General features: G+C 31.4%; 233 protein-coding genes, 1 tRNA gene, 1 other RNA gene, 1 pseudogene, 5 riboswitches and 3 other annotated features (1 of these 244 only partly in view). Of the genes and pseudogenes, 30 read left to right on the top strand and 206 right to left on the bottom strand.

Annotation, left to right across the window (positions count from 1 at the left end; translation table 11 throughout):
* Window positions 1-152: 152 nt before the first annotated feature.
* Window positions 153-731, top strand: a complete 579-nt coding sequence (locus HYG84_RS15820; RefSeq protein WP_212378912.1) for a YusW family protein — start codon at window positions 153-155, stop codon at window positions 729-731.
* A gap of 73 nt (window positions 732-804) precedes the next feature.
* Here the strand turns inward: HYG84_RS15820 and HYG84_RS15825 are convergent, their stop codons facing one another.
* From HYG84_RS15825 to HYG84_RS20470, 51 genes are all read right to left on the bottom strand, one after another.
* Window positions 805-2,583 carry an aminopeptidase P family protein gene (locus HYG84_RS15825; protein WP_212378914.1) on the bottom strand — a complete coding sequence of 593 codons (1,779 nt, stop codon included), beginning with the start codon at window positions 2,581-2,583 and terminating at the stop codon, window positions 805-807.
* Between the two features lie 78 nt (window positions 2,584-2,661).
* The gene (locus tag HYG84_RS15830) at window positions 2,662-3,405 is read right to left on the bottom strand and encodes a SagB/ThcOx family dehydrogenase (RefSeq protein ID WP_212378916.1); all 744 of its coding nucleotides are present in this window, start codon (window positions 3,403-3,405) and stop codon (window positions 2,662-2,664) included.
* A gap of 184 nt (window positions 3,406-3,589) precedes the next feature.
* Entirely contained in the window at window positions 3,590-4,207 is a 618-nt protein-coding gene (locus HYG84_RS15835) for a histidine phosphatase family protein (protein ID WP_212378918.1), read from the bottom strand.
* 130 nt (window positions 4,208-4,337) lie between these two features.
* Window positions 4,338-4,679 carry a zinc ribbon domain-containing protein YjdM gene (locus HYG84_RS15840; RefSeq protein ID WP_212378920.1) on the bottom strand — a complete coding sequence of 114 codons (342 nt, stop codon included), beginning with the start codon at window positions 4,677-4,679 and terminating at the stop codon, window positions 4,338-4,340.
* Between the two features lie 302 nt (window positions 4,680-4,981).
* On the bottom strand, window positions 4,982-5,191 hold the full coding sequence (locus HYG84_RS15845) for a DUF3006 domain-containing protein (protein ID WP_212378922.1): 210 nt from the start codon (window positions 5,189-5,191) through the stop codon (window positions 4,982-4,984).
* Between the two features lie 20 nt (window positions 5,192-5,211).
* Window positions 5,212-6,480, bottom strand: coding sequence for a ComEC/Rec2 family competence protein (locus tag HYG84_RS15850; RefSeq protein WP_212378924.1), 1,269 nt, complete (start codon window positions 6,478-6,480; stop codon window positions 5,212-5,214).
* Window positions 6,481-6,625: 145 nt separating this feature from the next.
* Entirely contained in the window at window positions 6,626-8,197 is a 1,572-nt protein-coding gene (locus HYG84_RS15855) for a methyl-accepting chemotaxis protein (protein ID WP_212378926.1), read from the bottom strand.
* Complete coding sequence (locus HYG84_RS15860; protein WP_212378928.1) at window positions 8,191-9,195, bottom strand: ketoacyl-ACP synthase III; 1,005 nt, start codon at window positions 9,193-9,195, stop codon at window positions 8,191-8,193. The genes HYG84_RS15855 and HYG84_RS15860 overlap by 7 nt, the downstream gene beginning before the upstream one ends.
* Before the next feature lie 97 nt (window positions 9,196-9,292).
* Window positions 9,293-9,379: riboswitch (cyclic di-GMP riboswitch) on the bottom strand.
* A 357-nt stretch (window positions 9,380-9,736) separates the two neighbouring features.
* Window positions 9,737-10,501 carry an MBL fold metallo-hydrolase gene (locus HYG84_RS15865; protein WP_212378931.1) on the bottom strand — a complete coding sequence of 255 codons (765 nt, stop codon included), beginning with the start codon at window positions 10,499-10,501 and terminating at the stop codon, window positions 9,737-9,739.
* Between the two features lie 24 nt (window positions 10,502-10,525).
* Window positions 10,526-10,741, bottom strand: coding sequence for a YdbC family protein (locus HYG84_RS15870; protein ID WP_249168652.1), 216 nt, complete (start codon window positions 10,739-10,741; stop codon window positions 10,526-10,528).
* Window positions 10,742-10,833: 92 nt separating this feature from the next.
* Entirely contained in the window at window positions 10,834-11,268 is a 435-nt protein-coding gene (locus tag HYG84_RS15875) for a hypothetical protein (protein WP_212378933.1), read from the bottom strand.
* A 166-nt stretch (window positions 11,269-11,434) separates the two neighbouring features.
* On the bottom strand, window positions 11,435-11,671 hold the full coding sequence (locus tag HYG84_RS15880; protein WP_212378935.1) for a hypothetical protein: 237 nt from the start codon (window positions 11,669-11,671) through the stop codon (window positions 11,435-11,437).
* A gap of 192 nt (window positions 11,672-11,863) precedes the next feature.
* Window positions 11,864-12,148, bottom strand: a complete 285-nt coding sequence (locus HYG84_RS15885; RefSeq protein WP_212378937.1) for a hypothetical protein — start codon at window positions 12,146-12,148, stop codon at window positions 11,864-11,866.
* 251 nt (window positions 12,149-12,399) lie between these two features.
* A complete protein-coding gene (locus HYG84_RS15890) occupies window positions 12,400-13,107 on the bottom strand; it encodes an MgtC/SapB family protein (RefSeq protein WP_212378939.1) in 708 nt (235 codons plus the stop codon).
* Between the two features lie 42 nt (window positions 13,108-13,149).
* Window positions 13,150-13,554 (bottom strand): DUF1667 domain-containing protein, encoded by a 405-nt coding sequence (locus HYG84_RS15895; protein WP_212378941.1) that lies wholly within the window; start codon window positions 13,552-13,554, stop codon window positions 13,150-13,152.
* A 2-nt stretch (window positions 13,555-13,556) separates the two neighbouring features.
* On the bottom strand, window positions 13,557-14,822 hold the full coding sequence (locus tag HYG84_RS15900; protein ID WP_212378943.1) for an NAD(P)/FAD-dependent oxidoreductase: 1,266 nt from the start codon (window positions 14,820-14,822) through the stop codon (window positions 13,557-13,559).
* A gap of 32 nt (window positions 14,823-14,854) precedes the next feature.
* Window positions 14,855-16,285 carry an NAD(P)/FAD-dependent oxidoreductase gene (locus HYG84_RS15905; RefSeq protein WP_212378945.1) on the bottom strand — a complete coding sequence of 477 codons (1,431 nt, stop codon included), beginning with the start codon at window positions 16,283-16,285 and terminating at the stop codon, window positions 14,855-14,857.
* Between the two features lie 235 nt (window positions 16,286-16,520).
* The gene (locus tag HYG84_RS15910) at window positions 16,521-17,087 is read right to left on the bottom strand and encodes a glycerol-3-phosphate responsive antiterminator (RefSeq protein WP_212378947.1); all 567 of its coding nucleotides are present in this window, start codon (window positions 17,085-17,087) and stop codon (window positions 16,521-16,523) included.
* Window positions 17,088-17,319: 232 nt separating this feature from the next.
* Window positions 17,320-18,111, bottom strand: coding sequence for an HAD-IIA family hydrolase (locus HYG84_RS15915; RefSeq protein WP_212378949.1), 792 nt, complete (start codon window positions 18,109-18,111; stop codon window positions 17,320-17,322).
* A 27-nt stretch (window positions 18,112-18,138) separates the two neighbouring features.
* Window positions 18,139-19,425 carry a TRAP transporter large permease gene (locus tag HYG84_RS15920; protein ID WP_212378951.1) on the bottom strand — a complete coding sequence of 429 codons (1,287 nt, stop codon included), beginning with the start codon at window positions 19,423-19,425 and terminating at the stop codon, window positions 18,139-18,141.
* 15 nt (window positions 19,426-19,440) lie between these two features.
* On the bottom strand, window positions 19,441-19,929 hold the full coding sequence (locus HYG84_RS15925; RefSeq protein WP_212378953.1) for a TRAP transporter small permease: 489 nt from the start codon (window positions 19,927-19,929) through the stop codon (window positions 19,441-19,443).
* A 198-nt stretch (window positions 19,930-20,127) separates the two neighbouring features.
* Window positions 20,128-21,153, bottom strand: a complete 1,026-nt coding sequence (locus HYG84_RS15930; RefSeq protein WP_212378955.1) for a C4-dicarboxylate TRAP transporter substrate-binding protein — start codon at window positions 21,151-21,153, stop codon at window positions 20,128-20,130.
* A 623-nt stretch (window positions 21,154-21,776) separates the two neighbouring features.
* The gene (locus tag HYG84_RS15935) at window positions 21,777-21,944 is read right to left on the bottom strand and encodes a hypothetical protein (protein WP_212378957.1); all 168 of its coding nucleotides are present in this window, start codon (window positions 21,942-21,944) and stop codon (window positions 21,777-21,779) included.
* Window positions 21,945-22,049: 105 nt separating this feature from the next.
* Window positions 22,050-22,748: a hypothetical protein gene (locus tag HYG84_RS15940; RefSeq protein ID WP_212378959.1), complete on the bottom strand. Its 699-nt coding sequence runs from the start codon at window positions 22,746-22,748 to the stop codon at window positions 22,050-22,052.
* Window positions 22,749-22,871: 123 nt separating this feature from the next.
* Window positions 22,872-23,096, bottom strand: coding sequence for a hypothetical protein (locus HYG84_RS15945; RefSeq protein WP_212378961.1), 225 nt, complete (start codon window positions 23,094-23,096; stop codon window positions 22,872-22,874).
* Window positions 23,065-23,265, bottom strand: coding sequence for a hypothetical protein (locus HYG84_RS15950; RefSeq protein WP_212378963.1), 201 nt, complete (start codon window positions 23,263-23,265; stop codon window positions 23,065-23,067). Before HYG84_RS15950 ends, HYG84_RS15945 begins: the two co-directional genes overlap by 32 nt.
* Window positions 23,266-23,607: 342 nt before the next feature.
* Complete coding sequence (locus tag HYG84_RS15955; RefSeq protein ID WP_212378965.1) at window positions 23,608-24,858, bottom strand: S41 family peptidase; 1,251 nt, start codon at window positions 24,856-24,858, stop codon at window positions 23,608-23,610.
* Window positions 24,859-25,155: 297 nt separating this feature from the next.
* Window positions 25,156-25,590, bottom strand: coding sequence for an NUDIX hydrolase (locus HYG84_RS15960; protein ID WP_212378967.1), 435 nt, complete (start codon window positions 25,588-25,590; stop codon window positions 25,156-25,158).
* Entirely contained in the window at window positions 25,590-25,811 is a 222-nt protein-coding gene (locus HYG84_RS20440) for a hypothetical protein (RefSeq protein ID WP_249168653.1), read from the bottom strand. The genes HYG84_RS15960 and HYG84_RS20440 overlap by 1 nt, the downstream gene beginning before the upstream one ends.
* Before the next feature lie 2 nt (window positions 25,812-25,813).
* Window positions 25,814-26,035, bottom strand: a complete 222-nt coding sequence (locus tag HYG84_RS20445) for a hypothetical protein (protein WP_249168654.1) — start codon at window positions 26,033-26,035, stop codon at window positions 25,814-25,816.
* A gap of 120 nt (window positions 26,036-26,155) precedes the next feature.
* Window positions 26,156-26,686 (bottom strand): hypothetical protein, encoded by a 531-nt coding sequence (locus tag HYG84_RS15970; RefSeq protein WP_212378970.1) that lies wholly within the window; start codon window positions 26,684-26,686, stop codon window positions 26,156-26,158.
* A 47-nt stretch (window positions 26,687-26,733) separates the two neighbouring features.
* A complete protein-coding gene (locus HYG84_RS20575) occupies window positions 26,734-27,036 on the bottom strand; it encodes a hypothetical protein (RefSeq protein ID WP_212382389.1) in 303 nt (100 codons plus the stop codon).
* A 345-nt stretch (window positions 27,037-27,381) separates the two neighbouring features.
* Entirely contained in the window at window positions 27,382-28,659 is a 1,278-nt protein-coding gene (locus tag HYG84_RS15980) for an amidohydrolase family protein (RefSeq protein WP_212378972.1), read from the bottom strand.
* Between the two features lie 356 nt (window positions 28,660-29,015).
* Window positions 29,016-29,228, bottom strand: a complete 213-nt coding sequence (locus HYG84_RS15985; RefSeq protein WP_212378974.1) for a hypothetical protein — start codon at window positions 29,226-29,228, stop codon at window positions 29,016-29,018.
* Window positions 29,229-29,410: 182 nt separating this feature from the next.
* Window positions 29,411-29,890: a hypothetical protein gene (locus HYG84_RS15990; RefSeq protein WP_212378976.1), complete on the bottom strand. Its 480-nt coding sequence runs from the start codon at window positions 29,888-29,890 to the stop codon at window positions 29,411-29,413.
* A 161-nt stretch (window positions 29,891-30,051) separates the two neighbouring features.
* Window positions 30,052-30,693, bottom strand: a complete 642-nt coding sequence (locus HYG84_RS15995; RefSeq protein WP_212378978.1) for a hypothetical protein — start codon at window positions 30,691-30,693, stop codon at window positions 30,052-30,054.
* Between the two features lie 186 nt (window positions 30,694-30,879).
* Entirely contained in the window at window positions 30,880-31,008 is a 129-nt protein-coding gene (locus tag HYG84_RS20455) for a DUF4177 domain-containing protein (RefSeq protein WP_249168655.1), read from the bottom strand.
* 172 nt (window positions 31,009-31,180) lie between these two features.
* Complete coding sequence (locus HYG84_RS16005) at window positions 31,181-31,447, bottom strand: CPCC family cysteine-rich protein (RefSeq protein ID WP_212378980.1); 267 nt, start codon at window positions 31,445-31,447, stop codon at window positions 31,181-31,183.
* 79 nt (window positions 31,448-31,526) lie between these two features.
* Entirely contained in the window at window positions 31,527-32,075 is a 549-nt protein-coding gene (locus HYG84_RS16010; RefSeq protein ID WP_249168768.1) for a GNAT family N-acetyltransferase, read from the bottom strand.
* Window positions 32,076-32,268: 193 nt separating this feature from the next.
* Window positions 32,269-32,418 (bottom strand): hypothetical protein, encoded by a 150-nt coding sequence (locus HYG84_RS16015; RefSeq protein WP_212378982.1) that lies wholly within the window; start codon window positions 32,416-32,418, stop codon window positions 32,269-32,271.
* A 967-nt stretch (window positions 32,419-33,385) separates the two neighbouring features.
* Window positions 33,386-33,883 carry an NUDIX hydrolase gene (locus tag HYG84_RS16020; protein WP_212378984.1) on the bottom strand — a complete coding sequence of 166 codons (498 nt, stop codon included), beginning with the start codon at window positions 33,881-33,883 and terminating at the stop codon, window positions 33,386-33,388.
* A gap of 78 nt (window positions 33,884-33,961) precedes the next feature.
* Window positions 33,962-34,426, bottom strand: coding sequence for an HD domain-containing protein (locus tag HYG84_RS16025; protein WP_212378986.1), 465 nt, complete (start codon window positions 34,424-34,426; stop codon window positions 33,962-33,964).
* 121 nt (window positions 34,427-34,547) lie between these two features.
* The gene (locus HYG84_RS16030; protein WP_212378988.1) at window positions 34,548-34,928 is read right to left on the bottom strand and encodes a nucleoside 2-deoxyribosyltransferase; all 381 of its coding nucleotides are present in this window, start codon (window positions 34,926-34,928) and stop codon (window positions 34,548-34,550) included.
* Between the two features lie 137 nt (window positions 34,929-35,065).
* Window positions 35,066-35,458: a hypothetical protein gene (locus HYG84_RS16035; RefSeq protein WP_212378991.1), complete on the bottom strand. Its 393-nt coding sequence runs from the start codon at window positions 35,456-35,458 to the stop codon at window positions 35,066-35,068.
* Window positions 35,459-35,559: 101 nt separating this feature from the next.
* Complete coding sequence (locus HYG84_RS16040; RefSeq protein ID WP_212378993.1) at window positions 35,560-35,922, bottom strand: hypothetical protein; 363 nt, start codon at window positions 35,920-35,922, stop codon at window positions 35,560-35,562.
* Window positions 35,923-36,005: 83 nt separating this feature from the next.
* On the bottom strand, window positions 36,006-36,326 hold the full coding sequence (locus tag HYG84_RS16045) for an HNH endonuclease signature motif containing protein (RefSeq protein ID WP_212378995.1): 321 nt from the start codon (window positions 36,324-36,326) through the stop codon (window positions 36,006-36,008).
* Window positions 36,327-37,151: 825 nt separating this feature from the next.
* Complete coding sequence (locus HYG84_RS16050) at window positions 37,152-38,054, bottom strand: hypothetical protein (protein ID WP_212378997.1); 903 nt, start codon at window positions 38,052-38,054, stop codon at window positions 37,152-37,154.
* 165 nt (window positions 38,055-38,219) lie between these two features.
* Window positions 38,220-39,155: a DUF5677 domain-containing protein gene (locus HYG84_RS16055; RefSeq protein ID WP_212378999.1), complete on the bottom strand. Its 936-nt coding sequence runs from the start codon at window positions 39,153-39,155 to the stop codon at window positions 38,220-38,222.
* A 29-nt stretch (window positions 39,156-39,184) separates the two neighbouring features.
* Window positions 39,185-39,607, bottom strand: a complete 423-nt coding sequence (locus tag HYG84_RS20460; protein ID WP_249168656.1) for a restriction endonuclease — start codon at window positions 39,605-39,607, stop codon at window positions 39,185-39,187.
* Between the two features lie 114 nt (window positions 39,608-39,721).
* Complete coding sequence (locus tag HYG84_RS20465; RefSeq protein WP_249168657.1) at window positions 39,722-39,997, bottom strand: hypothetical protein; 276 nt, start codon at window positions 39,995-39,997, stop codon at window positions 39,722-39,724.
* A gap of 30 nt (window positions 39,998-40,027) precedes the next feature.
* Window positions 40,028-40,216 carry a hypothetical protein gene (locus tag HYG84_RS20470; protein ID WP_249168658.1) on the bottom strand — a complete coding sequence of 63 codons (189 nt, stop codon included), beginning with the start codon at window positions 40,214-40,216 and terminating at the stop codon, window positions 40,028-40,030.
* A 1,719-nt stretch (window positions 40,217-41,935) separates the two neighbouring features.
* Between HYG84_RS20470 and HYG84_RS16065 the strand changes: the two genes are divergently transcribed.
* From HYG84_RS16065 to HYG84_RS16090, 6 genes are all read left to right on the top strand, one after another.
* Window positions 41,936-42,298 carry a YcbK family protein gene (locus HYG84_RS16065; RefSeq protein ID WP_212379001.1) on the top strand — a complete coding sequence of 121 codons (363 nt, stop codon included), beginning with the start codon at window positions 41,936-41,938 and terminating at the stop codon, window positions 42,296-42,298.
* A 36-nt stretch (window positions 42,299-42,334) separates the two neighbouring features.
* Complete coding sequence (locus tag HYG84_RS16070) at window positions 42,335-42,766, top strand: hypothetical protein (RefSeq protein WP_249168659.1); 432 nt, start codon at window positions 42,335-42,337, stop codon at window positions 42,764-42,766.
* Between the two features lie 84 nt (window positions 42,767-42,850).
* Window positions 42,851-43,072 (top strand): DUF1659 domain-containing protein, encoded by a 222-nt coding sequence (locus tag HYG84_RS16075; protein WP_212379005.1) that lies wholly within the window; start codon window positions 42,851-42,853, stop codon window positions 43,070-43,072.
* A 40-nt stretch (window positions 43,073-43,112) separates the two neighbouring features.
* A complete protein-coding gene (locus tag HYG84_RS16080; RefSeq protein ID WP_212379006.1) occupies window positions 43,113-43,340 on the top strand; it encodes a DUF2922 domain-containing protein in 228 nt (75 codons plus the stop codon).
* A 73-nt stretch (window positions 43,341-43,413) separates the two neighbouring features.
* Window positions 43,414-43,869: a hypothetical protein gene (locus HYG84_RS16085; protein WP_212379008.1), complete on the top strand. Its 456-nt coding sequence runs from the start codon at window positions 43,414-43,416 to the stop codon at window positions 43,867-43,869.
* A complete protein-coding gene (locus tag HYG84_RS16090) occupies window positions 43,869-44,207 on the top strand; it encodes a hypothetical protein (protein WP_212382338.1) in 339 nt (112 codons plus the stop codon). The genes HYG84_RS16085 and HYG84_RS16090 overlap by 1 nt, the downstream gene beginning before the upstream one ends.
* 119 nt (window positions 44,208-44,326) lie before the next feature.
* Here the strand turns inward: HYG84_RS16090 and HYG84_RS16095 are convergent, their stop codons facing one another.
* Window positions 44,327-44,665 (bottom strand): nucleotide pyrophosphohydrolase, encoded by a 339-nt coding sequence (locus HYG84_RS16095; RefSeq protein WP_212379010.1) that lies wholly within the window; start codon window positions 44,663-44,665, stop codon window positions 44,327-44,329.
* Window positions 44,666-44,794: 129 nt separating this feature from the next.
* Here HYG84_RS16095 and HYG84_RS16100 point away from each other — a divergent pair, with 129 nt between their 5' ends.
* The 4 genes from HYG84_RS16100 to HYG84_RS16115 all read left to right on the top strand — a co-directional run bounded on the left by HYG84_RS16100 (window position 44,795) and on the right by HYG84_RS16115 (window position 47,481).
* Entirely contained in the window at window positions 44,795-45,433 is a 639-nt protein-coding gene (locus tag HYG84_RS16100; RefSeq protein WP_212379012.1) for a DNA-3-methyladenine glycosylase family protein, read from the top strand.
* A gap of 220 nt (window positions 45,434-45,653) precedes the next feature.
* Window positions 45,654-45,863, top strand: coding sequence for a helix-turn-helix domain-containing protein (locus HYG84_RS16105; RefSeq protein WP_212379013.1), 210 nt, complete (start codon window positions 45,654-45,656; stop codon window positions 45,861-45,863).
* Window positions 45,864-45,925: 62 nt separating this feature from the next.
* Complete coding sequence (locus HYG84_RS16110; RefSeq protein WP_212379015.1) at window positions 45,926-46,666, top strand: hypothetical protein; 741 nt, start codon at window positions 45,926-45,928, stop codon at window positions 46,664-46,666.
* Between the two features lie 5 nt (window positions 46,667-46,671).
* Complete coding sequence (locus HYG84_RS16115; RefSeq protein WP_212379017.1) at window positions 46,672-47,481, top strand: hypothetical protein; 810 nt, start codon at window positions 46,672-46,674, stop codon at window positions 47,479-47,481.
* 9 nt (window positions 47,482-47,490) lie between these two features.
* Here HYG84_RS16115 and HYG84_RS16120 read toward each other — a convergent pair whose 3' ends face one another.
* The 3 genes from HYG84_RS16120 to HYG84_RS16130 are packed head-to-tail and all read right to left on the bottom strand — an operon-like array spanning window position 47,491 to window position 49,910.
* Window positions 47,491-48,474, bottom strand: a complete 984-nt coding sequence (locus tag HYG84_RS16120; RefSeq protein ID WP_212379019.1) for a DNA cytosine methyltransferase — start codon at window positions 48,472-48,474, stop codon at window positions 47,491-47,493.
* Window positions 48,475-48,491: 17 nt separating this feature from the next.
* Window positions 48,492-49,658, bottom strand: coding sequence for a DNA cytosine methyltransferase (locus HYG84_RS16125; RefSeq protein ID WP_212379021.1), 1,167 nt, complete (start codon window positions 49,656-49,658; stop codon window positions 48,492-48,494).
* A 33-nt stretch (window positions 49,659-49,691) separates the two neighbouring features.
* Window positions 49,692-49,910 (bottom strand): hypothetical protein, encoded by a 219-nt coding sequence (locus HYG84_RS16130; RefSeq protein WP_212379023.1) that lies wholly within the window; start codon window positions 49,908-49,910, stop codon window positions 49,692-49,694.
* Between the two features lie 1,355 nt (window positions 49,911-51,265).
* Here HYG84_RS16130 and HYG84_RS16135 point away from each other — a divergent pair.
* Both HYG84_RS16135 and HYG84_RS16140 read left to right on the top strand, forming a co-directional pair.
* Complete coding sequence (locus tag HYG84_RS16135) at window positions 51,266-51,601, top strand: hypothetical protein (protein WP_212379025.1); 336 nt, start codon at window positions 51,266-51,268, stop codon at window positions 51,599-51,601.
* A gap of 119 nt (window positions 51,602-51,720) precedes the next feature.
* A complete protein-coding gene (locus HYG84_RS16140) occupies window positions 51,721-52,500 on the top strand; it encodes an HNH endonuclease (RefSeq protein WP_212379027.1) in 780 nt (259 codons plus the stop codon).
* 217 nt (window positions 52,501-52,717) lie between these two features.
* Here HYG84_RS16140 and HYG84_RS16150 read toward each other — a convergent pair.
* The 9 genes and pseudogenes from HYG84_RS16150 to HYG84_RS16195 form a co-directional block, all read right to left on the bottom strand.
* Window positions 52,718-53,095, bottom strand: a pseudogene (locus HYG84_RS16150) (RusA family crossover junction endodeoxyribonuclease).
* Window positions 53,096-53,153: 58 nt separating this feature from the next.
* The gene (locus tag HYG84_RS16155) at window positions 53,154-53,336 is read right to left on the bottom strand and encodes a hypothetical protein (protein ID WP_212379031.1); all 183 of its coding nucleotides are present in this window, start codon (window positions 53,334-53,336) and stop codon (window positions 53,154-53,156) included.
* 282 nt (window positions 53,337-53,618) lie between these two features.
* Window positions 53,619-53,696, bottom strand: a complete 78-nt coding sequence (locus tag HYG84_RS20910) for a single-stranded DNA-binding protein (protein WP_212382342.1) — start codon at window positions 53,694-53,696, stop codon at window positions 53,619-53,621.
* 15 nt (window positions 53,697-53,711) lie between these two features.
* Complete coding sequence (locus HYG84_RS16170; protein WP_249168660.1) at window positions 53,712-54,425, bottom strand: ATP-binding protein; 714 nt, start codon at window positions 54,423-54,425, stop codon at window positions 53,712-53,714.
* Entirely contained in the window at window positions 54,394-55,155 is a 762-nt protein-coding gene (locus HYG84_RS16175) for a hypothetical protein (protein ID WP_212379035.1), read from the bottom strand. The genes HYG84_RS16170 and HYG84_RS16175 overlap by 32 nt, the downstream gene beginning before the upstream one ends.
* Window positions 55,156-55,174: 19 nt before the next feature.
* Complete coding sequence (locus HYG84_RS16180; protein ID WP_212379037.1) at window positions 55,175-55,498, bottom strand: hypothetical protein; 324 nt, start codon at window positions 55,496-55,498, stop codon at window positions 55,175-55,177.
* A gap of 1 nt (window position 55,499) precedes the next feature.
* Complete coding sequence (locus HYG84_RS16185) at window positions 55,500-55,796, bottom strand: helix-turn-helix domain-containing protein (protein ID WP_212379040.1); 297 nt, start codon at window positions 55,794-55,796, stop codon at window positions 55,500-55,502.
* A 120-nt stretch (window positions 55,797-55,916) separates the two neighbouring features.
* On the bottom strand, window positions 55,917-56,171 hold the full coding sequence (locus HYG84_RS16190) for an HTH domain-containing protein (RefSeq protein ID WP_212379042.1): 255 nt from the start codon (window positions 56,169-56,171) through the stop codon (window positions 55,917-55,919).
* 39 nt (window positions 56,172-56,210) lie between these two features.
* Window positions 56,211-56,429, bottom strand: coding sequence for a helix-turn-helix domain-containing protein (locus tag HYG84_RS16195; RefSeq protein WP_212379044.1), 219 nt, complete (start codon window positions 56,427-56,429; stop codon window positions 56,211-56,213).
* Window positions 56,430-56,650: 221 nt separating this feature from the next.
* Here HYG84_RS16195 and HYG84_RS16200 point away from each other — a divergent pair, with 221 nt between their 5' ends.
* From HYG84_RS16200 to HYG84_RS16210, 3 genes are all read left to right on the top strand, one after another.
* Window positions 56,651-56,998 carry a helix-turn-helix domain-containing protein gene (locus HYG84_RS16200; RefSeq protein ID WP_212379046.1) on the top strand — a complete coding sequence of 116 codons (348 nt, stop codon included), beginning with the start codon at window positions 56,651-56,653 and terminating at the stop codon, window positions 56,996-56,998.
* A 20-nt stretch (window positions 56,999-57,018) separates the two neighbouring features.
* On the top strand, window positions 57,019-57,612 hold the full coding sequence (locus HYG84_RS16205; protein WP_212379048.1) for an ImmA/IrrE family metallo-endopeptidase: 594 nt from the start codon (window positions 57,019-57,021) through the stop codon (window positions 57,610-57,612).
* 123 nt (window positions 57,613-57,735) lie between these two features.
* On the top strand, window positions 57,736-58,845 hold the full coding sequence (locus tag HYG84_RS16210) for a site-specific integrase (protein ID WP_212379050.1): 1,110 nt from the start codon (window positions 57,736-57,738) through the stop codon (window positions 58,843-58,845).
* 131 nt (window positions 58,846-58,976) lie between these two features.
* Here the strand turns inward: HYG84_RS16210 and HYG84_RS16215 are convergent.
* From HYG84_RS16215 to HYG84_RS16245, 7 genes are all read right to left on the bottom strand, one after another.
* A tRNA-Thr gene (locus HYG84_RS16215) sits at window positions 58,977-59,051 on the bottom strand.
* A gap of 165 nt (window positions 59,052-59,216) precedes the next feature.
* Window positions 59,217-60,659 carry a flotillin family protein gene (locus tag HYG84_RS16220; RefSeq protein WP_212379052.1) on the bottom strand — a complete coding sequence of 481 codons (1,443 nt, stop codon included), beginning with the start codon at window positions 60,657-60,659 and terminating at the stop codon, window positions 59,217-59,219.
* Between the two features lie 111 nt (window positions 60,660-60,770).
* Complete coding sequence (locus HYG84_RS16225) at window positions 60,771-61,301, bottom strand: hypothetical protein (RefSeq protein ID WP_212379054.1); 531 nt, start codon at window positions 61,299-61,301, stop codon at window positions 60,771-60,773.
* Between the two features lie 165 nt (window positions 61,302-61,466).
* Window positions 61,467-62,351: a LiaI-LiaF-like domain-containing protein gene (locus HYG84_RS16230; protein WP_212379056.1), complete on the bottom strand. Its 885-nt coding sequence runs from the start codon at window positions 62,349-62,351 to the stop codon at window positions 61,467-61,469.
* Between the two features lie 44 nt (window positions 62,352-62,395).
* The gene (locus tag HYG84_RS16235) at window positions 62,396-62,827 is read right to left on the bottom strand and encodes a PspC domain-containing protein (RefSeq protein WP_212379058.1); all 432 of its coding nucleotides are present in this window, start codon (window positions 62,825-62,827) and stop codon (window positions 62,396-62,398) included.
* 298 nt (window positions 62,828-63,125) lie between these two features.
* Window positions 63,126-63,278 (bottom strand): hypothetical protein, encoded by a 153-nt coding sequence (locus HYG84_RS16240; RefSeq protein WP_212382390.1) that lies wholly within the window; start codon window positions 63,276-63,278, stop codon window positions 63,126-63,128.
* 5 nt (window positions 63,279-63,283) lie between these two features.
* Window positions 63,284-66,541, bottom strand: coding sequence for a DEAD/DEAH box helicase (locus tag HYG84_RS16245; RefSeq protein WP_212379060.1), 3,258 nt, complete (start codon window positions 66,539-66,541; stop codon window positions 63,284-63,286).
* Between the two features lie 264 nt (window positions 66,542-66,805).
* On the opposite strand from HYG84_RS16245, the gene HYG84_RS16250 reads away from it, so the two are divergent.
* Window positions 66,806-68,164, top strand: coding sequence for a YjiH family protein (locus tag HYG84_RS16250; RefSeq protein WP_212379062.1), 1,359 nt, complete (start codon window positions 66,806-66,808; stop codon window positions 68,162-68,164).
* A gap of 84 nt (window positions 68,165-68,248) precedes the next feature.
* On the opposite strand, the gene HYG84_RS16255 is transcribed toward HYG84_RS16250, so the two are convergent.
* The 8 genes from HYG84_RS16255 to HYG84_RS16290 all read right to left on the bottom strand — a co-directional run bounded on the left by HYG84_RS16255 (window position 68,249) and on the right by HYG84_RS16290 (window position 76,815).
* A complete protein-coding gene (locus HYG84_RS16255) occupies window positions 68,249-69,115 on the bottom strand; it encodes a tRNA 2-thiocytidine biosynthesis TtcA family protein (RefSeq protein ID WP_212379064.1) in 867 nt (288 codons plus the stop codon).
* A gap of 178 nt (window positions 69,116-69,293) precedes the next feature.
* Window positions 69,294-71,027: a dihydrolipoyl dehydrogenase gene (lpdA, locus tag HYG84_RS16260; RefSeq protein ID WP_212379066.1), complete on the bottom strand. Its 1,734-nt coding sequence runs from the start codon at window positions 71,025-71,027 to the stop codon at window positions 69,294-69,296.
* 67 nt (window positions 71,028-71,094) lie between these two features.
* Window positions 71,095-71,448 (bottom strand): carboxymuconolactone decarboxylase family protein, encoded by a 354-nt coding sequence (locus HYG84_RS16265; protein WP_212379067.1) that lies wholly within the window; start codon window positions 71,446-71,448, stop codon window positions 71,095-71,097.
* A gap of 155 nt (window positions 71,449-71,603) precedes the next feature.
* Window positions 71,604-72,032 carry a MarR family winged helix-turn-helix transcriptional regulator gene (locus HYG84_RS16270; RefSeq protein WP_249168661.1) on the bottom strand — a complete coding sequence of 143 codons (429 nt, stop codon included), beginning with the start codon at window positions 72,030-72,032 and terminating at the stop codon, window positions 71,604-71,606.
* A 175-nt stretch (window positions 72,033-72,207) separates the two neighbouring features.
* Window positions 72,208-74,397: a DNA topoisomerase III gene (locus tag HYG84_RS16275; RefSeq protein ID WP_212379069.1), complete on the bottom strand. Its 2,190-nt coding sequence runs from the start codon at window positions 74,395-74,397 to the stop codon at window positions 72,208-72,210.
* A gap of 240 nt (window positions 74,398-74,637) precedes the next feature.
* Window positions 74,638-75,303, bottom strand: coding sequence for a C-GCAxxG-C-C family protein (locus HYG84_RS16280; protein WP_212382346.1), 666 nt, complete (start codon window positions 75,301-75,303; stop codon window positions 74,638-74,640).
* A 368-nt stretch (window positions 75,304-75,671) separates the two neighbouring features.
* Window positions 75,672-75,917 carry a hypothetical protein gene (locus tag HYG84_RS16285; protein ID WP_212379071.1) on the bottom strand — a complete coding sequence of 82 codons (246 nt, stop codon included), beginning with the start codon at window positions 75,915-75,917 and terminating at the stop codon, window positions 75,672-75,674.
* Between the two features lie 226 nt (window positions 75,918-76,143).
* Window positions 76,144-76,815, bottom strand: a complete 672-nt coding sequence (locus HYG84_RS16290) for a C-GCAxxG-C-C family protein (protein ID WP_212379073.1) — start codon at window positions 76,813-76,815, stop codon at window positions 76,144-76,146.
* Window positions 76,816-77,162: 347 nt separating this feature from the next.
* On the opposite strand from HYG84_RS16290, the gene HYG84_RS16295 reads away from it, so the two are divergent.
* On the top strand, window positions 77,163-78,053 hold the full coding sequence (locus tag HYG84_RS16295) for a LysR family transcriptional regulator (protein WP_212379075.1): 891 nt from the start codon (window positions 77,163-77,165) through the stop codon (window positions 78,051-78,053).
* Between the two features lie 48 nt (window positions 78,054-78,101).
* On the opposite strand, the gene HYG84_RS16300 is transcribed toward HYG84_RS16295, so the two are convergent.
* From HYG84_RS16300 to trmL, 91 genes are all read right to left on the bottom strand, one after another.
* Window positions 78,102-78,620 (bottom strand): YeeE/YedE thiosulfate transporter family protein, encoded by a 519-nt coding sequence (locus tag HYG84_RS16300; protein ID WP_212379077.1) that lies wholly within the window; start codon window positions 78,618-78,620, stop codon window positions 78,102-78,104.
* A gap of 14 nt (window positions 78,621-78,634) precedes the next feature.
* A complete protein-coding gene (locus tag HYG84_RS16305) occupies window positions 78,635-78,862 on the bottom strand; it encodes a sulfurtransferase TusA family protein (protein ID WP_212379079.1) in 228 nt (75 codons plus the stop codon).
* 11 nt (window positions 78,863-78,873) lie between these two features.
* Window positions 78,874-79,572, bottom strand: a complete 699-nt coding sequence (locus HYG84_RS16310) for a YeeE/YedE thiosulfate transporter family protein (protein ID WP_212379081.1) — start codon at window positions 79,570-79,572, stop codon at window positions 78,874-78,876.
* 161 nt (window positions 79,573-79,733) lie between these two features.
* Window positions 79,734-80,378: a peroxiredoxin gene (locus HYG84_RS16315; protein ID WP_212379084.1), complete on the bottom strand. Its 645-nt coding sequence runs from the start codon at window positions 80,376-80,378 to the stop codon at window positions 79,734-79,736.
* Window positions 80,379-80,549: 171 nt separating this feature from the next.
* Window positions 80,550-82,793, bottom strand: coding sequence for a HelD family protein (locus HYG84_RS16320; protein WP_212379086.1), 2,244 nt, complete (start codon window positions 82,791-82,793; stop codon window positions 80,550-80,552).
* Window positions 82,794-82,838: 45 nt separating this feature from the next.
* Window positions 82,839-83,450, bottom strand: a complete 612-nt coding sequence (locus tag HYG84_RS16325) for a TetR/AcrR family transcriptional regulator (protein ID WP_212379088.1) — start codon at window positions 83,448-83,450, stop codon at window positions 82,839-82,841.
* Window positions 83,451-83,781: 331 nt separating this feature from the next.
* Window positions 83,782-84,675: a LysR family transcriptional regulator gene (locus HYG84_RS16330; RefSeq protein ID WP_212379090.1), complete on the bottom strand. Its 894-nt coding sequence runs from the start codon at window positions 84,673-84,675 to the stop codon at window positions 83,782-83,784.
* A 42-nt stretch (window positions 84,676-84,717) separates the two neighbouring features.
* Window positions 84,718-86,535, bottom strand: a complete 1,818-nt coding sequence (recQ, locus tag HYG84_RS16335; protein WP_212379092.1) for a DNA helicase RecQ — start codon at window positions 86,533-86,535, stop codon at window positions 84,718-84,720.
* 158 nt (window positions 86,536-86,693) lie between these two features.
* Window positions 86,694-87,164, bottom strand: coding sequence for an HAD family hydrolase (locus HYG84_RS16340; RefSeq protein WP_212379094.1), 471 nt, complete (start codon window positions 87,162-87,164; stop codon window positions 86,694-86,696).
* 16 nt (window positions 87,165-87,180) lie between these two features.
* Complete coding sequence (gene pstB, locus HYG84_RS16345; protein ID WP_212379095.1) at window positions 87,181-87,924, bottom strand: phosphate ABC transporter ATP-binding protein PstB; 744 nt, start codon at window positions 87,922-87,924, stop codon at window positions 87,181-87,183.
* Window positions 87,925-88,761, bottom strand: a complete 837-nt coding sequence (locus HYG84_RS16350; protein ID WP_212379097.1) for a PstA family ABC transporter permease — start codon at window positions 88,759-88,761, stop codon at window positions 87,925-87,927.
* A gap of 19 nt (window positions 88,762-88,780) precedes the next feature.
* On the bottom strand, window positions 88,781-89,644 hold the full coding sequence (pstC, locus tag HYG84_RS16355) for a phosphate ABC transporter permease subunit PstC (RefSeq protein WP_212379099.1): 864 nt from the start codon (window positions 89,642-89,644) through the stop codon (window positions 88,781-88,783).
* Window positions 89,645-89,687: 43 nt separating this feature from the next.
* Complete coding sequence (locus tag HYG84_RS16360) at window positions 89,688-90,629, bottom strand: phosphate ABC transporter substrate-binding protein (protein ID WP_212379101.1); 942 nt, start codon at window positions 90,627-90,629, stop codon at window positions 89,688-89,690.
* Between the two features lie 161 nt (window positions 90,630-90,790).
* Window positions 90,791-92,119, bottom strand: coding sequence for a sodium-dependent transporter (locus tag HYG84_RS16365; RefSeq protein WP_330655508.1), 1,329 nt, complete (start codon window positions 92,117-92,119; stop codon window positions 90,791-90,793).
* A 391-nt stretch (window positions 92,120-92,510) separates the two neighbouring features.
* Window positions 92,511-93,164: a precorrin-2 C(20)-methyltransferase gene (gene cobI, locus HYG84_RS16370; RefSeq protein WP_212379103.1), complete on the bottom strand. Its 654-nt coding sequence runs from the start codon at window positions 93,162-93,164 to the stop codon at window positions 92,511-92,513.
* Between the two features lie 46 nt (window positions 93,165-93,210).
* On the bottom strand, window positions 93,211-93,972 hold the full coding sequence (gene cobK, locus HYG84_RS16375) for a precorrin-6A reductase (RefSeq protein ID WP_212379105.1): 762 nt from the start codon (window positions 93,970-93,972) through the stop codon (window positions 93,211-93,213).
* Complete coding sequence (gene cobJ, locus HYG84_RS16380; RefSeq protein WP_212379107.1) at window positions 93,969-94,691, bottom strand: precorrin-3B C(17)-methyltransferase; 723 nt, start codon at window positions 94,689-94,691, stop codon at window positions 93,969-93,971. Before cobJ ends, cobK begins: the two co-directional genes overlap by 4 nt.
* Window positions 94,684-95,706, bottom strand: a complete 1,023-nt coding sequence (gene cbiG / locus HYG84_RS16385) for a cobalt-precorrin 5A hydrolase (RefSeq protein ID WP_212379109.1) — start codon at window positions 95,704-95,706, stop codon at window positions 94,684-94,686. Before cbiG ends, cobJ begins: the two co-directional genes overlap by 8 nt.
* A complete protein-coding gene (gene cobM, locus HYG84_RS16390; protein ID WP_212382350.1) occupies window positions 95,703-96,458 on the bottom strand; it encodes a precorrin-4 C(11)-methyltransferase in 756 nt (251 codons plus the stop codon). Before cobM ends, cbiG begins: the two co-directional genes overlap by 4 nt.
* Window positions 96,458-97,006 carry a precorrin-6Y C5,15-methyltransferase (decarboxylating) subunit CbiT gene (gene cbiT, locus HYG84_RS16395; protein ID WP_212379111.1) on the bottom strand — a complete coding sequence of 183 codons (549 nt, stop codon included), beginning with the start codon at window positions 97,004-97,006 and terminating at the stop codon, window positions 96,458-96,460. The genes cobM and cbiT overlap by 1 nt, the downstream gene beginning before the upstream one ends.
* Complete coding sequence (gene cbiE / locus HYG84_RS16400; protein ID WP_249168662.1) at window positions 96,993-97,547, bottom strand: precorrin-6y C5,15-methyltransferase (decarboxylating) subunit CbiE; 555 nt, start codon at window positions 97,545-97,547, stop codon at window positions 96,993-96,995. Before cbiE ends, cbiT begins: the two co-directional genes overlap by 14 nt.
* Window positions 97,548-97,582: 35 nt before the next feature.
* Entirely contained in the window at window positions 97,583-98,659 is a 1,077-nt protein-coding gene (gene cbiD, locus HYG84_RS16405; protein WP_212379113.1) for a cobalt-precorrin-5B (C(1))-methyltransferase CbiD, read from the bottom strand.
* Window positions 98,656-99,276, bottom strand: a complete 621-nt coding sequence (locus tag HYG84_RS16410; RefSeq protein ID WP_330655510.1) for a precorrin-8X methylmutase — start codon at window positions 99,274-99,276, stop codon at window positions 98,656-98,658. Before HYG84_RS16410 ends, cbiD begins: the two co-directional genes overlap by 4 nt.
* Window positions 99,277-99,335: 59 nt before the next feature.
* A complete protein-coding gene (locus HYG84_RS16415; RefSeq protein ID WP_212379116.1) occupies window positions 99,336-100,115 on the bottom strand; it encodes an ABC transporter ATP-binding protein in 780 nt (259 codons plus the stop codon).
* Window positions 100,115-101,119, bottom strand: coding sequence for a FecCD family ABC transporter permease (locus HYG84_RS16420; RefSeq protein ID WP_249168663.1), 1,005 nt, complete (start codon window positions 101,117-101,119; stop codon window positions 100,115-100,117). The genes HYG84_RS16415 and HYG84_RS16420 overlap by 1 nt, the downstream gene beginning before the upstream one ends.
* A 31-nt stretch (window positions 101,120-101,150) precedes the next feature.
* Window positions 101,151-102,170 (bottom strand): ABC transporter substrate-binding protein, encoded by a 1,020-nt coding sequence (locus tag HYG84_RS16425; RefSeq protein ID WP_212379118.1) that lies wholly within the window; start codon window positions 102,168-102,170, stop codon window positions 101,151-101,153.
* A gap of 138 nt (window positions 102,171-102,308) precedes the next feature.
* A riboswitch (cobalamin riboswitch) is annotated at window positions 102,309-102,485 on the bottom strand.
* A gap of 105 nt (window positions 102,486-102,590) precedes the next feature.
* Window positions 102,591-103,502 carry a sensor histidine kinase gene (locus HYG84_RS16430; protein ID WP_212379120.1) on the bottom strand — a complete coding sequence of 304 codons (912 nt, stop codon included), beginning with the start codon at window positions 103,500-103,502 and terminating at the stop codon, window positions 102,591-102,593.
* Between the two features lie 17 nt (window positions 103,503-103,519).
* Window positions 103,520-104,272: an ABC transporter permease subunit gene (locus HYG84_RS16435; RefSeq protein ID WP_212379122.1), complete on the bottom strand. Its 753-nt coding sequence runs from the start codon at window positions 104,270-104,272 to the stop codon at window positions 103,520-103,522.
* Window positions 104,265-105,188, bottom strand: a complete 924-nt coding sequence (locus tag HYG84_RS16440) for an ATP-binding cassette domain-containing protein (protein ID WP_212379124.1) — start codon at window positions 105,186-105,188, stop codon at window positions 104,265-104,267. The genes HYG84_RS16435 and HYG84_RS16440 overlap by 8 nt, the downstream gene beginning before the upstream one ends.
* An 88-nt stretch (window positions 105,189-105,276) precedes the next feature.
* On the bottom strand, window positions 105,277-105,972 hold the full coding sequence (locus HYG84_RS16445; RefSeq protein ID WP_212379126.1) for a response regulator transcription factor: 696 nt from the start codon (window positions 105,970-105,972) through the stop codon (window positions 105,277-105,279).
* Between the two features lie 345 nt (window positions 105,973-106,317).
* Window positions 106,318-106,575 (bottom strand): ribosomal maturation YjgA family protein, encoded by a 258-nt coding sequence (locus tag HYG84_RS16450; RefSeq protein ID WP_330655511.1) that lies wholly within the window; start codon window positions 106,573-106,575, stop codon window positions 106,318-106,320.
* A gap of 157 nt (window positions 106,576-106,732) precedes the next feature.
* Entirely contained in the window at window positions 106,733-107,845 is a 1,113-nt protein-coding gene (locus tag HYG84_RS16455) for a DUF3810 domain-containing protein (RefSeq protein WP_249168664.1), read from the bottom strand.
* A gap of 33 nt (window positions 107,846-107,878) precedes the next feature.
* Window positions 107,879-108,868, bottom strand: a complete 990-nt coding sequence (locus HYG84_RS16460; RefSeq protein WP_212379128.1) for a D-cysteine desulfhydrase family protein — start codon at window positions 108,866-108,868, stop codon at window positions 107,879-107,881.
* Between the two features lie 81 nt (window positions 108,869-108,949).
* Window positions 108,950-109,354 (bottom strand): ribosomal maturation YjgA family protein, encoded by a 405-nt coding sequence (locus HYG84_RS16465; protein ID WP_212379130.1) that lies wholly within the window; start codon window positions 109,352-109,354, stop codon window positions 108,950-108,952.
* Window positions 109,355-109,563: 209 nt separating this feature from the next.
* The gene (locus HYG84_RS16470) at window positions 109,564-111,591 is read right to left on the bottom strand and encodes a class I tRNA ligase family protein (protein WP_212379132.1); all 2,028 of its coding nucleotides are present in this window, start codon (window positions 111,589-111,591) and stop codon (window positions 109,564-109,566) included.
* Between the two features lie 114 nt (window positions 111,592-111,705).
* Window positions 111,706-111,980, bottom strand: a binding site (T-box leader).
* Window positions 111,981-112,095: 115 nt separating this feature from the next.
* Window positions 112,096-112,920 carry a M55 family metallopeptidase gene (locus tag HYG84_RS16475; RefSeq protein WP_212379134.1) on the bottom strand — a complete coding sequence of 275 codons (825 nt, stop codon included), beginning with the start codon at window positions 112,918-112,920 and terminating at the stop codon, window positions 112,096-112,098.
* Window positions 112,921-113,256: 336 nt separating this feature from the next.
* A complete protein-coding gene (gene metG / locus HYG84_RS16480) occupies window positions 113,257-114,882 on the bottom strand; it encodes a methionine--tRNA ligase (RefSeq protein ID WP_212379136.1) in 1,626 nt (541 codons plus the stop codon).
* A 73-nt stretch (window positions 114,883-114,955) separates the two neighbouring features.
* Window positions 114,956-115,208 (bottom strand) — a binding site (T-box leader).
* Window positions 115,209-115,313: 105 nt separating this feature from the next.
* A complete protein-coding gene (locus HYG84_RS16485) occupies window positions 115,314-116,231 on the bottom strand; it encodes a terpene cyclase/mutase family protein (protein WP_212379138.1) in 918 nt (305 codons plus the stop codon).
* A 300-nt stretch (window positions 116,232-116,531) separates the two neighbouring features.
* Entirely contained in the window at window positions 116,532-118,076 is a 1,545-nt protein-coding gene (gene glpK, locus HYG84_RS16490) for a glycerol kinase GlpK (protein WP_212379140.1), read from the bottom strand.
* A gap of 85 nt (window positions 118,077-118,161) precedes the next feature.
* The gene (locus tag HYG84_RS16495; protein ID WP_212379141.1) at window positions 118,162-119,001 is read right to left on the bottom strand and encodes an MIP/aquaporin family protein; all 840 of its coding nucleotides are present in this window, start codon (window positions 118,999-119,001) and stop codon (window positions 118,162-118,164) included.
* A 456-nt stretch (window positions 119,002-119,457) separates the two neighbouring features.
* Window positions 119,458-119,955, bottom strand: coding sequence for a GNAT family N-acetyltransferase (locus HYG84_RS16500; RefSeq protein ID WP_212379143.1), 498 nt, complete (start codon window positions 119,953-119,955; stop codon window positions 119,458-119,460).
* A 395-nt stretch (window positions 119,956-120,350) separates the two neighbouring features.
* Entirely contained in the window at window positions 120,351-121,232 is an 882-nt protein-coding gene (locus HYG84_RS16505) for a putative RNA methyltransferase (RefSeq protein ID WP_212379145.1), read from the bottom strand.
* Window positions 121,233-121,721: 489 nt separating this feature from the next.
* Window positions 121,722-123,023: a histidine--tRNA ligase gene (locus HYG84_RS16510; RefSeq protein WP_249168665.1), complete on the bottom strand. Its 1,302-nt coding sequence runs from the start codon at window positions 123,021-123,023 to the stop codon at window positions 121,722-121,724.
* A gap of 387 nt (window positions 123,024-123,410) precedes the next feature.
* A complete protein-coding gene (locus tag HYG84_RS16515; RefSeq protein WP_212379147.1) occupies window positions 123,411-124,199 on the bottom strand; it encodes a carbon-nitrogen family hydrolase in 789 nt (262 codons plus the stop codon).
* Window positions 124,200-124,269: 70 nt separating this feature from the next.
* On the bottom strand, window positions 124,270-124,776 hold the full coding sequence (locus tag HYG84_RS16520) for a S4 domain-containing protein (RefSeq protein ID WP_212379149.1): 507 nt from the start codon (window positions 124,774-124,776) through the stop codon (window positions 124,270-124,272).
* A 670-nt stretch (window positions 124,777-125,446) separates the two neighbouring features.
* Complete coding sequence (hydF, locus tag HYG84_RS16525) at window positions 125,447-126,658, bottom strand: [FeFe] hydrogenase H-cluster maturation GTPase HydF (protein ID WP_212379151.1); 1,212 nt, start codon at window positions 126,656-126,658, stop codon at window positions 125,447-125,449.
* A 15-nt stretch (window positions 126,659-126,673) separates the two neighbouring features.
* A complete protein-coding gene (gene hydG / locus HYG84_RS16530) occupies window positions 126,674-128,047 on the bottom strand; it encodes a [FeFe] hydrogenase H-cluster radical SAM maturase HydG (protein ID WP_212379153.1) in 1,374 nt (457 codons plus the stop codon).
* Window positions 128,044-129,099: a [FeFe] hydrogenase H-cluster radical SAM maturase HydE gene (gene hydE / locus HYG84_RS16535; protein WP_330655513.1), complete on the bottom strand. Its 1,056-nt coding sequence runs from the start codon at window positions 129,097-129,099 to the stop codon at window positions 128,044-128,046. Before hydE ends, hydG begins: the two co-directional genes overlap by 4 nt.
* 89 nt (window positions 129,100-129,188) lie before the next feature.
* Window positions 129,189-130,877 carry a [FeFe] hydrogenase, group A gene (locus HYG84_RS16540; protein ID WP_212379155.1) on the bottom strand — a complete coding sequence of 563 codons (1,689 nt, stop codon included), beginning with the start codon at window positions 130,875-130,877 and terminating at the stop codon, window positions 129,189-129,191.
* Window positions 130,878-130,880: 3 nt separating this feature from the next.
* The gene (locus HYG84_RS16545) at window positions 130,881-132,752 is read right to left on the bottom strand and encodes an NADH-quinone oxidoreductase subunit NuoF (RefSeq protein WP_212379157.1); all 1,872 of its coding nucleotides are present in this window, start codon (window positions 132,750-132,752) and stop codon (window positions 130,881-130,883) included.
* A complete protein-coding gene (locus HYG84_RS16550) occupies window positions 132,753-133,229 on the bottom strand; it encodes an NADH-quinone oxidoreductase subunit NuoE family protein (protein WP_212379159.1) in 477 nt (158 codons plus the stop codon).
* A 487-nt stretch (window positions 133,230-133,716) separates the two neighbouring features.
* Window positions 133,717-134,280, bottom strand: a complete 564-nt coding sequence (locus HYG84_RS16555) for a GNAT family N-acetyltransferase (protein ID WP_212379161.1) — start codon at window positions 134,278-134,280, stop codon at window positions 133,717-133,719.
* Window positions 134,281-134,327: 47 nt separating this feature from the next.
* Window positions 134,328-134,663 (bottom strand): hypothetical protein, encoded by a 336-nt coding sequence (locus HYG84_RS16560; protein ID WP_212379163.1) that lies wholly within the window; start codon window positions 134,661-134,663, stop codon window positions 134,328-134,330.
* A gap of 125 nt (window positions 134,664-134,788) precedes the next feature.
* Complete coding sequence (locus HYG84_RS16565; protein ID WP_212379164.1) at window positions 134,789-136,150, bottom strand: dipeptidase; 1,362 nt, start codon at window positions 136,148-136,150, stop codon at window positions 134,789-134,791.
* Between the two features lie 170 nt (window positions 136,151-136,320).
* Window positions 136,321-138,135, bottom strand: coding sequence for a MutS family DNA mismatch repair protein (locus HYG84_RS16570; RefSeq protein WP_212379166.1), 1,815 nt, complete (start codon window positions 138,133-138,135; stop codon window positions 136,321-136,323).
* A 192-nt stretch (window positions 138,136-138,327) separates the two neighbouring features.
* Window positions 138,328-138,735, bottom strand: a complete 408-nt coding sequence (locus HYG84_RS16575; protein WP_212379168.1) for a RidA family protein — start codon at window positions 138,733-138,735, stop codon at window positions 138,328-138,330.
* Window positions 138,736-139,121: 386 nt separating this feature from the next.
* A complete protein-coding gene (locus HYG84_RS16580; RefSeq protein WP_212379170.1) occupies window positions 139,122-139,391 on the bottom strand; it encodes a CD3324 family protein in 270 nt (89 codons plus the stop codon).
* Between the two features lie 394 nt (window positions 139,392-139,785).
* Window positions 139,786-140,505, bottom strand: coding sequence for an NAD-dependent protein deacylase (locus HYG84_RS16585; protein WP_212379172.1), 720 nt, complete (start codon window positions 140,503-140,505; stop codon window positions 139,786-139,788).
* Between the two features lie 336 nt (window positions 140,506-140,841).
* On the bottom strand, window positions 140,842-142,314 hold the full coding sequence (locus tag HYG84_RS16590) for a protein adenylyltransferase SelO (protein ID WP_212379174.1): 1,473 nt from the start codon (window positions 142,312-142,314) through the stop codon (window positions 140,842-140,844).
* Window positions 142,315-142,505: 191 nt separating this feature from the next.
* The gene (locus HYG84_RS16595; protein ID WP_212379176.1) at window positions 142,506-143,930 is read right to left on the bottom strand and encodes a pyridoxal phosphate-dependent decarboxylase family protein; all 1,425 of its coding nucleotides are present in this window, start codon (window positions 143,928-143,930) and stop codon (window positions 142,506-142,508) included.
* Between the two features lie 343 nt (window positions 143,931-144,273).
* On the bottom strand, window positions 144,274-144,693 hold the full coding sequence (locus HYG84_RS16600; protein ID WP_212379178.1) for a hypothetical protein: 420 nt from the start codon (window positions 144,691-144,693) through the stop codon (window positions 144,274-144,276).
* A 127-nt stretch (window positions 144,694-144,820) separates the two neighbouring features.
* Window positions 144,821-147,073, bottom strand: coding sequence for an RNA polymerase recycling motor HelD (gene helD / locus HYG84_RS16605; protein WP_212379180.1), 2,253 nt, complete (start codon window positions 147,071-147,073; stop codon window positions 144,821-144,823).
* 848 nt (window positions 147,074-147,921) lie between these two features.
* Window positions 147,922-148,252: a transfer-messenger RNA gene (gene ssrA, locus HYG84_RS16610) on the bottom strand.
* 28 nt (window positions 148,253-148,280) lie between these two features.
* Window positions 148,281-148,748 (bottom strand): SsrA-binding protein SmpB, encoded by a 468-nt coding sequence (gene smpB, locus HYG84_RS16615; protein ID WP_212379182.1) that lies wholly within the window; start codon window positions 148,746-148,748, stop codon window positions 148,281-148,283.
* Between the two features lie 115 nt (window positions 148,749-148,863).
* Complete coding sequence (gene rnr / locus HYG84_RS16620; protein WP_442860815.1) at window positions 148,864-150,927, bottom strand: ribonuclease R; 2,064 nt, start codon at window positions 150,925-150,927, stop codon at window positions 148,864-148,866.
* A 188-nt stretch (window positions 150,928-151,115) separates the two neighbouring features.
* The gene (locus HYG84_RS16625; RefSeq protein ID WP_212379186.1) at window positions 151,116-151,418 is read right to left on the bottom strand and encodes a DUF1294 domain-containing protein; all 303 of its coding nucleotides are present in this window, start codon (window positions 151,416-151,418) and stop codon (window positions 151,116-151,118) included.
* A gap of 138 nt (window positions 151,419-151,556) precedes the next feature.
* Window positions 151,557-153,572 carry a sodium-translocating pyrophosphatase gene (locus HYG84_RS16630; RefSeq protein WP_212379188.1) on the bottom strand — a complete coding sequence of 672 codons (2,016 nt, stop codon included), beginning with the start codon at window positions 153,570-153,572 and terminating at the stop codon, window positions 151,557-151,559.
* Between the two features lie 45 nt (window positions 153,573-153,617).
* A complete protein-coding gene (secG, locus tag HYG84_RS16635) occupies window positions 153,618-153,842 on the bottom strand; it encodes a preprotein translocase subunit SecG (protein WP_212379190.1) in 225 nt (74 codons plus the stop codon).
* 224 nt (window positions 153,843-154,066) lie between these two features.
* Window positions 154,067-155,359: a phosphopyruvate hydratase gene (gene eno / locus HYG84_RS16640; RefSeq protein ID WP_212379192.1), complete on the bottom strand. Its 1,293-nt coding sequence runs from the start codon at window positions 155,357-155,359 to the stop codon at window positions 154,067-154,069.
* Window positions 155,360-155,374: 15 nt separating this feature from the next.
* Window positions 155,375-156,910, bottom strand: coding sequence for a 2,3-bisphosphoglycerate-independent phosphoglycerate mutase (gpmI, locus tag HYG84_RS16645; RefSeq protein ID WP_212379194.1), 1,536 nt, complete (start codon window positions 156,908-156,910; stop codon window positions 155,375-155,377).
* A 14-nt stretch (window positions 156,911-156,924) separates the two neighbouring features.
* Window positions 156,925-157,671: a triose-phosphate isomerase gene (gene tpiA / locus HYG84_RS16650; RefSeq protein ID WP_212379196.1), complete on the bottom strand. Its 747-nt coding sequence runs from the start codon at window positions 157,669-157,671 to the stop codon at window positions 156,925-156,927.
* Window positions 157,672-157,686: 15 nt separating this feature from the next.
* Window positions 157,687-158,880 (bottom strand): phosphoglycerate kinase, encoded by a 1,194-nt coding sequence (locus HYG84_RS16655; RefSeq protein WP_212379198.1) that lies wholly within the window; start codon window positions 158,878-158,880, stop codon window positions 157,687-157,689.
* Between the two features lie 241 nt (window positions 158,881-159,121).
* Window positions 159,122-160,132 (bottom strand): type I glyceraldehyde-3-phosphate dehydrogenase, encoded by a 1,011-nt coding sequence (gap, locus tag HYG84_RS16660; RefSeq protein WP_212379200.1) that lies wholly within the window; start codon window positions 160,130-160,132, stop codon window positions 159,122-159,124.
* A 22-nt stretch (window positions 160,133-160,154) separates the two neighbouring features.
* Entirely contained in the window at window positions 160,155-161,177 is a 1,023-nt protein-coding gene (locus HYG84_RS16665) for a sugar-binding transcriptional regulator (RefSeq protein ID WP_212379202.1), read from the bottom strand.
* A 234-nt stretch (window positions 161,178-161,411) separates the two neighbouring features.
* Window positions 161,412-162,800, bottom strand: a complete 1,389-nt coding sequence (rpoN, locus tag HYG84_RS16670; protein ID WP_212379204.1) for an RNA polymerase factor sigma-54 — start codon at window positions 162,798-162,800, stop codon at window positions 161,412-161,414.
* A 142-nt stretch (window positions 162,801-162,942) separates the two neighbouring features.
* The gene (locus HYG84_RS16675; protein ID WP_212379206.1) at window positions 162,943-163,890 is read right to left on the bottom strand and encodes an ABC transporter permease; all 948 of its coding nucleotides are present in this window, start codon (window positions 163,888-163,890) and stop codon (window positions 162,943-162,945) included.
* Window positions 163,890-164,999, bottom strand: a complete 1,110-nt coding sequence (locus HYG84_RS16680) for an ABC transporter permease (RefSeq protein ID WP_212379207.1) — start codon at window positions 164,997-164,999, stop codon at window positions 163,890-163,892. The genes HYG84_RS16675 and HYG84_RS16680 overlap by 1 nt, the downstream gene beginning before the upstream one ends.
* Complete coding sequence (locus tag HYG84_RS16685) at window positions 164,992-166,527, bottom strand: ABC transporter ATP-binding protein (RefSeq protein ID WP_212379209.1); 1,536 nt, start codon at window positions 166,525-166,527, stop codon at window positions 164,992-164,994. Before HYG84_RS16685 ends, HYG84_RS16680 begins: the two co-directional genes overlap by 8 nt.
* 17 nt (window positions 166,528-166,544) lie before the next feature.
* Window positions 166,545-167,273 (bottom strand): radical SAM protein, encoded by a 729-nt coding sequence (locus HYG84_RS16690; protein ID WP_212379210.1) that lies wholly within the window; start codon window positions 167,271-167,273, stop codon window positions 166,545-166,547.
* A gap of 2 nt (window positions 167,274-167,275) precedes the next feature.
* The gene (locus tag HYG84_RS16695) at window positions 167,276-168,793 is read right to left on the bottom strand and encodes a YjjI family glycine radical enzyme (RefSeq protein ID WP_212379212.1); all 1,518 of its coding nucleotides are present in this window, start codon (window positions 168,791-168,793) and stop codon (window positions 167,276-167,278) included.
* A gap of 236 nt (window positions 168,794-169,029) precedes the next feature.
* Window positions 169,030-170,127 carry a BMP family lipoprotein gene (locus tag HYG84_RS16700; protein WP_249168666.1) on the bottom strand — a complete coding sequence of 366 codons (1,098 nt, stop codon included), beginning with the start codon at window positions 170,125-170,127 and terminating at the stop codon, window positions 169,030-169,032.
* A gap of 257 nt (window positions 170,128-170,384) precedes the next feature.
* Window positions 170,385-171,575: a glycine/sarcosine/betaine reductase complex component C subunit alpha gene (gene grdD, locus HYG84_RS16705; protein WP_212379214.1), complete on the bottom strand. Its 1,191-nt coding sequence runs from the start codon at window positions 171,573-171,575 to the stop codon at window positions 170,385-170,387.
* A gap of 13 nt (window positions 171,576-171,588) precedes the next feature.
* The gene (gene grdC / locus HYG84_RS16710; RefSeq protein ID WP_212379216.1) at window positions 171,589-173,130 is read right to left on the bottom strand and encodes a glycine/sarcosine/betaine reductase complex component C subunit beta; all 1,542 of its coding nucleotides are present in this window, start codon (window positions 173,128-173,130) and stop codon (window positions 171,589-171,591) included.
* 170 nt (window positions 173,131-173,300) lie between these two features.
* Window positions 173,301-174,608 (bottom strand): glycine reductase complex selenoprotein B, encoded by a 1,308-nt coding sequence (grdB, locus tag HYG84_RS16715; protein WP_212379218.1) that lies wholly within the window; start codon window positions 174,606-174,608, stop codon window positions 173,301-173,303.
* A gap of 48 nt (window positions 174,609-174,656) precedes the next feature.
* Window positions 174,657-175,133, bottom strand: coding sequence for a glycine/sarcosine/betaine reductase complex selenoprotein A (grdA, locus tag HYG84_RS16720; RefSeq protein ID WP_212379220.1), 477 nt, complete (start codon window positions 175,131-175,133; stop codon window positions 174,657-174,659).
* 81 nt (window positions 175,134-175,214) lie between these two features.
* Window positions 175,215-176,501, bottom strand: a complete 1,287-nt coding sequence (locus tag HYG84_RS16725) for a glycine/sarcosine/betaine reductase component B subunit (protein WP_212379222.1) — start codon at window positions 176,499-176,501, stop codon at window positions 175,215-175,217.
* Window positions 176,502-176,576: 75 nt separating this feature from the next.
* Window positions 176,577-176,894, bottom strand: a complete 318-nt coding sequence (gene trxA, locus HYG84_RS16730) for a thioredoxin TrxA (protein WP_212379224.1) — start codon at window positions 176,892-176,894, stop codon at window positions 176,577-176,579.
* A gap of 34 nt (window positions 176,895-176,928) precedes the next feature.
* Window positions 176,929-177,873, bottom strand: a complete 945-nt coding sequence (gene trxB / locus HYG84_RS16735) for a thioredoxin-disulfide reductase (RefSeq protein WP_212379226.1) — start codon at window positions 177,871-177,873, stop codon at window positions 176,929-176,931.
* Window positions 177,874-177,974: 101 nt separating this feature from the next.
* Window positions 177,975-178,361, bottom strand: coding sequence for a GrdX family protein (locus HYG84_RS16740; RefSeq protein WP_212379229.1), 387 nt, complete (start codon window positions 178,359-178,361; stop codon window positions 177,975-177,977).
* 99 nt (window positions 178,362-178,460) lie between these two features.
* A riboswitch (glycine riboswitch) is annotated at window positions 178,461-178,541 on the bottom strand.
* 1 nt (window position 178,542) lies between these two features.
* A riboswitch (glycine riboswitch) is annotated at window positions 178,543-178,654 on the bottom strand.
* A 340-nt stretch (window positions 178,655-178,994) separates the two neighbouring features.
* Window positions 178,995-179,840: a DegV family protein gene (locus HYG84_RS16745; RefSeq protein ID WP_212379231.1), complete on the bottom strand. Its 846-nt coding sequence runs from the start codon at window positions 179,838-179,840 to the stop codon at window positions 178,995-178,997.
* A 252-nt stretch (window positions 179,841-180,092) separates the two neighbouring features.
* The gene (gene trmL / locus HYG84_RS16750) at window positions 180,093-180,563 is read right to left on the bottom strand and encodes a tRNA (uridine(34)/cytosine(34)/5-carboxymethylaminomethyluridine(34)-2'-O)-methyltransferase TrmL (RefSeq protein ID WP_212379233.1); all 471 of its coding nucleotides are present in this window, start codon (window positions 180,561-180,563) and stop codon (window positions 180,093-180,095) included.
* Window positions 180,564-180,984: 421 nt separating this feature from the next.
* Here trmL and HYG84_RS16755 point away from each other — a divergent pair, with 421 nt between their 5' ends.
* The 4 genes from HYG84_RS16755 to HYG84_RS16770 all read left to right on the top strand — a co-directional run bounded on the left by HYG84_RS16755 (window position 180,985) and on the right by HYG84_RS16770 (window position 183,772).
* Complete coding sequence (locus HYG84_RS16755; RefSeq protein WP_212379235.1) at window positions 180,985-181,365, top strand: GntR family transcriptional regulator; 381 nt, start codon at window positions 180,985-180,987, stop codon at window positions 181,363-181,365.
* Window positions 181,362-182,228 carry an ABC transporter ATP-binding protein gene (locus tag HYG84_RS16760; protein WP_212379238.1) on the top strand — a complete coding sequence of 289 codons (867 nt, stop codon included), beginning with the start codon at window positions 181,362-181,364 and terminating at the stop codon, window positions 182,226-182,228. The genes HYG84_RS16755 and HYG84_RS16760 overlap by 4 nt, the downstream gene beginning before the upstream one ends.
* Window positions 182,222-182,863, top strand: a complete 642-nt coding sequence (locus HYG84_RS16765; protein WP_212379240.1) for an ABC-2 transporter permease — start codon at window positions 182,222-182,224, stop codon at window positions 182,861-182,863. The genes HYG84_RS16760 and HYG84_RS16765 overlap by 7 nt, the downstream gene beginning before the upstream one ends.
* Window positions 182,864-183,622: 759 nt before the next feature.
* On the top strand, window positions 183,623-183,772 hold the full coding sequence (locus HYG84_RS16770; RefSeq protein WP_212379242.1) for a hypothetical protein: 150 nt from the start codon (window positions 183,623-183,625) through the stop codon (window positions 183,770-183,772).
* Between the two features lie 96 nt (window positions 183,773-183,868).
* On the opposite strand, the gene HYG84_RS16775 is transcribed toward HYG84_RS16770, so the two are convergent.
* Both HYG84_RS16775 and HYG84_RS16780 read right to left on the bottom strand, forming a co-directional pair.
* Window positions 183,869-185,422, bottom strand: coding sequence for an ABC-F family ATP-binding cassette domain-containing protein (locus HYG84_RS16775; protein WP_212379244.1), 1,554 nt, complete (start codon window positions 185,420-185,422; stop codon window positions 183,869-183,871).
* A 211-nt stretch (window positions 185,423-185,633) separates the two neighbouring features.
* Window positions 185,634-185,909, bottom strand: a complete 276-nt coding sequence (locus HYG84_RS16780; RefSeq protein ID WP_212379246.1) for a CD3324 family protein — start codon at window positions 185,907-185,909, stop codon at window positions 185,634-185,636.
* 537 nt (window positions 185,910-186,446) lie between these two features.
* On the opposite strand from HYG84_RS16780, the gene HYG84_RS16785 reads away from it, so the two are divergent.
* The 3 genes from HYG84_RS16785 (at window position 186,447) to HYG84_RS16795 (ending at window position 188,647) form a co-directional block, all read left to right on the top strand.
* Window positions 186,447-186,656, top strand: a complete 210-nt coding sequence (locus HYG84_RS16785; RefSeq protein ID WP_212379248.1) for an Lrp/AsnC ligand binding domain-containing protein — start codon at window positions 186,447-186,449, stop codon at window positions 186,654-186,656.
* Between the two features lie 18 nt (window positions 186,657-186,674).
* Complete coding sequence (gene pruA / locus HYG84_RS16790) at window positions 186,675-188,267, top strand: L-glutamate gamma-semialdehyde dehydrogenase (RefSeq protein WP_212379250.1); 1,593 nt, start codon at window positions 186,675-186,677, stop codon at window positions 188,265-188,267.
* Window positions 188,268-188,464: 197 nt separating this feature from the next.
* On the top strand, window positions 188,465-188,647 hold the full coding sequence (locus HYG84_RS16795) for a hypothetical protein (protein WP_212379253.1): 183 nt from the start codon (window positions 188,465-188,467) through the stop codon (window positions 188,645-188,647).
* Window positions 188,648-188,747: 100 nt separating this feature from the next.
* Here the strand turns inward: HYG84_RS16795 and HYG84_RS16800 are convergent, their stop codons facing one another.
* The 6 genes from HYG84_RS16800 to HYG84_RS16825 form a co-directional block, all read right to left on the bottom strand.
* A complete protein-coding gene (locus tag HYG84_RS16800) occupies window positions 188,748-189,611 on the bottom strand; it encodes a homocysteine S-methyltransferase family protein (RefSeq protein ID WP_212379255.1) in 864 nt (287 codons plus the stop codon).
* Between the two features lie 110 nt (window positions 189,612-189,721).
* Complete coding sequence (locus HYG84_RS16805) at window positions 189,722-190,048, bottom strand: thioredoxin family protein (RefSeq protein WP_212379257.1); 327 nt, start codon at window positions 190,046-190,048, stop codon at window positions 189,722-189,724.
* 209 nt (window positions 190,049-190,257) lie between these two features.
* Entirely contained in the window at window positions 190,258-190,851 is a 594-nt protein-coding gene (locus HYG84_RS16810) for a 4Fe-4S binding protein (RefSeq protein WP_212379259.1), read from the bottom strand.
* A complete protein-coding gene (locus HYG84_RS16815; protein WP_212379261.1) occupies window positions 190,844-191,080 on the bottom strand; it encodes a 4Fe-4S binding protein in 237 nt (78 codons plus the stop codon). Before HYG84_RS16815 ends, HYG84_RS16810 begins: the two co-directional genes overlap by 8 nt.
* Window positions 191,081-191,373: 293 nt before the next feature.
* A complete protein-coding gene (locus tag HYG84_RS16820) occupies window positions 191,374-192,426 on the bottom strand; it encodes a copper amine oxidase N-terminal domain-containing protein (protein ID WP_212379263.1) in 1,053 nt (350 codons plus the stop codon).
* A 106-nt stretch (window positions 192,427-192,532) separates the two neighbouring features.
* Window positions 192,533-193,405: a LysR family transcriptional regulator gene (locus HYG84_RS16825; protein WP_212379265.1), complete on the bottom strand. Its 873-nt coding sequence runs from the start codon at window positions 193,403-193,405 to the stop codon at window positions 192,533-192,535.
* Window positions 193,406-193,517: 112 nt separating this feature from the next.
* Here HYG84_RS16825 and HYG84_RS16830 point away from each other — a divergent pair, with 112 nt between their 5' ends.
* Window positions 193,518-194,852: an MATE family efflux transporter gene (locus HYG84_RS16830; RefSeq protein WP_212379267.1), complete on the top strand. Its 1,335-nt coding sequence runs from the start codon at window positions 193,518-193,520 to the stop codon at window positions 194,850-194,852.
* A gap of 188 nt (window positions 194,853-195,040) precedes the next feature.
* Window positions 195,041-195,658, top strand: coding sequence for a sporulation membrane protein YtaF (ytaF, locus tag HYG84_RS16835; RefSeq protein WP_212379269.1), 618 nt, complete (start codon window positions 195,041-195,043; stop codon window positions 195,656-195,658).
* A 6-nt stretch (window positions 195,659-195,664) separates the two neighbouring features.
* Here ytaF and HYG84_RS16840 read toward each other — a convergent pair whose 3' ends face one another.
* The 7 genes from HYG84_RS16840 to nuoE form a co-directional block, all read right to left on the bottom strand.
* On the bottom strand, window positions 195,665-196,363 hold the full coding sequence (locus HYG84_RS16840) for an ABC transporter ATP-binding protein (RefSeq protein ID WP_212379272.1): 699 nt from the start codon (window positions 196,361-196,363) through the stop codon (window positions 195,665-195,667).
* Window positions 196,344-197,102 (bottom strand): ABC transporter permease, encoded by a 759-nt coding sequence (locus HYG84_RS16845; RefSeq protein ID WP_212379274.1) that lies wholly within the window; start codon window positions 197,100-197,102, stop codon window positions 196,344-196,346. Before HYG84_RS16845 ends, HYG84_RS16840 begins: the two co-directional genes overlap by 20 nt.
* Window positions 197,077-198,102 carry an ABC transporter substrate-binding protein gene (locus tag HYG84_RS16850; RefSeq protein WP_212379276.1) on the bottom strand — a complete coding sequence of 342 codons (1,026 nt, stop codon included), beginning with the start codon at window positions 198,100-198,102 and terminating at the stop codon, window positions 197,077-197,079. The genes HYG84_RS16845 and HYG84_RS16850 overlap by 26 nt, the downstream gene beginning before the upstream one ends.
* Before the next feature lie 35 nt (window positions 198,103-198,137).
* The gene (locus tag HYG84_RS16855) at window positions 198,138-198,383 is read right to left on the bottom strand and encodes a TM1266 family iron-only hydrogenase system putative regulator (protein ID WP_212379278.1); all 246 of its coding nucleotides are present in this window, start codon (window positions 198,381-198,383) and stop codon (window positions 198,138-198,140) included.
* Between the two features lie 174 nt (window positions 198,384-198,557).
* The gene (locus tag HYG84_RS16860; protein WP_212379281.1) at window positions 198,558-200,294 is read right to left on the bottom strand and encodes an NADH-dependent [FeFe] hydrogenase, group A6; all 1,737 of its coding nucleotides are present in this window, start codon (window positions 200,292-200,294) and stop codon (window positions 198,558-198,560) included.
* A gap of 25 nt (window positions 200,295-200,319) precedes the next feature.
* On the bottom strand, window positions 200,320-202,185 hold the full coding sequence (locus tag HYG84_RS16865; RefSeq protein WP_212379283.1) for an NADH-quinone oxidoreductase subunit NuoF: 1,866 nt from the start codon (window positions 202,183-202,185) through the stop codon (window positions 200,320-200,322).
* A gap of 20 nt (window positions 202,186-202,205) precedes the next feature.
* Entirely contained in the window at window positions 202,206-202,703 is a 498-nt protein-coding gene (gene nuoE / locus HYG84_RS16870) for an NADH-quinone oxidoreductase subunit NuoE (protein ID WP_249168667.1), read from the bottom strand.
* A 229-nt stretch (window positions 202,704-202,932) separates the two neighbouring features.
* Window positions 202,933-203,139, top strand: a binding site (T-box leader).
* A gap of 69 nt (window positions 203,140-203,208) precedes the next feature.
* Here nuoE and tyrS point away from each other — a divergent pair.
* Complete coding sequence (gene tyrS / locus HYG84_RS16875) at window positions 203,209-204,438, top strand: tyrosine--tRNA ligase (RefSeq protein ID WP_212379285.1); 1,230 nt, start codon at window positions 203,209-203,211, stop codon at window positions 204,436-204,438.
* Window positions 204,439-204,557: 119 nt separating this feature from the next.
* Here the strand turns inward: tyrS and HYG84_RS16880 are convergent, their stop codons facing one another.
* Together HYG84_RS16880 and HYG84_RS16885 are read right to left on the bottom strand one after the other, a co-directional pair.
* Window positions 204,558-206,327, bottom strand: a complete 1,770-nt coding sequence (locus HYG84_RS16880) for a 5'-nucleotidase C-terminal domain-containing protein (protein ID WP_212379287.1) — start codon at window positions 206,325-206,327, stop codon at window positions 204,558-204,560.
* A gap of 280 nt (window positions 206,328-206,607) precedes the next feature.
* Complete coding sequence (locus tag HYG84_RS16885; protein WP_212379289.1) at window positions 206,608-207,447, bottom strand: Cof-type HAD-IIB family hydrolase; 840 nt, start codon at window positions 207,445-207,447, stop codon at window positions 206,608-206,610.
* Window positions 207,448-207,588: 141 nt separating this feature from the next.
* Here HYG84_RS16885 and HYG84_RS16890 point away from each other — a divergent pair, with 141 nt between their 5' ends.
* Window positions 207,589-208,011 carry a Fur family transcriptional regulator gene (locus HYG84_RS16890; RefSeq protein ID WP_212379291.1) on the top strand — a complete coding sequence of 141 codons (423 nt, stop codon included), beginning with the start codon at window positions 207,589-207,591 and terminating at the stop codon, window positions 208,009-208,011.
* A gap of 12 nt (window positions 208,012-208,023) precedes the next feature.
* On the opposite strand, the gene HYG84_RS16895 is transcribed toward HYG84_RS16890, so the two are convergent.
* The 15 genes from HYG84_RS16895 to lepB form a co-directional block, all read right to left on the bottom strand.
* The gene (locus tag HYG84_RS16895; RefSeq protein WP_212379293.1) at window positions 208,024-208,815 is read right to left on the bottom strand and encodes a heme ABC transporter ATP-binding protein; all 792 of its coding nucleotides are present in this window, start codon (window positions 208,813-208,815) and stop codon (window positions 208,024-208,026) included.
* 11 nt (window positions 208,816-208,826) lie between these two features.
* A complete protein-coding gene (locus tag HYG84_RS16900; RefSeq protein WP_212379295.1) occupies window positions 208,827-209,864 on the bottom strand; it encodes a FecCD family ABC transporter permease in 1,038 nt (345 codons plus the stop codon).
* 50 nt (window positions 209,865-209,914) lie between these two features.
* Window positions 209,915-210,889, bottom strand: a complete 975-nt coding sequence (locus HYG84_RS16905; protein WP_212379297.1) for an ABC transporter substrate-binding protein — start codon at window positions 210,887-210,889, stop codon at window positions 209,915-209,917.
* A gap of 111 nt (window positions 210,890-211,000) precedes the next feature.
* Window positions 211,001-211,174: riboswitch (cobalamin riboswitch) on the bottom strand.
* 69 nt (window positions 211,175-211,243) lie between these two features.
* Complete coding sequence (locus HYG84_RS16910) at window positions 211,244-212,548, bottom strand: lipase family alpha/beta hydrolase (RefSeq protein ID WP_212379300.1); 1,305 nt, start codon at window positions 212,546-212,548, stop codon at window positions 211,244-211,246.
* A gap of 91 nt (window positions 212,549-212,639) precedes the next feature.
* Window positions 212,640-213,185: a methylated-DNA--[protein]-cysteine S-methyltransferase gene (locus HYG84_RS16915; RefSeq protein ID WP_249168668.1), complete on the bottom strand. Its 546-nt coding sequence runs from the start codon at window positions 213,183-213,185 to the stop codon at window positions 212,640-212,642.
* Entirely contained in the window at window positions 213,163-213,858 is a 696-nt protein-coding gene (locus tag HYG84_RS16920) for a DUF2225 domain-containing protein (protein ID WP_212379302.1), read from the bottom strand. Before HYG84_RS16920 ends, HYG84_RS16915 begins: the two co-directional genes overlap by 23 nt.
* Window positions 213,859-213,954: 96 nt before the next feature.
* Window positions 213,955-215,310: a VanW family protein gene (locus tag HYG84_RS16925; RefSeq protein WP_212379304.1), complete on the bottom strand. Its 1,356-nt coding sequence runs from the start codon at window positions 215,308-215,310 to the stop codon at window positions 213,955-213,957.
* Window positions 215,311-215,388: 78 nt separating this feature from the next.
* Window positions 215,389-217,401: a cell division protein FtsA gene (locus tag HYG84_RS16930; RefSeq protein ID WP_212379306.1), complete on the bottom strand. Its 2,013-nt coding sequence runs from the start codon at window positions 217,399-217,401 to the stop codon at window positions 215,389-215,391.
* Window positions 217,402-217,687: 286 nt separating this feature from the next.
* A complete protein-coding gene (nth, locus tag HYG84_RS16935) occupies window positions 217,688-218,320 on the bottom strand; it encodes an endonuclease III (RefSeq protein WP_212379308.1) in 633 nt (210 codons plus the stop codon).
* A gap of 160 nt (window positions 218,321-218,480) precedes the next feature.
* On the bottom strand, window positions 218,481-221,540 hold the full coding sequence (locus HYG84_RS16940) for an efflux RND transporter permease subunit (protein WP_212379310.1): 3,060 nt from the start codon (window positions 221,538-221,540) through the stop codon (window positions 218,481-218,483).
* Window positions 221,527-222,666, bottom strand: a complete 1,140-nt coding sequence (locus HYG84_RS16945) for an efflux RND transporter periplasmic adaptor subunit (protein WP_212379312.1) — start codon at window positions 222,664-222,666, stop codon at window positions 221,527-221,529. Before HYG84_RS16945 ends, HYG84_RS16940 begins: the two co-directional genes overlap by 14 nt.
* Window positions 222,667-222,792: 126 nt before the next feature.
* The gene (locus HYG84_RS16950; protein WP_212379314.1) at window positions 222,793-223,980 is read right to left on the bottom strand and encodes a glycine C-acetyltransferase; all 1,188 of its coding nucleotides are present in this window, start codon (window positions 223,978-223,980) and stop codon (window positions 222,793-222,795) included.
* A 356-nt stretch (window positions 223,981-224,336) separates the two neighbouring features.
* Window positions 224,337-226,691 (bottom strand): Lon protease family protein, encoded by a 2,355-nt coding sequence (locus HYG84_RS16955; RefSeq protein ID WP_212379316.1) that lies wholly within the window; start codon window positions 226,689-226,691, stop codon window positions 224,337-224,339.
* 63 nt (window positions 226,692-226,754) lie between these two features.
* Entirely contained in the window at window positions 226,755-227,882 is a 1,128-nt protein-coding gene (queG, locus tag HYG84_RS16960) for a tRNA epoxyqueuosine(34) reductase QueG (RefSeq protein ID WP_212379318.1), read from the bottom strand.
* Window positions 227,883-227,894: 12 nt separating this feature from the next.
* Window positions 227,895-228,437, bottom strand: a complete 543-nt coding sequence (gene lepB, locus HYG84_RS16965) for a signal peptidase I (protein ID WP_212379320.1) — start codon at window positions 228,435-228,437, stop codon at window positions 227,895-227,897.
* 116 nt (window positions 228,438-228,553) lie between these two features.
* Here lepB and HYG84_RS16970 point away from each other — a divergent pair, with 116 nt between their 5' ends.
* On the top strand, window positions 228,554-228,961 hold the full coding sequence (locus tag HYG84_RS16970; RefSeq protein ID WP_212379322.1) for a RusA family crossover junction endodeoxyribonuclease: 408 nt from the start codon (window positions 228,554-228,556) through the stop codon (window positions 228,959-228,961).
* Between the two features lie 128 nt (window positions 228,962-229,089).
* Here HYG84_RS16970 and HYG84_RS16975 read toward each other — a convergent pair whose 3' ends face one another.
* The 4 genes from HYG84_RS16975 to HYG84_RS16990 form a co-directional block, all read right to left on the bottom strand.
* Window positions 229,090-229,440, bottom strand: a complete 351-nt coding sequence (locus HYG84_RS16975) for a manganese catalase family protein (protein WP_334301082.1) — start codon at window positions 229,438-229,440, stop codon at window positions 229,090-229,092.
* A 115-nt stretch (window positions 229,441-229,555) separates the two neighbouring features.
* Window positions 229,556-229,837 (bottom strand): phage holin family protein, encoded by a 282-nt coding sequence (locus HYG84_RS16980; RefSeq protein ID WP_212379324.1) that lies wholly within the window; start codon window positions 229,835-229,837, stop codon window positions 229,556-229,558.
* A 16-nt stretch (window positions 229,838-229,853) separates the two neighbouring features.
* Window positions 229,854-230,078, bottom strand: a complete 225-nt coding sequence (locus HYG84_RS16985) for a BhlA/UviB family holin-like peptide (protein ID WP_212379326.1) — start codon at window positions 230,076-230,078, stop codon at window positions 229,854-229,856.
* 15 nt (window positions 230,079-230,093) lie between these two features.
* On the bottom strand, window positions 230,094-230,686 hold the 3' portion of the coding sequence (locus HYG84_RS16990; RefSeq protein WP_212379328.1) for an N-acetylmuramoyl-L-alanine amidase family protein. The gene runs 127 nt beyond the window's last position; only the last 593 of its 720 coding nucleotides appear in the window; its start codon lies beyond the right edge, outside the window — the gene reads right to left on this strand; the stop codon is at window positions 230,094-230,096.

A 230,686-nucleotide genomic window follows, 5' to 3' on the forward strand; every position in this document is an offset into this window, starting at 1 on the left:
GTAGGTACATATATTATGTTCTACTGTCAAATAATATATTTAGAAAGTTAAAGATAAAATGATTAAGACTCACTACTTTAAAAGCCTTTGTTATAACCTTAATTAATTACTATAGCTTATGGAACAAAAAAATTACTAGGAGGCATATGAAATTGAAAACAAAAAAAGCACCATTTATACTTTCGGTATTGCTAATATTTTCATTAACTATTACGGGTTGCAATACTGCCAAGCGACCAACTCCGGAGAATAATACTTCTCCCCAAAATGTACAAAACAATACAAATACACCTCAACAAAGAGTGGAAAATGACGCTGTAGTTAATGATAATAGAACAAGAGATAATGTAATGCCAAACCGACCTATACCTACTACTCCAGATTCTACAGTAGGATTTACACTAAGTCAAATTAATGAATTTAATTTAGATATAGAGTTAACAAATAATGATAAAATAGATATGAAATACAAAAAAGGTCCTTCTAATAGAGAAAGCAAAGTAGAAACTAGAATCAATGGAAAAGTAGAAAAAACAGAACACGAAGAGGCTTCCCGGCAGATTGAGGAATTAATAAGTAAAATACCTGGAGCATCCATATCTGATACAACTAAAATAATAGACGAAATTTTATCTGCCCTAAAAATTAAAAGAGATGATTTGACAGAATTTGATATGATGTTTAAGTTTGAAAGTGGAGAAAAAGTACAAATAGAATTAAATAAAAAATAATTTTTATTTAAAAACAAAACTCTCTTTATATTTTTAAAGAGAGTTTTGTTTTTAAGGTACTACATTATATAATTTATAATTCCCTTGTCGCATTTTTCAACCAAGCGTCTTCTTGTTGATTTAAATATGGCGATACTGTTGTATATACATTTTTATGATATTCATTAAGCCACTCAATTTCTTTTTCCGTAAGTAAATTAGTATCGATTCCTTCTAAATCAATTGGACACAATGATATAACTTCGAACTTCATAAACTGTCCAAATTCAGTTAGTTCATCTTCAACTACTAAAAGAGTATTTTCTGTTCTTATACCATGCTTATCTTCCCTATATATACCGGGCTCATTGGTTATTATCATTCCCTTTTCTAATCGAGCATTATTTTGTATTTGATGGAAGCGTTGTGGTCCTTCATGTACATTAAGGAAAAATCCTACACCATGTCCTGTCCCGCACTTATAGTCAATTCCTCTTTCCCATAGTGGCTGTCTAGCTAAAATATCTAAATTAGATCCTGTAGCTCCATATAGAAATTTAGCTTTGCAAAGTGCTATATGAGCCTTTAATACTAAAGTAAAGTCTTCTTTTTCCTCTTTACTTATTGAACCTAAAACCATAGTCCTAGTTATATCAGTAGTTCCATCAAAGTATTGTCCACCTGAGTCAACTAAAAATAGTCCTTCAGCCTTAAGCTCACATTTTTCATTTTCATAAGCATTATAATGCATCATAGCTGCATGATCCTTATATGCTGCTATAGTATTAAAGCTTGGTTCTACAAAATACTCCTGCTCTCTTCTAAAGCCTTCAAGTTTCTCAGTAGATGATGTTTCTGTGATTCTCTCTTTTCCAATATTACTGTATAGCCAATATAGAAATTTAACCATAGCAACTCCATCTCTAACCTGACACCTTTTCAAACTTTCAATTTCTATATCATTTTTTAAAGCCTTTAGATTTGTAGTAATATCTGTTTCTTCTATCTTTACACAGTTAGAAGGAATTGCACAATATACTTTTATACTAGTTCTATTAGGGTCTAACAATATTCGTTTATTATTATCTAGCTTTCTTAGTTCTAGCAATATATTTTCGTAATCCTTAACTTCTACTTTATTATCTTCTAAAGATTTCTGTACTTCTTGAGGTGCTTTTTTTGTATCTATAAACAGATAAGCATATTCCATAGATATAAGAGCATAGGAAGCAACAACAGGATTATTTCTAACATCACTTCCTCTAATATTAAATAACCAGGCTATGTCATCAAGACTACTAATTAAATAGTAATCTACGCTCTTCTTTTTCATTTCTCTTCTTACTTCTGTTAGCTTTTCTAAAGTAGTCTTACCAGCAAACTTTCCATCATGATTAAAAGCTGGTTTTGTAGAAACTTTAGGTCTATCTTCCCAAATATGGTCTAATAGATTTATATCTTTATTAATCTCCATTCCTTTTTGTTTAAAGTTTTTTTCCATTTCCTTTGCTATATTGGTACTAAAAACCCATCCATCAAACCCTACATAACTACCTTCTTTTAAAGTATCTGAAATCCATTCTACATAACTTGGTACATTAGGCTCAGCCGCTTTAAAAAGTCTTATACCTGATCCAGATAACTGTTTTTCAGCTTGTATATAATATCTACCATCAGTCCACAACCCTGCGTCATCTTTAGTTACAACTACAGTACCGTTAGAACCAGTGAAGCCTGAAATCCAACTTCTAACCTTCCAATGCTCTGCCATATATTCACTCTGATGAGGATCTGAATTTGACACAATATAGGCATCAATTCCGTTTTCAGCCATTAATTCTCTTAGTTTTTGTATTCTTGCTTTTACGTCCATTTTCTCAGCTCCTTTTGTTAATATATGGAATTATATTATTTAACTCAAGTTCAAGCTATGAAATTTCTAGCTATTTGTTTAAGATATATTTTTACCCAATGTTGCAACATATAGGACAAACTTGTTCTCACCATCTAAGCCAATTAGACTATTGATTTCATCATCATCAAAGGCGGCAATAGCGCATACTCCGCTATCAATAGCTTCTGCTGATAAATACAGATTTTGGCATACATGGCCTGCATCTAAATGTAAATACCTGTAACCCCTTTCACCATATCTCCACTTCATTCTGTAAGCATCGGCAGCCCAAATAAAAGTTACAGCGCTATTTTTGATAAAGTCTTGACGTAAACAGCTATTACTTATCTTTCCATCTATTTCAGGATCTAAATTTACTTCCATTAATTTATGTGAAAGAGCTATATATCTATATAATCCTGGCTTTACTCCATCTACCTTGTTTATTAGTAGATAAGTTTCAATTGCATGTCTTGCCCCTGCTGATGGTACAGTTCTTATTGTTGCAGGTCTTGATACTACTTGCTTTACACCTTGAGTAGACCATAGTAGATAGGAAAGTTCTTCTATAGTTAAAGCAGTGTTGGAATATTTCCTTAGACTTTTTCTTGATTCTATGGCTTTTCTTAAATCTATACCTTTGATATTTATAGTTTCTACAGGAGGTAAATCAATCAATACTGAATTAGCCTCATACTCTAGTTCTAAAGGTGGCTGTGGCAACCCTTTGTCTTGGTCAGACTCTTCTAAGTATTTGTATTTTGTTCTTTCCATAAATTCTTTTCCAATTCCATTACTCATATTATTCTCCCCTTTAAAATATATTAGCTTATATTACTATTCTATATTTTACTAATGTATCCTTTATATATTACTTATTTTTGTATAATAAATTTAAATAGAGCCCAAACAACTGGGCTCTATTAGTAACTTAATTTTATAATTATAATCTTTTTTTCTATTTTATCTTTATTTACTTCTTGTTTTAGTAAGCAGCAGCAATATGACTAGTATCTCCATATAGAAGAATATTAGGTTGATCATTTTCGATCTGTATTAAACTTACACTTGTATTTTGAACATATGGCGGATCCCATAGATTTTCTAAGGACCGTTTTCCAAAATAAGTCATAATTGTTTTTAAGGTAACTGCATGAGTTACTAATAAAACATTTCCTGTTTTTTTCTCTTCTACTATTTTATTTATTGTCTTTAATGCACGATTTTGTACATGCACGAATGTCTCTAGGTCTTTACGATTATATAAATGTGGAGCCTTCATAAAGTTATAATACTCATTTGGATCTAACTTCTCAATCTCCAAAGTAGTTTTTCCTTCCCAATCTCCTAAAGAAATCTCTCTTAAGTTATTGTCAGCGATAATCTCTAGTTTTCTTTCTCCAGCTATAATTTCAGCAGTTTTAAAGGCTCGTTTACTAGGACTAGAGTATATTGCATCAAATTTAATATCAATCAGATGATCATGTAAGGCATTTGCATCTTCTATACCTTTTTCTGTTAGGTTAGAGTCCTGCCACCCCTGCAGCCTTCTCTCAATATTCCATTCTGTCTCCCCATGACGTACTAAGTATATATTCAACATTTTGTTCCTCCTATATCCTAATTAGTTAAATATATTATATCATGTAGAAATGATCTATAATACACCTATCTCACTACTGCAATTGTTTCATTTCTTTTATGACCACGGCTCTGCTGCATTAAGACCGCATCTATGCCTTTTTAACAAATTCAGATTTTAATTTCATAGCTCCAAAACCGTCAATTTTACAATCAATATCATGATCTCCATCAACTAAACGTATATTTTTTACTTTTGTACCTATTTTTACGACTAATGAACTTCCTTTTACTTTAAGATCTTTGATTACTGTTACAGAATCACCATCATTTAATACATTTCCATTTGCATCTTTGATAATCTTTTTATCTTCACTATTTCCGTTTCCTGATTCTAAAGTCCACTCATGTCCACATTCTGGACAAACCAAAAGACTTCCATCTTCGTAAGTGTATTCTGAATTACATTTTGGACAATTTGGCAAATCAGTCATAATTTCATTTCCTCCATTCCTTATTGTTAATTATAATATATAAAAATTATTTTCAATTTCATTTTTACACCTTCATAAGAATAGTAATCAGGAAATTGAAATTTACAAAAAACTATAGGGAGCGCCTTGTCGGCTTATATACTATCATAGTTTTCTTATATTGACAAACCTTTCTCTTAGCTCCCTCTGAAGTTCCTTTTCATTAAATAAATATAACCCGTTGAGGTTAGCTTTATTGTATTAAAAATCACCCTCAATTATAGCCTAAAAAAAGAGCGAGTGTCCTCGTCTTAGATAGCAAACTAATCTTCCCACATATCCTTAAATTTATCTTGTATGTATTGCTTTCTCTCTTTTGTAGCTTGGCCATCCCTATAGTATATTCCATCTATTATAATTAAGACATCTCCTTCTTTTACTTTTTCATCTACTAGACACCTTTCTATATCTACCATTTCTCCATCTACTTCAATAACTGCATAATCCCCTTCAAATCTATCTAATATAATCATAAGTTTTCCCCTCTCCCTTTTTACTGTGGTGTAAACGATACTTGAGTTTTAGTTTCTAAATTATTCTTTACAGCTGTAACATCTACCTTTACCTCAAAGTCAATACTTGCTCTACTAATTTCATATGATATTTCTGCTACCCCATTTTTATCAGTCACTCCCTCATATGGAGTTGTTTTGGATTTATAATGGTTTAGTATTTTTACTTTAGCACCCTCAACTGGCTTACCATCTGAAGTTACTTTAGCAGTTAAAACTACACTAGAATTTTGCTTTGGCTTAGTATCGCTAATTGATGCTTCTACATCTAACATCTCAATCTTATCATTTACTACTTTATTACTACTTCCATTTTTATTACTCCCTTGATCATTTACTTGTCTCTTTCCAACAGTATTAATATCAATTTTTTCTCCATCTAATGTAGCAATTACAGTACCAGCTTCAGCTGTATTATAGGTTTTTATATTTCTTTTATTAAGACGGTCCATTACTTCACGATGAGGATGTCCATAGGAGTTATCCTTCCCAGAGGATATCACTGCATAATCAGGTGTTGTTTTATCTAAAAACCCATCTGTTGTAGAAGAATTTGATCCATGATGTGGCACAAATAATAGATCTATATCTAAATCCTGCTCACTATTTATCATCTCATTTTCAGATGTTTTTTCTACATCACCAGTTAACAATACAGAGGTATCCTTCCATGTAAGCTTAACTGTTGCGCTATAATCATTTAGGTTTTCATATTTATCCGATATTGGAGCTACCAAAACAGCAGTCGTTTCTCCAAAGGGTATCTCAACTCCAGCTTTAGCAGTTTTAAACTTAAGTCCTGCTCTGCTAACTGCCTCTACAAAGTTCTCAAAGGTTCTTGTAGTATGGGTAGCTTTAGGGTAATATACTGAACCTACTTTTAATTCTTTAAACACCGTAGGCGCTCCATTAATATGATCTGCATGGGGATGGGTGAATACGGCTACATCAATATGTTCGTATCCGATATCTTTAATGTAATCAACAATAATTCTTCCCGAATTCTCATCATCTCCACCTGCATCATAAAGCATTGTTTTACCATCTGCTCCAACAATAAAAGCTGAACTTCCCTGCCCAACGTCAATAAAGTGAACTTTTAAACCTGCTGATTCTTCACCATCAACAACTTTAGGAGATACTTCTTCCCCTTCTAATATTGAATTTGGGTCAGCTTCTGCACAACCAAATAGTAATAGAATAACCATAGAGATTATTAATACTAAACTAACTTTCTTCTTTACAAACATATTAGTCCTCCTTAGATGTTTTATATTACTTAATTATATTATACCCTTTTTCTAACAAGTACAAATTTCCACTAAAGAAACTTGGTAAATCAAATAAAAAGACACCACCCCTAGATCCTTCTAGAAGTGGTATTTTAAAATATTTTTATTTAATCAATTCATTCATTTGTAATGCAATACCATTTAAATTTTCAGCATTAGCTGATAGTTCCTGGCTCATAGCAGCACTTTGTTTAAATGATTGACTCAAGTGATTGAATTCATTGATAGCACTTTCTGTTATACCATATATTCTTTCATTAAATCCTACAATATTTCTCGTTTCTTCAAGCTGTTTATTTATAATGGCATTAATATCAACTATTGACTTTGTAAAGCTTTTTAAGTCATCTATCATACTCTTTACATTCTCTACTGTGTGATCAATAGCATTATCGCTATTGATGATTTGTTCATTATTATTAGTCATTAAATCCTCTATATCTACAATGTTGGTCTTAAGTTCATCTGTAATCCCTACAACATCATCTAATGATTGTTTCGTATTTTCAGCTAGTTTTCTAATTTCATTAGCAACAACTGCAAATCCTTTACCTAATTCTCCGGCCCTTGCTGCTTCAATAGATGCATTTAATGCCAACAGATTTGTTTGCTCTGCAATATTACCAATAATTAATAAAATTTCATCTACTTTTTTAGCTTTGTCTTTTAGTTTTTTAGCCACATCAAATGTAAATGCGATGCTTTCTTTCGTGTTATCCATCATTTTTAGTGCCTCATTTAAAGATTTTTCATTTTCACTGGATAAGGCCATCAGTGCCAAGGATGAATTTTCAGTGTTTTTCAACTCACTTGAAACTATCTCGGTTCCTTCTAATAAATTTTGAAGGCTGTTATTATTTTCTCTAGATTTATCTAATATCTCATTATTTGAGTGTAACACCTGTTGACTAGTATACGCTATCTCTTGCATAGAACTACTTTCTTCTTCAGCAATAGATGATACCATATCACTTGCATCTAATAAAGTATTGGCAAAATGTGCGGTTTTCTCAAGAATATGTAGTGTTTTTTTATTATTATTTCTAAGATCTTCTTCATTCTTTTCAATTTCACTTAGTAGTTTTGAAGCAAAAAAAGTAAATAGGAAAATTCCAAATGAAGTAAGAGTAATCACAATTATTCTCATAATCATCTCTTGTAGAAAAACTTCTTGTCCCGGTAAAGCAATTGGATACAATTTAAATATTATAACCTGACATAGCATTCCAGTAACAATAAAGGCAATATTTAGTTTAATATCTAAAAATAGAGCACCTAATATAATAAAATAAAATACACTCATCCAAAGCTCCTTAGACGGAACCATAAATATCAAGTAAAGATAATTCACAAAAGTTAATATAAATATCAATACCTTTAACTGCTTAAAGATTTTTTCGTTAAAATTTTCATTAACGACTGTTCTTTTATGCAGAATAAAAAAAAGAATAGTTTCTATGGTAATTAATATACCAAATATACCAAGAGACCCCCATTGAATTGAATCATATAGTCCAAGATATTTCATCAAAGAAAAAGCTAGCATAGCCATGAATCCACTAATCGAATAAATAATTAATACAACCTTCAGTGTTTTTTTCTGATAATCGACAATTGTATTTGCATTATTTAACATAATATCTCCTTTCTGAGTGCCGCTTTGCTCTACTACCATTTATAGAGCAAAGCTTCCATAGTATATCCTGCTGCAACAGAGCAAAATATAATAATCTCATCTTTTTTAAAGGCTTCTTTTTTCAGTCTATCATTTAATGCTATAATAGGACTAGCACTGCCATTATAACCATATTTATCCGCAACAAAAGTAGCTTGTCCCATTTCTGCTCCCAATTTTTCTAAGGTAATTCTTATATCTTCCTTTGAAAATTGTGACATAAAATAATGAGAAACATCTCTTGGTTGGTAATTATATTCTTCTAGTAATTTGATTATTAGTTCTGACCATTTATCGGCAAGAAAGCTAAAATCAAAAGGCGTCCATTCCATTTTCCTATGATAGGAAGTCAAGTTATCCTTCGAAATATTTAATAAACCACAAGCTGGAAATCTTATGGTGTTATTATAGTCATCATCAGTATACATTCTAGAACCTAGTATACCTCTTATTTCTTCCTCTTCCCTCACTTCTAATATAACTGCAGCAGCACCATCTCCTACGATAGAGTATGTCACCATGTCATCTTCCCGTCCAAAAGGGCTAACTAATACAGAACCAACAACTAGAACTCTCTTATATTTTTCATCTGTTTTTAAATATCGACTTGCTACATCCATTGCATTAACCATGCCTACACAATTATTATTCATATCAAACACACTAGATGCATTTTTAGCCTTTAACTTATTTCTGATAATCAATGCACATGTAGGCATTAAATATTCAGGGGTATCTGTTGCTGATATGATCATGTCAATATCCTCAGGATTAAGCCCTGCATCTGTTAAAGCTTTTTCAGCAGCCTTAACCCCCATATCGATACTATTTTCATTTCCTAATGTCTGTTTTCTGGTTTTTCTACCTAACTTGTTAAGCAAGTTTTCTACATGATCTTCATTACCATATTCTTTAAAATGGTTAATAATAAATTCATTACTTACCTCTTTTGTTGGATGATATGTCCCTACTCCAACCATATGTACATTTTTGCGCATGTCCTTGCCCCCTATTGAATTATTTTATAACTAAACTTAGTAAATATAAAAAAATAGACATACCTAAGCTAGGCTATCTATTTGTAATAGCTTTTAACTTAGCAACCTGGCAATCATAGAAAAAATTTTCCTTAGACCCATGGCTTTGCGTCCTTACCTTTCAGTAAGTTTGCCATTTATAAGTATTTTGTATATATATGTATATATATATCTTATTATAATTATAATATCATACTTTACATTATGTTACTATATTATCATACTACTATATTGTAAAAAATTATCGTAAATTGGCTGAAATAGTAAAATAAAAAAATATCACCTTACACATTTTCATTTAATACGACTAAAAAAATCTTTTAATTTAATGACTTATGAGGTTGGCTACATAATGATCATAAAGCCATTCTGTCTCTCTTAAAGTCCCTTCTTCAGTAAATCTTAATCTTTCAGGAATAGCTCTACTCTTGTAGTTATTTTCAGCACATCTAATCTCTATTCTATTAATAAATACCCTACCAATATATTTATTTATATATTTTTACAAATTGATAGTCATTCCTATCTCTTCCATAAATATAGTTTGAATAAAACTATCCTTATTACGTTCATAACTTTTTTTTGCAACTCTTATCCAGTTAAACTTATCCAATTCCTTATAAGGTAGATGTACTACTAATATTTTTTGTGTATCAGTATAATTCTTAATGATTTCCCTAGCTCTAGGAATACTTACATAAGGGAAATTTACGATTAACGCATCTATTTTATGTTGTTTAAGATTAAGTGATTCAAAATTTTCTTTAACTGGAGCAGCATCGCCTAGATGTAATATTTTTACACCATATTCTATAATAAAAGCTAGATTATTTACATCTACACAATCTTCCCCCTCATGAATCATTGATATTGCTTGAATTTCTACCCCATTTATATTAATTCTCTCACTACAGTGAAATAAAGGGTCTAACTCAACTAAATTAATAGACCTATTATTAGACATGCAGTATCTTATTCTAGAAATAGCTTTGCTTGTCGATATAACAGCTGTATTAGGACTTTTTTCTAAAAAACTACATATTAAGTTAGCATCAAAATGATCACTATGTTGATGAGTTATTAGCATAATATCTATATTATCAAAAGGAGGAATACCATTTATTATTTTTTCTCTAATTTCTACAGGTGTGCTCTTATAGATTCGTATTTTAGAACTACACAAACCATCTATTAATATCTTTTTATTATTAATATTGATTAAAACACCTGCATTAGATACATAAGTTATACTTTTTGAATTATCCACAATCAGCGCTCCTCAACTTCATAATTATAAATCTATCTCATTCAATATATCTCTTAATTTCTTTAATTCTTCTCTACTAAGTGTAACTCCCTTACCCATTTTTATATGTTCTGGGTCCCATTCTCTAATATCGAATTTAGCTTCTCGTCCGTTCCAACTAATAAGATTTAGTTCCTTTGTCCAGCCTTTATTACTTTCAGATAAAATATACCAATTATAATTAAAGTTATCCCTAGCCAATTCAATTTAATCATTCATCCCCTTACTTATGTCATTTAACTCATCTAGTGTGTATTAAAAAGGATGATGTGACACAAATATAATGCAGATTTTTATAACTTACTGGAATCTATTTTTTTATATTTTTTTATTTTTTCACCTGTAATGCAGACTGATATAATAACTGAAATAAAGAAGCTTAATAGGTAAAATATCATATAAAAAAACATAGCAAAATTACCCCCAGCTGATAATTTCCCATATTCTGGATGTATTCTATTTAACCAATAATAGATAAAATTTGTTTCTCTATATATTAAAAAAGTTATAGTCCCTGCCGGTAATGAAATCAACCATTTATAAAACGAATTTCGATGAGTGTTTGATGACATTAAAAAACCAATTATTATATTTGTCAAAATAGCTACTAAAAGGATAATCCAAAAATCAAAGTTGCTATATGTCAATGTCAAAACCATAGTCCAAAAAAACGATGATATATAAATAACACCACAAGCTATTCCTTTAAGAATTTTTATTATATCCATACTAACCTACCTTTCTATATTATCTTATTTACCTACTTTTATAAAATGCATGGTATAAGATGACACTTTATTTTTATATATTTATCTTTTGATCTTTTAGCTCTTAGAAAAGTCTTCTGCCACCGCCTTGGGCGGTTTAGTTCTTTAAGAATTATGTGCCGTAAATTTATTTACCTTTTAGCTTAATATTTTTAATAATCAATATGATAGAAAATACTGCTAATAATACAAATCCTGCCAATGATAGTATATTAGTTAGTAAAACTATGATTTCTCCAAATATACTTGTACCATATCCTCCTGGAAACATCCCCAGTTTAGAATATGCAAATATACTACTATTTAATGAAGCTAATATCACGCTTCCCAAAATACAATAAAGTATTTGTTTATTTTTATCCATTCATATTACCTCCTAGGGCGAAGCCTTTAAAGTTTCTATACCTGAAACAAAGACAATTACTCCATTCAGTGAAGAATTTATTAGTTGCCAGTTTTTGTATAGCAAATAATAAATAAAATAGGAATCATTATTATCTCACCTCATTTTGGAAAAGTAGCTTATTATTACCTACGTCCATAAAGGCCACTATCACTATATCAAATAAACAATATATAAAATTAAGCGATACAGACTGTTACAGTCGCTTGGTCTAGCTCTAGGGTAGGTAATTCTCCATTCCTTCCAAATTAAATATCCCCAAAAAGTTACAATGCCACTTAGATATATTACTACATTTTTAATAGCATCTAAACGCATCATTGAATGGGTCTTAGACACATCATTATAAGAATACGACATAAATAATGTTGATACTAATTTCTCTTTTTCATAATATTTCTCTTGAGCTAACATAAATAATTTCTTGAATAATTTCAATTTTATTCTCCCCTCTGAACTATTTATACTCATTAACTAATTTCAAAAATAATTAGTAACATGAAATAGACAAATATAGATAATATATTCTATATATACAAATTATTTCCTGCAAGATTACAAAAATACAAAATAAAAAAGCGTACATAAAGTTTATCTATGTACGCTTTTAATTAATTATTCTATTATCATAAATTTTACAGTATCTAGGAGTTTATAAGCACCACTATCCCATAAAAAATATCTAAAATTTAGGATAGACATGCCGTTGATAAGTCTCCTTCCCATATTGCATCTTCTACTCCATGTACATTTAAAATTTCACTAAAAAAACTTTGACTTATAGGTTTAGATGGTAACTTCACCATAAATCTAATTTCTGTTACATACTCTTCGTATGCTTCATCATCATATTCGCTATTAACCTTAATATCTTTAATATTAATGTTATGTTTGCCTAGTATATGCCCTATATCACCTATTAATCCAGATCTTTCTTTACACTGAACGATTAATGATTTATATTGGCTTTTAAATACTTTCTCTTCTATAAAACCCAAACTTCCTAGGGTAAACAAAACTATTATTGTAGTTGCAAATCCCCCTAAATAATAACCATTGCCTATAGCTAATCCTATACCTCCACAAACCCAAATACTTGCAGCAGTAGTTAACCCTTTAATATTGCCTCCTGTTCTCATAATGGTTCCTGCCCCTAAAAACCCGATTCCACTAACTACTTGAGCAGCTAATCTAGCAGGCTCTCCACCATTATTATTGGCACCTAGTCCCTGAAAACCATACATAGATATTAACATAATTAGGGTAGAGCCTAATGTAACTAATATATGGGTTCTAAGTCCAGCAGGACGATTGTTAGCCTCTCTTTCTAGACCAACAACACCTCCTGCTATAGCTGATAATATCAATCTTAAAGCAACTTCCCAATCACTTATCAATATCTCTACCTCCTTTATTGTAGTACCTAAAAGATCCTAGCCTTAAGCTAAATGGTCTTTTAAATAACCTTCTTCTGAATTTATAAACATACTTCTAGACGCTATTACGTCTACTCCTGTCCCTAGAATATTCTTAATAATTACCTGACCTACTTTAATTGGTGTTTTAACCTCTATTTCATTAATTATTTTCATTGCTTCCTCTATCAGATGTTTAGGAATTGGCCCTGATGTTTTAACAGGAAGTCTTCTTATAGAAGAACCAGATATAATAACAGTTGTTGTAAGTACTCTTGTTGGATTTGTCATTTCTGTAATACCATAGTTCATACCTCTAAAGCATTTATTTCCTTCAACTGTGTAGCCATTTTGACTTTCTTCATTCTTTATAACCTTTAACTTACACCCTAATGGACAAACAATACAAACCATATCTCTAGCTTCCATGACTATTCTCCTTCCTTAACAATTTCTATAGAAATTTCATCACTATTACCTAAATTAAACTTGCTAAAGTCTAAATTAATGTTTTCCATCTCTCCAGGAGCCACATGTTTTCTTTTTACTTCTTTTATTACTTCACCATTACTTTTAACAACAAGTTTTACATTTTTATATATATTGTCTACACGCATCATTAGCTCTACTGTTTGTTCTACATTATCTGGTCTTACTATATGAGGAACAACATATCGTACTCCATTTATTCCCTTGATTTTTATGTTTTTGCAATTATTCTCTAATTGTCCTTTAACATATTTTGCAGCATTTTTACCTGCTCTTTTACTTTCCTTTGTAACCCAATCTACTAAATCGTGAACATGAACAACATTACCACAGGCAAAAATTCCCTCAGCAGATGTTTCCATAGATTCATTTACGATTGGACCTGATGTTACATTATCAAGCTTTATTCCTGCAGATTTTGAAAGTTCGTTTTCAGGAATTAGACCTACAGATAGTAGCAGCGTATCACATTCGAACCTTTTTTCTGTTCCCTTTATTGGTTTTAATCTTTCATCAACCTGAGCGATAGTTACAGCTTCTACTCTGTCATGTCCTTCAACATTTATTACTGTGTGACTTAAGTAAAGTGGAATGTCAAAATCCTCTAAACACTGAACAATATTTCTTGTTAATCCTCCTGAGTATGGCATTAGTTCTGTAACTGCTAGCACCTCAGCCCCCTCAAGAGTCATACGTCTTGCCATAATTAGTCCAATATCTCCAGAACCTAAAATAACTACTTTTTTTCCAATCATATGTCCTTCAATATTAACAAATCTTTGAGCTGTTCCAGCTGTTAAAACTCCTGCTGGCCTAGTTCCAGGTATTCTAATAGCACCTCTAGTTCTTTCTCTGCAACCCATTGCAAGTATTATAGCCTTTGCTTGTATATGAAGCATTCCATCAGTTGGGTTTACAGCTGTAATCATTTTGCTATCTGAAACCTCAAGAACCATTGTATCTAGCTTATATTCAATACCCATATTAATAAGCTCCTTAATAAACCTTTCAGCATACTCTGGCCCTGTAAGTTCCTCTTTAAAAATTTGAAGTCCGAATCCATTGTGAATACATTGCTGCAGTATTCCACCTAATTCTCTATCTCTTTCTATTACTAATATATTTTTCACTCCGTTTTTTCGTGATTCTATAGCAGCCGCAAGTCCTGCTGGACCTCCACCAATTACTACAATATCATAGTGTACCAAAATGCTCCCTCCTACTCTTCTACGTATTTATACTACTTTGTTTCTCCTGTTAGTATATAAGAATTAAGGCGATCTTTTACAACTTCTGTTATGTCTATATCTTGTTCTCTAGCTAAAATTTCCATTACTCTCGGAGCACAGAATCCGCCTTGACATCTTCCAGAGCCTGGTCTAGCTCTTCTCTTTACTCCATCTAATGTTGTTGCTCCTGCTTTTCTATTGATAACGTCTACAATTTCACCTTCAGTAATGTTTTCACACCTACAAATAATTCTTCCGAATCTAGGGTCCTTTTCAATCAGCTTTGCTTTCTCATCATCAGATAGGTCCATAAAGTGAATGCTAGGTCTTCTGTTTGGATTAAAATCTTGATTTAATTCAATATCTCCTAATCTTCCTTTTATTAACTCTACAACATATTCCGCAATGGCAGGAGCTGCTGTAAGACCTGGAGAATCAATTCCAGCTACATTGAAAAATCCTAAAGATTCCTCTGATTCCTCAATAATAAAATCTTGATTCTTTGTCTTTGCTCTAATGCCCGTAAATGATGTAATAACACCTTGAAAGCTTATTTGCTTTAATGTATGGTGAGCATGCTCGTTAATATAATTCAGTCCTTCAAGTGTCGTCTCGAAGCTAGTTTTACTATCTATATACTCTGATGTTGGACCAAGAAGTAAGTTTCCATGCACTGTAGGCGTAATAAGTACTCCCTTACCAGCCTCTGAAGGACATCTAAAAACTACGCTATTAACTATGTTTCCTACTGACTTATCAAATAGGTTATATTCACCACGATTAGGTAATATCTCGAAACTTTGAGTATTTAGCATATTATTAATATCATCAGAATGAAGTCCAGCACAATTTATAATTATTTTACTTTCTAGCTTTCTATCTCCAGCTGTAATACTATAACCATCTGCTATTTTTTGTATATCAGTTACTGTACTATTTAGCAGTAGTTCCACACCATTTTCTACTGCATTTTCTGCTAGTGCAATAGCCAATTCCCAAGGTCCAACTATTCCAGCTGTTTTTGCATGTAGCGCACCTACTATATCTTCACTTAAATTCTTTTCAAGTTTAAGTACGCTTTCTTTATCTAATATTTCCATCTGAGGAACGCAATTTCTTTCTCCCCTTGCATATAATTCATGTACTGTTTCCATGTCTTTATCATTAAAGGCTAAAACTAAAGATCCAATTCTTTTAAAAGGAACATCTAGCTCCTCACATATCTCATCATAAAGTTCATTTCCTCTTACATTTAATTTAGCTTTTAATGTACCTTCCTTAGCGTCATATCCTGCATGAACTATAGCACTGTTTGCTTTTGTAGTACCATTGGCTATATCATTTTCCTTATCGATTAATAACACTTTTAACTGATATTTTGAGAGCTCTCTAGCTATAAAAGTCCCTGTTATACCTGCTCCAATGACTGTAATATCATACATTGTAATGTTCCTCCCTTATAAAATTAGCTTTGTAGTGATATATTAATGAGAATGTAAAAAGAGCCATGTAAACCAAAACCTATATTAAATAGATTTAGTTACACGGCTCTCCTGTTCTCGACCATTAATATTCTTTTATATTAAATTACCATATATATTATACTATATATAGATTTTATGTGCAAATAAATAAGAGTATAATATATTCATCTGCAATAACAACAAAAATTTATTATTACAATTCCCATAATTTTTTTTTGCTGGTTGATGCACCTATAGCTCCTGCCTTTAAAACCTCCATTATATCTTGTTTACTATCAATTAGCCCTCCTGCTATAACGGGTATAGACAATTGTTTAGTAATACGACTTATTACTCCTGGCATAACTCCTGGCATAATTTCAATCATATCTGGCTGTCTAGATTTGACACTTTGTTTAGTCATTTCGTAAGACTTGTTATCAATTAAAAAGAATCTTTGTATTGTAAACATTCCTTTTTCCTTAGCAATCTTTATATGATTACTCTTTGTACTGATTACACCATCTGGCCTGATAACTTCGACAATGTAATCAATAGCTTTAGCATCTTTTCCTATTCCTTCGAGAAAATCAATATGTATTAAAGCGCTCTTACCAGCATTTTTGATTCTATCAACTAGTGTTTTCGCATTAAATATATCGGCACATAGTAAAAATATAGTAGTTACTTGGGACTTGATTGCAATTTCTAAGTCTTCTTCATTCTGAACAGCTGCAATAACAGGATTTAATTCAACTCTATTAGCTATTGTTTCTTTCACACTATCATTCCTTCATTTTATAAGTAACTTCACTTTTTTATATGATATATTCTTTATTTTTTTGAAGTGTTTATTGTTTATGTTTATATAGCATAGCATAAACAAACTAAATATCAAATGCTGTTCTATTTTCATCATATTTTCTTATCTTGCTATATATCACAGCATATTTGAGTTACCTACAACGTTAGCTGATACATCAAATCTATAACAGCCTTTTTATGGTTCAAAACTAAATTAAATCTATCATATCTTTTACAGAATTAAACACATAATCTGCTCTAGTCTCACTTCTGATATAATCTTCTTCTTTAGTTTCACCAGAGTAAACTAATACCGAAACTATACCTGCATTTTCTCCCGTCTTAATATCTGTATAAAGTCTATCCCCTACCATTACCATATTTTCTTTGTTTAAACCATATTTAGATGCAATACTTTCTACTATCTCCTTATTTGGTTTGCCTATTACTTTTGGCGTTTTTCCAGTAGAAGCCTCTATAAATGCAGCCATCGCACCTGCATCTGGCATGAATTTTCCATTAGCTAAAGGACAGTTAAAGTCTGGGTGTGTTGCTATGTATTCTACCCCTTCAGATATATACTCGCATGCTGCCCATAATTTTTCATAAGTTAAGGTGGTATCAAATCCTAATACTACATAATCTATGTTTTTATGTCTTTCTTTTTCTAAAATAAAGCCTTCTCTTATAAATTCTTCTTCTAAGGCCTTCGTTCCTAGCAGATAAATTTTAGCGCCTTTTTTTTGTTTTTTAAGATACATAGTAGTAGCTTCTCCCGAAGTAAATACTTCTTCTTCTGAAGCTTGTATGCCCAAGTTTTTAAGCTTTTCTACATATATTTCTTTGCTTTTTGATGAATTATTTGTAACGAAAATATATCTTTTTCCCTTAGTTTTTATAGTTTCAAGAAACTCTTTCGATCCATCGATTAATTCATCACCAAGATAGATAGTTCCATCCATATCTAATAAAAATATGCTTTTTTCTTTTAAACTCTCCAAAGTTTTCCTCCCTCTACTTTTTCAAACTTATCTAAATAAGTTTAAAGTAAATAATGCAATACCTTGAGAATAAGTAACCAGTAATAGTACTACTAATAAGGCTACTATGAAAGGCCAAACATCTTTTATAAAGTCCTCTAAAGTTACATCTACTATGGAACATACTGTAAACATCATAGATCCAAATGGTGGAGTTAATCCTCCAATCATTATGTTTACTATAAATATAATTCCGAAATGTATAGGGTCTACTCCAAATACTTTAACTGCTGGTACTAATAATGGAGCTAAAATTACTAATGCTGCCCCACCTTCAATAAACATTCCTATAAATAATAACAGTAGGTTAATTACCATTAGTAATATAAAAGGACTATCTGTCATATTCATAAGTCCCTCTGTTATTATTTGTGGGATTCTTTCTAATGTAAGGTAGTAACCAAACACTTTAGCACTTGCAATTATAATCATTACAGCACCAGTACTCTTTACTGTGTCCTTCAATATTAATGGTATATGTTCTAATTTTAATTGTTTATACACGAAAAGTCCTACTATCATACAAAATAATACTGCAATTCCCCCTGCTTCTGTAGGAGTGAACATACCCATTCTCATTCCCATGATTATTCCGAAAGGAATAAGTAGTGCCCAAATAGATTTTAAAAATTGTCTAAAAAGTTCGCCAAAAGATGCCATTTTATCTCTACTTGGTTTGTAATCTCTTTTAACCGAAATAATATGAACAGCTATCATTAAAGCTACAGCCATTAATATACCTGGCATATATGCGGCTAAGAACATATCACCTACTGAAACATTGGCAATTATTGCATATAGTATAAGATTTGTTCCTGGAGGGATAACTGGGCTTATTGCTGATGATGCAGCAGTTATTGCGGCTGAAAACGGTTTAGAAAATCCTTTTTTTTCCATTTCAGGAACTAGTATTTTAGATTGCATAGCTGCATCTGCATTTGCAGAACCTGAAATGCCACCCATTAATGCACTTAGTAGTACGTTAACTTGGGCTAGTCCTCCTCTAGTATGTCCTACTAAAACGTTGGCAAAATCCATTAATGCTTCACTTATTCCTGAATAATTCATTATAGAACCTACCATAATAAAGAATGGGACTGCTAAGTATGGGAAGGATTCTACTGAAGTTACAAATTGTTGAATTATCATTTGCATAGGCATCGTAGTATTAATGAATATAAAATAGAATAAGGAAGAACCTATTAATGCGTATGCTATTGGTATGTTTAGAAAAAATAAAATAAATAAAACTATAATTGGTAGAATAGATTGCATTTATTATTTCACCGCCTAATTTTTTATACTTTTATTAAAAGATAATTTTTTGAAACTTTGTATGGAAAAATAAATTGAATATAAAGTAATCAATGCAAAAGCAAGTACTATAGATGCATATACATACTTATAAGATACTTCTAAAGCCGCTGTTATCTTTGTAGATCCTGCTACATAGATATAACTAAAGTAAAACATAAGTGCTGATAAAATAGTTATAATTATAGAAGTTAAAAATTCTACTATATTTCTTCCCTTTTCAGGTAATAAAACCACTAATACTTCTACCCCTATAAGGTCCTTCTTTTTATATGCACTAGCAAAACCTAGGAATATAGTCCATACAAATGCACCTACAGCAACTTCTTCTGCCCAGGTAAATGTAAACCTTAAAAAGTATCTAGTAAATACGTTCATAATTACTATAACTGTAGTTATTGATAAGAAAAGGCTTCCTAAATAAAGCTCAAAATCTTTTCTAAATCTTTCTAAAAAATTATCCATGTCTACCTCCTATGCGATTAATAGCCTCTCAACAATAGTTGAGGATTAAATATAATAGTTTTCCTTAAAACCATTTTATTTTATTCCTTCTAATTTTGTGGAGGAATTTTCGATTTCAACATTAGCATAATTCACTTTAAAATTGGAAGGAGATTTACTCCTTCCAACTTTTTTGTTTGGCATATAGCAAATAATAGATTACTTTAAGTTTGCTTTTATAACTTCTAATTCTTTTATTAAATTCTCGTAGATACCTGGTGTCCATTTATCAAACTTTGTATATACTGGAGCAGCCGCCTTAAGGAAAGCATCAGCATCTACCTCATAGAAATTTACACCTTCTGCTTTTAATAAATCTTCATACTCTTTTTCTAGTCTAATAGTTTCAGCTAAGTTATCTGCTTCACCTTTTTCGAACTCTTCTACAATAATAGTTCTTTGTTCTTCAGTTAGGCTATCCCAAACTTTGGTTGAAATTGTAACTGCTGAAACTCCTAATAAGTGATTTGTTAAAGAGTATTCTTTAACATTTTCGTATTGTTTAGTTCCGTAATAAGTCATTATTGAACCTTCTACACCATTTATAACACCTTGTTGAATTGCTGCATAAGTGTCTGGATAAGGCATTGCAACAGGGTTACCACCCATAGCTTCTATAGTATAAGTGTATAATTGGCTAGTAGGGACCCTAATATTTAATCCCTTCATGTCATCTGGAGTTTTGATTGGTTTATTAGTCATCATACTTCTAAATCCGAATAACCAATCTATAGAAAGCACTTTTATTCCTTGTTCTTCTGCTTGTTTATGTAGATTTTGAACTAAGTCTGTTTCTGTCATAGCAAGATATTCATCAAATGTTTGATATAAAAATGGTCCAGTTACTGCATTATAATCCGGTACATAGTCTCCTAAGAAGTTTATACCATCTACTAAGATCCAATCAGATCCTTGAACTACCTGTTCCATTCCATCTTTACCTATTGGCAGAACACCATTTGTAAACAATTGTAATTCTAATGAACCTTTACTTCTTTCATTTATTGCTTCTACTACTTTTTTCAATGATATAGCAGTTTGCTCATCATCAACAAATTTTGTACTAACTTTAATAACTTTCTTTTCCACATTATTACCGCTTGCATCAGTAGCAGGCTTACTACCACATGCAGCTAATGATAAAGTAAGAATTAATGCTAGTACAACTGACAAAATCTTTTTCATTAAATTTCCCCCTTATTTTTACATAATATATTAAATATCTACTAACAATTTATAATCTAACTTATAACTTCTTACATATAGTCAGATTATTTGTAGTATCAATTTAAATATGTTTTTAATCAGACATTATATAGTCTAATATATACTTTTAGAATACCATTATCGCTTCTTGTAGGTCAATTAGAATAACACATTAATCATTTAAATAAGCATTATTTTTTAGTAACCATTTTTTAACAGCTGCTATATCCCTATTTTAGAATTGTTTCTTTTCTATTTCTACAAAAAAAAGACAACAATTAAACAACACATGTTAATAAGTTGTTATTTATTGTTGACACTCCAGTTCTCCTGTCATTATTATTATATTTTTCATAATCGTTCTAGGCAAAACAGTAATATGTTTTGTTTGACATACATTATAATTAGAACATTATCTACAATTCAGATATTATCATATCTCTTTTTCTTTGTAAAGCATTTTATACATTGCAAATACAGAAAAGGCAAGTTGTTTTTATTAACAATCAGCTCAGCTACCCTTTGATATATACATAAAAAACCACCACCCCTAGGTCCTTCTACAAACGGCATTTTATAACATTTATATATCTAAATCTTTATCAGTTGAAAAAAGCCTTTAATAAATTTTTTACCTTTTCTGAATACTTTTCTTTATTAAAATATAAAATTGTCATTTCTATTATACCTTTAACTTGATTTTCATCTATATCTTCAACCGCCATAATTCCTTCAGAAAATTCGTCATAAAGAATATACATTTCCGACAAGCAGTGAGCTCCTACTCTCTGCTTATATACGTTAACACATATATACTTGTTACATATTTTTTATCTATTCAGATACAAGTCAACACCTTATTTTAATAAGTTTACCTAAAATTCATATCGCTTTTTAAACTCAATCTCCTTATCTTTATCAAATAATACAAAATCAAAGTCATTTGAATGTGCTTGACCAAAGTTTTGAGCAGTGCTGTTATGTACGTAAAAACTAACTTCTACTCTTTCTTTACTCCTTTTGGGTATGGTAAAAACCTCTAATTCACCCATATCATTTTTCAATATAACTTCCTCCTCAACTACCCTACTTTTTAATCTGTCCGGAAGATTAATTTTAACATGCATTTTAATATCCTTATTGCTCATATTTTCAAACACAAAAGTCGCATTTCCTTCAATTATTTCATTATCTATTCCTTCGAAATTTATATTCGAGTTATCCTTATGGACATAGATTGCCTTAACATCACCTTGAAAAGTTTTATATGTTTTTTCTATAAAAATAAATGACTTATTTATGAAGCTAATTGAAAATATTACTGCAATTAACAAAAGTGTTTTTTCTCCCTGTGTTTTAAGCTCTTTTCCAAAAGATTTTAGTACCTTTTTGAAACCTATATAATATATAATCAATAGTATTAGTCCTGCATAATGAAACGTTCCACTACCTCTGTGTATTGGTTTAAATATTCGCTCTATAATAGGTACTGGATTTGAATTTGTGTTTATATGTCCAATAACTCCAACTAAAATCAACATAATCCCTATAACAAATTCCCTTTTATTCTTCATCCTAAGCCTCCCACCTATCTTATTGTTCTGATATCATTTTAAATATTAGAAATTTCCTATTTCAATTAATAAAGATATCTACAGATCAATATGTTAAAGATGTTTATTGTTTATGTATATCGTTTAATTTTTTACATTCAACTTATTTACTTCAAATATTTCTGGTATAAAATCAAGATATTCTTCTTGAACACCTATTTCTGCTTCTTTAATAAGTTTATCTAAATACGCTTGCTTGATAGAAACTATTTCTTCATATCCTTCCCTAGCCTCTTCATCACTTGCCGTAATCCCTAGTTCTATTATCTTTTGTTCTTCAACTTTCTTCTTTATGCACTTTTTCTCCATCTATTATTGCGATTACATTTTCATCAACTTCTTGTATTTCGTTTTGTGATGCCAACCCTATTGTATCATCTCTTCCTTGCAAGGTACAACCCGTAAAAGCAAATATAATCAAAGATGAAATAGTGATTATTAGCATCTTTTGACTTAAATCCAGCACACTCGTTTTCATTATTCCGCTCTCCTTAAGTTCTCCTCTCTTTCAACTTTATATATCGTATTTTTCATAAACCCTACAACATCTCTTTTTATATCTTTTATATCATATGCTCTTAAATGTCTTTTTCTATATTTCTGCGATAAAGCTCTCCTATCGTAATAACTTCTATATTTACAAGATATTTCCTGCAAGATCGCAAAATACAAAATAAAAGAGCAGGCAACTACCTACTCTATACTAAATCTCAACCTCCACTATTTTCTTAATCCTCCAATTAACATCATACTTATTTTTTATAAGATTCCTCGCTCCTATCTTAATCATTCCTCCACAGTCATCCTTTGTAATACATATTTACTGATTCAAAATATATGTAAAAACTGGATCAACTTTATTTATATAACTTTCTATTGTTGGTTCAATTACTTTGTCTGGAATAAAAGATTCTATATCCTCATTTGAAAGCTTAAAATATTTTGTTGAATATACTACTGCAAAAGGCGAGTTTTTGAAATTAAATGATCTTATCTCTCCATAATGATTTGGTTTACCAGCTGTAGGCTCACCTATGAAAGTCCCATTACTAGATTTTTTAAAGTCCATTGCATTTAATATGGCAGAGGAATAGCTTTGTCGCCCTACAATTATATATAAACTATCTGATGTATTTAAGTTATCTCTCTTTAAGATTTCTGACATTAAGGGAGCTATAATCCTAGAATTTCCTCCTCCATTATTTCTCATATCTATTATTATTTTTTCTACTTTATTTTCATCAATAACACTAATAACCTCTTTTGTAAAATTTCTAAAGGATTGCTGCGCCATCTCAGCACACTGATTATATTTAACATACATTAGATTTTCCTGATTTAAATATTCATACCAATAATATTTATCTGAATTTCTTAAATATAAAGGAACTTCATTATTGTCATTACTAAGTATAAACTTAAAGGAATCAGATGTTTTGCGGGATACTATGGTTTTATCTATTAGCTCTCCATCTAAAGTTTTGAAAGTAAACTTAACCTGACTCTTATCTTTAATTATGCCAAGTCCATATAGTATTTCTGGTGAAAGAATATACTCGGGTATTTTAATTCTTAAATCAGCTTCATTATCATAGGATATAATAGATTTAATTTCTTTTTTTATATCTTCCATATTTATATCATTAATAGATACAACTTCGCCATATAAAATATCCGAATTCTCTTGTGTAGTATTGATGACATAAATATCATCTTCAAACCAGTAAAGTTCTAGTGGATAAACTAGCTTCCACTCCCAGTATAAGTTTGTATATGTATCACCAATTGACGCAATTATTCCTAATAAATTCACTATAATCTCTTCATCAGTTAATAAATTAATTCTTTGTTTTAATTCTTCTACATCCTTATAGAACTTCTTTTCTGTAGTTTTAAAAAATAAATTAACATGCCTTTTTGGAAGTTCCTTTACAAAAACATTAATATCCTCTTCCCATTTTTTGTCTCTCTCTTCATTATGTATATATGTTGTTGATTCTAAGCTACTACAGGCCACTAAATTTAGAAATACTACAGTTGTAATTAAGATTAAATAAATTGTTTTTTTCACTACATTTTTAGTTATCATATTCCTCACTAATCCCCTATCCCCAATATTTAAATCCCACACTTTATACACAAGACATAGTTTAGCTTTAGTTCAATAATTTTGCCATATAATACTCATCAACAAATACTCCATCTACTAAACAAGATTTTTCTTTTCAAATTTTCTTCGTTTGTTTTTCTTTCACCTGGCTCATACAACATAAAACTAGTTTCGGAATCTAACTTATGTAGAAATATTAAAAATTCATTGCATCGCTTGGAGTAGCTCCTCTAATTTTTACCATCACTATCCTCCTATTTAATCTTTTATAAGTTTCTCATAGAATTCCTCACCCTTTTTAAATAGGTGTGGCTGAATTAGAGGATATGTTAAATTTTCTGGATTCGTATCAAATAGATTAATCTCACTTATTTCATAATTTGGTAATTTATCAAGATATGTTATATTAGCATAGAATAACTGTTCAAAGGATTCAACTCCATCTTTATATACAGAATATATACAGATTGGTATAATATTAAATTCCTTTGCTCCTGTTTCTTCTTTTAATTCTCTTGAAGCTGCAAAATTGATATCCTCGTTTTTTTCCCTATGTCCGCCTGGAATTTCCCATGTCAGTCTATCCTTATGTTTTACAAATATCCATTTATCTTTAAACCTTGACATAATAACTGCAAACTTAAGCTTACTATCCTCAATTGTATATAAATCATAAAATTTAACTCTTACCATCATCTATCCCCCTGAGTAGTATTATTTTTGTCTTTCAATATCCTTTTACGAAAAATATAAGCAACAAAACAGCCTCTTTCATCTTCATTTTCAACGCACTTAATTAAATCAAATGAATTTTTTATATCTTCAAGATCAGATCCTCGAATTAAATCCTGTTCTTTAATTTTAGAATCAACTTGCACTGTATTTACTAAATAATTATTTCTTTTAGCAAACATCATCAGGCGTTCAAGCGCTTTACTACTAAAGTTACCCCTGTAACTATAAAACCTTTTTCAAGTAAAAATAAAACATTCCTACTATCTCCACATGCTATATCAAGAACAGTACCTTTTTTTAAGTAGACGACATTTTCAACTATTGATTTTTCTGGATCTAATGGATTATCGCTTCTATTAGCAAATTTTTCATCCCAATATTCTTTAGTTCCTATATATTCCATCTAATAATCACCTACCATATGTTTCACATTAATCTACTCATTGTTTGTAAAATTTAATCCTTCTAATTACACATTAAAAAGGTAACGTACAACATGCTCAAAAAAGTTAACTAATTAACCTTATTTTCCTATATCTAAGTAACGATGAAATATCATATCGATGTTTTCTTTATCTTCTGAATTTATAGTCCATATCTTAGTTACTTTTTTATTTAAAGCAAACCGAAAATTTTGCTGAAATACAATTTCTAATTTTTCATCTTTAAGCCACCTATAATCTATTATATCTTTCCAATAGACTATACCACCTTGTATAATTGTTATTCCGTTTTCTCTTATCTCTTTGTCATTAATATGTTGTAATATACGATAAATACATAGCAGTATCCATAACACAGGTATCATTAAATTCATTGTAGGGTTCATATCAGCATATCTACTTAAGTTGACTAATCGTGATATTAAAAGAAATATCCAAAAACAGCCTAGTAGAGACCAAAAGAATATAGAGGCTCTGGTATTAAAATCTCTTGGTACTTGTAAAATCAATCTTCCTAAGTATTCTTGTCTATTAAACTCTTTTAAAAAAAGATATATATACATAATTAAAGCTATTAAAATAACTATTTCTAAAAATCCTATATTATTCACTACTTTTCTCTCCTACCTCGAATATTAAGTTTATTACATATTAGCCATTAATTACTAATTCTGCACAGCATTAGAAGATTCCAAATTAATTTGTTCTGTCTTGCAAGTTTTATCGTTTCGCTTTTCCCTTGCCATTTAACTGTTAGTTCTATATCCTTATCAAATGTGATTTTAATAACATCAGCATTCATTCTACTTCCAGTATGCAAGTTAGCTACACCCTTGAGTTCTTGTGGATGGGCAAATTCCTTAATCAGAATCAGTCCTGAGTCGGAGGATAAATCGCCTCCATCGAAATTTATTTTAATTTTACTATTGCTTTCTAACTGAAGTACACTTACACTAGCCATAAAGAGTTTCTCCTTTGTTGTTTTGTAGTGTGGTAACTTCATTTTAACAAAGTTTAAACTCTTTTTCTATTGTTAGAGCTTCACTTTTAATGTGAAAGCAAAAGTAAACAAAAACACTGTACCTATGCGGTGCAAAGCGCCGCGCGATGATTGTATTGTATTATATTTAAAGGGACGAGGCACTTATCCCTTCATCCCTACTCTACATTCAACCAGCTCAACCTATAAAAAATTACCTGTATTATTATTATGAGGTGATGTAGCTGGGATATTACAATACAGCTTTTGGTAAGAAGAAAAATTAAAGGCCGTTTCAATAATGCTATGGTTGCTCATTTTCAAAGGCTAATAACTTTCTTTGAGCTTATCCAATTCTCCTTGGAGCCTTTCATTGGTTAACCATATTCCCCGAACCATAGTTCCTTCTAAGGTTCTAGTATTTTTAATGTCCTCTAGAGGATTTTTCGATAAAAGAATTAAGTCAGCTTCTTTTCCCTCTTCAACTGTTCCAAATTTATCTAACTGTCCTAAAAATTCAGCTGAGTTATAGGTTGCTGTTTTCAATACCTCATAGGGTGTTAATCCTGCACCAGCTAAATACTCTAGTTCACTATGCAAAGAGAAACCTGGAACTACAAAAGGATTGTTTGCGTCGGTGCCAGCCAATAGTTTTCCTCCTTTTTCGTGTATAGTGCGAACAATATACTGTCGTTTTTCCAAGTCGAATGCATATCTACCGATTCGTTTCATATGTCTCCACGCCCTAGTTACTTCTGGGTTAATATATTCTAAACCTTCAATCTCATTTTCCATTTTAAGAATATGAATGATAGCTAATGTTGGCGTATTCCAAACATTATTTCCTACAGTCATCTCTGCTTCATTTTCGATATTCTCTAAGCTATAGCCACTTAAATGTTCAATAGAATTTTGCCCTAGTTCAAGTGCTTTCCTTATGCCTACTTCACTTGGCACATGTCCTACCACCCTAATACCTATTTCCTCTGCAGTTTTCATAATCTCTTCGTATACTTCTACAGGTAAACGTTCATAGACTTTAACTGCATCATATCCATCTTCCTGCACTGAGATCACTGCCTTTCTTGCCTCTTCTGGGGTTTCTAAAGCTACACTATCCTTCCATATGGGGTTGGGGCCGTCCATTATTGGACCTGTTGTGAAAATTCTAGGACCAAGAAATCTTCTATCATTAATAGCCGCCCTCATTTCCAGGTCTTGAGGGAGTCCCCACATATTTTGTATGCTTGTTATACCATTTGCTAAGTAGAGAATTTCTTCCCCACTATAACGCCATTGATGAACATGCATATCTACTAAGCCTGGCATTAAATATTTACCTTCTCCCTCTATAATTTGCGCTTCTTCAGGAATGGTTACTGTTTGAAATTCCCCTATTTCTGCAATTAATCCATCTTTTATGACTACACTTTGGTTTTCTAGAACCTTGTCCCTAGTCATCATAATAAGGTTTACATTCTGAAACACAACTACGTTTGTTGCCTCTTTAGCATTACAGCCTACTAATAATAACAAACTGGTGGCTACTATAAAAAACATAATCTTACTTGCTAAATTCATATTTAACTTCTTACTCTCCTTCATATTCCCTCTCCTTTAGAATTTCTTCTAATTTTGATGTAATATATTCTTGATTATTTAACATAGCCATTCTCCTTTTTTATAAGTTGTTTGTGGTGATTCAGCTTATGTTTCAGGGCTTGGCTATGTTTTTTCTATATATTTTTATTGGAAGTTTTAGTACAAAACTTCTACATAATCCATTATTGGATAACTTCTCTTTTTTACTGTCCGTGGGTCAGCCTTTTAAATCCTTTTTCTGTGCTAAATATCGGAGCTAAAATCCCTTCCGTTATAAAATTAATTATTACCACTCCAGCGTAAAATGGATATATAATTGGGCTTACTTCCCACGATAATCTTCCATAGGTTAAAATTGCCTATAATAGAAACCATGCAAAGAAGTATCCAGATAGTTTGGATAAAAAATTTAATAAGATTTCTCTTTTACATGGTCCGCCACTGTTTTTTATTATTTCATTGGTAAATTCTTTTAGATCTTCACTTATAGAATCTTTTAAGCTCGAACCTCTAAGTTTCAGCTCTTGTGCCATTCCTATCAAATCTCTTCTAATTACTCGCCTACCTTGCACTACATAATAGCTGAATTGCCAATTAGAAATATCGGAAAATTCATAAGTATTCCTATATATGTTATACCTAAATATATATTCTAAAAAATCTTTTAATGAAAAAAGCCATACATCATCATAATAATATCTAGCTTTTAAAATATTTTATTATATTACTTACTTATACTTTATATATTTTAGTTTTATCTTATTTCATCTAATATTCTCTTTAAGTCTTTAATATTATTTTCGCTTCTGAAATAATTATATGTAACTACCCCAATGTTATCATTAGATTCTTCATGTAATAGTGAAGTTATTCTTTGAAGTTCCTTTTGCAAATTGATCATCGATTTAACCTCTTTTTCACCGTATCCATATACTAGAAAATCGTTTATTTTATAAACTGGTTCATTCATAAATTTTAACATAGGGGATCTTCTCAAATATTCACTGAGAATAACAATTTCATTCACAAACTTTTCTTCAACGTCCTTGCTGATTTCTCCTTTATTATATATTTCAATAAAATTATCAATTCTTTTTTCAAGTAAAACAAGAGTGTAAATATCATAAACTCCAATATCTTCTCTATATATGTTATTCCGATAAGATATAGTTACAGAGAATATAATACATATTAATAAAATTACACTTAACTTCTTTATACTAAATAATTTCATTTTTACTCCTCTTTCTTCAAAGTATAATAGTTTTATTATATGATATTATAGATTTGTTACACCTTTAAAATAAGATACGAACTATATTTATTAAGGATAGTTTCTCGAATATAGTTTCATTAGTTTAATTTCATTTCTGCTTCATTATATACAAAATTCATCTAATTGATCTTTATATCATTTTCAAAGAAGAAGCGATTATATCCCTTTTTAAACCTATTAATATCCTTATTAATTATAAATTCTAGCTCCTTGCCATCTTTATATATCAATGTAAACAAAAAGAAGTTTAATTCTGAAACATTGTTTTCAAAAGAAACAACATAAATCCTCTCATCTTTGTCTTTCCCATCATAAATAGTTGCATATGATAATCCCTGCTGGTTTCGAATGGAAATATTACTTACGTCTTTATCTCTAATAATACCAAACAATGTAGGGGTTATTTTTGGGGATTCATTTAGTAGTTGTGCAGAAAAAATGAATTCTCTATTATCATCTGGAATAAATCTATTTACATGTCCACCACCCCCAACCCATTTATAACTCCCTAATGATTTTTTAACCATATCAACATAATACATATTATCTTTACCTTTATTCTCCTTGCCTACTGAATATACCAGAACTCCACCTTTTGTTTCATCAATATAAATAAGTTCATGGTCTTCAAGTAGGTGCCTTTTACGGATTACCTCGAACGGGTCACTATTCTTATTAATATTAAATAATATAAAAGTAGCTATAACAGCTAGTACTATTGCCTCCAGAATATAATATCGTTTCAAATTTTTTTCTTTCATTCTTCTCCTCCAAATATGTGTTTTTATGATTATATGAATCAATCCTAAGATTTCTAGGTCAATCTGATATATAATACGTATTTAACAACTATAAAAACATTCTACTGTTAGGTATTTAAATGAATGTGGGAAATAAAATCCTCTCTATTTGTTTCATATTGTAAAAAAATGTGCTATTAATAGAAGTTATACATTTGGGCTATTTTTGTCTCTTTCAAAAATTATCTGGTATTCATAAGCAAAAAAGACACCCATTTTTTTGTTTGGTGGAATCACAACTTGAACTAATCGCCAACCATCAGCCGCCTCTTTCATAATGATAGCTTGACAATTTTTAAAACTGTCACCTATCTATGTAGAAAGTTTCCTAATTGGAATCTCTATAAATTTATATTCATACATACTACCCATCCAATATTATCTCTTATATAAATAATTTATCCATTGCACATTAAAATAGATGATACAAAATAAGAAAAGTTCGTTTTTATAGTAGCTTCCAATTACTATCTCTTATATCATTCTTATGAGGTTTTCTTACATATTTAATCATTTCTTCTTCACATGCTCCAAATTTCAAAAAGTTTTTTTGCCCTTTCTTTAATGAAACTCGGTTTGCTCCTCCTTTGTAATCAGGGTCATCAAACTGTACTCTATCGTCTTCCCAAAAACATATAGTACAAATATCATAAGTCCCTGGTGGTTCTTCATCTAAAGTTTTATATCCACAACATGGGCAAGTATATTTTTTCATATCTTATCCTCGCTTCGTGTATATTCTTATTAACACAAAATACATCTGATACTCCCTTAATAGATTAGATGTAATAATATTAAAATTCAATTGTATTTTTAACCTCATTCCACTCACTTTTTAATAAATCCATATATACCACATCAGCAAATTTTCCTTCCCTACTATCGAAACAAGCTTCCCTTATTACGCCGATTTCCTTAAATCCAAGTTTCTTATATAAATTGTGAGCTTTAGTATTATCCTTCATAGAAGTTAATTCTAATTTGTTAAGATTTAAAAATCTAAACAGAAAATCCATAAAGTGATATAAAGCATCTTTTCCATACCCTTTCCCTTGCTCATCTATTTCACAAATCTTAATACCAAATTCACATTTTTGATTTCTTCCATTCCAGCCAATATAATTCATTTCTCCTATTGGGTCTAAATTATTTCTTTTACATATTATAAACCTTTTACTTTCTGGAAACAGGGTAGTATTTATTATATCCTTTTGTATACTATCCTTAATAGCTTGTTTACTTTGAAGCGTTCCAAAAGTATGAGTTACATGTTCCATTAATTCACCCGTATTCCACCACTTATGTAAGTACTCTTCATCCCCTAACTCTAATTGTCTTATAATTACCTTCTATCATACTACCACTTCCTCCTTAAATTATATTATATAATGATATGCTAGTTGATTCGGTAATTTGTTTTCTAATTTTTTCTTATTTCACACTTTTTACACGATACTACATACCGTAATTATATGTAAAACCATACAATATTTTTACACATATTCAATTAATAATATTTACTCACCAAGTGACTTATTAGGGTATTAATGCTCCTTTAGCAAACAAAATAACTTTTAAATCTTTTTTCAAAGATTCATCAATATTTGAACTCATATTAATAATCTCATACCCTGCTCTAATAGTTTTCCAGGTAGAAGATCTGTCTGGTATATAAATATGATCCATTAAATAACCAAAGTTCTTTACTTTTTCATCTGTTAAATTAAATCTTAAATCATATACAGCCTTTTTAATCTTTATTTCATTTCTATATTAATATATTAAAGTAATCTCCATACCTACTAAGGCTAAAGCTGCAGTTATCAAGCCTATTAATAAAATAATTAATAACATCTTATAATCAGTAATCATTCAATCTCCTCCTAATCTTTTTTATAAATTTCTATAATATTGGAGAAATTCCTTTATTTTGGAAAAAATTTTCGCAAGACTAGAACAGTCTGTGGGAAGGAGCGATAAAGGAAGTAGAATATACAGATTGAAGCACAAAATTTATATTGCTTTGGTTTTATAAGCTACTATAATAAATATAAATGACCCCCGGTCACAAAGAACACTTGGGTATGATCTGCCAATAGTATTAATATTATTTCATAGTCATTATGTCATATATGCTATATAATTCTAATAGCATTTACGTCATGCTATAAAAGTATTTTTGTATTTTACTAAAAACTAAAAAATCGAGATGGTTCAGGCACCCTCCCGATAAAAACTTCTACAAGTTTTTGTTCCTTAATATATTATAAATATAAATTCTAGATATTATAAACATAGATTCTAGAATAATTAACTTAATGAAAATTAAATTATTGTTTGCGAAAAAATCTTATGTTTGCAATTCGTTTGCAATTTGCTATTTACATAAAAAAACACCACCCCTAGATCCTTCTAGAAGTGGTATTTTATAATGTTTCTATGGAGCTGATGAGCGGAATCGAACCGCCGACCTCTTCCTTACCAATTCTATTGTAAGCACTTTGTATATAACTATATTTACTTCATTTATTTGTTCATATATACTAGCTAATCATAATTAATCCAATCTAGTTATTAATTAATCTACATTAACCTATGCTCGACACAAGCATATTAAATTGTTCCTCATCATAATTTAAAATTTCATCAAAAATTATCTTAATTTTGTTTTTAAATATCTTTCTAAAGTAATAATGTGCATTGGATAAAATAAACTCTTATCACTTTCTAATAATTCCTTTAATTCTCTTAATGGTATCCATCTAATATTTTTCGTTTCATTACTCTCGTTTAATAATTCTCCATCAGCGTTACATATAAATATTTCTACCATTATTGGATATGTTCCTTGAATATTTTGGCTACAAGAAAACGGAGCATAGTTTAACACTTTATATCCATTAGTTTCTAAAATTACTGCTTCATCTTCACCCTTTATATTTGTAACTTTCAATCCAGTTTCCTCCCAAATTTCTCTTCTCAAGCAATCGAAAATATTCTCAAATTCTCTTATTCCCCCAGCAGGAATTTCTAACAATCCATACTCTGATATAGCTTCATCTTTGCACCTATCTTGAATTAATATGTAATCTATTCCATCGATATTCTTCTCTATTATTCCACCTACTCCAGGTTTAGCAAATAACTCCATTTAAAAACCTCCACAATACACAATAATATACTGTTTTACATTATATAAAAATTCCCAAGCAAGACTTATGCCCCTATCTTACGCAATACCAAGTTCAATTTTGAGTTTTTCATACCTATTTTTTTCATGTGACATTACTTCAAACATAGGATTATACAAACAGTGCTGAAGTACATCTGCATCGATTAAAATCTCATTAAAATCAGGATGCACCAATCCCTTTTCGCTATGTGTATAAATAGCATCACAAATAATTTTAGTTTCATCCTCATTCGTTATCTGCAATGATGTCAGTATTTCCTTTGCCAAAACAGCACCTTTATGTGCATGGTCTTTAGTATCCATTTTAGCATAGGAATATATGTCATGGAGCATACCTGCCATAGTTGCAAGTTCAACATTCTTTCCACGCTTTAATGCAATTAATGCACAAAATTGAGCAACCCCATATAAATGTACATAAGCACATCTTCGTTCTTCAACACCTGATATATTCAGAAGTATATTGTCAATATATTGTCTCAAAATTTCAATTCTGTTCATTATTATTTTCCTCCCCTTAAATATAGGTAATAATTGCTTCGTATTTCTCTATCATACGAAGTATAATCCATCTGTTACGTCTTAGGAAGATAATGTTTACCAAAGATTAAATTATAATCTCTTATAAAAAAGTCTCTATATCTTCAATATTATTATAGAAAATAATTTTTTGGGATATCCCCTCTAATGTTTCCGATATATCTGAACCACTCTTAGCTATTGTAATAATAGGTATCCCTTTTGCATAAGCATATCCTGCCTCGATTCCTAATCCTACTCCTTTTTCTGTTAAGTCTATAACTACTAGATTACAAATATCAATCTTTTCAAATGTTAATTTCATTAATTCATATGAGCTATATTTTTCTTGTCCTTTATTTTGAATATCACGGACAATACAAATTGTTTCATATCCTCTTTTTTGAAGAACTGATGATAATTCATCAATAACTATCTTATTTCTATAATCTTCATAATACTTAATCCCTATATATGCTTTCATATAAACTCTCCTTATTAAACCTATGATTAAATCTATATAAAGGCTATCTATTGTATATTTTCACCAAAAACGCACTAAAAGTGGTTGGCGAATTAATTTTTGTTATTACTAAAAAATACTTTGAATATATCACATTCTTATCTAGGTACATCTACTTCTATATTCAATTCTCCATCCTTCTCAACAGAATTAATATCTATATCTATATGAGAGTAACCCCAAGTAACATATCCTATAATATTATAATTTTTACTGTTTCCGGAATTAGATATATGCCTTAGATTGACTGCATTTTCATTAAACCCACCAATTTTATATTTAAATGAAATATTGGCGTGAGGATCTATTTTAGCAATACTACATTTTTCTTTATTATCGATTGAAGATAAAACCAGATTTTCTATAGCTTGATTAGTATTATTTCTTATGGTAACTGTAGTCCCACTGTCTGAAAAAAGGACAAGCCTTAATACTAATATTGCACCTAATGCTATTAAAGGCAGCATTAGCAGAGTTCGTTTTGTTGTCATAAATATAGAAGCCTCCCTGTTCTGTCTATTACACATTAAATATTATGTGATCTAAGCTTTTACTTAGCTCCTTCACAATTAATGAAAAATGTGTCATAGCACTATTCGCTGTTGTTTTTTAGTTTCCTTTTACTTAAGATTTGTAACACAATTCCTAAGATTAAACCAAGAAATAGAATTAAAGTATTCATAAATGCCCCTGCCATAGTTGGACGGGGTCCATTGGATACATGAATCAAATATTCAGCAATAATACCTATTCCAGAAAAAACTATAAAAACGCTTGCAAATACTATCTTGTCAAGTCGAGCTGCTAGCATCCCAATAATCCAAATTGGCACATAGATTGCTAATATTACCGAAGCATCAATGTATCTCAAAAAACACATCAACGATAATATTATTATAAGAAAGACTGTAGGAGCAATAAGGCGCACTATCCTTTTCTTATGACCTTTATCCATCAAATTTCCTCCTTATAAATTGCATTTACTTCATATTATTCTACTTATGCAATCTAACATATACAACACTTAATGCACATTATTTATCTGTTGGTCGAGTAGGTAGGAAGCTTTTCAGCTTCTTTCATTAATCTATATCCGTCCTTAGAATTAGGTTCTACATGATTACTATTAAAGAAGGTTCTTACCTTAGGTAAATTTTTATCTCCACAATATTTTTCAAGTAATATTTGATGTTGTAGTTGACAACTTTGGTATAACAGTTCCAAGTTGTCATAACATTCATCTCCATCTAATCTTTTAGGTACTATTTGATTAATTTTAAATTGTTCTTCTCCTACTAATGATTGATTACAAACTCTACATTTGTAGTTACTTTGTTTTGCTAATTTTCTTCTACTCAAAATATTGTCTCTTATAAATTCTTTTTTATCTCTCCCTTCAAAGTATTATTTTAAGCTAGCATCATCAAGGCTATTTCTATATTTCACTACTGCATGTCTAACTATTGGTATCCAACTCATCTTAAATTGCTGTGTTTTATTATCATAAGGGTCTGTCAATATCCATCTATCTTTACTGACTCCCGTATAATTTGGTTTGAAATATCTTTGCTTAATTTTTTTATGTTACTCATTGTTTAACCCCCTATAATTTAATTTTTCAAGACAAACATATGAAATCCTACATCAATCGTTCGCAAATTTCGACAATAGTATCATATCTAATTTATTTTTAGATTAATTAATTCTGTTGTTTATTATAAAAATATATTTAAATAAACCACATTTTAATTATATTTAAAAAAGTGGCACACTTTTACCTTTACACAAAAAAACACCACCCCTAGATCCTTCTAGAAGTGGTATTTTATAATGTTTCTATGGAGCTGATGAGCGGAATCGAACCGCCGACCTCTTCCTTACCAATGTAGGGAAGGGGACTTTTTTCGCCTTTATATGGATTTATACTTTTTATATACACATTAAAATTTACACATTTAATATAACCTAGATAATCCACTCTTTATCCTACTTTATATCAAATTATTCGTCTCGGTAGAATTTATGGTAGAAGGTTTGGTAGAAAGTTTAAGTAAAATTGCATTAAGTATCATAAATATTAAATAACCTAAATAAGGCCTATAGGCTAATTACCTTTATAATATATTCCATCAATTATAGTTAAAATATGGCCTTCTATTACATTTTTATCTACTTACTCTTAAGTTAGTCATCTTGATCTTCAGTATATCTACATGAGCATACACCTTCAATAATATAATCATCACATGATTCACAAGGATACATATCTATGGGTATACCACCATCTTTGTGCGTACAACACCTATACCATAAACATACACCATGGTATTTATCTTTAATAAATAATAAGGAGTTAGCACCACATTCAGGGCATATCCTAAAATCTTCAATATCAATATTTTTCAGTTCAAATTCACAACTTGAACAATAAGCATTTTCTGGATAACCTGATTTTCCATAAAGCACAAATAATGAATACTCCTTGCAATTACTACATGTACCTCTAGTGAAATCTTTGCCAAGAATATTTAAAACTTTCTCCTGACTCTTAGCATTTTCAAAGAAAGAAAAAACCTTTTTAATTTCTTCTTGTAGCACCTCATTTTTTCCTGGTCCTATAATATTTCCTAGAAGATTAAGTCCAACCGATATAACATCAAGGTATAATTGGCCTAACATATTAGTGACATCTGTTATATTTGCAACGATACCAAAATGTTGAATTTTGTTTCTCATCTCTGCCATTTTATCCACAATATTTAATGATTTTTTAGGAAAATCACTTGGATAATATTTGTAAATTTCACGACACAACTTGTTAATATCAATAGACTTACATTTATATAGCTCTTCAATCGTTGGTTTTAACGGATCGGTACATTTATCAAAGAGAGAATTTTTGTCAAAAATATATATTACATTAACTTGGCTCAGCAATGATTTTAGGAGCAGTTCAGTTCCTTGAAACATCAATAATATCGCTTGTTTAAAATCTTTACTTGAATTACATTTGCTCCCTATCTCAAAATGTTCAATTCCGTGATTAATTGAATCTATAGCATTTTCATATAATGTAAATTTAATCATATAATTTCTCCTTTAAATAGGCATACCATATTATCTTTATATTAATAATGTCCCATTTCTATGCTCTTCGATTTATGAACTAAAATACAGAATTCTACATCTCTTTGTCTTCTAAAAACCACAATAAACTAGAAATTTAAAGGATTATACACCATACAAATAAAATTAATCAATATCTTCCCAAATGTCTGTATCAGTATTAACATCAGCCATTTTACTAATAAACATCTTTACAAAAATCGACTGTAAATAATTTTCATCACAAAGTTCAGTAATAAATTCTCCAACAATAGTAACAAAACAACTATACACTATATTTATTCCAAATTTTAAGCTGCCTGTATTCCAATATTTTTGCCCTCTAATATTTTTAGGAATATCAAAACCATTAGCCGAATTATAAACACTTGCATGAACTGATGAAGATGCGAAAACATATAAATCATAGTGTTCATATAAATCTGTTAGCTTTGCTAAATCCTTAAATGTAATCCGTTCATTATTTAATAAAGGATTTGCCCACTGATTGTCTTTTATAAAATTCTTCTCATAATTAAAACATTTTATATCATTCTTAACTTTATTTACTAATTCTTTATCTCCTAAAGCTTTTGCTAATTTTATCCTCTGAAAGTTACTATGTTTTAAAAATCTTTCAGCTATGTCATTATTATTACTTTGAATAATTTTATAGTAAACTGATATTTCATATATAGATCTTACACGAGAAAGCGCAGCATTTGAAAATCCACCCTCTAATAGATAAGTTATTTCTTGTAGCGTTTTTATAAACATAATATTTAATCTATCTAACGCAGCATTTTTCCATTCATTATTTTTAGACTTAGGTCGCTTTTTTGTTTTTGTAAAACAAATTTCGTCTAATAAATCAGCTAAACACATTAAATTATATATGTATACAGAATTTTTTCCATCCTTTACAATTCTACTTTCTTTGATTTCTTTATACATAGAATCCAGTAAATCTTTAATTTGCTTGAAAACAGCATCTCTATACTCGACTCTAATATAACTACTTTCAATAGTTATTTCTTCTGATAATTTTGAAATTTCATCTATATATTTCTTAATGATTTCCATATAAACCTCACTTTTTAAGTTATCTTATATTAAAGATCCTCTTCTATATTAGGTATCCACATTCGCTTTAATGGAATATCTGTTTTTATTTCATCACTAAGCATATCATAATTAGCAAAAAGTTCTTCTATGATTTTCTTTGAATCCCACAGTCTAACTTTAAAAAATTGTTTAGGAATTTCTTTAATTACAGAGTTTTTAAAGCCATACCAAGATATCAAAAGTCCATAATCTGCATTATAGTTACTCATTGTTCCAATTAGTTGATCCATAGTAAGTCTATCTACAGGTGTATCGGATGTTTTAACTTGTACACAAATTTTAGGCGAACTAAACCCTAGTGTGCCTGATGAAGCTAATAAGTCTACACCATTATCAGAACCTTCTGGAGTTCGAAATGTAGTAAATCCCTTTGCTTTTAATATTTCTTCAATTAACATTAACATTTCCATTCTATAGCCTTTATACTTTCTTATTATATGCTCTGAAATTCTATCAAATATATATTCATTAAAGTCAATGGCAGTCTTTTCATTCTCTTCGTCAACAAGTTCTCCTATGTTTTTTTACTTAATATTCCAATTATTTTTAGCCATATCCTTGATCCTTTTTTCTGCATTATTTCTATTAATCCTACAAACTGTCATAAATGCACCTAATGAATATAGGATATCTTGATCAAACTTATCTCTAGGTATATCAAGTGCAAACCAATTTATTTCCCTATAATGATAGTACGGACTACCCAGTTTTTTATCAAAAACATAATCTCCAACTATTTCTCCAAAATGAATTGTTCTATTAATTTTACTAGGAAGTGCAACCCAATCTCCAATTCTCATACTATGTGCAATAGGCCATATTTGCGAAGCTCAGTTTATTGCTGTTTTTTCCTTATCTAAATCGTATTTATCTATTAAAATATTGTATAATTCTTCTTTTGAACTAAGTCTTTTTAAATCTATATCTAATTCATCCCATGTTAAATATACTCTGTTATCACTTAAAAATTTATTTTCATACTCTCCACTTTCTCCAGCTCTAAATAGCCAAATGCTCAATTTTATTACCTCCTCTTTATTATATAATTTTTACCTTACAATACATTTTATATATTAATATTAAAAAATCCTCTTTTCACATTTTTCATTCATTCATTTATTTATTTCTATAGTTTGTATCATATCCCTTTATTTTTAAGAAAGTTTTCTCGAGACTGGAACAGTCTGTAGCAGCTTCAAAGATAAACCACTAGAAGCTACAGTCTGTGGGAAGGAGCGGTGGAAGAAGTAGAATATATAGCTTAAAATACAGAAATTATTGCTAATACCAATAAAAGACCCCAAAGAACAATCTTCCGTATGAATGGAGTAATAAAAATATCTAAGCATAGCTAGACTGTGGTTAGATATTTTTTATGGAATGAACTAGGAAGTTTGTTGACCCTAGAGGAGGAGCTACAACGTCCCACCCTAGCAAAATTCCTAGATGAATACTAAGGTAAAGACTCTAAAGAGGCCACTTATGGACGTATGGGAATAACGTGGCTATGACTCTAAAGAAGAAACTCAAAAGTATAACCCTAAAAAGACCCCAAAGAAGCAACCTATGGACGTAGGTAATAGCGTTGCATGACCCTAAAGCTAAAATCTACAAAGAACTACTATAATAAAAGACCCAATATATAGGCCACGTAATGCATGTGGGCAACTATCTCTAAAGATAGACCGAATGAGTTGTCCACCATGCACAACTTCCAGAGCTACACCCTAATTAGTAGTAGCAGTAGTAGTAGTAAACTTTGTGGGTATGTGGGCAGCCTCTATAGATACTACTTTAAATGGCTGTCCATCATATCCATAATGTAGGAGGGATGCCTGGAATCCCTACCGATTAGACCATAGAGATAGACAGCAAAGCTAAAGACCCTAAAGTAATTCTATAAAATATTATAAAAAGCTAACCTTCCTACCACCTCATACTCCCCAACTATTCACTAAATGTTCGTTTAGGGAAAGTGGAATACTGTTTAAGGCAGACCATAAAAACTATCCTTATAGTACCTTAAACCTATGTAACGGTAGTTGCCACCCTAGAGGAATTCCCTGAAGTAAGGCAACTATTTCCTAAACACGACATTTAGGGAAAGCGTAGCGTTAGTTGGGATTACGAAGACACTACATTATGGGTCAAGATATCTCCAAAGATAGACCTAACGACTGGAACAATCTGTTTTTCTACCGTATTCTCTATTTCTAATATAACTTATGAAAACAGTTTGTGAAGGGAGCGGCATCAAAGACCCGAGAGTTGACAGGATAACTGGAGCAGTCGGCTACAAGACAAACTAAAACTACCATAGAGGTAGCTGACTGCGGAAGTAAAGGACCCACAAAGACTGACCTAGCGACTGGAACAGTCTGTAGCAGCTTCAAAGATAAGCCCCCAGAGGCTACAGTCTGTGGATGGAGTGGCAACAAATACCCCTGAGATGGCAGTAAAACCTACACAGTCGGCTGCAAGACTACCTAGAACTAACCCAAAATGCAGTGGACTGCGTAAGGAAATAACTAAAGTACCTATTCAAGAAAAATCCCTTTAAAGATCCCATTAATAAAAATCCCAAGATAACTTATTGCCTTTAAAAACTTTCCCTCCATTTTAAGAAACCTTTATAGTACGTATAATAGCCTCTTATCTTTAATAATTCCTATTACTTTACTGAATTTTTAAATATCCCCTTGTATAATATATTGAATTTTAAAGGAAAGGAGAATTTTATGAACAATATCCAAATATCTAAAAACTTTAAACTTAAAGAATTTGAATGCAGAGATAGTGGATCTGTAGTAAAGCTAGATAGCAAATTACTAGAAAAACTTCAACTTCTAAGAGACAAGCTAAATAACCCCATTAACGTAACCTCAGGGTATAGGACTCCGGAATGTAATAAACGTGTAGGTGGATCATCTAACAGCTATCATATGAAAGGTATGGCTGCAGATATTTACTCTCCTGGCTTTACTCCTACACAAATTGCAAAAAACGCAGAGGAAGTTGGTTTTACTGGAATAGGTACTTATTCTAACTTTGTCCATGTAGACGTTAGACCTAACAAATATCACTTTAAAAGTGGATATTAGAAAATCAAGAGAGGAGGAAGCTTAATGCCCTGCACAATGATAATTGCAAAGGTAAAAAAGATAGATATTACAAATAAAGTAGCTGCTGAAAATTGGACTCAAACAATTACTATTACTTTAAGTGATATTGAGCTTAACGATGAAAATTTAATTGCTATTCGTAAATTTAGACCAAATGAAGAAGTAAAGGTTCATCTTGAGTCTCTACAGTTATCTATTGAAGAAATTTCAGAAAGAGAAAATTTAAGAAAACTCTACCCTACAAGTGGACAAATATGTCCTATTAATCACTCCACAGGTAATCAAAACATAGAGGATGAGGGCATCGAGGAGGTTACTATTGATGATGAGGGCATCGAGGAGGTTACTATTGATGATGAGGATGAGGATTTATTTGACTTAGATTATGATAAAAATCTACCAGATACAGATAAAATCCTTAAAACCTTTGATTTTTCAAATATGTAAGTTTATAATATACTGCCTGTAGTTTATCCACACATTATGCACAGTTTTATCCATAGGTAATTTAATAGGAAAGGAGGAAGTTCTATGGCTGTTATGAAATCTAATGAAACAAGAAGTGCTTCATGTAGATTTATCACAGGTCTTGATGGTAATGGAAAAGAAAAGATTATGGCAAAAGCAATCGCTAACTTTAAAACTGATTCTACATTAGATGATGTTTATGAAGTTGCTCTTGCTGTAGCTAGTCTTTATCCTTACTCTATAAAGGCCGTGAACATGGCTGAAAGATGTGAACTATTAGAGTAGTCTACTAAGAAGCCTATTAAATAGGAAAGGAGGATAATCTATGGAGAAATATCTAAGAATGGTATTTAAAACCGATCAAGATAAAAAGGTCAGTATTAGAGTAAGTGTACCTAGAGATGATCTAGATGCAACTGAAGTAAAAACAGTAATGGACCTTATTGTTGCTAAAAATATTGTTAGTTCTATTTCTGGGGATTTAATTGCTGTTGACAGAGCTTATCTAGTAGAAACATCTACTACAGAGCTTGAAGTTACTCAGGAAATATAGTACTAATGCCTAGTATTAAGGGTATAGCATTTCGCTATGCCCTTTTTAAAGAGAAAGGAAGGTGATACAATATATGAAAAATAAATGTTCTATTACCAAATGCATAGCTGCACTTTTATGCATTATTACAATGGCTATTTCATTTAATATCTATTCGTCATACAAAGACTTGTATCTTTCTGATAATTTAACTAAAGATTCTATTATTTACATTGCAGCTGCTAAAACTTCATTAAAAGATTCATATGAATCTTTTAGTAATAAGAATATGTCTTCAATAAAAACAGAAGAAATAAGTAAGAGTAAATCGTCAATAAATCTAAATGAAGATGATGTACAGAAGAAAATATTTATTAACATTCTAATATTATTCTTATCATTCATTAGTCTGGCTTCAATTCATAACTTTATCATTAATACAGAAAAAAAGAAAGAATATAGGTCTAAAAAAGTACTCAATACATCAATAAATAAAAATCATAATATAAAACCAACTTGTTCCCTTATGTCTAAAGAAGGCGCAAAGTGATGTTAATCTCTCAGGAAGATCTCCTACTGTTTATTTATATTTATGTATTTTGTTTTCTAGGGGCTTTCTCTAAGGATATGCTGCATACTTTTTTAGATAAGATACCTAAGGTTTTAATATCTAAAGCTCTTACTTCCTCTTTAGCAGTAACTATTGTAGTATATGGTTTATCGGAATATCTGCTTAGTAAAATATCCTATAGACCCTTTACAGCTGTTTGTTATATTTTGGGAATTATTAGTTTTGAGGTAATGGTCAAATATAGTAGTGCAAAGGAAATTCTAGAAATAATAGAAGATTTTAAAAAATGGAGAATAAACAAAAAAGAGAAAGGATAATTTTATTTTAAAAGCTATCCTTTCTTTATATATATCCCTCTAAATAATAGCTATTTAAAAGAATATTCATTTTCGCCTACACATAGTTGTTTTTTATTACTTCGTATACAATCTTATCTCTACCTATCTTTATTTATTATAGGAAATCTTTTTTCATTCTTAGCTATTTTGTCTTCTATTGCACTTGATACATCTATATCCAATTGATTAGCAAGGGACATGCAGTAAATCATAACATCTGCAAGTTCCTCTTTTAGATGTATAAATTCATTACTGTCTTTTATATCCCATGCTTGTTCATTAGAAAGCCATTGAAATATTTCCATTAATTCTGCTGCTTCTATAGCAATACTCATAGATAAATTCTTTGGACTATGTGCATCTGTCCAATCTCTTTCCTTAACAAACTTACTTATTTTATCTTTTATTTCTTGAATATTTGTAATTTGATCTTTCATTTTCTCCTCCACATTTTATATATAAATATATTATACATAATAATACGTCGATTATCTATAAATCAATATGAAAAACAATATTTAAATGATAAAATAAAAATTATATTAATGTTAGAAAGGTAGATCTATATGATTATAAATTTCAAACAAACTGATCCTTGTATAATATATCTTGTTAATTCTGATCCTCTTCTAGGCAAAGTAATAAAAAAAATAGGTGATTATTCCCTTGAATTAGACAAAAATTATTATTTAAAACTTACCAGCTCTATAGTTGGGCAACAATTATCTAATAAAGCAAAGTCGACAATATGGAGTAGAGTCGAAACGCTATGCAAAGAGATTTCACCACAAAATATAATAGCTATTCCAGATGAACAACTAAGAATGGCTGGTATATCTTTTGCTAAGATTTCATACATTAAAGGATTATCTCAAGAAATTTTAAATGGTAATATTAATTTAAATAATATGAAAAATCAAACTAACGATGAAGTATTGCAAACTCTTACAAGTATAAAAGGTATTGGAAAGTGGACATCAGAAATGTTTCTAATATTTTCACTTGGAAGGTTAGATGTTTTTTCTGCTGATGATGCAAGTCTAAGAAGAGCTATTAAATGGTTATATAGTTTTAAAGAGAATCCAACTAAAGATGAAATGAACAATGTAAGCAAACAATGGATCCCTTACTGTTCAATAGCATCATTATATCTTTGGGCATCAGTTGATAGTGGACTAATTAATCAACCTTCTTCTTTTATTTAAAATCCCAGAATTCTTTATTCATTATTATAGAAATTTTTAGGTGCACATTTGTGTACCTTTTTTATTTATATACGACTTCTAAATCTATACTGCACTTTTTCTTACACAACATATATTAACTATTAAGTCTATCCATGTATTTTAAATTACTAATTGTTACTTATTGTATGTAGACTTATTGTATATACTCTAATACAATTTTTATATTGGGGGGAAAAATATGGATGATATTTGTAAGAAATTTGGGCTTAATGTAAAAAAATATAGACAGAACAAAGAATATTCTCAAGAAAAATTAGCTGAAATTTCTGGACTACATCGAACTTATATAAGCTCTATTGAAAGGGGGACACGTAGTATTTCCCTTAATAATATTGAAAAAATAGCTAAGTCTTTAGATGTTGAAATCTATCAACTTTTTAAATTTTAATTTCTAATATAAAAATTTAAAAGCTAACCAAAAATAAAAATAATATTTATAGGGGGATAAGTATGGGTAATAACAGTTCTGGTTTTGTAAATGAAGATAAAATTAGATATGCTTTAGATAATAGGAAATATTCAGATTTAAACTCTAATCTAAAGAGATTTATAAAATTTGCATATCCAACTATACAAGATACAGATATTATTAAATGCGAAAAAGTTGCAGGACAAAGCAAATGTGATTTACAAGTATTTGTACATAATAAACTTTTTAGACTCAGCATAAAAAAAGGTAGCAGTAATAGTGTTCACCAAGAACCAGTTGAACCATTCATATCGTTTCTCAAACATGAATATAATATTTCCGACTCGCTTGCAAATAACATTCGTTTTTTTATTTGGGGAGATAAAACTCTTGATGGGTCCGGAAATAAAGAAGATAGAATGGACACTAATCATTTAAAAAAGAATTATCCTGACGTTGTTCAATCTATAAAGTCCTTTTTTGAAGCAAACAAAGAAGATTTAATCAAACGTTTTTTATTAACAGGTGTTAATGGTGATAGTATAGACTTCATTTATTATGGAAATGAATCAATAGGGCTTTGGGCTAATAAGCAGGATTTTTTATCTGTCGTGCTGGATAGTTCTTCAAATACTAGATCTCTTGTTCCTGTTGGAAAGTTAAGTTTTCAAGCATGGAACCGTGCTATAAATGGTGAAAAATCCAATAATAAAAGAGGAGTAATCCAATTGAAATGGCATTCTCTAGAAAAAGACTTACAGTCAATTATGGAAAGAAGGTAAGTAACGTGAGAAATAAAGGTACTTATGAAGGCACAGAAGCTGAAATACAATTCGTTAAATACTGTAATTCAAATAAAATACAAAGTAATCCAATTTGGCAATTATTATATAATAATTTAAATCTTAAGGATGATATTAGTAATTATTATATAGTTAGAGTTATAAGCCATGTATATTCAAAATTAAGCAAAGTAGAAGTATTACCTAAAGCTGATGCTTATTTAGTACATGGACAAATTCCCAGCCAAATTTTAGCTAATAAAAACTATTATTTAACTGAAAGCGATATTGAAGAATTTAATTTGATTCCTTGTTTATATTCAGGAATATCAATTAAAAGACCTGACTCAAAGAAATTTCAAATTCTTAAATTAGTACCTCATAGTTTTAATGAAATTATTGGAAGTTATGTATTAGGTGCTGGGGCATCAATCTATTGTAATAACAAAAATGAACTTATTAAAAACGACTCTGTGTTAGCAGGCTGGAATACAACATGGGCTGAATTTAAACATTGCTTCTCTTCGATTCCTAATATAGAAATGATAGACTCAGATAAACTTAGTTTAGATGATAAATTAAAAATCTTTAAAACTATAAAGAATATATCCAATACTACAATAAAAAGTATCATTGTAAATGATCCTAAGAAACTAGATATAGTTTTTAAAGGCAGTTATATTTTTGACGAACCTTACCCTGCTCATTTTCTATATAAGGATGGATGTTTTACTACAAATGAACCCTTTAATTTCACTGTTACAACTGGCTCTGGGAGAAGTAAAGGAGATTTTACAATAGTACTTAAACCATAAAAAGGTGGATTACTCCACCTTTTTTAATAATTCTATCATTCTATTCGCTAGTTCTTCTATTATAGGCACAACTACGCTATTTCCAATTTGCTTATATGATTGATGAGAGTTAGGTTTAATTTTATAACTTTCAGGAAACCCCATTAATCTTAAACATTCACGCTCTGTTAGTTTTCTATTATAATCAACAATAACAGGTACATTATTGCCTCCTGTGCCCATCTTTGCCGTAAAACATGGTATTGTGCCATTATTCTTAAAAGAACATCTAGATGGTCTAATCTCATTGGCAATGATTACTCTATCCTGAATTTTACCATTCTTCTCCACAAACACCGGTAGATGAATATTAATGTTTTCAGTTGCCTTTGCAGTGCAATCATAACCTATAACATTTTCTTCAATTATGTCTTCTACGAAAAACTTTAGTTCTCTAGTTTTAGGAAAATTAAATACTCTACTACATTCCCTTGAAGATTCATTAAATGAGATTTCTAATTCTTTTTTAAAACCTATACAATACCATCTCTCTCTATTTTGGGGAATTCCGTAATCTAAAGCATTTAATATCTTATAACTAAAATTATAACCTATTTCATCTAATATGCTTTCAATAGTTTTAAGTGTATTGCCACTGTCATGGTTAACAAGTCCTTTTACATTTTCTAGAATAAAACAGCTTGGTCTTTTTTCTTTAATAATTCTAGCAACTTCAAAGAAAAGTGTACCTCTTGAATCCTCAAACCCTAGTCTTAGCCCACCTATAGAAAATGGTTGGCAAGGAAAACCTGCACATAAGATATCAAAATCGGGGATCTCATCTGATGAAATTTTAGTAATATCACCTGATGGGTATTCTCCAAAATTTTCTTTATATGTTTCACGAGCATACTTATCAATTTCTGAACTAAATACACATTCACATCCCTGATTTTCAAATGCTATTCTAAATCCACCCATCCCTGCGAATAAATCTATAATTCTATAACTCATTTTATCGCTCCTAATCTTTAATTAGTTCCAGTATTAAATAAATCTAATTGAATAGAACTATTTGAGGTCTTATTTATATAAGTGCTGCTAGTGTCATTTTTAATATTTATGGGCGATAATTTATTAGTTGTCAAATACTTATGTACGGACATAGCCAGTGCTTTTGCCATATTAGGTGGAACAGCATTTGCTAACTGTTGATATTGTGACGTTTTAGTATTTTTAAAAATATAATCATCATTAAAGGATTGAATTCTGGCTACTTCTCTTATACTTAGGCATCTATTATATTCTGGATGTATAATCATAGATTTATATGCATGTTTTATCGTTACACTTGGCATATTCACATTTAATCTTCTATATGCATTACTATGTATACCTCCCGCTCTATGTTGCTCAGGTATATCTTGCCAATTTCCACCCTGAGGTACAAATGCCATCCTTTGCTCTACTACATTGTTATGTGTAGGTACTTCATGATTGTAAATTTTACCACTTCCCATTACGGATTCTATATATTTACCTATTTTATAGTTATCTAAGTACAACTCACCATTCAAAGAATCACAGTTAGGAATGCCTTCTAAAGCTTCACCTACAGTAAACACTTCATTCTCTAATAGCTGTGGCTTGGGATATTCATAATTATCTGGCAAGTCATTTCTCGTTCCGACTACAATAACTCTTTCTCGTGATTGTGGTACATTATAATATTTTGAATTTAATATTGTATATCGTATATTATATCCTAGTTTATCAAACTCATCTATAATAGCTTCAATTACAGGAATACCTTTTTTATTCCTCATTGAAAGAAGTCCTTTAACGTTCTCCATTATAAATATATACGGTCTAGTATAACTTACAATCCTAGCATATTCATAAAACAAATCATTTCTTTCATCATTTATATCTCTTGCTCCACACATTGAAAATCCTTGACATGGTGGACCGCCAATAATTACATCTACTCCATTAGGAAAATATTCTGAGAATATATCCTCTCTTAAATTTTTAATATCATCTAATATAAATGGAACCTGTGGATTGTTATGTACATAGGTTGCTTGAGCTGGCTTCCAAATATCATTAGCTAAATTTATTTGAAAATCACCAGTTGTTTTAAATCCATACCCAAAGCCTCCACAACCAGCAAACAAATCTAAAACTGAATATTTCAATTTTACACCACCTTACTTTCTATTTTATAAACTTTATTTATCCTTAAATTTACTATTGTTTTTTCTACTGCATATTTCCGATACTGCTAGCTCAACCGTTTTCTCTGAAAAACTGTTACCTTTTCCATATTTTAATATATCAAATTTAACATTATCACTTATGTATATTTTTGCTCCTTTTTTCTTTTCTACTGGACTTAAAGCTGTTCGTCCTGCCCCATCTCTCGATCCACCCCAATTTTTCTTGCTCAAAATACCACCTTCTTATATAATTATACTTAAATTATTATAACATGTAGATTTTGATTTTTAAACCTTTTTTTTCAAACATCAGTTCTGTTTATTCGTATTATATTTGTTTTATACTATCAATATATACCTTATATTTTGTGGTTAAAGCTCCACATAATTTAAGTCTATAAAAATAATATTATATAAAGTTTCTTTTCAAAAGATTTCTTTATTATATAACTTATTGCTATCGCTCCCTCTACAGACTGTGTTCTGTGTTGTGATCCTCTAGGGTCAAACCAGATTGTTCCAGTCACTCGGTCTAACTCCAAGGTAATTAATTCTCAGTTCCTTCCATAGACTTTTACATGAAAGTAATACTATAAATCTGAAAAAGATTATTCCAGTCACTGGGTCTATCTTCCGGGTAACGCCTCTCCGACTGCCTACTTAGGGTCTATCTTTATAATGGCAGACCGAGAGGCTAAACTAGTCCGTCTCTGTAGCCCTTTCCCAACTACCGTTCCGTAGAGATAGTTTTTTTACGGTCGATCTCCTAAGCAAACTACCACTACTCCACTTTCCCTAAATGTACATAATTTCAGAAATAGTTGCTCCTATAAAGCTAGTCTTTGTAGGTCAGCAACTATCGCTTCGCTTTCCTGAAATCGACATTTAGTGAATAGTTGGGAAAGGTTAGGGTCTATCTTTAGGGTCTTTAGGTTTACTGTCTATCTCTGTGGTCCAATATGTAGGGATGTCAGGCATCCCTCCTACATTGCGGATATGATGGACAGCCATTTAGGGAAGGTTTTGTAGAGGCCACCCACATGCATTACATGGTCTATCTATAGGGTCTTTTATTATAGTAAATCTTTATAGTTTTTTGCTTACGCTCCTACAACGCTATTACCTACGTTCATAGGTTGCTTCTTTGTGGCCTTTTTCTATAGGGTCATGGCCACGTTATTACCATACGTCCATAAGTGGCCTCTTTAGGACCTTTACTTGGGTATTACTCTAGGGCTTTTGCTAGGGTAGTTCTTTGTAGTTTTACTATGGGGTCAACAAACTTCCTATTTCATTCCATAAAAAAATATGTAACCATAGCCTTAGCTCTGTCTACATATTTTTATTATTTCATTCATACGGAAGATTGTTCTTTTGGGCCCTTTATCTGTATTAGCAATAGTTTCTGTACTTTAAACTATATGTTCTACTTCCTCCATCGCTCCTTCCCACAGACTGTAGCCTCTGGCAGTCTATCTTTATAGCAGCTACAGCCTGTTCCAGTCTCGTAAAAAACTTTTTTCAAAATGAAGGAATTTATCATATTTAATCTAAATATATCTTAAAAGGAAAAAGGAGTAAATTATATGTATTATGTTCGCACGTTTTTATTAATCACAAACTTAATATTTCTATCTACTGCCTTTATATTATTGTGTATAATAATTGTTAAAACAATTAAATTCTCTAATAATGAACGACGAATAAGGTCAATGGTGTACGATCTACAATTTAATTTAACCAATGAAAAAGTGAATGATTTCGCTAATATAATCAGTACTATGGATATTCCTAATAGGCCTGTTAATTGGAAAACTATAAGAGCTGGGTATCATCTTATAGAGTTAGATGTTAATATTGATAATGAAGTAAAATCAAAATTAAAAGTTATTCTTTTAAGTAAAGGAGTTTATATATATTAACTGTCTATTAAGATGCAAAATAATTGTTATTATCAATGAGGTTTAATCGCAGTACTTTTAAAACTGCATAAATTTATTTAAAATAAGTATCATAAGAAATCACGTTATAGGAGGTAACAATGAAAAATCAACAACATTTTATATGCTGGTTAAAAAATAATACTACTCTTTCACAAAGTAGTATAGATAAATATACAGCTGCTATCAATACAATATCTAAAGAATTAGAACAATCTAATATAATAAATTTTAATCTGTATGAAATAGATAATTCAAATGAGATAGAAATATTAAAAAATAAATATTTTTCTATTGAAAAGTATAAGGAAAAGAATATTAAGGGAAATAAGATGTATAGTAGAGCTTTAGCTTACTACATAGAATTTAAAAAATTTGTATCTGAAGATAAGAGCTTCAAATATGAGTTGATTAAAAGTAAACATAAGTACATTCAAGAAGTTAATAGATTAACAGCAGATAATAATACAGATTTTTCAATCATTGACGTTCCACAAGATAAACCAAGTTTCATTTCTTCATACAATAATAAAATTTGGAATAGAAATCCTACTATTGCAAGTCAGTCTATTAAAAAGACTAATTATAAATGTGAAAATGATAAAACACATAATTTTTTCACTTCGAAATATAATGATAAAAATTATGTTGAAGCCCATCACTTAATACCTATGAAATATCAAGGTCAATTTGAAAAAAGTTTAGACGTTAATGCCAATATTGTAGCCTTGTGCATTGTTTGTCATAAAAAACTCCACTTTGCTCCAATTGAAGAAAATAAAAGCATACTTGAAAAACTCTATTATCTTAGAAAGGATAGACTTCAACTGTGTGGTTTAAATATTACTTTTAATGAATTATTGCAATTTTATACTGACTAATCCTATACAAGTTAACTTGTTGTGCCAGTTATTTTTATATATTATAATTTCTTAACTTAAGTGGTTCTATTTCTTATAGGTACAAAGTCTCATTAATAAATTTAATATATTTAATATTCAACTATCACAACAAATTAGGCTAATGAATATATGTGTAATTTCTATAATTGCATTCATTATATTTTAAATACATTTATTTTGGTTCTTTAACACTAAATTATCTCTCTGAAATTACTACCTCAACCCTAGGTACTTCACCATACCATTTTTCAACATTACATGATACGATCTGTTTATCATTGTGACATACTAGAAAATTTAGGCTATCAGCAATTATCTTTTAAATATTATCTACATCAGGCCTTTTTGTAGGTCTTATAAGTTCCTCTATCATCTGTTGATTTTGCTTTCTTGTAGCCGACTTAGGTATTTTTAAATATGCTTTAATTTCCATATGTAGAGGCCCTTCAAGTAAAGAATTATTTGTTTTAGTACTTTCAATAAAACTGTATTTTGCTAAATTCTCATAATTAATTGTTTTAGAGGGAGTATACACTATTCCCTCTTTAGTTATTCTATGTCTACCGTTCCCCATAGGTTCACCGTATATAGTAAAGGCATATTTAGTTTTTTATACATCCCCTCTCCCCCTATCAATATTTCTTTAAAGGATCAGGCTTATAACTTTCATTTTTAAATCTTCGAGGTTTTTTCCTCATCCTCTGCTCCTTTAAATATCCTAAATAAATGCCTTCTTTTTTCATAGCCTTTTCCATTTTCAACCTCATTATTGTTTTTCGAAACTCCTCCTTCATGGGAAAATCATGCTTCTTCATTATTCATCAATCCTCCCTTTGTAATATTTGTGCTTATTTATTTTAGAGAAAAGGAACATCCTCATCATCCTCTAATATAGAAAAATCACCTAAATTAAAAGTACTACTGGAATTATTATCTGCACTAGTATTACTCCAATCTAAAAATCTTACCTCATCTGCTACTAGTCTTCCTTTACCTATAAAATTTGCACAATGCTCTCCTAACTTGTCCCATACTATTACAGGAATAAAGTCTACTAATTCTTTGTTATATCCTCTATTAACTGCTAGAGTAAATCGTCATATTACTTTACCAGACTGTATATATTTTAATTCAACATTCCTAGTTAACCGCCCCACAAGAGTTACTTTATTCATCTAACATATCCCGTTCTATAATGCTAATCTATGGTTAAGATTCATTCCTTCAAACTCAATAATCCTACCTCTACAAATTTCTATTAATCTACTTCCTATAGCTTCATCAAATGATAATAATTCTTCTACCTTGTACTCACTAGATATAATTACTGGAGCACCTTTTAAATATCTGTAGTTTATAATTTCAAACATAATATTGTGGTCTGTTGGCGAAATTTTCCCTTTGTAGAGGTCGTCAATTAATAGTACCGTTGCAGTTTTGTATTTAGCAATTTCATTTTGATAATATACTTCGTCCATAATATTTTGCTTTAAACCTGTCATTGCTTCTCTATATTGCATATATAAAACTCCAACATTTGCTTTCATAAGATAGTTAGCTATTGCAATACTAAGATGTGTTTTACCAGATCCAACCTGGCCTAAAAAAGCTATACTATGATGATTGTCTTTCTTTATGTCATGAAAATTCTTCACATAATTCTCTGCCATTTCTTTTGCTGCTATAACCACCTTAGGTTTACCTTTCACATTAAAACTAGAAAAGCTCTTTTGCTGAAACACCTTAGATATCCCAGAACGTGCTAATATTCTTTGATAATTTTTAGCTTCCCTGCATTTACAATCTCTAGCTTTATTTCTCTCAATAATATATTCCAAATCCTTACAAATAGGGCAATAATAACATTTTTCTTCATCCGTTGTAAAGCCATTTACTTTTATCATATTGAGTCTTTTTTCTATTTTTTTCATCAGTGCTTCTATGATTTTCACCACCTTCTAAATATTCAATAAATGGTTTATTTGGACCTAAAAAAGTACTGCAATGCTTAATATACTTCATATCAGTATTTTCTTTTTTAATCTGTTGTGCATATAAACTAGCTGCTTTTAAAAGTTGAAGTGAAGTATATCCTTCCTTCAGCAATTTTTGATAACATTTAAAAGCCTTTTGTTTTTCCACTTTTTTAGGATATACCTTCCAAAATTCTTCAAATTCAATCGAATACTCAAGAGTATTATTTTTATCTTCATTATTTACATTATTATCATTATTGTTTGTGTTCCGTCGATGTTCTTTTGATGTGCTTTTGATGTTCTTTTCATGTTCTTCTTCCCTATTAACACCTTGATATTTCGTGTAATTTTCAATGCTTATATAGGTATATTTTGATGTGCTTTTATAGGTAATCATTCCATCATTTTGAAGCATATCTAAAAAATTTTTAACCTTTTTTCTGGACCATTCCCATTTCTCAGAAAGGTACTTGATGGAGGTGATTTTACTACCTCTCTTCACCTCCATCATTTCATTCCCCATCATAAAAGAATTATCTCTGTGATTAACCATTAATAATAAGTCGATCCATGCTTCAAATTTTGAAAAACACCTTTTCTCTTTGTATAATGGATGATGAATAATTTTTCTATATAAACTAATCCATCCCTGATCCATTTCACAACCTCCAAATATTTCAATCTCTTCTTTTTTGTGCATATAAAATTAATTCATCCATAGTATAAAGAGCATAAAACCTTACATTATCGATGCTGATTCTTCCTTCATATAGATAGGTGTCGCAATTTCTTGGAATAAATGAAATACTCCCTTCCACTTTATCTGCTAATTGTTCCAATAGTATTTTTCGAACATGTGCTCCTGAATTTTTATCAGATCTTTCAACATCATAAATCCCATATTCAAACATCATCTGTTTTATTTCGGCCATATTTCTAACAGCTTTAATCATTCCTTTTAAATCTAGTTCTTTGTTTTCCATTTCTTCGTTTTTTAACATACTACTTACACCCCTTTTTATTAGCTTGTTTTTCAATCCATTCTTTCAATTTTCTTTTAGGCACAATAATCTTTGAACCTACTTTAAATGATGGAAATTCTTTGGCATTACAAAGTTCGTAAAAAGAATTTAGACCAATTCCTAGATATGCTGCAGCCTCTTTTGATGTAAAAACTCCTTCATCATCAGTAGATACTTGCATATCTACAGGTCTTTCTAATATCTCTTCAAGTCCACGTTTTACTTCTTTAATTTCTTTCATAACCTCATTTAGAATTACATAGGCAGCCGGTTCCATATTGCTTTTCGCCTCCTATCTTTAAAAATACACATTTCCCTTTTAAATCAATTTGCAATGTAGTTTTTTTACAAACTTCATTTTTATTAAATAAACAGGAACTATAGCTACAAAATACTATCATTCTCCAACTTCCTTTACTTTCTTAATTCTCCTGTAGACTCCACTATCACTCATATTGAATCGCTTTCCAATCTCATTTAAGGTCATCTTTTCTTCATGAAGTCGTTTCATCTCCATAGCCTCTAGCCTTCTTAACTGTTTATCGGTCAGCTCAAGTAGACCATACTTTCTTAAAACAACTTCTGGTAGTATTTCTTCCGGTGAAAAAATGGCCTCACATAATGCACAGTAGTTATAAATAAGGTCATCCATTTACCTCCCTCCCAAAGATTTTTATTCAATATGTAAATTTTATTTTGTATTTTCACTCAATGTGAAGCTAGAAGGTAAAAAAATTTCCTCTATATTTTCAATCTCTAAAATCTCCATAATTTTAAAGGCTGCTTTTCTAGGAATCTTCCTTCCTCCATTTTCATAAAGATTATAGGCCGCAATTGATACCCCTAACTTTTTTGCCATATAAGCTTGGGTATATCCTTTTTCAGTTCTGTAATTTTGCAAACTTTTCATACGTAAATCCCCCTTTTGTTTTACTTTTCGTGAATATTGAATAAATAAATAATATTTTGTCAATAGTTATTTTCTTTAGTATATATTCACACTTTGAAAAAGTAAATAAGTTTTTTTGTTTTTTGTGAATAAATATGTTTACAATTAGTGAAAACTATGTTATAATGATTACAAATAGTAAATTTCACAGCAACAATTTTTTTGTGAGGTGGTGATAACACTTGTTAGGAGATAAAATTAAACTACTAAGGGAAGACCGAGGATTATCTCAATTAGAACTAGCTAAAATTTTAGATGTAGGAAATTCAACATTATCCATGTATGAATCTAATACACGTAAGCCAGATTATAAAATGATAAAAAAGTTAGCAGACTATTTTAATGTCACCACAGATTATTTACTAGGTTTAACTGAGGTTCCAAATCAACAATATCATGATCAGATCTTAGAAGACTATCCTGAAATCATTAGTATTCTAAGACGCAATAAAAGAAAACTAAGTGATCAAGATAAAAAACGTATTGCTAGAATTATTGAGGCTGCAGTTATAGATGAAGATGAAGAATAGAGATTATAAAGGGGGAGGCTATGAAGGATATATTTTTCATTTTACCTAGAAAAGAGTTTGCCATAGAAAGGGCACGAAGCTTTCTTAAGGAAAAGGGATACCCTCAAATTCCAATGCCAGTGAAGAAACATTTGAAAGAGTATTCGACATTATATAAATATGAGGACGATGAGGAAGAAGGCTTTTGTGTAAAAGAAGTTACAGGGGAATATAAGGTTTATGTAAATACGAACATCATGGAAGGCAGAAATACTTGGACATATGCTCACGAATTAGCTCATATTGTTCTAGGCCACCATGATGATTTTTCTTATAGCAGCTTAGATGATGAAACCTTAGAGCTTTTAGACCAAGAAGTAGATATATTTGTAAGTGAATATCTAATGCCTCAATATGCTTTTGAAGATTATTTCTTTCTTAATGGAAAACCTATATATTTTGACTCCCCTCACATTGGGGCGCTAAAAAGTTTTTTTAATGTTTCTTGGGAGGCTATGATATTTCGACTACATAACTTAGGTTATCAAGATAAATTTATTTCTGAGTATTATATTTCAACATACAACGAAAGAAAGCAATCGTTTAACGGATATACTGATTTTTCATATACTTAAATTAAATATTTTTACATACAGCTAACGACCTTTATATTATTTGTCGTTTTTATTTGACTCAAGCGATCGAACATACATTTGCCATTTATATACTATTTTAAAAATCTAAGAGGAGGTAATTAAATGCGTGGCTCAATCGTGAAAAAGGGCAATAAGTGGTATATCATAGTTGAGACAAAAGATGAAGATGGTAAGAGAAAAAGAAAGTGGTTAAGTGGTTTCAATTCTGAAAAGGAAGCTGAGAAAAAACTACCTGAGGTATTACAACAACTAAATACTAACACCTTTGTCGATACTAATAATATTACTCTAAGGGATTATATGCAGTTATGGCTACAAGATTATGCTAAACCTAATGTAGCACCAACGACTTATGATAAATATACTTATGCAGCTAATAAGATTTCAGAAATTTTAGGTAATATGAAGCTTCAACAAATTAAACCAATTCATATTCAGCAACTTGTAAATAAGTTAAATAATAGTGATGTTACACCTAGTACCGTATTATCTTATTATAGAGTACTTAATGCTGCTATAAATCAAGCTGTTAAATGGCAATTAATACTATATAATCCATGCGATGCTATTACACCACCTAGGAATATAAAAAATAAAATGATGATTCTAAATCAAGATGAAATTCAAATACTTTTAGATGAATCAAAGGATCATGTTTTATATCCTGTAATTGTACTAGCCCTACTTTGTGGATTACGTAGAGGAGAAATATTAGGTCTACAATGGGAAAATATTGACTTCTATACTGGTGTCATTCATTTAGAAAATAACCTTGTTATGGCTAATAACGAAAGTCTTTTAAAAGAAACTAAAACAGCTACTGGTAGAAGGGCTGTAGATATCTCTACCAATGTGGTAGAAGTCCTTAAAAATGTAAAAAAGCAAAAGATGTCTTATAAAATGCTTTACGGAAGTTCATATCACGATAGTAATTTTGTATGTACATGGGAAGATGGTAGACCATTTAGACCCGATTATATTCCTAAGGCATTTGCTAAGATACTAGCAAGTGCCAATCTTCCCAAAATAAGATTCCACGATTTAAGACATACCCATGCTTCAATATTATTAAAATCAGGTGTACATCCTAAAGTTGTTCAAGAAAGACTTGGACATTCCTCTATCAGTATCACTCTTGATACTTACAGCCACCTCTTACCTTCTCTACAAAAATCTGCAGCTGAAAAAATGGCTACTATGTTTTCTATTTAATATTTTAAAACTTAATGGTAGAAAATAAAGTTTTTAAAAACTGACGGTAGAAAAATGGTAGAAGTTTTACAAAATCATAAAAAAACACCACCCCTAGATCCTTCTAGAAGTGGTATTTTATAATGTTTCTATGGAGCTGATGAGCGGAATCGAACCGCCGACCTCTTCCTTACCAAGGAAGTGCTCTACCCCTGAGCCACATCAGCATAGTTTTAGTTTTTATAGGTCTAGTGCCCTACCTGTACGATTATACAACAAAATATTGCTTATGTAAAGAGTAATTATACTTTTTATTTAATATACAATAGTAAATAAAAGGAGTGATCATAAAATCGCTCCTTTTACTTAAATTACTATAATCCTTATTAACTTTATCCTGTTATATTATTATTTTGATCTATAGTTTGGTCTTTAGATGATAAATTAAATGTCCCTAGGTCCTTCCCCTTTAAAACTTGGGATAGATCTACTCCTGTTAATGCATTAACTGTTTCTGGTAACGATGCCATAATATCTGTAACGTAGCCAGATACCTTTGCAGCACCTTTACCACCACCGTTACCTGAATCAACAATAACAATCTTCTCAGTTTTAGATAATGGTTCCGCAACTGCTTTAGCAATTTCAGGGAGCTTTTCTATAATCATTTGAGTAATAGCTGCATCGTTATATTGCTTAAATGCCTCTGCTTTTTTCATCATAGCTTCGGCTTCCGCCTTACCTTTTTCTCTAATAATTTCAACTTCTGCCATACCTTCTTCTCTTCTAGCTTCTGCTGTAGCTTTACCTCTTAAACGGATAGCTTCTGCTGATGCCTCAGCATCTTGTATTTCTCTATATCTTTCTGCTTCAGCTCTCTTTTGGGCACTATATTTTTCCGCATCAGATTGCTTTTTAATTGTAGCTTCAAGCTCTCTTTCGCGTCTTAGAGCCTCTTGTTCTGCAAGTTCAATTTCTTTTTGCTTTCTAACAATTTGAACTTGCATTTTTTCCTTTTCGACTTCTTGTTGCACTTTACTTGCTTCGATTTCATAAGCAAGGTCTGCCTTAGCTTTTTCTGTTTCTTGGTCTTTTCTATAGGATTGAACCTTTAGTTCTTTTTCTTTAGAAGCTTCAGCAATTTGGGTCTCTGCAACTAATCTCGCTTGTTCCCCTTGCCTATTAGCTTCCGCTGTCTTAACCTTAGTTTCTTTACTAGCTTCTGCTTCAGCAATTTCAGCATCTCTTTTTACTTCAGCAATTCTGCTCTTACCTAATGCAACTAAGTATCCATTGTCATCTTTAATATCTCTAATTGTAAAAGCCTTAATCTCTAGTCCCATATCTGCTAAATCTAATGCCGCAACTTCTTGAACCTGCGAAGCAAACTTCTCTCTGTCTCTATATATTTCTTCAACAGACATTTTAGAAATAATTTCACGCAGCTTTCCTTCCAGTACATCCTTTGCTGTATCTTTAATAAAATCAATAGTTGTTTTCTCAGCCCCTGTATTAAACTGCTCTACAGCAGAAAGGATTGATTCCATATCTGATTTAACCTTTAATACAGCAACTCCGTCGGCTTTTATATCCACTCCTTGTTCTGTTAAAGCACCATCAGTTCTTACTTCTATCTTCATGTTTTCCAGAGAAATAATATCAGTTCTTTCTAATAATGGAACTATAAAGCCCCCTCCCCCTGAAATTACACGTTTTTTAAGGCCAGTAATTACTACAGCCTTATCCTGTGGAACTTTTCTCCACATTAGCAATATGCTCAATATAAGCAAAAGAATGACTCCTACAATAGCAATCGGAACAAAAAATATCTCCATAAAATATCCTCCTTTAATGTTTATTGTTTTATAAATTAGTAGTATCTCTCCTCCTTCCTTTAATAAATAAATTAATTTAAAATACAGCATTAACACCATGCAGATTAATGGCTACAGTCTAGCAACATAAAAAATATTTCTTTCAATATTAACAATTTTAACTTCTTCACCTTGGTAAATATCTATACCGTCTATAGATTTAGCAGGAGAAGAATAGGTGTTGCCATTAGCTACATATGTGATACTTCCAAAACTATCTCCAATAATATTCATCCTAGTTTTTGCTACATGCCCTATTAATTCTTCCTGAGAAATAGCGCTTGTATTTTGTGCCTTATATAGTGGAGTTACTACAAATTTATGTAAAACAACTGAAACCATTAAAGCAACTGGTAAAGCAATAATAAAAGATGTTAAAGCATTAAATCCTTTATCTATAGTAATAATTCCTACACCACCTAAAGTCGTAATAAATGACATCATAATAATCGGCTTTAAAGGCGATACCGATAATCCCCACATATCACCATCCATGTCTAAATCACCATCGAAATTTAAAAAATCAAACAATTGTCCCATTAAAAAAGAAACAATAGTAAATAATACTCCTGTATAAAAACATATCTGAAATAGTCTTAACAATTTTATCACTCCTTGTTTAAAACTATATTGTTACTTCATGCTCTCTATACTTTACTCTTCTACATCAAATCAATAAAATCCTCCTAAAATTAACTTTTTTGTTAAATTTATATGTTCTTTATAACATATGCAAAAAGACTGATTTATTAACCAGTCTTTTAAATATTACTCTTTAATTTTAAAATCTATTTTACCAACACCAATATCAATATCAAATTCTAACTTTGTACTAGCTTCATCATAGTTAGATGATATATAATAATCTCCTGACTTAGTTAAGTTTAAGTCATTTACATTAGTTTTGCTTAGTGGGCTATCTAGCTTCAATTTTATTCCTGCATCCTTGGGAATCACTATAGTCAACTTAGATGCGCCCGAATCAATTTCAATATTTGACTTATTGTGCTTACTTCCTAAAATAATATCTAAATTTCCCGCTCCTGCATTTACATTAACCGATCTGACTGGTATATCCTCCAGATTAAGTTTTCCAGAAATAGCGCCTAAGTTAATATCTAAATCCCATATTATATCCTTATTCAAATTAAAATCATATCGGCTACCTTTGTTATTGAAATTAACTACATTATGGTGTTTATTTTCGAAACTAAAAACCGCAATTTCTTTATTATTTCTGTACGTATCTCTATAATCTAACTCAGCACCTTGTGAACTAAAACTTAAAAGATTTCTTTCATCTGATCCTATATTAACTTTAGCAGCTCCTATATCTAAACTAAGCTCTCCATATAAGGTTTCTGCAGGTTTTATGAAATTGGCATTATGTCTAGTGCTAATTCCCACAATATTTCTTCCTTCATAAAAAGCGCCATGGAAAATTAGAATTATAAAGAATAGTGTCCATGTTATGAATGAAATAATAGGCTTTTTCTTAAATAAAATATTGATTCCTACTACAATAAGTATTAATGGCCATAGATCAAAAATGCTAAATAATACAGCAAAACTAATATAACCTAGATTTACTAAAAGAAATAAAATGCCTATTGCAATTAAAATAAGACCATTAATTAAGTTTCTACTATTCATACTTTCACCTCTTTCAATAATGGGATGTTACTTCAAGGGTTTATTTATTTTCTAATATTCTGGCCTAATACAAATACTCCAGCTCCAATTAGTAAAAGTGGAAATAAAAACTTAAAGCTTAACCAACTAAAAAATGAAAATCTTTTACTAAATAGTATAGCCCCAATTATAATAAGCGCATAGCCCAAGAATTTTTTATTTTTTTCTTCATCAAAATCTTTGTTAAATGTTTTGTTTGTCTGTTTATAGACACCATCAGAATCCTTATTTAAGTTTACGGTTCCTTCAACATTTTCCCGTTTTGGTATCATTATTGCTGCAATAATATAGAGCAATATTCCTGTACCAAATGCGAATACAGCAACTAGCCAAAGTAGTCTAACAATAGTGGAATCTATTTCAAAATACTCAGCTATCCCACCACATACACCTTCAATTTTTTTATCAGTTTTAGAAAGATACAAACGTTTTTGCATAATCTTTTCCCCCTCTAAGGTTAAAATGTAATTAATAAAAGCTTATTTCATCTCTATATTAATAATACACAAAATATTCTTTTTTGTGTATTGAAATATAATTTTTTGATGTAAACAAGCGACATAATAGTTTGTCGCTTGTTTATGCAATATCTACATTTTATAGTCATATCCTAGATTAAAGGCTTCCATATTTAGATTTCAAGTTCTCTATATCTTCTTCTGGATATTCACTTTTCTCTTGCGCACTATTGTAGAATAAAATCTTTTACTATTTTCAATTACTACAGCATTGTATTTAGAGTCCAGAACTACCATTGTGTTGTCCACCTGTCATAGCACCTGTTCTATTATCTAAAACTATTATAGTAATATTTTTATTATCTTCTTTTTGATGGAATAAATTAATAAAAGAAGCAATCTTGAGTGAAACTTGGTTCATAGTTGCCATAGATCTTACACAGTAAAAAGAAGTTCCATAAGTTCATCTTTACTAATTTTAGATAATAATGTTTCACCAGATTGTATAACTCCATCAATTAACTCTCTTTTTTTATCTTGAAGTTTTAATATCTTTTCTTCTATAGTCCCCTTTGTAATTAGCTTCATAACATGAACAACATTTCTCTGGCCTATTCTATAAGCCCTATCTGTTGCCTGTTCCTCTACAGCCGGATTCCACCATGGGTCAAAATGAATGACCATATCTGCTCCAGTTAAATTTAGACCAGTTCCACCCGCTTTTAAAGATATCAAGAAAACATCTGTGTTGCCATTATTAAAGTCATTTACCATATTACCTCTTTCCTCTATTGGAGTTGATCCATCTAAATAATAATATGAAACTTTAAGCTTTTCTAACATATCTTTTATCATAGCAAGCATACTGGTAAATTGAGAAAATAACAAAATACGATGATTTCCCTCTATAGAATTTTCTATAATTTCCTGTAGAAGTTCAAATTTGCCGCTTGTGCCCTTATAATTTTCGAAAAACAATGCCGGATGACAGCAAATTTGTCTTAGTCTTGTTAAAGCGGCTAAAATTTTAATTTGACTTCTTTCAAACCCATTTTCTTTTATCTCTTCTTCAATTTCACCTTGTATCTCTTTTAAATATGCTACATATAATTTTTTTTGTTCTGGACTAAGCTCTGCAAATACTAGATTTTCTATTTTCTCAGGCAACTCATTTAATACATGTTTTTTTAAACGCCTTAGCACAAAAGGAGATATCTGATTTCTAAGACTCTTTAATACATCTTTATTCTCTTCTTTAACAATCATTTTTTCATATTTATTTTGAAATTTGTTGTAGGATAATAGATACCCCGGCATTATGAAATCAACAATAGACCATAGCTCTGTTAAAGAGTTCTCAATAGGTGTCCCAGTTAAAGCAAATCTATGACTAGCCTTAATAGACTTTACGGATCTTGCATTTTGAGAACTTGGGTTTTTAATATGTTGCGCTTCATCTAAAATACACCACTCAAAAGATAAATTTTCATATAAATCAACATCTCTTCTAATTAAAGGGTAGGAGGTAATTATAACATCATATTCATTTGTCTTTTCAATTATTTGCCTTCTTTCTTCTTTATTTCCTACAACTACTACAGCCTTTAGGGAGGGTGCAAACTTTTCTATCTCTGCTAACCAGTTATATACTAAGGAGGTAGGGGCTACAACTAAAGCTGTACCTCCCTTGCATTCCATTTTTTCAGACACTAAATAAGCCAATACTTGAAAGGTTTTTCCAAGTCCCATATCATCTGCTAGTATTCCACCTAATCCATAGTGACTTAAGGTTTTTAGCCATTTAAAACCAAGTTTTTGATAATCTCTTAAGGTTCCATTTAATCCTTCAGGAATATTGTATTCTACTTCCTTGTATTTCCTAATATCTTCAACAAAATTTTTAAAGTTTTTATTCTTCTTAATAAAACTAAGATTTTTCTCTCTTAATAGCTCGTCTATATATAATCCTCTATATTTAGGGATTTCTATAGTTTTCCCTCTCAAATTTGAATTATCTAAATCTAACTCTAACATCATTTTATCTAAGCTAATTAGATGTTCATTGTCTAGTGGTATAAAGGACCCATCTTTTAAACGATAATATTTTTTCCTTTGCCTTAAAGATTTTAAAAGTCCATTAAGCTCTTTATCGTCTACTTCGTCTATTTCAAAGTTAAACTCTAAAAAACCTTCATCTTTATTTAACCTTATTCCACCTTTAAAGCTTGGTGAATTTCTAGCCTCCATCATCTTAAATGAGTCAGAATAGTATACTTCTGATATACCTTGCAAATGCTTTAATCTTTCATAAACTAATTTAAAAATATCTTCTTCATCTTCTAAGTAAACTTCTCTATTTTTAATTTTAAAATTGCTGTTTTCAAGAAAGCTTATTACTTTTCTTTCATTTTCTAAATCCCTTATAAGAACCTTATCTTTTTCAATATTATTTTTTCTCGATACTTTAAATGGATTAATCTTAATTTGGTCATATATAAAACTTACATCTGCAGTTACTTTGCGCCCTGCTCTATCAAAATATGTCTCAATTTTCAGTTCTGGAGAGTAAATAGCTTCTTCAAGTTTTCTTTCAATTTCCACTTTACCTATACATTTTATAATTGGATATACTTCGGAGAAAAAGCTTTCCTGCATTTCCTTCTCAATTACAATATTACTCCCCTTATACTTAGTTAAGATACTATAGAATGGTAAAAGGTTTTCTTTCTGATATTTAGATATCTTACATATTTGACCATTAGAGAAAAAATAATCTCCATCAGAGGTTATAGGAATAATAAGACCATCATGTTCCACTTTTAAAACAATATTTTCTTTATCTTTGTCTAATTGGAATCTAAAAGGTATGTCCTTCTCATTAATAACAATATTATCATAAGCTTCTTCTAAAATAATGGCATTGAATCTACCTTTAGAGATAAAATCACCATCTTTTATAATATTTAAAAATCTCTTTAAAGTTATCTCAGGTAACTTTATATATTTGCCATTAAAAATAGATTGTGAGCTATCTTTATAAAAATCCTCTTCAAAAGTTTTTTCGTGTTCATATATTTCAGCTATAAGATCGATTATTTTTTGATCATCACTACTAAATGAATGAATGTTAGGGTCAAAGATGAAATTTTTCCCAAATTCAATCTTATTTTTATTATATAGACACTCTATAAATCCTTTAATATTACGAACAACATAGGTTCTACTTTCTCCTACTTTTAAACTAATGAAACTTCCCGTAATGCGCTTATTGTGACGACTTATCTTTAGTTCAAATGTTATTTCCATATTTAATGATATAAAATCACTATGCTGTTTATTTCGATAAAAACTTAAAATGTTTTTTATATGCTGCGTTTCGGTAACTTTACTAAATTGTCCCTCTCTATCCTTTTGCATAATTGTTAAAAGGACAGCTACAATATGTTTGCATATTCCCCAATATTTATTATAGGCAGGACAGGAGCATGTCGTATGTTTAACATCCCCATCAGGTATAAAGCCTATCTTTACATTATATTTTCTAGTGCCCTGTACTATAGCTGAAAACCTGAGGTTCTCTTGATTAAAAGTTAATGATTTTACTCTTCTTTCAGCAAAATAACCCCTACCCTTTCTATAGGTAATAGATTCTGCACTCATATCATATATATTTTCTTCATTTAAATTAAACATATTTCACCTCATCGGTATATTTACCAATTATAATTAACCTGTCTTAATTATAATCAATATAGGCTATAATTAAAACAGATACATCTAATAAAATATTTCCAAATAAAAGTTAACAAATTTAATTATATATTCCTATATAATATATAAAATACTAAGAAAATTTAATAGTTTTATTAATACATTATGTTGCATTTTTATACAAAATGTATTAATATCTATACTATTGGAAAAAATTTAAATGCAATAAAGGAGAGGAGAGATTTCATGGGCAACAGTAAACATGGAAATTATTCTACAGCAAGTATATTACGTTTTATTATTCCCTCTTTAATAGGTTCTGTTCTATTTATGATTCCTATTGCTTACAATGGGGAAATTACAATTCCTATCGCTTTATTTTCTGGATTTATTCTTAATATTTTATCTGATGCTTTACCAACAATTACTACTGTTTTAATATCTATAACTGTAATTGGCAGTGTTATTACCAAATTGTTTCAACCATCCTTTATTAAGAAAAGTTCTTTTTTGAATACTTTGTTTAATGTAACACCACTGTGGTTTGTGTCAAGAATTTTAGGTATGGTATTTGCAATTTCAACACTATTCCAGATAGGGCCAGACTGGATATGGTCTGATGCTACTGGGGGATTACTTTTATATGATTTACTTCCAATATTATTTTCTATATTTCTTTTTGCGGGACTGCTTTTACCCTTACTTTTAAATTTCGGCTTATTAGAGTTTTTTGGGTCCTTATTAACTAAAATAATGCGTCCAATTTTCAAATTGCCTGGGCGATCATCTATAGACTGTATTACTTCTTGGCTTGGAGATGGAAGCATTGGCGTACTTTTAACTAGTAAACAATATGAAGACGGACATTATACAGAAAGAGAAGCTGCCGTAATAGCAACTACATTTTCAGCAGTATCAATAACATTCAGTCTTATTATTATAGCACAAGTAAATTTAGCTTATCTTTTTGTTCCTTTTTATTTAACAGTGTCATTAGCTGGAGTTGTAGCTGCAATTATCATTCCGCGTATACCACCTCTTTCACGAAAGTCAGATACCTATTTAGTTGATAATAATCAAGGTAGTTCTGAACAGATTCCTAAGGGGTACACTTCGTTAACATGGGGATTTAAACAAGCTATAGAACAAGCAAATAAAAATAGCAGCATAAGAGAGTTTTTCAAAAGTGGAATTAAAAATGTATTAGATATGTGGTTAGGAGTAACGCCTATAGTTATGGCCTTTGGAACATTAGCACTTATAATTGCTGAGTTTACACCAGTTTTTCAATGGCTAGGAGTTCCATTTATTCCACTACTAAAACTATTAAGAGTGCCTGAAGCAGATTTAGCTGCCCAAACCTTAGTAGTTGGATTTGCAGATATGTTCCTACCATCTGTTATTGCAAGTAAAATTGCAAGTGAACTTACACGTTTTGTTGTAGCATGTGTATCTGTAACTCAGCTGATTTATATGTCTGAGGTAGGGGGATTAATACTAGGTTCTAAAATTCCAGTTTCTATTAAAGACTTAGCTATTATATTTATTCAGCGTACATTAGTTACCCTGCCTATAGTTGTATTAATAGCACATATTATATTTTAATTTTTAAAACTCCCTTTTTTCTTAAAGGGAGTTTTTTATTTTAGATTACCAATCTTCTTAAATAAACAATAAGTCCATCTCAAACTATTCTATGTTATAAAAATCCAAATATGAGTATTGTTCTCCATCTTTCTGCCAGCCTAAAATACAATCCATATTAACGTTTTGTGCTGCTTTAAAAATAGATTTATCTATATTTTCAAAGTTATTCTTTAGGTTATTAATTAGCTCTTTTACTTCATGCCTTTTACTTCCTATTTTTTTAGCCGCCACCATACATGCACAGTTTAGTGGCCAAATACCATTAGTTTCTGTATAGTCAATAATCATCTGCTCTTCAACGTAATAAAGTGGACGAATTAACTCCATCTTTTCAAAATTCGTAGCTTTTAGCTTTGGAAGCATTGTCTTAAAGTTTCCTGTATATAGTAGGTTTAGCATAGTTGTTTCAATAACATCATTAAAATGATGTCCTAGAGCAAGCTTGTTACATCCAAGTTCTTGGGCTTTTTTATATAAAGCTCCTCTTCTCATTTTGGCACACATAAAACACGGATAATCTTTTGCCATTTTCTCTGCTATTTTAAAAATTCCTGATTCAAAAACATTGACTGGAATATTTAAATGATTACAATTATCTAAAAGAAGGTTTTTAATACTTTCATGGTATCCTGGGTCCATAGCAATATATTCTACTTCAAAATTATCCTTACCATGTTTTTTTAGTTCCTGAAAAAGTTTGGCTAACAGCAGACTATCCTTACCCCCAGATATTGCAATCCCAATCTTATCCCCATCCTCTATTAGATTAAATTCTTTTATAGCTTTAATAAATTTTGACCATATATCTTTTCTATATTTAGTAATAATACTTCTTTCTATTTCCTTGAGTGGTTTTCTATCCCCAATGGGTATTAGAGATTCACAACCCTTTCCTACAACATCTGACACTTTATCACCTTCTCTTTTTTCTTCAATATTATAGCATTTTTATGATGCTTTGTCTTTGTAGTTATTAACTTTAACTTTATTAAAAGCAAAAAATATTAGAAGGAAAAAATTTCTCTTCTAATATTTTTATCCAACATCTAGTATTCTCAAAATCTTTGATAAATCATCAAAGTTTACTTTATTCTGCGAAATGTATTGCTCCCTTTGGTGTAGTTGCCAATAGAGCTTCATGAACAGCCTCAGCAGTTGTAGGATGGGCATGAATGGTATCAACTACTTGTTCTACAGTTAGTTTGTTTTTAATAGCAACTGCAATTTCATGTATAAGATCGGTTGCATGTGGTCCAATGATAGATCCTCCTATTATTATACCTGTAGCTTCTTCGGTAATTACTTTTACAAATCCTCTTCTTTCCCCTAAGGTAAGAGCTTTACCATTAGCCCCAAATGGGAAGTTTCCTATATTTACCGATATACCCTTTTCCTTTGCAACTTTTTCGGTAATACCAACAGATGCAATTTCAGGATTTGTAAATATTGCACTTGGTACAGTAGAATAATCAGCCTCTACATCCTTGCCTAGTATATTTTCAACAGCAACTATACCTTGATGAGAAGCAACATGGGCTAATTGAATTATGTTTGTTACGTCTCCAATAGCATAGATATTATCTACGCTTGTTTGCATTTTGCTATTAACCTTTATTCCTCTTGGTCTTTCATTAAGATCAATACCTAATTTTTCTAAATCTATATCGCCATAAAATGGTATTCTTCCTACCGACATAAGAACCTTATCTCCAGTTATATAGCCCTTCTTACCCTCTTTGTCAAATACTACAATTGACTTACATTCTTCTGTATCAATAATTTCCTCCACCTTGGAGCTAGTATAAACCTTTATTCCTTTTTCCACAGCTATTTCTCTAATTTCATTTCTAATATCTTCATCTAAGGCAATTAAAATATCCTCTGCAAACTCTACTACACTTACCTCTGCATCTAAGGCATTACAAATAAATGCAAACTCCATTCCAATTACACCACCACCAACAATAACTATTTTTTTAGGTAGCTCATTTAAACTTAACATGTCTTTACTTGTTAATATATTTTTTGACTCTACTCCTTTTATTGGCGGAATAAATGCTTTAGATCCTGTGGCAATTATTATGTTTTTAGTATTAATTGTAATTTCCTTATTTTTTTCCCTTACAAAAACAATATTTTTATCTATTATTTCTCCATTACCTCTAAATACAGTAATATTATTTTTTGATAGAAGATAACCAATACCTCCAACTAACTCGCTTACTACATTATTCTTTCTTTCCATTATCTTGGAAAAATCAAAGGTTGGAGAACTTTTGAAAATTCCATACTCTTCAGAGTTTTTTACTAACTCATAGACTTCTGATGAACGTACCAATGCCTTTGTAGGTATACAACCCCAGTTAAGACAAGTTCCTCCTAAATTTTCTTTTTCTATAAGTACTACTTTAGCACCTTGCTTTGCCGCCTCAATAGCAGCAACATAACCTCCTGGGCCTCCACCCAAAATAACAATGTCTGCCTCAATTGTTTCTTTCTGTGGTTTTAAGAAATTAGCCATATAGTTGAATCCTTGTTTCTTATTAGCATCCCCTTTATTAGTATCTGCTTTACTACTAGATTTTTCTCCTTCAACTGTAAATAGCACATCGCCTATTGAAACCTTGTCACCTTGCGCTACTTTTATCTTTACAACTTTACCTTCCACGTCCGATGTAACTGTGATATTTCCTTTTTTAGCTTCTATATCAAAAAGTTCTTCTCCTACTTTAATAATATCTCCTTCTACCTTATATATCCTACCAATTACACCAGACTTATTGTGACCTGATAATTTTTCTAATTTAACATCAAATACCACTTATAGCCCTCCTATCAACTTTAAAAACATATAAAGAGAAGACAGGTAACTGTCCTCTCTTATCTATTTATTGGAAATCTTTTTCAAACTCATCAATTGAATCTTTTAATAATGTAACACTATAAGCCATGGAAGGTCCTCCACCAAAGGCTACTGCTACCATCGCCGCCTCAATAATTTCTTTTCTTGTAGCTCCCGCTTGTAGTGCATTGTAGGTATGGAAAACAATACAATATTCACAACGGTTATAAATAGCAACTCCTATACTAATTAGCTCCTTTGTTTTTAAATCTAATGCATCTGGTTCATAAGCTGCCCCTAATAAATTCATAAAAGCTTCAACTTGAGCCCCATTAGTATTCGCTAGTTCCTCTAATCCTCCACTAAAATCCTGTAACATTTGTCTTACGTCTCTTGCCATTTTATTCTCCTCCTTGTTAAATTACTTGTCATGCTAATTATTAGTATAGCAAGTGTTTAAAAATTGTCAATATCTTTTTGATAAAAATTTGTCGTTTTTTATCACTTTTTAATTGTATATATTTTTTCCTATATGCATAAAAAAATACACACATTTTACAAACTATGTGTGCACTTTTTATTATTAATATTCTCATTTATGTTACTAACCATTTTTGATAGAACCGTTGTAAAAATTTTCATTTCTTCATCGGATATATTTTTATACAGTAATTTTTCAAATTCTTCACCCTCTGGTAATAATTTAATTCTATACTGTTTTCCTTTATCTGTAAGCCTTACATTTGTTACTCTCTTATCGTTTTCATTTTTAACTCTCTCTACTAATCCATCTCTTTCCATACGATCAAGTAAACGAGCTACAGATGATTCTTTTATATTCATCTTTTCTGCAAGTTCTTTTTGGCTAATAACTTCTTCTTTACCTAAATAATACAGGGCAATCCACTGTACCCTAGTTACACCTAACCTCATTACCCTCTCACTGAAGGCATCACAGATAACTTTACTAGAATTATCTGTCATATAGCCTACTCATGTATCTAAGTTAAACAATATTTACCCTCCTTGCCCCTTTAAAAATTTTTAACACTACATTCAATAATAATATTCTATAATAATCTACAGAAGTGTTTTTGTCTATTATTTTCTTACCGTTACCTTTCTATCTGTTATGAAATAAGAAAGTTGCTAACAATCATTAAAGTTTCAATTTAGAAAGAGCATCTGCAAGAGCAGTATTAGTAAATTTGTCACTATCTTTTTGTTGCTCCCTCATATATTTGGCTACTTCTTTTTTAGACACTTTACTACCTTCTTTTTTCTTTCGTTCCTTAAATGTAGAAAGTTTTTCCCTATGTCCACAACTACATGCAAATATTTGTCCTTCACCCTCACCACGAAGTTCTAGCTTTTTGTGGCAGTTAGGACATCTTGCATTGGTATTTTGTGTAATACCTTTTCTGTAGCCACATTCTCTACTTTGGCAAACTAGCATTTTACCTCTTTTACCATTAACCTCAAGCATATACTTTCCGCACTCTGGGCACTTATTTCTTGTTAAATTATCATGCTTAAATGTTTCATCACTATTTTTAATCTCATTTACAACTACCTTTGTATAGTTTTTCATTTCGTTAACAAAGCTATCTTTATTAAGTTGCCCCTTTGAAATAGCACTTAGTTTTTGTTCCCACTCTGCAGTTAATGCAGGAGATTTAAGATCCTCAGGAACTAATTCTAATAGTTGCTTTCCCTTTGAAGTTATTAATATGTCTTTTCCTCTTTTTTCTAATAGAAAGCTACTGAACAGCTTTTCAATAATATCCGCCCTAGTGGCTACAGTCCCTAGCCCTCCAGTCTCTCCTATTGTTTTAATTAAATCTTTATCTGCATCTTGCATATATTTAGTCGGATTTTCCATAGCTGAAAGTAGAGTTCCTTCATTAAAAGGTGCCGGTGGTTTTGTCTGTCCTGTTGTTTGAGTAGTAGAGGATATTTTTAAAATATCTCCCTTGTTCATACTAGGTAGTAGTTGCTCTGAAACACCATCAGCTGCGTCCTCATCTTCAAAATTATTTTCATAAACCTCTTTCCAGCCTTGGCTAATAACTACTTTGCCCTTTGCTATAAAAATTTCTTCTCCAATTTTAGATTTAATAGAAGTCTCCTCATATTCAAAAGGAGGATATAGAACAGCTAAAAATCGTTTTATAACAAGATCATATATTTTTCTTTCTCTATCATTTAGAGCACTTAGCTGAACAAACTGCTCTGTTGGAATAATAGCATGGTGGTCTGAAACTTGACTATCATCTACAAAGGACTTATTTCCCTTTATTGGATTTTGCAAAACTTTATATGCCAATGTTTTATAAGGTCCTATTCCACAAGCCTTAAGTCTATCATTTAATGTGCTTACTATATCCGAAGAAATATATCTTGAATCTGTTCTAGGATAGGTTAAAACCTTATGGCTTTCGTAAAGTCTCTGCATAATGGAAAGGGTTTCCTTTGCAGAATAGCCAAATATTTTATTAGCATCTCTTTGAAGCTCTGTTAAATCATATAGTTTTGGAGAATAACTTCTTTTATACTTTTTATCTATGTCTACTACATTGGCATTTTTATTTTTTATAGAATTAAGTACTTTAGTAGCTTTCTCTCTATCAAAGGTTTTAATATCCTTTGTTCTACTATCCTGCCATGTTAACTTTAAATTACTACTACTAATAGCTTGTATTCCATAGAAAGTTTTAGGAATAAAGTTTTTAATCTCCTCTTCTCTTTGTGCGATTATTGCAAGAGTTGGTGTTTGCACCCTCCCACAGGAAAGTTGTGCATTATATTTGCATGTTAGTGCACGAGTAGCATTAATACCTACAATCCAGTCTACCTCTGCTCTGGCAACGGCAGATAAATAAAGCTTTTCATAATCCTTACCATTTTTTATGCCTTTAAAACCATCTTTAATAGCTTTATCTGTAACTGATGAGATCCAAAGACGTTTAATTGGTTTATTTACTCTAGCTTTATCAATAATCCATCTCGCAACTAATTCACCTTCACGACCGGCATCCGTAGCAATTATAATCTCTCCAACATCCCGTCTATGCATTTGATCCTTTACAATATTAAACTGCTTGCCAGTCTTTTTTATGACTACAAGTTTTAAATCTGAAGGTAGCATAGGTAGATCTTCTATTCTCCAGGACTTGTATTTATCATTATAACTCTCAGGATCTGCTAATGTTACTAAATGACCTAGAGCCCATGTTACAATATACTCTTGTCCTTCAAAGTATCCATTTCCTTTTTTATTGCAATTTAAAACTCTAGCTAAATCTCTTCCTACCGAAGGTTTTTCTGCTAATACTAATTTTTTATTCATATTTACAATCCTTTCAAAATCACAATTATATATTTATACAACAAAATTCATTGTATGGTTATTCTTTACTTAAAATATATTAACACTATATTATTTTAACATAAAACAATATTATATTATATTTATTCTCTTCTATATAGTCATTTATAACAGATAATCTCTATTTTATATTTTAAAATAGTCAAATATAAAAAAAGATGAAGATATTTTCCTCATCTTTTTATTATATATCAATATTTTTTATGCTAGAGCCTCATTAAGAAGTTCTACCATTTTACGTGAAACGTCAGCTGTTACCCCTGCGCAACGACTCTTTCTTTCTGGATCTCCATATGCTACCCCTTGTTCCTTCATGAACTTACCTACAGAATCATCGCATAATACTGATTCTGCAATTGTATGTTTTAAATCTAAATTTTCTGGCTGATACTCAGGGAATTCAAAACCCTTGTACCATTTAAATAGTTCGCCTACTATTTTCTTTTGTGTATCTACATCTGTTACCATACCAATACAAGATGCTGCAACCCCTAATGATCCACAAAGTGTTGCCGCACCATAACCGCCAGCTGCATTAGTAAATCCTTCTGGCGGAATTTGATTAAATGGATATCCTACTTCGTCTGCTAACATGCCGAAGAACCCTTCAGCTACACCAACACCTCAGCCACCTTTTTCTTTATATCCCTTAAATGCTCTTTCTGCTACCTTTTCTGGATCTAATTTTTTATACTTAAACGGCCATTGTGGTTTTTCTTTAGAACCAGATGAATCTACTGATGCTGATCCAGGATTTGTACAGGCAGTAAGTAGTCCACCTACACCTCCTGCCATAGCTACTCCAGCTACTGAAACTCCAACCCCTTTAATAAAGTCTTTTCTTGTAATTTGTTTTTTTTCATTCATCGCCATGATTGTCCCTCCTAAATAATCTCTTTACTATTTATTTTTTCTATTAAACTCAATATTCCTATAGAATATTCCTCTTGTTAATATATTAACATTAACAGCCTAATTTTAGTGATAAGTTATACTTATACAATATAAATATTTTTTATTGCCAATCTATTTGTTAAAGATTTTTCAGCATGTGATTGTTTATTTATCTACGTTCTAGGTAATCATTTGAAAATCTATATTTGTAATTTTAATCAATGATTATATAAAAAACAATGTGATTTATTTGTTAATTAATATGCAGTTTATTTTAGTAATAAATAAAATTAAAAGACTCTAGGTTTAACCTAAAGTCTTTTAAAGTAATCTTTTTAATATTATAGAATTTTTCTAAGGTTTTCAGCTTCAAACTGTCTAATAGATTTTATGTTACCTTCTCCAGTACATAAAATATCAACCATTCCATCCTTTGCATTCATTACTCTACCTTTAATTTTTGTTCCAATAACATTAACAGGTGCCTTTCTGTCAATATCTTTAATGTCATTTGATTGGCAGTAACTACATGTTCCATTAAAATAAGAGATTCTTCTGCACTCAACACAGTAATTTAGGTTATTCATCCCCGTACCTCCATTTCAAAGTAGTGATACAACAAATCTTATTATTATGACATTCTCTAATTGTTCTCTATAATATATTATAGAAAATTCCAAAAATTCCTCCTGTATTTTTTTATTATTAATCGACAAAATATATTATAATATGAAAATTTATAGTTTTTTTATAAGTAAAACAATAAAGATGAAGGTATTTCCCTTCATCTTTATTGTTTGTTTATATTATTAATTAAGCTAATTCTTCATTAAGAAGTTCTACCATTTTACGTGTAACTTCAGCTGCTACTCCTGCACAACGGCTCTTTCTTTCTGGATCCCCGTATGCTACTCCTTGTTCTTTCATGAACTTACCTACAGAGTCTTCACATAATATTGATTCTGCAACCGTATGTTTTAAACCTAAATTCTCTGGTTGGTATTGTGGGAAATCACGTTTTTTATACCATTTAAATAGTTCTGATACTATTTTCTTTTGTGTATCTACATCTGTTACTGTACCAAGACATGCTGCAGCTACCCCTAATGATCCGCACAGTGTTGCAGCACCGTATCCTCCAGCTGCACTAGTAAATGCTTCTGTTGGGATTTGATTAAAAGGATATCCTACTTCATCTGCTAATGTGCCGAAGAACCCTTCGGCTACTCCGACACCTCAGCCACCTTTTTCTTTATATGCATTGTATGCTCTTTCTTCAACTTTTGCTGGATCTAACTTTACATACTTAAATGGCCACTGTGGCTTTTCTGTAGATCCAGTTGTATCTACAGATGCTGTTCCAGCACTTGTACAGGCAGTAAGTAATCCACCTACACCTCCAGCCATAGCTACTCCAGCTACAGAAACTCCAATTCCTTTAATAAAATCTTTTCTTGTGATTTGTTTCTTTTCAGTATTTCCCATAATTAGTCCTCCTTACAAAATATTTATAATATCAATATTAAGGCAAAATATAAGTTACAAATAAAACAAACTATGTCACTTTTTTAACATCTCTATACTAAATATTATAGTACAAGTTTCACAATTAATATAATAAGACTTAATTATGCAATATAAATATAGCTTATCATTGTTTTTTATTTAACCCTTTTTTACTAAATTGAAATGTAATCACTACTATTTTTTTTACTTCATGGTATAATAAAGACATAGATATATTAAATAGTTAACAAATATTCTATTTAAAGTTTAAATGATATAGATTATTAATAGGCTTATTTCTTTAAGGAAGGAGACATCGCTACATTATGAACTTACAATATTTAAAAGCCTTCTATGTAACAGTAAGGTTAAACAGCATTTCAAAAGCTGCTAAAGAACTTCATCTAACACAGCCTGGCTTAAGCATGCAAATACAATCTTTAGAAAAAGATTTAGAAGTGACATTACTAACTAGAAGTAATAGAGGAGTAGAATTAACAGAAGCAGGAACAGTTGTTTTTGACTATGCAAATACTATTCTTTCTATGCAGGATAATATAGAACGGGATTTGAAAAATTTAAAATCTAATAAAAAAGAACTATTAATAGGATCTTGCAAAGCCGTAGGAGAATATGCTTTGCCTTGTAGCATTTATATTTATAAGCAAGACTTTGGAGATGTTGATATTAACTTTGAGATAAGTAATACCAATGATGTTATTAAAAATTTATTAGATCGTACTATTAATATTGGTATTATACATGGAAATGTAAATGTAGCAAATATCAAGACCGAAAAAATCACTTCGGATCGTCTACTGCTTGTAACTTCATTGCCTCTCATGAAGGATACTATTACTTTAGATGAATTTAAAAAGCTTCCATTAATCTTTAGAGAAAGCGGCTCAGGAACCCATCAAACTATTAAAAATGCACTAGTTCCACATGATATTAAAATTGAAAATCTAAATATCATATACGAATTAAACTCAATGGAGGCAATTAAAACCTCTGTTTTGTCAGGAAAAGGAATATCTTTTATTCCAGAGCTATCAATAAAGCGTGAGTTAAGAGACGGTCATTTGAAAGAAATTAGAATAGAAGGTTTAGATATATTTAGCGAATTTTTTATTGCATATAGAGAAGACCATAGTTTAACTATTCACGAAAAAGAATTTATTAAATTTATAAAATCATCTAAACGGGGGTTTTGTTAGGGTTGATTTAAAGTAGCTATCTAAATATTTAGATAGCTACTTTAATTATTATAAAATATATTTAAATAATATTTTACTTCCAATCCATGCACCTACAAACATAAATGCTCCAAAAACCCATCCATGGACTGAAAAAGATGGTATAGCGCTAAAATATGCGCCTACATTACACCCAAAGCTTAACCTAGATCCATATCCCATAAGAATACCACCTATAAGAGCTACTACTAATTGTTTTTTATTTTTTATTTTTTTAAACTTAAACTCGGATACAAATAATACAGATAGTAAAGATCCTAAAATAATAGCAACAGCCATAACTATTAACCTGTTATTTAAGTACGTATCCCCAGGTTTTAATTGATTAGTATAAACATTAAAATAATACCAATCATTAGTATTTATACCTAACTTATCTAAAATTGCCGAACCAATATACAAAAGTGATGTGCTAATTTTCCATGCCGATCCAGTGGTAAATAATAAAAGTATATTTAAAAGTGCTAAAATGATTCCTCCCACCCAGTAAGGCCAAGGCTTCTTAAATAGTTTATCTTTTAAATTCAATCTGATCCCTCCTACTATTTAGCCTTTTCAATATAAATTTCCCATTCTCCTTCGCCAATCTCAATATAATCAATATAATGTCCTTGTTTTTTAGTCCATTCAACCACATTAGTAATAGAGCAGTTATGGTCTGTTTGCATAATCAATAGATCTCCTACTTGCATAGTATTTAATTGCTTTAATGCTTTTAACAATGGGATAGGACATGCTTCAAACATACAATCTAATTTATATTCTGCCATAAAAATCCCTCCTATAAATCTGCCATAATGTTATTTTGCTTGTCATACCAGATAGCTAACCAATATAGTATAGTTAAAACTGCTATTTGAATTATAAGTGCTGGTATAAATCCTATATATTTAGGTATATATATCGTTTTTGACGATGAAATAAATAGTTTGTCCCAAAACTCAAAATGGCTACCTCCTAATGTAGCTCCTACAACAAATCCTATTAGAACAACTACTTGCATAATATAGCCTTCACCAATTCTAATCAATGTTCCAGAGGCACAACCCCCAGCTATAACCATACCTATTCCAAATAAAATGGCACCAAGTATCGTATGAAAACCTACGGGATAAATTTGTCCTGGTACATCAGCTATAGAATAATTTTGTACATCACCAATTGTTATATATTGAAATATACTAAATCCTATTGTAGATATCATTAATCCAATAATTACAGCTCTAAAGAGGGATGTAGTCCCAACCATAATTGGATCCCGAAAACTTGCTGCAAAACAAAATCTCGATCGTTGCATAGTAATTCCTATTAAAATACCTATAGTCCAAACTATACTATATGTTGTATTTGTATTAAAAAAGTAACAGCAAATAATAAAGGAAATAAAAGCAACGAAAAAGAAATAAGGCAACTGGCTTTTTTTAGGATGTATTTCCGCTTGTCGCTGACGTTTTAACTCTTCAATTCTGCTAGATGTCATCGAACTACCACCTCCTTTGATAGAACAGTTCTTCTTTACTTCTATTATACATAAAAATCAAGAATTTTCATATTAGAAAAAAGAAGCAGTATTTTCTTCCATATATATTATGTTAATTAAAAATTGCATAGAAAAGAAGCCGTAAAAATACGACTTCTTTTCTATTTAATATTCTTATAACATAAATACCAGTCTATACAACAAAGACCTTCTTCTCCAGTTTTTCTTCTCAATAATTCATCATAGGTCTGTGGAGCAGGTACAATTACAGGCTGACCTGGCATCCAATCCGCAGGTGTTGCCACCTTTTCCTTATCTGTAGTTTGTAGGGCATCTAGAATACGAATTAGTTCCGGTATATTTCTTCCATTTGTAAGAGGATACACAAGAATTGCTCTAATTACTTGCTTATCATCAATAAAAAACACATTTCTCACAGTCTGTGTAGTACTTGCATCAGCTGGAAACATACCATAAGTTTTTGCTACTCTTCCATTACTATCTGCTATTACAGGAAAAGGAATTTGTATCCCAGTATTTTGATAAATATTATAGACCCAAGCTAAATGGGATGGATTACTATCTACGCTTAATCCTAATAATTGTGCATTTCTCTGTACAAAATAACAATTGTGCCTTGCCAAAGCAATAAATTCAGTGGTACACACAGGTGTAAAGTCCCCAGGATGTGAAAAAAGCACTACCCATTTACCTTTTAGATCCGAAAGTGTTATTTGACCGAAGGTGGTTTGTGCTGTAAAGTCTGGAGCTTTCATTCCGATTTTAAGACAATTATACTCATTCATAATATTCACCTCATTTTTTCTTTTATCTATTTATATTATGATATATGAAATCACCTTGTGAATCCTTTATGCTTTGGAAAACTTGAAAGATTCTCGCCTTTAATACCCAAATATTTATGCTCTTGAATTAAAAGTCGAAGATTCTTTGTAATATATAATATAGGTTTAGCTTTAATTATGAAAATCAGGTATAAGCAGACTCTTTTCTCTTGCATAATAAAGTCCTAACCTATGTAATGCTCTAGTACAGGCTACATACAATAATTTTCTATCTAGCTCGGTAAAATAATTATCATGGGACACATTATAAACTATAACAGCATCAAATTCTAAACCCTTTGCCATATATGTTGGTATAACAATGACTCCCGTAGCTATCTCATCATCTTTCAAATCTATCAACTTAATATGTACTAGCTTTTTTAACCTCATATACACTTCTTTGGACTCTTCAGCCGTTTTACAAATAACTGCTATAGATTCATATCCTTCCTTAATAAGTTCCTTTATATTTTTTACAATAGTATCATCCATATCTACTAGATTCTTATTATATTTGATAAAAGGTTTTACTCCATGCCTTTCAAGGCTAATACAATTCTGTTGAATATTTAATATTTTTTGCGAAAAATTACTAATTTCATAGGAGGACCGATAGCTCCTATGAAGAAATAATTTTACTGATTTTCTTTTATTAAAGATTTCATCAATAGTATCATATATTGATAAGTTAACATCTTTATCAATCGACTGGTGAATATCTCCCAAAACAGTAAATTTCCCTTCCTTAAATAGTAAATTAAGAACTTCATACTGCATAGGGGAATAGTCCTGCGCCTCATCAATAACAACCTGCTTAATTTCTGAAAACATATCATTTCCTTCAATTTTTAATCTAATAAATAAAAGGGGAGCACAGTCTTCGAAACACAAATAACCCCTTTCTAAATTGTTTTTAGTTATTTCTATAACCTGCTCAATATCCTCAGGCAGTTCTAACCCCTGTGCCAACTTTGAAAAAAGCCCTGTCTTATTAAATAACACACTGTACATATGTAAATAATCAATTTCTGTAAATTTTCTAATATTCTTTAATAATTTAGTCGATTCCTTTATGGAAATAAGCCTACTAAAAGATTTTACTTCAAATTCATGGCCATCAATTTTTTGAACAAATTCTTCAATCCTTTTAATTCTTTCTTTTCGTAGTGGGTGAATTTTATGAAATAATATATTTTCAATTCTTTTCAAGTTTCTTGCCATAGGTAATCCAGTTTTATCATTAAGAAATTGATTTTTAAGCAATTCTTTAGTTTCAATTATTTTTCCATCATAATATACATCTTCAAATTCAATCATGTTTCTTATATAATACTTTATCAGTCTATTTAAAATTTTACTAAATGTCCTTGAGCCTTTAAACATAATACTACTTTTTCTAGCACATAATTTTTCCTGCTTTTTATCAGTAATTAAGTTTTCTAGCTGTTCATTTCTTTTTTCTATTTTTATTCTCTCTTCTAATAGTTTAGCAGCTATTTCGTCAAATGTGATCTGCTGTACATTTTCTTCCCCTAGTTCAGGCAAAACACCGGAAATATATTCGCTAAAAATATTATTTGGAGAAATAATTATTATATTATTAGAATACAACTTTGAATTCATTCCATGGTACAGTAAGAAAGCAATTCGATGTAGAGCAATTGAGGTTTTACCACTTCCAGCAACACCTTGAACAATCAACAGTTCATTATCAGTATCCCGAATAACCATATCCTGTTCTTTTTGAATGGTCTCGATTATATTTTGCATCTTAGTAGATGAATTGCGGCATAGCATATTGTGAAGTATTTCATCGTTAATTGTTATGTTACAATCAAAAAAATACTCAAGATGACCTCTTTCAATCTTATACTGTCTCTTCAATAACACATTACCTTCTATAGAGCCATTCGGTGATCTATAAGAAGCATTTCCTAATTCATAATTATAAAATATGCTAGATATCGGTGCACGCCAATCGTATACTAAAATATCACAGGTTTGGGAATCTATGATGTTATGAAGTCCTATATATATCTTTTCCTTTTCTTCTGAGTCACCTTCAACAAAATCAAATCTTCCAAAATAAGGAGATGTCAACATTTTTTCATACTTTTCTATTTGTTTCATTGTACTTCCATAGCTTGATGTCTGGCTGTTAAGCACTGAAAGATATTGACTTATCTCTGTTAGTCTTTCAAAATCAGTCGAAAAATGGACAGTATTTTCATACATTTCTCTTCTGCTTTTTAAAAGCTCATTCTTTCTATTCATAAGAGTTTCGAGTTCCTTATTCAGCTCATTTTTTATAAATCTCAATGTACTGTTTAAGTATTCCGTTTCTTCCTCAAAGGCTTCATAATAATTATCCATAGAATTATTCACTCCCTTATATTTAACTTTACGACCTTTAGTAAACTATTCAAACAAGTTTGCAACACCAAACATATGATATGAATTAATAACTTCTAAATAACCCTTAACTTCTTCAATTGTTTTTGCCTCTTGCAGTATATTAAGGGTCATATTAATGAGATTTTCATAAATAGTCTTTATTACAAACTCAATTTTATTTTTATTTAAAAGTTGACCATATTTTATTGTATAATTATTTAACACAGCTTTAATAAGAAAATTAATAAGCTCTAGTTTTATATATTCATATTTTGTGCCTTTGTTATTATGAAATACAATCAATATACGTTCGCGGTTTTCCACAATAAACTTTATAAATTCATCATTTATCAATAAAAATTCATCTGACTCTCCAATGTATTGTAGTTTTTTTTCTTTAAATACAAAAATCTTATTAAGCAATAAATCCTTTACCGATATTAAAAAACTTTCAGGCACAATAGAAATGAATATCTCATCTTTGCTTTTATAATATCTATATATATTTCCAACCGATATATTAGCTTTTTTGGCAATATCAGAAATCTTAGTGCCCTTATATCCTTTTTCTGAAAAAACAATCAATGCCGCAGTATCAATATCCTCTTTTATTTTATCTTTTTTATATTGAGCCATATACTCCTCCAATAAAAATGAATTTATTATTCGCTTTTATTATACACTAGTTTTATTAATTGTAAACGTTATATAGAACTTTTTTTAATAATGTATATTACAAATTTAGTTGAATTTATTCATAGAAGTATTATATTAACAGTATTCTTTCTTATAGCTTTACCTGTATTTATGGGAACAATAGGTATTTGGTTAAGCATTATATTAAGTGAGGCCTTAACTTTATTATTAGCATTTTTGCTTTATAGGAAAACTAAAACCGCTAAAGTGCAATTGTGATATTGAATTTTAATAAGGACCATATTAGGTTAATAACCTAATATGGTCCTTATTATTTAAGTCCATCATAATTACAGCAAAATTCAATAAAATTATCTATAAAATCAATTTCTTTTTCATATAAATATACAAAATTAAAATCTCTATACATTTTAAAATTGTCTATAGGAACAATTACTATAGGTCCTTCACTTATTTCTTTTTTTATTGCTTCTTTAGAGATAATTGTATAGCCCACATTAGCTTTAACAAGAGAAACAATTGCACTAATACTGCCAACTTCCATACATCCACTAATTGTATCTGTACTATAGCCGTGACTTATTAGTTCACCTTCAAATATCTCCCTTGTACCTGAACCAGGCTCTCTAAGTAATAGATTCCCTATTAAAACTTCATTAAGATTAACTGATTCTCTCTTTGCAAAATCATGCTCTGATGAAACTGCTAAAACAAGCTCGTCATCTTTAAATTTTTTATACTTAAACTTTATTTTATCAAAAGGCCCTTCTATTAAAGCTAATTCAACCTCCCTATCAATTATCTTTTTTAAGATTATATTAGTATTATTTACTGATAGCGCTATATTTATATTAGGATTATCCTTTTTATAGTCTCCTAAAATAGAAGGGATTACATATCCACCAATAGTCATAGTAGCTGCTAGGTTATGTCTTTTAATAGTAGGTGCACCATTTCTTAGATTCCGCTCCATCTCTGCTGATATATTTACTATTTCCCTAGCATATTGTAAAAAATATTCTCCTTCCTCTGTAAGTTTTAATGCCCTTCCTTCTTTCTTTATAAATTTTACTTCATAATAGTTTTCCAAATATTGAATTTGTTGATAGACTCCTGGTTGAGTTAAATTTAAAATTTCGGCGGCTCTTGTAAAATTTTTAGTTTTAGCTACTGTAATAAAAGTATTAATTCTTGAATCAATCATTGCTTTCTCCTTCTAACCTTATATATAGCGTTCTTATTAAACTTATTTTTTTCCACAATAATCCTCAATTACGCTTATAAAGGCTTCTCCATAGCTCTCATATTTTTTTAGACCTACTCCACTTATTGTTAACAATTCCTCTTTATCTTTAGGAAGATGTGCGGCCATTCCTTTTAAGGTTGAATCATGGAATATCATAAAAGGAGGTATATTCCTTTCCTTGGCAATAGAATATCTTAATTCTTTAAGTTCTGTAAACAAGTTTGCATCATAATTCTCATTTACATCTTTTTTCTTAGACTCTTCTCTTTTACTTATTTGTCCTTTTCTCTCAATTAAATGTTTTTTGTGATAAACTTTCACTTCGTTTCTTAGTACTTCCTTAGCTTTTGAAGTTAACTTTAGTATAGGAAATTTATCTGCAGTTATATGTATATACCCTTTAGAAACAAGAGTCATTGTAATCTCTCTAACTGCAATTTCACTATAATCAGCCATTATTCCATAAGTAGAAACTTTATATAGTTCAAATTGTATCAATTTTTTATTCTTCGATCCTCTTAAAACTTGAATAACAGTAGTCAGCCCAAATCTTTGATTAGTTCTATAAATACAAGATAAAATTTTCTGTGATTCCTCTGTAATATCCACCATTTCAGATTGATCTAAACAATTACCACAATTATTACATTTGCTATTTTCTATTACTTCTCCAAAATATGTTAATATACTATTTCTCAGGCAATCATTGGTGTGGCAATAATCAACTAAGTATTGTAAATTCTTATATATTAATTCTTCCCGTTCGTGTGTTAGATTTTCATTTTGTATTATAAGTTTTTGCTTAACAACATCTGAGGGTGAATATAATAAAATACAATTGCTTTTTTCTCCATCCCTTCCAGCTCTACCAGCCTCTTGATAGTACGCCTCCATGTTTTTAGGCATGTTATAATGAAGAACAAATCTTACATCTGGCTTATCTATTCCCATGCCAAAGGCATTAGTTGCTACAATTATTCTAGCCCGATTAAATATGAAATCATCTTGATTTTGTTGCCGTTCGTCAGAATCCATCCCTCCATGATATCCAATAACAGAAAAACCTTGATCACCTAATTTTTTCACTAAAGATTCTACTGTTTTTCTTGTAGCGCAATATATTATTCCAGCATCTTCTTGAAAGTTAGAATTTAGATATTCAACTAAATAAGAAAATTTGTTGCTAGTTTTTATTACCTCATAAAATAGATTTGGTCTATCAAAACCTATTATTGATTCTACTGGGTTATTTAAATTAATTAGATGCTTTATTTCATGTACTATTTCTTTTGTAGCAGTTGCAGTAAATGCTCCTACTACGGGTCTAGTATTTAATGAGTCAATAAATTTAGGTATTTCAAGGTAACTAGGTCTAAAATCATGTCCCCATTGACTTATACAATGGGCCTCATCTATTGCTACAAATGAAACCTTTATGTCTTTAATTAAATCTTTAAAATAACTTGTATTTAGTCGTTCTGGAGCAACATATAATATTTTATATCTGTTCTCTCTTATCTCATTAATTCTTGTAATAAGTTCATTTTGTTCCATTGTACTATTAATATAAGCTCCTGGTACACCCATTTCCTTTAATGAATCCACCTGATCTTTCATAAGGGCTATTAATGGTGAAATTACTATTGTTATTCCTTCTAAGATTATGGCTGGCAACTGATAGCAAAGGGATTTTCCTCCACCAGTAGGCATTATACCTAAGGCATCATTGCCATTAACTATACTATCAACTAATTTTTCTTGGCCCATTCTAAATTTTTCATATCCAAAATAGGTTTTTAGTACATTGTAAACATCCATCTTTTTTCTCCTTTTAAAGTTACTTATTCCTTCTATTATTTTAAATCAGATATTTTCCATTTACTTAATTATATCACTTAATCACAATTCTTTTAAATTTTTAAATTAGAGTACATCCCTAAAGAAAAAAGAGCCACAACTAATATAGTGTGACTCAATCAAGTTCTTAATGTAGCCTTCATTCTATTTTCATTTAATATAATATGAACTGCATCTTCTATAGATTTAACTACTATATCAGAATTAGCTAAAAGTTTACCACTGCACCCCTCTTCTCCAACAATAGCTATAGATATACCACATATTTTAAACATTTCTATATCATTAAAACCATTTCCAATACAAATAGTATTTTTACAACCAAGCTCCTCTACTATTTCTTTTTTAAAATAACTGGCATCTTCCTTTGGAAAGGTCTTTATATTTATTCCTAACTTACAGCATTCTGCTTCAACAGTTCCATAGGTATCGGCGGTAAGTACATATACTTTTGCCAGGTCTTTGAGTTTAATTAAAAAATTTTTAACTTCATCTAACAATTTTCCATCAACAGCTATAGTTCCATTATAGTCAAAAACTATATTTTCTATTTTTATTTTTCCCATACCTGGGATATCATATATTAGCATAGTCCACCTCCTATTATTAACCATATATCCCTTCTATATATTCCTTAGTTCTTTTATCCTTAGGATTATTAAACACTTTATTTGTCTCACCATACTCAACAATTTCTCCATCCAGTATAAAGGCTGTATAGTCCGAAATTCTTTTTGCCTGTGAAAGGTTATGAGTAACTATTACTATAGTATAATTGTCTAATAAATTTACTAACATATCTTCTATATTAGCAGTATTCTTTACATCTAGGGCTGAACAAGGCTCATCCATTAATAATATATCCGGCTCTACTGTAAGAGCTCTTGCAATACATAACCTCTGTTGTTGTCCACCAGAAAGCTTTAGTGCAGACATTTTAAGATTATCCTTTACTTCCTTATAAAGTCCTGAAATCTTTAATTTATCATCAACCATCTGATTTAATATTTTTTTATCTCTTACTCCGTAATATAATGGGGCATAGGTAAGGTTTTTGTATATTGACATGGGGAACGGGCTAGGTTTTTGAAAAACTATCCCTATTCTTTTTCTTAGTTCATCCTTAGGATAATTTAAAATATCCTTATCATCAAAGAAAACTTTACCCTCAATTGCTCCACCATTCTCCTCCAACATTCTATTTAGAACTGCTAGTAAAGTTGATTTTCCGCAACCAGATGGTCCAATAATAGCAGTTATTTTATTCTTTGCTATTTTCATATTTATATTATTTAAAACCTTTTTATCTCCATAATATGCACTTAAATTTGCTAATTCAATAATATTCATCTATCTAACTCCTTTTCGTATAAAAGTTAGGGCTATTGAAATTATATTTATTATAAAAAGTAGTCCTATAAGTACTAAAGTCGTTGCATAGGATTTTTCAAGAGAAATACCTTCTCCAGTAAGTATATATAAATGAAAAGGCAGTGCCATTACAGGCGAGGATAAGGATTTAGGTATTGGAGCAAAGATTACTGCCCCAGTAAGTATTATAGGGGCCGCAGCTCCCATTGCAAATCCGCCTGCTAAAGTTATCGCAGAAACTATTTCTGACTTACATATAGGAAGTATTAATTTAAAAAATGTATAGGACTTAGATATTCCTAAGGCATAGGATGAGTTAATTATAGAGCTACTAATTTCCCTGAAAATTTTCTCAACTCTAACTTGTATAAATGGAAAAATCATAATCCCCAAAGTTAACCCAGCGGATAAAAGAGATCTTCCTAATTTTAAATTAACTACTAAAAGCGTATACCCAAAAAGACCTAAAACTATTGAAGGTACACCAGCCATGCACTGAACTATAACATGAACTATGTTTTCGATTTTAAGGGATTTACAATAATAAACTACATATATAGATGTTGAAATTGCTAACAAAGATGCAAATATACAAGCAATAATCATTAAAAATAAGCTACCTACAATTGCTGGAAAAATTCCTCCCTCAGAACCTAAGGGTATTCCCTGGGGACTGCCAAATATAAATTCAAGATTTACAGATTTAAACCCATTTTTAATTATATATGCAAATATAAATGAGGTTGAAAAAAACACTATTACTCCACTTAGTGTAATCCATATTTTAAACAATGCACTTTTTATATTTTCTAACATAATATCATCCTCTTTTATTCTATATACCAATTCCCTTTTTAATATAATAAAGAATTATATTGATAATTAAAAGCATAATCATAAGTACTAGACCTGAAGCAAATAGAGCATGATAATGCAAGCTTCCTACTTCTGCCATACCCATTTCAAGGGCAATTAAAGAAGGTATCGTCTGAGCTCTTCCCAAAAGTCTTGGAGCAATAGGCGCATTCCCTATCACCATCATAACAGCCATTGTCTCTCCCATAGCTCTGCCTAGAGCTAAAATAGTAGCAGCTATTATACTCTTTCTACTTTCTGGAACTACAATTTTTCTTACCATATATGTCTTAGATATACCTAAAGCCTTTGAAGAAAGGGAATGTTCTTCATATACCTTATCCATAGTCTCCTGGCAAGTAGATATTATGTAAGGTAAAACCATAGCTGATAAAAGTATACCCCCAGCCAATACAGATTCTCCTGTAGAAAAATCCAAAGTATTTTCAAAAAATTTAACTATTACTAAAAGACCTATAAAGCCATATACTACAGATGGTATCCCTGCTAAAATATCAATTATTCCTCTTATAACAATTTTCCACTTACCCTTTATATATGTGGATAACAAAATTCCACTACCCACACCTATCGGTAATGCTATAATAATTGCAACAACTGATACATATAATGTACCTAATATTATATTGAAAATAGATAGATCATTAGGTGATTTAAGGGGATTCCACCGTCTTCCCGTTATAAAATTTAGTACAGGTACTTCCTTAAAAAACACTACACTCTCTTTAAATATAAATAATACTATAAATGCTAACAATAATAATGAGAACAATGCTAACAACTTAATAACTATTCCAAAGACTTTATCTAGCAATTTATACATATATACCACCTCAAAAAAATTCAGAGGATAATATCCCCTGAATTTATTTCACAGGCACATAGCCCATTTTTTCAATAATTGCAGATCCTTTTTCAGATGTAAGTACATCCATAAATGCTTGTTGCTCAGGTGTTAACTCTCCTTTTTTAACAGCTATAAGAGGTCTAGATATTTTATATGATCCACTTACTATATTTTCTTTAGTAGCTTCAACTCCATCAACCTTTAACGGAATAAGCTTTCCTATATTTTGATTAACCATACCGAAGGAAGCATATCCTATGGCGTCTTTATTTTCTATTACTTTTGTAACTAAAGCTCCCATAGACGGTGCCTGGATAGCATCTTCTCTAACTTCTGTATCTCCCATTACACTTTTTTGAAATACCTCATGGGCTCCACCACCTAGGTCCCTTATAACTACTACAATTTCTCTATGTGGTAAACTACTTTCAACTTCATCCCAATACTTATATTCTCCAGAGAATATTTTCTTAACTTCTTCTGTAGATAAGTCATCCTTTATCTTAAGTAAAGGATTTTCAGGATTAATTGATACTGTTAAAGCATCTATTCCCAGTTTAAATTCTTTTGGATCTCCAATTTTTTGGTTTTCTTCGTCTTTTATTTCTCTAGCTAACATACCAAAGTCAGCGGTCTCTTCTAAGACAGCTTTAACACCAGCACCTGAACCTCCTGCAGAAACATAAATCGAAATATTTTCTGCTGGAAAACTTGGATCTACCTTATCCCAAGTAGTGTATTCTTCAATAAAATCAGTTGCAATAGCTGATATTACAGGTGCTAAAGTTGATGACCCATTAAATGTCATTTGGGCTCTAAAAGTATTAATACTTTCATTAGCTGTTTCTCTATTTCCAGTTTCTTCTCCAGTTGTACCAGAAGGAGCTTCCTTAGTACATCCAGTTAATATTATAGAAAAAATTATTAATACTGATAAAAAAATACTTAAAGATTTTTTCATTACAATTCCCTCCTGAAAAATTTATCTATGTCTACAAAAGAATTGTAATACTTTTGTTAAACCTATACCAATAGATAATATCTATAACTATTTCACTAATCATAGAAAATAATTATAAGTAAAACACATCTATTAAATAACTAATCTAATGAACCTAGCTACTAACCTATTCCTCCATATACAGCTCCTAAAATAATAACAGCAGCTGATACCAGTACAAATACATATTTAGCTAGAGGCTCAAACCATTTACCTAATGGTTTTTTAGCACCAATATTTATTTCTTTCCTTGCATTCTCTATACCATATATCCAAAAGAAAACTATGGCTGCAATTACAGTTCCGAAAGGAGCTATATAAATAGTAACTAAATCAGAAAATTTTCCAAATAAATCCATATTTAATGCTAATGGAATAGCTATTATAAAAGATACTATTCCTATAAAAATTACGCTTTTTCTTCTATTAAAGTTAGTTTTGTACATAAAGGCTTCGGTGGTTGCTTCCATCATATTTATAGTAGAAGATATGGCGGCAAATATGATACTAACAAAAAATATAGCGCCAAATAAATGTCCACCTACCATAGACTTAAATATTGTTGGAACGGTTATAAATAGCAACGTTGGACCAGAAGCTGGATCTAAGCCAAAAGCAAAAGCTGCTGGAATTATAATAAATGCAGCTAATATTGCTGATAAACTATCATAGAATGCCGTGTTAATTGCGGATGATGGTATATCTAGATTTCTATCAATATAGCTACCATATACTACCATACCTGCTCCATTTAAAGATACAGTAAAGAATGCTTGTCCTAAAGCAATTACCCAAGTTGTAGGGTTTAGCAGGTAGGACCATTTAGGTATTAATAAGTATTTAATCCCTTCAGATGCTCCTGGTAGAGTTACTGATCTTACTAGTAAAATTATAAACACTATAAAGAGTGTTGGCATCATAATATTGTTAGCTTTTTCTATACCCTTGCTCACCCCAAATGTTAGTATAACAGTTGTTATAGTTACGGCTATCGCAAGCCAAATTATTGTTTGGCTACTTCCTAGAAAGCTATCTAAATAGGTCTCTACATCTATATTTCTAAAGTTACTAACAACACTCATTGAAAAATACTTTAAAACCCATCCAACTACCACATTGTAAAATAAGAAAATACCACATACTCCTAAGGTTGGTATTACCGATATAATAGATGATCCAGCAATTTTTTTATCATCTAGTATTTCCTTAATGCCCCCCATAGAACCCTTACCTTTAGATCTACCTAAGGCAAACTCACCCATAAGTCCTGTTGTTCCTAGTACAAACACGAATAAAAAATAAGGTATAAGAAAGGCTGCACCACCATATTTACCTAACCTCCAAGAAAACATCCAGATGTTTCCTAAACCTACTGCCGAGCCTATACATGACAGTATGAAGCTAAACTTACTTGAAAAACTTTCCCTTTCATTAATTTCATTTACTTTCATTTTACTACCTCCTCTTTCAGTTTTATCTATAAAAAACAGAAAACCACATAGACCTTCTTTCTACGTGGTTTAAAATTCATAATAAACAAAAAACCACGTAGTGCGTATCTACGTGGTTTTTTGCATTGCCAATATACCATCATAGACGCAAACCGTATTTTAAAATACTTTGCCGGTTTGCATCTATGAATTTTTTCATTTCAACAAACCTTATCTATAATAGTAATAATAATTTTTATTTAAATTTATTGTATTTAATATAGTAATCATAACAGGATTCCTCCTAACAAATGTTAGATCATATTTTATCATAAGTACTAAATGAATGCAACATATATTTTTTAGCCTAAAGCTAATAATTATTTTTTTGCTGCTGCATATAATCCTGGTATTACTTCTTCTTTCCTAAAATAAGAGAAATATAATCACTATCTTTTATTATTTCTTCTTTATCTGTTAATATCTTCTCATCATTCCAGGTACAGCGTTTAATATATTTATAATCAAAGTTTTTGTTTTTAAGAGTATCTAATACTTCCTCTTTATTTTTAAAAGTTTTCAAAATACAGATTGAATCCACACTATCTAGTAATTCCTCTTTAAAATCATCACATAATAAGAAACTATCACCTTTTACTGTGAGAGGTTGTTTTGTCCTAGCAGCAGCTGCTACAAAAGATGGTATACCTGATATTATCTCTACTTCCATATTTGTTTTTTCAAGTTCTTCCATTACGTATATAAAAGTGCTGTATATCATTGGATCTCCAATAGTTAAAAATGCTCCATATTCTCCTTGGGGTATCTCCTTATATATGATTTCCGCTGCCTTTATGTAGTCAATTCTTTCTACTTTTCCCATTGGAAAATCTATTAGCACCACTTTTTTATCACCTAAATACTCTTCAACCGTGTCTAATGCAATATTTTTACCTTTATTATTTGGAGCAAATATTATACTTGCTTCTTTTATTACTCTTACTGCCTTTAAAGTTAGGAGCTCTTTATCTCCTGGCCCAGTTCCTATCCCGTATAGTTTCTTCATTATTTCACTCCTTAACCTCTCTTTTGACAACTAATAGCTACTCTAGTTAGACTGAGGTTTTATTTATCATTATTTTTTTGTCCTCTTCTCTAATTCTTTTTTCTATTAAATCTATATCGTTAATTCCTTTTTCATATTCTCTTCCTATAATTATTGGTACAATACCTAGCTCTTCACATGCTTCTAGCTTCTCTATAGTGCCACCTTGTTTTCCGCTATCTTTCGTAACTACATAGTCTGCCTTGTATTCTTTAAACATAATTTTATTATATTCCTTCGAAAATGGCCCCAAGACTGCAACAATATCTTTTAATTGTATTCCGTGTTTCCTACACTCTTCTATGCTTTCTATTGCTGGAAGTATTCTATATATAAATCTGTTATTTCCTCGTACTTTTTCAAAGTCGCCAATATTTTTAGATCCTGTTGTAAAAAATATAGTGCCTGAAATATTAGATATATACTTATAGCATTCTTCATAACTATTAACATATATAGCTTTTGATTTCAAATCTATTTTATTTCTCACATACCGAGTATAATCTATATTTTTGTCCTTCGATATTTTTCTTGCATTTTCTGATACTATTTTTGCATAGGGATGTGATAGGTCTACTATCAGTGATATTTTGTTTTTTTCTACAAATTCCTTCATTTCATAGTAATCTATCCTACCTACTATGAGCTTTTCACAATTTACAAATTCCTTGCCACCGTCTGTTGCGATAGTTGCTATGTAGTTATCAAGATCCTTTATTCTATCTATAATCTCCCTAAACTCACTAGTTCCACCTATTATCCAAATCATATTATATTGTATCCCCTTGGAGTCACTATATGGCCATCTTTTAAATAGGTATTGCTATTGCCTATAATCAGTACACATAGCATGTCCACCTTGTCATAATCAATTTCATCTAGTGTGGTTATAGTTATTTCTCGTTCTCCGCGACCTGAGTTTTTTACTATTCCTACTGGTGTTTTTCCAGGCCTATGGCTACGTATTTTTTCTATGGCTTTTTCTAAATGATATTTTCTCCCCTTGGACTTTGGGTTATATATAGTAATTATAAAATCAGCTTCTGCCGCTTTTTCTATTCTATTTTCTATGACTTCCCAAGGAGTTAATAAATCACTTAAGCTAATAGAAGCATAATCATGCATTATAGGGGCACCTAGTTCAGCTGCTGCTGAGAACGCTGCTGTAACTCCCGGTACTATTTCAACTTCTATACCTTCTGCCAGCTCTAGTATAGGTCCGGCCATACCGTAAAGACCTGCATCTCCCGTACTTATTATAGCCGTGTTTTTTCCTTTCTTAACAATTTCGATAGCAGCTTTGCACCTTTCTATTTCTCCCTTCATTCCTGTAGAGAATAGTTCTTTACCTTCTACTAAATCACCTAAGTATTCGATATATGGAGTGTATCCCACTATTACATCGCATTTTTTAATTACTTCTACTGCTTTATAGGTCATGTGCTCTCTTCCGCCTGGTCCTATTCCGACTACATATAGTTTAGCCATTGCCCTTCTCCTTTGTAATTGATATGGTTATACCATTATATTTGCTTTTTTTAGATACCATTTCTCCACCTAATAAAAAGGCACATGGCTCAGAAACTGAATATACACCTATGGTATCCTTTACGAACTGTGACTTATCGAATTTGTTTTCAACACTTTTTATTTCTTCTATCGTAAAAATTTTTAATGGACTGTTGAAGTATTGCGCTGTATCTAAAATACCAGCCTCATTTTTTTTCACTTCGACGGTTCCAATATTTTTAATACTTTTTTCCGAAAATTTATTAGCATTTAAAGTCTCTTTTACAGCCTCTATTATTCTTTCTCCTTCTACGTCCTTTCTACATCCTATACCTATATTTATATTCTTTGGTCTAAGTATTGTGTATGGTATGTGTAGGTTATCTATTTTGCTTGATGTGACTATTATAACTCCGTCTATTTCAATATTTATATTTTCTAAATCCTCTACAATTAAAAGATCATTATAGTTTATTACACTATCCATTTCCGAATAAAATCCGATGCTCTTTCCATTTACCATCATGGCAGTTATATCTTTTATGGATTTCATGTCTTCCATGTAATAATAGTTTTTCTTTGCAAATATATCTATAGCTTCTATTCCTCTATTGTCCGAGGCTGTTGTTATAACTGGGGTTCCCAGTATTTTATAGGCTACCCACTGTGCTAATTCATTGGCGCCTCCTAAATGTCCTGATATTAGAGATATAGAAAACCTGCCTAAATCGTCAACCACAACTACTGCTGGGTCTAATGTTTTATCCTTTATATAAGGCGCAATCATCCTTACTGCTATTCCTGTGGCCGAAATAAAAATTAAACCATCATATTCTTCCCAAGCATTGCCCAGTAAATTTCTTAATCCACCTTCAATTTGAGAGTTAGTAAAATGTTGGACTATATATTTACTTTGTTCTTTATTACTAAGACAAACTATTTTATCTCCCAATGCTTTTCCTTCCTCGGTAAAAGACAAGCATGCTATTTTCATTTAGAAGCACTCCTATATTCATGAGAAAATGTTGGGTCATATAGCTTTGATCTTGAATAATCACCATTAATAAAATCTCCTACTAAAATTTGAGCCATTTTATTAATTCCCTCATTTTCTACTTTTTCTTCTATGTCCTTTAGAGTACCTAATATTATCTTTTCATCTTCCCAAGTAGCCTTATATATTACTGCAACGGGCACATCATCTCTTCCATATCCTTTTATCAGCTTTTCTACTACTCTATCCATTTCTTGAACAGATAAAAATATCGCCATAGATGCCTTGTGGGCAGCTAATTTTTCAAGATCCTCCTCCTCAGGAACAGGAGTCCTTCCTTCAATCCTAGTTAATATTATGGTTTGGCTCACATCAGGTAGTGTAAACTCTTTCCTTATAGAAGAGCAAGCAGCTGTAAAAGAGCTGACCCCTGGTACCACTTCGTAGGATATTCTCTTTTTATCCAACATATCCATTTGCTCTCTTATTGCTCCATAAATACTAGGGTCTCCAGTATGGAGCCTAACTACCTTAAGACTATTTTTAAGTGATGTTTCCATAGTTTCTATAACTTCTTCTAGTGTCATTGATGCACTATTATAAAACTTGCACCCTTCTTTGCAAAAGTTTAGATGCTCTTTTGACACTAAACTTCCTGCATATATGACAACATCTGCTTCCTCTAATAACCTTCTTCCCTTTACTGTTATTAGATCAACACTTCCCGGTCCAGCACCTATGAAGCTAACCATCATCTTTTCACTCCTTTTATTATAAATATTGGATTATTTCCCTTCATTAATCCTATTTTATCCATATAGGATGTTTGAATCAGCTGTGTTTCTATATCATCATATTTATACTTATTGAGTAGATCTATAAATTGATGTAAGTTTTTAAGTGTGATAAAGTTCCCACAAATAACTCCCTTAGATTCAAGGTTTTCATCTAAATAATAGAATATTTTTTCTAAATTGCCTCCACTACCCCCTATAAAGCATTTGTTAAATTTAACATTAGGTAGGTCTACTGGCGCTTTTCCCTCAATTACATTAATATTTACTTCAAATTTACTTTTGTTTTTATTTATTAATTCTATACCTTCTCTTTTCATTTCTATAGCCCAAACTTCTGCTCCATGTAGAGCAGCTTCTATGGATATAGACCCGGTGCCTGCCCCTATATCTAAAAGTCTATCTCCTTCTTCAATAGCTAAGTAGCCTATTGTGAAAACTCTTATATTAAACTTAGTCATAGGGATGTTTCCTCTGATAAACTCTTCATCTTTAATCCATTTCATTTTCAATTACCACCACCGATAGAGCAGAAATATCTTCTACTTCTTCTCCTATATTTATTTTTATAATTTTCTCATCATCATAGGATAAATTAAAACCAATATACATTGTACCTTTTACACCTAACATTTTTAAGTTCCTTGATATAACTAGAGGACTATTTTCCTTATCTGTTAGTATTATCGTTAAGTAGCTTTTTTTGACCTTTTCCAGTCCTTCATCCCTACCATGTAAGGATAGAAAGTTTGCTCCTTGCCAGCTTTTTTCTAGCTTTGCCATCATATATTGGAAGGAGGAAATGCCTGGAATCACCTTTTTTATTAGTACTCCCTTTTTTTTAAGAAAATCTACAATACCATAAAAATTAGGATCTCCCGAAGCTAGCAGTAGCAAATCATTATGAATATTTATATACTTAATTATGTCATCTACTCTATTTACTTGTATAAAATCATACCTTATACTTTTTAAAGAACTTGAAACCCTACCAAAAGCCAAAACATATTTTGCTTTTTCAATTGCTTCCTTTGCTTCTACAGTCAAGTACTTTGGATTTCCAGGCCCAACTCCTGCTATAGTTATCCCATATCAACACCTCTTTCCATGGAATAAATAATTACCTTTACCGGATAGTTTTCATCCTTTAAATATTTTCTTATTTTTTCCTCTGCCCCATGTTCCATACTTTTTACAATTTCGCCATAGCCTGCTTCAATACAAATATTTAGTCCTTCTTCTGCCGTAATTGCATTGTTTACTTTATCTAATAGTTCTCTAGGAGCTCCATTAAGAGCTAAGTAATATATAAGGGCCTCCATCCTGCCATCACAGACCTTACTATGGGTGTTAAATACACCTATCGATAGCTTTGAGAATTTTCCAACATGTCCTACTAAAGTTATAGATTTAAACCCTTTATTGTAAATATATAAAATGCTATCTCCTATATAGTTGGATATCTTAACTCTACCCTCTGATAATCCTAGTGAATCTGATATCTTCTCACCGTAATTACCTGGAACTAATACAATATTATCTGTTCCATAGGTCTCCTTTATCATATCTACTTCCATATATATAGTTTTAATTAGTGCGTCCTCTGACATAGGATAGACTATTCCCTTTGTTCCAATTATTGATATACCACCTTCAATTCCAATGTTCTCATTGAAAGTTTTTTTACCGATTTCCTCTCCCCTTGGCGCGTATATACTTATATCGTACCCTCTGCTCGAAACCTCACTAACCTCTTTTTCTATCATTTTCATAGGTACAGGGTTGATGGCTGCTTGTCCTACTTTTCCAAATAAACCTTTTCTTCTAATTCTGCCTACGCCTTTTCCACCATCTATAATAATTTTATTATCTTCCCTTTTTCTAACTTTAGCAAATATTTCCATTCCATCTGTAACATCTGGATCATCTCCCCCATCTTTTACAATAGAGCACGATGCTACTTCTTTTTCAATTTTTTGATTATTTATCTCAAGTTTTAATCTAACTCCTGCTGGAGTATCAATCTCTACATAGCTTATTTTTTGCCCTGTCTCTAGCATCATAGCTGCTGCTTTAGCAGCTCCAGCAGCACAAGACCCAGTGGTATAGCCACATCTCAACCTTTTCCCCTCTTTTATAACATACATCTCCAATGTCATCTACCAACCACCATGTATAATAGAGCATTCATTATAGATGCCGCTACATTGCTACCTCCCTTAGTACCTACTGTCGTTATAGAAGATATTTGAAACTCTCTCAAATATTCCTTTGACTCTTGAGCTCCTACAAAACCTACAGGCACTCCTACTATAAATCTAGGATTTACTTTACCTTCCTTAACTAATTCTAGAAGTCTAAATAAGGCGGTGGGAGCATTGCCAAATACAAACATATCTATACCTTCTGCCACAGCTAAATCTACTGCACAGGCCGATCTTGTAGTACCTAATTCCCTTGATAAAGGTAGTACCCTTTCATCATCTATAAAACATTTTAATTTACAATCTGTCTTTGATAGGGCAGCTTTGTTTATTCCCATAGATGCCATTTTAGTGTCTGTGAATATTGTACCTCCAGTTTTTATACTATCCTTAGCTTCTTTTATGAAATCATTTTTAAATACTATAATTTTTCTATATTCGAAATCTCCAGTAGCATGAATCATTCTTTTGGCAACTATGCCTTCTTCTTCAGTAAAGTGTGTATCTCCCATTACTTCCTCAATTATATCCATGCTTTTGTCTTCGATTTCCATAGGATTCTTTATGTACAAATTTATTCCCCCTCTTATATTTTATTATATTTGGTTGTTCATATTTCTATTTCACTATGCTAAAGAACCTTATATGGAATAAAATATGGGCAGTTATTTATTTCATCCTCGTATACGTGAGATTCTATTCTAAAAACATCTTTTAATAAATTTGACTTTATTATATTGCTAGGACTACCCCATTGGCATATTTGCCCTTCGTTTAGGACAAAAATATTATCAGAATATCTAGCAGCTTGATTTAAATCGTGTAGAACCATAACTACTGTTAATTGTAGAGACTTATTTAATTCTTTTATTAATTCAAGTACTTCAAGTTGATATGAAATATCTAAATATGTTGTTGGTTCATCAAGAAGTAATATCTTAGGTTTTTGAGCCAATGCCATAGAAATCCATGCTCTTTGGCGTTCTCCTCCTGATAATGTAGCCACATGTCTCCCCTTTAAATTAGATAACCCAGTTTTTTCCATGGCCCAATTTATTATATTTTTATCCTCCGCCTTTAATCTTTGTCCAAAATTTAGATGAGGGTATCTACCATAAGAAACCAGATTTTCCACTGTAATGTCAGCAGATATGCTTTTAACTTGTGGAAGTATAGCCATATTTCTTGCTATTTTTTTAGTTGGCATATTATAAATATTCTCATCATCTAGGTGAATTGTTCCTTCAGTTATTTTTAAACATCTAGATAATGCTTTTATTAATGTGGATTTTCCTGAACCATTTGGTCCAATAATAGTGACTACTTCTCCATCGGCTACATGAAAATTAATATTTTTCAACACTTCTTTATCACCGTATTTAACTTTAAGATTCAATGCTTCTATTCCCATTATTTTAAACCCTCCTTTTTTCTTAGTAGATAAAGAAAAAATGGTGCTCCTAGGGCAGACATTATTATTCCTACTGGTATTTCAATAGGGGCAAAGAGGATTCTAGACAATGTATCGCAGATCATCACTATAGATGCACCGAAAAATATTGTCCCGGGAAATAAATACTTATAATCGGAACCTATGAATAATCTCGTCATGTGGGGCACTATAAGTCCTACAAAGCCTAATAGACCTACCACACTTACAGCACTACCTGCTAATAATGAGGATATTATTATAAATAAAAACCTTGTTTTTTCCACGCTTACACCTAAACCTGTGGCAACTTCATCACCTAGCATTAATATGTTTAGCTTATCAGGTAATAATAGTAGGAAAAACATACCGACTATAGCATATGGCAAAATAAGATTTACATCCCTCCAAGTTATTGCAGATAAACCTCCCACCATAAATCCTAATACTCCATGTACTCTGTCTGGAAAAAACGTCATAAGTCCGTTTATTCCTGCACTTAGTAATGAAGATACTGCAACTCCAGCTAAAACCAGTCTTGTCGGCAATACTCCCTCTCTCCAAGCCAAACTGTATATAAAAAGAGTAGCTAAAAGTGCTCCTAAAAAAGCACCTATAGGAACTAAGTAATAATATTGCGGAAAGATTATTAATATTATAAGTGCCATCAGTCCTCCACCCGACGACACCCCTATAATATTAGGACTTGCTAGAGGATTTCTCATTATACCTTGAAGAACAGCCCCAGCTAAAGATAAGCAGATGCCTACTAATGCACCTACTATTGTACGTGGAAGTCTTACATTCCATATTATTTGATAGTTAACTGTATCTTTTTGATAAAAGATAGCTTTAATTATTTCTACCGGAGCTATTTTTACAGCTCCATTACCAACGCTTATGAAAAAACTTGCAATAAATAATAATATGAAGATTATTAGTACTATAATTTTACGAGGTTTTTCTTCTTCCATACCTACTGACATAAAATTTCTCCCATATAATTAATAGTTTCTCTTATTCAAATAAATCTGTATAAAGATGTTTTGCTAACCCTTCATAAGCCTCTGCATATCTATGATTTGCTTTATACATATAAAGATCCTTTGGTAAGAGAATATATCTACCTTCTTTTACTGCCTTTAAGGAAGCCCATGCTGGATTTGACTCTACATCCTTTTTAATTCTATCCAATACCGCTTCCATATCACTTCCTGTTGTTTGAACAAATATAAAATCTGGGTCTTCTTCTATTATTTTTTCTAAGCTAAAGTTTTTATCATCTAAAGTATTATTGGATGTATCTGCAATATTAGCTGTATGAAGATCTTTTAACATTTCACCTAAATAAGCATCTGACCCTCTAGCTGTTATACTTTTTGCACTGGCCATCATTATTAATACTTTATAACTCTTATCCTTTGGTGATTTTTCTATTATCTTCTCTATATTCTCTTTAACTTGCAAAGCATTTGCTTGGTAAAGATCTTCTCTTTCATTTAATGCAGTAAATAACCTTACAAGTTTAAAGTAATCATCCTTTACAAAAAAGTCTAAGGCAACAACTCCAATTCCATTATCCTCTAATATAGGAACTATCTCCATCTGAATTTTTGAGTTGCCGTTTAAAATTACTAAATCTGGCTTTAATGATAATACCTTCTCAAGGCTTATTGCTCCTAAAGTTCCTACTATCTCGGCATTTTCTGTTCCTTCTACTATCTTATCCTCTGATTCTTCTATTCTACCAACTATAGTACCTCCACTTTTAGCCCAGATTTCTAAATATGAATTAAAAAGAACTACTACTCTTTCTGGATGCTTATTTAGTGTGACTTGCTGATTTCTACTATCAGTAAAGGTAACACTGTCTTCACCTATCTGTACTCCATACTCCTCTAACATATTTTTTTCTAGTTCATTTACTACTTCCTTATCATTGTTAGGTTCTGCATTATTTGCTTGGTTTGAACATCCTGCTATTGTAGATATTGATAATGCTAACAGTAATGCTAGTGCTGCTACTCTTTTCTTCATTTTTCATCCTCCTGTTTGTAGTTTTTTCCCTGGTGGAGGGTAATAAAAAATCCCTAACCGTATAAGTTAGGGATTTATCATGCACATAAAAAGATTAAATACAAAAAAATAAAAGTCTCCCCTTCCCACCGAAGGTTACTTAATATAAACTATTAGGCAGGTCTCCTGACTTGTGGATCATCCTACTCTCAACGCCTTCCCAGATATAATCCAGTGGATAAGTTGATTTCGTACTCACTTACAGTAGCGGGGGCTGTATTGGTTTTTCACCAATTTCCCTATTAATCTTACAGAACCTAATGTTTCCTATTTAGTTTTCATCTACTATGTTAGCACACAATGGAATTTTATTCAATAAAGTTTCTTTGATAATGTACCAAGATTACAATAGAATACATTCTATAGGTGTTATGATGTTCCCTAGGAAGAATGTGTTGTTTTCCATTTTATTATTATACTAAGCTTGCAATCAGCTAGTTCTGCTGAAATTTCATGTCCCATTTGTTCGACTAATTCTTTTGTTATAGATAATCCAAGTCCTGTGCTTTTGTCACTCCTTGTGAGGTCAGCTGTAAAAAAACGTTCAAATAGATGGGCTATATCTCTCTCACTTAAATTATGTGCAACATTTGTAAATGTTGTTATAATATAACCGTCATACTCTTTTAACGATATATATATACACTCATTTCCATACTTTAAAGCATTCTGTATTAGGTTTGAGAAAACTCTTTTTACTGCATTTTCATCAGCAATAATTAATGATACTTTTTCATCTATATCGATAATAGGCTCTATCTCTTTAGTTAAAAAATCCTTATAGAATGATGCTATTAAATCACACATTATATTATTTATATTTACTGATTTAAGCTCAAACTTATATTCCTTACCTTCCAGTCTTGATAAATCATAAAAGCTAGATATTAAACTTTGTAATGACTCAGCTCTTCTTTTAACTATATCTGCATATTCTTTCTTTTCATGACAAGGTAAGCCATCATCCTCCATAAGCTGTATATAACCCATTATTGATGTAAGTGGTGTCCTCAGATCATGTGATATATTTGCAATAGCCTGTCTAAGTTCTAAATCCATCCTCTTATGTTCAATTTCTGATTTTTGTTTTTCTTCTAAGGTTTTATTTATTTCTGAAGCCAAATTTTCCATCTCTTTATTAGAAAAAGTAAGTAATATTTTTGAATTAGTATTAGTCTTATTGATTCTACTTAGTTGATTAGTTATATTCTTAACTTCGTTATGTGATAAAATACAAAGAGTGACAAATATGCCACATATAATTATAAGAAAAATAATAGTTAATAGTTGCATAAATATCACCCTCCATTTTACTTAATCTCTTTTTTGTTAAAGTATAACATACCTAAAATTGTAAACACTACTGTAAATCCGATACCTACTAAAGCCGCAAAACCTAAAGTATTGCTCGCTACAGTATCAGCTTTTATATTGGATAAGTTTGTTGTAATAAGAAACTTATTAATATTCATAAGTTTTGGAGACACAATTAATGAAAGTAGACTAATAATATTACCAGTCATAGAGAATACTCCGAAGTAAACAAAGCTAGACATTGTATTGTTTTTAAATATAATTCCTAGAAAAGTGCCTACAGATATTCCTCCAATCCATAGTGGGAGTGCTACCAGTAATCTTAATGAAAAATCTTTAACTATATCTATTGAAAAGTCCCTACCAAGCCCAAACAGCATTGCTCCACTTCCTAAAAATACAGTTAGTATAATAAATGCCGCTATAGTAGATAGAACAACTGTAGCAATTATCTTTGATAAAACAATTCTGTTTCTAGGTATACCAAATGATACAGCATTCTTCAAAGTCAAATTTTTATTTTCTTCACTTGTAACAATGTCAATCATCATTAAAACTAGAAATAGTGGTAAATTAATTGATTGAATACCCATATACATTAATTCTGAAAGATCCATATTAGCATTAACACTTGTGGCCTTCATCAATATATTAAGTGATAATCCTAAACCGGATATTATAATTACAAAGCTCCAATAATATAGTCTGTTAAAATTTCTATACAGCTCAGCTTTAATATAATTAAGCATTATAATTACCTCCAATCAAATCAATAAAGTAATTTTCTAAATTGATACCAGTTTGATTTATGGAGGATACCATAACTTCATTAAGGACAAGAGCCCGAGTTACTTTTTCAGGAGTATCTACATAATCATATAATCTAATTTCATTATTATTTAATACCTCATATTTTTTAGTTTCTAGTTGTTTTTCTATTATAACCGTAGCTTTTTCTGCATTGTCTACTTTAATCGCTAAATGACGCTTACATTTTCCTGCTAATTCCTTAGACGATATTTGTTCTAAAAGATAACCATTGTGAATAAACCCATAGTTAGTTGCAAGCTGAGAAAGTTCACCTAATATATGGCTTGATATAATTATTGTAATGTTTTTTTCCTTATTAAGTTTTAGTAGAAGCTCTCTAAATTCTACAATTCCAGTAGGATCCAACCCATTTATAGGCTCATCTAGTATAAGTAAATCTGGACTTCCAATTATAGCGAAGGCTAAACCTAAACGTTGCTTCATACCAAGGGAAAAGTCTTTAAATTTTTTCTTCCCTGTATCCTCAAGGCCAACCATTTTAAGAGTATCCTCTACACATTTTTTGTCTACAATACCTTTTTGTATCCTATAATATTCAAGGTTTTTAGTTGCAGATAAGTATGGAAAAAAGCTTGGGGTTTCAATTATACATCCTGTTCTCATTCTTGATTTGCTTAGTCCATCATTTGATGTTTCACTAAATAACTCTATATCTCCACCAGATGGCATTGTAAGTCCACTTATCATTCTAAGTAGAGTTGTTTTTCCGGCTCCATTTTTACCAACAAGCCCATAAATATCTCCTTGCTTTATATCTATATTAACATTATTTACAGCAAGATGATTTTTGTATCTTTTAGTTATATCTTTTGTTTTAAGTACTGTTTCTGTCACTTAAGTCAACCTCCTTTTTCTTGTATGACTATATATTAAAATACAATTTACAAGACGGCATAAAGAAAAACTTAAGAAAGACTTAAGTTTATTCACTCATTTTAAATCCGATTCCCCATACTGTATGAATATACTCTGTATTTGGATCAGCTTTAGCCAGTTTTGATCGAAGATTACTTATGTGAACATTTACTGTATTATCATCACCTAAAAATTCATCCTTCCATACAGCTTCAAATAAATTAGCTTTTGTAAAAACTTTATTTGGGTAGGACATTAAAAGTTCCAATATAGCAAACTCCCTTGCTGTAACAGAAATTAGTTTACCCTTAATGGTAACCTCTACTGTTTCACTATTTAATATTAAATCTTTATGTGATAATATATTTTGTTTTTCGTTTGTATTAGAAAACACCATATACCTTCTTAGTTGAGCTTCTACCCTTGCTAAAACCTCATTAATATCAAAGGGCTTTATAACGAAATCATCTGCGCCAAGTTTTAATACTTCTATCTTTATATCCTGTGCTAATTTTGCAGAAATAACTATAATAGGCATATTCTTTATTTTTCTTACATGAGAAATGATCTCCTCTCCTGCTATTCCTGGCAGCATTAAATCTAGTAAAACAAGTTGAAAATCATAATATTCAAGGCACATTTTAGCTTCAGAGCCTGAATAAGCTGCTCTTACATTATACCCCTGCTTACTCAACATTTTGCATAATAGATTATTTATATCTATATCATCTTCTACTACTAATATGTTTATATCATCCCTCATTCTATATACCTCTCTTTGTTCCTATAATTTATTTGCTTTTACATATTTAGTATAGTTTATTACATATTTGCTTTCAATGTTAAATATAAAGGAGACAATTTTTTGTCTCCTTTATATTTAATCTTTATTTAACTTATCTACTTCCTCCTCTCTACTTAATATTTAATTTTAAAAAACAAATAAAAAACCCCCATTCCTAAGAAAATCTTAGGAACGAGAGTTATCTTCGCGTTACCATTCTAATTTACTTGCACTTCGCAGTACAAGTCTCTTTAAGTACGTCATATATTATGATTATACTCTATATTATGTGAATTATAAATATATTATATACCCATTTTAAACTTATACCATAATAATTTGTTTTTCTATTAAAACGCCTATTGCTATCCCAACAGTATATGCTAGTAAGTCACTCCACAAAAATCTGTACCCTAAAATTGACCTGCCAATTGTTGTGTTTCTTATTGTATTTATCCATTGTGATTGATATAACTGACTAACCTCAATTGAGAAGGAAAATAAAAGAGATATAATAGTAATCCAAAAAGTATTTCTTCTATTAAACAAAAATCCAAATATAAAAAAATCATAAGCGCCCATAGAGTATCTCCTAAATAAAGATTAACCGAATTTGGAAGATAATCTGATAAATATCTTGAACCTAAACCCAAAATAATAACTACTAAAGCTAATATGAAGTAAGTAAATCTATTTCTTTCTTTTAGCATTAATTTTTAAATTCCTTTCAAAATCTTTTCTATATTTCGCCGTGTTTTATAAAATGAGCTAAAAGCAAATCTACCATTCTTCCATAACTTTTCGTTCCCTCTTTTTCACCATTTATTTTAAGATAAGTATCATTTACTCTATTAGCTGTTTCATTCACTTTGCCTTTATATCCTTTCCAAAATTCAGTATAACTTCTGATATCTCTTTTTAGTTCGTCTGAATAAGTTGTACTTAAATTTGCTGCTAGTTCAGCATCTTCTACTGAAAGAGCATTCATGGAATGAATTAAAGCTAATATGGTTCCTGAGTATTGAAAATCTATGTCTGGATGAGCAGATGCCGTTAGATATGCAATATAATTCGCTTCATCCTCACTGGCAAATCCTCTTTGATGAGCCATTTCGTGAAGTACGGTAGCTGGTAGTAGTAAATTAGAAGTAGCCGTATTAACATTGGCCTCTGCTGTAAAAGGAAAATACATTCCTGTAATTCCTGTATAAAGCATTGGCTTAGAAAGAATTATTGGTTTAGGTCCTCCGTAATTACCAGAAAGTACTTTTACTGTTTTCCCAAGGGTTTCATAACCTAGAAATGCTCTAGAAAAAATATCTTTGTAACCTCCTGCTAAATGCATAACTCCATCTGAATTTTCAGGTACATCTATTCTCAATATATTTGCCTTCTCAATTAAAGCTTCATTTAATTTATAGAGCTCTTCCTTCGAATAGGATTCTGTTTGTAAATCTAGTATTGCGCCTATAGGCATTCGACTATAATTGAAACCCCACATTAACATAAAAATTACATACACAACACAAATATAAGACAAAACCTTATAGAAAAATTGAAGAAACCCACCTTTTAATAGCTTATATATAAAAAGTACAACTATTACTGGAATCATAATTAGATGTCCAACATATAAGATCTCAGCTAAAGAAAATGGAAGTATACCTGTAATTTGGCTAACACCTTGGATTATCCACTTATTAATGGTACCCGAGTAATACCTTTCTAATATTTCCTGATGATTTCCCATAAATTTATTAATTGAAAAACATAATAGAATCATTATTAGTACCAAAAGTAGATTAGATTTCCTTTTAGACTTGAATTTATCAATGATTAACAAGCTATTCATTTAAAATTTTCCTCTTTTCTATAATTTACAAGTCTAACTAAAAAATAAATCCTTTTTAGAAAATAACCCAAATAAACCACCAGTATGGATAAATAAAATATTCTTGTACTTATTAAAATTTCCTTTTTTTATTTCATTAACCAATCCATACATGGCTTTACCTGTATATACAGGGTCTAAAATAACTCCTTCAAGCTTAGCAAGATAATGTATAAATTCAAGTTCTTCAGATCTACTTATGGCGTATCCTTCGCCTACATATCCATCTATTATTTGAATCTCTTCCTTTGAAAAATCTATAGTCTTATCAATATAACTAAAACTATCTTGAAGAATTTCATAAATTCTACTTTGAAAATAGGATGCACTATCGCAAACATTGATTCCAAAAATCTTAGTTCCATGTCCTAGTAATTTATTCGCCAAAAACATTCCTCCATAAGTGCCTCCAGAGCCGACAGCAAGAGCAATGGCATCAAATTCAATTCCCATTTTCTTTTCCTGCTCTAATATTTCTTCCATCCCAGTATAGTACCCAAATGTGCCTATCCCATTAGATGCCCCTTCAGGAATTATGTATGGCCTATATCCTTGCTTAATGAGATTAGCTTTAATGCCTTCCATAATATCCATTCTTCTTTCTCTATAATCTTCAGGACTTATAAGCTTAATATCTGCTCCCAAAAGCTTATTAAGAAAGTAATTCCCCTCTAGAGAATCATTTCCACTGCTTCTAAGTACTACACAGGAAGCAAGTCCTAGTCTTGCAGCGGCTGCAACTGTTGCTCTCGCATGATTAGATTGTATTCCACCACAGGTAATTAAATAATTACAGTTTTGATCTAATGCTTCCTGTATAACATATTCTAGTTTTCGAATCTTGTTTCCTGAAACTTCAGATCCTGTCTGGTCATCTCTTTTTATAAATATTTGAGGTCCACCTAATTCTTTTGACAATCGATCCAGTCTTTCTATTCTAGTAGGTAAGTTTGCAAGATGAATTCTATTTGGTAACTTTATCATTTTTTATCCCCTTTCTTATAACAAATAATTATATCCATTAGTAATGTATCCTAGATTTATATTATTTTCTAGTTTATTTTTCTATTCTTTAATTATTATAAACTTAAAAATAATGTGTTTTTCTAGTAAAATACCTATTACTATTCCAACGATATATGCTAATAAGTCGCTCCACAAAAAACCATAACCTAAAACTAATCCACCAATTGTTGTGTTCCTTATTGTATTTATCCACTGCGCTTGATATAGCTGACTAATTTCAATTAAGAAGGAAAACAAAAGAGATACCGTGGCAATACAAAAAGTATTTTTTCGCTTAAACAAAAATCCAAATATAAAAAAAATCATAAGTGCCCATAAAGTATCACCTAAATAAAGATGAACCCACTTTGGCAGAAAATCAGAAAAATGTCTTGATCCTAAACCTAAAATAATAACTAATAAAATAAATATGGAGTAAATGATTCTATTTCTTGCTTTTGCCATCAATTTCTAAATTCCTTTCGAAAGATAAAATATATTTTTCTTTTTAAAATGTATTTTGACATATTTTCAAAAAATCCTCTATTTTTCAAAATACACCAACCATATTCTAAAACCAATACAGTTGGTGTATCTTCATTTACTAGAGATTAAAAATAGTGGATCAATTTTACTACCCTCATTAAATTTACAAAAATAAATCTAATATAAAACTATACTATTTGACTAGGATGTTTTTTAAAAAAGTCTACTCTAGGTTCCAGAAACTTAAGTGAATGCTCTTGTGGATTATCCATAAAATCATATATTGTTTGGAAAATTCTATTCCAATCCCAAAACTTTTCATCTAAATTCAAGTATTCACGTATCATCTCTGTTCCCTCTGGTGCAATTGAATGCATTAGAACTGTAGCGGTCCGAAGCTCATGGAAAGTATCGATTAGAACCTGAGAACGAAGCTTTGAATCCTCATTTTCATCTACTAGTTTCATATTTTTTACCCAACCTTTATTAATGTTACGAATATAGGTGTCCATAAGGTTCATTATTGTGTGAAATTCGTATTTATACATTAACTTTTCAAATTCAAGAATTGTTTGATAGGACTCATATAATACTTCATCACTAATATTACCTACTGGTATTCTTCCATTATAATATTGTTGTACAGTATAAAAACAAGAGCGAGCAATCCGATTCAAAACATTTGTCAGTAAATTACCCTCCTTTAACACAGGATCACTATCCTTTTCTAATGCTTTTGGATTAAAAGGTTTAGGCTGAAAACTAGCACTTCTAATTCCAAGGCTTAAACCTAAAAAGTGGGATCTTAATTGCTCGGCAGTGTAATAATCAAGTAACTCCCTTGCAGTAGGTGGTTTCACTTTACCACTACTACTTGCTTTTTTATCTAAAAATAGTATATGACTATTTGAAATAAGATTAGGTAATTGAAGTTGCCCTTCTGATGGATGAATTGTTAGCTCTTTATCCTGAGTCGCCATAAACATTGCCATCTCTGCCAGTCCATAAAAATATATATTATCTTCACCTATAAATTGATATACTTCAGAATCTAAAGAGCACCACCACTCTTTCCATGCATCATTTTGATTATTTAATTGGTCAAGATAGGTTTTAGTAAAGGATATAGGTGCCCAAAGAGATTCTGGCCATACCCAAAAAGTAAGATTATCTATTCCTTCGATGGATGGTGTTGGAACCCCCCATTCAATATTGCCAGTTAATCTAAAAGGAACTAATGTTTTTCCTGTACGAAAGTGGATTGACTTCTCTGCTAATAATAAGCAGGCCTTATCTCTTTCTTCCAGATTATCAAATATCATCATAAAAGAAGACTTTTTATTTTCATCTTGTAAAGTATATTTAGGAAGTTTATCCTGAATCGAGTTTAATAAATCCAGCTGATCTTTTTTTACATAAATAACAGGTGGCTTTAAAAATTCCTTAATAGTCCTTATTAAAGATGGTCTGCAATTAGGTATTCCCCCAAGATATTTCACCCATTTTTCTAATAAATTATGGAAACTATCCAGTTTAAAATACCAATTTGTTACATCCCTCATTTCTGGTTTCTTTCCAGAAAGAGTACTCTTAGGGTTTATAAGATCAACTGGCATATATTGATGGCCCAATGAACATTCATCGGCATATCCTTTTTCCGAAGAACATCCTTCAATAGGACATTGTCCAACCACTTGACGACCGTTTAGAAAAACATTAAGATCAGTATCGTAAAACTGTGATGTAGTTATTTTAGCAAGATGTCCATTCGAATAAAGTTTTTGAATAAACTCATTAGATACTTCACGATGAATCTCTGAAGAATGTCCAAAGCTAGAAGCTGCAAATAGATTTATATCAATATTATAGAGATCCAACACATCTTTTTGACGTTTATAATTATATTGAACAAAATCATTAATTGTTCCTTCAAGCTCCCCACTACTGACTAATTGACGATAATGCTCCGATATTGGAGAACCGTAACAATCAGTACCGGAAACGAAAATAACGTTTTCTTTACCTATCCTATCGCGCAAAAATCTGGCAAAGGTATCAGCGTAGACGAAAACTCCCCCTATATGTCCTAAGTGAAGCTCTTTATTGCCATAGGGCATTCCCGCAGTAACTACTGCTCGCTTCGGAAATTTTGGTCTATTGCTTATATCGATAGATTCTTTTACAGTATTAATCTTGTTTTCTATATCCTTATTCATATAACATCCTCTCCTTATATTTATCAGTTATTAATTACTTTTTCATTCTTATACTACCTATTGAAAACTTATTTTCTGTAATAAAAAAAGCTCCCACCTCCAAGATTTTATAATCTTGAGGACGAGAGCTATAGCTTCGTGTTGCCACCTCAGTTTATTAATATGTCACCATATTAATCTTTTTAAGTACGGCATGTATTATTTAACATACTTATACTCTAGTTCTTTAACGGGAACAACCGTCACGGCATCATTTCATATATAATAATATGAAAATCCGGGTGCAGCTCCGAGACTTGTTTCAATAAACTATTCTTTGCTCCTTCTCAGCTACCAGAGCTCTCTGTTAAAGAATGCTATTTATCTACTCTTCTCTTCTTAGCATTTTATTCTTTAATTATTATAGTATTGTTCAGTATAATATCATAATATTCAATAATTGTAAATATTGTTCTAAATATAATGGTTTCTATATATTAACTTTTTAGCCAAAGAGATATTATTCTATATCAGTGTGCTTGCAGCTAAGGTTGTTAATGCCGCTCTCATTTTGTAGGCTTCAATCAGATCCTTGGCTACATACTTTACTCTGTTAGGCTCGATTAACTCTACTCCTGGTATAAACAAGGTAGCCTCCGCCAGCCCACTGTTTAAGAAAGCAACCTCTAACTCGACTTTTCCCTCTATCTTGCGTGGTGAGATTGATTTTAATTTATCTGTTAATGTTTTTTGTACTTTTTCTTCCATCAATCTATGTACTTTTTTAGGTTGAATACATCCAGCTGTATATCTACTATGGGCATTTTTTACAATAAGTGTCTCTATTTCTGGATTAAATTCTTTTACTTGTTTAGATAAAATATCATCTCCAGATACAAGAACTACAGGTACATTGTATTGCCCAGCTACTAAAGTATTAAACTCAAATTCGCCTACAATCTTGCCATTTATTTTTACTTCTGATATAACTATCCCATAATAAGTATGAGCCAAAACACCTGAAGTATTATGCCTAGCATGATATCCTATTAAAAGAGCTGCATCGTATGTATGGTCAATTCCCTCCATCATTCCCAAAAGTTTTTGGTTTCCAGATATAAGCACTACATCCTCATCTAATTCTTCAATCAATAGGTTAGTCATTGGACCATGAGAGTCATTTACTAATATTGTGGTCGCTCCTGCTAACTTCGCTCCCTTCGCTGCTGCATTTACTTCGTCTGTCATCAGTTTTCTCGCTCTATTGTAGTCATATCCTTGTGGTGATGTATGTGTACCATTAACTACACCACTAATACCTTCAATATCTGCAGAAATATAAATTTTCATAAATTATCCCTCTTTCTTTTTTAAATTCTTATCATTTAATACGCTTATAATTTTAGCGAATTAATAAAATCTTCTTAGATCTATTTTAAATATACTTTGACATTTTTTTAGAAAGTCCTTTATGTAAAATAGGAAATATTTTTTATTATTAAAAAATGTATATAGTACATTTACATAAAGATAGTACTTTTGATTATACTAAGGCTAAATATAATATACTGGAGGTTTTTTAATGTCAATATTATATATAGCTTCATATAGATTAATAATACAAAAGCTTAGTTAAAGTAATGTTATATATTTGTAATGTATTTGCTAATTTAAATTAAGAACTAGTTAAGCCTTACTTAATTTAGCTAATTCCTCTTCGGCTAATTTTTTATCTAATCTTTCAAATAAAATACCAAAGGCACCTAATTCGATTCCTGAAAGTAAAGTAATAGGTTCCCATGTATTTTCTTTATAACCTAGCCATTCTTTAATTTTTTGAGATGATGATGGCAAAAATGGATTTAATAGATTTGCAATATTTATTATACTAAAAATACAATTATAAATTGTATTACTACAATCATCTTCCTCTGTGTTTACCGTAATCCAAGGTGTTTTTTCATCAAAATATTTATTTATGCTTCTAATAAACTCAAAAATTTCTTCAATAGCTGACCTTAAGTCTCCATTTTCTATCTTTGAGCCTACCTCATTATAAAGTGTTTCTATATTCCTTATTATTTCCTTATCTGCCTCTCCTTTCGGTATACTATTATTAAAATACTTTTTAATAAAAACTAGAGTTCTATTTACTAAATTCCCATAGGCTCCAAGTAGTTCTCCATTATTACTATTTATAAACTCTCTCCATGAAAAATCCGCGTCTCTTTTTTCAGGCCCATTTGCTATTAAAAAATATCTTATTGCATCCACATCATATCTTTGAATAAACTCCAGAACCCATACTGCCCAGTTGTTACTGGTTGATATTTTCTTTCCTTCAAGGGTTACATACTCACTAGATATAATTTTATCTGGCATTTTTTTGTAGCCTATTCCATTTAAAAGGGCAGGAAAAATAATTGAATGGAACGGGATATTGTCTTTGCCGTGGATGAAGTAAGATGTTGTATCTTTTCTCCAAAATTGTTCCCAATCCAATTTGTTTTCAGTGCCCCATTTTTTGCTCACCGTAAAATATCCTAATACCGCATCTATCCAAACGTAAACCTTCTTATCTTCATATCCTTTTATAGGAATATCAATTCCCCAAGGCAAATCCCTAGAAATAGCTCTATCTTGTAAACCTTCATTCAAATATCTCTCTGTGTTGTTAAGTGCATTTATTCTCCAGTTTTCTTTAGAAGCTTCAAGATGAGCCCTTAATCTATCTTGAAATTTAGATAATTGAAAGAATAATTGGCTTCCAGCTTTTATCTTTGGCTCATTCCCACATAATTTACATTTTCTATCCTGTAGATCTAATGGGTCTAGAATAGTAGAGCAAGCATCACATTGATCTCCCCTAGCTATATTTTTACAAATGGGACAAACTCCCTCAACAAATCTATCAGGTAAAAACTGATTGCAGCTATGGCAATAAAGCTGTTCTACTTCTTTTTGGTAAATAAGCCCATTATCGTATAATAAACTTATAATTCTTTGTACTTCTTCCTTATGATGCGCGTCGTCAGTTCTAGAATAACAATCGTAGGAAAAACTTAACTTTTCAAAGCAATACTTAAACTCGCTGTGATATCTATCTGCAATTTCTTGAGGTAATACATTCTCATTCTTTGCTCTTATAGATATGGGTGTGCCATGACAGTCACTTCCCGAAACATATAGTACATCTTCTCCTTTTGCCCTAAAATATCTTGCTATTACATCACCAGGTAATAGTGCAGCTAAATGTCCTAAATGCAAAGAACCATTTGCGTAAGGCCAAGCTCCTCCAATAAAAATACTCATATCCTTTTCCTCCTCTTTATTTAAGATATAATTGTAAAAAATAAAATAAAAAACTCCCACTCCTAAGAAAAATCTTAGGAACGAGAGTTATCTTCGCGTTACCATCCTAATTTACTGTACTTCACAGTACAAGCCTCTTCAAGTACGTCACAGATCGTGATTATACTCTATCACTATAACGGGTGAACCCGTTGCAGCCTTAATTAAAATAATCTCGGTGCACAGCTCCAAGGCCATTTTCACTTTAATATCCTTTGCCCCTTCTCACCAATAGGGGCTCTCTGTAAAAGTATTCTTAAAGCTACTTTCCTTTTCTTCGCGTTTAAATTGATTTTTACTAATTGTATCCTATATTGTATGAATTGTAAATATATTTTATACTCATTAATTATACAAAAACAAATATATAGGAAATGTATCTTAGTTTTATACTATTTTTCTACTTTACTATATTTGTCTAGAATAGTTAAAGCATTTAAAGTTAAGACTCCTATCCACTCATTATATGCGGGCTTTAAATCTTCCATATAAAAGCTTTCTCCCCAAGGTGGGTTTATTCTTCCGTTGCTTTCTAATTGTTTTATAATAAAATCTAAATTATCTATTATTTTTGATTCCTTAATCTCAAACTTACACATATCTGGACTACTTACAAAGTCCACTGGTGTTGGTACATATTCTATCCATTTTTCGTCTTCATATTCAATAAGTTGTTCTATGGCTGCTTGTATCTTATTTTTCAATCTCTTTTGAAGTTTATTAGGTAAAACTCCATATAACTTTATATAACAAAAGATTTCATTCTCTGAGTAAAATTCCTCTTTATTTTCCATATAATCAATTGCATATTCTATTAAGCTATCTACATCTAGCTTTTTTAAATATTCTCTATACTTGTATAAGTATGCTAGTATTTCAGCAGATGGATTTCCCCAGTTTTCATCTATTATACTCATTTCATACTCTTCATTATAATGCCACCAAGGAGCATGTGAAAAATTATTTACTTCTTTAGGTACAGCAAACCAACCATTTCTATTTTTATCAAAGCATGACTCTAAATACCTTATTGCTTCTTTTATCATTTCCTTTGCCTCTTCTGATTTATCTAATTTGGATAAATGTCTAATTCCAACTAAGGTTGCCATTGGTGAAGAATAAGGCAGTCTAAAATCTGATTCTAATCCATGTCCAAAACCACCATCTACATTTTGAAACTTCTTTAATTCATTTATTATCTCTTGTTCAGAACCATCATAAAAATATTTTTTAAATAGACTTTTTTCTAATGGTCTTCCATATTCAATAATTGATTTGCTAATTTCTTTTAAATGGTCTTTACTTAACATCCCCAACCATACCCCCTTAACATATTTTCCGATTTATGCCACGGCTATTATATTGCATTTTATTATAATTCAAACAAACTGAAAAATCAAACTAGATTATTCTATTATCTAAAAAAAGAGAAGCGTTAGTCTTCTCTTTTTTCTACAATATTGTATTTTCTAGACTTAACTGGAAAAGCTTTCGAATAAAATAACGGCAAAGAATAGGTATATCTTCTTTCCTCTCTTAGTGAAGGCAACTGAAAATTCGGCTATTGCTAGCTCAATGCTCCATGGGGCACTCAACTTTTTATTGATTTTTTAAGAATAAGCTACACATTCTTCTTCCATTGCTTCCTCATCTTCTTCCCCTTCCAATTCCCACTTCAAGGCACGGCTCACTGCTCGTTTCCAGCCTTTATATAACTTTTCTTTTTTAGCGTTTTCCATAGTCGGACTAAAAACGGTATCCACATTCCATTTATTAGCAATCTCATTTTTATCATTCCAGAAGCCTACAGCTAATCCTGCAAGATAGGCAGCTCCTAGAGCAGTTGTTTCTGTTATCTCAGGTCTGTCTACCTGAACTCCTAATATGTCCGCTTGAAACTGCATTAAGAAGTTATTGATAACAGCTCCACCATCGACCTTTAAAGACTTTAAGTCGATACCTGAGTCCTCCTGCATAGCCTCTAATACATCTCTAGTTTGATAAGCAATAGATTCTAATGTTGCTCTAATAATATGTTCGGCTTTAGCACCTCTTGTCAGCCCTACTATTGCACCTCTTGCATACATATCCCAGTAGGGTGCTCCCATACCTGTGAAGGCGGGTACCACGTAAACACCATTAGCATCCGCTACCTTTTTCGCTAAATATTCGGTATCCTCTGCATCTCTTATAATTTTAAGTTCATCTCTCAACCATTGAACCGAAGCCCCTGCTACAAATATACTTCCCTCTAATGCATACTCTACCTTACCATCTACACCCCATGCTAAAGTAGTCAATAGTCCATTTTCGGATGGAACAAATTTATCACCTGTGTTCATTAACATAAAGCATCCGGTACCGTAGGTATTTTTAGCCATTCCAGGCTGAAAACATGCTTGCCCAAATAATGCAGCCTGTTGATCTCCCGCCGCTCCAGCTATTGGAATGTCAGCTCCACCAAAAGTTTGATGATCTGTATGTCCATAGATTTCACTAGATGCCTTTACTTGTGGTAGCATAGATTTTGGAATATCTAATACTTCTAATATTTTTTCATCCCACTTCAATTCTTTTATATTATATAGCATGGTTCTTGATGCATTAGAATAATCAGTTACATGTACTTTTCCTCTTGTTAAGTTCCATATTAACCAACTATCTACTGTTCCAAATAACAATTCACCATTTTCAGCCTTTTCTCTTGCTCCCTCTACGTTATCTAATATCCATTTAACCTTGGTTCCCGAAAAGTATGCGTCTACCACTAATCCCGTATTACCTCTAATATATGCCTCCATACCTTGCGCTTTTAGTTCATCACAAATAGCTGCAGTTCTTCTACATTGCCAAACAATTGCATTGTATATCGGCTTACCTGTATTTTTATCCCATACGATTGTGGTCTCTCTTTGGTTTGTAATCCCTATTGCTGCAATATCTTGAGGACTCACACCTGTTGTTTCCAATACCTCTCTAGCAACACCACTCTGGGTTCCCCATATTTCCATTGGATCATGCTCTACCCAGCCTGCCTTTGGATAAATTTGAGTGAATTCTTTCTGTGATGTTCCTATTCTTTTACCCTTATAGTCAAATAATATTGCTCTTGAACTTGTGGTTCCTTGGTCTAATGCCATTATATATTTTCTCAATATTAACGCCCCCTTATATTCTTAAAATTACAGCTTGTTCTTTTTTATCTATAACTATAACTCTATTGATCTTTATATAGTTTTTTTATTCAACCACATGGATAGTAGCTTCTTTTTCTTCTGCCTCTTCTGTTTCTTCGTGTCCTAATATATATTTACTAACCCCATTTTCGTATAGATATGCTCCCAAAAGACCACCAATGATAGGGCCTATAATTGGTACCCAGAAATACCCGTTAGGTCCAGGTAAAGCAATTTTTCCCCATCCTGCTAAAAAAGCAAATAATTTTGGTCCAAAATCTCTTGCTGGATTCATAGCAAATCCTGTTAATGCTCCAAAGCTTCCACCTATAATGGCAATAGTAATACCTATTAGTATAGCAGCAAAAGGTGCATATTTACCTTTAGGAGCGTTTGTGTTTCTCTCATCTCCCAATGCAAATATTACCATTAGTAATATTGCAGTTATAATTATTTCAACAATAAGTGCATGCATATTAGTCAAATAAGCTTGTGGATAAGTTGAAAATATTCCTGCTGTTGCAACACTATCTATGCTGCCTCTTATTATGCCATTGGCTTGTTCAAATGCTGAAAATGATTTATGATATAAAGCAAAAGTCACAGCTGCTCCCGTAAAAGTCCCAGCGATCTGTGCAGCAATATACGGGATTGCCTTCTTCCATGAAAATCCTCTGAATACGGCAAGTGCAATTGTTACTGCCGGATTAATATGTGTACCTGACACTGCTCCAGTAACATAAATGGCCATCGTAACACCAAATCCCCATATTAAAGCAACGTCCCAATTGTTATACTCAGCACCTATTAATACTAAAGTTGCTACAGATCCTGCACCGAAAAACAATAAAATAAATGCTCCAATAAATTCTGATATTAGTTCTCCCTTTAAATTATTCTTCATTTTTATCCCCCCCACTCATTTTCTTGATCCTACTTAGATTTACGGCTAACCCTACTCTTTTTTCACCCCTCTCCACTTAAGATTGCTAACGTTTTCCTGAATCTGAAGAGAATCAGGAAAATCGTTGTTGCTTTTGAATACAATTTAATTTAGAAGCAGTATTAGCCTATATGTAAAATCATTCTTTATAGCTTCCAAGTAACTATCCTTTTATAATTTCCAAATACCATTTTAAAATATTCTATTAATTTTATTTCTTTATTATGAAATTTACTGGTATTTTTTATCAATTTTATTAACTATATTATAATTTTGTTGGTCAAAAGTATCAATCATACAATAATAAAGCCCGTTAATTGGCAACGGGCTTTATTAGTACATTTATTTAATTCTCCTTAATATTAGAAATTCTTCTATTGTATTAATTACCTACAGTATATAACCTAAATGAAAAAACTATATACATGTATTCATATAAATCATTACATCAAACTTAATTTTCTCATTTTCTGATATTCTTTCAAATGATGTTACTTTTTTAAATCCAACCCTCTCATACACCTTAATTGCTCGTTGATTAAAATCTGCAACCGTTAGACGAAAGTTTTTTATGTATAATTGATTTTGACCAAATTCCATACCTTTTCTTAAAAATTCAATACCAATTCCTTTACCGCATAAATCTGGTCTTATTCCTAAACCTATATCGATATATTCTTCTGATTCATATGCTCCAAATTGTTTCCCAACTGGAACTTGTGCAGATTCTCCAAAACAATAATATCCTATAAGGTTATTTTGACTATCTAAAACCGAATAATATGAACCATTAAGTAGTTCTTCAATACTATCACTACTATCATCCATATTGTAAATAGAATATGGCTCTGTATATTTCCATTTTGAAATCATCTCTGCTTCAGTATCATTCATTAGTTTTATATTATATTTCATTTTAATCCTTCCTTTTATTTGAAATAGCAATTGTCCCATATTTAAAAGTACCTAATACTTCTTTTAGCTGTTTTTCATTCATATGATTTACTCCTCCTTAAGATATATGACATTAATTGATCAATCTAATGTTAATAAGTCCTATAAAATAGATTAGACATTTTCCCTAGAAATCCTTTGTATAAAATTCGATATATTTTGTAATTTAGAAAAACATTTGTCTTTGTTCTCCCATATCCATAAAAGAATATTTCTATTATATGTTCCAAATATGTGATAAAAGTGATAGGTTGAAAATCCTGAAAGCTTTACTATTGATTGAAGCATTACCTATGCAAATATATGTCTATACAAAAAGCCGCACAAAATGCGGCTTAAAACTATAACCAATTTAACTATTTTTTACGTCTACCTACTAGAATTCTTAGGTCTATAGTTAGGCTCGATATATCTAGTTTTATTAAATCATCTTTTTCTTCTTCTCTTAAACTTGATGTTAATGGAGTCATTTTTATTAAGTCTTTCAAGTTAGATTCATCTATACTGCATTTATAATTAAGTCTTTTTTCAGATACTATTTCTAAGTGTTGTTGAAAAACTTCAATAACATTTTTATTAGAATAATTATTACTTTTTATTTTATTTTGTATTCCACATCTTATTTCTTTTAAATATCCTGATTCAGGAATAACCTTAATAACTATACCTTTATTATCTAAAACCCTAATAAACTCTTCATAATTCGCTGGAGATAGTATATTTAATACTACATCAAATTTACAAGTTTGAAATGGTAAGTTTGATAAATCCGAAACGCACCAAATTATATCATTTCCTTCTCTTGTAGCAATACTTATTCCATCTTTAGATATATCGATTCCTACAAAATCATATTTATTACTAAGATTTTGACTTTTAGATAGTTGATTTAAATAGTGTCCTTCCCCACAGCCAGTATCCAATATATAATTTTTATTTTTATATAAAGTATATTCATCAACTATATCTACTAGCTCTGTAATCAACCTATCATAAAAGTTATCATTATATATTTTATTTCTAGATTCAAATAGATCTTTACCATAAATTTTGTTACTACTTCTATTTGCCAAATTAACATAACCTTTTTTTGATATATCGAAGCAGTGATTATTATTACAAATTAAGCTGCTTTTATCATTTATTTTCATATTATCTTTACAAATAGGGCATCTAAATATTTTAATATTTTTCTCAAATAATAATTTTGCTTTCTCTAACTTTCCTTTTTGTTTCATATCCATAATCTCCTTTTATCTACTATTTAAACTTAAATAGCACGGGATTATGGCTACTTTTTTATAGCTTAAAGTTATAATCCTTAACCTGAGATAGCCACAAACCGTGCGCTATCCTCTTAATCTAATATAATAAATACATCCTCTACACCCCATCATCTTACCTCCTCATTTTAAATGCAATATTAGGAATTTAGATATAAAAATACCTTGAAACATAAACGCAATAGATTTAATGCCCCAAGGTATTTATACTTTATAGTAGAATCTAATAATACACTATTTATTAGACTGTTAATCTTATATATCTATTGGAGCAGTATATATCTTATTTTTGTTAAATACATTCAATAAATTTTTCATATAATATTACCCCTCTCTAATTATTTATTTATGTTTTTCATTATATCTTATTTTACACTTATTGTAAATGTCAGAGTATTTAATAAATGTATTAGGGCAAAGTAATCCGCCTTGATTATAAATCTATTACTCGATTTTCTCTTTTAGATAGCTAGCAATTTCATACATTGAGATTTCAGTCTCACTGCCACTTTTCATATCTCTAATTCTAACCTTGCCTGCTTTTATCTCATCTTCGCCTAGTACAATAACAAAAGGAATCTGCTGTTTTCCTGCATATTCAAGGCTCTTTCGCACCTTTCTTTTATCCATCTCCATATCAGCAGAAATTCCATGTCTTCTTAGTAAGGTTATTATATTAAGGGCCTCTGGCTGTGTTCCAATAGGAACAATATATATTTGTACTGGTGGTTTTTCCATACTGATTTCTTTATATAATAGAGCATTATAGATCACATCTAGTCCAAAGGTTATTCCAACTGCAGGATATTCAATACCATTATTTATAAAAGCACCTATGATTTTGTCGTACCTTCCCCCAGCTCCCACACTAGATGCTATGCTTCTATCCTTAAGAAATATCTCAAATACTGTACCTGTATAAATTTCAAGACCTCTTGAAAGCCAAGGTGAAAATTTACATATATCTTCTATACCTGCTGATTTAATATAGCTCCATAGTTCATCTAGTTCTTGTACTCCTTGCCTAATAAGCTCATTTTGCGGATCAAACCTTAGTCTCTTAAGAAGTTCTTCACCTTCCATATTTAAAAAATAAAATAGTTTTTCTATATATTGTTTCTCTACACATTTTTCAATTAGTTCCGCTCTGACACCATCCTCACCTATCTTTTCAATCTTATCTAAACTCAATATAACACTGTTTTCTAGATCTTCAGGTATACCAACGGCTTTTATAATCCCAGAGAGAAATTTTCTATTATTAAAATAAATATACACTTCCAGTTCTAACATCTTATAGATATCATTGGCCATAATCATTAACTCTGCTTCCGCCATTATTGATTTTACTCCTACTATATCTACATCACATTGGACAAACTCTCGGTTACGTCCAGTTTTAACTGGCCCATCTCGAAATACCTTACCTATTTCATATCTTTTAAATGGTAATCTTATATTAGGATTCATTCCAATTACCCTAGCAAGTGGAACGGTTAGATCATATCTTAGTCCAATATCTCTTTGTCCTTGATCTTGAAACTTATATACTTCCTTTAATATCTCAGCGCCCCCAGCATACTTGGATGCGAGTATATCATAGTAGCTGATTATAGGGGTTTCAAGAGGCTCGTATCCATAGCTTTCAAATACATCTGTTAGTTTTCTAATTATCTCATTTCTCATTCTCTGCTCACTTGGCATAAAATCACAAGTTCCCTTTAAATTTCTTAATTCCATTAACATTTTCAATTCCTCCTTCATTAATTTAGTATTATAATTAAAATTGTTTGCTATTTTTAAAAATAAAAAAGAAGCCCTACATGTATTTAATAAAATACCTGTAAGGCTTCCAAAATTATCTGCCATCACAGGTACAAGCACTAATAGCACTTATACCTATGATACAAAATCAAGGTTATAAGTGCTCTCTGTGATGGTGATGAAGTTTTTTAGTTACAATATAATTTCTATACATATTCATTCACCTCAAACTTTTTTATATCTTAACATTAATCGCAATAAATGTCAATTATTTCTTATCTATTAATAATACATATGTTTATATTATATACTTATTAATATATAACTATACAATTCATTAGTATTACATTGGATAAAATTGAAATAAAATCATCTATACCTGTATAAGTCAGTTCTTCTGTCATTGTAAACATTTATAGTATTTCTAATTTTATCAACTACTTTCATATCAAAATCACCCGTTATTATTTCTTCTTTATATGATGCTTTAGCTATGGTTTCACCCCAAGGATTAATCAAAGCTGAATGACCACCATATATAGTCTCTTCTGCAGTACCACATGAATTTACACAGGCCACAAAAATCTGATTTTCAATTGCACGTGCTTCATTCAATATTTCCCAATGTTTAATTCTAGAAACAGGCCATTGGGCTACAACAAAAAGTATTTTGATTCCTTGTAAAGCTAAAGTACGTACAAGCTCTAAAAATCTAATATCATAACATATTATTACTCCACATTTTACTCCATCTAATTCAAAAGTTGTTACTCTGCTACCTTTTTTGAAATAATCATCTTCATGCATAAATGAGAAAAGATGTGTTTTATCATATTCTGCGATACATTCACCCTTTTTATTAAATATATATGATGTATTGTATATTTCTCCTTCTTTTTCGTTTACAACAGAACCTGCTATTATGTTCACATTTAATTCCTTTGATAAGTATGAAAACAGCTTTATGGTTTGCTTTCCATTTTTATCACAAAGCTCCTTTATGTTCTCTATAGGGAAAAAACCTGTATTCCATGTTTCAGGCAAAACTATAGTGTCTGGGTTTTCCTTTGCAGCTAATCTAATAAGTTTTTCTGCTTTTTTATAGTTATTATCAGGATTTGCAAACTCCATATTCATCTGAATTCCACTTATTCTCATTTTTATCATCTCCCATAGATTTTTTACAATAAGACCCTGCTGAATTGACAGTAGGGTCTTTCATTATTGTTTAAATTTTACTTATTAATAAGGTTACAACATCTTTTTCTCTTAAACTAGCTTTTGATTTGACCTGGTTGTTATTTACTCTTATAAAGCCTTTAGTGATTAATTCTACAATTTTTTCTCTACTAATATCTTGGATTTTTGAAGATAAAAACTTATCTATTCGTATTTTCTCCTGCAATATATTAATATGGATTTCTATCTCAGTAATACAATCTTTCTTAAATTGTGCTATTTGAATTTCATCATATTTACTTTCTTGAATCATAAAGTCTCCATCAATATTTTCTAAACCTGATTTAGCTTTAAAAGTATCAATTCCTTTATTCCATGTATGTCCATTTGGACATTTGTATATTGCAAAATAGAATATATTTTTCCCATTAGCATTCTGTCTTCTTTTTAATGAGTCCTTAAACTCCACCTTTTTTCCACAATTATGACAATATCTCTCTTCCTTATCTATCTTACCATTGTATATATTCCAATTTAAACTTAATTTCTTCTCCATATTCCTTACCTCCGATAATTTTTGTTTTACGGCAAGGAATATAAAAATAATTTTCTTGTATTTTCATTTTCGGTAATGTATCAATCATAAACTTTTAATATACTCCTTCCGTTTATTGATTTAAGTCCATTACCTTCGTAAAAGGTGTCATATGATCACCACCAATCAATATATTTTTTTGCTTTGATGTACTCTATGGTCAGTTTAGAAAAAGATTACTCTAATATATTAAATAAAAAAAGACCATAGGAAGATATATTCTTCTTACAGTCTAAAATACAAATATCTGATTATTATAATTTAATAAACACAAAATTAAGCACAAGTAGAGAAAATACTTTTGAATAAAAAAGCATTTCACTCAAGTCTCATATAAATCTTGTTTAATTATGATAATCTATTTTAGTAAGTAAGTTACCTTCTAAATTGCTAATTCCATAGAAGAGTACAACAAATAAACCTAATTCTAATTAGGCACAGTAAACTCTCTTGAAAATAATTATTAATTTTGAAATTAAATTAATATTAGCAATTAGCTGGCTTCATTCCTTACTTCCCTCCTTATAGATTCTAAATACAGTAACAGTATATATTAAAAAATATTAATTGTAAATATATTTTCCTTCAATTCAGATTAATCATACATAGTTTTATAATAAATATCTATTATTTACATAAACACCTTTACAGCTCTATCTAATGTACCTGTTAAATAAGCAAGCAATATACCATAATTAGTGATAGGTACATTATTATCTTGGCAAATTTTAATCCTGCTAGCCATACTTTTTTTATTTAACATACATGACCCACAGTGAATCACCAAATCATAGGACTCTATATCCTTAGGAAAGTCTTCTCCCATTCTAAAATGAAAATCTATTTCCTTCTCTAAATGTTTAGTCAGGAATCTTGGAATTTTAACCTTTCCTATATCCTCATGAGATGTATTATGAGAGCAGCTTTCCATAATTAATACTCTTGGGTTTTCTTTTTCTTTTAATTTTTCAATAGTTGATATTCCTTCTAAAAATGTTTTAAAGTTTCCCTTTTGTCTAGCCATAATTATAGAAAAACTAGTGAGATTAGTATCTACAGGCACTATTTTGTCTACTTCTTTGAATACTTGTGAATCAGTAACTACAAGATCTATATCATGTAAGTCCTCCATAGCAGATGCTAATTCTGTATCTCTGACTACATAGGATTTTATTCCATGATCTAAGCAATCTCTAATAAGCTGCACTTGAGGCAAAATAAGCCTTCCCTTTGGTGCCTCAGAATCTATAGGAACTACCATTATAATTTTACCACCGTAGGGGATAATGTCTCCTATTAAAGTCTCTTCTTTATCCTCTATATTAAGTCTTTTTATCAATTCATCCTTTAAATTTTCTATAGTAGTATCATACTTTGTAGATATAAAGACTACATTTTCCCATTTTTTATTAAATTCTATATTATATTTAATTTCTCGCAGCTTTTCTTTTGAAACAATATCAGTTTTATTGATAACTGTAATGTAAGGAATATCCCTTTTCTTAAATTCCTTTACAAACTCTAAATAAGACTCTTCTTCAATATCATCTATTGCTATTACATATATAGCAAAATCCGCTTTTTCTAAAGTTTTTATAGTTTTTTCTACCCTTAAGACACCTAACTCTCCACTATCATCTATGCCTCCTGTATCTATAAAGACTACAGGGCCAAATGGAATAAGCTCTACTGCTTTAGACACTGGATCTGTTGTAGTCCCCTTAATCTCTGATACTAAAGATACATCATGACCTATGATCTTATTCATAATAGATGATTTACCTGCATTTCTCTTGCCATAAAAAACTATATGCTTTCTATTTCCTTTCGGCGTATTGTTCATAGATATTCTCCTTAATTACAAATATAAATCCCTTTCTCCTTGTTTTATTCTATCTATCTTTTCCTGAAGAAGATTCCTTATATCTTCTCTTTTAATTGTTACTATCTCTCTATCTACCATTTGATTTATTATATCTTGGAAATCTTTGTTTCCATAATCTAAAGCATATTCCATTAGAGTCATAAGTGCATTAGGTCCACAGACATTCTGTATTTGTCCTGACTTTGCCAATTGCATAAACCTATCCCCAGTCCTTCCCATCCTATAGCAGGCCGTACAATAGGATGGAATATGTCCACTATCTACTAACTCTTTTATTACTTCAAAGGGTTTTCTATTATCAGATACCTCAAATTGGGATTTACTTTTTCCATCTTCATTTTCCTTATATCCTCCTACTCCAGTACAAGACCCAGCACTAATTTGAGATACACCATACTCTATTACTTCTGTTCTCATTTCATGGGTTTCTCTTGTGGATAGAATGACGCCTGTAAATGGAACTGCAAGTCTAATAATAGCAACAATTTTTTTAAATTCATCATCTGTCACTATATGAGGAAATAAACTAAGGTCCATACCTTCAGCCTTTTTAAGTCTTGGTACGGAAATAGTATGGAAGCCTACACCATATTCTTTTTCTAAGTACTCATTGTGAAGCATTAGTCCTAATACTTCAAATCTATAATCATATAATCCAAATAAAACCCCTGCCCCCACATCATCTATCCCCCCTTCAATAGCCCTATTGAAAGCAGTTAGATGGTAATCATAATTTGCCTTTGGTCCATTTGGATGCATTTTTTCATAAGTAGGTTTATGATAAGTCTCTTGAAATAATATATAAGTACCAATACCTGTTTCCTTCAATTTCCTGTAGTTATCCACTGTAGTTGCCGCAATATTCACATTGACTCTTCTAATGCTGCCATTATCATTATAGGTTTCATAAATAGCTTTTATGGCTTCTAAAATGTACTCTATATCACAGTTTGTAGGGTCATCCCCTGCCTCTATAGCTAATCTTTTATGACCCATCTTTTCTAGTAGTTTTACTTCTTCCTGTATTTCTTCCTTAGTAAGTTTTCTTCTCTTAAAATTATTATCTCTTTTATATCCGCAGTAGACACAGTTATTTGTACAATAATCACTTAAATAAAGTGGGGCAAAGATTACAATCCGTTTTCCATATATTTCATGTTTTATCTTCTCAGCTATTTTAAAAATTTCTTTTAAATCATCTTCATCTTCTGATTGGAGTAGAATAGCTATATCTTTATGAGATAAGCCTTCTTTATTCTTTGCCCTATCTAATATTTCTCTAACATCTTCCTTTGTTGCATTCTCTGCTTCTTCTAATAAATTATATATATAATTATGATTGATCATATTCTTGTCCTCCACTTTATATTGTCTCCTCTGGACATATCTACAGAAAAACCTGTTGATACTATTCTATTCTCTATGCAGCTTCTACATTCCGCTGCTTCATCACCAGTACAAATCTTTCCATCATATAGAGAATACTTTTCCCTTACTTTAGTAGGTGATAAATTTGGCATAACTACATTGGCTCCTGCCCTTATTCCCTGTTCTCTTCCAAGTGGATGTATTGTACCTAGAGCTGTTGTTGCTGGCAATAATGAATAAGGTAAAAACAATCTAGTTAAGGCAAGCATAGTAATAGTATCATTCAGTGTGCCACCCTCTTCATCTTTGTAGATAGTATCCATGTGTGGAATGAAAGGCCCTATACCCACCATTTCAGCCTCTAATTCTTTCAGAAACAGGATGTCCTTAGCTAAATCTTCTTTGGTTTGTGTTGGTATTCCAACCATAAATCCTGCTCCTACCTGATATCCTATTTTCTTTAGATTCCAAAGGCATTCCATTCTATTATCATAGTTAGAATTTCTATGTATTCTTTCAAATAGTTTTCGGCTGGCTGTTTCATGTCGAAGAAGATACCTATCTGCACCTGCTTTATAATATTTTTCATAGGATTCATAGGATTTCTCACCCATTGAAAGGGTTACTGCAGCATCTGGATATTTATCTTTTATTTCAGTGATTATGCCAACTATCATATTATCTAAATAGTAGTCATCTTCTCCTCCTTGTAATACAAATGTTCTATACCCTAATCTATAACCTACATCACAGCATTGAAGAATATCTTCTAATGTCAGTCTATATCTTTCCACGTTTTTATTCGAGGCATTTATCCCGCAATATTTACAGCCCTTTTTACAGTAATTTGTAAATTCTATTAATCCTCTCATATAAACCTTATCACCATAGATTTTCATTCTTGTTTCATGAGCTTTTTCAATAAGATAGCTCTTCCCAGACTCCTCAATATGATCTAGGATAAATACTAACTCATCATAATCTAAACCATTGGTTTTATACAGTTTATCTATTAGATTTGTTATTTTCATTTGTCTACCTCTTATTAAGTTTATAGTAGAGACGGTTCATTTAGCAACATTACCAAATGAACCGTCTCCTGGACATTGTCCCCATGACATTATTTTTTATGCACATGTAATAATTCACGATTATCCTTTAGTATATTTTCAAACAGTGATAGTACTAGTGGATTTTTCTCAGAGCTCTTGATATGTGATGTTCTATCAAGCTTGTAAAGTCCTTTAGCTCTCTCTTTTCTCATTTCTGTATTTATAGGAATTGGCTGTCCCCCACCAGCTATACATCCACCTGGGCAAGCCATTACCTCTATAAAATCGTAATATCTTTCTCCTGCTTTAATTTGTTTTATAAGTTCATCTGTGCTCTTTAAACCATGTACTACAGCAACTTTAACTTCTTTTCCATCTACATTAAAGGTTGCTTCCTTTAGATTTTCCATTCCTCTTACATTTTTAAATAATACATCCTTTGCAGAATGATCTGGTTTGTCTTTTAATAACCTAGTAACTACAGCCTCAGTAACCCCACCAGTAGCTCCAAATATTATTCCAGAACCACTTGCCAATCCAAATGGCATATCAAATGCTTCTTCTTCTAGTTGTTCAAATATAATTCCAGCTTCTTTAATAAGAAGTGCCAGTTCTTGAGTGGTAATTACTATATCCACATCTCTCATACCTTCATGCTCGAATTCTTCTCTAGCTATTTCTGCTTTTTTAGCAGTACAAGGCATTACTGATATCATTACAGTTTCTTTACCTTCCTTTTTGCTTGCTTCCTTGTAATATTCTTTTATAACTGCTCCAAACATCTGTTGTGGAGACTTGCACGTGGATATATTATCCATAATATCTGGAAACTTATTCTCTGCAAACTTTACCCATCCAGGACAACAGGAAGTAAATAGTGGTAGGTTTTCTCCTGAAGTCAATCTCTCTACAAACTCCTTACTTTCTTCAATAACTGTCATATCCGCAGCAAATGCAGTATCATAAACTTCATCAACACCAAGTGTCTTAAGTGCAGCTATAATTTTTCCTATGGTTACTTCACCTGGATTTAGTCCGAACTCTTCACCTAATGCAACCCTTACGGCTGGAGCTATCTGTGCAATGACTCTCTTTGACTTATTATGAACTGCTTCCCATACCATATGATTTTCATTTTTTATGATAATTGCACCAGTAGGACAAACCGCTCTACACTGTCCACAGTTAACACAATTTATTTCAGCTATATCCCTATTAAAGGCTGGTGACACCGTCATATTTGAACCCCTATATGCAAAACTTAAAGCACCTACCCCTTGCATCTCTTCACATACTCTTACACAGTCACCACATAGAATACATTTGTTTGGATTTCTAACTATACTTAGACTACTTTTATCTATTGGAAGTTTTTTTCTAATTTCATCAAATCTAATATCTTTAATACCAAATCTAATAGCTAATTCTTGAAGTTCACATTTTCCAGTTCTATCACAGGAAGTACAATCTCTATCATGGTTTGCTAGTATCATTTCAAGTATTGTTTTTCTGTATTTCTGTACCTTAGGAGTATTTGTAAATATCTCCATGCCATCCTTTGGTAGCTGGGAACAAGAAGCAAATGTATTCCCCCATGTATCCTCCACTATACACATTCTACAGGCACCATAAATACTTAGCTCAGAATGATAACAGAAGGTTGGCAAATTAATACCAGCTTTTCTCACTACCTCTAATACGTTTTTCTCTTTATCAAATTCTATCTTTCTACCGTCGACAATCATTGTTCCCTTCATAGCTTAAGCCTCCCTTATGGCTGCAAATGTGCAGGATTTTATACAAGTGCCGCATTTAATACATTTATTTTGATCAATTTCATATAATTCCTTTATCTTCCCATCAATTGCATTTACAGGACAAATTCTGCTACATTTGCTACATCCTCTGCAAAGCTCAGGACTAATCTCTATTATCTTTAGGCTTTGACAAGTCCTTGTAAGACACCTTTTATCTACTACATGGGTTAAATATTCATCTCTAAAATATTTTAATGAACTAACCACAGGGTTTGCAGCTGTCTTACCAAGTCCACAAAGTGCAGTATTAGTTATTGTATTTGCCAGCTCTTCAAGTAAATCTAAATCTTCAGCTGTTCCCTTGCCTGATACAATTTTCTCAAGTATATTAAGCATTATCTTAGTACCTTCCCTACACGGAACACATTTACCACAAGATTCATTTTGAGTAAAGTTCATAAAAAACCTAGCTACTTCTACCATACATGTGTCTTCATCCATTATTACCATTCCACCAGAGCCTATCATAGCACCTACATCTATTAATGAATCAAAATCTAATGACATATCTAAATGTTCTTCTGTTAAGCAACCACCTGATGGTCCTCCTATTTGCACAGCCTTAAACTTCTTATTATCCTTAATTCCTCCACCTATATCAAAAATTATTTTCCTTAGTGTTGTACCCATTGGAACTTCAATAAGTCCAGTATTATTTACATTCCCAGTTAGTGCAAAGGCCTTTGTACCTGGACTGCCATTTGTGCCATAGGATTTATACCAGTTGGCACCATTCATAATTATATGTCTAACATTAGCGAAAGTTTCAACATTATTTAAAACAGTAGGTTTTCTCCATAATCCTTCTTCTACAGTTCTCTTTGCCTTTACTCTAGGCATCCCTCTTTCACCTTCAATTGAAGCAATAAGTGCACTACCTTCGCCACACACAAATGCCCCAGCACCTTGATTTACATGAAGGTCAAAATTTAAACCTGTACCTAGAATATTTTTACCTAATAGGCCAATTTCTCTTGCTTGGTCTATAGCCCTATTAAGCCTTGCTACTGCCAATGGATATTCAGCTCTAACATAGATATAACCTTCAGAAGCTCCAGTTCCATAGGCAGCAATAGTCATGCCCTCAATTATATTATGAGGATCCCCTTCCATAAGAGATCTATCCATAAACGCACCAGGGTCTCCCTCATCACCATTGCATATTATATACTTAATATCACTAGAATAAGAAAGAACTTGAGACCACTTCTTGCCGGCAGGATATCCTCCCCCTCCCCTTCCTCTAAGATTTGCATCAGATATTTCTTTGCAAACTTCAGCAGGGGTCATTTTGTCTATAGCCTTAGCCAGTGCCTGATATCCACCGTATGCAATATATTCTTGAATCGATTCAGCATCGATATGTCCACAATGTTCTAATACAACCCTAGTTTGACTCTTGTAAAAAGGTATTTCTTCTTGCACGGGGTAAATTTTATCTTCTACGTTATACATAAGTTTTTCAACTGGTTTTCCTTCTACTAAAGTAGTATTTACAATATCTTCACAGTCTTCTACCTTAACCTTTAAATATAAGAACTTATCCGGTTCAATTCTAACTAGTGGACCGGCCTCGCAAAATCCATGACAACCACTTTTCTTAACTCCTATCCCTTTATCTTCTTCATATAGTTCTATCTTTGCTAATAAACCTTTTTCTTCTATTAATCTCTTTATCTCATCATAAATTTCTAAAGATCCTCCTGCTACACAGCCTGTTCCACCACAAACCAGTACTTTCTTATATTGCCTATCTAACGAATTCTTAAATCCTCGAGAAGTGTCTATGAGTTCTTTAATACTATTAATTTTCATCTATGCTTCCTCCCTTAATTTATTTAAGAGTTCCACTGTAGATTCAGGAGTTACCTTTCCATAAACCTTATCATTGATAGTAATTACTGGAGCAAGCCCACATGCTCCAAGGCATGATACGGTTTCAACAGTAAACATTAAATCATCAGTAGTGTGCTTTTCATTGCTAAGGGATAATTCTTTTTGCAGAGTATTTAGTATTGGTATGGATTTTCTGACATGACAAGCAGTGCCATCACAAATTTTAATAACATATTTTCCCTTTGGTTTTAAGGAAAAGTTCTCATAAAATGTTGCGATACCAAATATCTTAGAGGAACTAATATCCATTTTATCAGCTATGTATTCCAGCACTTCCTCTGGTAAATACCTATACCTCCCTTGAATTTCTTGCAGAATAGTAATTATAGAAGATTGATTATTACCATACTTTGCTACAACTCCATCAATTGTTTCCTTCATCTCTACAGTAAGCATAAATAACCCCCCTAAGTATTTTTATTGTTTTTGTTAATTTTTTAACAATTGTTTGGATAGTAATTTGCTATATAAATTTTAATAGTTCTATTTAGCTTTTAACTATGTATTACGGCGCAACCGCACAAATATTCAGAATAGTTAAAATTATACAATATTTATACCTTAGTTCATTTAATGTTTTATTTAATCTCCTTAATGTAATTTTATCAAAAATATACCCTTAGTCAATACTTTTTTGTGTTTTTTTTAACAAAGTTTTCTATAGACAGTATATTTCTTATTGGATATTATTATATTTACATTGTTTTTTATTTAATAATATTCCATCTTTTTATTTAATGCAAAATAGAAAAGGTTGGCTCTACCAACCTCAAACCACATCTGCAAATCTTCCAACTCTACTATCAAAACACACATCTTGTAACTACCGCGTCATTAAGCTTCTGTTAGATTAAGTCCCTTCATACTCTAAGTTTTAAAACTATTATTTCTTTACCCAGTTTTTCTTTAATAGGGAAAACATTATTAAATCTTGATAAACATCTCTAAAAAAGGCATACTTTTCTAGTAGTCCTTCTTTTTTAAATCCTTGATTTATTAAGCTTTTTATTGAAGCTTCATTTTCAAGATATACTACTGCTTCAATCCTATTTAGATTCATAACTTCATAACCATAGTCTATGATTACTTTTAAAACTTCTTTGATGTATCCTTTTCCCCATGAGTCCATAGATAATTCATAGCCTATCTCCGCTCTCGAATGCCTTTTATTCCAGTTATGATAACCACAAGTTCCTATGATTCTATTCTCTTCTTTAAGTAAAATCCCCCATCTTATTCCATTATTGCTTTTAAAATTCTCATTAAACATTGTAATTAAGTTTTCAGCTTCTTCAATAGATTTCATTGGAAATCGACCATAATACTTCATAATTTCTTCATTAGAAAATATATTGAAAATAGATGTTGCATTTTCGACTTCGATTTCTTTTAATATTAATCTATCTGTTTCTATTTCAGGAAAATTTATATTATTATTGTCTATCATTTATAAAAACCTCCTTTAGATTTTTTGTTTTAAAATTTTATTGTAAATTATACCTCTTTAATTTCTTTACCATACAAACAAATTCCCCTATGTTTAATTATTATTAAATGAGCTGCTAAATCTCTGTCTGCACCTGCACAAATATAGTTGCTATCAGATAAATACCTATCCTTATAAAAGTCTGAATAGTGTAATTCAAATGGGGTAGGATAGACAAATTTTCCTGCGTATTTCTCTAAAATAATACTCATTTCAATACCTTTCTTGGGCAAATTATTTAAGTATATTATCGATTCAATAAGCTCTCTCTTTGTTCTGATATCAATAGGCTCCTTTACTACAACAAGGAAGTCTATATCACTTGTATTTGTATAACATCCCATGGCTAATGATCCATGCAGATATATACCGACAATATTTTTATCTAGTACTTTTTATACTTTTCAACTATAATACCTAATATTTTCATCGGTTGCATCTTATCACCTTCTTATAATATTTCTTTGCTTTATTTGATATAAAATATTCTTGTTTCACGAGTGATCTTACCTGAAGTGCTTTTACCTTCAAAGGTTACAACATGGAAATTCTCTGCAAGAAGTGGTTCTTCCAATTGTAAAGATAACACTCCTGTTTTTTCATTAAACTCAGATTCATAAATGATACCATCAACAATTACTCTAAAGCTTAATTCATCATCATAGATATCTTTCTTCTTAGCCTGTGCAGTAAATAGTGGTGCTGCATCCTGGATAATATCGCCCATTTTAATACATGGACTAATAACTAATCGATCAACATTAGATAAAGACTTTTCTGCTATTTTTTGAACTTCTTCCATAACTCTAAGATTATTTAATCCAAGTATTTTCTCAATATCAGATTTAGAATATCCTCTTTTAACAAGTTCTAATGTAATATTAGGAAGGTCCTTAGCACTTTGAATATCATCTGGCATAGTTGCTCCATCAAAATCAGATCCTAATCCAACATAATCTATACCTACTAAATCTACTATATAATCTATGTGATCAATTAATTTTTTAATATCTATACCATCTTTAGTATCGCCTAATATTTCACACCAATAATTAAGATTTATAACTCCTCCAATACTTGCCAGAGCAATAATTTGTTCATCTGTAAGATTCCGGACATGATTTCTTAAGCTATAAACACAAGAATGACTTGCAATAATTGGAGCTTCAGACGCCTTTATAACATCCCAGAAGGTCTTTTCATTCATATGAGATACATCAATAATAATTCCTAATCTATTCATTTCCTTAGTAACTTTATAACCTAGTTCTGTTAATCCCATATCAATTGAACCAGTCGTTCCTGCTCCTAAAGCATTTGGAGAATTCCATACATAACCAACAGCTCGAACTCCTAAATCATAGTATTGATTTAATAATTCTATTGCATTCCTTTCTTCTAGTGCATATGCTCCCTCAATCGTAGGTACTGCAACTATTTTTCTATTAAGTATAGATTCTTTAATTTCTCTAACAGATGTTGCTATGGTTATGGTGTCAGAGTTATTTTTTACAGTCCAATACAAAGCGTTTAGTATTGCTAGTATTTTGCTATTAGCTTTTATAGTTGAGGTATCATCAGAACCTTCATAGTCTGAAAAAGCTGCAAAATATGCGACATCAAGTCCTCCTACTTGAGCCTTTGATATATCGATTTGAAAATTTGTCTCTTCTCCTATATTTATTTTAGGTAATCCAGTTTGCGGATCAATTACTTTCATCATTGTGTCGTTATGTGCATCTACTACTATACAATCAAAATGAAATTTAGATGCATTTTTCTCTGCTTTTATTTGATCTGATAGGTTTAAAAATAAATCTATTTTATTCATGCCATCTCTCCTTTTTATATCTAACATAAATCCATATATGTCAGAAAACTGTTTAAATTCTATACTTTTCATTCTAACATTTTCAATGGAAATAGTCATGTGCAAATATATAAGATAAAATAATCCTCCCCTATATTATAATTTTATATAGATGGAGGATCTTTATAATTTTATTGAATTTTATTAATATCATCTATTTCTATTCCAATTATTTTAATAAGGTATAAAGCATTTCTTGTTGTAGAAATTCCCGGCTTTAACTTATAATCAAAATAGATTTTGTTATTCTTATAGTATTCACTAAAATGAAAGTTTTTGACCTTACTTTCATTTTCTACTTCCATAGACCCCAATTCTAAGTCATGTGTCGATACCAGACCTGAAGCTCCATTATTGTATAGTTGCTTTATTAGCATCTTAGCACCGATATGACGGTCATAGGAGTTGGTGCCTTTAAATATTTCATCAAGTAAGAAAAATACTTGTTTATCTTTCTTAGTTGCATTTAATATATTCTTAATTCTTAATAATTCTCCATAAAATGAAGATATACCTTTTTCTAGATTGTCACTTGTTCTCATACAAGTATGTATACTAAATATAGAGCAGGTCATGCTTGTAGCACATACTGAAGCTCCCGAGTAAGCAAGGATTAAGTTTATTCCAATTGTCCTTAGAAAAGTACTCTTTCCTGACATATTTGATCCTGTTATTAATAATACTCTACAGGGTTTTTGAAGTATTACATCATTATATATCTGCTTATTCGTAAGTAGCGGATGACCTATGGATTTTGAATTAATAATTGAGTCTTCTTCACTAATTATAGGTATTGACCAATTAGGATAATCATATCCAATAATCGCCAAGCTGGATAAGGCCTCTAGCTCCCCTATAACCTCAAACCATTTTTCAATTAACAACCCAGATTGTCTTCTCCATTTCTCTAAATCAATCATGCACTGATAATCCCAAAGTGTAAGCACATTGACAGGAAAAAATATCATGTTTTTTCTATTGTCTGCTCTATGCAATACAACTTCAAGTTTTTTCAATTGCTCTATAGCTGTGATTCCTTCATTGTTTATCAATCTCGCTTTTAATTCATTAATATATTCAGTATTGAATTTTGTTTTTTCAAAGTGTTTTAGTATTCTTCTATAAGCTTTAATAGTGCTGTGGTATTTATATACTATAGCAAATTCCTTGCTTATTTTATATGAAGATAAAAAAATCATTAAAGCTTGAGTAAATAGTAAAAAAAACGGAATATACTTTGGTATTATACTAGCTCTATAGGATAATACCAAAGTTAAAATAGTTACTACGGGTAACAACCGCACTACTATAATTATAAAAGGTTTATTAAATATCCCGTTTTTATTCTTCGCCCAATTAAGCAATTCTGCTATATCAATATCCTCATGGTCAATCATTTTAGCTTCTGCTTGAAGCCTTTGCCGCCACCACAGTTTCTTAGATAATTCACTTATTGATTGCTGTCGTTTATTTATAATTTCTTTATTATCAGCTGGGTATTTAAGAATATTAGCGAGCCTCAACCTTCCCATATGTGTTTTTGCTGTATTAATCCATTGAAATAAAGAACCCTGCCCAAATATATCAAGATCATAAGAGTAACTATGTTCTTCATCTTTAAACTCCAAGCCCCTATCTTCAAACTCAATCCATCGACCTTCTAATCTCATTATAGAATAAGTATTTATTTCTTTTAGATTAGAAATATATTTATGTTTATTTTTAAGCTTTTTATGAATAATCACTAAATAAATAAAAATGGCAGTTCCTAATAAGAATGCTGCCAACGAAAAATACAATGCCTTTATTGTACTTGCAACAGTGGCAATAGCTACAATTAATCTGAGAGTACTGATATAATTTATATTCTTTGCTAATTTGTTTAATAACCTTGAATAATATTCAGCACGTTTTTGATATACTTGTTTAGCTTCTTTAGAGCACATATACATTCTCCTCTTAGTAAATACTTTTAAGCATAGTACTATTTTGCCATAAATAACCTAATATTATAATAGCATACTTAAAAGTGATAAACTACGAAAGAATCTAGTCATCTAGCCTAATGTTTCAAAAACAATAAAATTATCCCCTTGTCGCATGTTTTGCACAAAATTCCATAGAATAAGGTATAATAATTATTTTGCAGCCCATAATTCTATTTCTATTTTTAATTCAGGTAAACCTAATGCACTTATATATGCAACAGTCATTGAAGGATATTCTGTTCCAAATAATGAATCCCATTTGCTATCGAAATAATCCCAATCAATTTCTTCAGTTGCCCAAATATTAACCTTAATTACATTATCGGCAGATAATTGTTGAGATGCTAATAGATCAGCAATATTTTTAAACGTATTTTCCACTTGATCATTAATTGATTCAGGAATATTGTTATCCATATCCACACCTACTTGGCCCGAAGTCACAAAAATATCAGAATTTTTCGGTATCTTCGTTATATGGCTATATTTTCCGACAGGAGACGGAATATTTGTAGGGTCTACTCTTTCAATTCTTGTACTATTCTGTTTATTTATCATTTATTCGTACCTCACTTTATTAATTTTATAGTAATTTTTAGAATCAACCTTGCTATTTTTAAATAGTCTCTACTTTTATCAAAATCATTCTATGAAAAAATAGCTGTAAAATATCCAATACCCATTGATGAAAATTTTAGTGAATTTTTTCCTATTTGGATACTTCTTTCTAAGTATTAAAAATTAAATTATAATTTATATGTTTTATAATTTATAATTTAATTTAATTTTATCATATATTCTTTGCTTATTGCACGTTTGAGAATGTCTCTGTAAAGATTTTGAGCACAAATTATCTTTGCTAGTTGTTTAAGTTTGCATATTGAAAATCATAATCTCTTTATATAAAAAGTGGATACTTAGTCTTAAGCTAAGTATCCACTTTACTATATATTATGTTGGCATATTATTCTTCTTATACTACTTTGAGATAGATAATATTCTTTAGCAAGTTGTTTAACTGATATACCTTCTTTATATTTATTATATATCTCTATATTTCTTTCTCTTATCTCAAACTTTGAACCACTTGATTCACCCCAAGATCTCTTATTTTCAAATTTTCTTGGTATATATAAATAACCACCATCCATGTATTCTTGAATTAATTCAAGAATATCTTTAGGTAATACATCTTGTGCTTTTTTATATTTCACTTTATCTACTCCTATTTACTTTCGGGGTAAATAATTGAGCAAAAACTACACAAAACACTTATTAAAATTTTTTACATAAGGCCCCTAACAAATCATGTTTTGATTTATATTATAGTCTTTGCTCGGAGCCTAATTCAATAAATATGATTAAATTTATTGACATATGCATTCCTCCATTTAATAAAGATGGATATAAAAATACCCTAAAATACAAGACCGATTCCTATGCTCTAGGGTAACTTCATTCATTTACATTAATTATGAATTAAATACTTCAGGAAATTGCATAATTCAAAGTCTGAAATTAAAACAACTATATATTGTATGTTGATCGCTTTAAATATACAGTATATATAAAATTTTTTATAAAAAGTTAAATATGCAATTTCCTCACTTATATAACCTTCTTAAATACATCAGAAATATTAGCGTCTATAACCATATTTGCTTCCTTATCCCAAGGAGTAGGAGTTTTATTAATTAAAACTAAATTTTTACCTTTAAAATATTTTAAAAAACTAGATGCTGGATAAACAGTTAAGGAAGTTCCTCCAACTATTAGTGTATCTGCCTTACTTATACTATCTATTGTTTTAGATATAATATTATCGTCTAGTTGTTCCCCGTAGAGAACAACATATGGCTTTATAACTCCACCACAAGAACACGCAGGTATGTCTCTAGAATTTATAACATATTCTATGTCGTAAAACTTGTTGCATCTAATACAATGATTTCGGTTTACAGAACCATGTAACTCTAAAACATTTTTGCTACCAGCCATTTGGTGCAATCCATCAATATTTTGTGTAATAATTGCTTTTAATTTACCAATATCCTCTAATTTTGCTAGCGCTATGTGTGCATAATTAGGCTTTGCATCACAATATATCATTTTTTCTTTGTAAAACTTGTAAAATTCTTCGGTATGCTTAAAGAAAAAATTGTGACTTAAAATTTCCTCCGGACTATAAAGTAGATTAGTTTTTTTATTGTAAATACCATCTGCAGAGCGGAAATCTGGAATTCCAGATTCGGTAGAAACCCCTGCCCCTCCGAAGAATACTATGTTTGTAGAGTTGTCTAGTATTTCCTTTAACTTATCTATACTCATAACACTTTCACCTCACTATGCCTACATTATACCAATATTTAAGTATTTAAGCTATTTTATATACTATGTTTATTTATTTGAATTCATCTGAATATCCATTTTATCCTCTAGTATTATTATAGAGTACTTTATCTTTAATATAATTTATGTATAGTTAAATCCCAGCATAATAATAAAAAATCCACGATGATACTCAATTATATTATCGTAGATTTTTTTACTAAGATGATTCGTAGGCATAATACCCACGATTAAATTTAATATATATCATAATTTTTCATACAAATTTTAAATCTAGAGATCTTATCAAAGATAAGGTCTTGTTGCTACTAAATCCTATGTCCCGCAAAAAGTTCTGTAAGGACAATTTGAAGGTTTAGGTGGTTTTGCATACTCCTCTTGGTCTTTTGAATGTTCATAGGGTCTTGAAATCACATCAAGAAGCTTTCTCATAACACTAAAATCACCTTTGTCACCAGCTTCTATTGCCTCTTCTACCCTATGGTTTCTTGGAATTACTGCTGGATTAGACTCCTTCATCAGCTGATGTACTAGCTCCTTTGACTGTGGCTGCCTTTTAAGCCTTTCTTGCCACACCTTATACCAATTATCAAATTCTGTACTATTAAACATGTCTTTATCCTTATTCTTATTAAAGGTTAATGTAAGGAAAGTATTAGTATAATCTTCACTATACTTTTCCATCATATTAAGCAGATCTTCAATGATGGCTTTATCTTGTGCTTCTTCATTAAATATTCCAAGTTTTGACCTCATTTTAGATAACCAATTTAAATAATATAACTCATAGAAATTAGAAATAGCATCTTGAGCTATTTTTATAGCATCTTTTTCATTTTCATGTAATAAAGGTAATAAGGTTTCAGCAAATCTACATAAATTCCACTCAGCCATAATAGGCTGATTTTTATATGCATAACGCCCCTTAATATCAATGGAACTAAATACAGTATTTGGGTTATAATTATCCATAAAAGCACAAGGACCATAGTCAATAGTTTCTCCACTAATGGTCATATTATCAGTATTCATAACACCATGTATAAATCCAACGGTTTGCCATTTAGAAACAAGATTAGCATGAGACTTTATTACTTCATTAAGTAAATTAACATACTTATTCTCATCATCTTTTACATTTGGAAAATGTCTTTCCAATGAATAATCAGCCAGCTCCTTAAGTTCCTCCTTACTACCAAACTCCGATGCATATTCAAATGTTCCAAATCTGATGTGACTAGAAGCTACACGAGTTAATATTGCGCCTTCTTTTTTACTTTCACGGATTACAGATTCACCAGTTTTAACCACTGCCAAACTACGTGTAGTCGGAATGCCCAAGCCATGCATAGCTTCACTTATTATATATTCACGAAGCATAGGCCCAAGCACTGCCCTTCCATCTCCTCCACGAGAGTATGGAGTTCTTCCAGAGCCTTTAAGCTGAATGTCATATCTTTCACCCAAAGGTGTTATTTGCTCACCTATTAATAATGCTCTGCCATCTCCTAGCATTGTAAAGTTCCCAAACTGATGACCAGCATAAGCTTGAGCGATAAAAGCGCCATCTTCTATAGTCTTATTACCTGCAAGTATTGATATACCATCATAACTTTTAAGGGCATCACTATTTAATCCTAGATATTTTGCTAAAGGATAGTTGAGAATAACTAATTCAGGTGAGCGTACTGTGTTTAAATTAATTTTACTAAAAAATATTTTTGGTAAAGTAATATAGCTGTTATCTAAATTCCATCCCATTTCTATAACTTCTTTTTTATTAGTCATTTTATCTCCTATCTATTTCATATTTTTAGTGTGTAATTTATATTATATAAATTAATATGCCCTTATTCATAATTTAAAATTACTTTGTTTTTTCTTAATACAAAATATTACATTCATTATGATATAATACAGTTATAGAGCATATGTTCAAGAGGTATAATAATGTCCCCTGAAGAAAAAGCATACCTGAATCAATCTGCTGTTATTGTTTTATAATAGGACTTATATGCCTTATTTAGTACTTCCCATGCCATTTCAATATCTTTTTCCTCTGTCCTCCAATTGCTTATAGCTGCCCTTATTCCTGCTATTCCTTTATATACTGTTTGAGTAAAGAATGCTCTACCATCCTTGTTAACTAAATTTAAAAACTGCTGTATTTGCTCTAATTTAACATTACCATTCTCAAGATTAATGGTAAAGCAAACTACATTTAATTTAGTAGTTGAAAGCAAACTAAAATTTTTAGATTCATCAATTTTTTTACTTAACAATTGTGCTAAATCACAATTTCTCTCAATTATCTCTGTATATCCATTTTGTCCATATGCCTTTAGGGTAAACCATACAGGAAGAGCCCTGAACCTTCTTGAATTTTCTGGAGTTAGATGGACAAAGTCAGGTTTATCTAAAATATCACCTAGATATACTGCGTTGTTTTGAAAAACCTGAAGCTGAAGTTTAGAATGTTTAGTGAACTGCATTGCACTATCATAAGGAACATTTAACCACTTATGCGCATCTATAGTAATAGAATCTGCTGCTTCAATTCCTTCTACAAGTTTTTTGTACTTTGTTGAACAAGAAGCAAAAGCTCCAAAAGCTCCATCTACATGGAGAAAAAAGTTATATTTTTTCTTCAATTCTCCAATTTGCTTTAAATCATCAAAATCAACAGTATTTACTGTTCCTGCATTTGCTACAATAATACATGGTTCTCCATTCAACTGCTTCAAATAACTTTCTAACGCTTCGATATCTATAGCCTCTCTTCCATCAATGGTAGGAATATAATGCATATTTTTTCTTCCCATGCCTAGCATAGACATAGCTTTTAAAATGCTTGAATGAGGAGTAGAACTTACAATCTTTATTGGCGGAATAGAGTACAGTCCATCTATGGCTATATTTACGCCTAATTCATTAGCTATCCACTGTCTTCCTATTGCTAAACCCACAAAGTTAGCCATAGTAGCTCCAGTTACAAAGGTTCCCGAATATATTTCTGGCAACCCCAAAAGCTGCTTCAATAAATTTATGGTTTCTTCCTCAAGCTTTGCTACACTAGAATTATCTCTACCTGTGGCATTTTGATCAAATGTACTCACTAACCAGTCCCCCATCAAAGCTGCTGGAGTTGTTCCTCCAGTTACAAAACCAAAATACTTTGATCCTGCAGATGAAACTATTCCATTATAAAATTTTTGCATAAACTCTTCTAATGTTTTTTCTCCGCCTAGCCCATCTTTGTTTAATTGAGAAAGTGTATAAGAATCTGTACTTTTAGGAGAAGTTGCTATTTCATTAATATTTTTTAGAAAATCAAGTGCGTTAATTGTTACTTTGTTTAATAAAATATCCATATTTTCTAAGTCATTTTTTAAATTTATATCCATAGATATACTCCTTCCATAGTTTTCTTCGGAACTTAATAATGTTATATTGTAATATAGTATATATCATATTATATGTGCTTAATATGTATAACAGTCAATAATGCACTATAACACTCAAGGAGTAAATGAATATGCAAATAGATTTAAAAGGAAAAGGTACTTATGTTCAAGCGAAAAAAATAATTAACAAGGATATTCCTATAATTTGATAGATGCGTGGAAATTTAGAAACACAACCGCCCGTACCCAGATACTTAGGCTACTTACAGGCGGTTATAATTATGTATATTGGAAACGATATATCTGAAATTCTTAAATATTACCAAATTCCATTGTTTACAATCTAAATATTGTAAAATCGTGCAGGATTTTCTATTATGATGCTTTCCATCACTTTTTTAGAAATACCATTTTCTATACAATACGGTACAAATACATTGAAAAATGCACAATATCTTTCTATTTCATTTTCCTTCTCGCTTTCTTCATAGAAATCATAATCCTCCGACAGAATTACTTGATGACTATAATTGTGAATCATAGCATGCTCAATAAGTTGTTTTCGTGCTTCATAAGTTCCTTCTCTTATGGAGTCAAAACCAACCCAATAACCTTTATTAACAACCTTTAGAATCGTTTCAAGATGACTTTCACGATCTGCGTGGGCCCAAACAAATTTACGAGGTGGTATTTTCATCTCTTCTAGAATTGACATGACTTTAGGCATATTTTCTGATTCAAATATATGACAATGTATTGGCATTACAGGCTATGGCAGCAGCTTTGATCATAGCCTCATCTACAGCATTTACACCTACTCGATATTTCAAGTGCTCAAAATAAAAGAACCATACTGTTTTTACAGTACGGTTCTTGTTCGAGGTAACACTTTAACAACTATATCTGCCTTGCAATAATGGTGTGCATTCATCGGAATAGTATATACACAGCATATGGAGTGCCCTAGTACATGCGGTATAAAGCAGCAGCCTTTCCTCTTCACAACTATAATTTCCATTTCCTGCGTTATAAATAAGAACTACATCAAACTCCAAGCCCTTAGCAAGATATGATGGGATTATGATGGTACCATTCATATATTCCTCGTCTTCGTTAACTAGTAATTTAACTTGAACTTTATCTTTTAGAAAGCTATATACTTTATTTGCCTCTTTTATAGTCCTTGTTATAATTCCAATAGATTTATAACCTTTATCCTTATATATTTTTATATCCTCCAGAATCCTTTCTTTAATAGCCTCTTCCTGTTGGAAACCAAGTACTAAAGGTTCTTCCCCATGTCTAGCTACCGATTCGTCAGTAATCTCCTCATTAAGCAGCATTCTTGAAAACCTTGTAATTTCCATTGTAGATCTATAGCTCTTGGTTAAGTTTATTACACAGGTATTATCCCGTGGGAATATATGAGATATATTACTATAGTTACCTACATTCATAAATGGATGTATTGATTGCTTAAGATCACCTAGCATGGTTATACTAGCGTGACTGAAAAGCTGATAAAATATTTCATATTGTAGCGGTGTATAGTCCTGAGCCTCATCAATAATAACATATTTGATATCTGAGGTTTTAGGAAGATCTCCAAACGCCCCCATTAAATATAGAAGGGGTGGCTGATCTTCATAATAAAGTGTTTGAGACTGCAAGCTTTCTAGAGTATAGCGTTTGATTTCTTCTATTTTTTCCTTAGAGTTTTCAGCATTTGAATTTCCAGTAAAAAGTTCAAGCTTCTCAAATAATTTCTTATAGATGCCCACTAAATCAAACTCTGTTATTCTGTTGATTTCATGTTGAATATCCTTTATCTCATCTTTTAAAATAGCTCTACTTTTATTCCTAATTTCTAGCTTATCTATATAAGAATCTGAATCATAAAGTTCACGAGCAACTTCACTAATCCGCTGTTCTTCATAAGGCTTCAGTAGGAATAAAACTCTCTCTCTTATCTTTTGGAGCCTCCTTTTTAGAGGAAGTTCACAATAATCCTTAAAAAACAGTTCCTGTAATTCCTTAGATGAAATTATTAAGCTCCCTCTGAACATGATGTCAGAAAAGCTTCTGTCAGCTTTTTCAACGTACGTTACATATTGCTTTAATATATTTGTAAATTGAATGGAAGTCTTATATTTTATGTTCATAATTCTCTTTTGATAGCTTGGTTTCTCCTTAAAAGATAGAATATATTCCATCATATCATAATAATATTCCTTCTTAAGTTCATCTCCTAGTGCCTTATGCATATATTCCTTGAAGGTTGTCTGGTGCATATTTTCTTCTTCAAGCTGCGGCAAAACATTAGATATATAATCATTAAAAATGTCATTGGGTGAAAATATTACTATGTTTTGAGGTGTTATGCTATCACGATGCTTATAAAGTAGGTAGGCTACTCTATGAAGTGCAACAGAGGTTTTTCCACTTCCAGCAGGGCCTTGAACTATCATATTTTTGTATTCTTCATTACGTATTACTTTATTCTGTTCCCTTTGAATAGTTGTTACAATGGCCTTCATCTTACTATCAGTACTGTTACTCAAAATTTCCTGAAGCATTTCATCATCTATATTTAGATTACTATCAAACATATACTCAATTTTATCGTTGCTTATTTTGTATTGTCTCTTCAGTGAGATATTCCCACAAATAATTCCTTCAGGGCACTGATAACTGGCTTCTCCAATCTCATAATCATAATACATACTAGAAACCGGTGCCCTCCAATCATATATAAGAATATCATAATCATCATTTACCAGGTTAGAAATTCCTATATAATACTTTTCAGCTCTAGAATCTCCACTTTCTAGAAAATCAATTCTTCCAAAGTAGGGTGACAAAAGCATTCTCTCGTATTTTTCCTTTTGCTTTCTAGTGAATTCATGGCTCCACTTTTGCCTTTTCAATACATCGATGTAGCTCATAAAATCCACAAGCTGATCTAGTTCATTCGCGATGGAAATAGACCCTACTTCTTGCCATAATTCCCGTTGAGTTTCAATTGCCTCTTTTCTAAACTTTTCATTGAAGCTCCGTTTTTCTTCAAGCTGCTTTCTGATTTCTTTAAGCACATTTTCTAGCCATACATTTTCAAGCTCCCATTCAAAATCATTAATATTCATGTCTTTCCTCCTTAAAAAATTTAATTGAAAAATTTTTTTCATTTTCTATTTACATTGCTTTTTATGTGTTGTATAATATAATTAGGGTATTGTATGATTTTATTTGTTTTTCTAGAAAGATTATTTAATTTTATCATTATTCCTATTGGGCGTCAAGATCAACACTTGCTATTTAGCAAGTGTTTTTTTAATGAAGAAGTTATATTTAAAGAATTTATTGCTTAACTGATAAAAAGCAATTCTTATTATCTAATTAATTATGCTATAATAAATATAGAACATATATTCTGGAGGTGTTAAAATGACTTCTGAAGAAAAAGCTTATATTGCTGGTATTATTGATGGTGAAGGAAGTATAATGCTTACAAAAATTCTATGATAGCTTTATATCTATTAAGTGAATATCCCTTGTAAGGTATTTAATTACTTTACTCAAATATTTGATAAAACAAGAACCGCACTGTTTTCACAGTACGGTTCTTGTTTTATTTGGTGGAGGCGAGGGGACACCTTACTCCATTGTTTCCAATGGTGCTGACTATATCTTGAAGTTAAGCAGGCATCCAATTTAAAGTATTTAAATTGTGATGTTCGCTTATGCAGACGATTTATTCGTCTGTATTCTTTTAACTTAACCCCTTTGGCGTGTTATGAAGGATATATTATAGTTTTCATCCTCCATCCTAGTGCTTCATATCCTTTCTTTTAAGGATTTAGAAGTCTATGAGTCGATACAGGGCTTTAGGATTTCTCCTTATACCCCTCGGTATTGCCGTCGTCTTAACGTTACGGTTTCACCGATGTAAGCCAAATTTTCACTTGCAAATCACTTTGCAAGGCGACCCTTTTGAATCGAACCCCTGTCCGAAGGCCCTTTACCACCAGCTTCTACGAGCGTAGTTGTTGTTTTAAATCTCGTCTCCTCTGTCGTCCAACAACATACTACAGATTTGACCAGCCCTAATTATTCATCTTTAAGGTCAAGGCATCCCTTAAGACGTTCCCCGCATAGATGACGTTTCTATCCTAACGGCGGGAGGTTAGGGAGAAACGAGCTGCGCTATTAGGCAGCTAAAGCGTAATTATCGTTTGCGTTTATCTTTAATGCTCAGTTTTTGACGTGCTCCCAAGCAAAACACGGCTCGCTACTAATGACTCCAAACCCCCGTCGAAACCAGTACGCCCCCATAATTATAGTGGAACAAAATTACATTTTTTGTCTTTGACGTAACTCTTTGTCTATTCGACGCTCAGCATCCTTTTTAGCTATATCTTGGCGTTTGTCGTAGTTCTTTTTACCAATACCAATGCCCAGTTCAACCTTTATCAATCCATCCTTCAAATAAAAACTCAAGGGGATTAGGGTATATCCTTTTTGCTGAACATATCCAATAAGCTTTCTGATTTCACTCTTATGAAGTAGAAGTTTTCTTACTCTTAAAGGATCTTTGTTGAATATATTTCCCTTTTCATAGGGACTTATATGAACATTATACAAGAAAACCTCGCTATTTTCAACACGAGCATAGCCATCCTTAATATTAACTTTTCCTTGCCTAATAGACTTTACTTCAGTGCCAACTAAAACAATACCTGTTTCAAAGGTTTCCTCAATAAAGTAATCGTGCCTTGCCTTTTTGTTAGCTGCTATTAGTTTTCTTCCCTTACTAGCCATGCTTTTCACCCTTTATATATTCTTTGCTTCATAAGTGTTACTTATATATTTTATCATTAATATAGTCATTTGTCAATTTAGGCCATATTAATATGAATAATCGGGCATAACCCGATTATTCAGCCAAAGTAAAATCTATTTCTCTTTGTGCTATATCAACCTTACTCACCTTTATTTTTACAACATCGCCCATTCTATATATTTTTTTCCTTCTTTCACCTATTAGCATGTGCTGTTCGCTATCATAAATATAATAATCATCAATTAAATAACTTAACCGAATTAAACCTTCTATTGTATTGTCTAGCTCCACAAACATACCAAAGGAGGTAACTCCTGAAACAATACCTTCATATACCTCGCCGATTTTATCGGCCATGTACTCTGCTTTTTTCAAATCTTCAGTTTCTCTCTCAGCTTCATCCGCAAGTCTTTCTCTTGTTGAAGATTGATCTGCAATATTAGGTACTATTCCACTTAATTGTTCTAATCGCTTATTATTTAGTTTTCCATTAATAGACTCCTTTATAATACGATGTATTTCAAGGTCTGGATATCTTCTAATCGGAGATGTAAAATGACAATAGTACTTTGCGGCTAGTCCAAAGTGCCCTAGGTTATGTCCAGCATACCTAGCCTTTTTAAGAGATCTAAGCATCAAAGTATTTATTAATTTTTCTTCCTTAGTACTTTCTATTTTCTTTAGTAAATCCTGTAGGGTTTTAGGATGAATCTCCGTATTTAATCCCTTTAAATGATAACCAAAATTATGAATAAACTTATTAAACTCTTCAAGCTTTTCTAAACTAGGGTCTTCATGCACACGATAAACAAAAGGAGTATTTTGCCAATAGAAGTACTCTGCCACAGTTTCATTACAAACTAACATAAACTCCTCTATCATACGATTAGCAATACGTCTTTCGTATTTTTTAATTTCAATTGGCTTGCCTTTATCATCTAGAATTACCTTAGATTCTGGAAAATCAAAATCAATTGCACCTCTATTTTCTCTACGGTTTCTTAATATTAAACAAAGGCTCTCCATCATTTTAAACATATCTACTAAATTCGAATACTTTTGTTTTAACTCTTGATCATCTTTTTCTAAAATATCAGAAACATCTTCGTAAACCATTCTTTCGTCTATATTAATAAGACCTTCTACAATTTCGTGGCTAATAACTGTACCTTTATTATCTATTTCCATAAATACAGATAAGGTTAATCTATCTACCCTTGGATTAAGGCTACAAATTCCATTTGATAATTTACGAGGCAACATAGGAATAACTCTATCTACTAAATAGACGCTAGTCCCTCTTTCTAAGGCTTCTTTATCTAGAGCCATTCCTTCTCGCACATAATGGGTTACATCCGCTATATGTACACCTAGTTTATAATTACCATTTGATAGTTGTTCTATAGAAATGGCATCATCTAAGTCTTTTGCATCAGCTCCGTCTATAGTTACCATAGGTATAGATCTTAAATCTTTCCTATTTGCTTTCTCTTCTTCTGGTACTTCCTCTACTACCTTAGCAACCTCAGCCTCCACATCTTGGGGGAAATCTGGAGTCAATCTATACTTTTTCATTATAGAAAGTATATCTGTACCCACATCGTTTTTATGTCCAATTACTTCAATAACTTTTCCTTCTGGATTTCTTCTTGCCTCTGGCCACTTAGTAATTTCGCAAACTACCTTATAGCCTTCTTTTGCACCATTTGTTTCGCTTTTAGGAATAAAAATATCTACATTTATTTTAGGATCATCAGGAACTACGAAACCAAAGTTTCTACTATCCTCGTATACACCAACAACTTCTGTATTGGCTCTTTCTAATATCCTAATTATTTCTCCTTCAGCCTTTCGTGTTTCACTATTTATTACATTCACTCTTGCTACTACTCTATCATTGTTCATAGCACCATTCATAAAGTTAGCAGGCACAAATACATCGGATACTTCAGGTCTATCAGAAATTATAAACCCATATCCCCTTTGGTGTACTTGTAATCTTCCTACAATTAATCCCATTCTCTCTGGAGCACCATAGCGTTTTTTTCTAGTTTTAATAATTAAACCTTCCCTAACCATATCATCTAATAAGCTGGAAAAATCATCACTTTGTTTTCTCTCTATGTCAAAAACATTCCTAAGTTCTTCTTCTAGCATTGGACTATAGGCCGTTTCGTACATAAATTCTAATAGTTTTTCTTTTACTGACAAATTAACCCCTCCTTTTCCTACTAGTATTATTGCCAAATTATATATATTATTAGCTATTAATCATAATTTTATTGTTAAAATGTAAATTTATCATCTAACTAACATCCTAAAAATCTATCTATGCTAGGCTGTTTCTATAAATAGTATATAATTACACGATTTACGATTAAGTTAAATATGTAGATAAGTGGAACTCCTATAGAAAATTTCTTCTTATTTATTTTATGCTTAAATATAATCATACCAATCATAATTCCAACTGAGCCACCAATAAATGAAATAGCCATAAATGTCAATTCTTGTATTCTCCATTTTTCCTTTGAAGCCTTATATTTATCTATACCCATTAATACAAAACCAACCAAACTAATTAACAATATATATATTCCAAAAATTTGCTCGCCTCTAGAATATGATAGCAAAAGCTGATTAATCACACTTTATTCTCCTCTCTTAGCATTCTAATACTATGTAAGTCATAATTATTGAACATATATTAACTTGAATATTTTACCAATATCCTATATCAAGAAAAAAGACTCTCAATCTTTTAGATCAAGAGTCTTGAGCTTATCTTATTTTATCAGGTTCATAATTATTCCTGCACCAAATTTCACAAATAACGGTGCAAATACTACAGAAACAATTGTCATAAGCTTAATTAAAATATTGATTGATGGTCCAGAAGTATCCTTAAATGGATCCCCTACAGTGTCACCAACAACGGCAGCCTTATGAGGTTCACTTCCTTTTCCACCATGATTACCTTCTTCAATGTACTTTTTAGCATTATCCCATGCACCACCTGCATTTGCCATCATAATAGCCATTAATACTCCAGCTACTAATGAACCAGCTAAAAGTCCTCCAACAGCATCTGCTCCTAATAAAACTCCTGTTAAGATTGGGGCGATTACAGCAAGTAAACCAGGTACTATCATTTCTTTTAAAGCAGCAGCAGTACTAATATCAACACAAGTTGCATAGTCTGGCTTTGCTTTTCCTTCCATAATACCAGGAATTTCTTTGAACTGTCTTCTTACTTCTTCTATCATTTGAAATGCTGCTTTTCCTACAGCTTCCATCGTCATGGCAGAGAATAAGAATGGTAGCATACCACCAATTAGCATACCTGCAATTACTGATGGATCCATTAGGTTAATTCCTTGTAATCCAACTGCTTCTGTGTAAGTTGCAAACAATGCTAAGGCAGTTAGTGCAGCAGAACCGATCGCAAAGCCTTTACCTATAGCAGCTGTTGTATTACCTACGGCATCTAGTTTATCTGTAACTGCTCTTACTTCTTTTGGAAGTTCGCACATTTCAGCAATACCACCAGCGTTATCTGCAATTGGACCATAAGCATCAACAGCAATTGTCATACCAGCAGTTGCGAGCATCCCTACAGCAGCTAAAGCTATACCATAAAGTCCTGCAACTCCAAATGCAATTAGAATTCCTGCAGAGATTAAAAGAATAGGAGCAGCAGTTGATGCCATACCTACGGCTAAACCACTGATTATAGTTGTTGCTGGACCTGTCTCAGATTGCTGTGCTATTTTCTTAACAGCACCATAATCTCCAGAAGTATACACCTCTGTAATCTGTCCAATTAAAGTACCTACTACCAAGCCTGTTACTACTGCTAAAAATCCTTTTAAATCTCCTAATAGAGTTTTACTTAGGAAGAAAGCAGCAACTACTGTAATAATACCAGCTACATAAGTACCCATTTTAAGAGCTTGTCCTGGATCAGATTTTTCATCACCTTTAACAAAGAATGTACCAATAATAGATGCAATAATTCCAATTGATGACAAGGCCAATGCAAATACAGCTCCATTTTTACCATAAGCAACTAAACCTAAAGTAATCGCAGAAATAATTGATCCTACATAGGATTCAAATAAGTCTGCCCCCATACCTGCAACGTCTCCTACGTTGTCACCAACGTTATCAGCAATTACTGCTGGATTTCTTGGGTCATCTTCTGGAATACCAGCTTCAACTTTACCAACAAGGTCAGCTCCAACATCGGCAGCCTTTGTATATATACCTCCACCTACACGCCCAAATAGAGCAATAGAAGAAGCACCTAAAGCAAATCCAGTAATAATTCTGGCTGCTTCAATCTCTCCTGCAATCTTAGTGAACACTATGTATAGTGCACCAACTCCTAAAATACCAAGTCCAACAACAGTCATACCCATTACAGCACCACCAGAGAAGGCTACGCTTAACGCTTTATTCATTCCACCTTCTTTAGCTCCATTAGCTGTTCTTACGTTAGCTTTTGTTGCCACTTGCATTCCAATAAATCCTGCTAAAGCTGAGAATAGAGAACCCACTATAAATGAAATAGCTGTTTCCCAATCAATGCCAAATCCTAGTATTACAAACAGTACAACTACAAAAATAGCTAGAGTTTTATACTCCCTTGTTAAGAAAGCCATAGAACCCTCATGAATGTAAGAAGCAATCTCTTTCATTCTATCTGTACCAGGAGATACCTTGTTGATTTTACTAATGAGCATATAAGCAAATATAAGTGCTACTACCCCTACAATAGGTGCTAAAATCGTAAAGTCCATTGATGATAATCCTCCTTCTATTCAGTTTTCTTTTGTTTTATATATCTATTGAATTGCAACCAACGCAATAGCTACAACTATAAATAAAACTGCAGCAATTTTAGTAACCTTAGATAATAAACCATCAAAACCTCTGCTTTGTTTAGCCATCATCTGTGCTCCACCACCAAATGCACTAGAAAGTCCTTCACTTTTACCAGGTTGTAATAAAATACTTCCAATAAGTATAAGACACGCCATTACTTGAATAACCATTAGGAATATTCTCAATTTTCACACCTCCTATATTATAGTTAACATTCATATTGTAACATAGGAAATTGGTAAAATCAATCAAAAAATATTTGTTTCACCCGTTTAAGAAGTGATTCTACAGTTTCCTAAGGTAACCAATAAATGGAAAACAATATAACGAGGATGCTAGCATTCTCGTTATATTGTTGGTGTAATTTTACAACATCATTCTAATTCATTAATTCTTCGCGTATATATTACTATTTTTTTAAGTTGTAGAATACTTCTTCTCCTAAATATTGTGCAGTAAATCCAAGCATATCTTCAATTCTTAATAATTGATTATATTTGGCAACACGGTCTGTACGAGCAGGCGCACCAGTTTTAATTTGACCAGCATTTATAGCTACTGCCACATCTGCTATTGTAGAATCTTCACTTTCTCCTGAACGATGAGAGATTACAGCAGTATATCCAGCTCTCTTAGCCATTTCAATAGCGTCTAATGTTTCTGTTATTGTACCAATTTGGTTTAGTTTTATTAATATTGAATTAGCTGTTCCTGCTTTAATTCCTTTTTTAAGTCTTTCAGTGTTTGTTACAAATAAATCATCTCCAACTATTTGAATCTTTTTACCTAATCTTTCAGTCATTAAATTCCAACCGTCCCAATCTTCTTCACTTAGTCCATCTTCAATTGAAATGATAGGATATTTATTAATTAACTCTTCATAGAAGTCAACCATTTCTGCATAAGTTTTTGTAACACCTTCGCCAGACAATTTATATACTTTTTGATTTTCATCGTATAATTCTGTAGCTGCTACATCTAATGCTAACTTAATATCTTCTCCTGGTGTATATCCTGCCTTTTTAATAGCTTCAACAATTACTTGCAGAGCTTCTTCGTTTGAAGCTAAGTTAGGTGCAAAGCCACCTTCATCACCTACACCAGTAGCTAGACCTTTTTCCTTAAGAACTGATTTTAAATTATGATAAACTTCAACACCCATTCTTACAGCATTTGTAAAGCTTGTAGCACCTACAGGCATTATCATGAACTCTTGAATATCCACGTTATTGTCTGCATGTGCTCCACCATTTAAAATGTTCATCATAGGTACCGGTAATTGTTTTGCATTTACTCCACCCAAATATTGGAATAGAGGTAATCCTAAAGCTTCTGCCGCAGCCTTAGCAACCGACATAGATACTCCTAATATAGCATTGGCACCAAGTTTTCCTTTGTTTGGTGTACCATCTAAATCGATCATAATTTGGTCAATAGCTACTTGGTCTACTGCATCTAACCCAATTATTTCTGGGGCAATAATTTCATTTACATTTTCAACAGCTTTTTGTACTCCTTTACCTAAATATCTTCCTTTATCACCATCCCTAAGTTCTACAGCTTCAAATGCTCCTGTGGAAGCTCCGGAAGGAACTATTGTTCTTCCTACCGCACCACTTTCTAAGTAAACTTCTACTTCAACAGTAGGATTCCCTCTTGAGTCCAATACTTCTCTTGCATAAACATCACTTATAATCGACATATGTAAATCTCCTCTCTATTTTTTAATCAAACTTTCTCCAGTCATTTCCGTTGGCTTTTCTTGATTTAAAAGTTCTAGTAGTGTAGGCGCTATGTCTGAAAGACGTCCATCTTCTTTTAGCTTTATATCTCCTGCCCCAACTATAATTAAAGGAACAGGATTTGTTGTATGAGCTGTTATAGGTGTTCCATTTTTTTCGTTAATCATATCTTCTGAGTTTCCATGGTCTGATGTAATTATGGAGCTACCACCTTTTTCTATAATCCTACTAACAACCTTACCCAAACAACAATCAACAGTTTCTAGTGCTTTTACTACTGCATTTAAATCTCCTGTATGTCCAACCATATCAGGATTTGCATAGTTTACTATTATTAAATCATATTTATCTTCATCGATTTTCTCAATCAGTTTATCTGTTAATTCATAGGCACTCATTTCTGGCTGTAAATCATAAGTAGCTACCTTAGGTGATGGAATAAGTAATCTATCTTCATTTGAATTCGGAGTTTCAACTCCTCCATTAAAGAAGAAAGTTACATGAGCATATTTTTCTGTTTCTGCTATTCTTAGCTGATTAAGTCCTCGCTTACTAATATACTCTCCTAAAGTGTTTGTTAGAATATGTGGTTCGTATGCAACTTTAACTCCTTCAATAGTTTTATCATAAAGAGTCATAGAAACATAATTTAATGGAAAGTAACCATTATTTCTTTCAAAACCATCAAAATCAGTATCAACTAGAGCTCTAGTTATTTGTCTAGCGCGGTCTGGTCTAAAGTTAAAGAATATAACTCCATCTCCTGATTCTAATTTGTCATAGGTTCCGGCTGCATTGGGTATCACAGTAGGCAGAACAAATTCATCATTTTCTCCCAATGAATATGCTATATCCACAGCATTTAAAGGGTTATCAGCGATTCTTCCTTCGCCTAGTACCATAGCATCATAGGCTAACTTAGTTCTATCCCATCTCTTATCTCTATCCATAGCATAGTATCTTCCAGATATTGTAGCTATTCTACCTATTCCTATTTCTTTAGTTTTATCCTCTAAAGCGGAAATAAATTCCATTGCGCTTTTTGGTGGGGTGTCTCTACCATCTAGAAAACAATGTATATACACTTCATTTAAACCTTCTTTTTTTGCCATATCTATCAATGCAAATAAATGCCCAATATGACTATGTACGCCGCCATCAGAAACCAATCCCATTAAATGTAGTTTCTTACCGCTATTTTTTACGGAGGAAATTAGCTCTAGAAATTTAGTGTTCTTATAAAAATTACCTAGTTCAATTTCTCTAGTAATACGGGTAAGTTCTTGATAAACTACTCTGCCAGCTCCAATATTTAGATGACCTACTTCAGAGTTTCCCATTTGTCCTTCTGGTAGTCCTACATCTAATCCACTAGCTGAAATTTGTGTACTAGGATAATTATTTATATAACTATTGTAGTTTGGAAGTTTAGCAGCTTTTACAGCGTTTCCAAATTTACTTTCTCTTATTCCGAAGCCGTCTAAAATAATAAGAGCAACAGGCTTTTTCATATTTATCTTCCTTCCTAGAAATTTACAATTCCTAAAAATTCTTCCGCCTTTAGGCTAGCGCCTCCAACCAAGGCTCCATCAATGTCTGTTTCATTCATAATTTCAGTAGCATTAGAAGATTTAACACTACCACCATATTGAATTCTAACTTCCTCCGAAATCTCTGATCCATATTTTTCTTCAAGTAAAGATCGAATATATGCTATTACTTCATTTGCTTCCTGAGAAGAAGCAGTTTTTCCTGTACCTATGGCCCAAACTGGCTCATATGCAATTACTATATCTTCCATATCTTTATTGTCAATATTTTCAAAAGCAGCTAATGTTTGCATTTTAATAATATCAAATGTTTTGTTATCTTCTCTTTGTTCCAAGGTTTCTCCAACACATACTATTGGATTTAATCCATTTTCAATAGCCTTAATTACCTTTTTATTAACAGTTTCATCTGTTTCATTAAAATATTGTCTTCTTTCAGAGTGACCAATTATTACATAATCAACTCCTACGTCTTTTAACATATTAGCTGAAACTTCCCCTGTAAATGCTCCCTCATCTTCCCAATGCATATTTTGAGCTCCAAGTTTGACTTTTGATCCTGCTAAAGCTTTTTTAACCTCACTAAGTACGGTAAATGGACAGCATACAATTACTTCAACATCAGTTTCGCTTACTTCATCCTTTATTTGATTTACAAGCTCTAATGCTTCATTAGTTATTTTATGCATCTTCCAGTTACCAGCAATAATAGGTTTACGCATATTCTACACCTCACCTTATTTATTTTCTAACACATCTATTCCTGGCAATATTTTGCCTTCTAAAAATTCTAAAGAGGCTCCTCCCCCTGTAGAAATATGTGTCATTTTATCTGCAAACCCTAATTGTTCTACGGCAGCAGCACTATCCCCACCACCAATTATTGTAGTTGCTTTACTATTTGCTAATGCCTTTGCTATTTCCCTAGTTCCTTTAGCAAATGCAGGCATTTCAAATACACCCATAGGTCCGTTCCAAATTACAGTCTTTGCTTCTTTTACTTTCTGGGCAAATAGCTCTCTAGTTTTTTCGCCTATATCTAGGCCCATTGTTTCCCGAGGAATACTATTGCTATTCACAGTCCAATGATCTGCATCGGCAGCAAATTCCTTTGCTACAACTGTATCGATTGGAAGTAGTAACTCTACATTTTTTTCCTTAGCCTTTTCAATTAAATTAGCAGCTAGACTAACCTTATCTTCTTCTAGTAAAGACTGTCCTACTTCGTAGCCTTTAGCCTTAAAGAATGTATAGGCCATTCCTCCACCAATTATTAATGCATCAACCTTATCTATTAAGTTTTCAATAACCCCGATCTTATCTGAAACCTTTGCTCCCCCTAATATTGCAACAAAAGGTCTTTCGGGGGATTCTAATGCTTTGCCTATAAAGCTTACTTCTTTTTCTATTAAATATCCCATAGCTGAAGGTAGGAATTTAGCAATACCAGCAGTTGAAGAGTGTGCCCTATGAGCTGTTCCAAAGGCATCATTAACATATGCATCTCCTAAGGAAGCAAGCTCTTTTGAAAAATCCTCATTATTTTTTTCTTCCTCTTTACGATAACGTACATTTTGAAGTAATAAAATTTCACCTTTTTTTAATTCAGATGCTAAATTTTTAGTTATATTGCCAACTACTGCATCATCAGCAGCAAATTTTACTTCTCTTCCAATTAACTCTGAAATTCTTTTTGCTACAGGTTCCAATGAATATTTAGGATTCGGCTCTCCATTTGGCCTACCTAAATGTGACATTAAAATTACAGCTCCTCCTTTATTTATTATGTACTCTACAGTTGGCATAGCCGCTCTGATTCTTATATCATCTGTAATATTTCCTTCTTTGTCCATTGGTACGTTAAAATCACATCTTACTAGGATTTTTTTACCTTCAACATCTAAATTTTCCACTGTTCTTTTATTAAGCATTTACATCCATACCTCCTTGGAAATAAATAATCCATTAGTATATAACATTAACCTATTAGTATATGTTATTGTTATATATATGTTACCACATTTTTCTGCAAAATTAAATCCTTGAACATAACATTAAATATATTTTTTATAACGCATAGGAAAGTATACATTGCTTTAATGTATACTTTCCATAAGTTACACTATAGTAAAAACTTCTTTAATTTAAACAAGTTTTCAACAGAAGTTTTTCTTATAATCCCTTAGCTACAATATAACTAGTAAGATCTACTACTCTTGCTGAGTATCCCCATTCATTATCATACCAAGCCACTACTTTTACCATAGTACCATCTATTGCCATGGTGCTTAACCCATCTATTATTGTAGAGTGAGGATCCTGCTTATAATCAATAGAAACCAGTGGTTCGTCTGAATAATCTAGTATACCTTTTAGTTCTCTTTCTGCTGATTCCTTAAATACTTTATTTATTTCTTCTTTACTTACTTCCTTCCCTAACTCTAATACTAGATCCACAACTGATACTGTAGGTGTTGGGACCCTCATTGCCATACCACTTAGTTTCCCTTTTAATTGCGGAAGTACTAAAGCAACAGCTTCTGCTGCACCCGTAGTAGTAGGTATAATTGATTCTGCCGCTGCCCTTGCTCTTCTTAAATCATCGTGTGGTAAGTCTAAAATCTTTTGATCATTTGTGTAAGAATGTATAGTAGTCATAAGCCCTTTTTTAATAGTGAAATTTTCATCTAATACCTTTGCTAAAGGTGCTATACAATTAGTCGTACAAGACGCATTAGAAATTACATTGTGCTGTAGCGGGTCATAATCCTTGTCATTTACCCCCATAACTATTGTAATATCTTCATTTTTTGCAGGGGAAGATATTATTACTTTTTTGGCACCCGCAGTAATATGTTTAGAAGCATCCTTTTTACTTCTAAAAATACCAGTCGATTCTATAACAATGTCTACACCTAATTCGCTCCAAGGTAAATTTTCTGGATCTCTTTCTGCAAAAATTCTAATTTCTTTACCATTAACAATTATTGCATCATCTTTATAATCTACTTCTCCATTAAACTTACCAAATAGGCTATCATATTTTAATAAATGAGCTAATGTTTTAGGATCTGTTAAATCGTTAATAGCTACAATGTCCCAATCTCTCTTATTCTCAGATGCTATCTTAAATACATTTCTTCCAATTCTTCCAAAACCATTTATTGCTACTTTAATACTCATAATAAAACCTCCCATATTTTATTTAAAATTTTTCTAATATCATTGTTGCAGCAGCTTCATCAGTTACCAGTATCATAGACTTTTTTAAACTTGTAATTGCTAATATTGCTTCAGCCTTATTTTGTCCACCAGCCACTCCTATTGTGTTGGGAACTCGCTGGAAATCTTTAAGATCAATGCCTATTGTCTTTGTTTCATGTACAATATTACCTTCTTGATTAAAATAGTAGCCAAATGCTTCAGATACTGCATTTGATTCTGCTAGCTTTCCAACTATATCCTTTGGAAGTTCGCGTCTTCTCGCCATTGTATCTGCTCTTCCTATACCAAATACCAACAAATCTACAGATTTTATAGTTTTAATGACCCTTTCAATTTCACGGTCTTGTAAAAGTATTTCCATAGTTTGGTTACTTAATGTATCAGAAGCATGTAATAATTCGTAACTTCCGTTTAATCTACTAGCTATTTCAGCTGCTATAGTATTTGCCTGAGTTTCGACTTGTTTTCCAAGACCACCTCTAGCAGGAACTATTTTTATATTTTGCTTTTTTGTATGCTGTGTTATTCCTTTAGCAACAGCGGCCATAGTAGTACCACCAGTAATACCTACTTTTGTATTGTTAGTTGCAAGCTTTTCAATTAACTTTGCAGTTGCTTTTCCTAGATCATTTAATATAAAGTCATCTTCTTCCACATTACCTGGGACAACTATAACTTTACTTATTCCTAACTTATTTTTTAACCTATCTTGAATTTCTTCAATTCCACGCATAGAGTAAATAAAATCCTTTAGCTCTTCTGCTATAATCTTACCTTCCTCTGTAATTGTCATACCTGCAGCATCTACCTCTACTAACCCTTGATTTTTCAGAACATCTACTTCCGTTCTTATTATCCGTTCACCTACAGAGAGTTTATTTGCCAAATTTCTTCTACCTACTGGTTGCATCAAATATATATTTCGAAGAATATTATATCTTTTCTCTAATATTGGAAAAATCTCTGGTATAATTTTTTTTTGAAGATTAATGATATCTTTCATAATCCACCTTCTTTCACCCCGGGACATTTTTAGCCCCACAAAGACTTGTTACGTCCCTGTTTGATTATATTATACAATATTTAAAAAATACAATCAACTATATGTAGAATAAAAGTTGTATAAAATTAGAAAAATATTCTATCTGGTACATAAAAAAAATCTAGAATAATTAAGCAATCACTATAATATTAGGATTACTTAATTATTCTAGACTTATTTCTAAATCAATAATTTTCAATACCTTTTTCTCTTTGAAGATGCTAATATACCCATCTCATCTCTATACTTTGCTACAGTTCTTCTTGATATATTTATACCTTTAATCTTCAATTTATTAACTACCTTATCATCACTTAAAGGCTTTTTAGGATCTTCTTCATTAATTATATCTTGTATAAAACTCTTTATACTTTCTGATGAAATACCTATACCTTCATTTCCTTCTACTCCACTAGAAAAGAAATATTTTAATTCGAATATACCAAGTGGCGTTTCAATATACTTACCATTGGTAGCCCTACTAACTGTAGACTCATGAACTTCGATTTCATCCGCAATTTCTTTTAGTGTCATAGGTCTTAAATATTTTTTCCCCTTTTCAAAAAAGGCCATCTGTTTTTTTATTATTACTTCTGCAACCTTATAAATAGTTTGCTTTCTTTGCTCAATACTTTTAATTAGCCAAGCTGCAGAATTAAATTGCTCATTTAAAAATTTCACAACATCAGAATTTTCATCACTAGAAGTCATCATTCTTTTATAATCGTCACGAATGGTTAGTCGTGGTCCGTTGTAATCATTAGTTAATATTGTGTACTCGTTTCCTATTTTTTTAACTACAACATCAGGAGTAATGTATCTATTTTGATTGGATGTAAATCTTCTACCTGGTTTCGGTTCTAAGGTTTTTATAAAATCGCAATATTGCTGAATTTGACCAATACTAACTCCTAATTTTTTAGCAATGTAAGGATATTTATTCGAAGCAATTTCAGGTAGATATTCCGCAATAAGTTTATAAATTTTTTCATCTTTTATTTCTAAAGAGCGTAATTGAAGTAATAAACATTCCTCAAGAGTCCTTGCTCCTACACCTGGAGGATCAAAAGTTTGGATTATTTGCAAAATACTTTCGACTATATATTTTTCTTCTTTAAAATAGTCAGCAATTTCTTCAACAGTAGCCATCAAATATCCTCTATCATCTAGACTATTTATTATATACTCCCCTATTACGAAATATTTTCGATCTAATAAAGTTAGATGATATTGAAATAACAGATACTCCTGTAGTGTAGATTCTCTCGAAACAATATTTTCATAGTTAAATTCATTTTCTTCATTATAATAGCTACCTTTTGTATATTCGTAGTTATTGAAGTCTTCAATATATTCCTTCCAATTAATTTCTTTAATTTTATCTTCTTCAGTTTTTCTATCTGATACATCCTGTCTTTCTTTCTCAACATTCGCTTCTAATACAGGGTTTTTTTCTAATTGCTCATTAATATATTTCTCCAGCTCTAAGGAATTAAATTGTAAAATTTGAATAGCCTGTTGCAATTGTGGAGTCATAATCAATTTCTGGGATTGCTCTAGTTGTAAGTTAAAACCCATTCTCATATAGATCACCCTTCTTCAAACTTTGTATAGTGCTATTATACCATTTAACCTGAATTTAATAAAGTATCTACGTGATTTTCTTTGGATTGGCATAAAGATTGCATAATAAAAAGTCCCTATTAAGGGACTTTTTATTATGCATTTATCTTTCACCTTTATCATAGGCTTTACCCGCTGCCTTTGGTCCAACAGATTGTCTACTGAATATTACAAGAGCTACAATTGTCAATAGATAAGGAAGGGCAAAGAAAAATTCGTTTGGTAATTTTTGTAGAAATGAAAAACTATTAGAATATATACTAAATATTCTAGAAAAACCAAAAAACAAACCTGCACCTAGAAGTCCAGCTGGTTTCCATCTACCAAATACTAATGCCGCAAGTGCTATAAACCCTGTACCACTAATACTCATAACAGTATACTGTGTATCTTGAGTTAACACTAGTATTCCTCCACCAAGTCCTGCTAAAGCTCCCGATACAATAACACCGATATATCTCATCTTCTTTACACTAACTCCCATACTGTCTACTGCATGTGGATGCTCTCCGGTTGCTCTTAGTCTTAAACCAAATGGAGTCTTATACAGAATATACCAAGCAGCTAATACCAAAATAAACGCAAGATATACTGTAGGATAAATATTAGTAAAGAAAATATCTCCGATTACTGGTATATCACTTAATACTGGATAGGTAGTTTTTCTAAAACTTCCACTAAATGTTTGTGTTCTTTGTTGTCCAAATATTATCTGTGCTAAGTATATTGTTACACCTGTAGCTAGTAGATTAATTGCTGTTCCAGATATTATTTGGTCTGCATTTAAATTTATACTTAAATATGCATGTATAACTGATATCAAAGCTGCAAAAGCCATACCTACAATAAGAGCTAACCAAGGTGCAAATGGTACTGATCCATGTAAAAAAACAAGTGCTGTAGCTGCTCCAAAACCACCAAACATCATTAATCCTTCAAGGGCAATATTAACTATACCGCTTCGTTCAGAAAACAATCCACCTAAGGAGGTTATAACAATTGGAGTAGAAAAAATAAGTGTTAATACTAACATTGAATAAATAGTTTCCATTATTTTTCAACCTCCTTAACTTTAACTTTTTCTAATGCCATTTTTATACCGTTTCGCATAGCTATAAAAATAACTATAGAAGCTATAATTATAATTGCAATATCTCTAGGAATTCTGTTTATTTGCATAATAGGTTGTGCGGCTTTAAGTGCTCCAAATAGTAACCCACCCAATACTGAACCAAAGGCTGTACTTCCACCAATTAATGCTACAGCTATACCATCAAAACCATAGTTTTCAAAACTACCTAAAACACGTCCATATCCAAATGTTCCTGATACTAAAATTGCTCCTGCAAGACCTGAAAAAGCACCTGCTATAGCCATAGATAAAGCCGCATTTCTTTCAACTTTCATTCCAGCATAGCGAGAAGCAAACGGATTGTATCCAACTGACTTTAATTCATATCCGAATGTTGTTTTCTCTATAATAAACCAAAAAGCTAGAACTGCTAAAATGACAACTATAAATCCATAATGAAGCCTCGAATTATTAGTGAGACCAGCTAAAAGATCACTTTTCAAAAGACTAGCTGCTGGAAGATCCACTGTTCTAGTACTTGTACTACCCGGAAGACTTCTAATAAAATAGTTTGTAGTATAAAGTCCTACATAGTTTAGCATAATAGTTACAACAACTTCACTAACATTAAATTTAGCTTTTAATATACCAGGAATAAAACCCCATAAAGCTCCCGCTAAAGCTCCTGATATTATAACAGCTGGCAAAAGTATTGGCTTTGGTAAATTAACAGTTAAAGCAACATAAGTTGCCATAAAAGCACCAAGCATTACCTGCCCTTCAGCACCTATATTAAATAAACCTGTTCTAAATGCAAAGGCTACAGATAAGCCAGTTAGTATTAAAGGCATTACATATACAAAATATTCTCCTATATATCTGGCATTGAAAGTTTCTTTACCCGTTCCAATATTATTTACATTGATTCCAGTAATTGCTCTTATAAGTGAAATAAATAGATCCTTAGGATTTAAACCAGTAAATAGCATGATTAAAGAACCAACTAAAAAGCCAAGCAAAATAGCAATTATAGGAATAAGGAAACCATGATTTTTTTTATTCGCTATAAAATTTTTAATCTTATTCATCGGAAATAGTGCCTCCTTTTTTAGAACCGGCCATCATTAAGCCAAGCTGATTTTCATCAGTATCATTAGTATTTACAATACCAACAATTTCACCTTCATATATAACTGCTATTTTATCAGAAAGATTTAAAACCTCTTCCATTTCAAGAGACATTAAAAGTACAGCTTTACCTTTATCTCTTTCCTGTACTAAACGATTATGAATATATTCAATAGCTCCTACATCAAGCCCACGGGTTGGTTGAGCAGCAATTAAAAGTTCTGGAGAACGTTCGACCTCTCTTGCAATAATAGCCTTCTGCTGATTTCCTCCAGACATACCTCTAGTTTCAGATAAACTTCCTTTACCACTTCGTACATCAAACTCCTCAATAAGAGTATCAGAATACTTTCTAATCTCGTTAAAATTCAATATTCCATTTTTCGAAAATGGCTCCATAAAATATTTTTGTAGAACCATATTTTCTTCTAATTTAAAATCTAATACTAGTCCATATTTTTGGCGGTCCTCTGGTATATGTCCTATTCCCTTTAATGTTCTATTTCTAGTGCTTTCATTTTCAATAGGCTCACCATTAAGTAAAATAGAACCGCTTTCGATTTTTCTAAGTCCCGTTATAGCTTCTATTAACTCAGATTGTCCATTACCATCTATACCAGCAACACAAAGTATTTCACCTGCATGGACTTTTAAGTTTAAGTTTTTAACAGCATCGAGCTTACGATTATTCTTCACAGTTAAATTTTTAATTTCTAAAACTACATCTTTAGGCTTAGCTGAAGTTTTTTCAACCTCAAAGCTAACTTCTCTACCAACCATCATTTCTGCCATTTGCTCTTCAGTAGTATTTGCAACATCAACAGTTCCAATATATTTACCTCTACGAAGAACTGTACAGCGATTTGCAACTTCTTTAATTTCTTTTAACTTATGTGTAATTAAAATAATTGTCTTACCTTCTTTTATTAATTCTTTCATTATTCTCATTAGTTCTCTAATCTCTTGTGGCGTTAAAACAGCTGTAGGCTCATCGAAAATTAAAATTTCAGCATTTCTATACAGCATCTTTAAAATCTCAACTCTTTGTTGCATTCCTACTGTTATATCTTCAATTTTTGCATTAGGATCAACCATTAAGCCATATTTATCACTAAGTTCTTTTACTTTTTCCGTTGCTTTTTTTACATCTACTCTTCCAAAAGATTTTTTAGGCTCCATTCCAAGAATAATATTTTCTGTTACTGTAAAGTTTTCAACAAGTTTGAAGTGCTGATGCACCATACCTATACCATATTCATTAGCTATATTCGGATCATTTATTAAAACTTCTTTTTCATTTACTTTAATAGTACCTTCGTCCGGCTGATAAAGACCAAACAAAATACTCATTAAGGTTGATTTTCCTGCCCCATTTTCACCTAGAAGTGCATGAATCTCGCCTTTATCAACACATAATGTAACGTTATCATTAGCTTTAATACCAGGGAATTTTTTTGTTATCCCTAACATCTCAATCGCATATGCCATAGTCCTTCTCCTATCCTTTATAATATTGTAACAATGTTTTTTACACCTATAGATTTTGCTAGTCTTTCAAGTTCCATCATCTTTTCTTTAGAAGGCACAGAGTCTTTTACAGCTTTAATTTGATCTTTTGTTAATCCTCTATAATGGACTCTTATTAATTTGTATATTACATCTCTATATTCTTTAATATGCTTTGATACTTCCCTTATTGTCCCTTCAATATCAATATAATCCTCAATACAAACTGTTCTAACTTCTTCAATTTTATTTAAGCTTAGCAAATATTCTAAGTTATCAAAACTATGTTCTATGCTTTTTCTAGTTACTCTTTCTAAATTATTAATTCCTTTAATATCAAAAAGAAATTTGTCAGTTACTTGAATAAGGTTTATTATTTTCTGTCTATTGAAAATTCCATTAGTATCTACATAACAAGTAAGCCCAAGCTTTTTAACTTCTTTAAATAGATCTACTAAAAATGAACTATATAAAGTAGCTTCTCCACCAGAAACAGTAATGCCCCTTATATATGGAGCATACTGTTTAATTACATCTAAAAGTTGTTCTACTGTATATTTAGTCTCTTCTGTTTCTTCACAAGGCAGCTTTATTGTTTCTGGATTATGGCAATAGATACAATTTAAATTGCAGCCTTGCACAAAAATAGTCGTTCTATTTCCACTACCATCTACATTAGCAAATGGAATAATATCCTTTACCGGAAGAGTGTTCCCATTAATATCCATTTTTAATCCCTTGTCCTTCTACTAAATACGTGGGCATTGTCGTCTGTACCCATTCCTAACATCGCTGTATTTCTAAGAACTATTTCTTCTCTTCTCGCCTTTTCAACTTCGCTACGCTTTACCAAATAACCTGTAACTCTTATTAAATCTGAGTTTTGTAGATAAGTTGTAATATAACGATATCCTTTATTAAATGCTCCTTCAATTATATCCAAAACTGCATCTAGATTATTAAGATATGTTTGATCGAATGCAAATAAATCTCCTGTTCCCGATGGGAAGTATTTATGAAATTGCGCCGATTGTGTTAAATGAAGTGGTAATATTGGTTCATCACCTACAGGAATCCTATGTGCAGGTGTATTTTCTTTATCTGAATTATCTATACTAGCACCTACTTGAGCATGGAATAGATAACGATTATTAGTTCTTTCACAATATACGGCTTCATGATTATTCACTATTTTTTCTATAGCTGTTAATATTTCATGAGCAATTTCATCTCCATATTCTGATTGTCCAAACCTTTCATTTTTATCTTCAAGCTTTAATACATGGTTAACAGCTTCTGCTAGTCCAACAATAGCCGGCATTGCTGTAAAATTATCTTTTTTGATAAAGCCTTCTTTTACTAAGAATGAGGTTTCAAAGAAATTCGACTCTTCAACAATGAATTTTATTCTTTTATCTATCATAGAGAGCATATGTTTAGCAAAGGTAGGAAGGGCTTTATTAATTAATTCATCCTTTGAAGAGCAGGATTTAGCAATTGTTCCTAATCTTAACCTTAATAGAGTATATGCACCTCCAGCCATAGGAAGAGCGTTATAACAACTTGCAATCCCATGTTCACCAACATCTTTAATATAATAATCATCATTAGAGAATGATGGTTTAGAAGCAACTAAGCATGCTTTTGCTGCAAGCTTTGCAAATTCTCTATTAGTAATATTTTTATTATATTTAATTGTCATGTTAGGAGTAGGATTTTGCAGTTCAATTACCGCTTTTAAAATCAATTCGCCTGCCTTACTTGCCCTAGGTCCTATATTAGCATGACAAAATGAATCGGGAATAGTCTTATCTATATGATTTAAAAATCGTTTGATTTTTATATAATCTTCATCTTCATTTGTTATAAATGGATCTATTAATTGATCTAATTCACCTATAAAAACAGGAAAACTTGTTATTGATGGAACGTTACTATATAAAATTAAAAGTCCATCTAATAATTCATCTATATCAGTTGGGGGATTTAAATCTAAAAACTTGCATCCCTCTTTAATAAAAATAGAATAATCCGGAACAATATATCTTGGTCTATAAACTCCATATCCTTCGTTTAAATCACATATCATATTGTTTTCTATTGCTTCCATTTCTTCACTTGTGTAATTCAATAATTCTATTGGATCAACAAGTCTTTCTGCAATATTTGCTAAATTATGATGTTTTTGTTGATAGGTTAAGCCTTTGCTTTTTATAGTATCTAGTATTTCACTTTGTTTTGCTCTCATAATTAACACCTCATATTTTTAAAATAATACTATATTAATGAACAAAGGCTTCTATTAAAATTTTTAAGTCAAAGAAGCCTTTGCTAGATATACTCTATGAAAACCATATTCATATAATTTTTACTTTCCTACGTGCTACGTTATTAAGTAAAAAACCAAGACTATAAAATCTTGGTTTTTTTATAGTTATTATATGAAATTTAAGCCTATAATACAACTATAGAATCATTAAATTTTTATTTTTGTAATCTTGATGGTACAGGTGATACTTCAACTTCACCAGAAATAATTTGAGGTATAAAATCATTTGCTTTTTTTACAATTTCATCAGATAGATTTGGATTGTTTTTCGGTAATCCAACTCCCTCATTTTCTAAATTGAAAGTAAGAACTTCTCCACCTGGGAACTTACCATCTAAAGTAAGTTTTGCAATGTCATAGGCAGCAACATCAACACGTTTAATCATTGATGTTAATACAGCTGATTTATCACCTTCATATATGCCATCTTCATATTGATCTCTGTCAACACCTATAGCCCATACGTCTTGCCCTTTTACTCTTCTATCTTGAGCCTCTTTAATTAATCCATTACCAGTACCACCAGCTGCATGATAAATAACGTATGCACCTTGATCGTACATTTTAGCTGCTAATGCTTGACCAGTTTGGGCATTATCAAATGCACCTGCATATTCAACTAAAACTTTCATATTAGGGTCTATTGCCCAAACACCTGCTTCATATCCAGCTTCAAATTTTTGTATAGATTCAAAATCCATACCACCTATATAACCAACAGTATCTTTACCCGCTTCTTTAGCCTTCAGCGCTGCAGCTACTCCTACTAGAAAAGAACCTTCGTGTTCTGCAAAAAGAGCACTAGCTACATTATCGGCCTCTACTTTTGCATCAAGAATTAAGAAGCTTCTGTCAGGAAAATTTGCTGATACTTGCTTCATTGCGTCTTCAAATAAGAATCCAGGTGCAACTATTAAATCTGCTCCTTCATCTCCAAAAGCTGATAAATTTGGTATATAATCTGCATCTTCTTCAGATTGAAGGAAGTTCTTATCTGTTCCAAATTCATTAGCAAATTTTTCAATACCTTCCCATGTACCTTGGTTGAATGATTTATCATCAATTCCGCCAATATCAGTTACAAGGCCTACAAAGAAATCACCTGCATCGGCTTGCTGATTGTCTGTACCTTCTTGAGTTTTTGGAGCTTCTGAAGATACTCCATCATTTGACTTACCTCCACCACATGCTGTTAATACTAATGACATCATTAAAACAAGAACCAATAATACCGCTAATGATCTTTTTTTCACTTTTTAATATCCTCCCTTTTAAACATTTTTAACTATTTTGTACAATAGTCAGATTTTAAACCATAATTTATATTTCTATAAATATTATAATATACACAATATATAAATGCAATACACTATATGAGCTGGTAAAATAAAGCTTTACCTATATATATAACAAAACCTCCTAAATATAATTAAAACAATTAATTTTTATATAATCATATTTTAGGAGGTTATAATTCAAGCTATTATTTATTCACTTTTCAATAAGTTTGCTAACAAGGACCTGCCTCTTTTGCGATGAACCCTACTTCCACCAATACTTTCATAGCTTCCTTTATTTTTCCTTCATTAACCATTACTATAGGACCAGTACAACCCATTCCACTTTCCGCATAAATACCTTTTTTCCAAAGTGCCTTAACAGCATCCTCCAAATCCATAATATCGATTCCTGAAATTGAGCCTGTAACTACTTCAGTAGGTGGGGCTACTGCTTCTTCACCCTCGGATTCCTTAGGTTTTTTATTATCTTTTGTTAGCGATTTTAGTATATCATCTAGTTTTGCTTTTTTAGCTGCTGCAAATTCCGTCTTTGCAACTTCCTTGAGGTTACCTTGTACTAACTGGGCAGCGTATTCAATAGCGCCAGCTACTACAGGTACTCCGGAGGCTCTAGATAATATTAGTATTGTTCTATCATAACCTTCACCAATACCAGGACCATATCCATAACCTAAGGCTTCGTAGTCTCCACCCGTTGCAAAGGATGAGAAAACTTTCATAAAGATATTTCCTGTAAGTGTATCTTGAATCATTACATCAGGTGTTCCTGCTAAAAGATCATTACCCCTCATTACAGCACCACCGTCAGATCTCATCGATTCAACAAAATTAACCTTATATCCGTTTGAATCCAGTTCCTTTAGAGCTCTTTCAACTTGTCTTGCACCATCTACATTTAAAATTCCTACTGTTGGATTTTTGATTCCTGATGCTTTAGCAGCGATAATTCCATACAAAGCATTTTTAACCATAGCCTCTACTCTATGAGGAGATGAGGTTCCAGTAGTTGTAGCTATAAACATTTCTCTTCCCTTAGCTGGTGTAATAACCCTTCCTACAGTGGACACACCTATAGGGAAGTTGTAGTGCATTGTAACACAAGAATGGATTTCTCCACTGTCTAAAAGCTCTTCCATCTTTTTATGAGCTTCCTCTTCAGTATTTGCCTCAACCACTTTAAGGTTTGTATCTACTTTAGGTCCAATCAATATAATTTCATATCCTTGACCATTCTTAGCTGCCATTTCGGCCCCTTTAACTATGTTATCTACTCCGTGCTCACTACCTAATGTAGTAATACCTACTTTTGCTTTGCTGCCAAACTGTCCCGTTTCTATTGCATCAGCTATATCATTAAATACTTTACCAATCATTTCTTTTATAATTTTGTTATCACTCATTTTAAATCACCCCTTATTTCCCTAATAAGTGTGATGCAAACTCTCTCATTGCTTCAGCTATCATAGATTTTACTTCCGTTTCCGAAACTCCACCAGTTTGTGCTTCTTTACATCCTGTATTCTTCTCCATAATAATGGATACACCATCAAATTGATTTGTCATTCTACCAAGGAATAAACTTCCTTTACCTACGATCATAGCTCTTTCAATTTCATTATTGCTGAAAGCTTCAATAGCATGACCAATATACGGAACACCTGACGGTATATGCCCTTGAGTAGGTGCCCATCCCGGCATACCATGATCATGTCCAAATGTAGCCACATCTTTTCTTTCAAGTTCATTTCTCTTAACTCCAAGAGCAGCTATCATCTTGTAGTTTGCCTCTGGAACGTCTCCTGCTCCAGCTGGTTTTGTAACATCTGGATTTTGCATCTCAACAGAATATTTATTAACATCTGTTATTTTTAATCCACCCCTATCTAATGGTGCAGTAATTAATGATGTAATAACTGCCTGAGGTGAAGACCCAGTACCTACTGTATGTCTACCTACTAAATCTGTTCTAAGAATAGGATTAATACCATCATTTTTACTTACCAGAGCAGCAAAGCCACCTAGAACATCTTCAAGTATAGGAATCTCTTTTTTTACATGATCCTTACCATTCATTCCAAGCTTTGCTGTTGCTCCTCCTGCTACAATAACAACATTCTCATAAACTCCAGATTGCACAAGAGCAGCTGCTTGAATTAAAGCATGAGTTGGCGCAGCACAGAAACCTCTAGTGTCTGATCCAGTTGCATTAATAGCTCCAACCATTTCGGCTATAGCCTTAGCAAAGTTTCCTCCACCTCTTTGGTTCATATCTCCGCAAGCTTCTTCGGAGCATTCGATAACATAATCAATTGAAGCTGGATCTATATTGTTTTTATCTATAAGATGCATAAAGGCTAAGGCTCCTGAAGCCTTTACAACCAAATTTTCAAAAATAACATGTGCATTCAAATTTACGTCTACCTCATGAGCTCTTTTAATACAACCTACTACTTCTTCGTTGTTATAAAGAGGTTCAGCATGTTGCTCATTAATATATTTATTAATATCATCCATTTCATCCCCATCTTTTAACTTAGCAACCATTTGCTCAGTTATTAAAGGATGTTTGTTTAACTTTTCCTTAACCATACTTGTAAAAGATTTATTTAGTTTTACCAAATCAAATACATCGGATATTTTCATAAGAGCGATAAATTCATCTTGAGGCATTATTTCGCCTAACTTACCTTCTCTCGTTGCCCCTTCTACTTGTTTGTTATACCAAGGAGTTTCATAGTTGTTTAATTCTTCAGGTTTCATAGATCCGATATAAACTTGGTTAGGAGGATAGCTTACAACCTCTTCAAAACTACGTAAATGCTTAGGGACTTGTTTTAAATATTCAGAATTTGGATTTACTGATTTTTCAATCGTTTGTGTAGTACCATTGTGAAGAATCATGTCTGGTGTATGTACTAGAACATAACCAGCAGCCTTTGCTACAGCATATGACATAATAGACACCTCCAAGGAATTTTTAAATCTATTATAGATATAGTAAATATATTTTTTTGTATTTATAAATAAATTTCATACAGCTTGACAATGCATCCAGTATATATTTAAATAGATGGGTGAGCAAACACCCATCTATTTAATTTATATTTTATTTCTAATATAAAACCTTATTCAAATACTGTTTGTCCGTCTACTTCTGTTGTTAGAGCATCAAGAGCTTTTTGCACAAGCTTTCTTCTTAATGCTTTTTCTTCATTAGGGTCTAGATTAGGGTTACCTAATGGGTGAGGAATAGCAATTGTAGGTACGATTCTGTTAGCGCCAACAGTTAGTGATATTGGTACTACCGTACACATATGAACTACAGGTATTCCTGCTCTCTCAATTTCTTTTACCATTGTTGCACCGCAACGTGTACAGGTGCCTCATGTTGAGGTGAGTATAACTGCACCTACACCATCAGCTAATAATTCTTTTGCAAATTCAGCAGCAAATTTCTTAGAGCTTGCAACAGAAGTACCATTTCCAACTGTTGTATAGAAATATTTATGCAACTCTCCAATAATGCCCTCTTTTTCCATATCTCTTAAAACATCTACAGGGATTACTCTATCTGGATCAATGTTAGCATATACTGGGTCATATCCACCATGAGCAGTTTCATGATCTGCCTCTGTTAAATCATTAAATCCAGAAATATCATATTTACCATATTTAGAAGCACTTGAGGATTCAATTCTATCTGGGTTGCCTTTAGGTACAATACCACCAGAAGTTACTATTGCAATTTTCATATTACTTAGGTTCTTAACAGCAGCATTTGGTTCAACTCTATCAAAGTCTGGCATTGGATATTCTGTTACAAATTCTTCGCCTTTTAACTTTTTAAGAAGCATATTAACCGCTCTTGTTGCACCTCTTTCTTCTGCAAAGTAATTTTTTCTAATACCTCTAGATATATATTTATCTTCCTCAGGTGATCCAATTTCTTCACCTTTTAATAATTTGAGAGCAAATGATGACATTGCAGGAACGGCTTTTCTCATAGCTGCGGCTGAATTTCCAGTTTCGATAATGTAAATACTCTTTTTAAACATATCAGCACCTGGATTTTCAACATACATACCTGTTAAAACAGGAATTCCCAATTCATCATTTACCGCTTTTGAAATAGTTCCGCAAGCAACACCGTATCTACCAGCATTAAATGCAGGTCCAGCAATAAATAGATCTGGGTTGTATTTTTTTACCATTTCAATGATTTCAGTCTTAGCTTCTTCAAGATTTTCATTGAAATAAGAGTCACCGCAAATAATAGTTGCTACAATTTCAGCTTCCTCTTTTATAGCTGCATTTAAAGCCATACCAGGACCTACTACTCCTTCTCTTAGCTCAGGCTTGATATCAGCTTTTTCTTCTCCACCGATTCCAGCGAAAAACTGATTTATATAATGAACAACTTTTTTCTTGCTCATACTTTCCCCCCTCTCTCATTTTTAACGGGAATTATTTATCAATACGAATTAATCGTTATACTTAGAAAACTCACTTCTAATATTAGTCATTTCTTCAATGATAGAATCAACGTCAAGCACCATTTCCATCATGCCAATTTGATCATCATAAACTTCTGCGTCCACTTCATCTTTAAATTGTGGCTCAACTACATGAAAAACTCTTAGTCCTAACTGGACTCCCGCTAATGAACCTGCAAAGGTTGGATCTCCTGCTGTAACAGTTTCTGCTGCTAATCCAGATGCTTCAGCTTCTGCCGCACCTAAAAGTACTACAACATTATCTGCTCCATATTTTTCAGTTAGATCCTTTACTCTTTGTTGATTTTCAAGGTCCATAGCACCCGCAGCGGTTCAGACAAAACATTCTGTAGCTGAAAATACTACTTCTGCCCCAGTACCCTTTAGGCATTCTTCAATAGCTGGACCTGGAATTCCATCTCTATCGCCAATAATGATGATTTTTTTTCCATCAAATCTTGCCATACAGCTTCATCCTCTCTATAATTATTATTTGATTTTTAAATTTTTCGAATTTTTAAATTATCAATATCATATAATTAGTTACTAGAAACCTTTAGATGATAATTTAACAAATCCTGTTTCGTTAGTAGCACCTGTTATTGCTTGTATTTCTACTTCGATGCTTCCATCTTCTCTTAAACTACCAGAGAAACCTCCTGCAATTTTATCAATGTAATCTGTTGTTCCTATAATCTTTTTCATTGGAGGTAGCACAATAACCTCATTAGCATTACCATTAGTTACAACAGCATTAGCTTTCGGATCTGCATCCGCTAAAGATTGGGAAGCGCCATCTCTACCAGCATATTCGTCAGTAACAATAACTGTTTTAATGCCTTCATTTTCAATCTTTTTACAGTTCATAATAAGGTCTGTATCAGGGTTACCAAAACCTTCTTGAGATACAATAACACCATCTAACCCTAAGAACTTAGCTAATTTAGCAGTCCAATTTGAAGATCTCTCTTTATCTGCAAGGTAAACATTTTCGTTTGTAATAATTACTCCAACAAAGTTTATTTCTTTACCATGCTTTTCATATAGGTCTTCTATAATTCCATTGTTTAAATGGACATAAGTTGGATTTTTATCGCAAGCAGAAACGCAGTTACCACTTACAATAGCACCATCCATTATTTCTGTTGGATAAAGAATGGTAGGTACTATTTTCTTAGCATCTACTCCATATACATATGTATCATGAAGTAAACCTTGAGTTTGAAGCATATAAACATATCCTACCTTTGGTAATTCAGGATACTTATTAGCTGATTCAAAGATAGGTTCTGTTTCATAAACCTTTACTTCATCAGGCTCTACATTTCTCGCAGCTTCACCTAAATACATAGCGGCTTTAAAACCTATCATTCTTACAGCAGCCTCATGATCATATTGCTTTAAGCCATCAACTGGTTCTGCAACAACAACTATGTTGTGTAGTTGGGAAAATGGTGTATACTCTGCCCCAGGACCAGTCATATCGATGATACCTTCTTGAAAACCAACGATTTTACCTGCTGTTACTACTGCCACATTTTTTAAAGCATGTGTGCGGCCACTACCTACAGTATCAACCTTACTTATTACCCCTGGAAAAATCCCTCCAGGACCTTCAACCTTAACTCTAGGTTCAATAACGTCCTTAACTGGAGTAATTCTAACCTCTTCTCCTGGATGAGCGAATTCGATGTCGATGCTTTTAATATGTTCATCTCCACCAATTTCTTTAAGCATTTCATCCTTATTGACATAAAGTACGCCGTTTTCTACTTTAGTAGTATCCCCGAACTTTACATCATTAATGAAAATTTTTCCTAATTCTAAGCGCACAAGCTTCACCTCCCTTTATTTCTAAGGGCCTATAATTGAATACTTTCAATTCGTTCCCATTATAGGCCAGTTTAGTTATAAGTATTTTTTAATCATTGATTCAATATTTGTTCTTGTTGCATCATCCTTAGTTAATTCATCTACCTTTGCACCATTGTTATAGATAGCAATAGTAGGTAAACCTAATACCTTTTCCTTAATGGCTAGCCTTCTTGCCTGAGTAGTGTTTAGTTTAGTGAATTTAATTTTATCACCATATTGCTCTTTTAACTCCATAATATCAGGCATTAATGCTTTACACGGCTCACAGCCATCGCTCCAATAATCTACTAATACATACCCTTCAGCCTGAAGTACTTCACTTTCAAAAGTGTCTTTATCAACAGATATCATTTTCCTTCACCTCCTTAAAGTTGTATTAAACTTGCTATTCTAGTTCATTTTCTATATATTTTTCAGCTTGAATTGCTGCAATAGCTCCATCAGCAGCTGCTGTAATAACCTGTCTTAATGATTTTACCCTACAATCTCCTGCTGCAAACACACCTGGAACATTCGTTTTCATATTATCATCAGTTATTATATATCCAGCTTCATCCACATTTACAATACCTTTAAATATTTCGGTTGCAGGAATATAACCAACAAATACAAATATACCAAAAGTTCCATCATCTTCGTTAGCTGTATACTCTGTAGTTTCACCAGTTTTTAAATTTTTAAATACTACACTCTCAACTATTCCATCGCCTTTAATTTCCGTTACAGTACTGTCCCATATAAAGTCAATTTTAGAATTGTTGAAAGCTTTATCTTGAATAGACTTAGCAGCTCTAAGCTCATCTCTTCTATGTACTATAGTTACTTTTCTAGCAAATTTAGTTAAGAAAATAGCTTCTTCAACGGCAGAGTCCCCTCCACCAATAACAAACACCTCTAGGTCTGTAAAAAAATCTGCATCACAAGTAGCACAGTAGGATACACCTTTACCAGTTAATTCTCTTTCTCCTGGCGCACCTATTGGCCTTGGGTTAGCTCCTGAGGCTATAATTATAGATTTAGCTTTATAAGTTGCTTTTTCTCCTACTAAAACCTTTATTGACTCATCTACTTTTATTTCTTTTATTGTATCTTTTTCAAACTTTGCTCCAAACTCGTTACATTGCTCTACCATCCTATCTATTAATATTGGTCCTGTAGCATTTTGCATAGATCCTGGGTAGTTTGCAACTTCTTCTGTACTTACAATTTGCCCACCTGCTTTTTCTTTTTCCAAAATTAATGTTGACATTTTACCTCTAGCTGCATAAAGTCCAGCTGATAATCCAGCAGGTCCTCCACCTATTATAATTACATCATAAATGTTTTCCATATGTTTCACTCCTTTAATTTCATATTTTATTAGTTTTTATGCTTAATTAAAAATAACACTTTAAATTAATGGAATTTGAGGCTAAAATATTGGCTAGAATTCTAATTAAATTGCCTCATACTTTCAATTGCACTATCCAATAGTGTGCGATCAATTTCCATAAAATCTTTTAATATCTCATTATCCCACTTCTTAGGAGTACTTATTCTAATAAATTTTTGAGCGGTACTAATGCTATCTTCTATAATCATTAAGGAATCAATATGTAAATCTTCTTTTTCACAGGATATGGCCAGACTTTTGTAAGGCGTTTCGTTAGGTTTAACACTACCTGACAAAGGGTGAGTTAACAGTCTGTGTCCTTCGTGTATTTTATTCCTTGCTAGGAATAAAACGTCTAAGTAATTTCCATCAACAAATTCTATATTATAATCGTTGTTATATTTTTGTCTAACTTCCGTATTATTTGTAATAATTATTGCCTTCACCCAACTTTACCTCCGTAAATTTACTCTTTGAGTTATTCCCATAAAATTACTTAATTATACAAAAACAGAGCAACTAATACAACGCCTTGTTGTCATAGTTGCTCTGTTCATTAACCTGAGAGTTTCTTTCTTAAACTGCAGAAATTGCCCCATCGGTGCTAAATTACGCTTTTCAGAGTACCGTCCAAATACGGTCCTTTTGCCTGAGATATTCACTAAAAAATGGCGAACCTTTTAGCTTCTTCCTTCGGCGTTTAACATTTAAAATGTTAAATCTCTCCCGCATTTTTCTTCCAGTTACAATATTAAATTATTAGTATGCTAAATTTTTCTAAATATCTATCTTCAATCACATTATAATATATATAATAGGCAGTAGCAACTACTTTTATTAAATTTTTACCCATGTTTTATTGGCATTACATAAGAATGTTGGAATTGTCAAATTTATAACAAATTAAAATTTCTTAATAATTCATTTTGACTTTTCAGCATTTTACAACTTTTCGCTAACTTTAATAATAACACATAGGTTAATCTATTTTTCTTATATCCAAAATGCATTTAACTAAACACCATTATTATTTAAAAACCAGATCCAATTAAATCTAATTTTATGTACTTATATTTTAACTACTCAACAATGTAAAAAATAGCTAATGTACCTGGCCCAGCATGAGTTCCTATTGTACAGCCTATTTCAGTAACAATCACTTCTTTTGGATTAAGCTCATTGAGTACTTGTTCTTTTAGTACAGCTATAGCTTCTGGACAGATTGCATGAGAAATACCAACTACTTTATTCTCAAAGTTGTTTCCGCGCTGCTTTGCAAGTTCTATCATTTTACCTACTACCTTTTTACTTCCTCTTACTTTATCCAAAGGCTCAACTAATCCTTCTGCAACTGTTAAAATTGGCTTAATATTTAACATAGTAGCTATTGTAGCTTTCATTGGATTCAAACGGCCGCCTTTTTTTAAGTACTCTAACGTATCTACAGTAAAAATATGGTCTACCTTTAATTTTATTTCATTTAGCCTATCCATTATCTCCTTTAAGCTCTTTCCATCTTTCGCCATCTCTGCAGCCTCATATACAAACATTCCACCACCAAAGGATAACCCCATAGTATCAAAAACCTGAATTTTATCACTTTCCAATGAGTTTTTGGCTATTATTGCTGATTGATGTGTACCACTTGCCCTTGAAGAGCCATTTATACATAGAACTTCTTTGCCCTCGCCTAAGACTTTTTCAAATATCTGCATAAAAGTATTTGGACTTATTTGAGAAGTTTTTGGCAGTTCTTCTGATTGTGAAAGTTTTTCATAAAATTGTGCGTTTGTTAAGTCAACGCCATCCCTATATTCTTTATCACCAAAAATAATAGTTAAAGGCATTACTATAATATTATGTTTTTCTACAATATCTTTAGGGACATCAATCATACTATCTGTAATAATTTGAATCTTACTCATTTTATCTCCTCCATTATTCTACTTAACTTATCTATTAATTAATTATTAATTGACTGTTTATTTAATTCCATTCTATACTTTATTTAATCGATTTACAATATTTTCTATGTTAAAAGCAAAAGCGACACTACACTATCTAACATACACATGTTGCACTTAAATTCTAAAATCTAACTAGAAATTTCACCTACTTAAAATACTTATAGTTCTAACTTTCTTATATAGAATAAAAATAGAGTAGCCATAGCTACCCTATCTCATATTCGGATAATTATATTGTCGTAACACTTCATATACCACAATAGAAACAGAATTAGATAAATTTAATGACCTTGCTCTTTCTAAATCTACCATAGGAATTCTTATGCAGGTTTCCTTGTTGTTATTTAATATATCTTTTGGAATACCAGCAGTTTCTTTGCCAAACATTATATAACAATCTTCCTTTGGGTATTCCATATCACTATGGGATTTTTCTGCTTTAGTTGTTGCATAGTATATTTTAGCATTAGAGTTCTTCTCTAAAAATTCTTCATAGCTATTATAATACCTTAAGTCTAATATTTCCCAATAGTCAAGTCCCGCACGCTTTACATGCTTTTCATCTATAGAAAACCCTAATGGACCTATTAAGTGAAGTACACTTCCTGTTGCAGCACAGGTTCTAGCAATATTTCCTGTATTTTGTGGAATTTCTGGTTCTAATAATACTACATGTAGCAATTTTTCTCCCCCTAACTATCATATGTTAAAAGTATACCACTGAATTATAACACAAAATCAAGGCTCAATTGTAATAAATTTTAATTGTCTATGTAGTATTAGCCAGCGAAAAACTATACTCTGTATCAATAAGCTTAATAAGCTGATCTAATTTATTAGTTGGCCTATGACATACAAAGTTAGAGCAGACATATGTAGTAGACTTCTTTACCTATTGAAATAGTATTTATTATTGTATAACAAATTGATAAAGTTAATAAAATATTGTACATCAGTAAAATACTGTGAGTTAAAAATTATTTATATAACCTATTGAGTGCTAATGAAAAATCAGTGGCACTTTTTTCTTGACATCAATGTATATTGAGTGTATAGTGTGTATCATATACATGCACACTGATTATAAGAGGTGATTAATACAATGAAAATATTAATTTCAAATGTATCTGATAAGCCGTTATATCAACAAATAAAAGAACAAATAAAGGATTCTATTTTTAAAGGCGAAATATTAGAGGGCGATCAGCTCCCATCAATTAGGAACTTTGCTACAGACTTAAACGTGAGTGTGCTGACGATTCGCCGTGTTTATGATGAGTTGGAGCAGGAAGGCTTCATAACAAGCCAGGTAGGGATTGGTACTTTTATTTCAGCGGGTAACTTGGAATTGCTTAGAGATTCCAAACGGCGTATTGTAGAACAAAAGATGCAAGACCTTATTCAAACTGCAAAAACGTTAAAAATTCCGAAAGAGGAATTGAATTTAATGATGGATATTTTGTATGAGGAGGATAACCAATGAATACTATATTAGAAGTGACAGGACTAAAAAAAATCTATAAAGATTTCACTTTGTCAGATGTCAGCTTTTCACTACAAGAAGATTGTATTACCGGTTTTATAGGCGTTAATGGAGCAGGTAAAACCACAACACTAAGAGCAATACTTAACCTTATATCCAAGGAGAGCGGTACAATAAATTTTTTTGGAAAAGATATGCAGACAAATGAGAAAGAACTTAAAAATCGTATCGGCATTGTTTTGGATGATGGTGGCTTCTATGATGAGTTATCCATGTCTGAAATGAAAAGTATTATTGCTCCTGCCTACTCAACTTGGAGCGAACAGGATTATAAAGCCTATATGGAGCGCTTTAATCTAAATCCTCATCAAAAAATTTCTGCATTATCAAAGGGTATGCGTATGAAGTTTGCTTTGGCGCTCGCTTTATCACATAACGCAGACCTATTAATCATGGACGAACCAACCAGTGGACTCGACCCACTAATTAGAAGTCAGCTAATGGAAATTCTCACCGATTACATGAATCAAGGCGGAAAAAGTGTTTTCTTCTCCACACATATTACTTCTGATTTGGATAAAATTGCTGATATGCTAATATTGATTGACAACGGCAAGATTTTATTTGATGAAGAAAAGGATACATTGATAGACAATCACCGATTGATAAAGGGCGATAAAAAGTATCTGAATGAAGAAACACGCAAACTATTTTTAAATATTCAAGAATCTAGTTTTGGATTTACAGGGATCACGAAACAATTAGATTTAGTCCAAAAGAGTATGAGCGATATTTTAGTTGAAAGACCGAGTATAGAGGACATTATGTTGGGATATATTGAGGGAGGTAAAAGCAAATGTTAATTAGCCTTGTGAAAAAAGATATTTTACTCGTAAAAAAATACATGTTAGTGATGATGATTGTAACTACCGCTATTCCAATATTCATTATGTGGCGTGCGCCGGAATTTTTAGGCTTCAGTGCCTTTTTGATTTTGACCATTTTTGCCGAGTTTATGCTGTATCAATATGTTTCAATGGCAGAACTCAAATATCCAAAAGCAGATGCTTTATTATGCGCAACTCCATATCCCCGCCACACAATTGCAACTGCAAGATATACGTTTTTATTGCTGATTTTTGCACATTGCATTTTATCATATAGTGTTGTAGCACTTATTTTCCCGCAAATTGAGTTTCTTAGCTTATCAAATGTATTGACAGTGCTGCTAATCTCAACAACAATATTTAGCGTGTATACACCTATTCAATATAAATTAGGCTACGAAAAGACAAAATACTTCTTTTCTATTGTGATTGTTGCAACACCATTCCTGTTGCCAACATTAACGAAGCTACCGATTTCACTGGAATTGAACGGGTTATATTCCATGCCTTCTTACGCTCGAATTTTAATAATGACAGCTATCATTATAGTAGTTTTAAGTGTTTCTATAACTACATCAATCAAGATTTATGAAAAAAAGGAACTCTTATAATGTGTGCTTGAATCTTTTGAAAGAGGTGATACCATGTCGACACTTCCACAGCCGATAGTACTTTTACTTGTTCTTTTTCCTATTATATATTTGTCCTATAAAGCATGGAAAGATGCTAAAAATAACAATAACAAATAAAAACATGATGCCTCCAACAATTTTGATTAGAAAAACGAGCGAAATTTAGTATTGATAAAATGAACATAACCTTTGGTGCACACTAATTTTATTAGACAAAACTACTATCGCAAGCTTAATATATTTTTATACGACTACACACTAAAATAAGTAAAGGGACATTGAACCAAAACTATTGGTCAATGTCCTTTCTTTATACAATAAATTACACTCTTGTTCTTCATTCATTCATAAAACACTTATTATTTTCAGTCTATCTGCATTTTTAACGGTAAAAGCCTAATCAGATCCAATATCCGAATATATATCACCCTAAAACTAAAGCAGTAAAAAATGAAATTCCAGTAATCCAAATGGATGTAATAAAAGGATTATATGGCATCTTCAAATTTCCTGAATCCAGTAAGATTACCCTTCTAGTTTCAGAACCGAGATAAACGCAAAACAGCAGACCAAAAAATCTACAAAAACAATTAGAGTAATAGACTTCCAAAATATAGACATCCACAATTTTTTTAAATTCACCGAAAAGTATATATATAGCTTTGAATAACAATTTATTCTGGGAGATAATGTCACTTTCCTTCTGGGAAAGATATAAAAATACAATGGGGTGTAAATGTGAACGAAAGAAAAAGTGGATATGAAGTATTTATTGAAATGATGAAGAGGTATTTTATAGAGCATGAAAGATGGCCAGAAAAAGACGCGATTAGAAGAGCTAAAAAACTGGCTTCTCATTATAAAAATAAGTTATCAAAACTACGTTAATTAATTATATTACAAAACAATTTTAAATTGAGCGCAAAATCTGCGCTCTTTTATTATTTTAGGTTAGTTACTGTTTTTTGAATCCACAAATACAATTTAAAAAACAGTAGCCCACTCATCGCAGTTCCATATATCGGTTACAACATCTCTATAAAATTCTGTTTCGTGACATACTAAAAGTATGCTTCCTTCATATTTTTTTAGTGCTCTCTTAAGTTCATCTTTTGCTTCAACATCTAAATGATTTGTTGGCTCATCTAGGATTAGTATATTTGTCGGTTTATTTATAAGTTTACATAGTCTAACCTTGGCTTGTTCTCCTCCACTTAATATTGATACTGTGCTTTCTATATGTTTATTTGTTAGTCCACATTTAGCTAATGCACTTCTTATTTGATATCTATCATATCCTTGGAGGTCATTCCATACTTCATCTATAACACTGTTAGTATTTAATTCTTTAATTTCTTGCTCAAAGTATCCTATATCTTGATAATCACCTACTTTAACTTCTCCACTTATAGGTTTAATTAATCCTATTAAACTTTTTAATAATGTGGACTTTCCTAGACCATTGGCTCCAACTAAGGCAATCTTTTGACCTCTTTCCATTGTTAGGTTTAGAGGTTTGCTTAGTGGTTCGCTATATCCTATGACTAAATCTCTTGCTTCAAAAATTATCTTTCCTGATATCCTAGATGACTTAAATTGGAACTGTGGCTTTGGTTTCTCACTTGCAATCTTTATCTTTTGCATTTTATCTAACTTTTTTTGTCTAGCACTTGCCATTCCTCTTGTTGCAGCTCTTGCTTTATTTTTTTTAACAAAATCTTCAAGCCTAGCAATCTCTTCCTGTTGTCTTTCATATGCAGATTTTAATTGTTTTTTATTTATTTCATATGTTCTTGTAAAGTTATCATAATTACCTATATATCTTGTTAATGACTTGTTTTCAATATGACATATTATATTAACCACGCTGTTTAAAAATTGTATATCATGCGATATTAATATAAATGCATTCTGGTAGTTTTTTAGATATGTTTTCAGCCATTCTATATGATCCTCATCAAGATAGTTTGTAGGTTCATCTAGTAATAATATGTCTGGTTCTTCTAAAAGAAGTTTAGCTAATATAACCTTAGTTCTTTGTCCACCACTTAACTCTGTAACTTCCTTATCTAATCCTAAATTTCTAAGTCCAAGTCCTACTGCAACTGCTTCTATCTTAGAATCTATGCTGTAAAATCCGTTGTTATCTAAGGTATCTTGAATATTAGCTGCTTGCTGAAGTGCTTTGCTCATTTCTTCTTCATTCATTTGACCTATTCTATCATATAAATCCTTCATCTTGGTTTCCATCTCAAAGAGATATGAAAACGCTTCTCTTAACACAGATTTTATAGATTTTCCTTTTTTAAGTTCAGTATGCTGGTCCATATATCCAATCCTAACTTTATTGCTCCACTCTATTTCCCCTTCATCTGGCATTAATTTATTTGTTATAATATTCATAAAAGTCGACTTTCCTTCACCATTATCCCCTATAAGTCCTACATGTTCTCCCTTTAGTAGTCTAAAAGACACATATTCAAATATTGCTCTATCTCCAAATCTATGGCTCATATTTTTAACAGTTAAAATACTCATTACTATACTTTCCCTTTCTAAAAAGTTCTCATTTAAAAATTTACTTATTGAGGATTAATCCTTCTAATCAGATCATATCATTGGCTCTTCTCACTTCTCAAGTTCATAAATGATTCTGTATCAAAGTCGTTTATACTTAATTCTAAAATTGCAAATAAAAAAATCGGTATTTAATTATCTATATTGATAATATCAAAATACCGATTTGTATTTATATTATTTGTTTTTCTTGTCTAATTATTCTTCTAATACTATACTCAGTAAGATAGTACTGCTCAGCAAGTTCTTTAATAGATATTCCTTGATTGTATAAATCAAAAATCTCCCTATTTCTTTCCTTCAAGCTATCTTTTGCACCACTATTCTCTCCCCAAGCTTTCTTGTTCTTACGTTTTACAGGTATATATAAATACCCACCCTCTATATATTGTTGAATTAATTCAATTACATCTTCTGGCAATATATTTTGTGCCTTTTCATATTTCATAATCCCTGCTCCTATCTACTTTTTAATCTGTAAATAACGAAGCAAAGACCACACAAAACAATTTAAAGCTAAATTAATCTAATAAAATTCGGCTCTGAACAAGACTTGTTCCCTCTGCTTCATGTTGTCTTTGCACAGAGCCTAGGTGGGCAGTACGTTTTGTTGTATATTTCATACATAGTCCTCCTATCAATTTAAATTCACATTACTGAACTGAGTCTGAAGTAATTTTATCATATATATTTATAAAGTAAAGGTATAGGACTATGATTATAAAAGTAAATAAAAAGTTACCCATATATTAATTATAGTAAAATTACTATTCGTAATATTTCGGTTGTATTTAAATCTAATAGTTGTAATATTATAACTATTCATATAATATAGTCACAAAAGGAGGGGTTTTATGGATGAAATAGATATAAAAATTTTAAAATAATAAAAAACTATAATACAGAAATCAATTGGAGTAAAGTTGGCCAGGGTATTGGAGCTATTGTATTTATTAATGTAAGGACATCAGACTTTAAAGAAATTATGGAGCAGGTAATAAATTTAAAGATTGAAGGGCTCACTATAGAAAAATGCTATAGGATTACTGGACAATGGTGCATAATGCTTAAAATTAGAGCAAGTTTAACAGAACAGGTAACTCTGCTTCATGATGAACTATTGAAAATTGAAGGTATGTCAGATACTTTTACTATGCTTATATTATCAGAAGCAAATAAAAACCAACAATTATAAATATAAGGGGATAGGTCTATGAATAATAACATTTCAAAAGAGCTGAATTTTAAAAACGAAAAAGTATTAAAGTATTTACCTGGAAGCCCTGAAAGAGTGGAGCTTGAAAATGAATTGTCACATATAAAATCCTCATTTATTGATATACCTGTTATAATAGGAGGTCAAGAAATACGGACTGGCAATAAAGGAAAATGTATAATTCCCCATGATAATAAAAAAATAATAGGAGAATATCATAAAGCAGGAAAAAAAGAAGTTGAAATGGCTATTAGAGAAGCATTACAAGCAAAAATTAATTGGGAAAGATTACATTGGGAATCCAGGGTAGCCATATTTTTAAGAGCTGCTGAATTAGCTTCTGGGCCTTGGAGGGCTAAACTTAATGCTGCTACTATGCTTTCTCAAAGCAAAACTTTTAAACAAGCTGAAATAGATTCAGCATGTGAATTAGTAGATTTTATGAGATATAACGCAGTTTGCTTACATCAAATATACAGTGAACAGCCTATATCTACAAAATCTGTATGGAACAGAATGGAGTATAGACCTCTCGAAGGATTTATTTTTGCTGTGTCTCCTTTTAATTTTACTGCTATAGGTAGTAATCTTGTTGGGGCTCCAGCCATAGCTGGTAACACTGTTGTATGGAAACCTGCATCAAATGCAGTCTATTCATCATATATGGTATATAAATTATTTCAGGAAGCAGGTTTACCAGATGGTGTTATAAACTTTATTCCCGGAAATCCTAAAGATATAGGAGATACTGTTATGGTTAATGAAAACCTTAGCGGAATACATTTTACCGGTTCAACAAAAGTGTTCCAAGATATGTGGACAACAATAGGAAATAATATATCTAATTATAAAACCTTCCCAAGAATTGTAGGAGAGACAGGGGGGAAAAATTATATTATTGTCCACAATTCTGCTAATGTAGAAGCTGTATCACGTGGCATTCTCGAGGGGGCTTTTGAGTATCAAGGACAAAAATGTTCTGCAGCATCCAGAGCCTACATAGCAAGAAGCTTATGGCCATCCATTAAAGAAAATCTACTAGAAAAAGTTAATAATATAAAGGTAGGAAGTGTAGAAGATTTCACTAATTTTATGGGAGCGGTTATTGATAAAAAATCCTTCAATACAGTGAAGGAGTATATTGAATTTGCTCAGAATTCCACAGAAGCAGAAATACTTTTTGGCGGCAAATGCGATGACAGTGTCGGTTATTTTATAGAACCTACTGTAATAGTAACCAATAACCCACATTTTAAGACTATGGAAGAGGAAATATTCGGACCAGTTTTAACTGTGTACATATACAATGACGAGGATTATCTAGATACTCTTAAGTTATGCAATAATACATCTAAATATGGGCTGACAGGTTCGATTTATGCAAAAGATAGATATGCAATAGCAGAATGCGAAAGAGAATTGGTTCATACTGCAGGTAATTTTTATATAAATGATAGACCAACAGGAGCAGTAGTAGGACAGCAACCATTTGGAGGCGGCAGACTATCCGGCACTAATGATAAAGCAGGCTCTAAATTAAACTTGATCCGTTGGATGAGTCCGAAGGTCATTAAAGAAAATCTTAGTTAATTACAATTTATCCTAAATTAATATTATCTGTGATAAACCAACTTGATTTTCTAAGTTGGTTTTTATATGATATTTATAATATTTTATATATTTTTAGTATGTCTAAATTTCAGTTTTTAGATAAAAAATATACTAAGGGCAGAGTGGAGCTTATTTAGGTATATAAAAGCACTGCCTTTTGATGATAACTTTAGCTTATGGAAAGATATTTCAATGGGAGAAGGTTTAAGTCCTATTGTTGCATTAGAAAAAGACAATCCAGATTTATTAGTCAAGGTCGAGACTATTTAATGCTGACTTTATCCTTTAAGGATAGATGTGCTGTTGTTTTGATTTCAAAAGCAAAGGAACTAGGAATAAAAAATACAATCATAAAATAATTGGTAAGGTAATCTTACCCCTATGTGGTGCTGGATTAAAAACCGATTAACTTTCAAACCACAAAGTAAATCCTTCTCATTTAGAATAATGAGCATATTTTCACTTCCCACAAACTGCTATCATATCTCTGATATAATTTGAATCAGTACCACAGCATCCTCCTAAAATATTGATCCCCATCTCATTTACTTTTTTCATATGATTAGAAAACTCCGTTGAATTTATCTCGTGAGAATCAGAATCTTTTATAACCATGCCAGCATTAGGTTTGCAAATTAAAGGAAATGATACAAGCTTCGTAATCTCACTCATTATTTTAATTGAATCAAAGGAACCAAATGAGCAGTTAACCCCTATTGCATCCACATGGAGATTTTCTAAGGTATTAATGATTAAAGAAATATCTTCACCAGAGTATAATTTCATATCTTTTCCCAGAATAAAACTAGCGAAAATAGGAAGATTAGAATTATCTTTAGACGCTTTTATCGCTATAATCAATTCATTTAAATTATACATTGTTTCTATAAATATTAAATCGCAACCATTTTCTGTGCCTAATTTTGCCTGCATAGCGAACATATCGTAAACCTCATTAGAAGTAATATTTTTATCATCTATAGGTTTTCCAATTGGACCAATATCTAAAGCTATATATTTTTTATCCTCATCATTGATAGAAGAAACAGCATCTTGAGCTATATTTATTCCTCTTAAAATAGCTTCTTTAGGATTTATATTAGTACCCCATAGTCTAATAGGATTACAACCAAATGTATTGGTTAAAATAACATCACTACCTGCTAAAAGATAGTCCCTATGCACTTTTTTAACTGATTCAGGATTAGAGAAGCTAAATGTTTCCATGTTTGCTAGTCTTTTATTATTTATTTTCATAAGATTAGTTCCCATAGCCCCGTCTAAATAAATGTTTTGTTTTTTATCTAATAAATTTTTTATCATTACATATTCAGCTCCTAAGAAAACAATTCTTTAAAGACAATATATGAATCTAATGAAAATCCAAGCCATTATTAAAGTTTGTGTAAGACTTTAAATATGGTAAAGTTGAATTACTCAAATATTAGATCATAATACCTTGAAATCTTTCTTTCTATATCTTGCATACTAATATATCTAGCCTCTCTTATTGTCTCTTTTCCTTCAATAAATACAAGAATAGCAGGAATAGTAAAAATATCATAGGTTGCTGATACTTGCATCGATTTTTCTACATCAACTTGAATGCTCCTAATTTTAGGATATATTTTAAGAACTTCCTCTACCTTTGGTTTCATAGCACTACATACACCGCAAGTCTTACTTCCAAAGTACACTAATACCATCTTATTGTTATTTATCAATTTCTTTACAACTTCATTTGAGTCTATTATATTCACAAAACATCAATCCTTCACTTAGTTGCATAGTTTAATCTTACTATTGTATTACTATATTAATATACTATCGATCATATATTTAAAATAAGTATAATACTAAATATACAATAATTATACAAGTATTTATACCTATATTGCTAATTGAAAAACTGAAGCAGATTAGATAAAATAACCCACTTCAGTTTTTTATATTTTCATTTATGTCTACTTTAATTTGTTGATTCACTTTTATATTTTAAAATAGAAATACCGTGAGTCATAGTTCCCATAGGACAATATACACACCATGCGCGAGGCTTATATAAAAGCATAGTTATTATACCTATTATTGTTGAAGTTAACATCATACTGTAGAACCCAAATGCGAATTGAGCTATCCATGGAGAAACAAAGCTTGTGTTTACCCAATTCCAAGGTAGCTTCCATGTCCAAAGTAAGGTTATAACTTGTTTCAATCCTCTAGCTCCAGCAAAAACCAGGTAAGTATTAAAAAGCATATTTCCAAACATAGTCATAAAAAAAATTAAAAATCCGTATCTAAACCATTTTGATCTTAAAAACTTAGGAATCGGTTTATTTCTTGACAATTTATATTTAGTACCAAGAAGATATAATAACTGTCCTCGACCACAATATTGGTTACAATAGGTTTTGCCTCCACCAGTCAATGAAATAATTAATGGAATAGCAAAGCATAGTATCCCCAACCAAGCAAAGAGTATGTTAAACAAACCAAGTACTAAATACAGGGATGACACAATATATAAATATTCATACCAGGCCTTCTTCTTCTTTTTAGTCATACTTTTTCACCTCTTCCTTACTAATAATTTCTATTACAGAAGCGGGACACTCTTTTATACATTTGGAACATCCGACGCATTTAGATTGATCAACTTCTGCAAATACCCCAGCAATAATTTTTATTGCTTCTATTGGACATACATTTACACAAGTTCCACAAGCAACACAATCATCTTTTATAACTTGGGCTTTTCTTTTTACTACCTTTTTTGTAGCTTCTAAACTCATAACTATACTAACCTCCAATAAAGTGAATTTTATAATGCCACAGCATTTTTGTGTTTTATGATAAAACACTATACTATATCATTATATCATAATATTACGATGTTTCAATATATAAATTACTACTACCCCTACAAATTTCATAAAGAAGTACTAAACAGCCTTAAATTACTATTAAACCTTTTATATAAATATAAAATAAGCAACTAATGAAAGGGGGTTTCTCACTAGCTGCTTATTTTTTATTCTTATAATTTTAACTTACCAGTAATAGTATCCTGTAATTAATTAACAGATTACTCCATTACTTCTGCATTATCTATTACAATTTGTCCCTCAAACACATATGCATTATTCATACGTACTACTTCCTTGAAAAAACTTAGAGGGACGAAGGTTGTTCCTTCCACTAATTCTGGAGCAGTTCCTAATTCAATAGGAGCAGTTCTCATATAAATATAGTTATCCTCGCCTACTTTTAAAGAAATTCCTTTGCCAAGCATAATGCTTTGCGACTCGTTATCCCAGTTTACATCAAATTCTAAAGCTTCAGCAATTCCACGAAGTGGAACCATAACAGTACCATCTTCATTAGTATAAGCTGCTGGAGCGTCTATTTTCTCGTCATTAACAACGATATCCATAGTGGAAACATCACCTATTACTGTACCTGTTTCCTCTTCTGGTAACTCAAGACTAGGATGCACTGGCTGTTCAAACAATACAACTATTTTAATTGGATTAGTTTGTGCAGGAATGCTTTTTGTAGAAACATCGTAAGTCACTACAAGTTTTCTATTTTCAAGGTCGCCTTCAAAAGGTTCACCATCTTCTAAAATAATCTCTGTATCGTCAGAAATATTTAGTTTTAATAAATTATCAGCACTAATTAAATCTTTATTAAATACATCAACTTTAATATTTTGATCTTTGTTTTCAACAGCTACAACTTCAGCGTTGTATTGTGCTGGGTAAATCATAATCATTGGTGCATTAGCTTTATAAAAGCCAGTTATTGTAGATCCTACAGCAATTTCAGCATCATCTACAATATAAGTATCCTTAGATATTACTATATTTGCTAACGATCCTTGTTCACCTTCTACCAATACAAATTTTGATCCTTCTACACCTTCAAAGTCTCTTATTTCTTTAACTACTCCACTAAAAGAATTAAAATAAGATTCTTCTCCTTCATTTAGTTTCTCTCTTATTGGCATGATTTCTTTAATTTTCCCAGAATCATTTATAGCTTTTAAATCTCCTGTGTTATTTGCAAAAACTGTAAATCCAGAAATAGATACAATTGTTAGGGATAAAAATCCTGCAAGTGCCTTTTTATATTTCATAATATTTCTCTCCTTTTCAAGTTTGTTTGTGTTACATTTTATTAGACGCAAAAAAAATAAATAGGTTCCAATAAATTATTAAATTTTTGCTAACATGTTATATACTTTAATAGTCTCCAGTAATTTCATTTAAAAAATTGGTTGCTACAGCGGATAAAGTAACATTCTCAAGAGTTATTATTGCAATCTTTGTATATAATGACTGATTATCTATAATTTTATATTTTAAATTATTAGCAAGTACAAGATTTTTAGAGGATATTGGGACAATAGCAATACCAAGTCCAGAATTTGCCCATAAAAGAGAAGTCCTGGAATCATCATTTATACAGAAAATATAAGGATTAATTTCTAGCTTCTGAAATGCTGAAGTTATTATATTTTCAAATCTACGATAAATAATAAGAGGTTTTCCATCAAGCTCCTCTATCGATATCCTATCTCCTAACTTATCTAGATCATAATCATTGCTATATGCAGCTATCATTGGTTCACTTTTTAAATAGATAGTTTCAAGACCTGTTGTTTCAAATGGTGTTCTTACCACTCCAATTTCAATCACTCGTGAAAACAATAGGTCTATAATTTTAGGTGTGATGCCTTCATAGAGTTCATATTTAATTTTATTATACTTTTTATAGAATTTTAAAAGATTATTTTCTAATAAATCAGCGGATATAGCAGATATAGATCCAAGCTTTAATGTTCCTTTAAACCCGCTTTCACTATCTTCTAACTCTTTTTTTATCGAATGCTTCAATTCAAGCATAATCTTTGCTTTAGTAAAAAGAATTTCGCCTGCATCAGTAAGAGCTATTTTTCTTGGTCCTCGATGAAATAATTTGGCATTTAACTCTTCTTCAAGTTGTTTTATTTGCTTACTAAGGGCAGGTTGTGCAATATGTAGTTTTTTTGATGCAGCTGTAATATTTCCTTCGTTTACTACAGTAACAAAGTATAGAAGTTGCTTTATATCCATAGATTACTCTCCCTATATAAAAAAGTATATACATTCTATAATATATTAATATTTTCATTATATATTTATTCATGCTAGACTACAATAGATTAGAGCTTAAGGAGTGATACTTATGGTAATTGATATGACCAAGGAAAATCCAACTAAAGCTATATTAACATTTGCATTTCCTATTTTAGTTGGAAATTTATTTCAGCAATTATATAATATTGTAGATTCTGTCGTAGTTGGAAGATTTATAGGAAAAAATGCACTAGCTGCAGTAGGCTCATCATTTATGTTAATGAACTTTTTTTCTTACATAATAATCGGCTTATGTTTAGGTGCTTCAGTTGTTTATTCGCATTTTTTTGGGGAAAAAAATTATTCAAGTCTTAAAAAAACAATATTTATATCATTTTCTACAATAAGTATTTTTACAGCTATACTTTCAATTTTACTAGTAGCAAGTACAAAACATATGCTGTTACTTATAAAAACACCTCAGAGTATACTTGAAAGTTCCAAAAGCTATTTGCAGATTATTTTCGGAGGACTTATATTTATTTTTCTTTTTAATGCCTGTTCAGCCTTACTAAGATCTATAGGTGATTCAAGAACTCCCTTATACTTTTTAATATTAGCAGCTATAATTAATATTGTATTAGATTTAGTCTTTGTTATAGTTTTTGATATGGGTGTGGTAGGAGTCGCTCTTGCTACAATAATTGCCCAAGCCGTTTCTTCAATTTTATGTTTAATCTATGCATTTATGAAGATACCCATTATTAGAATATCTCGTGAAGATATGGTTTTTGATAAAAATATAGCACTAATGGTAGGTAGATACGGTTTTCTTACATCAATTCAACAATCTATAATGACATTTGGAATGGTGTGTGTTCAAGGTCTTGTAAATACATTTGGACCTGATACTATTGCGGCGTTTACTGCAGCAGGTAAAATAGATTCTATAGCATATTTACCTGTTCAAGACTTCGGAAATGCATTTTCCACTTATATTGCACAAAATAAGGGAGCGAAAAATGCATCTAGAATAATTGAAGGGGTAAAATCTGCTTCTCGCACAATAATAATATTTTGTTTAATATTATCTGTAATAATTTTTGTAAGTTCTAGTAATCTAATGAGAATATTTGTTAATGCAAATGAAGTAAATGTAATTAATTTAGGAGTAGAATATTTATCTGTAATATCTATGTTCTATGTATTAATAGGATTCCTGTTTATGTTTTATGGATTTTTTAGGGGGATCGGAGCATTAAGAGTATCTCTAATACTTACAGTAATTTCTTTAGGCACTAGGGTAATTATGGCCTACACACTTTCGAGCATGCCACAGATAGCTCAACGAGGAATATGGTGGTCTGTTCCTATAGGCTGGGCCCTTGCAGATACTATCGGCTTCATAACATATAGGAAAATGAAAAAAAATGAATTACTCTAATAAATAAAAGGTAAAGCATATGAAATTTAACTTCATTGCTTTACCTTTTTTACATATTTAAACCTTTAGAATGTAACCATTACATAAGTAAATGAATAACATGTTACCAGTTAGTTAAATAAAAATCTGACCCTATACTATTAGTATGCAAAATATTATTTTTTGTTTTGCTAAAAAGGAGTGGTACTATGACAGAATCTATATTATTAGTACTGGCATTGTCCTTAGATGCATTCGTAGCCAGTATAGCTTATGGAACAAATAAAATAAAAATACCATTTATATCAGTAGCTATTATTAATATAGCTTGTTCATCCGTACTTGCATTTTCTATATTTTTAGGATCTATAGTAAAAAAAATAATACCAGTAAACATAACATCAGTCTTTAGCTTTTTAATATTACTGTTTTTAGGTGTATTTTATTTATTCCAAAGTTTAATTAAAGCTTATATTGCAAAGCCTTCGAATCAGAATAAAGAAGTACAACTAAAGATGTCTGATTTAATAATTAATATATATATTGATGGAACTAGTGCCGATTTTGATAATTCTAAATACCTTAATCCTAAAGAGGCTATTTATCTTGCTATAGCTCTTTCTTTGGATTCACTAGCTGCCGGATTCGGTAGTAGCTTAGGAAACATTAATTATATTCAGGTAATACTTTTTTCTTTATTTTGGGGTATGATAGCTATCTGGCTAGGCGTATTTATAGGTAAAAAATTTGCCGAAAAGCTCGACATTAATATATCTTGGCTGTCTGGAGTACTTTTAATCATTTTAGCAATAAAAAATCTAATATAAAAAATATTAATTTTTTATTTTTATCATTTCTTTAACTTCATTTAAAAAGGATTCTTTATCTTCAATAGAATAGGTCTTTGCTGAAGAAAAATACGGATTTGTAAAAGTATCTAATCTCCTTGTAGGCTTGTTAGAAAAAATATGGATATAATTACCTAGTTGTATAGCCTCTTCTAAACTATGTGTAACAAGCAGTACAGTTAATTCTTTTTCCTTTTGAACTCGAAGAAACAAATTTATTGTTTCTTCTTTTGTTTGGATATCTAAAGATTTAAATGGCTCATCCATTAATAGTAAAGAAGCAGGATAAAGAAAAGCTCTTAGAAGATTAACCCGTTGACGAAGTCCACCACTAAGTTGACTGGGACGATATTTCAAATACTCAGAAAGTCCTAAGGCTTTTCCATAATCCAGCAATCGCTCCTTTTCTACTTTTCCACTTGATGCATACAGAATATTTTTTTCAACGTTCCTCCATTCTAGAAGGCGTTCTTCTTGAAAAACATATGCTATTTTATGCTGGGTTATACCATTTATATAACCTTCAAAATCCTTATCTAAGCCTGCAATAATCTGGAGTAAAGTGCTTTTTCCACAACCAGAAGGACCTAGAATTACATTAATTTGTTTAGGATATATAGTTAAGCTAATTTTATCTAAAATAAGGGTTTCCCCAAACCTCTTTTCAATATTTAAGATTTCCATTTTTATCGCCGCCCAATCGCTTCATGATTTTTTCTAGTATTATATTTATAATCACCATAATTATTAGCCAAGCTAAAACTCCTGAAGTGTTTAGATAGTTCTTTTCTTTATAAATCGCACCTCCAATAGATAATTTAGGGTGACTTAGCACTTCGCCTGCTACCACGGACTTAAATACCAGACCAAAGGCGGTTGAAAGGCTATTCCCTAATCCCCTAAAAATAATTGGCAAATACAAATCTTTTATTTGATAAACTGCCGATACATTGTAGATCTTTGTCATGTGTAAAAGTTTTACATCAATGTATAAAAGAGAATTAATAACTCCCTCATACAAAAGTGGAAATACCATTAAAAATCCAACTATAGCTGGAGCTTTTTCACTACTTGACCATATTAGTATTAATAGTATAATAGCAACCACTGGTACGACTTTTAAAAAATAAAGTATAGGTGTTAGTAAATTTCTAACTACAGGTAGCAAATAAGCTATAATTCCAGCTAAAAGAGCACAGGCTAAAGCAATTATAAAGCTAGCTATGACTCGCCTTAATGTATGAAAAATTACAATATAGGCAGGTTTAGATTTTAATATCTCCAAAAGAGAGTACATTACCTCTTCTGGAGATGGTATAAGCACACTTTGATTTACTACCTTAGATAACCATGACCAAACCAACAGAAAGCTTATGCCATATATTACGAATACAATATTATTTCGTAAAGAAGATACCTTCATTAGGAAGTTTACCCCCTATTGTTTTAGGTTCAAATTCAAACAAAACATTAACATACTTCATATATACATCCTTCATTTGATTACCTGAAATGAAGTTTAAATTCATTCTTTTTATTGAGTCTTTATTTAAGATATCCGTAGGTATTGTAATACCTACTTCTATTCCATACTTCTCTAATTCTTGCGGATAGTCTATTGCCCACTTAACTGAGTTATTATACTCATCTAAAAATGAATTCACAAATTCAGGATGATTATTTAATAGTTCCTTTTTTACTATAAGTACTGTTTGAGGAAATCCAAGATCAGATTTTGTGACTTTGGCAAATAGTTCATTAAGGCTAAATTGAATTTTTGCAGTCGGATCCTTTGATAAAATAGTACTAATCATAGGTTCTGGAGCTAATATAATCTCTGCCTTTTTTGAAAGAAATGCAGGTGCTAGTTCCGTTGCACCACCCATATAATTTATTGTAATATCCTCCAACGGATCTATACTATTTGACTTTAGTACATATTGGAAAACAATATCTGGTGTTAGGCCTTTCCCTATAGTTGTAATTTCTCTTCCTTTAAGATCCTCTAAAGAATGGATGGTTTCCCTGGATACAACGTATAAATTCCCAAATCCACTCAAAGCACCTATCAAATAGCTTTCTCCCTGATTATAAACTATGGAAGCTAAGTTAGAAGGAACTATAGCAATATCTAATTCCTTATTCATAACCTTAGAAACAATTAAATCTGACCCTTTAATTAGGTCATAATCGACAGTGATATTTTCTTTAAATAGAGGTGTTTCTTTTGCAAGTTTTGCAATGCTTAGAGCAGGAATGCCATCAACAAAACCAATACTAACTTCAATAGAATCTGGTGCAATTTCTGTTTCTTCATTGTTTGTAGTTTGTTTTCCTGTTTTATCGTTAGGGGTACAGCCTGTTAAGAACATAGATAGAAACAAAATACATGCCAATAAATAAAATGGAAACTTCTTTTTCACAATAATCACTCCCTATAATAATATTCGGCATTTTATTAGGATTTTGTCAATGCGGTTTTTACACTTATTCCAGTTATTTTACCTAATTTTCCTGTCATAGCACTTATTTGATCTGTATTCCCATCTACCGTTAAAGAAATGATAGATACTCCTCGGTCTCTATAGGGTATACCCATTCTACCTACTATGATATGTGCATAATCATGGAGTATAGTATTTACCTTTGATGCAATATTAATATCTTCAACTACTATGCCTACTACTCCCAATCTTTTATCCATATAATCCCTCCCCTAGAATACAGATTATGCCCTCTAACAAAAGTTAGAAGGCATAATAGCAATAATATATTATACATTCCCTTTTGCTCAGAAAATCTTTGCACTTAGGATTCTATATTGAATTTAATACTATAGTATCGGAAGCTTCCAATACTACAGAATAAATACTATTTTCTATTTCCAAAACTTCTCTCTTTTAACATAATGAGTGTGTAAATATTTATGACTTGTTTCTGAATTGGGTTCGCCTAAAAATTCTTCGTACAGTCTAGTAATATAAGGATTTTTATGTGATTTTCTTAATACCTTTGCTTCATCCTCATCATATATTGCCTTAGCTCTTTGTAGTCTTATATCGTTATCCATTTTATAATCCGCATTAATTATCGGTTGACCGCCTCCTGTTACACAACCTCCAGGACAAGCCATTATTTCTATAAAGTGATATTCTTTTTCACCCGACTTTATCATTTCCATAACTTCTCTTGCATTGCCAAGACCATGTGCTATTACTGAGTTTATTGTAAGTCCATTCGGCAGATCTATTTGTGCCTCCTTAATACCTTCTATACCCCTAACTATATTGTAATCTACTGTCTCTAATTCCTTACCAGCTAGTATTTCAAACACAGTTCTTAAGGCAGCTTCTGCAACTCCTCCTGTAACTCCAAATATTACACCTGCTCCTGTAGATTCTCCAAAAGGATTGTCAAAATCTTCTTCCGGCAAATTTACAAAGTCTATTCCCACTTCTTTTATCATCCTTGCTAACTCTCTAGTGGTCAAAACATAATCCACATCCTGCATACCTTCCATAGACAATTCTTCCCTTGCACTTTCAAACTTTTTAGCTACACATGGCATTATGGATACATTAACTATATTTTCAGGATCGATTCCCATTTTTTGAGCAAAATAACTCTTTATCAATGCACCTTCCATTTGATGTGGAGATTTACATGTCGATAGATTATTAAGCATATCGGGATAAAAATGCTCTATAAATTTTACCCATCCTGGACAACAGGAAGTCATAAGCGGTAGATTTTCACCAGATTGTAACCTATTTATTAATTCTGTACCTTCTTCCATTATAGTTAAATCCGCTGTAAAGTCAGTGTCAAATACTTTATCAAATCCTAATCTTCTAAGTGCCGCTACCATTTTTCCTGTAACTCTAGTTCCTTTTGACATTCCAAATTCTTCCCCTAAGGCAGATCTAATGGCTGGAGCTGTTTGAACTACTACATATTTTTCAGGAGATGATATTGCACGCCATACTTCATCAATACTTTCCTTTTCATATAAGGCCCCTACAGGACAGGCTACTATACACTGGCCGCAATTAGTACAAAAAACATCATCTAAGGATTTTACATAAGCAGGAGATACAATAGTATCAAAACCTCTTTCATTAAATCCTATAGCATGAACACTTTGAACCTTAGCACAGGTGTTGACACATCGTCCGCAAAGTATGCATTTTTCAGAATCCCTTGTTATTGAAGGAGATAATGAATCTAAGATTGCCTTTGTTTTTTTACCTTCATATTCTATATCTCTAATATTTAAACTACTTGTCAATGCTTGAAGCTCACAACCTTCATTTCTTATACAAGTTGTACATTCTCTTTTATGATCAGATAGTATAAGTTGTACTACGGTTTTACGTGCTTCTCTAACTTTAGTGGTGTTAGTTTTTATATTCATCCCCTCTTCCACTAAAACGGAACATGATGATACTAATTTGGGTCCTACTTCTACTACACATACTCTACAGCTTCCACTATTATTAACACCTTTTAAATGACACAATGTTGGTATATGCTTTCCTAAACTCCTAGCGGCTTCAAGTATAGTAGTCCCCTTAGGTACCTCAGAGGAAATACCATCAATTGTAAATTTAATCATATTTAATCACTCCTTGTTTTGAATATTAATGAATCTCTATAGCATTAAATTTACATTTACTAATACAAGCTCCACATGTAACGCATATTGATTGGTCTATAGTATAAGGTTTTTTTAATTCTCCGAATATAGCATCTGCTGGACAAACCTTACTACAAACACTACAGCCTATACACTTAGAGTGATTTATCACATAACTTATTAAAGATTGGCATGCTCCTGCTGGGCACTCTTTATTAACATGAGCACTATATTCATTTCTAAAATACCGTAGAGTAGATAGAACAGGATTTGGAGCTGTCTGGCCTAATCCACATAGAGCTGTAGCCTTTATTTCACGAGAAAGATTTTCTAATTTATCTATATCTGCAGTGCTTCCATTTCCTGATGTTATTTTTTCTAATAATTCAAAGAGTCTTCTAGTTCCAATTCTACAAGGTGTACATTTGCCACAAGACTCATCAGCAACAAACTCTAAAAAGAATTTAGCAACATCAACCATACAATTATCTTCATCCATTACTATCATTCCACCAGAACCCATCATAGAGCCAATGGCAATTAAAGTATCATAATCAATAGGTGAATCTAAAAGTTCTGCTGGTATACATCCTCCAGAAGGTCCTCCAGTTTGAACTGCCTTAAATTTCTTATTGTTTGGTATTCCGTCCCCTATTTCGTATATAACATCTCTTAAAGGTGTCCCCATTGGTATTTCTACTAATCCTGGATTATTTATTTTACCCCCAAGTGCAAAAACCTTAGTGCCAGGACTCTTTTCGGTACCTATAGACTTAAACCACTCATGCCCTTTTAATATTATTTGAGTTATATTCGCAAAGGTCTCAACGTTATTTATTAATGTTGGTTTTCCCCAAAGTCCACTATTAGCTGGGAAGGGTGGTTTTTGAGTTGACACTCCTCTTTCTCCTTCTATTGAATGTATAAGAGCAGTTTCTTCGCCGCATACAAAGGCTCCAGCACCTAGTCTTATTTCTAAATCAAAATCAAAATTAGTTCTAAATATTTTTTGACCTAATAATCCATATTCCTTCGCCTTAATTATAGCCTTATCTAATCTCTTAACTGCCATAGGGTACTCTGCCCTTACATAAATATATCCTTTATTTGCACCTATAGCATAACCCGCTATTGTCATGGCTTCCAACACCGTATAAGGATCACCTTCCAATATGGATCTATCCATAAATGCTCCTGGATCTCCCTCATCAGCATTACATATTACATACTTCTGATCCCCTTGAGCCTTGGCAGTAAATTCCCATTTTAATCCTGTTGGAAATCCTCCACCTCCTCTACCTCTCAAACCTGATTGTTTTATTAAATCTACTACTTCCTTAGGCTTCATCTCCGATAACACTTTTTCTAAAGCTTTATACCCATCAACTGCAATATATTCATCTATTGACTCAGGATCTATTACACCGCAATTTTTAAGAGCGACTCTAAATTGTTTTTTATAAAAATCTACATCGTTTAAGGATTTATATATTTTGTGTTCCTCATCTTGAGATAAAAGTATATTATATTCCTCTACAACCTTACCTTCTTTAATATGTTGATTTACTACTTTCTTAGCTTTTTCAGGAGTCATTTCAACATAAGTAATCTTATCTTCCCCTGGCATAATAACTTCAACTATAGGCTCTAGCCTACAAACACCAATACATCCTGTTTGTGCAACAGTTACATCAGCAATATTCAGATTTCTTACTTCTTCCATTATTGTATCTAACACTAGATTTGCACCTGCAGCTATTCCACAAGTGGCCATACCAACTACTATTCTTGGATTAGTTCTATCCTGTCCTTGGTTAACTAGCATTTTAGTACTTTGCCTTATTTCATTTAATTCTTCAATAGACTTCATTATTTATCCCCCCTTTGGCCTTATTCAAAATCCTTTAATATCTTTGGAATATCATTAGGGATTACCCTTCCATATACCTTTTCATCTATCATTATTACTGGTGCTAATCCACAAGCACCTATACATCTTGTTGATTGCAAGGTAAACTTACCATCCCTAGTTGTCTTTCCTACTTTTACTTCTAACTCCTCACTTAATCTATCTAGAATTTTTTGAGCACCATTAACATAGCATGCAGTGCCTAAACATACACTTACTACATGCTTACCCTTAGGCACCAATGAAAACAAAGAGTAAAAAGAAGCTACTCCATAAATATCAGTTATGGGTACATCTAATTCTTCAGATATAAGCTTTAAAGCCTCCTCTGGAAGATATCCATAAATATCTTGTACCTTATGTAGTGCTGGTATTAATCCTCCTTCCATTTCTTTAAAAGCTCTTAATTCTTCTTTAGCCATAATAAGGCTATTGTTGCTTTCAGCATAATTACAACAACAGTTTTGATTATCCATCATATTAATCCCTCCATCCTTTTTATATTTTAAATTTGTAAAATAATCTTCAATGTCTATCTTAAAATGCTATTAATTTATTATATCAAATTTATTGCATAATTCAATTTAATATTCAGTATATTTAAAATATTTCGCATATTGTTGTAAAAATAACAATATCTTTATTTTATAAAACAGTCTTGTATTATTGACTAATTTATGATATAATAGGGCAAAATATCTACTAACTGTTAAAACATTGAAAGAAATAAGTAGTCCCCATGGTTACAATTCTAGAGAGTAGATCGGCTGGTGAAAGATCTATAGTACATGGTAAGATGAATTACATTCTGGAGTTGTGAAGTTAAAAGCTTCGCCGGTTTCCATCCGTTATAATGGATTGAGGCATCTATTTGATGTAAATTAAGGTGGTACCACGGGTTATCTCGTCCTTTAGGACTAGATAGCCCTTTTATTTTTGTATAGAAAAATATACTTTTTACGAATTTAAAGAGGAGGATTTAAAATGGAAAATGTTTTTGACGTTTTAAAACAACGTGGTTTTGTTAAACAATTTACACATGAAGATGAAATTAGAGAGATGTTAGGTAAAGAGAAAGTTACTTTCTATATAGGTTTTGACCCAACAGCAGATAGCTTACATGTAGGTCATTTTGTACAGCTCATGGCTATGGCACATCTTCAAAAAGCAGGGCATAGACCTATATTCTTGGCAGGTGGTGGTACTGGAATGATTGGGGACCCATCTGGAAGAACTGATATGAGGCAAATGATGACCCCAGAAACAATTCAGCATAATGTTAATTGTTTTATTGAACAAAGTAAAAGATTAATCGATTTATCAGAAGGTAACGCCATTGTAGAAAACAATGCTAATTGGTTATTGGACTTAAACTATGTTTCCTTTATTAGAGAAATAGGTAGACACTTCTCTGTTAATAGAATGTTAACAGCAGAATGCTTTAAAAATAGAATGGAAAAAGGATTATCTTTCTTTGAATTTAACTACATGATTATGCAATCCTATGATTTTTTAGAGTTATTTAGAAAATATGGTTGTCGTCTGCAATTAGGTGGAGATGATCAATGGTCGAATATTATTGCAGGTGCTGACTTAATTAGAAGAGTTGAAGGTGAATCTGCATATGGAATGACCTTTACACTACTAACTACAAGTGAAGGTCAAAAAATGGGCAAAACTCAATCTGGAGCAGTTTGGTTAGATCCTAAGAAAACATCTCCTTTTGAGTTCTACCAATACTGGAGAAATGTTGCAGATGCTGATGTTGAAAACTGTCTTTCTCTACTTACTTTTTTACCTATGGATGAGGTAAAAAGACTAGGTTCTCTTGAGGGTGCTGAAATAAACAAAGCCAAAGAGGTTCTTGCCTTTGAAGTTACAAAGTTAGTACATGGAGAAGAAGAAGCTAAAAAAGCAGAAGAAGCTGCAAAATCCCTATTTGGTGAAGGTGCTCTAGGTGGATCTGTTCCATCAACTGAGATTTCTAAAGGTGAATTTACAGATGGTATAGACGTTATTACTCTACTATCTAAAGCTGAGTTGATTCCATCTCGTGGAGAAGGTAGACGTCTAATACAACAAGGTGGAATAGTTATTAATGATAGGAAAATAACTGATATTAATACTTTAGTCACACTTGATTTCTTTAAAGATGATACATTAATGATTAAAAAAGGTAAAAAAACTTACCATCAAATTAGATTAATCGACTAAAAATATTTAATGCTAATATAATCTATGTATTAAAGATTTTAGCTATATAATGAATATTTAAAAGGAGTAATGGAAATCCACTACTCCTTTATTTGTTATTATGCTAAGTTTTATTTTTATTAGCTAGCAGGAATTATTATTTTTTGTCCTGGGAAAATTAAATCTGCATTTTTAATATTATTGATTTTTTGTAATTCTTGCCAAGTTACATTGTGTTTAATAGCAATCTTTGATAACCAATCTCCTGACTTAACAATATAAACAATAGGTTCTTTTACAACTGGTTTTACTACCTCTTCTTTTACTTCTTTTACTTCTTCTACTACTTCTACTCGCTCTTCTTTTTGTTCTTCTACTTCTTTAACTAAAATTCGTCCTTCTAATTTAGACTCTACAACTTTCTTTTCTTTTATATAGTTAATTACCGCCTCATCCATAGTCATCATTTCTTGAACTAGTTCTCCAGCAGCAATCATTGTATACCCATCCCCACCAGCAGCAATAAAATCATTAGTAGCCACAGTATATTGTTTATTTAAGTCCAAAGGATCTCCATTTACGGTTATATCTACAACACGATCTCCTACTGGTTTAGAAAGATCAATTGCATATTTCATTCCTGCTACATGAGGGAATCCACCTGCTAACTCCGGATAAGATTTTGTCCCATGCTCTAAAGCCTCCTTAATAGCCGCACCATCTAGTTTTTTTACAACTAAAGTATTTCCAAATGGGAATACAGCAACAACATCTCCAGTTGTAATACTACCTGCTTCTATTGAAGTTCTAATCCCTCCACCGTTTACTAATGCAATATCTGCATCTGTCCAGTGTAAGAATATATCTCCAACTAAGTTTCCTAAATTAGTTTCCTTACCTCTTGACACTTCTCTTTCTCCATCTAATCGCACCTTTGCTTCCCCTATTACTTCAGATAAAATTTCATTTTGTCCTTCTGCTATAGATCCAATTAGTTCTTGAACTTCTTCTTCTGGGGCTACTTCTTCAAAATCTTTTTTACTAACTAAACTTGCTGATTTATCAACTATTTTACCTTCTAAAATACTTATTTCAACGACACCTAAGTTTTTACCATAATCACCTGTACTGGCAATAAGTGTATCTTCCACTAATAATCCTTCTTCAAATGTACTATGACTATGGCCATCGATAAAAATATCTATTCCTTTTACTTCTTTTACTACTTTAATACTAGTGTCTACACTCTCTTCATCAATTCCTAAATGCCCAAGAGCAATGATAATATCTGCTTTTTCTTCTTTTAATTTTTCAACCATTTTTGCTGCAATTTCTGATGGATCTTCAAAAACTAATCCTTCAACATTTTTAGGATTAGTTTTATATGTAGTCTCTGGTGTAGATAAACCAAATATCCCTACTTTTATGCCATCTATCTCTTTAATAATATATTTATCTAAAAGATTTTCTCCTTTTTCTGTTTTAATATTTGCTGATATAAAAGGAAAATTACTCATTTTCTCTAGCTCTAATAGTCTTTCATACCCATAGTTAAAGTCATGATTACCTGGAACCATAGCATCATATTTTAAAGCATTCATTGCGTTAATTACACTTTCTCCCTTTTCTAAGGTCGCTATGGATAAACCATGGAATGTATCCCCTGCATCAAGTAATAATGTATTTGGGTTGTTTTGTCTAAAATTATTAACTAATCCAGCAATTTTAGCATATCCAATTTCACTAGAGCTTTCTTGAATTCTTCCATGCAGATCATTAGTATGGAAAATAGTAATTTTGGTAACTACTCCTTCATTAGCATAAGTAAAAATTCCACCTAAGCTGCCCATTACTAAAGTTAGTACCACAAAGAAGATAGCTATCTTCTTTCTTGAAAAAACATTTACCATAATTTTTCAACCCCTTCTTATTTAATATAAAAAAATTCGTCCGATGCTATCGCATCGACTCATTGCGCACTTAAAATTTATTCTAAATTTTCAAGTGCTTAAGATATTACCATCCTTCTACTGCTTTAAATTTTTCTTAATAGTCAAAAAACTTACACTTTCTTAGACTATAAGAAAATACAAGAAAATCTAACACATTATATTTTGTATTAAATTTACTTGTATTATATGAATATTCTATATATTATATTTTTTTCCTTTATTATTCACAAAATATATTTTAGTATTTATTTTTTATATTTAAAATAAGTTTTTCTATACCCTTTGCTACCCCATTGTCATTATTAGAAGTAGTAACATAATGAGCTTGCTTTTTAACGTACTCTTCTCCATTTTCCATCGCAACAAATGTACCTACATAATACTTCATTGACAAATCATTAAAATTATCTCCAAAAGCAATAATTTCTTCAGGCTCCACTTTATAAATTTTTCTTAACATCTCAATTCCTTTTCCCTTGGATACTCCCCTGCTCATAACTTCTAAGTTGTTATACCATGATTTATCAATAGTAATACTATTAATTCCTTCTAACTCTTTTTTTATAATATCCATTTTTGTATCATCATCATCAACGGCCATTAGCTTTAATATATTTATATTGTTACTTTTAAAGTAACCAATAGTATCTTCTAATTTTTCTATAGAAATTTTATTTTCATCACTTTGATCTTCATTCCAGGCATTATATATTGAAGAGCTAAAGCCTAATTTTTCAACATATATTTTTTCCTCATCATATATATGAAAATAAACATTATACTTTTTAAAAACTTCTATAACCTTTAAAGCGTCCTCTTTATCTATTGGATTAATATCAAGAACTTCATTACTATTAGCATCTCTGACCAAAGCACCATTACACGCAATAATAGGCGCTTTAATACCTAATAATCTTGCATAAAACCTTGCAGATGTAAATATTCTACCAGTAGCTATAGCAACCTGGATTCCACTATCCAGGGCTTTCTTTAAAGCCTTTTGATTTTCTATGCTAACTTCTTTATTGCTATTAAGTAATGTACCGTCCATATCTAGTACTATAAGCTTATATTTCATTGTAATCCTCCTTCAATAATGTAAAAAATAAAATTTTCTGGAACTTTTTACATATATTATATTGACAAATAATTAACACTATCCTATAATGAAGATATAATTGTATATAATAATTATTATTATTTTAAGGTGGTGCATATTGTGGATATTTTAATAAAAGAGCTTAAATCTAATAGTTGTAAAATTACGCCTCAACGTATGGCAGTATATCAAACTGTTAAGGAATCTATAGATCATCCTAATGCTGAAGCTGTATTTAAAAAGTTATCTCCTACTTACCCTACTATGAGCTTAGCAACCGTATATAAATCTTTAGAGCTATTTTCTAAGCTAGGATTAATACAGGTAATAAACATTGGAGAAAATAGTTTTCGATATGATGGAAAAACCGAAGAACATCAACATATCATTTGTAGCAATTGTTCAAAGATTGAGGATTTAAATAATGATGTTTTTGAAGATTTAACTATTAAGGTGCAAAATATTTCAAAGTATCAAATTCAAAAACAACAATTATGTTTTTATGGAATCTGCTCTGATTGTATACAAAAGGCTAGTTCTTAATTTTGCTATTCTCTAAAACCTTAAAGTCGATAAAGGAATAACCTGCAAGGAATTGGTATATTCATTTCTATCTACAATCATGTCTATACTATACGCTTTTTGTAAGTTTTCTTTTGTTATTACTTGATCTGGACTTCCCATTATAATTTTTGTACCTTTATGAAGAAGTAGTATTTCTTTACTATAGCGGGCAGCTAAATTTATATCATGAAGTGCCATAATAATAGTTACCCCTTTTTCTTCATTTAATACTTTTAATAGATCTAATATTTCTATTTGATGATGCATATCTAATGCTGCAGTAGGTTCGTCTAACAAGAGAATCTGTGGCTCTTGAGCTAATGCTCTTGCAATAACTACCCTTTGACTTTCCCCGCCACTTAACTGATTTATGCTTCTATCTCTCAAATGCCACGTATTCGTTCTTTCCATTGCTTCCTTTACTACAGCAATATCTTTAAAAGTTTCCTGTTGGAATCTCCCTACATAAGGATTTCTACCCATTAAAACAATTTCATGAACAGTAAAATCATATTCAATATTTGTATTCTGTGGAACTACAGCTATTTCACGAGCTAATTCCTTTAACGGATAACTTTTTAATTCTCTATTATCTAGTAGAACAGTTCCAACTTTAGGCATTAAAGTTGATGCTAAATTTTTTAATAATGTTGATTTTCCTGAACCATTAGGTCCTATCATTGTTATAATACTGCCTTTTGTAATCTTTAAATTAATATCATTTAAGATTACCCTTTCATCGTAAAGAAATACTAAGTCCTTTGTTTCAATACATTTTCCCATACAATAACCACCTATATTGTTCGTTTTGTTTTCCTAAGCAAGTAAATAAAAAAAGGCCCTCCTGCTAAAGCAGTAATAATACCAACAGGCACTTCAGTAGGTGCAATAATCGTTCTTGATAAAGTATCTGCAACAATTAAAAATATTCCTCCTACTAGTCCACTAGCAGGTATAAGTATACGATGGTCTGGACCCATAAGTAAACGAACCATATGAGGCACAATAAGACCTACAAAACCGATTATTCCGCTAACAGAAACTAAAAAAGCTGTTATTAATACACTGGTAATTAAAATTACTTTTTTAACCTTTTCTGTTTCAACTCCCATGTTCTGTGCACTATCTTCACCTAATAACATAATATTTAAGTCCTTTGAAAAAATATATATTATGATACTACCCAATAAAACTGGTATTATAGCTATTTGTACATGACTCCATCCTCTTCCTGAAAAACTTCCCATTGTCCAAAAAATAATTGTACTTACATCTCTTGTTGAAATTGTCATTATAAAGGACATTATAGCAGTAAAAAACTGCCCTGTAGCAATTCCTGCTAATAATAATGTAGTTACTGGTACTTTTCCCTTTATTCTAGCCATATTATATACAATTAATGTAGCTAACAAAGCGCCTGCAAACGCAAATATAGATACAATTCCTATACCAAAAAACATTTTATTTAACTTTAGCAAAATAGCTATAGAAGCCCCTAAAGCTGCTCCTGAAGAAGTACCTACTATAAAAGGATCAGCCATAGGATTCTTTAACATTCCTTGAAAAGCTACGCCTACAATTGATAATCCATATCCAACTAGAAAAGAAAGTAATACTCTTGGTAGTCGAATGTTTTGTATAATTGCAATATGAGATTTTTGTATATTTGAAACATCAATATAATCTCCTACTATGGGAATGGTTTTTAAAATGATTTTTATGCTATCAATAATAGTTACATTAGCCACTCCAATAACTAAGGATATAGATATTGTTATCATCAATGTCATTAGTAGTAGTGGAAATATTTTTAGATAATTGTGCTTTTCCATAGACAGTCTGCCTCCATATATATTCCCATTAAAATAGCTAGAATATATTATTAAAATACTTCTGGATGTATAGCCTTTGCAAATAACTCTAAGGCCTCAATTGTTCTAACACCTGGTCTTGATACTATATTAGGATCTAATAACTCTATTTTATCATTTTTAACGGCAGTAATAACATCATAACCTGGTCTAGATTTTATTATATTTTTTAATTCTTTCATTTGCTCAGGATTTAAAGTGAAGTTTTCAGCAGTATGAGCTGGTGCTATATAAATCTCAGGATCTTTTTCCACCATAGCTTCAACACTATATTGAGGATAAGCTCCATCCCCATCAGCTGCAATATTTTCTCCACCAGCTAAAGTAATTAACTCATTTATGAATGACCCTTCACCAGCTGTCATTAAAGGCTCGTCCCAAACTTGATAAAACACTCTTGCTTTCTTCTCATTCTTAGCTTTATCAACAATATTATCTCTTTTTTCCTGCATTTCATTTACTATTTGTTCCGATTCTTCTTCTACACCCATTACTTCACCTAATTGTAATATGGTATTAAAAATTTCATCGATTGTTTCAGGCGAATATAACATTACCGCTATTCCACTTGCCTTTATTTGTTCTATAGACTCAGGAAGGGCTTCGTTATATAGGAATACTACATCTGGATTTAACTCTAATATTTTCTCTACATTTATTGCAAAGGCATTACCTACCTTTTCTTTCTCTAGGGCTTCTATAGGATAATCACAAAAATCCGATACTCCTACAATTTTATCCTCTAATCCTAAAGCAAATAGAATTTCTGTTTGACTAGGCGCAATCGAAACGACTCTTTCTGGTTGCTTCTCTATTGTTACAGAATTTCCAAATCCATCTACAATATCCATAGGATAGGCTGTATTCCCTATATTGTTACCTACATCCCCCTGTAAATTCTCCTTTTGTTCTTTGACACAACCAAATAGCAAGGTTGTTAATAGCATTAATACTACTAAAAATATAGTTGCTTTTGATTTTCTCATAAAAACATCCTCCTCCTATAGTTTCTTACTTCCATTTTAAATATAAAAAATCCCTCACCAAATGGTAAAGGATTTTAAACACACTAACCGTTCACCTATCCCTCCGAAGGCTGCATATGCTAAAACTTGGTAGGTCTCCTGACTCGTGAATCACTTTACTTCAGCACCTTCCCGGTCAAGACCAGTGGTATATTGCTGTTTCATCATCACTTACAGTAGCGGGGGCTGTAATGGATTTTCACCATTTTCCCTTTTAAGCTCAATTGAGCACCGTCAATATTTAGATCGCCTTAATGATATCAAAAAAGAGGAATATTTTCAATTCTTTTTTATGCTATACTTCTTTTGTTAATCTCATACCTTAAAGGAAAAATACATTCTACCCGTTTCTTCTTTTCGTACATCTGTCTCTGTTAATTCTTCTTCTATCATAGATCCTATTACAAAAATATTATGATCTTCTTTATATTTGCCAGATGTTTCTAAAATATATTCACCACTAGGTACGTGTTTTAACATGATCCACAAATAATCTTTTCCAAACTCTTGGCAAATATGCTCATACTCTGTAATAAATTTTCCATCTATAAATTTACCGATTATATCTCTTCCCTTTTTCAGTTCTATATTAATATATTTTTTTAATATTATCCCTAATGGATATACTTTAGGCTCTACAGAACCTTTGTTAAATAATGAACGATCTAAATTATATATGTCTGCAAGATATTCCATAGAGCTTAATAAAATTTCACTATGGCTTCCTTCCATTATAAATGTTTCTGCATTATCTATAGTTGCACTATTAACGGTTACTGTCCCATCTCCTTCTTTTGTTTTCAATGATCCTATAACATATGCTTTTTTATATTTAAATAATAATTCTGTATCTAGTAATAGGACTTTGTCTGTTTCCTTGTTAGTCCCAACAAAACAATATAGATTTTTAACTCGATTATTTAATGTATCTATATTTTTATTTAGCTCATTTAATAAATAATTATTATAAAGTGTATATTTTCTCGGAATATAGTGGTAATCATTATCAATTTTACAGCATAATATTTTTCCATAATCATCTGTAGGTATTAAATCTCTTAATCCTGGAAAATTCTCATGTAATTTTTCAATGTTCTCTGTCCCCAAAGGTATATCTAGTATCTTAGTAAGTAGCCAAATGTATCCTCTGCGTATAATGTCAAATAGTTCTTTTTCGGTATCTGTTTTCTTCATTAGTTTTCCAGTTCCCCACAAATGATAGGCTTCAATGTTTCCCTTATTAGGAGTTCCAAAACATATTAAACTTCTAACATTATAGGAGTATTCTATACTTTGAATATAAGTACGAGCTACCACTCCACCCATACTATGACATAATAAATCAACTTTTTGATTAGGATGCTTTTCTTTTACCCGTAATATTAAAGGTTGTAAAAACTCCTTTACTATTTCCCTACAGCTTTTTCGCCAATCATAATAACAAACAAATAAATTCTCATTTAATTTATATCCTAATTTCTCTAATTCTTTTAGAAATGGTTTATAGAACCAACCTGCCACACCAAAACCCCACTCAATTTGACATCCTAACATCTCTCCGCCAATAGATCCCATTAAACCAGGAATAAAAATAATTGGATTTAGTTTAGTAACTTCCATTGTCTTCCCCCTTCTCTTTTCATTATCTCAATTATATTTATCCGATAGATACTAATTCTATGACCCTAAATTGCAAAAAATAAAAGTGGTATTATTCTACCACCTTTTCACCTTCAACTTTTATTCCTTCAATATTCAGCAATTTTTCTTTAATATGCAGTCCACCACCGTAACCTACTAACTTTTTATTAGTCCCTATTACTCTATGACATGGAATAATAATAGGAATTCTATTTTTATTATTCGCCCCTCCAACAGCTCTTACGGCCTTAGGATTATCAATACTATAGGCCAAATCTTTATATGTTATAGTTTGACCATAGGGTATATCTAATAATGCATTCCATACTTTTCTTTGAAAATCGGTCCCCACCATATAAAGTGGAATCGTAAATTCTGTTCTCTTACCCTCAAAATATTCGTATAACTGATTTATGTATATTGCATTTTCCTCTTTATCATACAAAAGTTGATGCATAGGAAAATCTTTTTTTATACTTCTAATAAAATCCTCTTCACTTTGATCAATGCCAATTGATACAAGTCCTTCATTCAAAGATGCGACATAAAGAACTATATTATTGACTACTATTTTACTATAATAAATAATAGCTTTAGTTAGCTTCATCTTTTTCATGACCATATTGCTCCCTTGCTAATCTCCATTGTTCTCTAGCTTTCAATTGAATATGTCGTTTTGTTTTAATATCGGGGTGATCTAGTGCTACACTATACCATTTAATAGCTTCTCTTTGTCTTCCAAGCCTTCTATTTAATTCACCATTTAAATATGCCAAAGTTACTTCATCCAGACCTGCTGCATCTAATCTTTCTGTTTGATAGGCATTTTGGAAGAAATTTAGTGCATAATTTAAAAATTCTTCTTCTTTTGGACTTTTAGCTTCTCTATATAGCCATGCCAACCTCAAACATATTCCACCAGTGTATGCCTTCGACTTTTTTAATATTTGAGCAACTAACAATGCCATTTTATAACTTTCTTCCGCTTCGTGAAAGGTACGCACTCCGCTGAAACTCCGCTCATTCCATTTAACTCCTATCGATTGCTGTAATATTGTAGCCTGATTTTTATTAATATTTTCAAATTCTTTTTCTGTAGAACTATATCCACATTTAGGACATACCCAAATATAATAATAATTTGGATTTATATTTTTATAAATAACATTAAAATCATCTTCTCGATTTTCTATCCTAAGTGACCGAGTCCTCACCTTTTTTGTAGTAAATTGGTTTTTACATATCGGACAAGTACAATCTTTATCGTATAGTAAGTTCTCTACTTCCATCTTGAAACTACCTCCCTCTAAAGTTAATTATATTATAGCAAATTTGATTATAATTAACTATGGGACAATCACATAGTTTTTGAGATAAATAAAATATTATTGTTTTATTCCTTCTATAACAATACCAGCTCTAGGTGGATAGTAATCTTTAGAAATCACTTCTTTTTTTAACTCATTACCATCTTGCAAATACACTTTATATGTAACTACACGATAACCTTTTTTGCCAGCTTTATTAATTCTTCTTTCTCCAACATCCATATTAGGATCCTTTTTTACTTCCATTTCGGGTTTGACTACTTCAATGATTTCGGATTCTAAATCTATAGACATATTATTAGTTTTCTTGCTATATAGTTTTACATGTACTTGCTCTTCCTTAATATAACTTTCAATGTAAATAGGATAATCCTTATTGTTTCTAAACTTAAAGTCTATGTAGCCATAGGCAACAGTTGCATCTTGCCCAATGGGAACATACCCTACAGGCCGACCATGATTTCTTCTTGATGTTACTTCTACATCTGACCTAAGAGTCGCTTGATATAATGTTGTAGATACTTGACAAATGCCACCACCAATTCCTGGCACCAACTCACCGTTAACTATAACTGGTGCTTCCTTGTAGCCTTCTTCTGCACTTCTTGGTCCTGTACTCTCGTTAAATGAAAATTCATCTCCTGGCATTAATAACATATTATTAATACTATTCACCGCAAGTTTGATATTTTCTGATCTACCCTTTTCTTGACTATTAAAAGTAGTCACATATTCACCGATTAAATCTTGAATAGTGCTTAAATCTTCTTCTATAATTTCTGGGGTAGTATTTTTAACCGGTATATGGATTGTATCATTGTTAAAATTCCCTATGGCACCCACTATACTCTCCCTTAAAGCATTCTCATCTACTTCTACTCCTAAAACTTCTTTTTTAATTATGAAGGTACCATTTTTTCGGTTAATTTCAGCATCTATAGATGGTTTATTAACCGTTTGACTAATATTCTTTATTACATTCTCGATTTCAGATGGGTTATAATATGGTTCTAATCTAATTATTTCAGGATTTTTTCTCAGATTATTAATCTTTTTTATTCTTTCATAATAATTACCAGACCTACCTACGCCATAAGCCTTATCGATATAATCATCAAATAAATAATATAAGCCTAAATCCTCATAGGGTAGTTGCCAACTACTATCTTTATAAACTAATTCTTTACGAAAAGAATCTATCTCCTTTTCAAAAATTCTTTTAACCTTAACTTTTGCTTCTTCAGGGGTAAGTCCTCCAACATCGACGCTCTCAATAAATATATTTGGAAAGATTCTTGACCCATTAAAAATCCAATTACCTATTGTGACTAAAATAATAATACATAAAATTATTGTACCAACTATCCATAAGTTTTTTTTAGAAATCTTATTAACTGATACAGACGAACCCATAAAATAATCACCCCTAGATAGATCAGTGTATTTAATATATATTATTTTATTTTTTTAAAAATATTCACCGACTATCTACTAGTTGTCCCAATAGACCCTTATTTCATCGCCAGTTTCTATAAAATCTGTATAGTTTGCATCATGTCCATTCAGAAGTAAAACTAGTTTTCCCTGTACAGCACTGCGATCAAAATCAATATAATCAAAAATATCTACAAAAATAACTCCACCATTTTTTTTAGGAATTTCTACTAAACTATCATTGCATTTAACTAAGATTGATTCCTTTGTTAGTCGTAACTGTTCTTTAGAATTATCTTCTACTTCCTGTAAATTATTTACAAACACTTTTTTTTCAACGCTAACATAGTCATTATGTCTAATTTTTTCGTCTAATGGTGCTATTTTGTCATTAATTTTAATAATATACTCATCATAAGAAACATCCATATAACTACAAAGGTTTTCAATGCTTTCTATTCTACAGTATTGGATATGATCATCTTCTTTAATGATTATATCGCCTTCTGCTTTTTCATTATTTATTGTACAATTATATACCTGTAAAGTAGATTCACCATTAATAAAAATTTCATCTTCTAATGGTACTATGTCTTTTAAAAGATATGTTGCAGGTTGTCCCTCTTCAGCAGGATGAACCTTAATTATATCTCCATCTTTTATGCTTGATTCAATATTAGACGCCTTTCCATTAATCAATATTTCAGCAACTTCTCCATATTCTCCATACAATGTTCTGTTATTATCATTTAATATAATATTTATAGACTTACCTCTCTTTGGTATCAATTTCCGCGGATTAAATCCAGCTAAAACAAGTGCATCCTTCACTTTCAGCTTTTTAGTTTGAAAAAGTTTGAATCTCTGTCCATTTATGTATATTTCAATAAAATCTAACTCTTGATTATTTACAGCCTTAGCCAAAATTCCTATAGGGGTAATATATTCTGGCCCTGAAATAGGTTCCTTTATTAAAACAGTATTTTTTATTGTTTCTATTCCTCTGACTACTACTCTTTCCTCAGGAAGATTAAGTTCTTTTGCAATAAATGTATTTAAATAAGGTATTTGACTTCCACCACCTATTAAAAAAACAGCGCTAGGTGATTTTCCATTTTGCTCAATAATATTAGAAGCTATTAGCTTTGCCACCTTTTTTATTGCAGACTCAATCTTCTTTAAGATTTCTTCACTTTCTATCTCATATTGTATTCCTACAATATCTGAAAATTTTTGAATTTTTTCTTTACATAAGTTAATTTTTAAGTTTTCCGCTGTATCAAAGTCTAGTAAGTAGCATCTAGATATTTCCTCGGTAATATCATCTCCGGCACTAGCTGTCATTCCATAAGCCACTACCGTCCCTTCCTTTGTAATAGCAACGTCTGATGTACCTGCACCTATATCCACTAAAGCCAAGTTTAATAATCTTGCATTTTCAGGAATAGCTACTTCAATTGCTGCAATAGGCTCTAATGTCATATAACTAACTTCTAAATTTAATTTAGAAGTTACAACATACAAACTATCGACAACAATCTGAGGTAAAAAAGTTGCTAAAATATCTAACTTAATTTTATTCCCCTTATGTCCTAAAGGATTTGTAATTATACCATCATTAATATAGTAGTGTACTACAGTATGACCTACACAAAAATACTTTGTATATTCCTCCCCTTGCTTTTCTAGCTCATATTGAGCTTTTTGCAATCCCTCTACTTCCAAACTATTAATTAAGTCTTTATCAATATCTTTTGTAGAATCAATTTCTCTATCAATTGTTACTTTATTTGTTTTAAGCGAGCGTCCAGCAACTGCAATAGATACCTGATCCAGAGAACATTGTGCCTTTTCCTCTAAATTAGTTTTAACCTTTCTAACAATTTCTGTTACTCCATCAATGTCATGTATCTGACCATTATACATAACTCTTTTTTGATGAAATTCGACAGCAATATACTCTATATTTATTTTATCATTTTCTTTTTTACCTAATATACCCACTACACTTCTAGTACCAATGTCTAGAGCAAAAACAAACCCACTATTGCTTAATTCTTCGTATGTCATATACTACATCCTTTCTAATACAAACAATTATATATACACAATTCTTCATAAAGTTAACTTTTCCTTTTTTACATTTTAACATATAAAAAAATTTGTCTGATACTGTCGTATTGGCTCATGGCCCACCTTAAATTAATTCTAAATTTTCAAGTGCTTAAAATATTATCAACATCCTACTTCTTTTAAAACTTTAGATAGTTAAGAAGTTTATACTTTCTTATAGTATAAAAAAACCTCTAACTAAGTTTAGTTTAGAGGTTTTTTGTTTGATCATAACATATTTTTTCTATTTTGTTATTTCCTTGTAATATTTACAATACTCTTTTATAATGCAATCCTTACAGTTTGGATTTCTTGCATAGCAGCATCTTCTACCATGAAATATTAAAAGATGATGAGCTAAGCTCCATAATTTCTTATCTATAGCTTTTTGTAGTTGAATTTCTGTATCCAATACATTTTCCGCATTAGCCAATCCTATTCTATTAGATACTCTAAAAACATGCGTATCTACTGCTATGGAAGGTACACCAAAGGCATTACTTAGAACTACATTGGCTGTTTTTCTACCAGCACCTGCCAAAGACATTATACCCTCCATTGTGTTTGGGACCTCTCCATTAAACTTTTCGGTTAATTGCCTACACATTAAAAGAATGTGTCTAGCTTTATTTCTATATAGGCCAATTTGTTTAATTTTATCCTCCAGCTCATTCTGTGTTAATAGTAGAAAATCATTTACTGTAGGATATTCCTTAAATAAATCCTTAGTTACTTCATTAACCTTTTTATCTGTAGTTTGTGCAGATAAAATTGTGGCTACCAGTAACTGAAACGGTGTTTCATAATCAAGCTCACATTTTGCATCAGGATACTCCTTCATTAAAAGCTCTATTACATTTTTAGTTCTAGCATTCATATGTCTTCTCCCCCAACAAATTTTATCTTCGATGTATTACTAAGTCTCCCAGCTGTGTAATCGGAAGATAAAGCACTACATCCTTAAAACAAGTGAAAATATGGTTCAGATAGAGTTAAAACTCCATATGAATCAAGTCTTCTTTATCAAATAGATATGTTTAAATTTTAGTATCATCTAATACAGAGTATATAATAGGAATTACAATTAAAGTTAGCAGCGTAGACAAAGTAAGTCCCCCGATTACTACTACTGCCAAGGGAGCTTGTACTTCTGCACCATCTCCAGCAGCTAACGCTAGCGGAATTAATCCTAAAACAGTAGTTAATGTTGTCATCATAATTGGTCTTAGCCTAGTTGTACCGGATAATATTATCGCATCTATCTTTTCCATTCCTTTTGATCTTAATATATTTATATAATCTATTAGAACTATGCCATTATTAACAACAATACCAGCAAGTACAATAGCTCCAATTACTGCAGGTACACTAATTGGGAGTCTTGCGAAAAATAGACCAATAATACCTCCAGTAAAGGCTAAGGGCACAGAAAGCATAATTATAAATGGATATAGAAAGGATTGAAATTGAGATGCTAATATCATATATACCAAAAATATGGCTAGAATAACAGCTAAAGTTAAGCTTTTATAAGCTTCGTCTAATTGTTCTTTTTGACCTCTAAATTCATATGTATATCCATTCGGAAATCTATATTCTTCTAGCTTCTCTTTAATATCAACTATTACACCATTTAAATCCCTATTAAATGTACTAGCACTTACTGTAATTCCCCTTACCTGATCAGTTCTTCTAATAGTACTCGGTCCCTGAGAATATTGAATTTCTGCAATTTGCTCCAGTGGCATATTTATGCCTACAGGTGTTGGAATACTAATGAGCTTAAAGCTAGATAAACTATTCTTCAAGTAATCTTCTCCAGTCAAAACAACATTAATATCCCTACCTTCTATCCTCAACCTTGTAGCCGTTATTCCTGTTAAAATATTTCTAATGGTAGATGCGACATGAGCAGTTGTAAGTCCATAGGTCGATGCTATATCTCGTTTTAATTTTACCTCCATTTGAGGTCTTCCATCTATAAAATTAGATTTTACTTCCCTAGTACCTTTAACAGATTCTACAATATTAATAGCATCTTGGGAAATAATCTTTAATATTTCTAAGTCTTGCCCTCTAATTTCTAATTCCACATCGGAACCGCCTGTCCCAAAACCCATAGTCGATGAAATTGTTGAGATAGACATGGTCGCTCCCGGAATCTTAGATAGCCTGTTTCGTATGCTATCAATTATTTCCTCGGTACTGGTACTCCTTTTTCTATATGACATTAGTCTAGCATTCACTGTGGCAGTGTTAGATTTAGTGCCATATAAATTTAAGTTCCCATCTCCTCCACCTATATTAGTAAATACCCTTTCGATATCTTTATTTTCTCTTAATACACTTTCTACATTATCAACTATTTTTTCGGTTTGCTCTAATGTTGCTCCATAAGGTAATCTTATATCTACTGTGAAGCTGCCATCATCAAAGCTTGGAAAAAATTCAACTCCTATAAAAAAAGCTAGGCTTAGGGAAGTAACAAATATAATTAGAGTAGTGAATACTATCAATCTTACATGAGAAAGTGACCATTGAAGTAATTCACTATATTTTTCACTACATATATTAAAAAATTTATTAAATGATATTAACCATCTATTTTTACCTAATGGCTTTTCTGCTTGATTTTTAAACAATTTAGAGCACAACATAGGGACTAATGTTAATGAAACTATCAAAGAAGCTAACAAGGAAAATGAAACCGTTAAGGCTAGTTCCTTAAATATTTCCGCTGTAACACCTTCCACGAAAGCAATTGGAAGAAATACCGCTACCGTTGTAAATGTAGATGCAGAAACTGACATAGCTACTTCTTCAGCCCCTCTTATTGCAGCATCAAACGCAGTATATCCATCCTCTTTATACCGATATATATTTTCCAACACAACTATTCCATTATCTACAAGCATTCCTACACCTAGGGCAAAACCACCTAAGGATAATAAATTTAATGTAATTCCAGAAAAGTACATTAGTATAAATGTTGCAATAATTGAAATTGGTATGGCTATGGCAATAACTAATGTAGTTTTTATATTTCCCATAAATAAGTATAAAATAATACTCGCCAGTATACCGCCGTATAAAGCGGTTGTGCCCACATTCATAATAGCACTCTTAATAAATTTAGATTGGTCAATAGCTGATTCTATATCTATATCTGGTAGCTCATCTTGTATTAACTGTATCTCTTTATTAATTAGGTTGGATACTTGAACTGTATTAGAAATAGATTGCTTCTGAATAGTAATTCTTACACTACTCTTTCCATCAACCTTAGCTATTTCTTCAATCTCTTTATTATTTAATTCAACAGTTGCTAAATCGCTTAAAGTAACTTTTTTTCCAGTAGGTAACATTATAGGAAGGCTTTTTATTTCATCTAAGCTTTCAAATTCTCCTGTAGTACGGATTAATATTTTCTCATCATCTTCTTTTATCTCTCCACCTGGCAGATTAATGTTTTCTGACCTTAATAGTGCAGTTAATTGCTCTATAGTTATTTTGTTTGCACTTAAACGATCTATATCTAGCTTAATTTGTACGACCTTCTCGTAACCTCCACTAATTGTTATTGAAGCTACCCCTTGTAATCTCTCTAATCTGGGTCTTATTTGATATTCTGTTATTTCTTGCATCTTGCTTAAATCATCGTATCCACTAATTGCTAATACCATAATAGGCATTGCATTAGGATCTATCTTAAGTACCATAGGGTCTGAAATGTCTTCTGGTAAAAATCCCGTAATTAAATCTATTTTTTCTCTCATTTGCAAAGTAGCAAAATCCATATCAGTACCTCGATTAAATTCTACAGTAACAATCGATATACCTTCACTGGATGAGGATGAAATACGTTTTACATTATGTACAGTACTCACAGCTTCTTCAATAGGCTTTGTAACCATATTTTCGATTTCAAAGGGTCCTGATCCCAAATATTGTGTACTAACAACAGCAATAGGTACATTCATTTTAGGCAGCAGGTCCATCGATAATTTAAATAAGGAAACTCCACCCAAAAGTATAATAACCGCCATAACCATAAATACAGATATAGGTCTCTTAACTGCCAAACTAGAGATTTTCATTTTCCTCACCTCTTACTATGATGACTGCTCCTCTATCTTTAACAAATTGCTGACCTTTTGTAACTATTTTTTCTCCTTCGTTTAGTCCATTTACGACTTCCACATCTCCCCCATCATCTATTCCAATATCTACTTTTCTACGATATACTCTGTTATTCTGTTCTACAAAAACATATTTCCCTTTACTATCCTCCAATACAGCCGATTTAGGAATAACTGTAACTGAATCTTTTTTATCAAGCTCTATTAAAATATTACTAAATGCGCCTACCCAAGATTTCTTATCTTTGTTAGGAATTTCTATTTCCAATAGATATAAGTTACTTGATAAATCTGGAATTGGACTTAAATTACTAATCCTTCCATTAAATTTAGTATCATCCACATCAACCATTACCATCTGCCCTTCTTTTAAAGACTCAAATAAAGATTTTGGAATATTAACCGATGCCTTTAAATTTTCTATATTAGTTATAACCATTGCTGCTTGTGTACCTAATACTGGTTGATTTTCATTTATATTTATTTGAGAAACATATCCACTGATTGGTGAATAATATTCCATTTCTTTTAACTGACTCAGTGCAGCTGAATACGCCATCCTAGCTTGTTCAACCTGATTTATTGCTACTGCTAAAATACTTTCTTTATCTTGCTGAGGTATAAATGGTATTTGTAGTCCTCCAATAGCCTTGTTTCTGTACATTGCTTCTACAGCTTGTAAAGAATTTGTCTCATTCGCTTCTTCGTATCGACTTTTTTGTTCCTCATAGTTTTTTCTAGCTAAATCGTAAGCCTGCTTAGATTGTTCTATCTGTGTTCTAATCATAGATTTATCTAGCTCAAACAAAAAATCTCCTTTTGTTACAGCATCTCCTATGTTAACCCTTATATTTGTAACATTAAGCCCTGGAGTTTTAGCAAGTATAATTGCATTTTCCTTAGGCTGTAGATATGTGTTTAATGCCACATTCTTTGAAATGCTTTTCTTTTTAACTTCTATTACTTCTACAGCTACTTCTTTCTCTCCATTGTCTGATACCTTCATTTGACATCCAGATAGTATAATATTAATCATAATTAGCATAATAGTATATTTAAATAAAGCATCCACCTTTTTCTCCATGCCATACCCCTTCCAACAACATTTTTATATTTTAAATATGTCCAAGTTAGGAAAAATTTAAACTGTTTGGTTGTTGGACAAAAAATGAGCAGAGAGTTTAGCTAACTCTCTGCCCATTTTTTAATCTTATAATAAATTCATTTCTTCTCCAACTTTTTTGAAGACTTCTACAGCTCTATCCAATTGATCTTTTGTATGACCTGCAGTTACCATACATCTTAATCTGCCTGTTCCCTTCGGTACTGTTGGGAATACAATAGCAGAAACAAATACACCGTTTTCTAATAATTTTCTACTAAACTCCATTGTTTTAGCTTCATCACCAATAATTACTGGAGTAATTGGTGTCTGGCTATTTCCAATATTAAATCCTAACTGGCTAATTTTTTGTTTAAAGTATTTTGCATTGTCCCAAAGTTTATCTGTATATTCTGTTGTAGTCATTAACATGTTAATAGCTTCTGTAATTGCACCAACTGCAGCTGGAGGTAAGGATGTACTAAATAGCAAAGGTCTACCTCTATGGCTTAACCAATCTCTCATTGTTTCACTACCTGCAACATATCCTCCAACTACACCTATTGCCTTTGAAAGTGTTCCTATTGTAAAGTCTATTCTTCCATGAAGTCCAAAGTGGTCTACTGTACCCCTTCCACTTTCTCCAAGTACACCAGAACCATGAGCGTCATCTACATATGTCATAGCACTATACTTTTCAGCTAGCTCTACTATTTCAGGCAATGGAGCAATGTCTCCGTCCATACTAAATACACCATCTGTAATAATTAACATATTTCTGTATTTATCTTTATTTTCTTTTAAAACTGTTTCTAAATGGTTCATATCGGCATGTTTAAATACAGTTTTATCAGCTCTACTTAATCTAGCACCATCAATAATACTAGCATGGTTTAGCTCATCAGATATGATTAAATCGCCCTTTTCAGTTATAGCCTGAATAGTCCCTGCATTGCAGTTAAAACCAGATTGGTAGGTCATAACTGCTTCTTCTCTTTTAAATTCTGCAAGTTTCCTGTCTAATTCTTCGTGAATATCCATATTTCCAACGATAGTTCTTACAGCTCCTGAACCTACACCATACTTTTCTACCGCTTCAATAGTAGCTTTTTTAAGTCTAGGATGATTCGCAAAACCTAAGTAGTTGTTGGAAGATAGGTTGATTACCTTTTTTCCATTTAAAATACATTCCGCTTCATTGGCTCCACCTAGTATAGGTAGTTTACGATAAACTCCTTGATCTTTTAATTCTTGGATTTTTTCCTTTAAAAAGCTTAATTCATGAACATTCGACATAAATTATACCTCCTTTTGTAAATATATACCCAATATAACAAAGGCTTCTAACAAAGCTTTTTAAACCAAAGAAGTCTTTGTCCTAACGCATTTTATGAAAAGTGTATATTAAGAAATATTGTACTCTCCTATGCGTTATAAAGTATCTACTAAAATAAATAAATTAAACTTATTTGCCAAAAATAAATTATGTAATCACAATATATTATACAACATATTAATATAAACTCCTGCTTTATATTGGAAAAATTTCAAAGTTGTAATTTTCAGATTTTAATAAACAGTATTTGGAAAGTATGCTTTTCTAGACTATAAAAAAGGAAGGTTTTATCCCTCCCTCATAACACAAGCTACTATTATTTATTGTTTTTATTATCTACCACAGTTTTTAGTCTTTCCTCTACTATTTTATAAACCTCTTCTGCTGGTCTATCTGTTAATATTTCTATTCCTTCATCTACATGCTTAACAGCATAAATATGGAATTTACCTGCCTTAACAGCTTCTACAACCTCGTCTCTTAGCATTAAGTCTCCAATATTTTGGTGAGGTATTATTACTCCTTGATCTCCAGTTAAACCCTTTCTATAACAAAGTTTGAAAAACCCCTCTATCTTTTCAGTAACTCCACCTACTGGCTGTATAAAACCTTTTTGGTTTACGGATCCTGTTACTGCTATATTTTGTTTAAGCGGAAGTTTTGCAATACTTGACAATAATCCGTACAGTTCTGCACTCGAAGCACTATCCCCATCTACTCCACCATAAGACTGCTCGAAGCAAATCCTAGCTGATAGATTAAATACATCATCTTGTGCAAATTTTTCTAGTAAAAAACCTGTTAGAATCATTATACCTTTATCATAAATATCTCCACTTAAATTTGCCTCACGCTCAATATTAATAATATTTCCTTTACCTTTACTGGTTGTAACTGTAATTACACTAGGCTTTCCAAACATATACTCTCCTATGCTAATTACCGATAGTCCATTAACAACCCCTATTTTACTTCCTTTAGCATCTATTAATATTTTTCCTTGTTCAAACATTTCTAAAACATTTTCTTCATATTGATTTAATCTCTCCCATTTCTTATCTACAGCATGCTTAACATGTGTACCAGAAACCACAGCAGATTTTTCTAATTGTGCCCATTGATTTGCTTCTATAATAATTTCAATAATTTTATTAAATCTTGTGGAAAACTTTGTTTGACTACCTATTAGTCTTGAGCTATATTCCATAAGTTCAGCTACAGCTTTTTTATCAAATGAGAGCAAACCTTCATTTTGTGTATAGCAGCTAATAAAACTTATCATCTTCTGCTCATTTTCATCATTTCTTTTCATATCATCATTAAAATCCACTAATATTTTAAAGTACTTTTCAAAATCCTCATCATACCGATAAAGCAAATGATATAGGTAGCTACTTCCGATTAAAATAACTTTTAAGTTTATAGGTATAGGCTCTAACTTCATAGAAGATACTTCTCCTATTCCCAGCTGACTACCCATGCTTTCTACAGTAACTTCTTTAGTTTGTAATATTCTCTTTAAAGTTTCCCAAGCGTATGGATTACTTAATAGCTGACTTGCTTGTATTATCAAGTATCCACCATTAGCTATTTGAATAGCACCAGGCTTAACTAAAAGAAAATCTGTTCTTAAGCTCCCATTAACATTTTCATATTCAATTTTTCCTACTAAATTATTCAAAGTAGGATTAAATTCCATAATTACAGGAGCGCCTTCTGTATTACTATTGTCTACAAATAAGTTAACTTTGTACTTTTTAATAACATCTTCATTTTCTGCAGTCTTAATAGTTATAATTTCGTCATCCTCATCGACTTCCTCTGAATAAAAGTAAAATATATTTTCAATAATATCACTTTCTACTTTTTTTAAATAATTGTGTACATTTTCGCATTGATTATACTTCTTAAATAGTTCATTTATTAAGGGCTTTATAACATATATACCTACCTTCATTTCTAATTGAAGTAGTTTCTTTTTTGCTACTCGCTCTAGCTTTTTAACCTGACTCAGAATATCAAGGGCAGCCTCATGTATTTCTTCTAATTGTTTTTCTAGTTGCTCTTTAACTTCTTCATCTAATTCATCTAATTTATCCTCTGATATTTCATTTTCTTCATATATTGGAGTAAAAACAAAACCCGTAGTTGTACTCTTAAGTATAAAATGTTTTTCCTTCGAATAACTAGATAGATATTGAATAAGCTTGTTTTTTTGTTCCTGATACTCTTTAATAATTTCATTTCTTTGTTTTTCATAATCTACACTATTAAAAGCCCTTGGAACTTGTATTAACAATTCTTCGATGAGCTCATCCATATCCTTTTTAAATATTCTTCCCATACCGGCTGGTAAACTTAAAGCCTCTATTTTACCTTTAGAATCAAAATTATATACATAGCACCAGTCAACTGGAACTTTCTGACTTTGTGACTTCTTTTCTACGACCTTTTTAGCATAGCTAGTTCTACCTGTACCCTTTGCTCCACTAATATAAATATTATAACTTGGATGATCTATCCCAAGGCCAAATTCCATTGCTTCTTCAGCTCTTTCTTGCCCCATTATACCTACCAAGCAAGGTATCTCATCTGTAGTATCAAATTTAAAATTAGTTAGATCACAATACTTTTTTAATTGTCTATATGATAATTTACAGTAATTCTGCATCAATCTCCCTCCCTTATTAGATAGCTTCATTATTATCCTATTCAGGAGGGACACTTTGCTACACTATTTATTATAATATTTATTCAAATACATATTTATGGTTTCTAGTACATCTTGTTCCTTTTCACTATCCTTAATGCTATCCATTAGCTCTACAGCCACTTTAGGATTAATATTATATAAAGCCCATATTGTTATTTTTCTAATATCTGGTCTTACATCCTTCAGCATAGGTATTAAATAAGGTATAGCTTCTTTATCTTTGTAATTTCCTAGAGCAATTATTGCATTTCTCTGTAATATTTTTTTCCCTCTCCATCCTGATGCATTTTCCTTGAAAAGCGAATTGTACTCTTTATTAGATAATTTAAGTAATGGTATTAAATCAACTTTATAAGGAAGATCATCAGGTATAAATGCCTTAGTCGTCATTTCCTTAATGTCTATGTTATGAGGGCAAACATTTTGACATATGTCACATCCATATATTTTATTGTTAATTATTGATAATGTTACCTCTGGAATTTCTCTTTTTTGTTGTAGTACATTAGATAAGCATTTATTAGCATTAAATTCATAAGGACCTTCTATAGCTGACGTAGGACAGTTTTTAATACATAAATTACACCCTAAACAGCTTACATGATTTAAAGGCTTGTCCTCTTTAATTGGAAGATTTGTTATCATATATCCTAAAAATATCCAAGATCCAAAGTTATCATTTATAATTGCCGAATTATAGCCATAAAATCCTATACCAGCCCGGTTTGCTAAATATCTATCTACTAAAGGCCCTGTATCTACAAAGGTCTTATACTCAAATCTATCATATTTATCAGAAATAAAGTGTGCTAACTTTTCTAGCTTGCTCTTTAGTACTATATGGTAGTCTTGCCCCCAAGCTGTTCTAGCTAGTTCACCGTAAAACTGTGGGTTTTCATCGCGACCTACCTTCTCATCTTTTATATAATAGGACATGGCAATAACTATAATAGATTTAGCACTATCTAAAGTTCTTTTAGGGTCAATCCTTAGCTCAATATCCTCTTCTTCAAAACCAGATAAATTGCCTTTTTCTTTACGTTCTACTAATATTTTTTTCAAATCCTCAAAGGGCTTAGCATCTGTAAATCCAATTAAATCTATCCCTATATCTTTCGAATAAGATATAATTTTTTCCTTTAGGTCCATTAATTTTCCCCCTTAGTTAGGGCTTATAAAGGCTCTCATTTCGTCTAATGGCCAAATCTTTAAAAGCACCCTACCCTTCACTCTATCCTTAGGAACAAATCCAAAAGTTCGACTATCATTACTATCATTTCGATTATCTCCCATTACAAAAACCATATTAGGTGGCACTATACCTTCTATATAATTATAATTACGTGGTAAATATTCCTCTTCACAAGTATAGTTTTCTATCTGTTTTTCACCATTTATATATAAAACACCATCTTCAATAAAAAAATGATCATCTTCTTTAGCTATAACTCTTTTAATAAACATTTCCCTTTTGTCTAAGCCATTGGGAGGATTGAAAATAACAAGGTCTCCCTTATTAAGCTCCTTATATATATAAGGCATGCGAACTACCAATAGCCTGTCTTCAGTTTCTAATGTAGGAAACATAGACTGCCCACTTACTACTGCGAAACTAAATACTAGATTCTCTATTATAACCGCAATTATTACAGCTATAAAAATAGCCTGTAGCCAATCTAAAGTTGTTTCAATTTTTTTTTTCATTATAACACATCCTAAATATAATGTAGTAAAGTCATCTTAAATTATTGTCACTTTATTCAAAAACTATCCTGTAAGCGTCACCCTTCTTTGTGTTACAATATTGTTGGAGGTGTACTATGTTAAAATTCACTATACCAGGACGTCCCCTTAGTAAATCTAACTTTAAGCTAACTAATGTTAATGGCCAGGCTTGGATGCCTAGAGCCGGTAAACATAGTAAATATATTGCTTATGAAAACATGATAGCTGGTTATATAAACCAACAATATTTAGGGCCTAAACTTGAAAACCAGTTGATTACCGTTCTTAAGCTATATTTCCCTGATAAAAGGATGGGAGACTTACATAATTACCCTAAAAGTATTTGCGATGGAATCGAAAAAAGTGGAATAATTAAAAATGATAAACAACTTAGACCTGTCCTATTATTTGATTTTATTGATAAAGAAAATCCTAGGGTAGAAATTGAACTCTATGATTTTAATGAATATAAAGTTGAGTATGATATACTGCCAATTAAATAGGTCAGTTGTATATCTAATTAGTATGAATATAGGGATGCTAATTATTCCTAAAATATTTTTCTTTTTTTACAAAAAAATAACTAAGGAATATCTCAATCGAGATATTCCTTAGTTAAAACTGTTTTAAATTAAAAAATCTTTTTACACTGCATATACTCTTGTACAATCCTTAATGCTTCTCCAAATCTTTGAAAATGTACAACTTCTCGCTCCCGTAAAAACCTCAAAGCATCTGTTATTCCTGGGTCATCAGTTAACTTTATTAAATGCTGATAAGTAGATCGGGCTTTTTGTTCAGCTGCCATATCTTCATGTAAATCTGTAATAGGATCTGCATGGGCCTGAATATATGCTGCCGTCCAAGGCACACCATTGGCATCTGATGGGAATAATGCCCCATTTCTAATTGCATAATTAGAACCAAGTCCTGCTGCTTCTAACTCTTCTACTGTAGCATCCTTTGTTAATTGATAAATCATTGTGCATATCATTTCTACGTGAGCTAATTCTTCTGTACCATCATGTTATCAGTGATAAATATATATGTGCTAAAAAAATAATTTTAGACATAAAAAACAGGGTAGAGCCTAAGCCCTACCCTTTAAAAAACTCTATACTATTTTTAATATGTTCATAGAATCCTATAACTATATATCCCATTAATAATCCTATAATTGCCCCTGCTAGACTCTTTTCTATCAAGGCTTGACCTAAACCTAACCCTAATACTAAAATCACCCAAGGGATTAATTTGTTGTTAAATGATGTATGTTCTTTTAACATGTACCCGATTACCCATAATCCACCGAATGACAATAACCAAGGATTGATTAAAAATACCTTCAATACTTCTATAACACTATTTAATTCGTTCATACTATCATCCTCCTATTTATCTTCTCAATTCTGCTTTTATGTAAGATACGTCTTTTTCAATTATTTCCACTATTCCAAACTTCTCTGTAAGATTTTTAATTACTGATTGATTTTCACTTATAGTTTCCTGATATTTCTTTTCTCTATGTCTACTATCGTACAATACGTATATAAAAAGAAAAACGTAAAGAGAAGCCCAAAGTCCATTTCCTGCTGCTAAATTTAAAAGTTGTTGTTCCATGTATGCACCTGCTTTCTATTTGTCTGTAATTCTGTCTATAAGGCTTAATATGGCCCATGTTGGCATTGGTTCTGTTAATTTATCCTTCCAGAACTCGGGACTATCAATTATTTTCTTTTTTACCAAGTTCTCAAGATGCTCTAATCCTTGTTTTTCTTCCCAACCCATGGCTTCTTCCTCCTTCGGCATATAATCAATACCTATGTGTTCTAATATTCCTTTTGCAATTCCTATAGCTGCCTTCTCTAAAAACTCGGCACTCTTTAATAACTGTTCCTCATTAGGATTATTAATAAAGGCTACTTCTACTAGGCAAGCTGGCATTGGAGTCTCTCTAACAACTTGTAGACTATTATATTTAACTCCCCGATCTGCTAATCCTATTGCTTGTACTAGATTACTTTGAATAGAATAAGCTAGTCTATCCCCTTCAACTCCTACCTTGTATGCAAATGTTTCTGTCCCCGTGGCTTTAGGATTGGTAGCACTATTAATATGAATAGATACGAAGTAATCCACATTAGAGTTGTTTGCTATTCTAACACGTTCATCTAAGCTTACTCTTGTATCCCCTGCCCTTGTAAATATAATCTCTATACCATACCGCA

It is taken from the genome of Alkaliphilus sp. B6464, from assembly GCF_018141165.1.
Taxonomy (GTDB): Bacteria; Bacillota; Clostridia; order Peptostreptococcales; family Natronincolaceae; genus Alkaliphilus_B.

What these genes read in the sequence shown, in the direction of transcription:
- HYG84_RS16555 (WP_212379161.1), bottom strand. Translation starts at nt 134,280, where the DNA reads ATGATAGACAATAATAATATAAATTTTCCTGAAATAGAAACAGATAGA.
- HYG84_RS16105 (WP_212379013.1), top strand. Translation starts at nt 45,654, where the DNA reads ATGGATGATATTTGTAAGAAATTTGGGCTTAATGTAAAAAAATATAGA.
- HYG84_RS16350 (WP_212379097.1), bottom strand. Translation starts at nt 88,761, where the DNA reads ATGTTAGAAAATATAAAAAGTGCATTGTTTAAAATATGGATTACACTA.
- HYG84_RS16895 (WP_212379293.1), bottom strand. Translation starts at nt 208,815, where the DNA reads ATGGGAAAATGTATTGAAACAAAGGACTTAGTATTTCTTTACGATGAA.
- nuoE (WP_249168667.1), bottom strand. Translation starts at nt 202,703, where the DNA reads ATGATGGATAATCAAAACTGTTGTTGTAATTATGCTGAAAGCAACAAT.
- HYG84_RS15880 (WP_212378935.1), bottom strand. Translation starts at nt 11,671, where the DNA reads ATGGATAAAAATAAACAAATACTTTATTGTATTTTGGGAAGCGTGATA.
- HYG84_RS15925 (WP_212378953.1), bottom strand. Translation starts at nt 19,929, where the DNA reads ATGGATAATTTTTTAGAAAGATTTAGAAAAGATTTTGAGCTTTATTTA.
- HYG84_RS16600 (WP_212379178.1), bottom strand. Translation starts at nt 144,693, where the DNA reads ATGCCAATACATTGTCATATATTTGAATCAGAAAATATGCCTAAAGTC.
- HYG84_RS16090 (WP_212382338.1), top strand. Translation starts at nt 43,869, where the DNA reads ATGTTAATCTCTCAGGAAGATCTCCTACTGTTTATTTATATTTATGTA.
- HYG84_RS16360 (WP_212379101.1), bottom strand. Translation starts at nt 90,629, where the DNA reads ATGAAAAAATCTTTAAGTATTTTTTTATCAGTATTAATAATTTTTTCT.
- HYG84_RS16930 (WP_212379306.1), bottom strand. Translation starts at nt 217,401, where the DNA reads ATGACATACGAAGAATTAAGCAATAGTGGGTTTGTTTTTGCTCTAGAC.
- HYG84_RS16985 (WP_212379326.1), bottom strand. Translation starts at nt 230,078, where the DNA reads ATGGAACAACAACTTTTAAATTTAGCAGCAGGAAATGGACTTTGGGCT.
- HYG84_RS16550 (WP_212379159.1), bottom strand. Translation starts at nt 133,229, where the DNA reads ATGCTTACTGTAGAGATGAAGGAAACAATTGATGGAGTTGTAGCAAAG.
- HYG84_RS16025 (WP_212378986.1), bottom strand. Translation starts at nt 34,426, where the DNA reads ATGAACAGAATTGAAATTTTGAGACAATATATTGACAATATACTTCTG.
- HYG84_RS16815 (WP_212379261.1), bottom strand. Translation starts at nt 191,080, where the DNA reads ATGAGTTTAGAAGCTACAAAAAAGGTAGTAAAAAGAAAAGCCCAAGTT.
- HYG84_RS16680 (WP_212379207.1), bottom strand. Translation starts at nt 164,999, where the DNA reads ATGAATAAGATTAAAAATTTTATAGCGAATAAAAAAAATCATGGTTTC.
- lepB (WP_212379320.1), bottom strand. Translation starts at nt 228,437, where the DNA reads ATGAAAAAAAAAATTGAAACAACTTTAGATTGGCTACAGGCTATTTTT.
- HYG84_RS16020 (WP_212378984.1), bottom strand. Translation starts at nt 33,883, where the DNA reads ATGGAGTTATTTGCTAAACCTGGAGTAGGTGGAATAATAGAGAAGAAT.
- HYG84_RS16915 (WP_249168668.1), bottom strand. Translation starts at nt 213,185, where the DNA reads ATGAAAAAGATGAAGCTAACTAAAGCTATTATTTATTATAGTAAAATA.
- HYG84_RS15945 (WP_212378961.1), bottom strand. Translation starts at nt 23,096, where the DNA reads ATGGAGAAAAAGTGCATAAAGAAGAAAGTTGAAGAACAAAAGATAATA.
- HYG84_RS16190 (WP_212379042.1), bottom strand. Translation starts at nt 56,171, where the DNA reads ATGGATGACCTTATTTATAACTACTGTGCATTATGTGAGGCCATTTTT.
- HYG84_RS16310 (WP_212379081.1), bottom strand. Translation starts at nt 79,572, where the DNA reads ATGACATCTAGCAGAATTGAAGAGTTAAAACGTCAGCGACAAGCGGAA.
- HYG84_RS16245 (WP_212379060.1), bottom strand. Translation starts at nt 66,541, where the DNA reads ATGTTTAATTTAAATGAAGAAAATATATATGATATGAGTGCAGAATCT.
- HYG84_RS16220 (WP_212379052.1), bottom strand. Translation starts at nt 60,659, where the DNA reads ATGGAGATATTTTTTGTTCCGATTGCTATTGTAGGAGTCATTCTTTTG.
- HYG84_RS16495 (WP_212379141.1), bottom strand. Translation starts at nt 119,001, where the DNA reads ATGAAGAATAATTTAAAGGGAGAACTAATATCAGAATTTATTGGAGCA.
- HYG84_RS16765 (WP_212379240.1), top strand. Translation starts at nt 182,222, where the DNA reads ATGTTAATTAGCCTTGTGAAAAAAGATATTTTACTCGTAAAAAAATAC.
- HYG84_RS16655 (WP_212379198.1), bottom strand. Translation starts at nt 158,880, where the DNA reads ATGCTTAATAAAAGAACAGTGGAAAATTTAGATGTTGAAGGTAAAAAA.
- HYG84_RS16425 (WP_212379118.1), bottom strand. Translation starts at nt 102,170, where the DNA reads ATGAAGAAAAGAGTAGCAGCACTAGCATTACTGTTAGCATTATCAATA.
- HYG84_RS16775 (WP_212379244.1), bottom strand. Translation starts at nt 185,422, where the DNA reads ATGAGTATTTTAACTGTTAAAAATATGAGCCATAGATTTGGAGATAGA.
- HYG84_RS15860 (WP_212378928.1), bottom strand. Translation starts at nt 9,195, where the DNA reads ATGCGCAAAAATGTACATATGGTTGGAGTAGGGACATATCATCCAACA.
- HYG84_RS16315 (WP_212379084.1), bottom strand. Translation starts at nt 80,378, where the DNA reads ATGAATGAGTATAATTGTCTTAAAATCGGAATGAAAGCTCCAGACTTT.
- HYG84_RS16905 (WP_212379297.1), bottom strand. Translation starts at nt 210,889, where the DNA reads ATGAGAAAATCAAAAGCAACTATATTTTTAGTAGTATTAATGCTATTA.
- HYG84_RS16415 (WP_212379116.1), bottom strand. Translation starts at nt 100,115, where the DNA reads ATGGGAATAGAAGCATTGAATCTTAAAGTTAAATACGGTGATAAAGAA.
- HYG84_RS16500 (WP_212379143.1), bottom strand. Translation starts at nt 119,955, where the DNA reads ATGAAATATAATATAAAACTAATGAATGATACTGAAGCAGAGATGATT.
- tyrS (WP_212379285.1), top strand. Translation starts at nt 203,209, where the DNA reads ATGGAAAATGTTTTTGACGTTTTAAAACAACGTGGTTTTGTTAAACAA.
- HYG84_RS16135 (WP_212379025.1), top strand. Translation starts at nt 51,266, where the DNA reads ATGTATTATGTTCGCACGTTTTTATTAATCACAAACTTAATATTTCTA.
- HYG84_RS16695 (WP_212379212.1), bottom strand. Translation starts at nt 168,793, where the DNA reads ATGAGAGCAAAACAAAGTGAAATACTAGATACTATAAAAAGCAAAGGC.
- HYG84_RS15835 (WP_212378918.1), bottom strand. Translation starts at nt 4,207, where the DNA reads ATGTTGAATATATACTTAGTACGTCATGGGGAGACAGAATGGAATATT.
- HYG84_RS16445 (WP_212379126.1), bottom strand. Translation starts at nt 105,972, where the DNA reads ATGAGGGATGATATAAACATATTAGTAGTAGAAGATGATATAGATATA.
- HYG84_RS16175 (WP_212379035.1), bottom strand. Translation starts at nt 55,155, where the DNA reads ATGGATCAGGGATGGATTAGTTTATATAGAAAAATTATTCATCATCCA.
- HYG84_RS16180 (WP_212379037.1), bottom strand. Translation starts at nt 55,498, where the DNA reads ATGTTAAAAAACGAAGAAATGGAAAACAAAGAACTAGATTTAAAAGGA.
- HYG84_RS15995 (WP_212378978.1), bottom strand. Translation starts at nt 30,693, where the DNA reads ATGAAAGAAAAAAATTTGAAACGATATTATATTCTGGAGGCAATAGTA.
- HYG84_RS16560 (WP_212379163.1), bottom strand. Translation starts at nt 134,663, where the DNA reads ATGGGATGTTATACAAATACAAGTGATATAGACTTCCTTGTTGTAGTA.
- HYG84_RS16505 (WP_212379145.1), bottom strand. Translation starts at nt 121,232, where the DNA reads ATGAAACAAAAAGGAAAGTTAGAGAAAGCAAAATTATTATTTGAGAAA.
- HYG84_RS16120 (WP_212379019.1), bottom strand. Translation starts at nt 48,474, where the DNA reads ATGAGTTATAGAATTATAGATTTATTCGCAGGGATGGGTGGATTTAGA.
- HYG84_RS16690 (WP_212379210.1), bottom strand. Translation starts at nt 167,273, where the DNA reads ATGGATATTAATGGGAACACTCTTCCGGTAAAGGATATTATTCCATTT.
- HYG84_RS20460 (WP_249168656.1), bottom strand. Translation starts at nt 39,607, where the DNA reads ATGGAAATGTTAATGTTAATTGAAGAAATATTAAAAGCAAAGGGATTT.
- helD (WP_212379180.1), bottom strand. Translation starts at nt 147,073, where the DNA reads ATGAATATTAATGATTTTGAATGGGAGCTTGAAAATGTATGGCTAGAA.
- HYG84_RS16140 (WP_212379027.1), top strand. Translation starts at nt 51,721, where the DNA reads ATGAAAAATCAACAACATTTTATATGCTGGTTAAAAAATAATACTACT.
- HYG84_RS15940 (WP_212378959.1), bottom strand. Translation starts at nt 22,748, where the DNA reads ATGAAGAATAAAAGGGAATTTGTTATAGGGATTATGTTGATTTTAGTT.
- cobJ (WP_212379107.1), bottom strand. Translation starts at nt 94,691, where the DNA reads ATGGCTAAACTATATGTAGTCGGAATAGGACCAGGCGGAAGAGAGCAC.
- cbiG (WP_212379109.1), bottom strand. Translation starts at nt 95,706, where the DNA reads ATGAAAATAGCATGCTTGTCTTTTACCGAGGAAGGAAAAGCATTGGGA.
- HYG84_RS16195 (WP_212379044.1), bottom strand. Translation starts at nt 56,429, where the DNA reads ATGAAAAGTTTGCAAAATTACAGAACTGAAAAAGGATATACCCAAGCT.
- HYG84_RS16590 (WP_212379174.1), bottom strand. Translation starts at nt 142,314, where the DNA reads ATGACTAATAAAAAAGAAGTTATAGAAATGGGATGGAATTTAGATAAC.
- HYG84_RS20445 (WP_249168654.1), bottom strand. Translation starts at nt 26,035, where the DNA reads ATGGAATATATAGGAACTAAAGAATATTGGGATGAAAAATTTGCTAAT.
- HYG84_RS16470 (WP_212379132.1), bottom strand. Translation starts at nt 111,591, where the DNA reads ATGAATAAGGATATAGAAAACAAGATTAATACTGTAAAAGAATCTATC.
- HYG84_RS16185 (WP_212379040.1), bottom strand. Translation starts at nt 55,796, where the DNA reads ATGGAACCGGCTGCCTATGTAATTCTAAATGAGGTTATGAAAGAAATT.
- HYG84_RS15875 (WP_212378933.1), bottom strand. Translation starts at nt 11,268, where the DNA reads ATGGATATAATAAAAATTCTTAAAGGAATAGCTTGTGGTGTTATTTAT.
- HYG84_RS16575 (WP_212379168.1), bottom strand. Translation starts at nt 138,735, where the DNA reads ATGATAAATAAACAGAATAGTACAAGAATTGAAAGAGTAGACCCTACA.
- HYG84_RS16925 (WP_212379304.1), bottom strand. Translation starts at nt 215,310, where the DNA reads ATGGGTTCGTCTGTATCAGTTAATAAGATTTCTAAAAAAAACTTATGG.
- HYG84_RS16745 (WP_212379231.1), bottom strand. Translation starts at nt 179,840, where the DNA reads ATGAGTAAGATTCAAATTATTACAGATAGTATGATTGATGTCCCTAAA.
- HYG84_RS16920 (WP_212379302.1), bottom strand. Translation starts at nt 213,858, where the DNA reads ATGGAAGTAGAGAACTTACTATACGATAAAGATTGTACTTGTCCGATA.
- HYG84_RS16785 (WP_212379248.1), top strand. Translation starts at nt 186,447, where the DNA reads ATGGAGCAGGTAATAAATTTAAAGATTGAAGGGCTCACTATAGAAAAA.
- HYG84_RS16450 (WP_330655511.1), bottom strand. Translation starts at nt 106,575, where the DNA reads ATGGGCGCTTATGATTTTTTTATATTTGGATTTTTGTTTAATAGAAGA.
- HYG84_RS16065 (WP_212379001.1), top strand. Translation starts at nt 41,936, where the DNA reads ATGAACAATATCCAAATATCTAAAAACTTTAAACTTAAAGAATTTGAA.
- cobK (WP_212379105.1), bottom strand. Translation starts at nt 93,972, where the DNA reads ATGATTTGGATAATAGGTGGAACTAGTGAGTTTAGGGAGATTATAGAT.
- HYG84_RS20455 (WP_249168655.1), bottom strand. Translation starts at nt 31,008, where the DNA reads ATGAAAGAGGCGGCTGATGGTTGGCGATTAGTTCAAGTTGTGATTCCA.
- HYG84_RS20910 (WP_212382342.1), bottom strand. Translation starts at nt 53,696, where the DNA reads ATGAATAAAGTAACTCTTGTGGGGCGGTTAACTAGGAATGTTGAATTA.
- HYG84_RS16005 (WP_212378980.1), bottom strand. Translation starts at nt 31,447, where the DNA reads ATGAAAAAATATACTTGCCCATGTTGTGGATATAAAACTTTAGATGAA.
- HYG84_RS16475 (WP_212379134.1), bottom strand. Translation starts at nt 112,920, where the DNA reads ATGAAAATTTATATTTCTGCAGATATTGAAGGTATTAGTGGTGTAGTT.
- HYG84_RS16055 (WP_212378999.1), bottom strand. Translation starts at nt 39,155, where the DNA reads ATGGAAATCATTAAGAAATATATAGATGAAATTTCAAAATTATCAGAA.
- HYG84_RS16080 (WP_212379006.1), top strand. Translation starts at nt 43,113, where the DNA reads ATGGAGAAATATCTAAGAATGGTATTTAAAACCGATCAAGATAAAAAG.
- HYG84_RS16855 (WP_212379278.1), bottom strand. Translation starts at nt 198,383, where the DNA reads ATGGATAAAAGATTGGGAGTAGTAGGCATAGTAGTTGAAGATATTAAT.
- HYG84_RS16945 (WP_212379312.1), bottom strand. Translation starts at nt 222,666, where the DNA reads ATGGAGAAAAAGGTGGATGCTTTATTTAAATATACTATTATGCTAATT.
- HYG84_RS15830 (WP_212378916.1), bottom strand. Translation starts at nt 3,405, where the DNA reads ATGAGTAATGGAATTGGAAAAGAATTTATGGAAAGAACAAAATACAAA.
- HYG84_RS16780 (WP_212379246.1), bottom strand. Translation starts at nt 185,909, where the DNA reads ATGAAATATGAAAAGGCACAAAATATATTGCCAGAAGATGTAATTGAA.
- HYG84_RS16910 (WP_212379300.1), bottom strand. Translation starts at nt 212,548, where the DNA reads ATGGAAGTTACTAAACTAAATCCAATTATTTTTATTCCTGGTTTAATG.
- rpoN (WP_212379204.1), bottom strand. Translation starts at nt 162,800, where the DNA reads ATGAGAATGGGTTTTAACTTACAACTAGAGCAATCCCAGAAATTGATT.
- HYG84_RS16520 (WP_212379149.1), bottom strand. Translation starts at nt 124,776, where the DNA reads ATGGAGAAGAAATTAAGTTTAAATTGGAATATATACAATGGTAAGATA.
- HYG84_RS16265 (WP_212379067.1), bottom strand. Translation starts at nt 71,448, where the DNA reads ATGGCAAGAGACGTAAGACAAATGTTACAGGATTTTAGTGGAGGATTA.
- HYG84_RS16305 (WP_212379079.1), bottom strand. Translation starts at nt 78,862, where the DNA reads ATGGCAGAATATAAATTAGATTGTATGTTTGAAGCATGTCCTATCCCA.
- HYG84_RS16685 (WP_212379209.1), bottom strand. Translation starts at nt 166,527, where the DNA reads ATGGCATATGCGATTGAGATGTTAGGGATAACAAAAAAATTCCCTGGT.
- HYG84_RS16110 (WP_212379015.1), top strand. Translation starts at nt 45,926, where the DNA reads ATGGGTAATAACAGTTCTGGTTTTGTAAATGAAGATAAAATTAGATAT.
- ytaF (WP_212379269.1), top strand. Translation starts at nt 195,041, where the DNA reads ATGACAGAATCTATATTATTAGTACTGGCATTGTCCTTAGATGCATTC.
- HYG84_RS15930 (WP_212378955.1), bottom strand. Translation starts at nt 21,153, where the DNA reads ATGAAAAAGATTTTGTCAGTTGTACTAGCATTAATTCTTACTTTATCA.
- HYG84_RS16950 (WP_212379314.1), bottom strand. Translation starts at nt 223,980, where the DNA reads ATGTCGAATGTTCATGAATTAAGCTTTTTAAAGGAAAAAATCCAAGAA.
- HYG84_RS16810 (WP_212379259.1), bottom strand. Translation starts at nt 190,851, where the DNA reads ATGACTAAAAAGAAGAAGAAGGCCTGGTATGAATATTTATATATTGTG.
- HYG84_RS16540 (WP_212379155.1), bottom strand. Translation starts at nt 130,877, where the DNA reads ATGAAGGGAACAATGATTGTCGACGGTAGAAAGATAGAATTTGATAAA.
- HYG84_RS15825 (WP_212378914.1), bottom strand. Translation starts at nt 2,583, where the DNA reads ATGGACGTAAAAGCAAGAATACAAAAACTAAGAGAATTAATGGCTGAA.
- rnr (WP_442860815.1), bottom strand. Translation starts at nt 150,927, where the DNA reads ATGCTAGAAGAAGAACTTAGGAATGTTTTTGACATAGAGAGAAAACAA.
- cobM (WP_212382350.1), bottom strand. Translation starts at nt 96,458, where the DNA reads ATGGTTAGCTTCATAGGTGCTGGACCGGGAAGTGTTGATCTAATAACA.
- HYG84_RS15850 (WP_212378924.1), bottom strand. Translation starts at nt 6,480, where the DNA reads ATGTTTGTAAAGAAGAAAGTTAGTTTAGTATTAATAATCTCTATGGTT.
- HYG84_RS16795 (WP_212379253.1), top strand. Translation starts at nt 188,465, where the DNA reads ATGGAAAGATATTTCAATGGGAGAAGGTTTAAGTCCTATTGTTGCATT.
- HYG84_RS16435 (WP_212379122.1), bottom strand. Translation starts at nt 104,272, where the DNA reads ATGCTTAATTATATTAAAGCTGAGCTGTATAGAAATTTTAACAGACTA.
- HYG84_RS16230 (WP_212379056.1), bottom strand. Translation starts at nt 62,351, where the DNA reads ATGAATAGTAGAAACTTAATTAATGGTCTTATTTTAATTGCAATAGGC.
- HYG84_RS16340 (WP_212379094.1), bottom strand. Translation starts at nt 87,164, where the DNA reads ATGCTAATATATGATATCCCAGGTATGGGAAAAATAAAAATAGAAAAT.
- HYG84_RS16665 (WP_212379202.1), bottom strand. Translation starts at nt 161,177, where the DNA reads ATGAAAGATATCATTAATCTTCAAAAAAAAATTATACCAGAGATTTTT.
- HYG84_RS16755 (WP_212379235.1), top strand. Translation starts at nt 180,985, where the DNA reads ATGAAAATATTAATTTCAAATGTATCTGATAAGCCGTTATATCAACAA.
- HYG84_RS16155 (WP_212379031.1), bottom strand. Translation starts at nt 53,336, where the DNA reads ATGAAGAAGCATGATTTTCCCATGAAGGAGGAGTTTCGAAAAACAATA.
- HYG84_RS16250 (WP_212379062.1), top strand. Translation starts at nt 66,806, where the DNA reads ATGGGCAACAGTAAACATGGAAATTATTCTACAGCAAGTATATTACGT.
- HYG84_RS16035 (WP_212378991.1), bottom strand. Translation starts at nt 35,458, where the DNA reads ATGACAACAAAACGAACTCTGCTAATGCTGCCTTTAATAGCATTAGGT.
- trxA (WP_212379224.1), bottom strand. Translation starts at nt 176,894, where the DNA reads ATGATATCTGTTGATAAAGACACTTTTGAAAGTGAAGTACTTCAGGCT.
- pstC (WP_212379099.1), bottom strand. Translation starts at nt 89,644, where the DNA reads ATGTATAAATTGCTAGATAAAGTCTTTGGAATAGTTATTAAGTTGTTA.
- cbiD (WP_212379113.1), bottom strand. Translation starts at nt 98,659, where the DNA reads ATGACATTGGAGATGTATGTTATAAAAGAGGGGAAAAGGTTGAGATGT.
- HYG84_RS16830 (WP_212379267.1), top strand. Translation starts at nt 193,518, where the DNA reads ATGGTAATTGATATGACCAAGGAAAATCCAACTAAAGCTATATTAACA.
- HYG84_RS16365 (WP_330655508.1), bottom strand. Translation starts at nt 92,119, where the DNA reads ATGAAAGTAAATGAAATTAATGAAAGGGAAAGTTTTTCAAGTAAGTTT.
- HYG84_RS15990 (WP_212378976.1), bottom strand. Translation starts at nt 29,890, where the DNA reads ATGAAATTATTTAGTATAAAGAAGTTAAGTGTAATTTTATTAATATGT.
- HYG84_RS16455 (WP_249168664.1), bottom strand. Translation starts at nt 107,845, where the DNA reads ATGAATAGCTTGTTAATCATTGATAAATTCAAGTCTAAAAGGAAATCT.
- HYG84_RS16675 (WP_212379206.1), bottom strand. Translation starts at nt 163,890, where the DNA reads ATGGAAACTATTTATTCAATGTTAGTATTAACACTTATTTTTTCTACT.
- HYG84_RS16170 (WP_249168660.1), bottom strand. Translation starts at nt 54,425, where the DNA reads ATGATAAAAGTAAATGGCTTTACAACGGATGAAGAAAAATGTTATTAT.
- HYG84_RS16320 (WP_212379086.1), bottom strand. Translation starts at nt 82,793, where the DNA reads ATGGATAATTATTATGAAGCCTTTGAGGAAGAAACGGAATACTTAAAC.
- HYG84_RS15855 (WP_212378926.1), bottom strand. Translation starts at nt 8,197, where the DNA reads ATGGTAGTAGAGCAAAGCGGCACTCAGAAAGGAGATATTATGTTAAAT.
- tpiA (WP_212379196.1), bottom strand. Translation starts at nt 157,671, where the DNA reads ATGCGTAAACCTATTATTGCTGGTAACTGGAAGATGCATAAAATAACT.
- HYG84_RS16865 (WP_212379283.1), bottom strand. Translation starts at nt 202,185, where the DNA reads ATGAAGTCTATTGAAGAATTAAATGAAATAAGGCAAAGTACTAAAATG.
- HYG84_RS16235 (WP_212379058.1), bottom strand. Translation starts at nt 62,827, where the DNA reads ATGCAAAAACGTTTGTATCTTTCTAAAACTGATAAAAAAATTGAAGGT.
- HYG84_RS16545 (WP_212379157.1), bottom strand. Translation starts at nt 132,752, where the DNA reads ATGAAAATTAATAGTATTAAAGAACTCATAGACACTTCTCGAGGATTT.
- pruA (WP_212379250.1), top strand. Translation starts at nt 186,675, where the DNA reads ATGAATAATAACATTTCAAAAGAGCTGAATTTTAAAAACGAAAAAGTA.
- HYG84_RS16515 (WP_212379147.1), bottom strand. Translation starts at nt 124,199, where the DNA reads ATGAGAATAAGTGGAATTCAGATGAATATGGAGTTTGCAAATCCTGAT.
- metG (WP_212379136.1), bottom strand. Translation starts at nt 114,882, where the DNA reads ATGAGTATTTTTATTGGAGGAGCTTGGCCTTACGCAAATGGTTCTTTG.
- HYG84_RS16100 (WP_212379012.1), top strand. Translation starts at nt 44,795, where the DNA reads ATGATTATAAATTTCAAACAAACTGATCCTTGTATAATATATCTTGTT.
- trxB (WP_212379226.1), bottom strand. Translation starts at nt 177,873, where the DNA reads ATGGAAAACATTTATGATGTAATTATAATAGGTGGAGGACCTGCTGGA.
- HYG84_RS16095 (WP_212379010.1), bottom strand. Translation starts at nt 44,665, where the DNA reads ATGAAAGATCAAATTACAAATATTCAAGAAATAAAAGATAAAATAAGT.
- HYG84_RS16570 (WP_212379166.1), bottom strand. Translation starts at nt 138,135, where the DNA reads ATGTGCTCTAAAGAAGCTAAACAAGTATATCAAAAACGTGCTGAATAT.
- HYG84_RS15960 (WP_212378967.1), bottom strand. Translation starts at nt 25,590, where the DNA reads ATGGTAAGAGTTAAATTTTATGATTTATATACAATTGAGGATAGTAAG.
- HYG84_RS16240 (WP_212382390.1), bottom strand. Translation starts at nt 63,278, where the DNA reads ATGGCAACTATGAACCAAGTTTCACTCAAGATTGCTTCTTTTATTAAT.
- HYG84_RS16975 (WP_334301082.1), bottom strand. Translation starts at nt 229,440, where the DNA reads ATGATTTATCAATTAACAAAGGATGCTACAGTAGAAGAGTTAGAAGCA.
- HYG84_RS16970 (WP_212379322.1), top strand. Translation starts at nt 228,554, where the DNA reads ATGTTAAAATTCACTATACCAGGACGTCCCCTTAGTAAATCTAACTTT.
- HYG84_RS16275 (WP_212379069.1), bottom strand. Translation starts at nt 74,397, where the DNA reads ATGAATAAAAAATTAGTATTAGCAGAAAAACCTTCGGTAGGAAGAGAT.
- HYG84_RS16840 (WP_212379272.1), bottom strand. Translation starts at nt 196,363, where the DNA reads ATGGAAATCTTAAATATTGAAAAGAGGTTTGGGGAAACCCTTATTTTA.
- HYG84_RS16330 (WP_212379090.1), bottom strand. Translation starts at nt 84,675, where the DNA reads ATGATTGATTCAAGAATTAATACTTTTATTACAGTAGCTAAAACTAAA.
- nth (WP_212379308.1), bottom strand. Translation starts at nt 218,320, where the DNA reads ATGAATGCTAGAACTAAAAATGTAATAGAGCTTTTAATGAAGGAGTAT.
- HYG84_RS16285 (WP_212379071.1), bottom strand. Translation starts at nt 75,917, where the DNA reads ATGAATAACCTAAATTACTGTGTTGAGTGCAGAAGAATCTCTTATTTT.
- hydE (WP_330655513.1), bottom strand. Translation starts at nt 129,099, where the DNA reads ATGAAAATAACAAATCTAATAGATAAACTGTATAAAACCAATGGTTTA.
- HYG84_RS15905 (WP_212378945.1), bottom strand. Translation starts at nt 16,285, where the DNA reads ATGTATGATATTACAGTCATTGGAGCAGGTATAACAGGGACTTTTATA.
- HYG84_RS16030 (WP_212378988.1), bottom strand. Translation starts at nt 34,928, where the DNA reads ATGAAAGCATATATAGGGATTAAGTATTATGAAGATTATAGAAATAAG.
- HYG84_RS16595 (WP_212379176.1), bottom strand. Translation starts at nt 143,930, where the DNA reads ATGGATATAAATTTAAAAAATGACTTAGAAAATATGGATATTTTATTA.
- HYG84_RS16205 (WP_212379048.1), top strand. Translation starts at nt 57,019, where the DNA reads ATGAAGGATATATTTTTCATTTTACCTAGAAAAGAGTTTGCCATAGAA.
- HYG84_RS16845 (WP_212379274.1), bottom strand. Translation starts at nt 197,102, where the DNA reads ATGAAGGTATCTTCTTTACGAAATAATATTGTATTCGTAATATATGGC.
- HYG84_RS16040 (WP_212378993.1), bottom strand. Translation starts at nt 35,922, where the DNA reads ATGGATAAAGGTCATAAGAAAAGGATAGTGCGCCTTATTGCTCCTACA.
- HYG84_RS16900 (WP_212379295.1), bottom strand. Translation starts at nt 209,864, where the DNA reads ATGGAAAAGCACAATTATCTAAAAATATTTCCACTACTACTAATGACA.
- HYG84_RS16760 (WP_212379238.1), top strand. Translation starts at nt 181,362, where the DNA reads ATGAATACTATATTAGAAGTGACAGGACTAAAAAAAATCTATAAAGAT.
- hydG (WP_212379153.1), bottom strand. Translation starts at nt 128,047, where the DNA reads ATGATCAATCATAATTATATATATAATTTATTAGAAGAAGCAGAGAAT.
- HYG84_RS16940 (WP_212379310.1), bottom strand. Translation starts at nt 221,540, where the DNA reads ATGAAAATCTCTAGTTTGGCAGTTAAGAGACCTATATCTGTATTTATG.
- HYG84_RS16880 (WP_212379287.1), bottom strand. Translation starts at nt 206,327, where the DNA reads ATGGTAAATGTTTTTTCAAGAAAGAAGATAGCTATCTTCTTTGTGGTA.
- smpB (WP_212379182.1), bottom strand. Translation starts at nt 148,748, where the DNA reads ATGGCTAGTAAGGGAAGAAAACTAATAGCAGCTAACAAAAAGGCAAGG.
- recQ (WP_212379092.1), bottom strand. Translation starts at nt 86,535, where the DNA reads ATGGATGTTTACAATGTACTAAAAACCTATTTTGGATATGAAAAATTT.
- grdC (WP_212379216.1), bottom strand. Translation starts at nt 173,130, where the DNA reads ATGTCATATGCTGTAGCAAAGGCTGCTGGTTATGTTCTAGTACATACA.
- HYG84_RS15920 (WP_212378951.1), bottom strand. Translation starts at nt 19,425, where the DNA reads ATGCAATCTATTCTACCAATTATAGTTTTATTTATTTTATTTTTTCTA.
- pstB (WP_212379095.1), bottom strand. Translation starts at nt 87,924, where the DNA reads ATGAATATTATTGAATTAGCAAATTTAAGTGCATATTATGGAGATAAA.
- HYG84_RS16510 (WP_249168665.1), bottom strand. Translation starts at nt 123,023, where the DNA reads ATGTTAATGGAATTAAGAAATTTAAAGGGAACTTGTGATTTTATGCCA.
- HYG84_RS16210 (WP_212379050.1), top strand. Translation starts at nt 57,736, where the DNA reads ATGCGTGGCTCAATCGTGAAAAAGGGCAATAAGTGGTATATCATAGTT.
- HYG84_RS16075 (WP_212379005.1), top strand. Translation starts at nt 42,851, where the DNA reads ATGGCTGTTATGAAATCTAATGAAACAAGAAGTGCTTCATGTAGATTT.
- HYG84_RS16585 (WP_212379172.1), bottom strand. Translation starts at nt 140,505, where the DNA reads ATGAGTATAGATAAGTTAAAGGAAATACTAGACAACTCTACAAACATA.
- HYG84_RS16885 (WP_212379289.1), bottom strand. Translation starts at nt 207,447, where the DNA reads ATGAAATATAAGCTTATAGTACTAGATATGGACGGTACATTACTTAAT.
- HYG84_RS16325 (WP_212379088.1), bottom strand. Translation starts at nt 83,450, where the DNA reads ATGGCTCAATATAAAAAAGATAAAATAAAAGAGGATATTGATACTGCG.
- cbiT (WP_212379111.1), bottom strand. Translation starts at nt 97,006, where the DNA reads ATGAAATGGATTAAAGATGAAGAGTTTATCAGAGGAAACATCCCTATG.
- HYG84_RS16295 (WP_212379075.1), top strand. Translation starts at nt 77,163, where the DNA reads ATGAACTTACAATATTTAAAAGCCTTCTATGTAACAGTAAGGTTAAAC.
- HYG84_RS15980 (WP_212378972.1), bottom strand. Translation starts at nt 28,659, where the DNA reads ATGAAGGAGAGTAAGAAGTTAAATATGAATTTAGCAAGTAAGATTATG.
- cobI (WP_212379103.1), bottom strand. Translation starts at nt 93,164, where the DNA reads ATGAAGAAACTATACGGGATAGGAACTGGGCCAGGAGATAAAGAGCTC.
- HYG84_RS16860 (WP_212379281.1), bottom strand. Translation starts at nt 200,294, where the DNA reads ATGATTAAATTTACAATTGATGGTATTTCCTCTGAGGTACCTAAGGGG.
- gap (WP_212379200.1), bottom strand. Translation starts at nt 160,132, where the DNA reads ATGAGTATTAAAGTAGCAATAAATGGTTTTGGAAGAATTGGAAGAAAT.
- HYG84_RS16430 (WP_212379120.1), bottom strand. Translation starts at nt 103,502, where the DNA reads ATGCAACTATTAACTATTATTTTTCTTATAATTATATGTGGCATATTT.
- HYG84_RS15845 (WP_212378922.1), bottom strand. Translation starts at nt 5,191, where the DNA reads ATGATTATATTAGATAGATTTGAAGGGGATTATGCAGTTATTGAAGTA.
- hydF (WP_212379151.1), bottom strand. Translation starts at nt 126,658, where the DNA reads ATGAACAATACGCCGAAAGGAAATAGAAAGCATATAGTTTTTTATGGC.
- HYG84_RS16460 (WP_212379128.1), bottom strand. Translation starts at nt 108,868, where the DNA reads ATGATAAAGTTACCAAATAGAATTCATCTTGCAAACTTACCTACTAGA.
- HYG84_RS16800 (WP_212379255.1), bottom strand. Translation starts at nt 189,611, where the DNA reads ATGATAAAAAATTTATTAGATAAAAAACAAAACATTTATTTAGACGGG.
- HYG84_RS16015 (WP_212378982.1), bottom strand. Translation starts at nt 32,418, where the DNA reads ATGGATCATATTTATATACCAGACAGATCTTCTACCTGGAAAACTATT.
- HYG84_RS16420 (WP_249168663.1), bottom strand. Translation starts at nt 101,119, where the DNA reads ATGTCAGTAGGTATGGAAGAAGAAAAACCTCGTAAAATTATAGTACTA.
- HYG84_RS16955 (WP_212379316.1), bottom strand. Translation starts at nt 226,691, where the DNA reads ATGCAGAATTACTGTAAATTATCATATAGACAATTAAAAAAGTATTGT.
- HYG84_RS20440 (WP_249168653.1), bottom strand. Translation starts at nt 25,811, where the DNA reads ATGTTTGCTAAAAGAAATAATTATTTAGTAAATACAGTGCAAGTTGAT.
- HYG84_RS16565 (WP_212379164.1), bottom strand. Translation starts at nt 136,150, where the DNA reads ATGAATAAAATAGATTTATTTTTAAACCTATCAGATCAAATAAAAGCA.
- HYG84_RS16465 (WP_212379130.1), bottom strand. Translation starts at nt 109,354, where the DNA reads ATGGCAAAAGCAAGAAATAGAATCATTTACTCCATATTTATTTTATTA.
- HYG84_RS16820 (WP_212379263.1), bottom strand. Translation starts at nt 192,426, where the DNA reads ATGAAATATAAAAAGGCACTTGCAGGATTTTTATCCCTAACAATTGTA.
- eno (WP_212379192.1), bottom strand. Translation starts at nt 155,359, where the DNA reads ATGTCGATTATAAGTGATGTTTATGCAAGAGAAGTATTGGACTCAAGA.
- HYG84_RS16050 (WP_212378997.1), bottom strand. Translation starts at nt 38,054, where the DNA reads ATGATTAAATTTACATTATATGAAAATGCTATAGATTCAATTAATCAC.
- HYG84_RS16980 (WP_212379324.1), bottom strand. Translation starts at nt 229,837, where the DNA reads ATGAACGAATTAAATAGTGTTATAGAAGTATTGAAGGTATTTTTAATC.
- HYG84_RS15840 (WP_212378920.1), bottom strand. Translation starts at nt 4,679, where the DNA reads ATGACTGATTTGCCAAATTGTCCAAAATGTAATTCAGAATACACTTAC.
- HYG84_RS16630 (WP_212379188.1), bottom strand. Translation starts at nt 153,572, where the DNA reads ATGGACTTTACGATTTTAGCACCTATTGTAGGGGTAGTAGCACTTATA.
- HYG84_RS16085 (WP_212379008.1), top strand. Translation starts at nt 43,414, where the DNA reads ATGAAAAATAAATGTTCTATTACCAAATGCATAGCTGCACTTTTATGC.
- gpmI (WP_212379194.1), bottom strand. Translation starts at nt 156,910, where the DNA reads ATGAAAAAGCCTGTTGCTCTTATTATTTTAGACGGCTTCGGAATAAGA.
- HYG84_RS16070 (WP_249168659.1), top strand. Translation starts at nt 42,335, where the DNA reads ATGATAATTGCAAAGGTAAAAAAGATAGATATTACAAATAAAGTAGCT.
- HYG84_RS15950 (WP_212378963.1), bottom strand. Translation starts at nt 23,265, where the DNA reads ATGAAAACGAGTGTGCTGGATTTAAGTCAAAAGATGCTAATAATCACT.
- HYG84_RS20465 (WP_249168657.1), bottom strand. Translation starts at nt 39,997, where the DNA reads ATGAGAATTGGAGATTGGGTTGCACTTCCTAGTAAAATTAATAGAACA.
- HYG84_RS15895 (WP_212378941.1), bottom strand. Translation starts at nt 13,554, where the DNA reads ATGGAAGCTAGAGATATGGTTTGTATTGTTTGTCCATTAGGGTGTAAG.
- grdD (WP_212379214.1), bottom strand. Translation starts at nt 171,575, where the DNA reads ATGAGTGATAACAAAATTATAAAAGAAATGATTGGTAAAGTATTTAAT.
- HYG84_RS16270 (WP_249168661.1), bottom strand. Translation starts at nt 72,032, where the DNA reads ATGACAGATAATTCTAGTAAAGTTATCTGTGATGCCTTCAGTGAGAGG.
- HYG84_RS16485 (WP_212379138.1), bottom strand. Translation starts at nt 116,231, where the DNA reads ATGTTAAGTAAAGACCATTTAAAAGAAATTAGCAAATCAATTATTGAA.
- HYG84_RS16825 (WP_212379265.1), bottom strand. Translation starts at nt 193,405, where the DNA reads ATGGATATAAAGCAACTTCTATACTTTGTTACTGTAGTAAACGAAGGA.
- queG (WP_212379318.1), bottom strand. Translation starts at nt 227,882, where the DNA reads ATGGACCTAAAGGAAAAAATTATATCTTATTCGAAAGATATAGGGATA.
- HYG84_RS20575 (WP_212382389.1), bottom strand. Translation starts at nt 27,036, where the DNA reads ATGGCTAGTGTAAGTGTACTTCAGTTAGAAAGCAATAGTAAAATTAAA.